The organism is Thalassobius sp. Cn5-15 (assembly GCF_022347685.1).
Lineage (GTDB): Bacteria > Pseudomonadota > Alphaproteobacteria > Rhodobacterales > Rhodobacteraceae > Thalassobius.
Genome location: NZ_JAKRGF010000001.1, coordinates 970,812 through 1,201,497 on the forward strand (window position 1 = coordinate 970,812; position 230,686 = coordinate 1,201,497).

213 protein-coding genes, 4 tRNA genes and 1 pseudogene (2 of these 218 only partly in view) are annotated in these 230,686 nt (G+C 58.6%); 120 read left to right on the forward strand and 98 right to left on the reverse strand.

Going from position 1 to position 230,686, the window contains the following annotated elements:
• The 3 genes in view from fliR to MHM86_RS04650 are tightly spaced (at most 40 nt apart) and all read left to right on the forward strand, a layout consistent with a single transcriptional unit that may run on beyond the window.
• A protein-coding gene (gene fliR / locus MHM86_RS04640; protein ID WP_239196356.1) for a flagellar biosynthetic protein FliR crosses the window boundary here: on the forward strand, positions 1 to 80 show its 3' portion. 742 nt of this gene lie to the left of the window's left edge; the window shows 80 of its 822 coding nt (coding positions 743–822); its start codon lies off the left edge, out of view; the stop codon is at positions 78 to 80.
• Positions 73 to 1,227 (forward strand): flagellar biosynthesis protein FlhB, encoded by a 1,155-nt coding sequence (gene flhB / locus MHM86_RS04645; RefSeq protein ID WP_239196358.1) that lies wholly within the window; start codon positions 73 to 75, stop codon positions 1,225 to 1,227. Before fliR ends, flhB begins: the two co-directional genes overlap by 8 nt.
• Before the next feature lie 40 nt (positions 1,228 to 1,267).
• Positions 1,268 to 1,486 carry a hypothetical protein gene (locus MHM86_RS04650; protein ID WP_239196360.1) on the forward strand — a complete coding sequence of 73 codons (219 nt, stop codon included), beginning with the start codon at positions 1,268 to 1,270 and terminating at the stop codon, positions 1,484 to 1,486.
• A gap of 155 nt (positions 1,487 to 1,641) precedes the next feature.
• Here MHM86_RS04650 and MHM86_RS04655 read toward each other — a convergent pair whose 3' ends face one another.
• Both MHM86_RS04655 and MHM86_RS04660 read right to left on the reverse strand, forming a co-directional pair.
• On the reverse strand, positions 1,642 to 1,800 hold the full coding sequence (locus tag MHM86_RS04655; RefSeq protein WP_239196362.1) for a hypothetical protein: 159 nt from the start codon (positions 1,798 to 1,800) through the stop codon (positions 1,642 to 1,644).
• Between the two features lie 267 nt (positions 1,801 to 2,067).
• Positions 2,068 to 2,766: a fumarylacetoacetate hydrolase family protein gene (locus MHM86_RS04660; RefSeq protein WP_239196364.1), complete on the reverse strand. Its 699-nt coding sequence runs from the start codon at positions 2,764 to 2,766 to the stop codon at positions 2,068 to 2,070.
• Between the two features lie 259 nt (positions 2,767 to 3,025).
• Here MHM86_RS04660 and nadA point away from each other — a divergent pair, with 259 nt between their 5' ends.
• The 14 genes from nadA (at position 3,026) to selD (ending at position 22,854) form a co-directional block, all read left to right on the forward strand.
• On the forward strand, positions 3,026 to 4,078 hold the full coding sequence (nadA, locus tag MHM86_RS04665) for a quinolinate synthase NadA (RefSeq protein WP_239196366.1): 1,053 nt from the start codon (positions 3,026 to 3,028) through the stop codon (positions 4,076 to 4,078).
• Between the two features lie 106 nt (positions 4,079 to 4,184).
• A complete protein-coding gene (locus MHM86_RS04670; RefSeq protein WP_239196368.1) occupies positions 4,185 to 5,780 on the forward strand; it encodes an L-aspartate oxidase in 1,596 nt (531 codons plus the stop codon).
• A 6-nt stretch (positions 5,781 to 5,786) separates the two neighbouring features.
• Positions 5,787 to 6,635: a carboxylating nicotinate-nucleotide diphosphorylase gene (gene nadC, locus MHM86_RS04675; protein WP_239196370.1), complete on the forward strand. Its 849-nt coding sequence runs from the start codon at positions 5,787 to 5,789 to the stop codon at positions 6,633 to 6,635.
• A gap of 143 nt (positions 6,636 to 6,778) precedes the next feature.
• Complete coding sequence (locus MHM86_RS04680) at positions 6,779 to 7,363, forward strand: ANTAR domain-containing response regulator (protein WP_239196372.1); 585 nt, start codon at positions 6,779 to 6,781, stop codon at positions 7,361 to 7,363.
• Entirely contained in the window at positions 7,360 to 8,532 is a 1,173-nt protein-coding gene (locus MHM86_RS04685) for an ABC transporter substrate-binding protein (protein WP_239196374.1), read from the forward strand. The genes MHM86_RS04680 and MHM86_RS04685 overlap by 4 nt, the downstream gene beginning before the upstream one ends.
• A 282-nt stretch (positions 8,533 to 8,814) precedes the next feature.
• Positions 8,815 to 10,194 (forward strand): CmpA/NrtA family ABC transporter substrate-binding protein, encoded by a 1,380-nt coding sequence (locus MHM86_RS04690; protein ID WP_239196376.1) that lies wholly within the window; start codon positions 8,815 to 8,817, stop codon positions 10,192 to 10,194.
• A 99-nt stretch (positions 10,195 to 10,293) separates the two neighbouring features.
• Positions 10,294 to 11,388, forward strand: a complete 1,095-nt coding sequence (locus MHM86_RS04695; RefSeq protein ID WP_239196378.1) for an ABC transporter permease — start codon at positions 10,294 to 10,296, stop codon at positions 11,386 to 11,388.
• 5 nt (positions 11,389 to 11,393) lie between these two features.
• Positions 11,394 to 13,091: an ABC transporter ATP-binding protein gene (locus tag MHM86_RS04700; RefSeq protein ID WP_239196380.1), complete on the forward strand. Its 1,698-nt coding sequence runs from the start codon at positions 11,394 to 11,396 to the stop codon at positions 13,089 to 13,091.
• Between the two features lie 88 nt (positions 13,092 to 13,179).
• Positions 13,180 to 13,605, forward strand: a complete 426-nt coding sequence (locus tag MHM86_RS04705; RefSeq protein ID WP_239196382.1) for a globin domain-containing protein — start codon at positions 13,180 to 13,182, stop codon at positions 13,603 to 13,605.
• Between the two features lie 45 nt (positions 13,606 to 13,650).
• Positions 13,651 to 16,095 carry a nitrite reductase large subunit NirB gene (nirB, locus tag MHM86_RS04710; RefSeq protein WP_239196384.1) on the forward strand — a complete coding sequence of 815 codons (2,445 nt, stop codon included), beginning with the start codon at positions 13,651 to 13,653 and terminating at the stop codon, positions 16,093 to 16,095.
• A complete protein-coding gene (locus MHM86_RS04715; RefSeq protein WP_239196386.1) occupies positions 16,092 to 16,409 on the forward strand; it encodes a nitrite reductase (NAD(P)H) small subunit in 318 nt (105 codons plus the stop codon). The genes nirB and MHM86_RS04715 overlap by 4 nt, the downstream gene beginning before the upstream one ends.
• Positions 16,410 to 16,489: 80 nt before the next feature.
• On the forward strand, positions 16,490 to 19,111 hold the full coding sequence (locus MHM86_RS04720; RefSeq protein WP_239196388.1) for a nitrate reductase: 2,622 nt from the start codon (positions 16,490 to 16,492) through the stop codon (positions 19,109 to 19,111).
• Positions 19,112 to 19,206: 95 nt separating this feature from the next.
• Positions 19,207 to 20,592 carry a siroheme synthase CysG gene (gene cysG / locus MHM86_RS04725; RefSeq protein WP_239196390.1) on the forward strand — a complete coding sequence of 462 codons (1,386 nt, stop codon included), beginning with the start codon at positions 19,207 to 19,209 and terminating at the stop codon, positions 20,590 to 20,592.
• Positions 20,593 to 20,661: 69 nt separating this feature from the next.
• Positions 20,662 to 22,854, forward strand: a complete 2,193-nt coding sequence (gene selD, locus MHM86_RS04730; RefSeq protein WP_239196392.1) for a selenide, water dikinase SelD — start codon at positions 20,662 to 20,664, stop codon at positions 22,852 to 22,854.
• 170 nt (positions 22,855 to 23,024) lie between these two features.
• On the opposite strand, the gene mnmH is transcribed toward selD, so the two are convergent.
• Positions 23,025 to 24,092 (reverse strand): tRNA 2-selenouridine(34) synthase MnmH, encoded by a 1,068-nt coding sequence (mnmH, locus tag MHM86_RS04735; RefSeq protein ID WP_239196394.1) that lies wholly within the window; start codon positions 24,090 to 24,092, stop codon positions 23,025 to 23,027.
• Positions 24,093 to 24,304: 212 nt separating this feature from the next.
• On the opposite strand from mnmH, the gene MHM86_RS04740 reads away from it, so the two are divergent.
• The 6 genes from MHM86_RS04740 (at position 24,305) to MHM86_RS04765 (ending at position 29,771) form a co-directional block, all read left to right on the forward strand.
• Complete coding sequence (locus MHM86_RS04740; RefSeq protein ID WP_239196396.1) at positions 24,305 to 24,484, forward strand: hypothetical protein; 180 nt, start codon at positions 24,305 to 24,307, stop codon at positions 24,482 to 24,484.
• A gap of 14 nt (positions 24,485 to 24,498) precedes the next feature.
• Positions 24,499 to 24,657: a hemin uptake protein HemP gene (gene hemP / locus MHM86_RS04745; RefSeq protein ID WP_239196911.1), complete on the forward strand. Its 159-nt coding sequence runs from the start codon at positions 24,499 to 24,501 to the stop codon at positions 24,655 to 24,657.
• A 69-nt stretch (positions 24,658 to 24,726) separates the two neighbouring features.
• On the forward strand, positions 24,727 to 25,992 hold the full coding sequence (locus MHM86_RS04750; RefSeq protein ID WP_239196398.1) for an imelysin family protein: 1,266 nt from the start codon (positions 24,727 to 24,729) through the stop codon (positions 25,990 to 25,992).
• 219 nt (positions 25,993 to 26,211) lie between these two features.
• On the forward strand, positions 26,212 to 27,672 hold the full coding sequence (locus tag MHM86_RS04755; protein WP_239196400.1) for a di-heme oxidoredictase family protein: 1,461 nt from the start codon (positions 26,212 to 26,214) through the stop codon (positions 27,670 to 27,672).
• Position 27,673: 1 nt separating this feature from the next.
• The gene (locus MHM86_RS04760) at positions 27,674 to 28,693 is read left to right on the forward strand and encodes an imelysin family protein (RefSeq protein ID WP_239196402.1); all 1,020 of its coding nucleotides are present in this window, start codon (positions 27,674 to 27,676) and stop codon (positions 28,691 to 28,693) included.
• A 4-nt stretch (positions 28,694 to 28,697) separates the two neighbouring features.
• Entirely contained in the window at positions 28,698 to 29,771 is a 1,074-nt protein-coding gene (locus tag MHM86_RS04765; protein WP_239196404.1) for a DUF1513 domain-containing protein, read from the forward strand.
• A 165-nt stretch (positions 29,772 to 29,936) separates the two neighbouring features.
• Here the strand turns inward: MHM86_RS04765 and MHM86_RS04770 are convergent, their stop codons facing one another.
• The 7 genes from MHM86_RS04770 to MHM86_RS04800 form a co-directional block, all read right to left on the reverse strand.
• On the reverse strand, positions 29,937 to 31,337 hold the full coding sequence (locus MHM86_RS04770) for a TRAP transporter large permease (RefSeq protein ID WP_239196406.1): 1,401 nt from the start codon (positions 31,335 to 31,337) through the stop codon (positions 29,937 to 29,939).
• The gene (locus MHM86_RS04775; protein WP_239196408.1) at positions 31,337 to 31,984 is read right to left on the reverse strand and encodes a TRAP transporter small permease subunit; all 648 of its coding nucleotides are present in this window, start codon (positions 31,982 to 31,984) and stop codon (positions 31,337 to 31,339) included. The genes MHM86_RS04770 and MHM86_RS04775 overlap by 1 nt, the downstream gene beginning before the upstream one ends.
• A gap of 92 nt (positions 31,985 to 32,076) precedes the next feature.
• Entirely contained in the window at positions 32,077 to 33,090 is a 1,014-nt protein-coding gene (locus tag MHM86_RS04780; RefSeq protein WP_239196410.1) for a C4-dicarboxylate TRAP transporter substrate-binding protein, read from the reverse strand.
• A gap of 198 nt (positions 33,091 to 33,288) precedes the next feature.
• On the reverse strand, positions 33,289 to 34,287 hold the full coding sequence (locus MHM86_RS04785) for a molybdopterin-binding protein (RefSeq protein ID WP_239196412.1): 999 nt from the start codon (positions 34,285 to 34,287) through the stop codon (positions 33,289 to 33,291).
• 3 nt (positions 34,288 to 34,290) lie between these two features.
• On the reverse strand, positions 34,291 to 35,271 hold the full coding sequence (locus tag MHM86_RS04790) for an XdhC family protein (protein ID WP_239196414.1): 981 nt from the start codon (positions 35,269 to 35,271) through the stop codon (positions 34,291 to 34,293).
• A 51-nt stretch (positions 35,272 to 35,322) separates the two neighbouring features.
• A complete protein-coding gene (locus MHM86_RS04795; protein WP_239196416.1) occupies positions 35,323 to 36,579 on the reverse strand; it encodes a VWA domain-containing protein in 1,257 nt (418 codons plus the stop codon).
• A gap of 13 nt (positions 36,580 to 36,592) precedes the next feature.
• The gene (locus MHM86_RS04800) at positions 36,593 to 37,501 is read right to left on the reverse strand and encodes a MoxR family ATPase (protein WP_239196418.1); all 909 of its coding nucleotides are present in this window, start codon (positions 37,499 to 37,501) and stop codon (positions 36,593 to 36,595) included.
• A 216-nt stretch (positions 37,502 to 37,717) separates the two neighbouring features.
• Between MHM86_RS04800 and MHM86_RS04805 the strand changes: the two genes are divergently transcribed.
• The 6 genes from MHM86_RS04805 to pyrC all read left to right on the forward strand — a co-directional run bounded on the left by MHM86_RS04805 (position 37,718) and on the right by pyrC (position 45,183).
• Positions 37,718 to 38,749: a glycosyltransferase family 2 protein gene (locus MHM86_RS04805; RefSeq protein ID WP_239196428.1), complete on the forward strand. Its 1,032-nt coding sequence runs from the start codon at positions 37,718 to 37,720 to the stop codon at positions 38,747 to 38,749.
• Positions 38,746 to 39,408 (forward strand): sulfotransferase family protein, encoded by a 663-nt coding sequence (locus MHM86_RS04810; protein ID WP_239196430.1) that lies wholly within the window; start codon positions 38,746 to 38,748, stop codon positions 39,406 to 39,408. Before MHM86_RS04805 ends, MHM86_RS04810 begins: the two co-directional genes overlap by 4 nt.
• The gene (locus MHM86_RS04815; RefSeq protein WP_239196432.1) at positions 39,408 to 41,831 is read left to right on the forward strand and encodes a glycosyltransferase family 2 protein; all 2,424 of its coding nucleotides are present in this window, start codon (positions 39,408 to 39,410) and stop codon (positions 41,829 to 41,831) included. The genes MHM86_RS04810 and MHM86_RS04815 overlap by 1 nt, the downstream gene beginning before the upstream one ends.
• Before the next feature lie 3 nt (positions 41,832 to 41,834).
• Positions 41,835 to 42,914 carry a glycosyltransferase family 2 protein gene (locus MHM86_RS04820; protein ID WP_239196434.1) on the forward strand — a complete coding sequence of 360 codons (1,080 nt, stop codon included), beginning with the start codon at positions 41,835 to 41,837 and terminating at the stop codon, positions 42,912 to 42,914.
• Positions 42,915 to 43,084: 170 nt separating this feature from the next.
• Positions 43,085 to 44,095, forward strand: a complete 1,011-nt coding sequence (locus MHM86_RS04825; protein WP_239196436.1) for a phosphoadenosine phosphosulfate reductase — start codon at positions 43,085 to 43,087, stop codon at positions 44,093 to 44,095.
• 47 nt (positions 44,096 to 44,142) lie between these two features.
• On the forward strand, positions 44,143 to 45,183 hold the full coding sequence (gene pyrC / locus MHM86_RS04830) for a dihydroorotase (RefSeq protein ID WP_239196438.1): 1,041 nt from the start codon (positions 44,143 to 44,145) through the stop codon (positions 45,181 to 45,183).
• 158 nt (positions 45,184 to 45,341) lie between these two features.
• Here the strand turns inward: pyrC and MHM86_RS04835 are convergent, their stop codons facing one another.
• The gene (locus tag MHM86_RS04835) at positions 45,342 to 46,226 is read right to left on the reverse strand and encodes a putative phage abortive infection protein (protein ID WP_239196440.1); all 885 of its coding nucleotides are present in this window, start codon (positions 46,224 to 46,226) and stop codon (positions 45,342 to 45,344) included.
• 138 nt (positions 46,227 to 46,364) lie between these two features.
• Between MHM86_RS04835 and MHM86_RS04840 the strand changes: the two genes are divergently transcribed.
• The 10 genes from MHM86_RS04840 to MHM86_RS04885 all read left to right on the forward strand — a co-directional run bounded on the left by MHM86_RS04840 (position 46,365) and on the right by MHM86_RS04885 (position 55,136).
• The gene (locus MHM86_RS04840; RefSeq protein ID WP_239196442.1) at positions 46,365 to 47,045 is read left to right on the forward strand and encodes an orotate phosphoribosyltransferase; all 681 of its coding nucleotides are present in this window, start codon (positions 46,365 to 46,367) and stop codon (positions 47,043 to 47,045) included.
• Positions 47,046 to 47,286: 241 nt separating this feature from the next.
• Positions 47,287 to 48,792, forward strand: a complete 1,506-nt coding sequence (locus tag MHM86_RS04845; protein ID WP_239196444.1) for a replicative DNA helicase — start codon at positions 47,287 to 47,289, stop codon at positions 48,790 to 48,792.
• A 150-nt stretch (positions 48,793 to 48,942) separates the two neighbouring features.
• The gene (gene alr / locus MHM86_RS04850; RefSeq protein ID WP_239196446.1) at positions 48,943 to 50,001 is read left to right on the forward strand and encodes an alanine racemase; all 1,059 of its coding nucleotides are present in this window, start codon (positions 48,943 to 48,945) and stop codon (positions 49,999 to 50,001) included.
• The gene (locus tag MHM86_RS04855; protein ID WP_239196448.1) at positions 49,998 to 50,780 is read left to right on the forward strand and encodes an ABC transporter permease; all 783 of its coding nucleotides are present in this window, start codon (positions 49,998 to 50,000) and stop codon (positions 50,778 to 50,780) included. Before alr ends, MHM86_RS04855 begins: the two co-directional genes overlap by 4 nt.
• A complete protein-coding gene (locus MHM86_RS04860) occupies positions 50,777 to 51,523 on the forward strand; it encodes an ABC transporter ATP-binding protein (protein ID WP_239196450.1) in 747 nt (248 codons plus the stop codon). The genes MHM86_RS04855 and MHM86_RS04860 overlap by 4 nt, the downstream gene beginning before the upstream one ends.
• Before the next feature lie 30 nt (positions 51,524 to 51,553).
• A complete protein-coding gene (locus MHM86_RS04865) occupies positions 51,554 to 51,940 on the forward strand; it encodes a hypothetical protein (protein WP_239196452.1) in 387 nt (128 codons plus the stop codon).
• On the forward strand, positions 51,940 to 52,386 hold the full coding sequence (locus tag MHM86_RS04870) for a paraquat-inducible protein A (RefSeq protein WP_239196454.1): 447 nt from the start codon (positions 51,940 to 51,942) through the stop codon (positions 52,384 to 52,386). The genes MHM86_RS04865 and MHM86_RS04870 overlap by 1 nt, the downstream gene beginning before the upstream one ends.
• A gap of 44 nt (positions 52,387 to 52,430) precedes the next feature.
• The gene (gene radA, locus MHM86_RS04875) at positions 52,431 to 53,798 is read left to right on the forward strand and encodes a DNA repair protein RadA (RefSeq protein ID WP_239196456.1); all 1,368 of its coding nucleotides are present in this window, start codon (positions 52,431 to 52,433) and stop codon (positions 53,796 to 53,798) included.
• Positions 53,799 to 53,830: 32 nt separating this feature from the next.
• The gene (locus MHM86_RS04880; protein ID WP_239196458.1) at positions 53,831 to 54,385 is read left to right on the forward strand and encodes a CvpA family protein; all 555 of its coding nucleotides are present in this window, start codon (positions 53,831 to 53,833) and stop codon (positions 54,383 to 54,385) included.
• A gap of 199 nt (positions 54,386 to 54,584) precedes the next feature.
• Positions 54,585 to 55,136 carry a hypothetical protein gene (locus tag MHM86_RS04885; RefSeq protein WP_239196460.1) on the forward strand — a complete coding sequence of 184 codons (552 nt, stop codon included), beginning with the start codon at positions 54,585 to 54,587 and terminating at the stop codon, positions 55,134 to 55,136.
• A 17-nt stretch (positions 55,137 to 55,153) separates the two neighbouring features.
• On the opposite strand, the gene MHM86_RS04890 is transcribed toward MHM86_RS04885, so the two are convergent.
• Positions 55,154 to 56,227, reverse strand: coding sequence for an agmatine/peptidylarginine deiminase (locus MHM86_RS04890; RefSeq protein ID WP_239196913.1), 1,074 nt, complete (start codon positions 56,225 to 56,227; stop codon positions 55,154 to 55,156).
• 174 nt (positions 56,228 to 56,401) lie between these two features.
• On the opposite strand from MHM86_RS04890, the gene purF reads away from it, so the two are divergent.
• The 7 genes from purF to MHM86_RS04925 all read left to right on the forward strand — a co-directional run bounded on the left by purF (position 56,402) and on the right by MHM86_RS04925 (position 62,746).
• Positions 56,402 to 57,886 carry an amidophosphoribosyltransferase gene (gene purF / locus MHM86_RS04895; RefSeq protein WP_239196462.1) on the forward strand — a complete coding sequence of 495 codons (1,485 nt, stop codon included), beginning with the start codon at positions 56,402 to 56,404 and terminating at the stop codon, positions 57,884 to 57,886.
• 149 nt (positions 57,887 to 58,035) lie between these two features.
• Positions 58,036 to 58,320, forward strand: a complete 285-nt coding sequence (locus tag MHM86_RS04900; protein ID WP_239196464.1) for a hypothetical protein — start codon at positions 58,036 to 58,038, stop codon at positions 58,318 to 58,320.
• 139 nt (positions 58,321 to 58,459) lie between these two features.
• Positions 58,460 to 59,035 (forward strand): DUF2199 domain-containing protein, encoded by a 576-nt coding sequence (locus tag MHM86_RS04905; RefSeq protein WP_239196465.1) that lies wholly within the window; start codon positions 58,460 to 58,462, stop codon positions 59,033 to 59,035.
• Between the two features lie 46 nt (positions 59,036 to 59,081).
• Positions 59,082 to 59,729: an SDR family oxidoreductase gene (locus MHM86_RS04910; protein WP_239196467.1), complete on the forward strand. Its 648-nt coding sequence runs from the start codon at positions 59,082 to 59,084 to the stop codon at positions 59,727 to 59,729.
• A gap of 162 nt (positions 59,730 to 59,891) precedes the next feature.
• On the forward strand, positions 59,892 to 60,683 hold the full coding sequence (gene surE, locus MHM86_RS04915) for a 5'/3'-nucleotidase SurE (protein ID WP_239196469.1): 792 nt from the start codon (positions 59,892 to 59,894) through the stop codon (positions 60,681 to 60,683).
• Entirely contained in the window at positions 60,680 to 61,336 is a 657-nt protein-coding gene (locus MHM86_RS04920; RefSeq protein WP_239196471.1) for a protein-L-isoaspartate(D-aspartate) O-methyltransferase, read from the forward strand. The genes surE and MHM86_RS04920 overlap by 4 nt, the downstream gene beginning before the upstream one ends.
• A gap of 192 nt (positions 61,337 to 61,528) precedes the next feature.
• The gene (locus tag MHM86_RS04925) at positions 61,529 to 62,746 is read left to right on the forward strand and encodes a LysM peptidoglycan-binding domain-containing protein (protein WP_239196473.1); all 1,218 of its coding nucleotides are present in this window, start codon (positions 61,529 to 61,531) and stop codon (positions 62,744 to 62,746) included.
• 339 nt (positions 62,747 to 63,085) lie between these two features.
• Here the strand turns inward: MHM86_RS04925 and MHM86_RS04930 are convergent, their stop codons facing one another.
• From MHM86_RS04930 to MHM86_RS04960, 7 genes are all read right to left on the reverse strand, one after another.
• Positions 63,086 to 64,585 (reverse strand): DEAD/DEAH box helicase, encoded by a 1,500-nt coding sequence (locus tag MHM86_RS04930; RefSeq protein ID WP_239196475.1) that lies wholly within the window; start codon positions 64,583 to 64,585, stop codon positions 63,086 to 63,088.
• 191 nt (positions 64,586 to 64,776) lie between these two features.
• A complete protein-coding gene (locus MHM86_RS04935; protein ID WP_239196477.1) occupies positions 64,777 to 65,757 on the reverse strand; it encodes a glycosyltransferase family 2 protein in 981 nt (326 codons plus the stop codon).
• A 181-nt stretch (positions 65,758 to 65,938) separates the two neighbouring features.
• Complete coding sequence (locus MHM86_RS04940; RefSeq protein WP_239196479.1) at positions 65,939 to 67,762, reverse strand: glycosyltransferase family 2 protein; 1,824 nt, start codon at positions 67,760 to 67,762, stop codon at positions 65,939 to 65,941.
• A gap of 3 nt (positions 67,763 to 67,765) precedes the next feature.
• Positions 67,766 to 68,392, reverse strand: coding sequence for a hypothetical protein (locus MHM86_RS04945; RefSeq protein WP_239196481.1), 627 nt, complete (start codon positions 68,390 to 68,392; stop codon positions 67,766 to 67,768).
• Between the two features lie 101 nt (positions 68,393 to 68,493).
• Positions 68,494 to 68,946 (reverse strand): hypothetical protein, encoded by a 453-nt coding sequence (locus MHM86_RS04950; RefSeq protein ID WP_239196521.1) that lies wholly within the window; start codon positions 68,944 to 68,946, stop codon positions 68,494 to 68,496.
• 132 nt (positions 68,947 to 69,078) lie between these two features.
• Entirely contained in the window at positions 69,079 to 70,686 is a 1,608-nt protein-coding gene (locus MHM86_RS04955) for a peptide chain release factor 3 (protein WP_239196523.1), read from the reverse strand.
• A gap of 58 nt (positions 70,687 to 70,744) precedes the next feature.
• Positions 70,745 to 71,758 (reverse strand): Hint domain-containing protein, encoded by a 1,014-nt coding sequence (locus MHM86_RS04960; RefSeq protein ID WP_239196525.1) that lies wholly within the window; start codon positions 71,756 to 71,758, stop codon positions 70,745 to 70,747.
• Between the two features lie 273 nt (positions 71,759 to 72,031).
• On the opposite strand from MHM86_RS04960, the gene MHM86_RS04965 reads away from it, so the two are divergent.
• The 3 genes from MHM86_RS04965 to MHM86_RS04975 are packed head-to-tail and all read left to right on the forward strand — an operon-like array spanning position 72,032 to position 75,188.
• Positions 72,032 to 72,811: an SDR family oxidoreductase gene (locus MHM86_RS04965; RefSeq protein WP_239196527.1), complete on the forward strand. Its 780-nt coding sequence runs from the start codon at positions 72,032 to 72,034 to the stop codon at positions 72,809 to 72,811.
• A gap of 4 nt (positions 72,812 to 72,815) precedes the next feature.
• A complete protein-coding gene (locus tag MHM86_RS04970) occupies positions 72,816 to 73,934 on the forward strand; it encodes a hypothetical protein (protein WP_239196529.1) in 1,119 nt (372 codons plus the stop codon).
• A 60-nt stretch (positions 73,935 to 73,994) separates the two neighbouring features.
• On the forward strand, positions 73,995 to 75,188 hold the full coding sequence (locus tag MHM86_RS04975; RefSeq protein WP_239196531.1) for an NAD(P)/FAD-dependent oxidoreductase: 1,194 nt from the start codon (positions 73,995 to 73,997) through the stop codon (positions 75,186 to 75,188).
• A gap of 16 nt (positions 75,189 to 75,204) precedes the next feature.
• Here the strand turns inward: MHM86_RS04975 and MHM86_RS04980 are convergent, their stop codons facing one another.
• Positions 75,205 to 75,846, reverse strand: a complete 642-nt coding sequence (locus tag MHM86_RS04980) for a hypothetical protein (protein ID WP_239196533.1) — start codon at positions 75,844 to 75,846, stop codon at positions 75,205 to 75,207.
• 391 nt (positions 75,847 to 76,237) lie between these two features.
• On the opposite strand from MHM86_RS04980, the gene MHM86_RS04985 reads away from it, so the two are divergent.
• The gene (locus MHM86_RS04985; RefSeq protein ID WP_239196535.1) at positions 76,238 to 77,434 is read left to right on the forward strand and encodes an MFS transporter; all 1,197 of its coding nucleotides are present in this window, start codon (positions 76,238 to 76,240) and stop codon (positions 77,432 to 77,434) included.
• On the opposite strand, the gene murD is transcribed toward MHM86_RS04985, so the two are convergent.
• The 14 genes from murD to MHM86_RS05055 all read right to left on the reverse strand — a co-directional run bounded on the left by murD (position 77,403) and on the right by MHM86_RS05055 (position 95,663).
• On the reverse strand, positions 77,403 to 78,803 hold the full coding sequence (murD, locus tag MHM86_RS04990; RefSeq protein ID WP_239196537.1) for a UDP-N-acetylmuramoyl-L-alanine--D-glutamate ligase: 1,401 nt from the start codon (positions 78,801 to 78,803) through the stop codon (positions 77,403 to 77,405). The genes MHM86_RS04985 and murD overlap by 32 nt on opposite strands.
• 193 nt (positions 78,804 to 78,996) lie before the next feature.
• A complete protein-coding gene (mraY, locus tag MHM86_RS04995; RefSeq protein ID WP_239196539.1) occupies positions 78,997 to 80,079 on the reverse strand; it encodes a phospho-N-acetylmuramoyl-pentapeptide-transferase in 1,083 nt (360 codons plus the stop codon).
• 2 nt (positions 80,080 to 80,081) lie between these two features.
• Positions 80,082 to 81,524: a UDP-N-acetylmuramoyl-tripeptide--D-alanyl-D-alanine ligase gene (gene murF / locus MHM86_RS05000; RefSeq protein WP_239196541.1), complete on the reverse strand. Its 1,443-nt coding sequence runs from the start codon at positions 81,522 to 81,524 to the stop codon at positions 80,082 to 80,084.
• Complete coding sequence (locus MHM86_RS05005) at positions 81,521 to 83,005, reverse strand: UDP-N-acetylmuramoyl-L-alanyl-D-glutamate--2,6-diaminopimelate ligase (RefSeq protein ID WP_239196543.1); 1,485 nt, start codon at positions 83,003 to 83,005, stop codon at positions 81,521 to 81,523. Before MHM86_RS05005 ends, murF begins: the two co-directional genes overlap by 4 nt.
• 59 nt (positions 83,006 to 83,064) lie before the next feature.
• Complete coding sequence (locus tag MHM86_RS05010; protein WP_239196545.1) at positions 83,065 to 84,849, reverse strand: penicillin-binding protein 2; 1,785 nt, start codon at positions 84,847 to 84,849, stop codon at positions 83,065 to 83,067.
• Complete coding sequence (locus tag MHM86_RS05015; RefSeq protein WP_239196547.1) at positions 84,846 to 85,193, reverse strand: cell division protein FtsL; 348 nt, start codon at positions 85,191 to 85,193, stop codon at positions 84,846 to 84,848. The genes MHM86_RS05010 and MHM86_RS05015 overlap by 4 nt, the downstream gene beginning before the upstream one ends.
• On the reverse strand, positions 85,193 to 86,185 hold the full coding sequence (rsmH, locus tag MHM86_RS05020; RefSeq protein WP_239196549.1) for a 16S rRNA (cytosine(1402)-N(4))-methyltransferase RsmH: 993 nt from the start codon (positions 86,183 to 86,185) through the stop codon (positions 85,193 to 85,195). Before rsmH ends, MHM86_RS05015 begins: the two co-directional genes overlap by 1 nt.
• A 3-nt stretch (positions 86,186 to 86,188) precedes the next feature.
• Positions 86,189 to 86,692 carry a division/cell wall cluster transcriptional repressor MraZ gene (mraZ, locus tag MHM86_RS05025; RefSeq protein ID WP_370644035.1) on the reverse strand — a complete coding sequence of 168 codons (504 nt, stop codon included), beginning with the start codon at positions 86,690 to 86,692 and terminating at the stop codon, positions 86,189 to 86,191.
• Positions 86,693 to 87,502: 810 nt separating this feature from the next.
• A complete protein-coding gene (locus MHM86_RS05030) occupies positions 87,503 to 88,666 on the reverse strand; it encodes a M20 aminoacylase family protein (RefSeq protein ID WP_239196553.1) in 1,164 nt (387 codons plus the stop codon).
• Between the two features lie 37 nt (positions 88,667 to 88,703).
• Entirely contained in the window at positions 88,704 to 89,867 is a 1,164-nt protein-coding gene (locus MHM86_RS05035; RefSeq protein ID WP_239196555.1) for a M20 aminoacylase family protein, read from the reverse strand.
• 21 nt (positions 89,868 to 89,888) lie between these two features.
• The gene (locus MHM86_RS05040) at positions 89,889 to 91,049 is read right to left on the reverse strand and encodes a M20 aminoacylase family protein (protein WP_239196557.1); all 1,161 of its coding nucleotides are present in this window, start codon (positions 91,047 to 91,049) and stop codon (positions 89,889 to 89,891) included.
• A 50-nt stretch (positions 91,050 to 91,099) separates the two neighbouring features.
• The gene (locus MHM86_RS05045) at positions 91,100 to 92,443 is read right to left on the reverse strand and encodes an FAD-binding oxidoreductase (protein WP_239196559.1); all 1,344 of its coding nucleotides are present in this window, start codon (positions 92,441 to 92,443) and stop codon (positions 91,100 to 91,102) included.
• Positions 92,440 to 93,603 (reverse strand): acetylornithine deacetylase, encoded by a 1,164-nt coding sequence (gene argE / locus MHM86_RS05050; RefSeq protein WP_239196561.1) that lies wholly within the window; start codon positions 93,601 to 93,603, stop codon positions 92,440 to 92,442. Before argE ends, MHM86_RS05045 begins: the two co-directional genes overlap by 4 nt.
• A gap of 239 nt (positions 93,604 to 93,842) precedes the next feature.
• Positions 93,843 to 95,663: an ABC transporter ATP-binding protein gene (locus MHM86_RS05055; RefSeq protein ID WP_239196563.1), complete on the reverse strand. Its 1,821-nt coding sequence runs from the start codon at positions 95,661 to 95,663 to the stop codon at positions 93,843 to 93,845.
• Positions 95,664 to 96,125: 462 nt separating this feature from the next.
• Between MHM86_RS05055 and MHM86_RS05060 the strand changes: the two genes are divergently transcribed.
• The 3 genes from MHM86_RS05060 to MHM86_RS05070 all read left to right on the forward strand — a co-directional run bounded on the left by MHM86_RS05060 (position 96,126) and on the right by MHM86_RS05070 (position 99,881).
• Entirely contained in the window at positions 96,126 to 97,826 is a 1,701-nt protein-coding gene (locus tag MHM86_RS05060; protein ID WP_239196565.1) for a peptide ABC transporter substrate-binding protein, read from the forward strand.
• A gap of 116 nt (positions 97,827 to 97,942) precedes the next feature.
• Entirely contained in the window at positions 97,943 to 98,950 is a 1,008-nt protein-coding gene (locus MHM86_RS05065) for an ABC transporter permease (RefSeq protein WP_239196567.1), read from the forward strand.
• On the forward strand, positions 98,943 to 99,881 hold the full coding sequence (locus MHM86_RS05070) for an ABC transporter permease (RefSeq protein ID WP_239196569.1): 939 nt from the start codon (positions 98,943 to 98,945) through the stop codon (positions 99,879 to 99,881). The genes MHM86_RS05065 and MHM86_RS05070 overlap by 8 nt, the downstream gene beginning before the upstream one ends.
• Before the next feature lie 58 nt (positions 99,882 to 99,939).
• Here the strand turns inward: MHM86_RS05070 and MHM86_RS05075 are convergent, their stop codons facing one another.
• The 4 genes from MHM86_RS05075 to MHM86_RS05090 form a co-directional block, all read right to left on the reverse strand.
• Positions 99,940 to 101,217, reverse strand: a complete 1,278-nt coding sequence (locus tag MHM86_RS05075) for a DUF3422 family protein (protein WP_239196571.1) — start codon at positions 101,215 to 101,217, stop codon at positions 99,940 to 99,942.
• Positions 101,218 to 101,583: 366 nt separating this feature from the next.
• Positions 101,584 to 103,017, reverse strand: a complete 1,434-nt coding sequence (locus MHM86_RS05080) for an NAD(P)(+) transhydrogenase (Re/Si-specific) subunit beta (protein WP_239196573.1) — start codon at positions 103,015 to 103,017, stop codon at positions 101,584 to 101,586.
• A 13-nt stretch (positions 103,018 to 103,030) separates the two neighbouring features.
• Positions 103,031 to 104,602: a Re/Si-specific NAD(P)(+) transhydrogenase subunit alpha gene (locus MHM86_RS05085; protein WP_239196575.1), complete on the reverse strand. Its 1,572-nt coding sequence runs from the start codon at positions 104,600 to 104,602 to the stop codon at positions 103,031 to 103,033.
• A gap of 147 nt (positions 104,603 to 104,749) precedes the next feature.
• Positions 104,750 to 105,202, reverse strand: coding sequence for an isoprenylcysteine carboxylmethyltransferase family protein (locus MHM86_RS05090; protein ID WP_239196577.1), 453 nt, complete (start codon positions 105,200 to 105,202; stop codon positions 104,750 to 104,752).
• Positions 105,203 to 105,474: 272 nt separating this feature from the next.
• Between MHM86_RS05090 and MHM86_RS05095 the strand changes: the two genes are divergently transcribed.
• From MHM86_RS05095 to kynA, 3 genes are all read left to right on the forward strand, one after another.
• Complete coding sequence (locus MHM86_RS05095; protein ID WP_239196579.1) at positions 105,475 to 106,227, forward strand: SDR family NAD(P)-dependent oxidoreductase; 753 nt, start codon at positions 105,475 to 105,477, stop codon at positions 106,225 to 106,227.
• A gap of 138 nt (positions 106,228 to 106,365) precedes the next feature.
• Positions 106,366 to 107,592, forward strand: coding sequence for a kynureninase (gene kynU / locus MHM86_RS05100; RefSeq protein ID WP_239196581.1), 1,227 nt, complete (start codon positions 106,366 to 106,368; stop codon positions 107,590 to 107,592).
• A 185-nt stretch (positions 107,593 to 107,777) separates the two neighbouring features.
• The gene (gene kynA / locus MHM86_RS05105; RefSeq protein ID WP_239196583.1) at positions 107,778 to 108,632 is read left to right on the forward strand and encodes a tryptophan 2,3-dioxygenase; all 855 of its coding nucleotides are present in this window, start codon (positions 107,778 to 107,780) and stop codon (positions 108,630 to 108,632) included.
• An 18-nt stretch (positions 108,633 to 108,650) separates the two neighbouring features.
• On the opposite strand, the gene MHM86_RS05110 is transcribed toward kynA, so the two are convergent.
• On the reverse strand, positions 108,651 to 109,535 hold the full coding sequence (locus MHM86_RS05110; protein WP_239196585.1) for a LysR family transcriptional regulator: 885 nt from the start codon (positions 109,533 to 109,535) through the stop codon (positions 108,651 to 108,653).
• A gap of 104 nt (positions 109,536 to 109,639) precedes the next feature.
• Between MHM86_RS05110 and MHM86_RS05115 the strand changes: the two genes are divergently transcribed.
• The gene (locus tag MHM86_RS05115; protein ID WP_239196587.1) at positions 109,640 to 110,251 is read left to right on the forward strand and encodes a LysE family translocator; all 612 of its coding nucleotides are present in this window, start codon (positions 109,640 to 109,642) and stop codon (positions 110,249 to 110,251) included.
• Here MHM86_RS05115 and MHM86_RS05120 read toward each other — a convergent pair whose 3' ends face one another.
• Positions 110,252 to 111,031, reverse strand: coding sequence for a gamma-glutamyl-gamma-aminobutyrate hydrolase family protein (locus MHM86_RS05120; RefSeq protein ID WP_239196589.1), 780 nt, complete (start codon positions 111,029 to 111,031; stop codon positions 110,252 to 110,254).
• Positions 111,032 to 111,260: 229 nt separating this feature from the next.
• Here MHM86_RS05120 and pepN point away from each other — a divergent pair, with 229 nt between their 5' ends.
• Positions 111,261 to 113,822 (forward strand): aminopeptidase N, encoded by a 2,562-nt coding sequence (gene pepN, locus MHM86_RS05125; protein WP_239196591.1) that lies wholly within the window; start codon positions 111,261 to 111,263, stop codon positions 113,820 to 113,822.
• A 343-nt stretch (positions 113,823 to 114,165) separates the two neighbouring features.
• A complete protein-coding gene (locus MHM86_RS05130) occupies positions 114,166 to 115,410 on the forward strand; it encodes a hypothetical protein (RefSeq protein ID WP_239196593.1) in 1,245 nt (414 codons plus the stop codon).
• A 97-nt stretch (positions 115,411 to 115,507) separates the two neighbouring features.
• Here the strand turns inward: MHM86_RS05130 and MHM86_RS05135 are convergent, their stop codons facing one another.
• Positions 115,508 to 116,017, reverse strand: a complete 510-nt coding sequence (locus MHM86_RS05135) for a hypothetical protein (protein ID WP_239196595.1) — start codon at positions 116,015 to 116,017, stop codon at positions 115,508 to 115,510.
• Between the two features lie 109 nt (positions 116,018 to 116,126).
• On the opposite strand from MHM86_RS05135, the gene gatB reads away from it, so the two are divergent.
• The 3 genes from gatB (at position 116,127) to MHM86_RS05150 (ending at position 118,553) form a co-directional block, all read left to right on the forward strand.
• Positions 116,127 to 117,638, forward strand: a complete 1,512-nt coding sequence (gene gatB / locus MHM86_RS05140; protein ID WP_239196597.1) for an Asp-tRNA(Asn)/Glu-tRNA(Gln) amidotransferase subunit GatB — start codon at positions 116,127 to 116,129, stop codon at positions 117,636 to 117,638.
• Positions 117,639 to 117,811: 173 nt separating this feature from the next.
• Positions 117,812 to 118,297 carry a thioesterase family protein gene (locus MHM86_RS05145; protein ID WP_239196599.1) on the forward strand — a complete coding sequence of 162 codons (486 nt, stop codon included), beginning with the start codon at positions 117,812 to 117,814 and terminating at the stop codon, positions 118,295 to 118,297.
• A 70-nt stretch (positions 118,298 to 118,367) separates the two neighbouring features.
• A complete protein-coding gene (locus tag MHM86_RS05150; RefSeq protein ID WP_239196601.1) occupies positions 118,368 to 118,553 on the forward strand; it encodes a DUF6324 family protein in 186 nt (61 codons plus the stop codon).
• 38 nt (positions 118,554 to 118,591) lie between these two features.
• On the opposite strand, the gene MHM86_RS05155 is transcribed toward MHM86_RS05150, so the two are convergent.
• Positions 118,592 to 119,059, reverse strand: a complete 468-nt coding sequence (locus tag MHM86_RS05155) for an MmcB family DNA repair protein (protein ID WP_239196603.1) — start codon at positions 119,057 to 119,059, stop codon at positions 118,592 to 118,594.
• A 55-nt stretch (positions 119,060 to 119,114) separates the two neighbouring features.
• Positions 119,115 to 120,311: an alanine--glyoxylate aminotransferase family protein gene (locus tag MHM86_RS05160; RefSeq protein WP_239196605.1), complete on the reverse strand. Its 1,197-nt coding sequence runs from the start codon at positions 120,309 to 120,311 to the stop codon at positions 119,115 to 119,117.
• Between the two features lie 178 nt (positions 120,312 to 120,489).
• Here MHM86_RS05160 and MHM86_RS05165 point away from each other — a divergent pair, with 178 nt between their 5' ends.
• Together MHM86_RS05165 and MHM86_RS05170 are read left to right on the forward strand one after the other, a co-directional pair.
• Entirely contained in the window at positions 120,490 to 121,176 is a 687-nt protein-coding gene (locus tag MHM86_RS05165) for a tyrosine-protein phosphatase (protein WP_239196607.1), read from the forward strand.
• Positions 121,173 to 123,140: an ABC transporter ATP-binding protein gene (locus MHM86_RS05170; RefSeq protein WP_370644036.1), complete on the forward strand. Its 1,968-nt coding sequence runs from the start codon at positions 121,173 to 121,175 to the stop codon at positions 123,138 to 123,140. Before MHM86_RS05165 ends, MHM86_RS05170 begins: the two co-directional genes overlap by 4 nt.
• Here MHM86_RS05170 and MHM86_RS05175 read toward each other — a convergent pair.
• Positions 123,076 to 123,690: pseudogene (locus tag MHM86_RS05175) on the reverse strand (TIGR04283 family arsenosugar biosynthesis glycosyltransferase); the annotation flags it as partial. The gene MHM86_RS05170 and the pseudogene MHM86_RS05175 overlap by 65 nt on opposite strands.
• A 73-nt stretch (positions 123,691 to 123,763) precedes the next feature.
• Here MHM86_RS05175 and MHM86_RS05180 point away from each other — a divergent pair.
• Positions 123,764 to 124,495 carry a folate-binding protein gene (locus tag MHM86_RS05180; RefSeq protein WP_239196609.1) on the forward strand — a complete coding sequence of 244 codons (732 nt, stop codon included), beginning with the start codon at positions 123,764 to 123,766 and terminating at the stop codon, positions 124,493 to 124,495.
• A gap of 56 nt (positions 124,496 to 124,551) precedes the next feature.
• On the opposite strand, the gene MHM86_RS05185 is transcribed toward MHM86_RS05180, so the two are convergent.
• The 3 genes from MHM86_RS05185 to efp form a co-directional block, all read right to left on the reverse strand.
• Positions 124,552 to 125,082: a YbhB/YbcL family Raf kinase inhibitor-like protein gene (locus tag MHM86_RS05185; protein ID WP_239196611.1), complete on the reverse strand. Its 531-nt coding sequence runs from the start codon at positions 125,080 to 125,082 to the stop codon at positions 124,552 to 124,554.
• A gap of 97 nt (positions 125,083 to 125,179) precedes the next feature.
• Positions 125,180 to 125,956, reverse strand: coding sequence for an AraC family transcriptional regulator (locus MHM86_RS05190; RefSeq protein WP_239196613.1), 777 nt, complete (start codon positions 125,954 to 125,956; stop codon positions 125,180 to 125,182).
• A 105-nt stretch (positions 125,957 to 126,061) separates the two neighbouring features.
• Entirely contained in the window at positions 126,062 to 126,625 is a 564-nt protein-coding gene (gene efp / locus MHM86_RS05195; RefSeq protein ID WP_239196615.1) for an elongation factor P, read from the reverse strand.
• A gap of 219 nt (positions 126,626 to 126,844) precedes the next feature.
• Here efp and MHM86_RS05200 point away from each other — a divergent pair, with 219 nt between their 5' ends.
• Positions 126,845 to 127,165, forward strand: a complete 321-nt coding sequence (locus MHM86_RS05200; RefSeq protein ID WP_239196617.1) for a DUF6280 family protein — start codon at positions 126,845 to 126,847, stop codon at positions 127,163 to 127,165.
• Between the two features lie 185 nt (positions 127,166 to 127,350).
• Positions 127,351 to 128,823: a cobyric acid synthase gene (locus MHM86_RS05205; RefSeq protein WP_239196619.1), complete on the forward strand. Its 1,473-nt coding sequence runs from the start codon at positions 127,351 to 127,353 to the stop codon at positions 128,821 to 128,823.
• Positions 128,824 to 128,884: 61 nt separating this feature from the next.
• On the opposite strand, the gene MHM86_RS05210 is transcribed toward MHM86_RS05205, so the two are convergent.
• From MHM86_RS05210 to MHM86_RS05220, 3 genes are all read right to left on the reverse strand, one after another.
• Positions 128,885 to 129,751 (reverse strand): hypothetical protein, encoded by an 867-nt coding sequence (locus tag MHM86_RS05210; RefSeq protein ID WP_239196621.1) that lies wholly within the window; start codon positions 129,749 to 129,751, stop codon positions 128,885 to 128,887.
• A 71-nt stretch (positions 129,752 to 129,822) separates the two neighbouring features.
• Positions 129,823 to 131,277: a TolC family outer membrane protein gene (locus MHM86_RS05215; RefSeq protein ID WP_239196623.1), complete on the reverse strand. Its 1,455-nt coding sequence runs from the start codon at positions 131,275 to 131,277 to the stop codon at positions 129,823 to 129,825.
• Between the two features lie 205 nt (positions 131,278 to 131,482).
• Complete coding sequence (locus tag MHM86_RS05220; protein WP_239196625.1) at positions 131,483 to 132,136, reverse strand: protein-L-isoaspartate O-methyltransferase; 654 nt, start codon at positions 132,134 to 132,136, stop codon at positions 131,483 to 131,485.
• 300 nt (positions 132,137 to 132,436) lie between these two features.
• On the opposite strand from MHM86_RS05220, the gene MHM86_RS05225 reads away from it, so the two are divergent.
• From MHM86_RS05225 to MHM86_RS05250, 6 genes are all read left to right on the forward strand, one after another.
• Positions 132,437 to 132,510, forward strand: a tRNA-Cys gene (locus tag MHM86_RS05225).
• Positions 132,511 to 132,633: 123 nt separating this feature from the next.
• Positions 132,634 to 134,331 (forward strand): DUF6538 domain-containing protein, encoded by a 1,698-nt coding sequence (locus MHM86_RS05230; protein WP_239196627.1) that lies wholly within the window; start codon positions 132,634 to 132,636, stop codon positions 134,329 to 134,331.
• 151 nt (positions 134,332 to 134,482) lie between these two features.
• Entirely contained in the window at positions 134,483 to 134,686 is a 204-nt protein-coding gene (locus MHM86_RS05235; protein WP_239196629.1) for a hypothetical protein, read from the forward strand.
• A 328-nt stretch (positions 134,687 to 135,014) separates the two neighbouring features.
• Positions 135,015 to 135,404, forward strand: a complete 390-nt coding sequence (locus tag MHM86_RS05240) for a hypothetical protein (protein WP_239196631.1) — start codon at positions 135,015 to 135,017, stop codon at positions 135,402 to 135,404.
• 17 nt (positions 135,405 to 135,421) lie between these two features.
• Positions 135,422 to 135,898 carry an ImmA/IrrE family metallo-endopeptidase gene (locus MHM86_RS05245; protein WP_370644040.1) on the forward strand — a complete coding sequence of 159 codons (477 nt, stop codon included), beginning with the start codon at positions 135,422 to 135,424 and terminating at the stop codon, positions 135,896 to 135,898.
• The gene (locus tag MHM86_RS05250) at positions 135,899 to 136,975 is read left to right on the forward strand and encodes a beta family protein (RefSeq protein ID WP_239196633.1); all 1,077 of its coding nucleotides are present in this window, start codon (positions 135,899 to 135,901) and stop codon (positions 136,973 to 136,975) included.
• 82 nt (positions 136,976 to 137,057) lie between these two features.
• On the opposite strand, the gene MHM86_RS05255 is transcribed toward MHM86_RS05250, so the two are convergent.
• Positions 137,058 to 137,615, reverse strand: coding sequence for a recombinase family protein (locus tag MHM86_RS05255; RefSeq protein ID WP_239196635.1), 558 nt, complete (start codon positions 137,613 to 137,615; stop codon positions 137,058 to 137,060).
• A 414-nt stretch (positions 137,616 to 138,029) separates the two neighbouring features.
• Here MHM86_RS05255 and MHM86_RS05260 point away from each other — a divergent pair, with 414 nt between their 5' ends.
• On the forward strand, positions 138,030 to 139,901 hold the full coding sequence (locus MHM86_RS05260; protein ID WP_239196637.1) for an HAD-IB family phosphatase: 1,872 nt from the start codon (positions 138,030 to 138,032) through the stop codon (positions 139,899 to 139,901).
• 199 nt (positions 139,902 to 140,100) lie between these two features.
• Here the strand turns inward: MHM86_RS05260 and MHM86_RS05265 are convergent, their stop codons facing one another.
• The 6 genes from MHM86_RS05265 to MHM86_RS05290 all read right to left on the reverse strand — a co-directional run bounded on the left by MHM86_RS05265 (position 140,101) and on the right by MHM86_RS05290 (position 146,600).
• A complete protein-coding gene (locus MHM86_RS05265) occupies positions 140,101 to 140,499 on the reverse strand; it encodes a hypothetical protein (RefSeq protein ID WP_239196639.1) in 399 nt (132 codons plus the stop codon).
• Between the two features lie 352 nt (positions 140,500 to 140,851).
• The gene (locus MHM86_RS05270) at positions 140,852 to 143,815 is read right to left on the reverse strand and encodes a hypothetical protein (RefSeq protein ID WP_239196641.1); all 2,964 of its coding nucleotides are present in this window, start codon (positions 143,813 to 143,815) and stop codon (positions 140,852 to 140,854) included.
• Positions 143,816 to 144,271: 456 nt separating this feature from the next.
• Positions 144,272 to 144,736 (reverse strand): hypothetical protein, encoded by a 465-nt coding sequence (locus MHM86_RS05275; RefSeq protein WP_239196643.1) that lies wholly within the window; start codon positions 144,734 to 144,736, stop codon positions 144,272 to 144,274.
• A gap of 828 nt (positions 144,737 to 145,564) precedes the next feature.
• Complete coding sequence (locus MHM86_RS05280; RefSeq protein ID WP_239196645.1) at positions 145,565 to 145,987, reverse strand: hypothetical protein; 423 nt, start codon at positions 145,985 to 145,987, stop codon at positions 145,565 to 145,567.
• Positions 145,971 to 146,279 (reverse strand): hypothetical protein, encoded by a 309-nt coding sequence (locus MHM86_RS05285; protein ID WP_239196647.1) that lies wholly within the window; start codon positions 146,277 to 146,279, stop codon positions 145,971 to 145,973. Before MHM86_RS05285 ends, MHM86_RS05280 begins: the two co-directional genes overlap by 17 nt.
• A gap of 24 nt (positions 146,280 to 146,303) precedes the next feature.
• A complete protein-coding gene (locus MHM86_RS05290; RefSeq protein WP_239196649.1) occupies positions 146,304 to 146,600 on the reverse strand; it encodes a hypothetical protein in 297 nt (98 codons plus the stop codon).
• Between the two features lie 346 nt (positions 146,601 to 146,946).
• Between MHM86_RS05290 and MHM86_RS05295 the strand changes: the two genes are divergently transcribed.
• Positions 146,947 to 147,375 (forward strand): helix-turn-helix domain-containing protein, encoded by a 429-nt coding sequence (locus MHM86_RS05295; protein ID WP_239196651.1) that lies wholly within the window; start codon positions 146,947 to 146,949, stop codon positions 147,373 to 147,375.
• Between the two features lie 630 nt (positions 147,376 to 148,005).
• Here the strand turns inward: MHM86_RS05295 and MHM86_RS05300 are convergent.
• The gene (locus MHM86_RS05300) at positions 148,006 to 148,242 is read right to left on the reverse strand and encodes a hypothetical protein (RefSeq protein WP_239196653.1); all 237 of its coding nucleotides are present in this window, start codon (positions 148,240 to 148,242) and stop codon (positions 148,006 to 148,008) included.
• Positions 148,243 to 148,354: 112 nt separating this feature from the next.
• Here MHM86_RS05300 and MHM86_RS17135 point away from each other — a divergent pair, with 112 nt between their 5' ends.
• Positions 148,355 to 148,546: a recombinase family protein gene (locus tag MHM86_RS17135; RefSeq protein WP_370644056.1), complete on the forward strand. Its 192-nt coding sequence runs from the start codon at positions 148,355 to 148,357 to the stop codon at positions 148,544 to 148,546.
• 91 nt (positions 148,547 to 148,637) lie between these two features.
• Here the strand turns inward: MHM86_RS17135 and MHM86_RS05305 are convergent, their stop codons facing one another.
• From MHM86_RS05305 to MHM86_RS05315, 3 genes are all read right to left on the reverse strand, one after another.
• Complete coding sequence (locus tag MHM86_RS05305) at positions 148,638 to 149,393, reverse strand: aspartate/glutamate racemase family protein (RefSeq protein WP_239196655.1); 756 nt, start codon at positions 149,391 to 149,393, stop codon at positions 148,638 to 148,640.
• 48 nt (positions 149,394 to 149,441) lie between these two features.
• Positions 149,442 to 150,605 (reverse strand): Xaa-Pro peptidase family protein, encoded by a 1,164-nt coding sequence (locus MHM86_RS05310; protein WP_239196657.1) that lies wholly within the window; start codon positions 150,603 to 150,605, stop codon positions 149,442 to 149,444.
• Positions 150,606 to 150,766: 161 nt separating this feature from the next.
• Positions 150,767 to 151,231, reverse strand: a complete 465-nt coding sequence (locus MHM86_RS05315; RefSeq protein ID WP_239196659.1) for an Lrp/AsnC family transcriptional regulator — start codon at positions 151,229 to 151,231, stop codon at positions 150,767 to 150,769.
• 125 nt (positions 151,232 to 151,356) lie between these two features.
• On the opposite strand from MHM86_RS05315, the gene MHM86_RS05320 reads away from it, so the two are divergent.
• Positions 151,357 to 152,406, forward strand: coding sequence for a diaminopropionate ammonia-lyase (locus MHM86_RS05320; RefSeq protein ID WP_239196661.1), 1,050 nt, complete (start codon positions 151,357 to 151,359; stop codon positions 152,404 to 152,406).
• Positions 152,407 to 152,607: 201 nt separating this feature from the next.
• A complete protein-coding gene (locus MHM86_RS05325; protein WP_239196663.1) occupies positions 152,608 to 153,582 on the forward strand; it encodes a hypothetical protein in 975 nt (324 codons plus the stop codon).
• An 88-nt stretch (positions 153,583 to 153,670) separates the two neighbouring features.
• Here MHM86_RS05325 and MHM86_RS05330 read toward each other — a convergent pair whose 3' ends face one another.
• Positions 153,671 to 155,236, reverse strand: a complete 1,566-nt coding sequence (locus MHM86_RS05330) for an ABC transporter substrate-binding protein (protein WP_239196665.1) — start codon at positions 155,234 to 155,236, stop codon at positions 153,671 to 153,673.
• A 378-nt stretch (positions 155,237 to 155,614) separates the two neighbouring features.
• Between MHM86_RS05330 and MHM86_RS05335 the strand changes: the two genes are divergently transcribed.
• From MHM86_RS05335 to MHM86_RS05355, 5 genes are all read left to right on the forward strand, one after another.
• Positions 155,615 to 156,169, forward strand: coding sequence for a DUF1178 family protein (locus MHM86_RS05335; RefSeq protein ID WP_239196667.1), 555 nt, complete (start codon positions 155,615 to 155,617; stop codon positions 156,167 to 156,169).
• A 124-nt stretch (positions 156,170 to 156,293) separates the two neighbouring features.
• Positions 156,294 to 156,938, forward strand: a complete 645-nt coding sequence (locus tag MHM86_RS05340; RefSeq protein WP_239196669.1) for an SDR family NAD(P)-dependent oxidoreductase — start codon at positions 156,294 to 156,296, stop codon at positions 156,936 to 156,938.
• 202 nt (positions 156,939 to 157,140) lie between these two features.
• The gene (locus MHM86_RS05345) at positions 157,141 to 158,379 is read left to right on the forward strand and encodes an aspartate kinase (protein WP_239196671.1); all 1,239 of its coding nucleotides are present in this window, start codon (positions 157,141 to 157,143) and stop codon (positions 158,377 to 158,379) included.
• Between the two features lie 282 nt (positions 158,380 to 158,661).
• A complete protein-coding gene (gene ptsP / locus MHM86_RS05350) occupies positions 158,662 to 160,914 on the forward strand; it encodes a phosphoenolpyruvate--protein phosphotransferase (RefSeq protein ID WP_239196673.1) in 2,253 nt (750 codons plus the stop codon).
• Positions 160,915 to 161,134: 220 nt separating this feature from the next.
• The gene (locus tag MHM86_RS05355; protein ID WP_239196675.1) at positions 161,135 to 161,566 is read left to right on the forward strand and encodes a DUF1489 family protein; all 432 of its coding nucleotides are present in this window, start codon (positions 161,135 to 161,137) and stop codon (positions 161,564 to 161,566) included.
• A gap of 68 nt (positions 161,567 to 161,634) precedes the next feature.
• On the opposite strand, the gene MHM86_RS05360 is transcribed toward MHM86_RS05355, so the two are convergent.
• Positions 161,635 to 162,510, reverse strand: coding sequence for a hypothetical protein (locus MHM86_RS05360; protein ID WP_239196677.1), 876 nt, complete (start codon positions 162,508 to 162,510; stop codon positions 161,635 to 161,637).
• Between the two features lie 482 nt (positions 162,511 to 162,992).
• On the opposite strand from MHM86_RS05360, the gene MHM86_RS05365 reads away from it, so the two are divergent.
• Positions 162,993 to 163,667: a hypothetical protein gene (locus MHM86_RS05365; RefSeq protein WP_239196679.1), complete on the forward strand. Its 675-nt coding sequence runs from the start codon at positions 162,993 to 162,995 to the stop codon at positions 163,665 to 163,667.
• Positions 163,664 to 165,022 (forward strand): porin family protein, encoded by a 1,359-nt coding sequence (locus tag MHM86_RS05370; protein ID WP_239196681.1) that lies wholly within the window; start codon positions 163,664 to 163,666, stop codon positions 165,020 to 165,022. Before MHM86_RS05365 ends, MHM86_RS05370 begins: the two co-directional genes overlap by 4 nt.
• A gap of 60 nt (positions 165,023 to 165,082) precedes the next feature.
• Here MHM86_RS05370 and hisG read toward each other — a convergent pair whose 3' ends face one another.
• The 3 genes from hisG to hisS are packed head-to-tail and all read right to left on the reverse strand — an operon-like array spanning position 165,083 to position 168,355.
• Entirely contained in the window at positions 165,083 to 165,778 is a 696-nt protein-coding gene (gene hisG / locus MHM86_RS05375) for an ATP phosphoribosyltransferase (RefSeq protein WP_239196683.1), read from the reverse strand.
• Positions 165,775 to 166,860 (reverse strand): ATP phosphoribosyltransferase regulatory subunit, encoded by a 1,086-nt coding sequence (locus tag MHM86_RS05380; RefSeq protein WP_239196685.1) that lies wholly within the window; start codon positions 166,858 to 166,860, stop codon positions 165,775 to 165,777. The genes hisG and MHM86_RS05380 overlap by 4 nt, the downstream gene beginning before the upstream one ends.
• Positions 166,853 to 168,355: a histidine--tRNA ligase gene (gene hisS, locus MHM86_RS05385; RefSeq protein ID WP_239196687.1), complete on the reverse strand. Its 1,503-nt coding sequence runs from the start codon at positions 168,353 to 168,355 to the stop codon at positions 166,853 to 166,855. The genes MHM86_RS05380 and hisS overlap by 8 nt, the downstream gene beginning before the upstream one ends.
• A gap of 218 nt (positions 168,356 to 168,573) precedes the next feature.
• Between hisS and MHM86_RS05390 the strand changes: the two genes are divergently transcribed.
• Entirely contained in the window at positions 168,574 to 168,768 is a 195-nt protein-coding gene (locus tag MHM86_RS05390; RefSeq protein ID WP_239196917.1) for a SlyX family protein, read from the forward strand.
• 49 nt (positions 168,769 to 168,817) lie between these two features.
• On the opposite strand, the gene MHM86_RS05395 is transcribed toward MHM86_RS05390, so the two are convergent.
• Positions 168,818 to 169,600: an EcsC family protein gene (locus MHM86_RS05395; protein WP_239196689.1), complete on the reverse strand. Its 783-nt coding sequence runs from the start codon at positions 169,598 to 169,600 to the stop codon at positions 168,818 to 168,820.
• Between the two features lie 140 nt (positions 169,601 to 169,740).
• A complete protein-coding gene (locus tag MHM86_RS05400; RefSeq protein ID WP_239196691.1) occupies positions 169,741 to 170,238 on the reverse strand; it encodes a GNAT family N-acetyltransferase in 498 nt (165 codons plus the stop codon).
• Between the two features lie 107 nt (positions 170,239 to 170,345).
• On the opposite strand from MHM86_RS05400, the gene MHM86_RS05405 reads away from it, so the two are divergent.
• The 4 genes from MHM86_RS05405 (at position 170,346) to MHM86_RS05420 (ending at position 173,713) form a co-directional block, all read left to right on the forward strand.
• Positions 170,346 to 170,960 (forward strand): flavin reductase family protein, encoded by a 615-nt coding sequence (locus tag MHM86_RS05405; RefSeq protein ID WP_239196693.1) that lies wholly within the window; start codon positions 170,346 to 170,348, stop codon positions 170,958 to 170,960.
• Positions 170,961 to 171,013: 53 nt separating this feature from the next.
• Positions 171,014 to 171,886, forward strand: a complete 873-nt coding sequence (locus MHM86_RS05410) for an S-methyl-5'-thioadenosine phosphorylase (protein ID WP_239196695.1) — start codon at positions 171,014 to 171,016, stop codon at positions 171,884 to 171,886.
• Between the two features lie 211 nt (positions 171,887 to 172,097).
• Entirely contained in the window at positions 172,098 to 173,099 is a 1,002-nt protein-coding gene (locus MHM86_RS05415) for a DUF418 domain-containing protein (RefSeq protein ID WP_239196697.1), read from the forward strand.
• A gap of 71 nt (positions 173,100 to 173,170) precedes the next feature.
• A complete protein-coding gene (locus tag MHM86_RS05420) occupies positions 173,171 to 173,713 on the forward strand; it encodes an adenine phosphoribosyltransferase (RefSeq protein WP_239196699.1) in 543 nt (180 codons plus the stop codon).
• 421 nt (positions 173,714 to 174,134) lie between these two features.
• On the opposite strand, the gene MHM86_RS05425 is transcribed toward MHM86_RS05420, so the two are convergent.
• From MHM86_RS05425 to MHM86_RS05445, 5 genes are all read right to left on the reverse strand, one after another.
• Positions 174,135 to 174,449, reverse strand: coding sequence for a hypothetical protein (locus MHM86_RS05425; protein WP_239196701.1), 315 nt, complete (start codon positions 174,447 to 174,449; stop codon positions 174,135 to 174,137).
• Positions 174,450 to 174,579: 130 nt separating this feature from the next.
• Entirely contained in the window at positions 174,580 to 175,074 is a 495-nt protein-coding gene (nusB, locus tag MHM86_RS05430) for a transcription antitermination factor NusB (RefSeq protein ID WP_239196703.1), read from the reverse strand.
• Between the two features lie 45 nt (positions 175,075 to 175,119).
• Entirely contained in the window at positions 175,120 to 175,650 is a 531-nt protein-coding gene (locus MHM86_RS05435) for a 6,7-dimethyl-8-ribityllumazine synthase (RefSeq protein ID WP_239196705.1), read from the reverse strand.
• 13 nt (positions 175,651 to 175,663) lie between these two features.
• Positions 175,664 to 176,797, reverse strand: coding sequence for a 3,4-dihydroxy-2-butanone-4-phosphate synthase (ribB, locus tag MHM86_RS05440; RefSeq protein ID WP_239196707.1), 1,134 nt, complete (start codon positions 176,795 to 176,797; stop codon positions 175,664 to 175,666).
• A gap of 225 nt (positions 176,798 to 177,022) precedes the next feature.
• A complete protein-coding gene (locus MHM86_RS05445; protein ID WP_239196709.1) occupies positions 177,023 to 177,610 on the reverse strand; it encodes a riboflavin synthase in 588 nt (195 codons plus the stop codon).
• A gap of 196 nt (positions 177,611 to 177,806) precedes the next feature.
• On the opposite strand from MHM86_RS05445, the gene MHM86_RS05450 reads away from it, so the two are divergent.
• From MHM86_RS05450 to MHM86_RS05460, 3 genes are all read left to right on the forward strand, one after another.
• Complete coding sequence (locus MHM86_RS05450) at positions 177,807 to 179,123, forward strand: capsule biosynthesis protein (protein ID WP_239196711.1); 1,317 nt, start codon at positions 177,807 to 177,809, stop codon at positions 179,121 to 179,123.
• Between the two features lie 94 nt (positions 179,124 to 179,217).
• Positions 179,218 to 180,351 (forward strand): polysaccharide biosynthesis/export family protein, encoded by a 1,134-nt coding sequence (locus MHM86_RS05455; RefSeq protein WP_239196713.1) that lies wholly within the window; start codon positions 179,218 to 179,220, stop codon positions 180,349 to 180,351.
• On the forward strand, positions 180,351 to 182,378 hold the full coding sequence (locus MHM86_RS05460; RefSeq protein WP_239196715.1) for a capsular polysaccharide biosynthesis protein: 2,028 nt from the start codon (positions 180,351 to 180,353) through the stop codon (positions 182,376 to 182,378). The genes MHM86_RS05455 and MHM86_RS05460 overlap by 1 nt, the downstream gene beginning before the upstream one ends.
• 248 nt (positions 182,379 to 182,626) lie before the next feature.
• Here the strand turns inward: MHM86_RS05460 and ribD are convergent, their stop codons facing one another.
• The 10 genes from ribD to MHM86_RS05510 form a co-directional block, all read right to left on the reverse strand.
• Positions 182,627 to 183,718, reverse strand: a complete 1,092-nt coding sequence (gene ribD / locus MHM86_RS05465; RefSeq protein ID WP_239196717.1) for a bifunctional diaminohydroxyphosphoribosylaminopyrimidine deaminase/5-amino-6-(5-phosphoribosylamino)uracil reductase RibD — start codon at positions 183,716 to 183,718, stop codon at positions 182,627 to 182,629.
• A 42-nt stretch (positions 183,719 to 183,760) separates the two neighbouring features.
• Positions 183,761 to 184,231 (reverse strand): transcriptional regulator NrdR, encoded by a 471-nt coding sequence (nrdR, locus tag MHM86_RS05470; protein WP_239196719.1) that lies wholly within the window; start codon positions 184,229 to 184,231, stop codon positions 183,761 to 183,763.
• 151 nt (positions 184,232 to 184,382) lie between these two features.
• The gene (locus MHM86_RS05475) at positions 184,383 to 185,603 is read right to left on the reverse strand and encodes a bifunctional alpha/beta hydrolase/OsmC family protein (protein ID WP_239196721.1); all 1,221 of its coding nucleotides are present in this window, start codon (positions 185,601 to 185,603) and stop codon (positions 184,383 to 184,385) included.
• Positions 185,604 to 185,784: 181 nt separating this feature from the next.
• Complete coding sequence (locus MHM86_RS05480) at positions 185,785 to 186,204, reverse strand: secondary thiamine-phosphate synthase enzyme YjbQ (RefSeq protein WP_239196723.1); 420 nt, start codon at positions 186,202 to 186,204, stop codon at positions 185,785 to 185,787.
• 10 nt (positions 186,205 to 186,214) lie between these two features.
• Positions 186,215 to 186,502, reverse strand: coding sequence for an HlyU family transcriptional regulator (locus MHM86_RS05485; RefSeq protein WP_239196725.1), 288 nt, complete (start codon positions 186,500 to 186,502; stop codon positions 186,215 to 186,217).
• Between the two features lie 139 nt (positions 186,503 to 186,641).
• A complete protein-coding gene (locus tag MHM86_RS05490; RefSeq protein WP_239196727.1) occupies positions 186,642 to 186,884 on the reverse strand; it encodes a hypothetical protein in 243 nt (80 codons plus the stop codon).
• 138 nt (positions 186,885 to 187,022) lie between these two features.
• Positions 187,023 to 187,520 (reverse strand): hypothetical protein, encoded by a 498-nt coding sequence (locus tag MHM86_RS05495; RefSeq protein WP_239196729.1) that lies wholly within the window; start codon positions 187,518 to 187,520, stop codon positions 187,023 to 187,025.
• Positions 187,521 to 187,652: 132 nt separating this feature from the next.
• A complete protein-coding gene (gene rpoD / locus MHM86_RS05500; RefSeq protein ID WP_239196731.1) occupies positions 187,653 to 189,644 on the reverse strand; it encodes an RNA polymerase sigma factor RpoD in 1,992 nt (663 codons plus the stop codon).
• 149 nt (positions 189,645 to 189,793) lie between these two features.
• Positions 189,794 to 191,806, reverse strand: coding sequence for a DNA primase (gene dnaG / locus MHM86_RS05505; protein ID WP_239196733.1), 2,013 nt, complete (start codon positions 191,804 to 191,806; stop codon positions 189,794 to 189,796).
• 49 nt (positions 191,807 to 191,855) lie between these two features.
• A complete protein-coding gene (locus MHM86_RS05510) occupies positions 191,856 to 192,188 on the reverse strand; it encodes a hypothetical protein (RefSeq protein WP_239196735.1) in 333 nt (110 codons plus the stop codon).
• 332 nt (positions 192,189 to 192,520) lie between these two features.
• Between MHM86_RS05510 and MHM86_RS05515 the strand changes: the two genes are divergently transcribed.
• Genes MHM86_RS05515 through MHM86_RS05525 form a run of 3 tightly spaced genes read left to right on the forward strand, consistent with a single transcriptional unit; the run spans position 192,521 to position 195,410 of the window.
• The gene (locus tag MHM86_RS05515; protein ID WP_239196737.1) at positions 192,521 to 194,206 is read left to right on the forward strand and encodes a TadE/TadG family protein; all 1,686 of its coding nucleotides are present in this window, start codon (positions 192,521 to 192,523) and stop codon (positions 194,204 to 194,206) included.
• Complete coding sequence (locus MHM86_RS05520; RefSeq protein ID WP_239196739.1) at positions 194,203 to 194,829, forward strand: TadE/TadG family type IV pilus assembly protein; 627 nt, start codon at positions 194,203 to 194,205, stop codon at positions 194,827 to 194,829. Before MHM86_RS05515 ends, MHM86_RS05520 begins: the two co-directional genes overlap by 4 nt.
• Entirely contained in the window at positions 194,829 to 195,410 is a 582-nt protein-coding gene (locus MHM86_RS05525) for a TadE/TadG family type IV pilus assembly protein (RefSeq protein ID WP_239196741.1), read from the forward strand. Before MHM86_RS05520 ends, MHM86_RS05525 begins: the two co-directional genes overlap by 1 nt.
• Before the next feature lie 27 nt (positions 195,411 to 195,437).
• On the opposite strand, the gene MHM86_RS05530 is transcribed toward MHM86_RS05525, so the two are convergent.
• Positions 195,438 to 196,130 (reverse strand): hypothetical protein, encoded by a 693-nt coding sequence (locus MHM86_RS05530; protein ID WP_239196743.1) that lies wholly within the window; start codon positions 196,128 to 196,130, stop codon positions 195,438 to 195,440.
• Positions 196,131 to 196,300: 170 nt separating this feature from the next.
• On the opposite strand from MHM86_RS05530, the gene MHM86_RS05535 reads away from it, so the two are divergent.
• Positions 196,301 to 196,585: a hypothetical protein gene (locus tag MHM86_RS05535; protein ID WP_239196745.1), complete on the forward strand. Its 285-nt coding sequence runs from the start codon at positions 196,301 to 196,303 to the stop codon at positions 196,583 to 196,585.
• A gap of 7 nt (positions 196,586 to 196,592) precedes the next feature.
• On the opposite strand, the gene MHM86_RS05540 is transcribed toward MHM86_RS05535, so the two are convergent.
• Entirely contained in the window at positions 196,593 to 197,180 is a 588-nt protein-coding gene (locus MHM86_RS05540; protein WP_239196747.1) for a TetR/AcrR family transcriptional regulator, read from the reverse strand.
• 187 nt (positions 197,181 to 197,367) lie between these two features.
• On the opposite strand from MHM86_RS05540, the gene MHM86_RS05545 reads away from it, so the two are divergent.
• From MHM86_RS05545 to MHM86_RS05570, 6 genes are all read left to right on the forward strand, one after another.
• Complete coding sequence (locus MHM86_RS05545; protein ID WP_239196749.1) at positions 197,368 to 197,619, forward strand: hypothetical protein; 252 nt, start codon at positions 197,368 to 197,370, stop codon at positions 197,617 to 197,619.
• Between the two features lie 122 nt (positions 197,620 to 197,741).
• On the forward strand, positions 197,742 to 199,028 hold the full coding sequence (locus MHM86_RS05550; protein ID WP_239196751.1) for a homoserine dehydrogenase: 1,287 nt from the start codon (positions 197,742 to 197,744) through the stop codon (positions 199,026 to 199,028).
• Positions 199,029 to 199,100: 72 nt separating this feature from the next.
• Positions 199,101 to 200,858 (forward strand): single-stranded-DNA-specific exonuclease RecJ, encoded by a 1,758-nt coding sequence (recJ, locus tag MHM86_RS05555; RefSeq protein WP_239196753.1) that lies wholly within the window; start codon positions 199,101 to 199,103, stop codon positions 200,856 to 200,858.
• 119 nt (positions 200,859 to 200,977) lie between these two features.
• A tRNA-Glu gene (locus MHM86_RS05560) sits at positions 200,978 to 201,052 on the forward strand.
• A 157-nt stretch (positions 201,053 to 201,209) separates the two neighbouring features.
• Positions 201,210 to 201,284, forward strand: a tRNA-Glu gene (locus MHM86_RS05565).
• Between the two features lie 151 nt (positions 201,285 to 201,435).
• Positions 201,436 to 201,510: transfer RNA gene (locus MHM86_RS05570), tRNA-Glu, on the forward strand.
• 128 nt (positions 201,511 to 201,638) lie between these two features.
• Here MHM86_RS05570 and MHM86_RS05575 read toward each other — a convergent pair.
• The 5 genes from MHM86_RS05575 to nthA all read right to left on the reverse strand — a co-directional run bounded on the left by MHM86_RS05575 (position 201,639) and on the right by nthA (position 205,037).
• Positions 201,639 to 201,875: a DUF2842 domain-containing protein gene (locus tag MHM86_RS05575; RefSeq protein WP_239196755.1), complete on the reverse strand. Its 237-nt coding sequence runs from the start codon at positions 201,873 to 201,875 to the stop codon at positions 201,639 to 201,641.
• Between the two features lie 9 nt (positions 201,876 to 201,884).
• Entirely contained in the window at positions 201,885 to 203,198 is a 1,314-nt protein-coding gene (locus tag MHM86_RS05580) for an adenylosuccinate synthase (RefSeq protein ID WP_239196757.1), read from the reverse strand.
• A 164-nt stretch (positions 203,199 to 203,362) separates the two neighbouring features.
• Entirely contained in the window at positions 203,363 to 203,728 is a 366-nt protein-coding gene (locus MHM86_RS05585; RefSeq protein ID WP_239196759.1) for a nitrile hydratase accessory protein, read from the reverse strand.
• The gene (gene nthB, locus MHM86_RS05590; RefSeq protein ID WP_239196761.1) at positions 203,728 to 204,414 is read right to left on the reverse strand and encodes a nitrile hydratase subunit beta; all 687 of its coding nucleotides are present in this window, start codon (positions 204,412 to 204,414) and stop codon (positions 203,728 to 203,730) included. The genes MHM86_RS05585 and nthB overlap by 1 nt, the downstream gene beginning before the upstream one ends.
• A complete protein-coding gene (nthA, locus tag MHM86_RS05595; RefSeq protein ID WP_239196763.1) occupies positions 204,411 to 205,037 on the reverse strand; it encodes a nitrile hydratase subunit alpha in 627 nt (208 codons plus the stop codon). Before nthA ends, nthB begins: the two co-directional genes overlap by 4 nt.
• 160 nt (positions 205,038 to 205,197) lie before the next feature.
• Between nthA and secG the strand changes: the two genes are divergently transcribed.
• Both secG and MHM86_RS05605 read left to right on the forward strand, forming a co-directional pair.
• On the forward strand, positions 205,198 to 205,560 hold the full coding sequence (gene secG / locus MHM86_RS05600) for a preprotein translocase subunit SecG (protein ID WP_239196765.1): 363 nt from the start codon (positions 205,198 to 205,200) through the stop codon (positions 205,558 to 205,560).
• A gap of 172 nt (positions 205,561 to 205,732) precedes the next feature.
• Entirely contained in the window at positions 205,733 to 207,376 is a 1,644-nt protein-coding gene (locus tag MHM86_RS05605) for a CTP synthase (protein ID WP_239196919.1), read from the forward strand.
• 73 nt (positions 207,377 to 207,449) lie between these two features.
• On the opposite strand, the gene MHM86_RS05610 is transcribed toward MHM86_RS05605, so the two are convergent.
• From MHM86_RS05610 to MHM86_RS05620, 3 genes are all read right to left on the reverse strand, one after another.
• The gene (locus MHM86_RS05610; RefSeq protein WP_239196767.1) at positions 207,450 to 207,809 is read right to left on the reverse strand and encodes a DUF5368 domain-containing protein; all 360 of its coding nucleotides are present in this window, start codon (positions 207,807 to 207,809) and stop codon (positions 207,450 to 207,452) included.
• 12 nt (positions 207,810 to 207,821) lie between these two features.
• On the reverse strand, positions 207,822 to 209,132 hold the full coding sequence (locus tag MHM86_RS05615) for an NAD(P)/FAD-dependent oxidoreductase (RefSeq protein WP_239196769.1): 1,311 nt from the start codon (positions 209,130 to 209,132) through the stop codon (positions 207,822 to 207,824).
• Between the two features lie 78 nt (positions 209,133 to 209,210).
• Positions 209,211 to 209,660: a hypothetical protein gene (locus MHM86_RS05620; protein WP_239196771.1), complete on the reverse strand. Its 450-nt coding sequence runs from the start codon at positions 209,658 to 209,660 to the stop codon at positions 209,211 to 209,213.
• A gap of 311 nt (positions 209,661 to 209,971) precedes the next feature.
• Here MHM86_RS05620 and MHM86_RS05625 point away from each other — a divergent pair, with 311 nt between their 5' ends.
• The 14 genes from MHM86_RS05625 to MHM86_RS05690 all read left to right on the forward strand — a co-directional run bounded on the left by MHM86_RS05625 (position 209,972) and on the right by MHM86_RS05690 (position 224,593).
• Positions 209,972 to 211,090 carry a hypothetical protein gene (locus tag MHM86_RS05625; protein ID WP_239196773.1) on the forward strand — a complete coding sequence of 373 codons (1,119 nt, stop codon included), beginning with the start codon at positions 209,972 to 209,974 and terminating at the stop codon, positions 211,088 to 211,090.
• Positions 211,091 to 211,276: 186 nt separating this feature from the next.
• Positions 211,277 to 211,912: an alginate O-acetyltransferase AlgF gene (locus tag MHM86_RS05630; protein ID WP_239196775.1), complete on the forward strand. Its 636-nt coding sequence runs from the start codon at positions 211,277 to 211,279 to the stop codon at positions 211,910 to 211,912.
• Between the two features lie 11 nt (positions 211,913 to 211,923).
• Positions 211,924 to 213,351, forward strand: coding sequence for an MBOAT family protein (locus tag MHM86_RS05635; RefSeq protein WP_239196777.1), 1,428 nt, complete (start codon positions 211,924 to 211,926; stop codon positions 213,349 to 213,351).
• A gap of 26 nt (positions 213,352 to 213,377) precedes the next feature.
• On the forward strand, positions 213,378 to 214,427 hold the full coding sequence (locus MHM86_RS05640) for a hypothetical protein (protein WP_239196779.1): 1,050 nt from the start codon (positions 213,378 to 213,380) through the stop codon (positions 214,425 to 214,427).
• Entirely contained in the window at positions 214,424 to 215,866 is a 1,443-nt protein-coding gene (locus MHM86_RS05645; RefSeq protein ID WP_239196781.1) for a hypothetical protein, read from the forward strand. Before MHM86_RS05640 ends, MHM86_RS05645 begins: the two co-directional genes overlap by 4 nt.
• A gap of 87 nt (positions 215,867 to 215,953) precedes the next feature.
• Positions 215,954 to 216,247 carry a DUF1330 domain-containing protein gene (locus tag MHM86_RS05650; RefSeq protein ID WP_239196783.1) on the forward strand — a complete coding sequence of 98 codons (294 nt, stop codon included), beginning with the start codon at positions 215,954 to 215,956 and terminating at the stop codon, positions 216,245 to 216,247.
• A gap of 74 nt (positions 216,248 to 216,321) precedes the next feature.
• Positions 216,322 to 216,762 carry a TerB family tellurite resistance protein gene (locus tag MHM86_RS05655; RefSeq protein WP_239196785.1) on the forward strand — a complete coding sequence of 147 codons (441 nt, stop codon included), beginning with the start codon at positions 216,322 to 216,324 and terminating at the stop codon, positions 216,760 to 216,762.
• A gap of 331 nt (positions 216,763 to 217,093) precedes the next feature.
• On the forward strand, positions 217,094 to 217,870 hold the full coding sequence (locus MHM86_RS05660) for an ATP-binding cassette domain-containing protein (protein ID WP_239196787.1): 777 nt from the start codon (positions 217,094 to 217,096) through the stop codon (positions 217,868 to 217,870).
• 84 nt (positions 217,871 to 217,954) lie between these two features.
• Positions 217,955 to 218,662, forward strand: a complete 708-nt coding sequence (locus MHM86_RS05665; RefSeq protein WP_239196789.1) for a transporter substrate-binding domain-containing protein — start codon at positions 217,955 to 217,957, stop codon at positions 218,660 to 218,662.
• A 104-nt stretch (positions 218,663 to 218,766) separates the two neighbouring features.
• A complete protein-coding gene (locus MHM86_RS05670) occupies positions 218,767 to 219,648 on the forward strand; it encodes an ABC transporter permease subunit (protein ID WP_239196921.1) in 882 nt (293 codons plus the stop codon).
• Positions 219,645 to 220,451 (forward strand): ABC transporter permease, encoded by an 807-nt coding sequence (locus MHM86_RS05675; protein ID WP_239196791.1) that lies wholly within the window; start codon positions 219,645 to 219,647, stop codon positions 220,449 to 220,451. Before MHM86_RS05670 ends, MHM86_RS05675 begins: the two co-directional genes overlap by 4 nt.
• Positions 220,452 to 220,571: 120 nt before the next feature.
• Positions 220,572 to 221,903 carry a glutamine synthetase family protein gene (locus MHM86_RS05680; RefSeq protein WP_239196793.1) on the forward strand — a complete coding sequence of 444 codons (1,332 nt, stop codon included), beginning with the start codon at positions 220,572 to 220,574 and terminating at the stop codon, positions 221,901 to 221,903.
• A 46-nt stretch (positions 221,904 to 221,949) separates the two neighbouring features.
• Positions 221,950 to 222,654 (forward strand): type 1 glutamine amidotransferase, encoded by a 705-nt coding sequence (locus MHM86_RS05685; protein WP_239196795.1) that lies wholly within the window; start codon positions 221,950 to 221,952, stop codon positions 222,652 to 222,654.
• Between the two features lie 187 nt (positions 222,655 to 222,841).
• Positions 222,842 to 224,593 (forward strand): alpha-amylase family glycosyl hydrolase, encoded by a 1,752-nt coding sequence (locus tag MHM86_RS05690; RefSeq protein ID WP_239196797.1) that lies wholly within the window; start codon positions 222,842 to 222,844, stop codon positions 224,591 to 224,593.
• Between the two features lie 52 nt (positions 224,594 to 224,645).
• On the opposite strand, the gene MHM86_RS05695 is transcribed toward MHM86_RS05690, so the two are convergent.
• From MHM86_RS05695 to MHM86_RS05710, 4 genes are all read right to left on the reverse strand, one after another.
• Positions 224,646 to 224,834: a hypothetical protein gene (locus MHM86_RS05695; RefSeq protein WP_239196799.1), complete on the reverse strand. Its 189-nt coding sequence runs from the start codon at positions 224,832 to 224,834 to the stop codon at positions 224,646 to 224,648.
• A 146-nt stretch (positions 224,835 to 224,980) separates the two neighbouring features.
• Positions 224,981 to 226,198 (reverse strand): glycosyl transferase, encoded by a 1,218-nt coding sequence (locus MHM86_RS05700; RefSeq protein WP_239196801.1) that lies wholly within the window; start codon positions 226,196 to 226,198, stop codon positions 224,981 to 224,983.
• A gap of 14 nt (positions 226,199 to 226,212) precedes the next feature.
• Entirely contained in the window at positions 226,213 to 226,995 is a 783-nt protein-coding gene (locus MHM86_RS05705) for a mannosyl-3-phosphoglycerate phosphatase (RefSeq protein WP_239196803.1), read from the reverse strand.
• A gap of 163 nt (positions 226,996 to 227,158) precedes the next feature.
• Positions 227,159 to 227,947, reverse strand: a complete 789-nt coding sequence (locus MHM86_RS05710) for a dimethylarginine dimethylaminohydrolase family protein (RefSeq protein WP_239196923.1) — start codon at positions 227,945 to 227,947, stop codon at positions 227,159 to 227,161.
• Between the two features lie 262 nt (positions 227,948 to 228,209).
• Here MHM86_RS05710 and MHM86_RS05715 point away from each other — a divergent pair, with 262 nt between their 5' ends.
• The gene (locus MHM86_RS05715) at positions 228,210 to 229,076 is read left to right on the forward strand and encodes a LysR family transcriptional regulator (protein ID WP_239196805.1); all 867 of its coding nucleotides are present in this window, start codon (positions 228,210 to 228,212) and stop codon (positions 229,074 to 229,076) included.
• Here MHM86_RS05715 and MHM86_RS05720 read toward each other — a convergent pair.
• Positions 229,036 to 230,686: the 3' portion of a proline/glycine betaine ABC transporter permease gene (locus tag MHM86_RS05720; RefSeq protein WP_239196807.1), read on the reverse strand. Its footprint extends 404 nt past the window's final position; only the last 1,651 of its 2,055 coding nucleotides appear in the window; the start codon falls outside the window, past its right edge; its stop codon occupies positions 229,036 to 229,038. The two genes, MHM86_RS05715 and MHM86_RS05720, sit on opposite strands and share 41 nt — an antisense overlap.

Consider the following 230,686-nt stretch of genomic DNA (forward strand, 5'->3'; position numbering starts at 1 on the left):
TGGGGCTGGCGTACAACAAACTAATCGAGGCAGCGATCAACGCGCTGACCCAGATGCTAACAGGAGCGGCAAATGGCTGAAGGTGGCGCAGGCGACAGTCAGGAAAAAACTGAGGAGCCAACCCCAAAAAAGAAAGCGGACGCTAGAAAGGAGGGCAAGACAGTCACCTCCAAAGAAATGTTCGTCTTCGCCTCTATGCTCAGCGCCATTGTGATTTTGATGGCTGGCAGCTTCGCAGGACCTATTCTGGCCCGTGATTTTGCCAGTTTTTTCCGTTTTGGCACCGCCGCAAACTATGACAGTTTAATAATAACACGCCTGCATGACTCGTTGCGCCATGTGCTGATCATCGGCATGGTTCTGGGCGTGCCGATGTTGCTTGCCACAGTGGCGATGCAGGCAGCAATGGGCGGCGGTATCCTCTTTGCCACCTCGAACCTCAAGCCCAAGTTTTCCAAGCTGAACCTGTTTAAGGGCATCAAGCGCATGGTGTCCACCAAGGCGCTGGTGGAACTGCTGAAGGCGGTGATGAAGGTCACCATGCTGAGCGCCGCCGCCGGTCTGGTGCTGTGGCAATGGCTGCCGCAACTGTCGACCACCGCGTTCATGGAGGCGGGATCGCAGTTTTCAATGCTGTCGTCTGTGTCCTATCAGGTGCTGATGGCACTGGTTCTGGCGCTGGCCATCATCGGTGCGGTAGACCTGATCTGGCAGATCCACAGCATGAATAAACAGCTGAAAATGTCGCTGCAGGAAATCAAAGATGAGAGCAAACAGACCGAAGGCTCGCCAGAGGTCAAAGGCGCGATCCGCCGCAAACAGATGGAGGCCGCACAAAGTGGTGCCGCCCGTCGCGCTGCGTTGGATGATGTAAAAGACGCCACCGCAATCATCACCAACCCCAAACACTTCTCCGTCGCGCTGCGCTATGTGCCGGGTGAGGATGACGCGCCGCGCGTTCTGGCACTGGGTGAAGGCGCGATGGCCTTCCAGATCCGTGAACTGGCAAAGGAACACGATGTGACCATCCTGCCGGTGCCGCCTCTGGCCCGCGCGCTCTACTTCACCTCGCCTTTAGGTGGCGAAATCCACCCCGGTCTTTATGCGGCTGTGGCGACCATTCTGGCCCATGTCTATCACCTGGATCAGGAGCCCGACGCCGACATGCCGGATGTCGACCTGCCCGATGACTTCCGCTTTAACGAACATGGCAAGAAAGCTGCATGATCGCAGCATCCCTTGCGCCACCTGATAGAAAGGACACCCCATGCTGAACCGCGAAAAAGGCTCTTACGGACAGATGATTTCCACGATGTGTTTCGCCGGTGTTGGCCTGTTCCTGCTGGGCGAAGCGGCAATCACCGAAGGTCAGCCGCTGAAGCTTGCCTTTATGGCCTTCTGTGCGATGCTGTCACTGGCAGGCGCGTTGAGGTTTCAGATTGCCAAACTGGCCGAAGTGTTGCCGCGTCTGTTAAACGGGCAATAGGCGTAAACAGCCCTGTGTACGTCAAACCAGATCACACACGCAAAAACGGGTGGCCGAAAGGACCACCCGTTTTCACTGGAGAGAGAAATTTGCTGCGGGGCTGGGATAGCTAGGGGACAAACCACCCCCGCAGACTTGGGTAAGGTGTATCCGTGTCAGATGACAGTTTTGGTCAACACGGGAATGAACCACAGCCAGAACATAGTGCCGCTCAGCAAAAAGGGCGCCATCCACCAACCCGAAGGCATCTGCGAAACATCCCCACCACGGGGTTCGGAGTGATCCAGAGAAGAGGTTTTAAACAGTCTCAACATTTGAACAGTCCTTTCGTTTCGCGGGTCGTTTCCATGGGCGCTGATCCCATGACCACCTTGGCCACATCAGCAAAAACGCCACAACAAGTTCCGTCTTGTTACAAACATCTTGCCGCACACCGCAGGCCCCGCGCCAGATCACATAGGACGGTGCCGGGTGAGAATAGGTTTGGGTCTACCTGCGAAAGTATGGGGGGTATTCGTTAAATCGGCGTAAATCAGAAAAGTTTTAGCAAAAATCGTGTCAGGGCTGCTTGCGCGCGCGGATTAGACTGCAGCGCCAAGGGTCAGGCGCACAGGTTCCAATCCGTCAATCTGCCCCACCAGTTGATCCCCTGCCTTAACGGCACCAACGCCGGCAGGCGTGCCGGTCAGGATCACATCCCCCGCCCGCAGGTGATAATATTGCGACAGATCCGATATGATGGCGGCCACATTATGGATCATCTGATCCAGCGTCGCGTCCTGACGCATCTCGCCGTTGACCTTCAGCCGGATCGCCTGCGACACGACAGGGTCCCACTCACCTGCCCGCGTCAGCGGGGCAAGCACCACCGCGCCCTCAAAATCTTTGCCCAGATCCCACGGGCGGCGCTTCTCCTTCGCCTTGGCCTGCAGATCGCGCCGCGTCATGTCCAGCGCACAACCATAACCGAAAACTGCCTGCACAGATTGTACCCTATTGGCACGAAACACTGTTTCACCAAGCGCAACGGCCAGCTCCATCTCGTGATGCAGATCGGCGGTGCCGGGAGGATAGGACAATGTCGCACCGCCAGGCAGGGCTGCATGGGCTGATTTGGTGAAATAGAACGGTGCTTCGCGGTCCACCTCGGTCCCCATTTCGCGCGCGTGCGCCTCATAATTGCGGCCAACGCAGAAAATCCTGTGGATGGGATAAAGGGCCTCTGTCCCCTGCACCTCGATCGTGGGCTGTGGCGCGGGATCGAAAAGATACTCAGACATGGAAGGACACCTCATGCGGGCTATAATCACTGTGAAACCCATGCTGACGCCCCCGCTCACAACATGCAAGCGATCCGCGCAGACATCCCGCCCCAAACAGACCCAATGGTCCCCTTTCGGAAACTCCGTCCCGTCAAATCTTCACAAAAATATGACAACTCAGGACATATATGGCGAAATTCACTGGCGAGGGCCGTGTTTTCCACATATACCCCGCCCCCAAGCCATCCGGCCAGGCACCTTCAAGGAGGACAGTTGCTTGCTCGATCTCAGCGATCTGCGTGTTGAACTTGGCGCGCATTACGACCTTAGCCCTGATCAGAAACTCGCCGACAGTATGGCAGATATCTACGCGCGTATGGACCGCGTGGTGTCGCCCCCCGATTGGGTGGTCTATGCGCCTTATGTCAAGGCCATCAACGACCTGAAAAAAGAGCGCAACGCTGCTATTCTGGCCCACAACTACATGACGCCAGACATTTACCACGGCATCTCCGATGTAGTGGGCGACAGCCTGCAGCTGGCGATCGAGGCCACCAAGGTGGAGGCGGACGTCATCGTTCAGGCGGGCGTGCACTTCATGGCGGAAACCTCGAAAATCCTGAACCCGTCAAAGACCGTGCTGATGCCGGATATGGAAGCAGGCTGTTCCCTCGCCTCCTCCATCACTGCTGAAGGTATCGCAGAAATGCGCGCCAAATACCCCGGTGCGCCGGTGGTCACCTATGTGAACACCACCGCCGAGGTGAAGGCAGCGTCTGACATCTGCTGCACCTCGTCGAATGCCGCCCAGATCGTCGCGGCGATGGACAGTGACACGGTGATCATGACACCGGACCAGTATCTGGCCCAGAACGTCGCCAAACAGGTGCCGCAGAAAAACGTCGTCTGGTGGGAAGGGTCGTGCATCGTGCATGAACGCTACACCGCGCAGGACCTGCGCGAGTTCCGCGAATGGAACCCCGGTACCCGTATCATCGCTCATCCCGAATGCCCTCCTGATGTGGTGAATGAGGCTGACTTCTCCGGCTCGACCTCCGGCATCATCTCTTATGTTGAAACAGAGCGCCCCAAAAAGGCGATGCTGGTGACAGAATGTTCGATGGCCTCCAACATTTCGGACGCGCTGCCGGATGTGGATTTCGTCGGCCCCTGCAACATGTGCCCCTTCATGAAGAAGATCACGCTGGAAAAGGTCCTCTATAGCCTGCACACCATGTCCACCCCTGTTGAGGTGGACCCAGAGGTCGCCGAGGGCGCGCGTCTGGCGGTGCAGCGCATGATCGACGTCAGCCGCAAGATGGGCCTCTAAGGCCCGCCTTCCCCGCCCCACACCAGTTTGCCAGCCTTTGGTGCCAGCATCCTTTGGCCAGAGTCGTACCGCCTGACGATCCGGCTCGTGTCTATGGAGAGAGAGCTTGCCTCAAACACCGCAACAGATCGAAACCACGCCCATCACCACAGATCGCATCGTGATCGTCGGCGCCGGGCTGGCAGCACTTTATGCAGCGCTGCATTTGGCACCGCGTCCTGTTTTGATGATCTCGCCCGATCCCTTGGGCGAAGGTGCATCATCCGCTTGGGCGCAGGGCGGCGTCGCCGCAGCCATGCGCGACCCCGACAGTCCTGACAGCCATTCCAGCGACACACTGGCCGCAGGTGCTGGCACCGTAGACGCAGCGGTGGCTGCGCGTGTGACGCGCGAGGCGCGAGATCACATTCTAGACCTCACCCGCCTTGGCACGCCATTTGATCGGGACAAAAACGGCGGCTACGTGTTGTCGCGTGAAGCCGCGCACAGCTACGCCCGTGTGGTCAGGGTCAAAGGGGATCAGGCCGGGGCCGAGATCATGCGCGCCCTGATCGCAGAGGTGGCGGCAACCCCATCCGTACAGGTGCTGGAGGGCGTTCTGGCCTCCGGTCTGGAAACGACTGGCAGCAGCGTCAGTGGGAAAACTGTAACTGGCGTCTGGGTCGAGCCTGCGGCAGGCGGCAAGGCGCCTGTGCTGATCAACGCCCCAGCTGTATTGCTGGCAGGTGGTGGATCAGGCGGTCTTTACAAACTCACCACCAACCCGCCGCGTATTCGTGGGCAGGTGATCGGCATGGCAGCACGCGCAGGGGCGATGATTGCCGATGCCGAATTTGTACAGTTCCACCCCACCGCCATCGACATGGGCGAAGATCCGGCGCCACTGGCCACCGAGGCGCTGCGCGGTGAAGGCGCGGTTTTGGTCAACGCAGACGGTCATCGGTTCATGACCGACGTACATCCAGATGCCGAACTGGCCCCCCGCGATGTGGTCGCCCGCGCGATCTACGCCGAAACCCAAGCGGGCCGCAAACCCGCGCTCGACACTCGCCAAGCCATCGGTGCGGCAATCAAGACGCAGTTTCTGGCCGTGGCCGAGGCCTGCGCGCGCGCTGGTCTGGACCCAGAGGTACACACCATCCCCGTCGCCGCCGCCGCGCATTATCACATGGGTGGCATCGCGGTGAATGCAGAAGGCCGTGCATCCCTGCAAAACCTCTGGGTTTGTGGCGAAGCCTCCTCGACCGGTCTGCATGGTGCAAACCGTCTGGCGTCCAACGGATTGCTGGAGGCGCTGGTCTATGGCCGCATTTGCGCCCGTGACATAGCCAACGCCGTGCCAGATGCGATGGGTTCCGCCCGTGTTGAACTGACTTTCACTGGCACCGGAACATATCCTGATCCACAGGCCGTTGAGGCCCTGCGTGCGTGCATGACTCAGAACGTCGGCGTCTTGCGTGACGCCACAGGTCTCGAAAAGGCGCTGCACCAGATCGCATCCCTTGAGGCCACCCACGCCCCCTGCCCAAGTTTTACCAACATGACCGCCACCGCAACGCTGATCACCGCCGCCGCCCTGATGCGGCAAGAAAGTCGTGGCGCCCACTGCCGGCTTGATTTTCCCGAGACCAAAGGCGACACCGGACAGCGTAGCCGCCTGACCCTGACAGAGGCGCTAAAGCTGCGCCAAAGATACGAGTGATCCATCATGACCTATGCCACCCTGCCTGACCTGATCCTGGAACCGCTGGTAAAATCCGCCTTGATGGAGGATTTGGGCACCTATGGTGACATCACCACCCGCGCGGTCATCCCCGCCGATGTGCGCTACACTGCACGGCTGAACGCCCGCGCGGATGGCGTTGTGTCGGGCATGCAGGTGGCGGCAATTGCCTTTCGTCTTGTCGATCCCACGCTGGACATTCGCATGTTGAAACAGGATGGCGAGGCGATCGCGAAGGGCGACACCCTGATGGAGATCGAAGGCCCCGCCACCTCGATCCTGTCGGGCGAACGTGTAGCGCTGAACTTTGCCGGCCGCCTGACGGGGATTGCTACCCTGACCGCCAGCTTCGTGGCCGAGACCGCAGGCACCAACGCCCGCATCACCTGTACCCGCAAAACCACCCCGGGTCTACGCATCGTAGAAAAACAGGCCGTGCTGCATGGCGGTGGTTTCAACCACCGTTTCAGCCTGTCCGACGCGATCCTGATCAAGGACAACCACATCGCCGCCGCCGGTGGTGTGCGCGCTGTGTTGGAGGCCACCAAAGCCCACGCCAGCCATATGGTCCGGGTGGAGATTGAGGTGGACACGCTGACCCAGCTGGATGAGGTCCTGAGCATTGGGGGTGCAGACGTCGTGCTGCTGGACAATATGGACACCCCCACCCTGCGCGAGGCTGTGACGATGAACGCAGGCCGCATGGTGCTGGAAGCCTCCGGCAACATGAAACGGGAACGGATTGCCGAAGTGTCGGCAACGGGTGTCGACTATATATCCTCCGGTGCGCTGACCCATTCTGCGCAGACGCTGGATTTAGGGTTGGATTTCTGATTCAGAAATCTGCCCAAGCCTATAGCTGTCGCTTAAAAATGCGGCGCGGGACGCCGTAGACCAACAGCAACCCAGCGTTAAGTTTGCACAAAAATGCTGCAATGCGGAAAATCCGGGCGCAATAGCCACGGAAGCGCGCCGCCATGCCCAAGAACCTCTCTATCATTATCGTCGAAAAGGACCGCGACCGCGCGGACCAGATCGTCGAGGGGCTCACCGCCTCCGGCGCTCACGACATCACCGTTATACCGGACGAAAGTGGGCTGGCGCGGCGCATTGCGGCACTGGATCCCGATATTGTGCTGATCGACATGGCCAACCCGTCTCGCGATGCGCTGGAAGAACTGGCGCTCGCCTCTGGCCCAATGGAACGTCCCGTTGCGATGTTTGTCGATCAATCCGATGGTGCGCTAACCAAGGCGGCGATTGAGGCGGGCGTCTCTGCCTATGTGGTCAATGGCCTGCAACAGGAACGATTGATTCCCATTCTGGATGCCGCCATCACCCGTTTCCATATGGTCAGCCGCATGCGCACTGAGCTGGAGGCGACACGCCGCGCGCTGGAGGAACGCAAATCCATCGACCGCGCCAAAGGCATTCTCATGAAAGCCCGCGGCATCAGCGAAGATGAGGCCTATGCGCTGTTGCGCCGGGCGGCGATGGATCAGGGCCGCAAACTGCCCGAAGTAGCAGAGGCATTGGTCAGCACAGCGGGGCTCCTGTCATGACGATGCGCGTGCCTGTTGGTTATATCCCCCTTGTCGATGCGGCACCGCTGATCATTGCCCGCGAACTGGGCTTTGATGAGGAAGAAGGCCTGCAACTGGACCTGTATCGCGCGCCCAGCTGGTCGGCGCTGCGTGATTATCTGGCACTGGGACATGTGGAGGCCGCACATCTTCTGGCGCCGCTGCCGATTGCCACCGCCCTTGGACTGGGCGGATCGGCGCAGCCCTTGGAGGTGCTGTCGGTCCTGTCACTCAATGGTAATGTTATAGGCCTCAGCCCCGCTGTGGCGGGTCAACTGCGCCGCAGCGGGCATCGGTTCGGCTTTGACGATGCGACCGCCGCCGGTCAGGCCCTATTGGGCCTCGACCAGCCCCTGCGCGTTGGCATTCCCTTCCCGTTTTCCATGCACGCGGAGCTGTTGTTTTACTGGCTGGATGCCATCGGCCTGCCACAAGATCGCCGCCCCAGCATTCATACCGTCCCCCCGCCCCTGATGGCCGAAGCGATGGCCAAGGGCGAAATCGATGCCTTTTGCGTGGGCGAGCCGTGGGGCACCATGTCCGTTGAAAATGGCGTTGGGGAGCTGCTGTTGCCAGGTCAGGCGATCTGGCAAAGCGCACCAGAGAAGGTGCTGGCCACCCGCCATGGCTGGGCGGATCGCCATCCCGATATCGCTGGTCGCCTGATCCGCAGCCTGTGGCGCGCCGGTCGCTGGCTGGGTCAGGCGCAAAACATGACCACCTGCGCAGAAATCCTGTCACGCCCCGAACATCTGGGCGTGTCGCCCGACCTGATCGACCGAGCGCTCTCAGGGCGTCTGGTCATTTCCGCACGCGGCGAGGAACGGCAGGTGCCGCGCTTTGTCGACTTCTTCGAAGGGGCGGCGACCTTCCCGTGGCAATCGCAAGCCGCGTGGATCGGCGTGCAACTGGCGCGGCGCCATGGCGGCGATCCGGTGAAGGCCGCAGAACGCGCCAAAAGTGTTTTCCGCAGTGATCTGCATCGCCAGTATCTGGCGCACGTGACCCGTGGGTTGCCCGGTGCATCGTCCAAATTAGAAGGTGCGCTGAGCCATCCCAGCGCCTTGGGGTCAGAAAACGGGCGCCTGATCCTACCGCCTGATTCCTTCTTTGATGGCCGGATTTTTGATCTTGAGCAAATTGCCTGATCAAAAATTGTGCACAACCCCACGTCAAATGCGGCAGCGCAGCAAAATCGTTTCAATTTTATTGCTGCACCGCCGTAATCGTCGCAGGATCATAAACAACCGGAACAACGGCGTTCCGATACTTAACACGGCCCTCCTCCTCCCTTTCTGGGTCGCGTTACACTGGAGCAAAGCCGCTCGACCTGTCTGACCACCTCCCGTGTCAGACCTGTCGGGCGGCTTTTTCCGTTACAAAACAGGGAATTGGGACGCCCGCAAAAGGACTGCAACAGAGGACTTGATATGAAACGCCTTACTTTGAAAACTGCTTCACTGCTTGCTGCCAGCACCCTCCTGACCTCGCCTGCGATGGCGGAACTGCTGGATGTAGAAAAGGATGAGTTGAAATTCGGCTTCATCAAACTGACAGACATGGCACCGCTCGCCGTGGCCTATGAAAAGGGCTATTTCGAGGATGAGGGCCTGTTTGTGACGCTCGAAGCACAGGCCAACTGGAAGGTGCTGCTGGACGGCGTGATCTCTGGCACGTTGGACGGTGCACATATGCTGGCCGGTCAGCCGCTGGCCGCCACCATCGGGTATGGCACCGAGGCGCATATCATCACCCCTTTCTCGATGGATCTGAATGGCAACGGTATCACCGTATCCAATGAAATCTGGGACGAGATGAAACAGCACATCCCCCATGATGACGCGGGCAAACCGATCCACCCGATTTCCGCCTCCGCGCTGAAACCGGTGGTCGATGCCTACGCCGACGAGGGCAAGCCGTTCAACATGGGCATGGTGTTCCCCGTATCCACCCACAACTACGAACTGCGCTACTGGCTGGCCGCTGGCGGACTGGAGCCGGGCTTTTATTCGCCAGAGGACGTGAGCGGTCAGATCGGCGCCGATGTTCTGCTGTCTGTAACCCCGCCGCCGCAGATGCCCGCCACGATGGAGGCAGGCACCATCTATGGCTACTGCGTGGGGGAACCGTGGAACCAGCAGGCCGTGTTCAAAGGCATCGGTGTGCCGGTGATCACCGACTATGAACTGTGGAAAAACAACCCTGAAAAGGTCTTTGGCCTGTCGGCGGAGTTCCAACAAGAAAACCCCCAGACCACACTGGCCATCACCAAAGCGCTGATCCGTGCCGCCATGTGGCTGGATGAAAACGACAACGCCAACCGCCCAGAAGCGGTGGAGATCCTCAGCCGTTCCGAATACGTGGGCGCGGATTATGACGTCATCGCCAACTCGATGACCGGCACCTTTGAATATGAAAAGGGTGACAAGCGCGACGTGCCCGATTTCAACGTGTTCTTCCGCTACAACGCCACCTACCCCTACTATTCAGATGCGATCTGGTATCTGACCCAGATGCGCCGTTGGGGACAGATCGCCGACGCAAAGCCCGACAGCTGGTATGACGAAATCGCCAAGTCGGTCTACAAGCCGGAAATCTATCTTGAAGCAGCCAAAATGCTGGTCGAAGAAGGTCTGGCGGATGAAGCAGACTTCCCCTGGGACAGCGACGGCTACAAGGCCGCAACCCCGGCTGCCGATATCATTGATGGCATCCCTTACGACGGTCGCACTCCCAACGCCTATCTGGACAGCCTGCCGATCGGCCTGAAAGGCGAACAGAAGGTCGTGGGCAGCGACATTCAGGGCTAACCACCTCTTCCCCGAGTGGCCCTACACACTGGGGGCGGCGCGGTGCAGCCCGCCCCCGTCTTTTCCCTTCACTGATCGCTCCAGCCAGGACACCTCGCCATGACTGCCATCGACCCACAGACACTTGCCGACGCGGAGAAAGACGCCGCGAAAGAAGCCCGACAGGCCCGCATTTTCACCCGCATCAACCGCATGGACGGCTGGTTTCAAGTGCTGGGTCTGGCGTGGCTGACCCCGATCCTGAAAGCCGCCGCCGGTGATAACCCGCGTGCCCAGATGAAAGAGGTCTGGCAACTGCTGGGCGTGCCGCTGATCGCCATCGCCGCCTTCCTCATCGCGTGGGGCACGCTGGCGCCCAAAGTGCAGACCTCGCTGGGCGCAATCCCCGGTCCAGTGCAAGTATGGGAGCAGGTGGGCAACCTTCACGCCGACCATATACGCGAAAAAGACAAGGCAGCCGCATTTTATGAACGCCAGGATGCCCGTAATGCCAAGCTGATCGAGGCGGGCAAAGCCGATAAGGTCAAGCAACGCAGCTACACCGGCAAGCCCACCTATTACCAGCAAATCTGGACGTCGATCACCACGGTCTTCTTCGGCTTCCTGATTGCCACAGCCATCGCTGTGCCAGTCGGCATCGCCGCTGGCCTCAGTAAAACCGCAAACGCTGCGGTGAACCCGCTGGTGCAGATATTCAAACCGGTGTCGCCGCTGGCTTGGCTGCCGATTGTCACGATGATTGTGTCCGCCGTCTACACCACCAATGACGGCATGTTCTCCAAGTCTTTCCTGATCTCGGCGATCACGGTGACGCTCTGTTCGCTGTGGCCCACCCTGATCAACACTGCCCTGGGTGTGTCCAGCATCGACAAAGACCTCGTCTCTGTTTCCAAGGTGCTGAAAATGAACACATGGACCAAGATCACCAAACTGGTCCTGCCCTCGGCTCTGCCGCTGATCTTTACCGGTCTGCGCCTCAGCCTGGGTGTAGGTTGGATGGTACTGATCGCCGCCGAAATGCTGGCGCAGAACCCCGGTCTGGGCAAGTTCGTCTGGGATGAGTTTCAAAACGGTTCCAGCCAGTCGCTGGCCAAGATCATGGTCGCGGTCTTCACCATCGGCATCATCGGCTTCCTTCTGGATCGTGTGATGTATGCCCTACAGTCCCTGTTCACCTTCACGAACAACCGGTGATCGACATGTCTATGATTTCTTTCAAAAACCTCAGCAAATCCTATGGCGAGGGCCAACATCGCCATGACGTTCTGAAAAACATCAATCTCGATGTGAAGGAGGGGGAGTTTCTGGTCCTCCTCGGCTTCTCCGGCTCTGGCAAAACCACCCTGGTGAACATGATGGCGGGTCTGGACACCCCCACCAGCGGTGAGATCACGTTCAAGGGCAAGCCGATTGACGGCCCCGGCCCAGAACGCGGTATTATCTTTCAAAGCTACTCCCTGATGCCGTGGCTGACCGTTGCGGGCAATGTGGGGCTGGCGGTGGACACCATCTTCCCTAATCTCAACAAGTCCGAGCGCGCTGAAAAGGTCGCACATTACGTGAAAATGGTGGGCCTCAGCCACGCCATGACCCGCCGCCCGGCGGAACTATCTGGCGGCATGCGTCAACGGGTGAACGTGGCGCGGGCGCTGGCGATGAACCCTGAGGTTCTGCTGCTGGATGAACCGCTGTCTGCACTGGATGCACTAACCCGCGCCAATCTGGCGGATGAGATCCTAGAGATCTGGGATGCGGACAAGAAGACCTGCGTACTAATCACCAATGACGTGGATGAGGCGGTTATCATGGCCGATCGCATCATCCCGCTGAATCCAGACGGCACATTGGGTGAGGCGTTCACCGTGGATATCCCCCGCCCCCGCGACCGGATGGAGATGAACCACCACGACGGTTTCAAGAAGCTGCGCGGCGAGATCACCAAATACCTGATGGATGTGGGCATCGAGGCCAAATCAGAGGCCACCCGCACCCTGCCCAATGTGGAACCGATCCACGGTGTGCCCGCGGCGGTGGCGGAGGCGCAGAAGGGGTTGATCGACAACAACTTCCTCGACTTTTCCCAGCTGCATAAAATCTACCCCACCCCCAAGGGTCCGCTGACCGTGGTGGAGGACTTTAACCTGAAACTGAACCGGGGCGAATTTATCTCTCTCATCGGGCATTCGGGGTGTGGCAAATCCACCGTACTGACCATGGCGGCGGGTCTGAATTCAATCAGTAAAGGCGGTATCCGTCTGGACGGTCGCCATGTTGAGGGTGCAGATCCCGAACGCGCGGTGGTGTTCCAATCGCCGAATCTGTTCCCCTGGCTGACAGCCCGCGAAAACTGCGCCATTGGCGTGGATAAGGTCTATCCCAAGGCGTCGCAGGCCGAACGTCAGGACGTGGTGGAATACTATCTGGAACGTGTGGGGCTGGCCGATGCGATGGACCGCCCTGCCAGTTCGATGTCAAACGGCATGCAGCAACGTGTAGGCATCGCCCGCGCCTTTGCCCTGTCGCCGAAACTGCTCCTCTTGGATGAACCCTTCGGCATGCTCGACAGCCTGACGCGCTGGGAGTTGCAGGAGGTGCTGATGGAGGTCTGGGACCGCACCAAGGTGACCGCGATCTGTGTGACCCATGATGTGGATGAGGCGATCCTCTTGGCGGATCGCGTGGTGATGATGACCAACGGACCGCAAGCTACAGTAGGTAAAATTGTCGACGTTGATCTGCCACGTCCGCGCACCCGCAAGGCGCTTCTGGATCACCCGGACTACTACACTTTCCGACAAGAGGTTCTTGATTTCCTTGAGGAATACGAACACGGCGCCAAACCGAAAGCACCGAAATCGCCCGCGTCCCCGACGGGCAAAAAATCCATTGCGGCGTGATCTGACATGACCCGTTTCGCGCCCCATACCTTCACTTTTTGGCAAGCATTCACTGCCATCCTCCCCGCGTTCAACGTGGGAGAAGATGATGAACTTGCTCGAAAAGCACGAGGTGGAACTGATCCAGAACGCCTATCAAACACTTGGCCCCAGCAAGGGGTTTCTGACCAGCGTGTTCTACCGACGGCTCTTTGCCATCGCGCCACAGGCACGACCGCTGTTTCCGCAGGACATGGACGAACAGCTGACCAAGCTGGAAAAGATGCTGGATATGTTGGTCGACAACCTGCATCAGCCAATGTTCTTCATGGGCAAGCTGAAACGGCTGGCGCGACGGCATGTGGGCTACGGTGCACAGCCGGAACACTACGCATTGGTGGGCGAAGCGCTGATCTTCGCCATCGACGAAATTACCCCGGGCGGCCTGCCCGAGGTGGAACGCGGCCTTTGGGTCGAAATCTACACAGCAATATCCAACACGATGATCGACGCCGCCTATTCCAAGGCGTCCTGACAGGGGCGCTCCGCGCCCGGATCATCGGGCAAGGAGGCAGCCACTATGTCTAAAAAACTCGTTGTGATCGGGGCCGGTATGGCCTCGGGGCGGATGCTGGAACACCTGTTTGACGCAGATCCAGCCGCCTATGACGTCACCCTGTTCAACGCAGAACCGCGCGGCAACTACAACCGACTGATGCTATCGCCAGTACTGTCGGGCGAAAAAACCTATGCCGAAATTGTCACCCATGATGACGATTGGTACGCGCAAAACGACGTCACCTGCCGCTTCGGCGAACGGGTGGTGCATATCGACCGCGACCGTAAGGTGGTGGTTGGGGAGCATGGTGAGCTCCCTTATGACAAGCTGGTGCTTGGCATGGGTTCCACCCCTTTCATGATCCCGCTGCCCGGCCATGACCTGGACGGCGTTATCCCCTACCGCGATCTGGAAGACACCGAACGGATGATGGGCCTGGGCGCGAAAGCAGGATCCAAGGCCGTGGTCATCGGCGGTGGCCTTTTGGGTCTGGAAGCGGCCGCTGGTATGGCGGCGCAGGGCGTGGACGTCACTGTGGTGCATATCATGGGCCACCTGATGGAACGTCAGCTGGATCCGGCAGCGGGTTATCTGCTGCGCAAGGCGCTGGTGGATAAGGGTATCACCGTAATGTGCAATGCCAACTCCAAGGAAATCCTTGGGGAGGATGGCAAGGTGCGCGCGCTGCTCTTGGACGACGGGACCGAACTGCCCTGCGATCTGTTGGTCATGGCCGTTGGCATCCGTCCAGCAACCGCGTTGGGCGAGGCCGCTGGCCTGGCCACGGGTCGTGGCATCCATGTGGACGATCAGATGATCACCTCGGACGCGGATATTCTGGCGCTGGGGGAATGTGTGGAACACAAAGGCGAGGTCTTCGGCCTTGTCGCGCCGCTTTATGATCAGGCAAAGGTTCTGGCGCAAACCCTGCTGGACCAAGAGGCCACCTTTGTAAACAAAGAGGTATCGACCAAGTTGAAGGTGACCGGCTGTGACCTGTTCAGCGCCGGTGATTTCGCCGAAGGCGACGACCGCGAAGACATCGTGTTCCGTGATCCAGCCCGCGGTGTCTACAAACGCCTGATCCTCAAAGAAAACCGCATCATCGGTGCGGTGATGTATGGCGACACAGCCGATGGCGCGTGGTTCTACGGCATGATCAAAGACGGCACCGATGTGTCCGACATGCGCGACACGCTGATCTTTGGGCCAGCCTACCAGGGGGGGACCGCGCTGGACCCTATGGCGGCCGTTGCAGCCTTGCCGGATGATGCAGAAATCTGCGGCTGCAACGGCGTATCCAAAGGTGACATTGTGGCGGCGATCCACGCTGGCGCCACCTCTCTTGCCGAAATCAAAGCAACCACCAAAGCCTCTGCCTCCTGCGGCAGTTGCGCAGGGCTGGTGGAACAGGTTCTGGGCGTCACCATGGGGGATGAGTTTGTCATCCCGCAGGACGAAAGCATTTGCGGCTGCTGTGACCTCAGCCACGAAGACGTGCGGCGTCTGATCAAATCACAAGAGCTGAAAAGCCAGGAAGCGGTCTGGCAGGAACTGGGCTGGAAAACACGCAACGGCTGCGCCACTTGCCGTCCGGCGATCAACTATTATCTGCTGGCCGATTGGCCGGTTGAATATCAAGATGACCCGCAGTCACGTTTTGTGAACGAACGCAAGCACGCAAACATTCAGAAAGACGGCACATTCTCTGTGGTGCCCCGCATGTGGGGCGGCATCACCACCCCGGATGAACTGCGCGCCATCGCCGATGCGGCGGACAAATACAATGTGCCTACGGTGAAAGTAACCGGCGGTCAGCGCATAGACCTCTTGGGCGTCAAGGGGGAGGATCTGCCAGCAATCTGGTATGACCTCAATCAGGCGGGCATGGTGTCGGGGCACGCCTATTCCAAGGGGCTGCGCACGGTGAAAACCTGTGTCGGCTCTGACCACTGCCGCTTTGGCACGCAGGATTCGACAGGCCTTGGCATCAAGCTGGAAAAACTTCTCTGGGGGTCGTGGACACCGCACAAGCTGAAGCTGGGCGTGTCCGGCTGCCCGCGCAACTGCGCCGAAGCAACCTGCAAGGACATCGGCGTGATCTGCATCGACTCGGGCTATGAAATCCACGTCGCCGGCGCTGCAGGAATGGAGATCAAGGGAACCGAGGTTCTGTGCCGTGTCACCACCGAGGAAGAGGCGATTGAGATCATCACCGCCATGTCCCAGATCTATCGTGAAAACGCCAAATATCTGGACCGGATTTTCAAGTGGGTGGACAAGGTTGGCCTTGACTGGGTCAAGGAACAGGTGGTCGAAAATCTGGACGAACGCCGTGCCTTGGTGGAACGGTTTAACCTGTCGCAATCCATCTACCGCAAAGATCCATGGGCCGAACACGCCAAACCCGAAAAGGCCGAGACGTATCGTCCGCTGGCCGATCTGACATTGGAGGCTGCAGAATGAGCTGGATTGATATTGGCGCAATTGACCGCATCCCTGATCGTGGCGCCCGCGTGGTGCGCACCCCGCGCGGAGACATCGCGGTGTTTCGCACCGGCACGGCAGAGGTTTTTGCCACCGACGACAGGCTGGGCGACAGCTATGGCCCACTGTCGGATGGCATCGTCTCGGATCGGTCAGTGAATTGCCCGATCACCAATGTGATCTTTGATCTGGAAACCGGACAGTCGAGTGAAGGCAGCCTGCAAACCCACGGCTGCCGGATCGAAAACGGGCGCGTCCTGCTGGACGACAGCAAACTGACCGCCGCCGCCTGAAACGCAACAGGGGCTGCGCATATACTCCGTGGCCTCCCCTTTATCCGCTTCCCCAGCACGCCGAAACAGGACCGCCAGATATGAGCAAAACGATCAAGACCACCTGCCCCTACTGCGGCGTCGGCTGCGGTGTTCTGGCCACCTTGAAAAACGGTCAGGTCAGTGTTCAGGGCGATCCTGATCACCCTGCCAACAAAGGCCGCCTGTGTTCCAAAGGATCAGCGCTGGCAGAAACGCTGTCACTGGACGGCCGGCTGTTGAAACCCGTGGCACATGGCGCAGAAACCACATGGGACAGCGCGCTGGATGAGGTGGCGGCGCGGTTCAAACAGACGATTGCCGATCACGGGCCGGACTCGGTCGCGCTCTATGTATCGGGCCAGTTGCTGACAGAGGATTACTATGTCGCCAACAAGCTGATGAAAGGCTTCATGGGCACCGCCAACATCGACACCAATTCGCGGCTGTGCATGGCATCATCCGTTGCAGGGCACAAACGGGCCTTTGGCGCCGATACCGTGCCGGGCAATTACGAAGATCTGGAACAGGCGGATCTGTTGGTGCTTGTGGGATCAAACCTCGCATGGTGCCACCCTGTCCTGTATCAGCGGGTTGCAGCGGCCAAGAAAGCCCGCCCGAACATGCGGATCATCAACATCGACCCGCGCCGCACCGCAACCTCTGATCTGGCTGATCTGCATCTGGCCGTAACGCCCGGCAGCGATGTGGCGTTGTTCAACCATCTCCTCTGCTCCATCCACGAACAAGGTGCTGTGGACAGCGCCTATGTCGCGGCCCATGTCAACGGATTTGATGCAGCGCTTGAGGCCGCCAGTTCCGGCGATGTATCCGTCACTGGCCTGTCCCGCGCCGACATCGACGCCTTCACCCGTGCATGGGTTGGCACCGAAAAGGTCGTCACCATCTATTCGCAGGGGGTGAACCAGTCCACCGCCGGTGCTGATAAGGTAAACGCGATCCTCAATTGCCATCTCGCCACAGGCCGCATCGGCCGCGCAGGCATGGGGCCGTTTTCCGTCACCGGCCAGCCCAACGCCATGGGCGGACGCGAAGTTGGCGGGCTGGCCAACATGCTGGCCTGCCACATGGACCTGGAAAACGCAGGCCACCGCGCCACCGTGCGCGATTTTTGGCAGTCCCCACATATGCCGGAGGCGGCAGGGCTGAAGGCGGTGGATATGTTCCACGCCGTGGGGGATGGCCAGATCAAGGCACTTTGGGTGATGTGCACCAACCCCGTTGTGTCCCTGCCAGAGGCAGATCGGGTGAAAGACGCGATTGAAGGCTGCGATTTCGTTGTGGTGTCGGACATGTACGGCGACACAGATACGGCAAAACTGGCCGACGTGCTGCTGCCCGCCACAGGCTGGGGCGAAAAAACCGGCACGGTCACCAATTCCGAACGTTGCATTTCGCGGCAACGCTCCTTCCTACCCGCGCCGGGTGAGGCGCGCCATGACTGGGACGTTCTGGCGGACGTGGGCCGGCGTATGGGCTGGCAAGCGGCCTTTGACTATGAAACGCCTGCTGAGGTGCTGCGGGAATATGCGGCGTTGTCGGGTCTGGCAGCAGGTCATGGGCGGGATTTCGATATCTCTGCCCTCAGCGATCTGTCCAATGAAGGATATGACGATTTCACCCCGCAACTTTGGCCGATCAGCGCCGCGCGAAATGGCGGACGCTTCTTTGCCGATGGGCAATTTTACACCCCCACAGGCAAGGCCAATATGCTGCCCCTGCACCACCGCGCGCCCGCAAATGCACCCACGGCGGAGCATCCCTTTGTGTTGAACACCGGCCGCATTCGCGACCAATGGCACACGATGAGCCGCTCGGGGCTTGCCCCGCGCCTCAGCCAGCATATGGGCGAACCTTATGTGGAAATTCACCCCCGTGACGCCGAAGGGCTAGGCCTGAAACCTGCCGATCTGGCAGAGGTCACATCGCCTCATGGTCGCGCCGTTCTGCGGGTGCTGATCAGCGATAAAATGCGCCGTGGGGAGGTGTTTGCCCCGATGCACTGGACCGGCACCCATGCCTCTGACGGGCGTATCGATGCACTGGTCGCGGCAGAGGTAGATCCGGTGTCCGGCCAACCCGAAAGCAAGGCAAGCCCGGTGAAAATCACCAAGTTACAAGCGGCATGGTACGGGTATGCCGTGACCTCTGAAAAGCCGACAGTCGGCACGGATTACTGGGCCATCGCCCGCGTCGGCAACGGCTGGCAGGCGGAACTGGCGGGCATGACAGAGCCCGAGGAGTGGGAGACAGAGGCGCGCAGGCTCTTTGACCTCACCGATGCAAATGTGCAGGTGGTACAGGATCCCGCGCGCGGTCTGTTCCGTCTGGCCGCACACCGCAATGGGCAGTTGATCGCCGCGCTGTTTATTGCGCCCGCCCCCGTTGCTCTGGCCCGCAGTCACCTGATCGGGCAGCTGGGCGGCGATGATTCGGCCGCCCTTGCGGGTCGTGCAGGGGCCAATCAGCCCGATCCGGGGGCGACGATCTGCGCTTGTTTCAACGTGGGCGTCAATACGATCATTGAGGCGATTAATCTGCAAAACCTGATCAGCGTGGAACAAATCGGTGCCGCGTTGAACGCTGGCACGAACTGCGGTTCTTGCAGGCCGGAACTTGCGGCAATTCTGGCCTCCACCCAACACCGCGAGGCCGCCGAATGAGGGCACCCGCCCCTTTAAAACATGTAGCTAGAACGCTATTTTAGCACCAGCCCGCTGTCGACCATGCAGCAAGCAACAAGATCAAAGGCGACCCGATGAAATTCTTCCCGATGTTTCTGAAAATGGCCGGTCGCCGTGTGGTGATCGCCGGTGGCGGCGAACAGGCCGCGCAAAAGGCCCGTCTGGTGCTAAAGACAGAGGCCGCGCTGACCCTTCTGGCGCCAGCGCTAGAGGATGAGCTGCAGGCGCTGGTCGATGAAGGCCGCGCCAGCCATCACGCGGGCCCCATCACCGCCACAGAATTTGCCGACACCGCGCTGGTGTTCATCGCCACCGGCTGCCCCGGCCTTGACGCGTCGCTGCACGCCATTGCCAAGGATGCGGGCGCGGTTGTGAATGTTGTCGACCAACCTGATCTGTGTGACGCGACAACGCCGTCTATCGTGGACCGTGACCCTGTCGTGGTGGCCATCGGCACCGAAGGCACTGCGCCTGTTCTGGCGCGCCGTCTGAAAACCGATCTGGAAACCATGCTGGATCCGCGCCTTGGCAGCTTTGCGGCGCTGGCGGGCCGGTTGCGTGATGCGGTGGCCCGTCGGGTGCCGCAGAACAAGCGCCGCGATTTTTGGCGCTGGACCTTCAAGGATGCCCCATGGGAAGCGCACAAGCGAGGATCGGAACGTCAGGCGGCAGATCTGCTGAAACAGGCAATCGCCAATGGCGGTGCCCCCAGTGCATCTGATCTAGGCCAGATCTCACTGGTGGGCGCTGGACCCGGTGCGCGCGATCTGCTGACCCTGCGCGCGGTAGAGCGCCTACAAGAAGCGGACATCATTTTCTACGACCGTCTGGTTGATCCTGATGTGCTGGAACTGGCGCGTCGTGATGCTGAACGGGTCTATGTGGGCAAGGTGCTGGGCACCACACAATGGCCGCAGGACCGCATCAACGATGTGGTGATGCGCGCCGCCCAGCAGGGCCAGCGCGTGGTGCGGCTGAAATCCGGCGACCCGTCGATCTTTGGCCGCGCAGTGGAAGAGTTGGAGACCGCTCGCCTCGCCGGTGTGCCGGTTGAAATTGTGCCGGGTGTCACCGCTGCCTCTGCCGCGGCGGCCGCATTGGCGCGCCCGCTGACCGAACGCGGCGAAACCGACCGCGTGACGCTGACAACCGGCACCCTGCGCCCCGGTGATGGCGCGCCAGACTGGGCCCAGATGGCGCTGCCGGGATCGCTGCTGGTTCTTTACATGGCGGTGCATAAGGCCTTTGAAGTTCAGGAAAACCTCTTGGCTGGCGGCCTCCCCCCCCATACGGAGGTGTCTGTTGTGGCCTCCGCCAGTCATGCACACGAACAGATCCTTGAATGCAGTCTTGATGAGATGGCAGAAGCGATCGAGGCCAAGAGTATTGGCAATCCTGCGGTCCTGATGATCCGCTGCCCAAAGGACGCGCAAGAATATCGCCAAAGCGTGACCAGCTGAGACAGGCTGTCGCCTAGATTTGCGGCCCCTGCTAGGTTAGCACTTGCGCAAGCAAACTGAGGCCGCGCCATGCAAACGTCGATGCAAACAGACATTCCCCTGACCCGTGATCTGGTCTTGATCGGCGGCGGTCATACCCACGCGCTGGTGCTGCGGAGGATGGGCGTGCGCCCGCTGCCCGGCCTGCGCATCACGGTAATCAACCCCGGCCCGACGGCCCCCTACACCGGCATGTTACCGGGCCACATCGCTGGGCACTACACGCAGGACGAATTGGAAATTGACCTGATCCAACTGGCCCGTTTCGCCGGTGCCCGCGTGATCCTTGGTGCGGCGGATCACATTGATCCGATCGCCAAAACCGTACACGTCGCAGGCCATGGCGTGATTGCCTATGACGTGGCTTCGGTCGATGTTGGCATCACCTCGGATCTACCACAACTGCCGGGATTTGCCGACCATGCGGTACCCGCAAAACCACTGGCACGATACGCCGCCGTATGGCGCGACTATCTAGCGACAGCGCAGGAGACTGGCACAGCTGGTCCCGTCGCCGTCATTGGCGGCGGCGTTGCAGGCGTGGAACTGGCGCTGACCATGGCGCATGGTTTGCGCCAAGCAACCGGTCAGGCAAATGTCACCGTGCTGGAGGCGCAGGACCATCTGACCGGCACCAGTGAGGCGACCCGCGCAGCACTCAGCACCAAACTGGCACAGGCCGGCGTCAAGGTCTGGAGCGGCGCCAAGATCGCCGAGATTACCCCCGAAGGCCCCCGCATAAGCACAGGTGAGGTGGTGCCCGCCAGCCTAACCATCGGCGCCGCCGGTGCCACACCGCATCCGTGGCTGGCTAAGACGTCATTGCCCTTGCAAGACGGCTTTATCAAAATCGGCGCGACCCTTCAGGTGGAGGGGCAAGAGGACCTCTTTGCCACTGGTGACTGCGCGCACCTGATGCACGCACCGCGCCCCAAGGCAGGTGTCTTTGCCGTCCGCGCAGCCCCGGTGCTGCGCGACAATCTGGAGGCACGTTTGATCGGCGCCGCCCTACGCAGGTTCGCGCCGCAGAAAAACTACCTGAAACTGATCGCATTGGGCGGAAAATCAGCCCTCGCTGAACGCTGGGGGCGGCCCATCAGCGGCCCACTGTTGTGGCGGTGGAAGGATCGGATTGACCGGACCTTCATGGCGCAGTTCAAGGATTTGCCCGTAATGGAACCGGCCACACCTCCCAAAGCCGCCGCTCTCGGTGTGGCGGAGGAGCTGTCAGGTGGCCGCCCAATTTGCGCGGGTTGCGGTTCAAAAATCGGGCCTGGAACGCTCAGCGCGGCACTGCAATCGCTACCCCGTCAGGCGCACAAGGATGTGGTGCAGGGTGCGGGCGATGATGCGGCAGTGCTGCGGATGGGAGATATAACACAGGTTATCTCCACCGATCATCTGCGCGCATTCAGCCAGGATCCGGCGCTGATGGCGCGGATCGCGGCGGTGCATGCGCTCGGCGACATCTGGTCAATGGGGGCGCGGCCCCAATCTGCGCTGGCGCAGATCATCCTGCCGCGCATGTCGCCTGCCCTGCAGGAACGGACATTGGCAGAGGTGATGGCCCACGCCGGCGCCATCTTTGCCGATGCGGGCGCCGAAGTGGTTGGCGGCCACACCACGCAAGGCGCGGAAATGACCATCGGGTTCACCGTCACCGGCACCTTGGCCAAGGGACGGCAACCGATCACGCTGGCGGGTGCCCGCGCAGGGGACGCGCTGATCCTGACACGCCCGATTGGCAGCGGCACACTTCTGGCCGCCGAAATGCAGGGGCGCGCCAATGGCCGTCACGTCGCCGCGATGCTTCGCCAGATGGCGGAACCGCAGATTGTCGCCGCCACGCTGTTGGCAGAGGCCCACGCCATGACCGATGTGACCGGCTTTGGTCTGGCAGGTCATTTGAAAGAGATGTGCGACGCCTCTGGCACCGGCGCGGAACTATGGATGAAGGCGCTGCCGCTTTATGATGGCGCTGAGGAGTTGGCGGCAACTGGCATCACCTCCACACTGCATGAAGCAAACCTGACATACGCCCCCGTACAGAACGCCACCGGCCCGCGTGGCATGCTGCTGCATGATCCGCAGACCGCAGGCGGGATGCTGGCAGCCGTGGCGGTGGAGCAGGTCGACGACATACTGCTCCGTATGGCAGAGGCAGGCGTGCCCGCCCGCCAGATCGGCACCATTGTGCCGGGAGATCAGATCAGCTGCCGGTGACATCGGCAGTTTCGATAGGTTCGCGCCCGATCCCTAGGGCGGCCATCCAAAAGCGCACCCCATCGCTTCTCCTCAAACCTCACAACAGAGTTAAACGGCAGAAAATCGAGCCCGCCCTTGGGGGCGGGGTCGGGCGTTAACCGGACCGCTGCGCGATCCGGTAAGAATATTTAACCTTCCACAAGCTTACTAAACTCGGTCGCCAACACCTGCTGCGCCGCCGCTGATAGGTCTGCCTGATCTATACCCGCCAGTTCAATAACCGCCAGTGGGTCACGCGCCCGCCGCGTGGCGCGCGCATAACTGGGATCATAGTGTTGCGCGACCAGTTCAGCCGCCAGTGCCTGATAATCGCCAGTCTGCGCCATTGCCTGCCAACGCGCCACCAGATCGTGGCCGTGAAAGGGCACCAGATGCGACAGCCGCGCCTGCAACTCGTCCATATCGGCAACAACATCACCGTAGCTATCCGCCAGATATTGCGCGCGCGCCATAAGCGGCGCCTCTAGCCGGATGTGATCAGCACGTTGCATCGCCTGCCACAGGCTGGGCGGCAGGCGCAGTCGACCGATCTTGGCACTCTCTGCCTCGACAAAAATCGGTCGGGCCAGATCCATATCTGCCAATTCCATAGCCAGACGGCTCTCAAACGTCTTTTGACTCGGCTGCCCGCCCGACTGCCCGCCAAGGAGCGAACCGCGATGTTGCGCCAACGCCTCAAGATCCAACACCTGAGCGCCCATGCGCCGCAGTTCAGCCAGCAACGCAGTCTTGCCCGTGCCAGTGCCGCCGTCAATCAGCACCATATGATCTGGCAAAGGCACGTCATAAAGCATCTGCACCACCAGACGACGGTAGGATTTATAGCCACCCTCAATCAGGCTGACCCGCCAGCCGATCTGATGCAGGATGGACGCGAACGAGCCTGAACGCTGCCCACCGCGCCAGCAATAGACCAACGGCCGCCAGCCACCAGCGCGATCGGCCAGCGCGGTTTCCAGATGCCTTGCCGCGTTTTTAGCGACCAGCGCAGCGCCCACTTTGCGTGCCTTGAACGGGTCCTCTTGCACGTAAATGGTCCCCACTTCTGCCCGTTCTGCATCACTGAAAACCGGCAGTGACATCGCCCCCGGCAGATGATCATCGGCAAACTCAGCCGGCGCGCGAACGTCGATGACATCGTCAAACCCCGCCGCCTTGATATCCGCCAGGCAAGAGAATGAGACACGATCCACCATAGGGCACCCTTTCGCAGAAATATGTGAATTCATCCTATTTCTAAAGAGTTGCGGCCTATTTCTCCAGCTTCTTGAGCTGTCAATGGCAAAAACTTCAAACCTGATTGAAAAAGTCAACTTGACTATTCCAACTAATTTAGTCAGAAAAGCCGCAGTCTAGCCATCCGCCCTGCGGTAGCCCGAATCCATTGAAACCCTTGGGATTGATTGACATGCGACAGATCGCTTCCGCGCTGGCTGGCCGAACCGCTCATCACAGCTCCGACCGCCGGACGGACCGTCCGCTCCTGCTGTCGATCCTTTCCGAAACTGGCATTTTCGATACTGGCCTGTCCGACAGCTATTCGCTGGAACGGATGATTGACCGGCTCGACCAACGGGAGACCCTGTGATGACCACCATGCAAATGAACCAAACTGGCTCCACCTCAATTGAGCTGCCCACCCTGCCCACGCACCGCGCCGAAGAGCTGACCCAAGGCGGCAATCAGGCGCTGATCGTGCTGAACGATCAGGTCTACAGCCTGCGCATCACCCGCGCCGGCAAATTGATCCTAACCAAATAACCCCGGCGCGGCCCAGAACGGCCGCGTCCTTCATTGTACCAACTGACATACCAACTGAGGACAGTCGACATGAAAACCACCTTCCTGAGCACCTCTGTGCTGGCACTGACGCTGGGCACTAGCGCCCTTGCAGAGGCCCCGAGTGCCAAAGCGGTTCTGGAAAACTACGCCAACATCGCAGAGGCAAAATATCAGGACAGCCTGATCACCGCCAAAGCGCTGCAGGCCGCAGTTGACGCGCTGATCGCTTCGCCTTCGGACGAAACCCTGAAAGCAGCGAAAGACGCCTGGCTGGTGTCGCGTAACCCCTACCAGCAGACCGAGGTTTACCGTTTCGGTAACGCCATCGTTGATGACTGGGAAGGCAAGGTAAACGCATGGCCGCTGGACGAAGGTCTGATCGACTATGTTGACGCCTCCTACGGTCTGTCCGAAGAAAACGAATACGCCGCGCTGAACGTTGTTGCGACCCCCGTTTTCAAACTGTCCGGCACTGATGTGGACGCCACCAACATCACCCCTGAGTTGCTGGAAGCGACCCTGCACGAAGCAGATGGTGTTGAGGCAAACGTGGCCACCGGCTACCACGCCATCGAATTTCTGCTGTGGGGTCAGGACCTGAACGGTCATGGCGCTGGCGCTGGCAACCGTCCGGCAACCGATTTCGCCAAAGGTGACGATTGCACCGGCGGTCACTGCGACCGTCGTGCGGCCTACCTGAAGGCAGCGACCGATCTGCTGGTGTCCGATCTGGAATTCATGGCAGGCGCATGGGCTGAAGGTGGCGAAGGCCGCGCAACTGTGCTGGCAGACGAAGATGCAGGTCTGGTTGCGATGCTGACGGGCATGGGCTCGCTGTCTTACGGTGAACAGGCAGGTGAGCGTATGCGCCTTGGCCTGATGCTGAACGATCCCGAAGAAGAGCACGATTGCTTCTCCGACAACACCCACAACAGCCACTACTACGACGGCAAAGGCATCCAGAACGTCTATCTGGGCAGCTACACCCGCGTTGACGGCACCGTTGTTTCCGGCGCGTCGCTGTCAGATCTGGTGAAGGCCAAAGACGCTGCACTGGACGCGGAAATGACCGGCAAGCTGGACGTGACCATGGCCGCACTGGGCAAAATGAAGGACGCAGCCGACAACGGTTTCGCCTATGACCAGATGCTGGAACGCGGCAACGCCGAAGGCGAAGCGCTGATCATGGGTGGTGTGAACGGTCTGGTCGATCAGACCAAATCGATCGAGCGTGTCGTTGCTGCACTGGGCCTGAACCAGCTGGAGTTTGAAGGCTCCGACAGCCTCGACAACCCCAAGGCCGTGTTTGAATAAACACTGCTCAACAGACCGGCTGTGGATCTCCGCGGCCGGTCTTTTGCCGCTTTGACAACCTCCCCTTGTCCAAGGCGGCGCCTCCCCCTTACCCAGCCAACCGCGCCACATCCACATTGATCACGCGCACCGCTACGGTTTTAGAACATGCTCAAGCGTCCCGCGCCCCTTATCCCCCTATATGCCCTGTTACTGACGACAACGATTGTGAATCCCGCGATGGCATTGGACCTATCGCAGGATCTGCATCTGTCGCCACTGCCCCGCACGGATGCCGAGACCGCCCGCATCACCGCCGTGCGCCAAGCGCCCAGCGATTTTTCTGCTCCTCACAGATTTGAAGCCCTGAGCGCCGGCAAGGCCACAGTGCCTGCCAGCGACGACGAACGCGTTCTCTCCCATCCCGCCGCCAGCCTGACCGAAACGCTGGATTTTGAACTGGGTCGGTCACTGTTTGAAAAGCTATGGGTTGCGGCCCCCTCCTCCACCCGCGCGTCAGACGGCTTGGGCCCGATCTATAACGCGCGCGCCTGCTCGGGATGCCACATCAACGATGGTCGCGGCCACGCGCCTGCTGGACCGTCGGAAGATGCCAAAAGTTTTGCGCTGAAACTGTCAATTCCCGCCCCGCAGGACGACCGTATGGAGGAGATTGAGGGCTGGATCGCCACCCAGCCCGAACCGAACTACGGCAGCCAGATACAGGATTTCGCCACCGCCACCGTAGGCGCTGAGGCGCAAATTTCTGTCACCTATACGCCGTATCCGGTGACGTTGGACGATCGCACAGTCATCACCCTGCGCCGCCCCGACGTGACCCTGACCCAAATGGCGCATGGACCTTTGCATAGTCAGGCAATGCTCAGCCCGCGCATCGCACCGCCGCTGAGCGGGCTGGGCTTGATCGAGGCGATCCCCGCCGCTGATATTCTGGCGCTTGCCGACCCAGAGGACGCAGATGGCAATGGCATTTCAGGCCGCGCCGCTGTGGCGTGGTCGGTGGCGCATGACACGTGGATGCTGGGCCGGTTTGGCCACAAGGCCACGCAGCCCACCGTGCGGCAACAGGTGGCTGGCGCACTCAGCACCGACCTGGGGATTTCATCACCGCTGTTTCCCGCACCCTGGGGTGACTGCACAGAGGCACAGACTGAATGCCGCGCCGCGCCGCATGGTGACAATGACGTGCGGGTCAATGAGGTGGATGATATCGGTCTGGATCTGATGACGCTTTACACCGCAAACCTCGGCGTGCCGGAACGACGCAATGTCGCTGCGCCTGAGGTGCTGCGTGGCAAAGAGATTTTCCACACTGCGGGCTGCGCCGACTGCCATACACCCAGCTTTGTCACCCACCGTTTGGCCGATCAGGCAGAACGCTCTTTCCAACTGATCTGGCCCTATTCCGATTTCCTGTTGCATGACATGGGCGATGGCCTTAGGGACAGCCGCCCTGAGGGTGTGGCAACAGATCGGGAATGGCGTACCCCGCCGCTTTGGGGTATTGGTCTGGCACACAGGGCTTCGGCTGAGGCGGGCTTCCTCCATGATGGGCGGGCGCGTACCCTCTTGGAGGCGGTGCTGTGGCATGGCGGCGAAGCAGCTGCTGCGCAGGCCCATGTGCGCCAATTGAACGAAACCGACCGGGCGGCCTTGATCGCCTTTCTGGAAAGCCTTTGAGATGTTGAAACCCTTTGCCACCGCTCTTGCCCTGTTGCTGCCGGGGGCGTCTCTCGCTCAGCCAGTGCCGGAACGGGTGGGATTGGTCGAACGGGTTCTGGATCAGCATGTCCTACCGAATTTCGCCGATCTGGCAGAGGCAACCAGTCAGTTGGCGATGATTGCCGCTCAGGATTGCACTCCGGATAGCGAGGATCTGCGCACCGCATACGCCCGCGCCTTTGACGCCTGGGTACGGGTCAGTCATCTGCGCTTTGGCCCGACAGAGGTGCAAAACCGCGCCTTTGCGTTGGCCTTCTGGCCTGATCCGCGCAGCAAAACCCCAAAGGCACTGGCACAACTGCTGGCCGATCAGGATGTCGCACTTCTGGCGCCGGAGGAATATACCGAGTTGAGCATCGCCGCACGTGGGTTCTACGCGCTGGAATACCTGCTTTATGAGCCGCAGTTGCAACAGCCCGCAGCCTATGCCTGCGCATTGGTGCAGGCGGGCAGTGCAGATATTGCGCGGCTGTCTGCAGCGATCAATACTGATTGGGCATCCTATGCAGACCAAATGCGCAGGCCCCATGCCGATGGCCCCTACAAAACCAATGCCGAGGCCACGCAGGAGTTGTTCAAGGCACTGCTGACAGGCCTGCAGTTCACCACCGACATGCGCCTTGGCCGTCCGCTGGGAACATTTGAACGTCCGCGCCCCAAACGGGCCGAGGCACGCCGGTCACAGCGCAGCCAGCGCCATATCGCGCTGGCGGTGGGGGAGCTGGAAGAGCTGGCGGCTCTCTTATCGCGCGACGGCTCTGGGCTGCAGGCGGAGCTGATGGCCGCGTTTGAGGATACGCATCAAGCGATTGATGTCATCGACAGCCCCGATCTGTCCTCGGTCGCCACGCCCTTTGGCTGGTTGCAGGCCGACATCGTGCGCCTGAACCTTTACAGCCGCATTACCGAAGAATTGATGCCCCCCTTGGGTGAAGAACTGGGCGTGCCCGCTGGGTTCAACGCGCTGGACGGGGATTAACACTATGCTGACAGGATCGCGGCGGGGATTTCTGGCAGGCCTCTTGGCCAGCAGCATGACACCGGCGATCAGCTGGGCCAACGTCGGTGCCCCACAGTATCTGTCAGCGGCGAAGACACCTGATGGGGCCTTTCGTATCTACGGCTTGGACGGCGCAGGCCGGATCCTTTTTGATCATCCGCTGCCCGGGCGCGGCCACGCCGCCTGCGCCCATCCAACACGGGCCGAAGCGGTGGCCTTTGCCCGTCGCCCCGGCACATTCGCCCATGTGATCAACTGCCAAAATGGCGAGGTTCTGGCAGAGTTGCACAGCCCTGAGGGCCGCCATTTCATGGGGCATGGCGTCTTTGATCTGGCTGGTGATCTACTGCTAACCCCTGAGAATGACTATGAGGCTGGTGAAGGCCGCATCGCCATCTGGGACCGCCGACTGGGCTATCGCCGTGTGGGCGATCTGCCCTCGGGCGGGGTTGGGCCACATGACATGCAGCGCCTGCCCGGTCAGGACCGCTTTGTCATCGCCAATGGCGGTATCGACACCCACCCAGAAAGCGGTCGCAGCCCGTTGAACCTGCCGACCATGCGGGCCAATCTGGCACTGATGGAGCTGGATGGCGGGCTAGAGGTGACGGAACTGGACCTTGACCTGCGCCTGAACTCCATCCGCCATCTGACTGTGCGCGCCGACGGGCTGATCGGTTTCGCGATGCAGTGGCAGGGCAAGGATGGACAGCACCCGCCGTTGCTGGGAATGATGCGTGCGGGTGAGGCGCCGCGCCTATTCAGCGCGCCCGAAGCACTGCATCAGGGGATGAAGAACTACGCGGGTTCTATCGCGTTCAGCGGCAACGGACGGCTGGTCGCCATCACCTCACCGCGTGGAAATGCGGTGCAGCTGTTTAATGCCGCAACGGGTGCGTTCGTGCGGCAAGTGGATGAGGTGGATGTGTGCGGACTGTCGGCATCCGGTGACGGGTTTATCGCAACCTCTGGCACTGGAATGATCCGCTCTATCGGGGCTGAGGGAGAGCCTGCTCAGCACGAACTGGCGTTTGACAACCACTTGATCGCGGTTTGAAGGCCGAAACAGAGGTTCGTGCCCGACCCGAGGGCGGGATTTACAAGTGCGCCGACCTTTTAGCAAACCGGCGCACTGCACACTTGGCACTTGTTGGAAATTCGCGCCCGCTCTGGGGGCGGGTCGGGCACGAACCGGCTCACTTTGTGATCCGGAAGAACGGCATCACGCCAAACTGGGCAGCCACAGCACAATCGCAGGAAATGCCACCAGTAGCGCGATGGTCAGCGCATCAGCGATGAAAAATGGTGTCACGCCTTTGAACACATCCTGCACAGAAATGTCGTCACGCACCCCCGCAACCACAAAACAGTTGAGGCCAATCGGCGGGGTGATCAAACAGAACTCGGCCATTTTGACAACCAGAATGCCGAACCAGATCGCACACATCGGCCCCGACATACCAAAGGCACTGTCTGCGGCTGAGACAAACTCGCCCCCATTCAGCGCCATCACAGCCGGATAAACCACCGGCAACGTCAGCAACAGCATCCCGATTGCATCCATAAACATCCCCAACACCGCATAGGCCAGCAGAATCAGGATCAGCGTCAGCATCGGGCTTTGCTCCAGCCCCGTGATCCAATCGGAAAAGGCACCGGGCAGGTCCGCAAAGCCGAGGAAACGCACATAGATCAGCACGCCCCAGATGATGGTGAAAATCATTGCCGACAGCTTCGCGGTTTCCAACAGCGCGTCCTTCAGCTGCGCCCAGCCCATGCCGCGCAGCACCGCCATCACAAAGACCACAAAGGCCCCCAGCGCCCCGCCTTCGGTCGGGGTGCCCCAAGCGTCCCCTCCAAAGGGGTTGTAGATAAAGAAGATGATGATGAAGACCACAAAGAAGATCGGAAAGGCTGGCGGGATCGCGGCAAAACGCTGCTTCCACGTATAGCCGCGCACCGGCGGGCCAAACTTGGGCAAGACCAGCGCCAGTGTCACGATCAACCCGCCATAGATCAGCGCAGAGAACGCACCGGGGATGAAGCCCGCCAGCAGCAGCTTGCCCACATCCTGCTCCACAATGATCGCGTAGATCACCAAAATGGCCGAGGGCGGGATCAGTGACGCCAAGGTGCCACCCGCCGCCACAACCCCCGCGGCGAAGCGTTTGTCATAACCCACTTTCAGCATTTCAGGGATGGCAATGCGGGCGAAGACGGCCGATGTGGCCACCGATGCACCGGACACGGCGGCGAAGCCTGCGGTGGCAAACACGGTGGACACCGCCAGACCGCCCGGCAACCAGCCGACCCAGCGTTTGGCAGCCTCAAACAGCGCCTTGGTTAATCCTGCGTAATAGGCCAGATAGCCGATCAGAATAAAGGTCGGGATCAGCGACAGCGCCTGACTGGACACTTTGGAATGAGGCACCTGCCCCGCGGTTTTCACAGCCACGGTCAGCGCCCAGCCGAAGTCTTCGGGGTCATAGCCCTTCTTGGCCCAGAAAATCCAGATGAGGCCCACCATGCCTGCGATACCCGCGGCAAAGGCCACGCGCATGCCCAGAACCACCATCAACAGCATAAAGCCCGACACCCAAAGACCAATTTCAATCGGTTCCATCAGCCTGTGCCCCCGTCACTGCCCAAATCCTCGACATGTGCCGCCTCTTCTGCCGCCTGCGCTGCGGCCGATTGCACCAGCGGCACCGCCACTGGCTCTACCAATCCCAGCACAAAGGCGCGGCCATACCCCCAAAGCTGCAGCGCCATACGCGCGCTGAGCACCGCAAAGGCAATCGGCGCCAAAAGCTTGGCCGGCCAGATCGGGATACCAATGTCGATAGAGCTGTCGCGCGACCACAAAGGCGCGTTGAAATCAAAGCTGCGGTCAAAATGCGACCACGTTCCCCAGACCAGCAGAACCATAAGGCCAAAGGCCGCCAATGTTGTCAGAAACTCCGCCGCCCAAAGGGCACGGCCGCTCAGACGGCCCACCAGAATGTCCATGCGGATATGGCCGCCATCACGTTGGGTGTAGGAAATCGCCAGAAAGGCAATCAGCGCCATCGCCTGTTCGATCCAGTCCACATAGCCAGGCAAAGGCGCGTTAAACAGGTTGCGTCCCGAAACCGAAATCACCGCCAGAAACATCAGTGAAAACACTGCCAGCCCGCACAAGAGCGCCAGCAGCCGTTCCAGCCGCAACAGCCCCCGATCCAGCTGGCTGAGGCGCGAACCATCCTCCAGCACCGCAGCAGATCCTGCCATCCCATTCCCCGTTTCTGCCCTTAGGGCATGTTATCTGGTATAAAAAAGCCGCGCCGGTTTGGCCCAGCGCGGCTTGGTCTTGTGTGATTGGATCACTCGGCCCGTTTGGCTTCGAGCGTGGAGATCACCAGATCATACAGCTCCTGCGCGGGCAGACCCTGTGCGGTCATGTCAGCGATCCACTTGTCACGGATCGGGCCTGCGGCCACTTCGCGGAACTTGGCAATCTCCCCCTCTGCCAGTTCAACCTTCTGAACACCTTTTTCGGCCAGAACGCTGTCCCATTTGTTCAGCAACTCGCCATAATTGGCCAGATAATGCGCGATGGCTTCATCCACGGAACTGTCCAACGCTTCGCGGTGGGCATCCGACAGGCCTTCATAGGCGTCGGTGTTCACAACGATCGGGCAGTTCACGGTGCCGGGGTTCAGGTTTGCGGTCCACCAGGTCGCCTGATCAATGGTACGGAAGGCAAAATGCGCGTGCTGAGCAAAAGCGACGGTGTCGACAACACCGCTTTCCATCGCGTTATACGCCTCGGTCGCAGTCACCGATGTGGGCACGGCCCCCACGGCGGAAAACGCCTGACCGATGCCGCCGGTGGCGCGCACACGCATGCCGTCAAATTCTGCCAGTTCATCGCGCGCCTCGCCGGTGCCAACGATGTTGTACTGTGGCATGGGCGAGGTCATCAGCAGTTTCGCGTTCCAGCGGCCCAGATCAGCCTGCACAGCAGGGTGCGCGTAGACCGCATGGCTGATCGCAACTTCTTCTTCCAGCGTGTTCACACCAAGGAACGGCAATTCCAGCACGGTGATCGAGGGGTTTTTATCACGGTGATAGCCCGCACAGAACTGCGCCATTTCAAACGCCCCGATGGAGATTCCATCAAGGTTTTCGCGGTTCTTCGACAAACCACCGTAAGAAATGTTCAACGTGAACTCACCACCAGTTTTTTCAGACACCAGTTCGGCCAGTTTTTCAACATGTTCGGTGAAGGCGCGGCGCTTGCCCCAGAGGGATACATTCCATTCCTCTGCCATAGTCTCAGTGGCAAAACCCACCGCCAGCGCAGCAATCGCTGCCTGTGCCAGATATTTCTTCATGATTTCCTCCCATTGTGGCCTTATCGGCCCATCTGTGAAAAGGCTAACGCACCCAATCGCGCAAGCCAAGAGCATGTCTCCTCTGAACGCCAGATCTAGTAACTCTACGGTAAGGCGTAAGTATATACAGCTTGCGATGATTACTGCGCCGTTGCAACAACCTTGGGCGGTGCAAGTCCCTTGGTGCGGTTGCGGCGGTTAACGCCGCTTTGACTGACGCGGCATAGGACGGGTTGGAATTTCCTTTAGCAACCCGCCAACACCCATCGCGGCTATGTCTCTGCCGTTGACGTCCACCCCACACGCCACCCGCGACAATACCCAATCCGCGCCGTTCAATGCGGGTGAGCGGGCGCATCCGGGCAGACCGATCACCGGCGTGCCGCTGAGGCCGCCCAGAAACAACAAATTGCCCGGATCCACCGGCATTCCGAACCGTGTCACTTGCCCCCCCGCCTGGCGTAACGCCTGCGGCGCCACATCATGAGGATCAGACGTGGCAGAGGCGGTGAGGATCAGCGCCATATCCGCCGTAACCGCGGCCAATGCCTCCGCCAGTGCGCCCTGCTCATGTGGCACCACAATGGTGTCCACCAGTGCCATGCCCAGCGCCGTCACGCGGTCGGCAATTGCCGCCTGCCCTTTAAGGCCCGCGCCACCCGCAATATCGGTCACGATCAATGCAGCAGTTTGATAGACTGGTGGATGCAGCTGCATCGCGTCCCGCCCCACGTCGCAGGCACGGTCTACGTCTGCAGCCGCGACACCGTAAGAGATGATCTTGATCGTCGCGACCATCCCGCCCGCCGTCATCTGTTGCAAAGGCGGCACCGTGGCGACGGTGATCATCGGGTCAATCGCATTGAGCCGTTCCAGCGCGGCCACATCCATCTCCACAACACCCGGCCCTGCGGCCAGCACATTGACCCGTCCGGTGAACGCGGTGCTAAGGGTCAGGCCGACCGCCGCAGGATCGGGCACCAATGCGGCGGCAATGCGGGTGGCGGCGGTGTCCTCGTCCAGATCATCTGCGGCCAACCGCGCAACAGTCACCTCTGCCACGCCCGCAGTTGCCAACGCCGCGATGTGCGTGGCATCCAGCACCAGCCCCTTGCGCAGCCGTTGACCTCCAACCTGCAGGGAATGCGCCAAAATAGCGCCCTCTGCGTTATGGATGGGAACGGGTCCAAACTGCATTACCTAGGCCTCTAGGATACGGCCCTGCCGCAACACGGCGGTGCATTCCGCCATGATCGACAGCGCGATCTCCGCCGGAGAGGCCGCACCGATGTCTAGGCCGACGGGACCGTGGATCTGCGCAATCTCTGCCGCGGAAAACCCCTTCGCCTCAAATCGTTCCACCCGTTTTGCATGGGTGCGGGTGGAGCCCAGCGCGCCAATATAAAACACATCAGACCTCAGCGCCTGTTCCAGCGCCGGATCGTCCAGTTTTGGGTCATGGGTCAGCAGCACCAGTGCGGTGCGGGCATCAAGGCCAAAGGCGCTGACACCTTCATCGGGCCAGTCATGCCGAATAGTTTCACCGGGGAAGCGTGTCTGTGACCCGAAGCTGTCGCGCGGATCAATCAATGTAGGGTCATAGCCTGCCAGCCGCGCCATCGGCACCAGCGCCTGTGCGATATGGACCGCCCCAACGATCAGCATGCGCAAGGGAGGGGTGTGAATAGCCACAAAGGTCTGTCCATCCGCCTCAAAGCCAGACCGATCCATACGGAACCGTTCGGAATGTCCCTGATCGGTCAGCGTGCGCGTGCCGGTTTCCACATCGACCACATAGGCCACAGCCCGACGCGCGGCGCGGGCGGCGACCAGATCGGCCAGCATCTGCTCGGACAACACGGTGCCAATCGGTTCCACAAACACGCGGATCGTACCACCGCAGGCCAGACCCACCGCAAAGGCATCGCCATCGGTGATGCCATATTCCAGCATCCGCGCTTTGCCAACTTCGAGTGCCTCTAGCGCCTCAACCACCACCGCGCCTTCGACACAGCCGCCGGAGACGGAACCTTCGATCTCACCCTCAGACGAGATCGCCAACTGGCTGCCCACCCGACGCGGCGCGCTGCCCCATGTTTCCACCACCGTGGCCAGCACAGCGCCCTTGCCCGCGCGATGCCAGGCCAGTGCGATTTCGGGAATGTTGTCAAAGCGGTCCATGTGAAACCTCGTTATTCAGCACCTATAAGATGACGGCAGGGCGATCCGACTTCAAGGCGCCATCATCTGCATCAACCGCGCCTTCTCCCCGTGGTCGCGCGCATCTGTGATGACCTCTGCCAATGCCTCTAGCGAGGCGATAGAATGGCCCGCGCGGAAGGCATCCACATGAGGCAACATGGCACGGATACCTTGGGCGCGCGGCGCAAACCCCTCCCAGCGCAGCAAGGGGTTGATCCAGATGAGCCGGCGCGAAGACAGCTGCAACCGCTCCATCTCACGGCTCAGCGCAGCGGGGTCGCCGCGATCAAGGCCGTCGGTGATCAACAACACCACCGCCCCCTGCCCCAGCACACGACGCGACCAATCCTGATTGAACCGATGTAAGCAGTCCCCAATGCGCGTTCCGCCCTCCCAATCCTGCGCCTCTGCCCCTGCAAGGGCCAGCGCCTGATCCACATCGCGGGTGCCCAAATGGCGGGTGATATTGGTCAGCCGCGTGCCAAAGGTGAACCCTTGAACCCGCGCCCAGCCAGCCCCCTTTTCATTCGCAACCGCATGGAGAAAATGCAAAACCATCCGACTGTATTGCGACATGGATCCCGAAATATCGCAAAGCACCACCAGATTGGGCCAACGCGTGCGGTGCTGTTTCAACATCAGTTGCTGCACCTCACCCCCCAATCTAAGCGATTGCCGCATACTGCGACGCCAGTCGATCGCATGACCGCGCAAGGCCGGTTTCACCCGACGTGACCGTATGGGTTGCACCGGCAGCTTCAGACGGGCGATCATCCGTTTGGCCGCGGCGATCTCTTCTGTACTCATCTGTTCGAAATCGAGGCTGCGCAGTTTTTCCTCGGCCGAGGCGGTGTGGCTGGCGTCCACCTTGATCTTGACCTCATCCGCCTCAGGCACCTCTGGCACTGTTTCGGGGTATTGCCCTTCCAGCAGCGCCTCAGCCGCGCGTTTTTCGGCGGCGCGGGCTTTGCGCTCCTCTTGCACACCGCGCACTGACGGCAGAAGCATTGCCATCATATGTTCCAGATAACGCGGATCGCGCCAGTAGAGGCGAAACACCTGCGAAAACACCGCACGCTGTTCGGGACGGCTGACGAAACAGGCGTGCAAGGTCCAATAGAAATCCTCTTTGCGGCTAAACCCCGCCGCTTCCACCGCGCGGATCGCGTCCATCACCCGCCCCGGCCCAATCGCCAACCCCGCCTTGCGCAGGGCGCGGGCGAAATAGATGATGTTGTGGCTGAGTTTGGGAACGTCCGGCAGATCCAGATCCGGCAGGCTTGTCATAACACGACGTCCATCAGACCGGTTCCAGCGTAGCACGCGCCTCTTCTAGAATCCGCCCAGCTTCTGATCCTTGCAGGCGCTGGATGTCATCCTGATATTTCAGCACCGCGCCCAAGGTATCCGCAATCACCTCTGGCGAAAGGGTCAGAACATCCAGCGCCAGCAGGCATTTGGCCCAATCAATGGTTTCCGCCACGCCGGGCTTTTTGAACAGGTCCTCAGTGCGCAGACGCTGGACAAAGGCCACCACCTCACGGCTGAGGTTTTCAGCCGCTTCCGGCGCGCGCGCCTGAAGGATATCCAATTCGCGCTGAAAATCAGGATAATCGACCCAGTGATAAAGGCAGCGCCGTTTCAAGGCATCATGCACCTCGCGCGTGCGGTTGGAGGTGAGGATCACGATGGGCGGCTCCTGCGCCTGCACGGTGCCCAATTCGGGGATCGTCACCTGATAATCGCCGAGCGCCTCTAGGAGGAACGCCTCAAACGGCTCATCGGTGCGGTCAATTTCGTCAATGAGCAGCACCGGCGCACCGCCCTGTTGCGGACGCATCGCCTGCAGCAACGGACGTTCGATCAGATAATCCTCAGAAAACAGTTCCGCCTTCAGCGCAGCGCGATCTGCACCACCTGTGGCCTCTGCCGTGCGGATGGCAATCATCTGTTCGGCAAAATTCCATTCATAGACAGCTGATGCCGCATCCAGCCCCTCGTAACACTGCAAACGGATCAACCGCCGCCCTAGTGCAGCGGCAATCGCCTTGGCGATCTCTGTCTTGCCCGTGCCAGCTTCGCCTTCCAGAAACAGCGGGCGTCCCAGCCGCAGTGATAAAAACCCCACAGTGGCCAGTGCGCGGCCACAAACGTATCCCTGCCCTGCCAGTTGGTTTTGCAAATCCTCAATCGACGTCACATTGGTCATGGCCGTCCTCCCTCCCCCAAAGAGATGCGGGTTCACCCCCTCAGGTCAAGAGCAAGGCGTATTGCAGAACACACGGCACACCTGTCGGACAATTGACGCAAGCGTTAGCGAATTGTACACATTGAGGAAACAAGCGGCTAAAGCACAAATAAAATCAGCCGTTTCGAGAGCAGAGAGTTTCCCAGTGAGCCGTCTACAGGTCAGAGAGGCAGGCAGATGCGAGTAACAGCCGTCACCTGCGTTAAAAACGAAGGTCCATTTCTGTTAGAATGGATTGCCTTCAACCGATTGATCGGGGTGACCGATCATCTGTTTTATTCAAACGATTGCAGCGACGGCACCGATGAGATGCTGAATGCACTGGCTGCGCGTGGCATTGTGCAACACCTGCCCAACCCCGCTGAAGGGCGCAATTACCAGATGGAGGCACTGAAGCACGCCGCCAAACAGGACATTGTGACCAACGCCGATTGGGTCTGGATCGCGGACGTGGATGAATTTTTGAACATCCATGTGGGCAATCACACCATCCCCGCCTTGATCGAGGCGTGCGACAATCCTCAGGCGATTTCGCTGAACTTTCAGTTCTTTGCCAGCGACGGGGTGGAGGTGTTTGAAGATCGTCCAGTGATCAGCCAGTTCAGCCGGTCTCACAACCCTGACCTGTGGTGTGGCGATACAGCAATTGAGGTCAAATCGCTGGTAAGGCACGATTTTCCGCTGCAGTATTTCGGCGCGCACCGCCCATTTTTCCGCGAAAAACTGCCACCGAAGAAACGTCCCACATGGACCGATGGGTCGGGTCGCCCGGTGCAGCACAAGTTTCTGGTCGCCGCCAACCCGCGTCGTATCCGCAAGTTTCCCGCCCACGGTGCGCGCGCGCATGCGACGCTCAACCATTATGCGCTGCGATCGCTCGACAGCTATCTGGTGAAAAACGACCGCGGAGATGTGAACCGAGAAAATCGCGCCTTTGACGACACCTACTGGCGCGAGCGCAATGATCCCGCATGGGAAGACACCAGCATCCAGCGATATCTACCTGATCTAGAGGCTGCACTGCAGGATCTGAAGTCAGATCCTGAGATCCGCGCGCTTCACGACAAGGCCTGTGATCTGCACCGCGCCAAACGCGATGAATTGCTGACGCAGCCTGCCTATCAGGCGATGCGCGATCAGCTGCGCGCAGCCTCAACCCTGCCGCCACAGGAAGAAGAGCTGATCAAGCGGCTGGATCTGCCGGTATGACCAGGCTGCGCGTAGTCAATCTGGGCCTGCCCAAATCCGGCACCACCACTGTCGCCCGCGCCCTGCGCCGCGCCAGCCTGCACACCGCCGATTTTCGCATCCGCACAAAGCAAAGCAAGGACGATCACCTGATTGGTGAATATGTCGCCTCGCTCATCTATGAAGGATATTATCGCACCGGCGACCCATTGGCCTATCTGGATGAATTTGATGCCTTCAGCGAAATCAGCATGCTGCGCGCCGGGCATTCGATGTGGCCGCAAATGGATTTCGGCGTGATAGAAGCGATCCGCACCTTGCACCCGGGGGTGAAGTTCTTTGCCAGCTGGCGGCCTGCGGCGGACATCTCTGCCTCTATGGCACGGTGGTCGAACATGACCACAGAACGCCTGCCCGTCCATGATCAACCCGGCCTGCCTGCGGGGTATGGCGGCGCAGATCATCAGCGCCAACGCTGGATTGACGCGCATTACGCCCATCTGGACCGACTCTTTGCCGGTAGCAACGCCTACCTGCGCCTTGATATCCGCGCAGACAACGCCCGCGATCAACTGGCCACCCATCTGGATCGCGCGGTGCCATGGTGGGGCCATCTGAACAAAAATTCCGGCGGCGCAACCGCGGCGGGCGATGACACAACTAAGACGGAGGCCGTCTGATGCAGATTTACCTGCACATCGGTATGGAACAGGTGGGCGCCGCCCGCATTCAGGACGTTCTGGCACAGAAGCGCGAGCAGCTTGAAGGCAAGGGCATCCTGTTCCCGCGCGGTCCCGGCGGCAAAAATCATACGCGTCTCTACATGGCCGCAACCGACCCCGATCACGTGGACACCCTGCGTTACAATCGTGGCTTTATTGATCCCAGCAAGCAGCGCGAGTTGTTTCTGGAAGTGCAGCGCACCATTGTGCGCGATGTGGCGGCGGTGCGGCCCGAAAAACTGATCCTGTCGGCCAGCCAACTGGGCGCCTCACTGGCGCGGCGATCTGAGCTGGAGCGGTTGAAGTCCCTGCTGGCGCCGCTGGAGGCAGAGGTCATCGTTGTGGCCCACATTGACGAACAGGCCCGCCTGTTGACCCGCCGCTACGCCGCGCAGGTGATGGAGGGGCGCGCCACCTCGCTAACGCGCGAAATGGATATGGCAGGCAGCGCTGACTGGTGGGACGACGCCCTGCTGGACGGCCATAAAATTGCGCCGGAACAGGGCGAATTTCTGGAAATTCAGCATCCCGCCTTCTGGCTGGATTACGCACGTTTGCAATCCGAATGGGAAGCCGTCTTTGGCGAGGGCTGCATGCGGTTGCGCCCCTACGATGAGGCACTGATTTATTCCGAAGACGTGACAGATGAAATCCGCGCGATGTTTGACATCGAACAATCCATTGGCCGCGCCAATGCTGCCGACATTCCGGCGGAACCCTCTGCTGCGTGGATTACGCGCGGGCGACTGATGAACGAACAGTTCCTGCATCTGTTGAAACACTCGAACAAGCTGATCAATCGCCAAATGTGGCGCAAATTCATGGCAGAGATTGAAGTAGACGGTGCCCCGCTGAGCGCAGGCAGCCTCTCGTCGATCTCTGAAGGTTTTGCTGCTGCGAACAAGGCATTGCTGAAAGCGCACCCTGCCCTGACCAAGGCGTGCCTGACCCCCGACAGCGTTGAGCCGGACTGGGAAGAGGCGGATCCGACCAAAGGCTTCCGTGCGACACAATACCTGTTGTCCTTCCTGCACAGGATCAACAAATTCACCCGCGAAGAGCGCGACGCCAAACAGGCAGAGCTGGAAAAGTTACGCGCCGCCACACCGATGGCGACAGAGGCAACGCCCGCGCCTACAAAAACCGCCCCCGCAAAGCCCAAGCAGCCAGCCGAGAAACCAAAGCCCAAGGATGGGCTGTCAGACGCCGCCCGTGCGATCATGCCACCGTTGGCCGTGCAGAATTTCGAAAAACTACAAACCTCATCCTTCAAACCGCACAATGACATCGGCACTGTTGAGGAAACGCAAAAAGGGCGCGCCTACCGCACGGTGAAGCCGCGGAAATTGCCGAAAGGATCCACCGGAAACGTCATCGTCGGCTGCATGAAGAATGAAGCGCCCTATATCGTCGAATGGGTCGCTTACCACCGCGCCATCGGGGTCGATAACTTCCTCATTTATACGAACGATTGTTCTGACGGCACCAGCGAGATTCTGGACCGCCTGCAAGAAATGGGCATCCTTCAGCATCGCAACAATGATAAATGGAAAGGCAATTCGCCCCAGCAATATGCCCTCAATCAGGCGCAGAAGGAACCAGTACTGCAAAACGCCGAGTGGATTGCACATATTGATGTGGACGAATTTATCAACGTGCGCTGCGGCAATGGCACGCTTCAGGCCTTCTTCAAGGAGGTGCCGGATGCCACCAATGTCGCGATGACATGGCGGCTGTTCGGCCACAACAATGTGCAGAAACTGGACGACAGTTTTGTCATCGGCCAATTCGACAAGGCTGCGCCCAAATTCTGTCCGAAACCCCACACCGTCTGGGGTTTCAAAACGATGTTCAAGAACATCGGCGCCTATGAAAAGATCTCTTGTCACCGCCCCAACAAACTGGGCGAAGATTTCAAGACAAAGGTGAAATGGGTCAACGGGTCGGGCAAGGATATGACCCGGGAAGCGTCGGAAAAAGGCTGGCGTAGTTCAAAGAAATCCATTGGTTATGATCTGATCCAGCTGAACCATTACGCCCTGCGCAGTGCCGAAAGCTATCTAGTCAAACGTCAGCGTGGTCGGGCGCTGCATGTGGATCGCTCTATCGGCTTGAACTACTGGATCCGCATGGACTGGTCCGATTTCACCGATCTGACCATCCAGCGCAACCTGCCGCGACTGCAGGCGGAATACGACCGCTTGATGCAGGACGACACGCTGCGAGAGTGGCATGACAAAGGCTATGCGTGGCATCAGGCCAAAGCGGCAGAGCTGCATGACATGGATGAGTTCGAAGACCTTTACCAGCAGGCGATCAAGCTGAAACTCTCTGAGATAGAACGTGTCGCCTATGCACTGGCACTGGATATGGAGAGCTAAGCGATGCGGGCGCTGGCGGTTCTGACGGTACGCAATGAGGGTGCCTTCTTGCTGGAATGGCTGGCGCATCACCGTGCAGTCGGGTTTACTGATTTTCTGGTGTTCTCCAACGATTGTCAGGACGGCACTGATCTGATTCTGGACAGGTTGCAGGACATGGGGCAGCTAACCCATGTGCGCAATGATGGCCCCTATGGCAAAGGCGGCATTCAGTTCACTGCCTATAAGCTGGCCGAAAAACACCCCCTGATGCAGACGGCTGATTGGGTGATGACGCTGGACATTGATGAGTTTGTGAACATCCATGTGGGCGATCACACCCTGTCGGCGCTGTTTTCTGCCTTGCCCGATGCCACCGCGATCCCGCTGACCTGGCGATTGTTCGGCAACGCGGGTCAGGCGCGGTTTGTCGACGCGCCAGTCACGCAGACGTTTTTCCGCGCGGCCCCTGTGGTGATGTATTGGCCCTGGCGCGCAGCAATGTTCAAAACGCTTTACCGCAATGATGGCTCTTACGCCAAATTGGGCGTGCATCGCCCCCGTCAACCCGATCCCGCGCGGCTGAAAAACCAACGCTGGTTTGACGGTGAGGGGCGCGAATTGCCCGAGAAATTCGCCCGCAGCCAGATCTTTTCGCCCTACGGGCGCTCCAACTACGCGCTGGCTCAGCTCAATCACTATCCCTTGGGCGCGATGGAAAGCTATGTGCTGAAATCCGACCGTGGCCGCGCGGTCCATGAGGGAGATCGTCTGGGCATGGACTATTGGGTGGAGCGGAACTTTAACACCGATGAAGACCGCAGTGTCACCGCGCTGGCGCCGCAGATGCAGGCGGGGCTGAGCGCGCTGCAATCAGATCGCGATCTTGCTGCCCTGCATACACGTGCTGTCGCATGGCGCCATGAACGTTTTGCCGCCTTGATGCTGGAGGAACCTTATCGCGCACTGTTTGCACGTCTGATCATGACCCCGCCCAGTCAGCCGGTCAGCCGACAGGCCGCACATTTCCTGATCCAGCACGCCAACAAGGCCCGCAAAGCGCAGCAGGAAGCCAACAAAACAGGTCGCATCAAGGACGACTAAGCCGCCACATTACTGCCCTATTCAGGGGCAAAAGCCCCGTGAAACCCGCCATTTTTCCGCAATTTTGCCGCATACTGAGGGCAATCTCACCTCAACACCCAAAGCCCGACCTGTGCAGCGGATGCATCTGACAGGTCAAAAAAGGGCCCGGTTTTTTGAGGAATTGAGTAATGTTGGACGCCCCGAACCCGCTGGACACCCCGCTGAATGGTTTGAAAAAGGCCGAATGGCTGCAGCGCTACAGCGAAGTCACCGCTGAAACCGGTTTCTTTCAGCCGCTGGGCAACCGCCATGTGGCCGGGTTTGTCGATGAAAAGCCGATCCTGCTGGTCACCTTTGAGACGCTGGCAGGTATCCAATCCCTGTCTGAAGAGGCGCAGCCGATGGGCTGGGATTTTGCACGCGCGCTTGGCTGGTCACATCTGTCGGTGGTCAGCGATGGCGACACGTGGTTCCGCGCGCCCGAGATTTACGGCTTTTTCGATCGACTGATTGACGACGGCTTCTTTGAAGAATTTGATCGGGTTATCTTCTACGGTGCAGGTCCCTGTGGCTACGCCGCTGCTGCTTATTCCGTTGCCGCCCCCGGCGCACAGGTGGTAGCCGTGCAACCGCAGGCCACATTGGATCCGCGGGTAACCGAATGGGATCCGCGTTTCACCGAAATGCGCCGCACCTCCTTCACTGATCGCTTTGGCTATGCACCGGATATGATGGACGCGGCCCAACAGGGTTATATCATCTATGATCCTTATGAAGAGTACGATGCCATGCATGCCGCCCTCTTCACGCGGCGCAACGTGACCAAGCTGCGCATGCCCAATATGGGCAGCGTGCTGCAATCTGATCTGATGTCGATGGAAATCCTGTTCCCGATCATCGAAGCCATCGGCGAAGGCCGGTTTAACGAACAGGTCTTCGCCAGCCTGTTGCGTGCACGTCGCGACTATCCACGTTATCTGCGCGGCCTGATTGCTCGCATGGACACCGCCGAACGTCCGTGGCTGGCAGCAATGATCTGCCAAAACGTCATCGGGCGCATGAAGGCACCGCGCATCCAGCGTCGTCTTGATGCGCTGAAAGTCGCCGCCCGCGAAGGCAAGATCCGCATTCCCGGCGTCACCGCTGATCCGGCAGCCGTCGCTGCCGCCAGCCAAGAGCCTGCAAAAGACGGCGAATAAAGCCAAGACCCTAGCATAGCTTCCCATCATTGTGTAATCGCGGGGGCATGAGCACCTCCATCACCATTCCCCGCCCCGATGACTGGCACCTGCATCTGCGCGATGGCGCGATGCTGGCGGCCGTCCTGCCCGAAACCGCCCGCGATTTTGGCCGTGCGATCATCATGCCCAATCTGGTTCCGCCCGTCGTGACCGGTGCGCAGGCTGGCGCCTACCGCGACCGCATTCTGGCCGCCCTGCCCGAGGGCATGGCGTTTGAACCCTTGATGACCCTCTACCTGACCGAGGATACAGATCCCACAGACGTCGCCGCCGCCCATGCCAGCGGTCTGGTCAAAGCGGTGAAGCTGTATCCCGCAGGCGCCACCACCAACTCTGCCTCCGGTGTGACCAACTTCGACAAAGTCCGCCCCGTGCTGGAGACGATGGCCGAAATTGGCCTGCCCCTTTGCACCCATGGCGAGGTGACGGACAATCACATCGACATCTTTGATCGTGAGGCCGTGTTTATCGACCGCGTGCTGGATCCGATCCGCCGCAGCACTCCGGGCCTGCGGGTGGTGATGGAACATATCACCACCGCCAATGCGGCCGATTATGTGCGCAGTCAGGACAGTGATCTGGGCGCTACAATCACCACGCACCACCTGATCATCAACCGCAACCACATTCTGGCCGGTGGCATCAAGCCGCACTACTACTGCCTGCCCGTCGCCAAACGCGAAGAGCACCGTCTGGCCCTGCGCGCCGCCGCCACCTCTGGCGATGCGCGTTTCTTCCTCGGCACCGACTCCGCGCCGCACACGGATGAGAACAAGCTGCAAGCCTGCGGCTGCGCCGGCTGTTTCACCGCGACGAACACCATGCCGCTTCTGGCACATGTATTTGAAGAAGAGGGTAAACTGGACAACCTTGCCAAATTCGCCAGCGAAAACGGCCCCAACTTCTACCGCCTACCGGTGAACGCAGGGTCGCTGACACTGGTAAAGAACGAGGCCGCAACCGCGTTCCCCAGCCATATCACCAGCGAAGACGGCCCCGTCACCGTGTTCGACCCCGGTTTTCCGGTGCACTGGAAAGTGGCGTAAGCCGTCATTTGAACGAAAGGGCTGTGCCTGCCTGGGTAGGTGCTGCCAACACGACTTCATAGCAAGATCACGACCTAGCGCCGAACCGAGGGGTGGTGCGAACGCGCCGCCCCGTGGGGTCGGTTCGGCGCGGCCCAACAGTGCCTGTTGGGCGGGGTCTATTCGGTAGTTTTTTCTTCAATTTCTTGCCGGCGAAGTTCTTCGCAGACTGCTTGAATATCAAAGCCGTTCAGCTTAGGCGGCAAGTGTTTGAGGATGTCATAGCGATCGACAAAGACCTGTAGTTTGGCCGCCTCAGCACGAGCACAATTCAGCGCGATAAGCTGCAACTCACTATCCGAAAGCTGGGCGCGTAAGATGTTGGTATAGGTCTTTTTCTGCTCAACACCAGAATGATCGACAAGTTTCAGGATATTGTAGAGAAGTCGGAAGTAGCTGTTGAGGTCATTAGAATATCTCAGCATGCCAGAAGAAACCCTGCTCGTTAGCGACACGAACTTTTCTTCTGTTGTCGCTTCTCTCCAAACAGGAACTCGACCACCGAGGACATTCGGCTGCGTCTTTCCCGTTTCAACACTAGAAGCGAAAAGCGTGATATTATGCAAGAGCCGCTCTAATTCATCCCGCCCTCGCTGAGGTTCACTGCCCTCACCTGGATGCTTTTCCACCAAATCCGCAATGTAATGATTGAAAACATTCAACAGATTAAAAAACGTCTGCTCAAACATCTGTTGCTTCAAACTTTGGTTTTGCAGTTCCATCTGCTCTTTCTGCCCTGACAATTCCGCCCGCGCTGCTTTCATTTCCCCGCGTTGCAGTTTTAGGTCTTCCCGCTGCATGGCAATCTGCGCTTTCTGCTGCCGTAGGGTGATGATCAACCCGACGAAGGCCAGTCCAGTAAACAGTGACGTCAGCGCACCAAAGGAGTCGCCAAACGTGCCGACCTCTCCGTCAACCCCAACACTCCACTGCACCAACCAAGACGACGCCAGCCACGCCGCAACAACCAACCCGACCCAAATGAACGGCCAAACTCTCTGCATCCCAATCCCTCAAACACAACCTTAAGCTATCCGCGTCACCCTACCCCGCCGCCCATTCACCGCAACCCTCTCGACATCGCTGCACTAGATCGGCTATCAGCCCCCAAGCTGCTGATCGCATCAAAAAGGTTCTGCCCAATGATCCCCACCGCCTACCCGTCGAAAGAAGAAATCGCCCGCCTCTCTGCCCGTATGCTGCTGGAGATCGGCGCGGTGAACTTCAACGCGCGTGAGCCCTATACGCTGGCCTCTGGCCTGCCCTCGCCCAGCTATGTGGATTGCCGCAAGCTGATCTCTTTCCCGCGTATCCGCACCACGCTGATGGACTTCCTCACCGTGACCGTTATGCGCAATGCAGGGTTTGAGGCGTTTGACAACGTCGCAGGTGGTGAAACCGCTGGTATTCCGTTTGGCGCGCTGGTTGCTGAACGTATGGCACTGCCGATGACCTATGTACGCAAAAAGCCCAAAGGCTACGGCCGCAACGCCCGTATCGAAGGTGTGATGACCGAAGGCCAACGCGTTCTGCTGGTCGAAGATATGACCACCGACGGCGGCTCAAAACTGTCCTTCGTCGATGCGATCCGCGACACAGGGGCGGACTGTGGCCACACCGCAGTGATCTTCTACTACGACATCTTCCCAGAAACCACGAAACGCCTGGGCGATCACGGCGTGGAACTGCACTATCTGTGCACATGGTGGGATGTTCTGGCCGAAGCCAAAGCGCAGCAGGCCTTTGATGAGGAGACCTTGACCGAGGTTGAAGCCTTCCTCAACGATCCCCGCGCCTGGCAGGAAGCGAACAAGAAAGACTAACCTCTTTCGCCATTTAAATGAGCAAAGGCACGCAGATCCGAACAGGATCATAAGGCGTGCCTTTGTCACCTCTGGGCACCGCCCAGACCCAGATATTGACAGATACAACGGACACGCGACAAAATACGGTATAAATTCGGGTTATCCCCAGTAAATTCACAGGCTGGCCCACAGAAATATACAATTTGCCGCCCCTTGGTCCCATAGCGTAGAACCTCGCTCTAGCGGGGGACATCATTCCATGAACGAAATCGCACCGATCAACCAAACTGCACCGGCTGAGATGCAGCCAGAGGCAAGTGATGCCAGCGATCCTATGCCGCATTCCATCGAGGCTGAGCAGCAGCTTCTGGGCGCGGTGCTGACCAACAACGACGTCTACGACAAGATCGCGTCGATCATCACCGCGCATCATTTCTACGAACCCGTGCACCAGCGCATCTATGAGGTCGCCGCCGCACGTATCGCCAAGAACCAGCTGGCCACGCCGGTGACACTGAAGGCGTTTCTGGAGGAGGATGAGGGGCTGAAGGCCCTCGGCGGCCCCGCCTATCTGGTGCGTCTGGCTGGCGCGTCGATCTCGGCCTTTGCGGTGCGTGATTATGCACAGATGATCTATGATCTGGCGATCCGACGTGAATTGATCCGTTTGGGCGGTGACATATCGGAAAAGGCGCGCCGTGTGGATGTGGCGTCTGAACCAAAAGAACAGATCGTTGAGGCAGAGCAGAAGCTGTATCAGCTGTCTGAACAGGGCCAGACGGAATCCGGTTTCAAATCCTTTCTGAAGGCTGTGACCGAGGCGGTGAATGTCACAAACGAAGCCTACCAGCGCGGTGGCGGCATGGCCGGTATCTCCACTGGGCTCATGGACCTCGATAAACAGCTAGGTGGCTTGCACCCGTCGGACCTGCTGATCCTTGCCGGTCGTCCGTCGATGGGGAAAACTTCGCTTGCCACCAACATCGCGTTCAACGTGGCCAAGGCCTATAAACGAGGCCTGAAACAGGACGGCACCGAAGGCGCGATTGAGGGCGGGGTTGTCGGCTTCTTCTCACTGGAGATGAGCGCCGAGCAGCTTGCCGGCCGTGTTCTGGCTGAGGCCTCGGAAATCTCGTCGCACAAAATTCGTCAAGGCGACATGACGGAGGAAGAGTTCCGCCGTTTTGTGCAGGCCGCAAAAGAGCTTGAGGCCTGCCCGCTGTTCATCGACGACACACCCGCGATCCCGATCAGCCAGTTGGCCGCCCGGGCGCGTCGTCTGAAACGGACACATGGGCTCGACCTCCTCGTGATCGACTATCTGCAACTTTGCCGTGGTATGTCCGACAACCGTGTGAACGAAATCGCCGAAATTTCCATGGGCATGAAAGCGATCGCCAAAGAGCTGAACATTCCAGTGATCGCGCTCTCGCAGCTGTCGCGGAACGTGGAAAGCCGCGACGATAAACGCCCGCAGCTGTCAGACCTGCGTGAATCCGGGTCGATCGAACAGGATGCGGATGTTGTGATGTTCGTGTTCCGTGAGGAATACTACAAGGAACGGGAAAAACCCGGCGAGGAAGAGCTGGAGAAAATGCAGGAATGGCGCGACGCCATGGAGCGCCTGCACGCCAAGGCCGAGGTCATCGTCGGCAAACAGCGTCATGGTCCCATCGGCACCGTTGAGCTGTCGTTTGAGGCGCAGTTCACCCGCTTTGGCAACCTCGTCAAAAAATGGCAACAGGACGATCAGGGCTATCATTAATCCCACGATCCTGCGGGGGGGGGCGCCAACGCCCCCTTTCAATGACCTCCAAATACTCAAAGCGTACAGCCACGCCACAACGCGCAGCGTTTTGATCTCTGCGATGCGCTTTCATCTTGACCCGCAACAAGGGGCAGGCAAAACAGGCACATGACTGTTTCGACCCTCACCATCGACTTTGACGCGCTAATCGCCAACTGGCAGGCGCTTGATGCAAAATCCGCCGCCTCCGTGGAAACCACTGCGGTGATCAAGGCTGATGGCTACGGCCTCGGTTCTGGCGCCGTGGCCAAGGCCCTGTGTCAGGCAGGTGTGCGCCGGTTTTTTGTCGCCGCCGCCGAGGAGGCCGTGCCAATTCGTGACGCGATCTGTGACGGGGCCGAAATCTGTGTCTTCTCCGGCCATGGCGCGGGGGATACGGACCTGATCCGCGATCTGGATCTGATCCCGATGCTGAACTCCACCGCGCAACTGGATCGTCACCTCACCGCCCTGCCCCACCGTGGCTATGGCGTGCAGCTGGACAGCGGCATGAACCGTCTGGGCATGGAACCTGCGGAATGGGCCGAAACCCGCAAGCGTGCCGAGGGCGGCGATCTGCGGCTGGTGATGTCGCATCTGGCCTGCGCGGATGAGCCGGATCATCCGATGAATGCCCGACAGCTCGCCTGCTTCAAAGAGATGACTGCAGGGGTCACCGTGCCCCGTGCCCTGTCAGCCACCGGCGGGATCCTTCTGGGGTCTGACTACCACTTTGACCTCGTGCGGCCGGGCATTGGTCTTTACGGCGGCTTGCCGTTTGCAGAAGCCCAGCCCGTCGTCACCGTATCCCTGCCAGTGATCCAGGTGCGCGACGTGTCCGTGGGCGAAAGCGTTGGCTATGGCAACAACTGGGTGGCGGGCCGCCCCAGCCGTATCGCCACTGTAGCGGCAGGCTATGCGGATGGCCTACACCGTGTGATCGGCAACGGGCTAAATGGCGCATCACTCAACGTTTACGCGGATGGCGTGGCCTGTCCGGTGGTGGGCCGTGTGTCGATGGACCTGATCACAGTGGACATCACGGATCTGGCCCAAGAGCCCGAAGCGTTGCAGATCCTCAACGCGCAGCAAACGGTGGATGATCTGGCGGATATCGCTGGCACCATCGGTTATGAAATTCTTACCTCTCTGGGACGGCGCTACCAGCGCCGCTATGTCGGCGGATGATTGTGATACGTGGTTTGGCGGTCCTTGGGGCGCAGGTTATGTCGATGTTGGCGGTTGTGGGCCGGCTAACACTTTTTGCGCTGGAAACGGTGACGCATCTGGTGCGCCCACCGTTTTACACACGCGAGTTTCTGCACGCCTTGGTGCAAATCGGCTGGTTGAGTCTGCCAGTCGTCGGCATGACCACCCTCTTTACCGGCGGCGCACTGGCCCTGCAAATCTACGCAGGCAGCGCCCGATTTTCGGCAGAGGCAGTGGTGCCTTCCATTGTTGCCATCGGCATGGTCCGTGAACTCGGCCCCGTTCTGGGGGGCCTGATGGTGGCGGCGCGCGTTGCCAGTTCTATCGCGGCCGAGATTGCCACGATGAAAGTGACCGAACAGATTGATGCGCTGGTCACCCTGTCGACCAATCCGATGAAATACCTGACCCTGCCCCGCGTTCTGGCAGCCACACTTGCAGTGCCCTGTCTGGTGGGCGTCGGTGATGTGATCGGCATCATGGGCGGCTATCTGGTGGGGGTGACCCGCCTTGATTTCAACGCTGCGACGTATCTAAAAGTGACGTACGACTTCCTCGAGTTCGGCGATGTGATGTCCGGCCTCGTCAAAGGTGCGGTGTTTGGCTTCATCGTGGCCACTGTTGGCTGTTTTTACGGCATGAACTCTGGCCGCGGAGCGCAAGGCGTTGGCGCAGCGACCAAATCCGCGGTTGTTGCGGCCTCGGTCCTGATCTTTGCTGCGAACTACATTCTGACGGAGCTGTTTTTCACATCATGATCGAGCTACGCGACGTTCACAAATCCTTTGGCTCCAAGCAGGTTCTGCGCGGTGCCAACCTCATGATCCCCAAAGGCACCTCAATGGTGATTATCGGCGGGTCGGGCACCGGTAAGTCGGTGTTGTTGAAGTCCGTACTGGGGCTTATCACGCCGGACAGCGGGCAGATCACGCTGGATGGTCAGGACGTTGGCACCGGCGACCGCGACGCCTTCCTTGCGCGCTTTGGCATGTTGTTTCAGGGTGCCGCCCTCTTTGACAGCCTCAGCGTATGGCAAAACGTGGCCTTCCGTCTGTTGCGCGGCAGACTGAAACGCCCCAAGGCCGAGGCCCGCGAAATCGCGATTGAGAAACTGCGCCGTGTCGGCCTGAAACCAGATGTGGCGGATCAATACCCGTCCGAGCTGTCCGGCGGCATGCAGAAACGTGTGGGACTGGCCCGCGCCATCGCCGCAGAGCCAGAGATCATCTTTTTCGACGAACCAACCACCGGCCTTGACCCGATCATGTCCGGCGTCATCAACGATCTGATCCGCGAAATTGTCGTCGAAATGGGCGCCACAGCGATGACCATCACCCACGATATGACCTCGGTGCGGGCAATTGCGGATAACGTTGCAATGCTGCATGACGGCGTAATCAAATGGACCGGTCCGGTGGCAGAAATGGATGCCTCTGGCGATCCCTATCTGGATCAGTTCATCCACGGTCGCGCCGAAGGTCCAATTGAAGCGGTACGATAACCGACAATAATCAGTGCAAAGGGGGCAGAGATGGAAAAGACACCGCTGATTACAAATCTGGCGCCTGATATCTCGCCTATGCTGTTGTCGGTGATCACCATGCTGGTGATGGTGCTGCCGATCTTTGTTGCCCTGTCAGCGCTGCTGCGCCTTCGTGAATCGACCCCGCCCCGCGCCTCTTGGTCCTGTCTGGTGGCGGCAGTTTTACTGTTCCTGTCGTGGCTGATGCCGCCGGTATGGGTCAGTGACCCGGTGCTGCGCGCCTTCCGCGATTTTGCTGCGCTGGTGTTTTATGGCTGGATGCTGCTGGACTGGTTCCGCACTGGCCGTGATCACGGATGGAGTGTTGTGGACCTTCTGGTCATGGCCTTGATTGTCGCGATGATTGCCCTGACCGGTTGGGCCGTTCTGATCTGATGCTGCGCACGCTAAACCTTTGTTTGCTGGTCCTGTTCCCGGTCGCATGGTTTGCCCCTTTGTTGCGCGCGGGTCTGTTGCCACTCTTTGGCCTCAGTGAAATCAGCGTCATCTCTGGTCTGCAAAGCCTTTGGGACAGCGATGTTTTCCTCGCCCTTCTTGTCACCTTCTTTGCGCTGTTTGCGCCCTATGTGAAAACGCTGGGGCTGACATTGGTGCAGTTTGGTCTGCTGGACCGTCGCAGCCTGCCCGCACTCGCCGTATTGGGCAAACTGGCGATGGCCGATATCTTCCTCATCGCGCTCTATGTGGTGGTGGTGAAAGGCGTCGGACTGGCCACGGTAGAGGTGGCTTGGGGTCTCTACCTCTTTGCTGGCTGCATCCTCCTGTCTCTCGTCCTGTCGCTCACTGAAAGCTGGCAGTCGCGCTGTCGCAAGCAGCGCTGAAATCCTCATTTGACCCCCGTCGCCCGCTGTTGCATCAAGGCGCTATGGCCAAGCAAAGCAAAACCTTCAGCTGCACCGCCTGTGGCAGCACTTTCACCAAATGGTCCGGTCGTTGTGACGGCTGCGGCGAATGGAACTCTATTGTCGAGGACACGCCTCTATCGGCCGGTCCCGCATCCAAATCACTGGGCGGCAAGCGCGGATCCGCACTTGAGCTGACCGATCTGTCAACTGAAGAAGCCCCGCCGCCCCGCACGCAAAGCGGGCTGGAGGAGCTGGACCGCGTCCTTGGCGGCGGGCTGGTCCCTGCCAGCGCCATTCTGGTGGGCGGCGATCCTGGTATTGGTAAATCAACGCTTCTGTTGCAGGCCGCCGCACGGTTTGCCCAAGCGGGCCTGAAAACCATCTATGTCAGCGGCGAAGAGGCATCAGCACAGGTGCGCATGCGCGCCCAACGCCTTGATCTGTCGGATGCCCCGGTGAAGCTGGCGGCAGAAACAAACCTGCGCAACATCCTCACCACGCTAGAGGCAGAGATGCCGCAGCTGGCCATTATCGATTCAATCCAGACCATGTGGGCTGATAATGTCGACAGTGCACCCGGCTCCGTCTCTCAGGTGCGGGCGGCGGCGCATGAGCTGACCAACTTTGCCAAACGTAAAGGCATTTCCATTATCATGGTCGGGCACGTCACCAAAGAAGGCCAGATCGCCGGCCCCCGCGTGGTGGAGCATATGGTCGACACGGTGCTTTATTTTGAAGGCGAACGCGGCCATCAGTTCCGCATCCTGCGCGCGGTGAAAAACCGCTTTGGCCCCGCCGATGAAATCGGTGTGTTTGAAATGACCGGCGGCGGGCTGTCAGAGGTCATCAACCCATCTGCCCTGTTCCTGTCTGAACGGGGCGAGCCGTCGCCCGGATCGGTCGTCTTTTCCGGCATCGAAGGTACGCGACCTGTATTGGTCGAATTTCAGGCCCTCATCGCCCCCTCCCCCCACGCACAGGCGCGGCGATCCGTTGTGGGCTGGGATGCCTCACGTCTGGCGATGATCCTTGCGGTACTAGAGGCGCGCTGCGGGATTCCCTTTGCGGGCCTCGATGTTTACCTCAACGTCGCTGGCGGCCTGAAAGTGCGCGAACCCGCCGCCGATCTGGCGGTCGCAGCAGCGCTGCTCTCCGCACGCGAAGACGCGGCCTTGCCTGCAGATACCGTGGTTTTCGGTGAAATCTCGCTGTCTGGCGCCCTACGTCCCGTCGGTCAGGGCGAAAACAGGTTGAAAGAAGCGCAAAAACTTGGTTTCACCTCAGCCATCGTGCCTTCGGGGGGGAAAGTCACCGGAGGCGATGGTCTGAGTCTGCGATCTTACGCAGATCTGACCGCTTTTGTAGGTGATATTTTCGGCGCAGGTTGAGCGCACAAAGGAACAGGGATCGGGAACGCACAATGGACGGCTTTACCATCATCGACGGCGTTGTGGCGCTGGTCATCATTCTGTCGGCTCTTCTGGCCTATTCACGCGGCGTGGTGCGCGAAGGTCTGGCAATTGCTGGCTGGATCCTCGCCGCTGTACTGGCCTTCATGTTTGCGCCTACCGTGCAGCCGTTGGTGAAAGAGATCCCCGTCCTGGGTGAGTTCATCGCCGACAGTTGCGAATTGTCCATGCTGGGCGCGGCTTTTGTCGTAGCTGCGCTGGTTTTGGTGCTGGCCTCTGTTTTCTCGCCGCTGTTTTCGTCGATGATCCAGAAATCTGTCCTCGGCGGGTTGGATCAGGGCCTTGGCTTCCTCTTCGGAGTGGTGCGCGGTGTGCTGCTGGTGGCGATCACCTTCTTTGTTTATGAAACAATCGCTGTGGGCCAAGAGGTCGCGATGGTGGACAACAGCCGTTCGGCCAAGGTCTTCTCCTCGATGACCGGCAAGATCGAAGAGCGTGATCCCTCGGCCTCGCTGGGCTGGATCACCTCGAAATACGAGGATCTGGTTAGCAGCTGCGAACTGTAAGATCACCGGCAATAGAATTCAAAAGCGGCGTCCTACGGGGCGCCGTTTTTGGTTAAATCGACTTCATTTCACTGCGCTGCAGCCATAGTGGCCCACACCATTGGGTTGATACAGCGCATAGATATGCTATCGAACCATCCTCACTGTTCCGCAGCTCGCTTTTGCCCGCCATGAGAAACCCACACTCAAGGTGTTTATAATGACGATTAAAAGCCGACTGCTCACCACGATAAAAACCGCCGTTGTCGCAGGGTCGATCTGTAGTTGCGCAAACATGGCCGCATCACAAGAAACACTGCAGAATGGGCCATTGCGCGCCGCGCTATTAGCGCAAACCCAAAAGTATCTGAAGCTTAGGCAGAACGCATTGTATGATTTGGCTTGGGCAATGATGCGGGACCAGACGCGCGCAAAACTACCACTGCCAGAATACATCAAACTCCAGCAATCAATGAAGGCACGTATGGGTGGATTGGATGAATTCCAGGTCCTACGCACGATCAAATATGATGGGGGTATGTATGCCATTGACTACGCCGCCAGCTATGACAAAGGCGTCTATGAATGTGGCTACTTCATTTGGCGCGGCACGGCGCAAGATCTGAAACTAGGCCGCAGCCAACGCGAGCAGGCAAAATACGCCTACCTTGCAACGGATAAAGGCGCTGAGCTGCTCCGCACGCTTCGTTGCAAGGTGCATTCTCGAAAAATGCTCAGCCCCGCATACCGCGCAAGATACGCCTCTGAGTAAGTTAGCCCAAGTGTAAGTCACCCCACCGGCACCTCATGGGTGGCGCAGTGGATCCCGCCACCCAGCAGCCCCAGCGTATCCACGTTCAGCGTCACCACCTCGCGCCCCGGATAATGACGTTGCAGGGCGGCGACCGCCCCGGCGTCTGTCTCTCTATCCCCAAACTCTGCCGCGATCACCGCGCCGTTGCAGACATAGTAGTTGGCGTAAGAGGCCACAAACTCCACATCACGAACCCGTCGCTGCACAGGTTCGGCAATCACCTCCATCTCTACCCCAGCGGCCAGTAGAATATCGTAGGTCTCCAACGCCGCAGTGTAGAAGGCCCCATAGGGCGCAGGATCCGCAGGTAGATTGATCAGCCCACGATTCGGCCCCGTGAACCGCATCAGGCTGTCGATATGATAATCGGTAATGTCCCGCCCCTTAAGCCCCGGCGCCCAGATCATCCGATCCGCGCCATAGGCGGTGAGCAGCCGTTCCTCCACCTCCGCACGCGACAAACCGGGGTTGCGATTGTCGATCACCCAAGAGCTTTCATGCGCGACCAGAAGGCCATGCCCGTCCTGTTCCACGCCCCCCGCTTCGCCCACCAGACCGCTGGACATCAGCGGCAAGCCTAACCGTTCAGCAACACGCGCCGCCACCTGAGCGTCACGGCGATGCACTTGCTTGCCGCCCCAACCGTTGAACTGAATATGGCTGATCGCCCGCGCGCCAGTTCCATCCAGCGCGACAATCGGCCCGCTGTCACGGCACCACAGATCCTCCGTCGGAATATCCCAAAGCGTGACCTTATCCGACAAAAGGGCACGCGCCCGCGTATGATCTTCCTTTGCGGCCAGCATCACCACGGGTTCAAATTCGGCAATCGTATTCGCGATATCTGCAATGGTGCGCTGGGTGTCTTGCAGAAACACGCGATCGCCGTAAACAGAAAGGGCCACAGGAAATTGCATCAGCGTCATCTCATGCGGCTGCTCTTCGGACGGCACATACCAACGACGTGCAGCCGCCACCTGCCCTGTGAACCCACCCGCCATTATCGCCGCCATGCCACCCATGCCTGCCAAAAGCTGCCGCCGTTCCATCATCCCGTAAAACTCCTGTCGTTAATCGCATCCCCTTACCGTCCTGCAAAAGAGACGACGGGTCACAGCGATCATTTGTGATCCTTTCATGACACAAGCATAATGACACAGAGGCCCACAATGCCTATACGGAGGCGTAACGCCAGCAAACGGATTCGGAGCCTAACCTTGTCCATGCCTCAAAGCCCCGCCCAGCCCTCTCACCAGGATTATTTCGATCGTCAGGATGATGACGACAAACTGAAGGAGGAGTGCGGGATCTTCGGCGCCATCGGCGTAAAAGACGCCGCCAACTTCGTCGCCCTTGGCCTGCATGCGCTGCAGCACCGCGGTCAGGAAGCCGGTGGCATCGTCTCTCACGATGCTGAAGAAGGCTTCAATAGCGCCCGCCGTTTCGGATATGTGCGCGACAACTTCACCAGTCAGTCGCTGATGAAAACCCTACCCGGATCACTATCCATTGGTCACGTGCGCTATTCCACCGCTGGCAAGAAAGGCGCAGTAATCCGCGACGTTCAGCCGTTCTTTGGTGAATTTTCCATGGGCGGTGCAGCCGTTGCCCATAACGGCAACCTCACAAACGCCGAACATCTGCGAAAAGAGTTGATCGAGCGCGGTGCGATCTTCCAGTCCTCCAGCGACAGTGAATGCATTATCCACCTGATGGCCCGCTCTATGGGCCGTTCGATCCCCGACCGGATGAAAGAAGCCCTGCGTCAGGTCGAAGGCGCCTTTTCCATTGTCGCCATGACCCGCTCGAAACTGATCGGTGTCCGCGACGCGTTGGGCATCCGCCCACTGGTCATGGGCAAACTGGGCGAAGGCACGGTCCTGGCCTCGGAAACCTGTGCGCTAGACATCATCGGTGCCGAATTCATCCGCGAAATTGAACCGGGCGAAATGGTGGTCATCACCGAAGACGGCATCGAAAGCTACCGTCCGTTTGAACCGACCACCCCGCGCCCCTGTATCTTTGAATACGTCTACTTCTCGCGTCCTGACAGCATCATAGGCGGTAAATCCGTCTATGAAGTGCGGCGCGAAATCGGCCGTCAACTGGCGCTGGAAAACCCAATTGAGGCGGACATGGTCTGCCCTGTGCCCGACAGCGGCACGCCTGCGGCCATTGGCTACAGCCAAGAAAGCGGCATCCCTTTTGAAATGGGCATCGTGCGCAACCAGTATGTCGGCCGAACCTTCATCGAGCCGACCGAGCAGATCCGCAACATGGGAGTGCGTCTGAAGCTGAACGTCAACAAATCCCTGATGAAGGGCAAGCGCGTCATCCTGATCGACGACAGCATCGTGCGTGGCACCACCAGCCGCAAGATCAAGGATATGGTGCTGGAAGCAGGCGCCAAAGAGGTGCACTTCCGCGTCGCCTCACCGCCGACCATCTGGCCGGATTTCTATGGCGTCGATATGCCCACGCAGGAAGAGCTGCTGGCCGCCAAAATGACCGAAGAAGAAATGCGCGATTACCTCGGCGTTGCCTCGCTGAAGTTTGTGTCGATCGACGGCCTTTATCGCGCCGTGGGCGAGGAAATGGGTCGCAATCCCGCCGCGCCTGCCTATCACGATGCTGTCTTTACCGGCGACTACCCCATCGCGCCCAAGGACATGATGGCCAAAGGCTTCAAAATGAAAGCTGCCGAATAAGGTACGCTACAATTTGCATAAAAACGGGGGCAGTTTTCTGTCCCCGTTTTTTGTTCTGCTTATCTCTTCCTAAGTAATTTAGCGCAACCTCCACCCACGCGGCACGCATCTTGCGGGTCGTGTCGAAGTTATGTGTGGAGCGTTGTGAAATGTCTTGGTCCGGCCAATCCCGTTCACCGAAGCAACGGCCTGTCACTGCCGCGGCGGCGACTGCGACGCAGGCAGATGCGATGCCGTTGACGCACACCGCCTTGGTCGGTACAGTTCTGACGCCCACGGGACCACGCGCCTATGTGCATTTGGGACAGGGCCGCATACGCCGTGTGAAAACAGGCGACATTCTGGACGGCGCAAGGATCAGCGCCATTGAAAACGGCGCCTTGATCCTGAAACGCGCCAGCGACACCCGCCGCCTGATACTCCCGCCAAGCTGATGGCGCCAAGCTGATGGCGCAAAGGGGCTGCAGGACACGCGCCACCATCCCCACAGGTTCTGCGCCTGCCTCTTGCCGATCCCCGCCCCACATCCTACCCTGCGTGACAACTGATCCAAGACCGGAGCGCCCATATCAGATGGCCCTGCTAGACCTTGACGCGCGTTGGCGCCGTTTCAATGACCCGACCCGTCCCTGCCCACTGTGGGATGGCCATTTCTCCGGCATCTTCGACATCGGCTTTGAACACCCCAGCGCCTGGCCCCATGCCCCGCGCGGGGAGGAACCTTTTGCCAAAGTGGGCGACGATCAGCTGACCGCAGATCTGTGCCGTGTCGGCGATCAGCGGTTTATCCGCGCGGTGATCTCTTTGGCCGTGCAGGGAGCGGAGGATGAGCATCTGCATATCTCCCCTTGGGTAGAGGTCGCGCCGGAGGTGTTTTATGCTTACCTCGACAGTTTTGATGGCTCCGCCGACACCCCGCCTGAAGACTGTGAGGCCGTGCTGACCAACCAACTGCCGGGGTTTGAGGCCGAAACAGAGGCACCTTTGCCTGTCGTCCTACACTTCCCCAGCCCTGACGCACGCCCTGTGGCCATCGCCGAGGCAGGTAATCTGGCCGATGCGCAAGAGAACGGGATCAGCTTTGACCGGCTCTTGGATATCTATGCCGCCTTTGGGCAGGACATCCGGCCGCATCTGGTACATGACTGACGGCTTCACCCTTGACCTTGCCCCTAATTGATCGCACATCACCGTTATGACACAGAAAATCGCACTTATCACCGGCGCGTCCCGCGGCCTTGGCGCAGGTCTGGCAGAGGCTTTGGCGCAGACCCACCACATTGTTGCCGTGGCCCGCACCACAGGCGCGCTGGAAGAGCTGGATGACCGCATCCAGGCCGCAGGTGGTCAGGCGACACTGGCCCCGATGGACATCACCAACCCCGATGCGATGGCGCAGCTGTGCCGGTCGATCTATGATCGTTGGGGCAGTATCGATCTGTGGGCGCACACCGCGATCCATGCCGCCCCGCTGGCGCCAGCGCAGTTTATTGATGCCAAGGATTGGGACAAATCCGTCAATATCAACGTCACCGCCACCGGTCGTCTGATCACCTATGTCGCGCCCTTGCTGGGTGAAGCAGGCACAGCCCTGTTCTTTGAAGATCAACGCGGCGGGCAGAAATTCTTTGGCGCCTATGGCGCGACCAAATCAGCGCAGATGGATCTGGTCCGTTCCTGGGCCGCAGAAACCGCATCGACCGGGCCCAAGGTGCATATGCTGGCGCCCAAGCCACTGGCGACCGCAAACCGCGCCCGTTTCTTCCCCGGTGAGCCACGCGATGGGCTGGCAGCCCCCGCCGAAGAGGCCAAGCGCCTCTTGGCGACTCTGGACCTCGGTTAGGGCCCAAAAACCACATGACAATCGTCGCCGCGCTACAACAGCGCGGCGTCTTTGTTTTTGGCGCTTGGCGCGATGCTTGCCCCAGTGCGGCGGCTCGCCTAGTAAAGGCGGGACTGAGACCGCGCGCCACAGCGTAGCAATAAAGGCAAAGGGGCTGGACCATTGCGCATTCTGGTAACAAATGATGATGGCATCAACGCACCGGGCCTGACCGTGCTGGAGGCAATCGCCACTGAACTGGCTGGCCCCGCGGGTGAGGTTTGGACTGTTGCCCCCGCCTTTGAACAATCGGGGGTTGGGCATTGCATCAGCTATACCCACCCAATGATGATCGCACAGCTGGGCGAACGCCGCTTTGCCGCAGAGGGCAGCCCCGCGGACTGTGTGCTGGCTGGCCTGCACCATGTGATGAAGGACGCGCGTCCTGATCTGATCCTGTCCGGCGTCAACCGTGGCAACAACTCGGCTGAGAATGCCCTTTATTCCGGCACGCTGGGTGGCGCGATGGAGGGTGCGCTGCAAGGCCTGCCCGCGATTGCGCTGAGCCAGTATCTGGGTCCGAAAAACTACACCTCAGAAAACCCCTTCGACGCCGCAGCCGTGCACGCGGTGCCGTTGCTGCGTCAGCTGCTGGACCAGATGCCAGAGGGCGAAGACGACTATCGCCTGTTCTTTAACGTGAACTTCCCTCCCTGCCCTGCAGCGGATGTGAAGGGCGTGCGCGTGGTACCGCAAGGGTATCGCCGTGGTCCGGGTTTTGTGGTGGAACCGCAAACATCCCCAACAGGGCGACAGTATCTGTGGGTACGCGGCGGCGATCAACGCCGTCCAGTGGCACCGGATACGGATGCAGCGGTGAACTTGGACGAATACATTTCAGTCACGCCGATGCGTGCGGACCTCACCGCTCATGACGCGTTAGCCGACTTCAAGGCACTGGAACAAGGCGCATGATCGACAGCGCAGACGATCTTGCCACCCGCAAAATGCAGTTCCTCTTTGCCCTGCGATCCAAAGGGGTGACAGACCAGCGGGTGCTGGGGGCAATGGAAAAGGTCGATCGCGGTCTGTTCATCACCGGTCTGTTTTCAGGTCGCGCCTATGAGGATATGCCGTTGCCAATCGCCTGTGGGCAGACGATCAGCCAACCCTCGGTCGTGGGGCTCATGACGCAAGCACTGCAGGTGTCTGCGCGCGACAAGGTGTTGGAGGTTGGTACAGGGTCAGGCTATCAGGCGGCGATCCTCAGCCATCTGGCACGCCGCATCTATACCGTGGATCGCCACCGCCGTCTGGTCGGTGAGGCACGGGATCGCTTTGAAACGCTGGATCTGGCCAACGTGACTTCCATCCTTGGCGATGGCAGCTTTGGCCTGCCGGATCAGGCGCCATTTGACCGTATCCTATTGACAGCAGCCGCCGAAGATCCACCGCCGCCCCTCTTGGCGCAGCTGAAGGTCGGCGGTATCATGGTGCTGCCTGTCGGACAATCGGATCATGTGCAAAGCCTGATCCGTGTGACACGCCTTGAAACAGGATTTGATTACGAAGAATTGTTACCGGTGCGCTTCGTTCCACTGGTTGAAGGTCTGGGCCGAGAGGCCTAAATAAGCAAAAATACGCGCACCATGGTGACGACATTGGCGAAGCAGCACGTATTTCGTGCAATATTGTCGCAGATGCGGCAAAGACACGCCCATATCGCACCGCGCTACAGGATATTTGGCACACTCCCGGTAAACAGGGAAAGCCTGAGGCAGAGCCGACACCGGCAAGGACATCGAGCAGAGGAAATCGAGATGACCAAGGTTCAATCATGGTCCCGCACATACGTTTTTGCACTTGGCAGCCTGGCGCTGCTGGGAGCCTGTTCGCAGCCGCTGGATTTCGACCTCCGTGGCAACTTCAATCAAGCGTTCAACACAGCCGAGGCGGCACAAAATGTAACCGCTGACCGCCCCCGCCCGGATGAGCGCGGGATTATCTCTTATCCCAACTATCAGGTGGCCGTGTCGCAGCGCGGTGACACCGTGGCAGATGTGGCCCGCCGCATCGGTCTGAACGCAGATGAACTGGCCCGCTATAACGGGTTGCAAACTGGCTCCCAACTGCGCCCGAATGAGGTGCTGGCCCTGCCCCGTCGCGTGTCGGAATCCGAAGGCGGCCCGATCCAACCGCCCGGCAGTGGCAATGCCGCAGGCGTGGACATCGCCGCCCTCGCGGGCAGTGCCATTGACAATGCTGCCCCACAGACAGTCGCCACCAGCACGCTGGACCCAGTGGCGCCCGCCGACAACAAAGACGCCGCAGCAGTGGTGCAGACCGGTCTGGAACCGCTGCGCCACAAAGTGGTACGCGGCGAAACAGTCTACACCATTTCCCGCCTTTACGGCATCAGCGTGAAGTCGCTGGCAGAATGGAACGGCCTCGGCTCCGACTTCGCCATCCGTGAAGGCCAGCAACTTCTGGTGCCCGCCGCCACACCGACCGAAATCGCGCCCCTGACCGCCAACAGCGCCCCCGGTCAGGGCACGGCAACGCCCACGCCCCCCTCTGCCTCAACTCCGCTGCCAAAAGAGCAACCGGTGACAGCCGCGCAAGTGCAAAAAGCACAGGCACAGGCCAAAACCCGCGCGCCAGATCTGGGCAAAACTCAATCCCAATCTGCATCCCGCATGGGGTTTCCGGTGAACGGGTCGATCATCCGTGAATTTTCCAAAGGCAAGAACGAAGGCATCGACATCTCTGCCGCCTCTGGCACACCAATCAAGGCAGCGGCCGACGGCACCGTTGCCGCCATCACCGCCAGCGCCGACAAAGTCCCGATCATCGTGGTCAAACACCCCGACAACCTGCTGAGCGTTTATGCCAATGTCGCCGACATTACGGTCAGCAAAGGCGATAGCGTGAAGCGCGGCCAAAGCATCGCCAAGATCCGGTCGGGCGATTCCAACTACGTTCATTTCGAGGTTCGCAAGGGCTTCAACAGCGTCGACCCGATGCCGTATCTGAACTGAGCTGTTTCTCAAAATATGCGGGATTTGACGCCAAATTCCGCCCCTCAGGGGGAGGTCTGGACACTCTCTGCTCTGCGCTAGCAATCGCCGCTACATGAGACAGCGTCGCCAGATCCCGTGACGGCTGCGCACCGCTGAAGTGCCATGACCACCGGCTCTCCAAGGTAAGGATAGGGGTTGATCCGCGGATTAATTTGGGGCCATCCTAGCGCTAAAATATCTTAGCTGACAACGGATTAGCCCCAGTAGCGCGTCGACAAAGCGACTGTGCTCCAAAAGCGAGACAAGAAAAAGCCCCCGAGGATCGGAGGCTTTTTATCGTTTCAATCGCTATAAGACTTAACCTGCGCGGCGTTCGTCAAAGCTGAGCGCAATGAAGCTGGGCAAATGATCGCCCATGCCGACAACTGTATTGCGGCCACCTTTGTGATGCTGTTTGCCACCACGGCTGCCACGGTCGTTTCGGCCTTCACCACGGCCTTCATTACGATTTTCGTGGCGGTTTTCGGTGCGCACCTCAGAACGTTCTTCGCGGCGTTTATCGTCGCGGCGGTCCTCGTTGCGACGGCGGCCACGGCCCTTGGGCTTGTCCCCCGCTGCATCCACGGGCGCGTCAACAGTGGTTTCAGTCTGCGCCTCAGGCGCGCTCTCTTCGACCTTGTCCTTGCGGCGGCGGGTCGGCTTCACATCCTTGATCGGGTTGTCCAGACGCGGGATTTCCTGTTTCACCAACGCCTCAACATCGGCAAGGTTTTTCTCATCACGCGGCACACACAGGGTGATCGCGGTGCCTTCACGACCTGCACGACCGGTACGACCAATGCGATGCACATAGTCCTCTGCATGGCCCGGCACGTCGAAGTTGAACACGTGGCTTACACTGGGAATATCCAGACCACGGGCAGCCACGTCGGACGCGACAAGGAACTTCAGCTTGCCATCCCGATAAGACTCCAGCGTTTTCATCCGCTGGCTTTGATCCAGATCGCCGTGAATAGCCGCAGCATCTAGTCCATATTTGCGCATCGACTTTGCGGTGATGTCCACGTCCGTCTTACGGTTACAGAAGATGATCGCGTTGGTCAGCTTCTCGCCCTCAGCGTCGATCAGCGCGCGCAGCAAGCGACGTTTTTCGCTGCCTTCACGGTCTTTACGGCTGGCTTTGAACATCACCACGTTCTGGGTGATGGTTTCCGAGGTCGTGGCCTGACGGGCAATCTCGATCCGCTCGGGCGCCGATAGGAACGTGTTGGTGATCCGTTCAATTTCGGGCGCCATAGTGGCAGAGAAAAACAGCGTCTGGCGGGTGAACGGCGTCAGCGAGAAAATGCGTTCAATATCGGGGATGAAGCCCATGTCGAGCATCCGGTCCGCCTCATCCACAACCATGATCTGGACACCAGTCAGCAGCAGTTTGCCGCGTTCGAAATGGTCCAGCAAACGGCCCGGGGTGGCGATCAGCACGTCAACGCCACGGTCGATCAGTGCTTCTTGTTCCTTGAACGACACGCCACCGATCAACAGCGCTTTGGTCAGTTTCAGGTGTTTGGTGTAGGTGTCGAAGTTTTCGGCAACCTGTGCGGCCAGTTCACGCGTCGGGCACAGCACCAGCGAGCGCGGCATCCGTGCACGGGCACGGCCACGTGCCAGAAGTGAGATCATCGGCAGGGTGAAGCTAGCGGTTTTACCTGTACCGGTCTGGGCAATACCCAAAACATCGCGCCCTTCAAGCGCCGGGGGAATCGCCCCAGCCTGAATCGGCGTCGGGCTTTCATAGCCGGCCTCTTCGACCGCCTTCAAAACCTTCGGGGCAAGCTTCAGATCACTAAATTTTGTCATACGTATCCGTTTTTTACGGACACATCGGGCCCGCAACAGCGTCGATGGAGTAACCCCTGTGGCCCTCCTTGATGGGGCGGGGTTTAGCGCAAAGCCCGCCTTGGGTCAATGAAAGCCCGATTTTACTTGTGGTTATAGCCATTCGTCACGTCTGGGCGTGTCACATGCGCCGCAATCTGGTGGCTGGTGATTCAGAAATCAGGAAAATGGCGCTGACGTTTGGCATCCAGATCAAGGTTGGCTGTCATATGCAGCCCCTTTTCACCCAACCGCGCAATCAGGCCCGAATCTGCGGCGCAGACCGTATCGTAAAACCGCCGCAGCGCCGCCTCCCCGCCCTCAGCGTATAGACCCGACAGCAGATCGTGCAGGCTGATGCCACCCTCCTCCGCCGGTTTATTTGGACGCAGTTCGCTACGGTAACTTCCTTTGTCGAGACGAAAGTGAAAGGCCGCGTAGAAGTGATCCCAGCTGCCCGCATGGCAATGCAGCAGCCTGAGGTCCGTCAACTCCTGCTGGCGCGGGTTCATCTCTTCGCCGACCCAGACATTGTGTATCTGCACTTTCAGTGCCTCTACGCCGGTGCGATAAAACATCTTGCCAGCCACATGGCTGAGGAACCCGCCGTTCAGATGCATGCCATACTCAGGGTAAATCGCCTCTGTCTCCGCGCGACGCTGCGCGGCGGCGATCGACAAACCTTTGAAATCGCGCTGGGGGTAGCCGTCACTGGGCGCCAAGGCTTCCCACGGGCGCATGCGGGCACAAAGACAATCATCGGGCAACGCGGCCAGAACATTCGCCACCGTATGTTTATCCTGTGCCGCCATAGGCCAGAGGAATTCATCTACATCAATATGGGTCAGCCAATCCACCTGACCCGTGGCGCGGCGGTAGGCATGTTTCGCGTTTTCAAACTGACGCGACTGGTGTTTTTCCCGCCGTTTGAAACCGCGTTTTTCCCAATAGGCCGCATCCGTAATCAACGGGCGCACTTTGGGATGCGCAGAAAGGAACTCAAAGGCAGCCCGATGCCCCTCGCTGTCATCATCAAGATAGATGAACAGCCGATGCGCCCCAAGGTCGAGGTGATGGGCGCAGAAATTCAGCACCTCTTCAACCGGCGCCTTGATAGTGGAAACAAGGCCCCATTTGCTTGGCTTGGTGTTCATTGAACTATCCCCCACCGGAGCGCGCAGCGGTCCGGTTCGCGCCCGACACCGCCCCCAAGGGCGGGCGCGATTGTCAACCGACGGCATAACAATGCCGTTGTGCCAGCGGCCAAGGCACCGTTCGCCTTACCCCGCCCTCGGGCTCGGGCGCGACCCTCACGTTGTGCAAGGCGCACCGCGCTCACAAAAACACCTTCGCCTCATTGCCAAAGACACGGATCATCCGTGCCTCCAGATGCAGGGGCTGGTCGATCAGCATGTTGTGACGCGCCAGTGCCGCGCGCAATTCAGGACCGCCGCCGTTCACCTCTTCGTAGAAAGCGCGCAGGGCGTCTTCACCGCCCTCCTCCAGCACCAGATCGATGACGTCGCCCAATTGCAGGCGGTCATTGTCCTCGGCCCGTTGGTAGGATCCACGGGTCAGGCGAAACTCCAGCATTTTGCGGAACTGCGACCAACTGGCGGCGTGGGCATGCCCGATATAGCTGCCGGTCATATTGGTGATGTTTTCCACCTGTGCAGCCTGCCAGTGACAGGCGTGAATGCCGAAGCGCAGGCCGTCAAGTCCTGTGCGCAGAATCAGCTTGCCAGAGATATGACCGATAAAACCACCGGGCAAATGACTGCCAAAACTGGTATAGATCTGCCCCAATACCGCGCGTTTGTGACCAGCGGCCAGATGGGTCAGCTTGAACGCCTCACCGCCCTCGGGACCGGGCGCAGCCAGCTGGTCAGCCGATTGCAGCATCAGGCCAAGATGATCATCGGGCACCTCCGCCAACAGTTGGTCCACCGATTTGCCCGCCTCTGGCAGGATAAATTCGTCTACATCCACATGGGCCAGCCAGTCACATTCGGTGACGTTATAGGCCTGCGTCGCGACCCAGACCTGCCGCATGCGGTGGGTTTTCATCCGTGGTTTCTTCTGCGCGTTCCAATAGGTGCCATCGCAGATGGTGACGGTGATTTTCGGATGGGCGCGCAGGAGTACTTCGGCCGTTTCATCAGGTTCATCCAGATAGATGTGCAGGTGATGCGCCCCAAGGTCGAGGTGATAGGCGGCAAAGGCAAGGATGTCGCGCGTCGGCGCTTTGATCAGCGAAACGGTGCCCCAGCGACAGGGGCTGGACTGACTGGATTGCCGATGTGGAACAGGGGCGATGATCTTGCGTTTGTCTGCGGGCACCGCACGTTGCGGCTTGACCTCTTTGCCTGCCTCTTGCCGCTGTTTGGCCTTGCGGGCGCGCATGATATGCAGGCGACGGAAGACGGTTTTGTCGTCATCGACCAAGAGCGTCAGCAACCGCTGCACCAAGGGCGCGATCACCTCATCCTGACTGCCCTGCTGCCACAGGCGACCCAGCATATTCACGTCCAGACCACCTGCCCCGCCAACGGCAAAGGCGTCCATCTCCATTGCCAAGGTTGGGCTGGACCGTTTGCGCCACGGGTGCGGCTGATCGGGTGTGACAGCGGCATAGAGCCGTTCGGTCTCATAAAGCTTCATCATCCCGAACAGCACCGACAGCGCATGCCCCACAGAGCGCTGCAGCTCATTCGCGCCGTGATCCCCAAAGGTCGTCGCGGCCGACACCAGCCAGCGCGCATCCAGATGATCCATCAGATACGTTGCTTCCTCCGCCCACAGCCGTTGAAACAGGGCTGCCGTATGAGCAGGCTGGCTGCGGCGGCGCAGGTGGGCGATCAACACCCCGTGCAGATGCAACAACGCAGAGCGACCTGCAAATTCTTCTGCCAAGGCGCGGTATTTACGGGCATATCCGCTGCGGCTGTCGCCCAGTTCAGGCGCCTCCGCCAGCATGTATTGCTGTTTCAATGCGGCAAAATCTGTGTCGAGCGGCGCCAGCGCCTCGCCCTCATGATAGCTAAAGGGATCACGCCGCCCCTCCATCTGTGCCAAAATGGCCGGAAAGCCGCCGGGATAAGTTGTTTTACGCTGCTCGCTCATGTCGCGCAGAATGCCGTGAGCACGACGATAGGGCAAGCGTCATTGCTGCACTGACGCATGCAACTGTGGCAGATAACCCGCTGATAGCACGGGCAGGATCGGCTCTGGCGTCAGGACCGTCACAGTGCCTGTGGGGCGCACGATGGGCGGGCCGTACCCGCTGGGGGTATAGGGATGAGCCGCATCGCCAAAGATCAGGGCGGGGTGACCGCCTGCCAGCAGTACAAACGCCCCATCCGGCAACGCCTGCGCTTTGGCCTGATGACGGATCTGCTGACGGGTGCGCGTCACACGGGCGGCATGCAGGCATTTATCGACCTCGGGCGTCAACACGCTGCCAAGTGCGCGTCCGTGCCCCTTATGCCACGCCGCCATAAATCGCGCCGCATCCGCGCGACGACAGTAGTGGCAGGGACGATGACCTGCGGCCAACCCCACCGCCTCATCAAGGAAGAACAGCGGCACCCACCCACGTTTAGGCTGCGGGCTTTGGTATTTGCCGCGCGGGTGCTCTAGCGTGCAGATGATCCAATGCGGGTGGGTCCAGCGTGATGCGGTGAGTCGATCACCGTCAAACCGCAGAATACCGCGATTGCCAGTGAGCATGCCCCGCGCGGTATCCCGGACAATCTCCCCCGTAGGCAAAACCCTGTTCTGTAGTGGCATCCCATCCCCCCTCGATGAAGGTAGGCTGACAAATCTCATCCCACAAAACAAGAACGCCGAGGCAGGGCCCCGGCGCTTTCATCAAGTATCGCCGCAGTGGCTTAGTCGAAAGCGACAGCTTTCGCGCCCGTCATCACCGCCGCCTGCCATGTTTCGGGATCACGTACCGCCTGCACATCCCCACGCAGTGTGATCTTTCGGCTGGCATCAAAACCGGGGATCGGATCGGCCAGTGTCACCTGCAAGGTTGCGCCATGATCGCCGCTGCCACACAGCGGGCACAGCCCCATGTCCGAAACCAAGAGCAGTTCCTGCACCATCTCACCGGGGATCATCGGCACCGCGTAACCTGTGATCTGCACGTCGTTCAGACCCTTGTCAATTTCGGCCGGCAGGGACTTCTTCACCTCATAGGTGGTTTCAGTGATCACCTCCTCGATCTCAATCTGATCGAGCAGTTGCCAAACATCCACCTGCGCCAGCGCTTGCGGCGCGGTGAAGATCGTGGTGCTGGCGCCAAGCGCGCTCATCATCGCGACGGAACTGGTTTTCATGATGGCCCCCTATGCCCTCAGCGTTCTGCTGCGGACTTTAGCCACAGCGCAAGCCATTCGCCAAGGGGTTTATCGCAAAAGAGAAAGGTCAGGCGATTTCCCGCCCGACCTCAGGATTATTGAGAGGATGGCTTACACCATCATCTCTTTCGTCGCCGACAGGGTGACATCGGGACAATCCCGTTCCACCCGATCAATGTCCCATTGCAGGCGGGTCAGATAAACAACATCGCCGTCATGGTCATGCGCGATATGCTGCTTGTTGGCATTGGCAAACTTTTCCACCGCATCCTTGTCCCCGTGCACCCAGCGGGCCGAAGTAAACTGCGACTGGTCAAAGCGGACCGGCAGGCCGTATTCCAATTCGATCCGGCTGGCCAGAACCTCGAACTGCAGCGCGCCCACGACGCCCACAACAAAGCCAGAGCCGAAGCTGGGCTTAAACACCTTGGCAGCCCCCTCTTCGGCAAACTGCATCAGCGCCTTTTCAAGGTGTTTTGCCTTCATCGGGTCACCTGCGCGTACACCCTGCAACAATTCCGGCGCAAAGGACGGAATGCCCGTGACGCGCAGCGCCTCGCCTTCGGTTAGGGTGTCCCCAATGCGCAACTGGCCGTGGTTGGGGATACCGATGATGTCGCCAGCCCAGGCCTCCTCTGCCAACTCGCGGTCAGAGGCAAGGAACAACACAGGGTTGGAGATCGCCATCGGTTTTTTGGTGCGCACATGGGTCAGTTTCATGCCACGTTTGAAATGGCCCGAGGCCATACGCACGAAAGCCACACGGTCACGGTGTTTCGGGTCCATGTTGGCCTGAACCTTGAACACAAAACCTGCGACCTTCTTTTCCTCCGGCATCATTTCCCGCGGCTGCGCACTTTGTGGCTGTGGCTCTGGCCCATATTGGCCAATGCCATTCATCAGTTCCTGCACCCCGAAAGAGTTAATCGCAGAGCCGAACCAGATCGGGGTCATGTGCCCCTCCAGCACCGCTTGTGGGTCAAGAGCGGGCAGCAGTTCGCGCGCCATCTCCACCTCTTCGCGCAGCTGATCGACCAATTCGGCCGGCACATGCTGTTCAATCGCCGGATCATCCAGGCCGTTGATGGAAATCGACTCTGCCACTTTGTTCCGGTCCGCACGGTCCATCAATTCCAGACGGTCGTTCAGCAGATCGTAACAGCCGACAAAATCACGCCCAACCCCGATAGGCCAAGAGGCCGGGGTCACATCAATGGCCAGGTTTTCCTGAATCTCATCAATGATCTCGAACGTGTCGCGGCTTTCTCGGTCCATCTTGTTACAAAACGTCAGGATCGGCAGGTCACGCAGGCGGCAGACCTCAAACAGCTTCTGCGTCTGACTTTCCACGCCCTTCGCACCGTCAATCACCATCACCGCCGCATCCACAGCGGTCAGCGTGCGATAGGTATCCTCGGAAAAGTCCGAGTGGCCGGGGGTATCCACAAGGTTGAAGCGGAACTGGCCGAAATCAAACGACATGGCGGAGGCGCTGACAGAAATGCCGCGATCCTTTTCCATCTGCATGAAGTCAGACCGAGTACGCCGCGCCTCGCCCTTGGCGCGCACCTGCCCCGCCATCTGGATCGCACCGCCATACAGCAGGAACTTCTCCGTCAGGGTGGTTTTACCGGCATCCGGGTGCGAGATGATCGCAAAGGTGCGACGACGCGCAATCTCGGGCGGCAGTTCGGGGCGGTTTGTAGCGGTATCCAACATGAGCCGCGATATAGCGGGGCGTGGGCGCTGTGGCAATAAGGCTTAGGCCTTGTGGGGCTTAGCCCGTCGACGCCCGACGCAGCAGTTGGGTGACGTCGCCTTCGGCCAATTCAAAGGTCGAGAGGGAGAAGTCCAGATAGCTGCGATCTGAATGGCGCAGGGCGCCGGTTTCAAGGCGTTTGGCCAGTTCATCGGGCAAAGCCGGTGATGTGCGCATATCGGCCAGCAGGGTTTCAGCGGCGATGCCTTCGGCATAGATGATCTGATGATCATCAAACAGCAGTTGGTAGTATTCCACAAACCCGCCGTCCAGTTGCACCACAGTGCGACCGTTGACCAGATCGCGGGCTTTGATCAGCACCTCTGCGCGGCCAGCGCCCAGTTCATCGGTGCGTTGATAAACAAACAAACGATGTTCGGGGCTGACGATCAGATCATCGGCGTTGTGCATGGTCCCTGCCTTGATCAGCACCGGCGCGAATTCGCCCAGCGCCCGCACGGTAGATTGCCCTACCCAGCGCAGCACCTGCGGGCCATCATCGCGGGTCAGAACGCGGTCACCCACACGCAGATCTTCCACTCGGCGCTGTTCGCCTGTGGCCATGGTGATCCGGGTGCCCGAGGTGAAGCTGACGCAGGCAATCTCTGCCAGTTTGGTATGGGCGCTCTCTTTGTCGATGCCAACAAGTGTCAGATCGGTTTTGGCCATCAAAGGCGACAGTGGCAGTGCGTAGACCTCCGCCACATCTCCGGCCTCATCCACCTCTACAAGCACCAACATTTCGGTGGTGCGGCCATCGGGTGACATAAAGGTCAGGCAACTGTCCAGATGCAGCGCGGCCCCGGCACAGCCCACATCACTGCGCTGCGCAATTGTAAAGGCGCCCGTGCGCCCGGGCACAACAGACAGACGCGCCTTAAGAGCGTTTGATTTCAGGAAATAGGTGTCATCCAGTACCAATTCATCAGCAAAAGAAAGCGCGTCACCAAGGTTGGCCCCATGGCTGACCTGCAGCGCACCGGAACGGTAGGCCGACAGATTAAACGTGGAATACGGGGCGAAATCATTCATGATCGTCAACTTCTTTACCTTCACTCGCCGCTCTCAACGGCTTGCTTGCGCAGATGCGCTGATACTCTCACACGCCACTCAATCACCGCTCTGGCGACACACCCCAGAAGTGACCAATTCAGGCACCTTTAGGGGTATTTACAAAATGCGGCACAAATCGTCCAATCACGAGGCCTTTTGCTGGCGATTTGCAGGCGATTTGCTGCCGGTATCGTCACATAAGGTTAACGGACAAACGGGGCGCCATTTTATCGGCGGCAGGGAGAAGAATCTATGGATCTGGGAATTTCTGGTAAACGCGCACTGGTCTGCGCGTCTTCCAAAGGATTGGGGCGCGGCTGCGCGGAAGCACTGGCAGAGGCAGGCGTAGACCTGGTGATGAATGCGCGCGGGCGCGCCGCACTGGAAGAAAGCGCTGCCGAGATACGCGCCAAATACGGTGTGCAAGTCACAACTGTTGCCGCCGATGTAACAACGCCGGACGGGCAGGCGCAGGTTCTGGAGGCCGCAGGACAGGTCGATATTCTGGTGACCAACGCAGGCGGCCCGCCTCCGGGGATGTGGACCGACTGGAATCGCGATGATTTCATCAACGCGCTGGATGCCAACATGCTGGCCCCGATTACGCTGATCAAGGCGTTGGTACCGGGCATGATGGACCGTGGTTGGGGCCGCGTGGTCAACATCACCTCAGTCTCGGTCAAAGCACCAATTCCGGTGCTGGGCCTGTCCAACGCAGCACGCGCAGGCCTGACCGGCTATGTCGCTGGCACCGCCCGCCAGGTGGCCGGCAAAGGCGTGACAATCAACAACCTCCTGCCCGGCATCCACGCCACCGATCGCGCCGTGGCGCTGGACACCGGCGTCAGTCAACAGCAAGGTATCAGCATGCAAGAGGCCTACGCCCAGCGCACAGCGACGATCCCTGCGGCCCGCTACGGCACCGCGCTGGAATTTGGTCAGACCTGCGCCTTCATGTGTTCGCAGCACGCGGGCTTCATGGTGGGGCAGAACGTACTGCTGGACGGCGGTGCCTCCAATCAGGTGATGTAAACCGATGGCAGAGGGGTTCTCTCTGAAAGATCAGTTATTCAACGCAGAGAAGGTCGCCTATCTGGGCGGCCTTTTCGCCACTGCGTGGGGCGGGTTCGACCCAGCACGATTTCAGGCCGATGTAATGGCTGAGCTGCCCGCGCTGGAACTGAAACAACGCCAGCAGCTGATCGGGCGTGTCCTCGGTGATCATTTGCCTGACGATTTGCAGCACTGTTTCGATATTGTGCAAACGGCCCTGCCCGCCCCCTGTGATCCAGACCTGTCCGATGATGATTTTGGCGATTTCATCTTTGCCAGCTTAGGCGATCTGATCGTCACCCGCGGGATTGACGCCCCTGCCATCTCTCTACCGCTGGTGGCTGAGGTGACAACGCGTTTTTCGATGGAGTTTGCCCTGCGCCCCTTCCTCAACCGCTGGCCGCAAGAGGTGTTTACCGCCCTCAACACTTGGGTCACTGCCGATCACTACCATCTGCGCCGACTGGTCAGCGAAGGCACCCGACCCCGCCTGCCGTGGGGCGAAAAGGTGCGCATCAATCCGCTGCGCCCCCTGCCCCTGCTGGACCAACTTCACAAAGACCCAACGCGATTTGTCACGCGATCTGTCGCCAATCACCTGAACGATCTGTCACGCCTGCAGCCTCAGGCGATGATGGAAAGGCTAGAGATGTGGCAAACGCATGCTGTTCAGCAAGAAAAAGAGCTGTCATGGCTCACCAAACACGCCCTGCGCTCATTGGTGAAGGAGGGTGACGCGCAGGCGCTGGCCCACCTTGGCTATCGTCAAAATGTACCGATTGCGGCCTCACTTTCCGTCAGCCCCGATCCCGTACGTATCGGCGATGCGCTGACGCTGGACATCTCTCTCACCGCAGACAGTCCGCTGCCCGTGCTGGTCGACTACGTGCTGCATTTCCACCGCCCAAACGGCAAGACGGGGCGCAAGGTGCATAAGCTGAAACAAACCCAGATCCGCGCGGGCACGCCACTGCAGCTGAAAAAAACACACAAGCTGAAAGGCAACGCCAGCACCTTCACCCTGCACGCGGGCCCACATCGGGTAGAGTTACAGGTGAACGGCCGTATTCTGGCAGAGGCCATGTTTGATCTGATCGACTGAGGATCTTGTCAGTAGTGCGCCCTCTTGCATTTCACGCCACACTCAGGCAGGCCGCACCCTATGCAGAAAACCACCCACTATAAGACCATCATCCTTGGCGCCGGCGCAGCTGGCATGATGTGCGCGATCCACGCAGGCGAGGATGTGCTGGTGCTGGACCACGCCAAAGCGGCGGGCGAGAAAATCCGCATTTCCGGCGGTGGACGCTGCAATTTCACCAATATGTATGCAGGCCCCGAAAACTATCTGGGTGGAAATCCGCATTTCCATAAATCCGCCTTGGCGCGCTACACCCAATGGGATTTCATCGACATGGTGGCACGTCACGGGATCGCATACCATGAGAAAACACTGGGCCAGTTGTTCTGCGACGACAGTGCCAAACAGATCATCGCCATGCTGCTGGATGAAATGACCCGCGCAGGCGCAACGCTGTGGCTGCAAACCTCAATTGTCGAGGTGGCGAAGACCGACAGCGGCTACCGTCTGGTCGTCGAAGGTGGCGGCAAACGCAAACAGCTGACATGTGATGCGCTGGTGCTGGCCACAGGTGGCAAGTCGATCCCAAAGATGGGTGCAACAGGGCTTGCCTACGATATCGCGCGGCAGTTCGGGCTTGCTGTCACCGAGACCCGCGCTGGCCTCGTGCCGCTGACATTCAGCGACAAGCGGTTCGCGCCCATTTCCGGCGTCGCCCTGCCCTCTATTGCGACAGCGGGCGGCAAAAGCTTTGAGGAGGCAGTGCTGTTCACCCACCGCGGCCTGTCTGGTCCCGCAATCCTGCAAGCGTCTTCCTATTGGCAGGAAGGAGAGGAGATCACTCTGAACCTCTTCCCCTCCTCAGACCCTTTCGTCCTTTTGCGGGCCGAACGGCAGAAGGCAGGGCGCAAACAGATCAGCAGTGCGCTGGCCACCCTGCTGCCCGCCCGTCTGGTTGATCATCTGAGTGAGGAGTTAGGCCTCAAGTCCCGCCTTGCTGATCAATCCGACGCGGCGCTGAGCACGCTTTGTGAACACCTTACCCACTGGCGCCTGCGCCCCTCCGGGTCTGAGGGTTACCGCACCGCCGAGGTGACACTGGGCGGCATTGACACTGACGGGCTGTCTTCCAAAACGATGGAGACCAAAACTGTCCCCGGCCTCTACGTCATTGGCGAAGCCGCAGACGTCACCGGTTGGTTGGGCGGGTTCAATTTCCAATGGGCCTGGTCATCGGGATTTGCGGCAGGTATGGCGATCAGGGCACGAGAGTAACCCCCGTGCCGCGTGGTCAATTATCAAACCTTTTCAACAGTTCCGTCGCCAGCTTTGGACCCTGATCCGGTGTCATCAACGGCTGAAAATATGCAGCGGATTGTCGAAGGCATTGATCACAGATCCCGCTATTACGTAGCCCTGTTGACGGCGCGCAGCGGATCATCGAACAAATCTGCGGTATCTGTGTCCCAACCTGAGCAGGCACATTCTGCCAATCGCCCGGTAGAATAACATCCTCTGTTACCGAGATGAAATCTTCACCCTCTGCCAGTCGGGCCAGAACCGATGAATCAAAACCGGACTGCACCATGAAACGAAAAGCCATATTCTGATCCCCGCGCCCCGCGGCGATATCTGCCAGCCCGATCGTTGGCGCTACCGAATGCCCCTTCTGATCGAAGTTGAAAACCTGTGTTTCAAGAAATCGCCGTCCATAGCAGGGTACAAATTCAATACCCTCCGTCGGACGAACCTCGGGGTTGTTCCCAAGCTTTACCAATTCGATGCAAATTTTGATCGTCTGCTCCTGGTGCGTGTTCAAATCTGCGATCAATTGTTCTACACGCGCGGGCGCAGTATTCGCCTCCGTCGGACGATACATAATCTGCGCAGCATTCTCGGTAGCGCGCTCTGAGAAAAGGTCAAAGCTGGCCATTGGCGGCGGATCGCATGCAGGGTTCATCTCACACCACGTCAGCGGTGCGGTAACCCCAATATTTGCGGTATCAACAGTTACAAACCCCATCTCGGCCGAGGTCGCTGTTGCGCCAAGGACAAGGGCGCCAATCTAGGAAAAGTACTTCTTAAACATCACTTCCTCCAATCAGTAGAATAATAGCTATAATTCGTTAAATAATGGTCACAGCCTTGCAGCAAAGGCAGTTTCTGTCAAATCGCGACGGACAAGACCGTCGGGCAAGATCAAGGCAAGACTTTCCGTCGTATGCCAATCAACTCAGCAGCCGACACCCCGCTTAGACGTCGCTAGGCTTTTACAATCCCTGCCTAAATTACAGGATTGAAACACATTCCCGGAACCTCCGCAAATGTCCCGCTCTCCCGCTACTGCGCGTCTGTCTTTCCTCATGTTGCTGTTCACCGGCACCTTGTGCAGCTCTATGATCGTGCCTTTCATCGGCTTCTTTCTGGTCGAAGGGTTGGGGCAGGCACCGTGGATGATCAGCCTGTATTCCCTTGGCGCGGTGGCGATCACATTGTTCACCAACCAACAGTTTGCCAGACAGATTGATCGCGGCGCGCCTGCGTTCCGGCTGATCGCCCTTGCCGCCTGCGCCTATATCTGCGCCAGCGCATCCCTCTTGGCGATACCCTCCGTCTGGGTCGTGCTGAGCGCCGGTGTACTGGGGTTTGGGCTTAGCGCCAGCGCGATCTCCACCATGTTCAGCCTGGGTGGGGCGCTGGCAGAGAAACAGACCATCGACCGCCCTCGTTTCAACGCCCACATGCGTGCGACCACATCCACCGCATGGATGCTTGGGCCTGCGGCCACCTATCTGATCGCCGATGCAGTGGCGCTGCGTGCGGTGTTTGCCATGGCGCTGACAGGCGGTGTTTTATGGATCACACTGTTGCAGATCGCCCTGCCCCGTAACATTGCCGCGCCTGCCCCTGCCAAAGCGCGGACAGGCACATCGGACAACACGGCACCGATCAAAGCACCGCTCTATCTGGCGGCTGGGTTTATCTTCTGCCTGTCGCTGGCGCATTCGATGACTTTCTCAGCCCTACCGCTGTTTTATGTGCAAGAGGTCGGTCTGCCCGGCTACGCGCCCGGTATGGCCTTCAGCATCAAAACCTTTGTAGAGGTCTGGGCCATTTTCGGCACGCCTATGTTGATTGCACGGGTCGGTCTGTACCGCGCCCTCCTCGGCACCGCAGTTCTGGCGGTGACCGCGATTTTCATCCTGTCCACAATCACCAGCCTATCGCAGATGCTGGCAGGCGCCGCGCTAGAGGGGCTGTATTACGGCCTCTACGCCTCATTGGGGATCAGCTATATCCAGTCCTTCGCCACAGACCGCCCCGCACAGGCGACTGCCCTTTACTGGAACACTCTGATGGTCACAGGCCTATTGGCTGGCCCTGTAGTCGGCGCGGTTGCAAGCGCCTATGATTTCAAGAGCGTTGTGCAGTTGGCCGCCCTCGTGGCAGTGGCGGCTGTCGGCGTTTTGCTGATAGGACGCAAAGGCCCTAACCCAGCACCTGCTGAACCTCTGCGATGAAATCGTCACCGCGTTTTTCAAAGCTGTCGTATTGATCGAAACTCGCCGCTGCGGGGGCCAAGAGGACAGTATCGCCTGCCTCTGCCTCCGCACTTGCGCGCGCGACGGCCTCAGCCATCGTTGTGCAGACCTCAACCGCACAACCGCCCAACTGCAGGGCAAATTGCGCCGCCTCACGGCCGATGACATAGGCCTTGGCCACGCGGTCCAGCGCAGGGTGCAGAGCGTCCAGACCGCCCTCCTTCTCGAGCCCACCACAGATCCAACGGATATTGTCGAAGGCCATCAAAGCCTTCAAAGCCGCATCCACATTGGTGGCTTTGGAATCGTTCACAAAAAACACACCATCTTTTTCCCCAACCCGCTGACTGCGATGCGGCAGTCCGGCGAAGGTGTGGAACGCATCCTCAATCATCCGCGGCGCCAGCCCCAGAGCGCGACAGGCGGCATAGGCGGCGCAGGCGTTCTGGTGGTTGTGTGCCCCCGGCAACCCGGAGATTTGGCGCAAGTCGATCGACCCCGCTTGCCGCCCCTTGCGGTATTCGCTGAGGAAGCCCTTGCGCGCGAACACATTCCATCCGGGCCCCGACAGCTTGCCAGCGGCAGAAATACGGATCACCCGATCATCTGCCGCACCATGGGTCAGTTGGTTGACCATATAACGCCCCTCATCCTCATCCACGCCGATGATGGCGCGATCCGGCCCGCCCTCGGCAAATAGGCGACGCTTGGCGGCGAAATAGCCGCCCATGCCTGCGTGGCGGTCCAGATGGTCGGGGCTAAGGTTGGTGAAAACGGCGATATCCGGCGTCAGCGCACGGGCCAGATCGGTCTGATAACTAGACAGTTCCAACACCACCACACCGCCATCTTCGGGCGGATCAATGTCCAAGACACCGCGCCCGATGTTACCGGCCAGTTGCACAGATTTCCCTGCCTCGCACAGCACATGATGTATCAGCGCAGAGGTGGTCGACTTGCCGTTCGATCCTGTCACCGCCACCACGCGCGGCGGCTGGTCAAACATGTCCCATTCGCCCGACCCGAAAGAGCGGAAGAATAAGCCGATATCGTTGTCGACCGGCACCCCTGCCTCCCACGCAGCAGCGATGACTTTATTGGGGGACGGATAAAGGTGCGGAATGCCGGGGCTCACCACCAGCCACGCGATACCATCAAAAGCGCCAGCGCGGGCAAGGTCACGCACCTCAAACCCTTCTGCTTCTGCGCGTTCACGCGCGCTCGCATTGTCATCCCAACAGACCGGCGTGGCCCCGCCAGCCTCCAGCGCCCGCGCGGCTGACAGGCCCGAACGGCCAAGTCCCAGAATGGCTACGGATTGTCCTTCGAACCCTGAAACTGGAATCATTGTGGCGCCCTCTTTGATCTTTGCCCGCACTATGCGGCGCGATTTGATCAAAGACCAGACCCTGCACCGCGCCCTTCTTTCAATGATCAAAAAATACTCAACCTGCGGGAGCCGCCCACACGTGCCTCCACCAAAGAAAAAGGCGCGCCCATGACCGGGCGCGCCTTTCCTAAACTCTGACTTCCAAACCGCCTTAGCGGATCTTCAGCGTCGCCAGACCGATCATGGCGAGGATCAGCGCGATGATCCAGAACCGGATCACGATCTGCGGCTCGGCCCAGCCTTTCTTCTCATAATGGTGGTGGATCGGCGCCATGAGGAAGACGCGCTTGCCAGTCCGCTTGAAGTAGAGCACCTGAATGATCACGCTCAGCGCCTCAACCACGAACAACCCGCCGATCACGGCCCAGACAATCTCGTGCTTGGTGGCCACCGCGATGGCGCCCAGTGCGCCACCCAGTGCCAGCGAGCCGGTGTCCCCCATGAACACAGCTGCGGGCGGAGCGTTATACCACAGGAAGCCAAGGCCGCCGCCGATCAGGCCGGCAACGAAGATCAGGATTTCACCAGTGCCGGGCACGTAGTGCACATCAAGGTAAGTGGTGAAGTCAACACGTCCCACCGCATAGGCGATCACACCCAGCGTTGCCGCGGCAATCATCACCGGCATAATCGCCAACCCGTCCAGACCATCGGTCAGGTTCACCGCATTGGCGGACCCGACAATGACGATCATCGCAAAGGGAATGAAGAAGTAACCCAGATAGACCAACGTGTCCTTAAACACTGGCAGCGCCAGCTGGTTTTGCAACATCTCAGGATGATAGCAAGTGGCCCAGAATCCCGCGATGCCTGAAATCAGAAACCCCAGCAGCAACCGCACCTTACCCGGCACACCTGCGGTGTTTTGTTTGGACACTTTGGCGTAATCGTCGGCAAATCCAATGGCGGCAAAGCTCATAGTGACAAACAACACCAGCCAAACAAACGCGTTATCCAGCCGCGCCCAGAGGAAGGTCGAGGTCAGCAAAGCCCCGACAATCAGCAGCCCCCCCATCGTGGGCGTGCCCGCTTTGACGAAATGGCCCTCGGGCCCGTCATCCCGGATCGGCTGCCCCTTGCCCTGCTTGCGCCGCAGCACGTTGATCAACGGCTTGCCAAAAAGGAAACCGAACAGCAGCGCGGTCATAAACGCCCCACCCGCGCGGAAAGTGATGTAGCGAAACAGGTTAAAAAAATCGCCGCCGTCTGACAGTTCGGTCAACCAAAATAGCATTCTCAGGCCCTTTGTTCGGAATGGGAGGCGGCATGACCCAGTTTTCGGATGGCGTCAACAACCTTAGATACTTTTGACCCCTTGGAACCTTTGATCAGCACAACATCGCCTGCATCGATCACACGGTGGGCGTTTTCAGCCATGGCTCCCGCGTCTTCGACCCAGTCACCACGCAATCCCTCTGGCAAAATAGCCCAGAGGCGTTTCATTCGTGGACCGACACAGTGGATCAGATCCAGCTGTTCCAGAAACGGCAGATCGGCGATAGCGGCGTGCAGCGTCATTTCATCAGGACCCAGTTCCAGCATATCCCCCAGAACCGCAATCCGCCGTCCTTTCTTGAGACGCCCCAAGCCGTCGGTCGGTTTCGCAGCGGCCAGCACCTCGAGTGCCGCCACCATCGACGTTGGATTGGCGTTAAAGGCGTCATCAATCAGCTCAACCACCTGTTCCCTCATCACCGGATCCAGAAGCACCTGTTCGCGTGCACCCCGTCCCGCAGGCGGCAACCAGCGGGCCAGATCGCTCGCAGCCAGCGCCACATCCAGACCCAGCGCATCAACCACAGCCAGAACGCCCATGCCGTTGACGGCGAAGTGGCGGCCTGCAGCCATCACCTTGTAGAGCACCGGCAGATCACCCGCCTGCCCTTCGGCCACGGTGACGGTATCAATCAGCTTCAGATCATTTATGCGGTAACTATTGCGCGCGTCCTCCCCAAACAACAGGGTTTGCACCGCCTTTTCAGACGCCTTTGCCTCCAGGATCACAGCAGTGTCCAGATCACCGTTGGTGACCGCCACGCCGCCCGGTTCCAGCCCGTCGAAGATCGCGGCCTTTTCATGCGCGATACCGTCGATGTTTTCAAACGCTTCCAGATGGGCGGCGGCGACGGTGGTGATCATCGCCACATGCGGCCGTGCCATCTGTGCCAGTGGGGCGATCTCACCGGGGTGGTTCATACCAATTTCGATCACTGCAAAATCGCAGCCCGCAGGCATCCGCGCCAGCGTCAGCGGCACGCCCCAGTGGTTGTTATAGCTGGCCTCTGCCACATGCGTGTTGCCCTGCGCAGACAACACATCGCGCAGCATTTCCTTGGTGGAGGTTTTGCCAACTGATCCGGTCACGGCTACCACCTTCGCATCCGTGCGTGCACGGGCGGCGCGGCCCAGATCCTCTAGCGCGGGCAACACGTCCGCCACTATGAGCAGCGGCGCATCCTCTGCCACGCCTTCGGGACGATGGGTGACCAATGCAGCGCCAGCGCCCTTGGCCAAGGCCTGCGCCACGAAATCATGACCATCGCGGGCAGCCTTCAGCGCCACGAACAAATCACCGGGCTGAATGCTGCGGGTGTCAATCGACACGCCGTTTACCGACCAGTCGCCGACCGCCTGCCCGCCCGTTGCGACGGCGGCCTCCTGCGCTGTCCAAAGGGTCATGTCACACCTCCATCCAGTGCCGCTACCGCCAAGCTGGCCTGTTCAACATCATCAAAGGGATAGATCACATCCCCAACGGTCTGACCGCTCTCATGCCCTTTACCCGCAACCAATAGCGCGTCACCAGCCCCCAGTGCATCAACGCCGCGCAGGATCGCCTCGGCGCGGTCGCCAACCTCCATCGCGCCGGGGCAGCCCAGCAGAACCTCTTGACGGATCACGGCCGGATCCTCGCTGCGCGGGTTGTCATCACTGACAATGACCAGATCGGCGTTCTCAAGCGCCGCCTGCCCCATCAGCGGACGTTTGGTGCGGTCACGATCCCCGCCGGCACCGACAATGACCACCAAACGCCCCATCACATGCGGACGCAGGGCCTTCAGCGCGGTTTCCACCGCATCAGGTGTGTGCGCGTAATCGACAAAGACCGCCGCGCCATTCTGACGGGTTGCAGCCAACTGCATACGGCCCCGTACGGTGCCAAGGTGTGGCAGCGTGTCAAAGACCGCCTGCGGATCGGCACCACAGGCAATCACCAAGCCCGCCGCCAGCAGAACGTTTTCCGCCTGAAACCCGCCGATCAGCGGCAGGCGGCAATGCTGGACCTTTCCACGATAGGCAAAGCGCAGTTCTTGCGCCGTGGCGTCAAAGCGTTGGCCCTGCAGTTGCAGATCCGCATCCGGCGTGCGGCCCACGCTGATGACCTTCTGACCACGTTCCTCGGCCAATGCCACCACATCCTGCCCGCGTGGATCGTCGATGTTCACCACCACCGTGCCCTCATCGGGCAACACGCGGGTAAAGAGACCCGCCTTGGCGTTGAAATATTCCTCAAAGGTTTCGTGGTAATCGAGGTGATCCTGCGTGAAGTTGGTGAACCCCGCCGCCTTCAGATGCACACCATCCAGACGGCGCTGCGCCAAACCGTGGCTTGACGCCTCCATCGCGGCATGGGTGATGCCTTCGGCTGCGGCAGCGGCCAAAGTGCGGTGCAGGGTGATCGGTTCTGGCGTTGTGTGGTGCAGCGACGCTGTCCATGCGCCCTCGACCCCTGTGGTGCCGAGGTTGACCGCAGCCTCCCCCAGTTCCATCCATATCTGACGTGCGAAGGTCGAGACCGAGGTTTTGCCGTTGGTGCCGGTGACCGCGATCATGTTGCGCGGCTGGGCGCCAAACCACAGCGCAGAGGTGTAAGACAACGTCTGGCGCGGGTCTTCTGCCACCACCACCGCCACATCGGCGGTTTCCAGCGCATCGCGGGCCAATGCCGCGCCAGTCGCGTCGGTCAGCACCGCTGCCGCGCCCTGTTCCAGCGCCATCGGGATAAACTGTGCACCATGCACCTGCGTGCCGGGCAATGCCGCAAACAGCGCCCCCGTTGCAACCGCGCGACTGTCGACGCAAATATCTGAAATGACAGGATTACGCCCGCCGATAGCGGTCAATCCCAAATCACCAAGGGTTTTGCCCTGCTCTGCCATGTTTTGCCCTTTGTGGCTATGTGGCCCACAGAAAGGGCCATACCGGGCACTGGCCCAGCTTAGTTTGATGTCAGGGTTATACCAGCCGTCTGCGCGGGTTCAATCGTAGGCCGCATTCCCAGCATCGGCGCGACGCGACGGATCATTTCTGCCGCCACCGGAACAGCAGTCCAGCCTGCCGTGCGGCGCGGTTCCTCACCTGAGGTTTCAACCGGCTCATCCAGCGTCACCACCAGCACATAGCGCGGATCATGAGCGGGAAACATCGATGCAAAGGTGGCAATCACCTTGTCATCATAATAGCCGCCCCCCCGTTCCTTGGGTTTATCCGCCGTGCCGGTTTTACCGCCGACGGCATATCCCTTCACCTCACCAAAGGACGCGGTGCCTTCAGTAACCACTTTGCGCAGCATTTCACGGCTGGCAGCGGCGACTTCGGTCGACATAACACGTTCGCCGTTCTGCGGCCCCTTCTGTTTCAGCAAGGTCGGCTGCACAACCGTGCCGCCATTCGCGATCGCGGCATAGGCCGCAGCCAGATGCATCGGCGTCGCAGAAATGCCGTGGCCGTAGGAAATCGTCATGGTCGAAAGCTCCGACCAGTTCTTTGGCAACAAGGGTTTACCACCCGAAGCCTCTGTCAACTCGACCGGCGTTGCCTCAAGCAGACCAAGACGGCGCAGGAAATCCTGTTGGCGTTCAATCCCGATCTGCTGCGCCACCCGCGCGGTGCCGATGTTGGAGGATTTGACGATGATCTTGGTCAGCGTCATCTCATTGCCGTAATTGCGGAAATCACGGATCTTGTGCTTGCCCCAGCGCAGCGGGCCGCGCGTATCATAAAGCGTGGTCGGATTGGCCAAACCAAGTTCCATCGCCTGTGCGGCGGCGAAAATTTTGTAGGTCGAGCCGAGCTCATACACCCCCTGCACCACGCGGTTGAACAACGGGCTGTCGCTGGCGTCGCCTTCGGTCAATACCGTGGGGCGGGTGTTCGGATCAAAATCAGGTAGCGACACCATCGAGATAATCTCGCCCGTGTGCACGTCCAATAGCACCGAAGCTGCGCCTTTGGCATTCATCAGCTTCATGCCGCCGTAAAGCACCTGTTCCGCTGCAGCCTGCACCGACAGATCCACAGACAACTGCAGCGGACGACCCTGATTGGCGGGATCACGCAGCGCATTGTCAAAAAGGCTTTCGACACCGGCAACACCCACCACCTCAGCCGCATGCACACCTTCGCGACCGAAACTGGCCCCCCCCATGATATGCGCGGCCAGACGACCGTTCGGGTAAAGGCGCATTTCGCGCGGACCAAACAGCAGGCCGGGTTCGCCAATGTCATGCACCGCCTGCTTCTGCTCAGGACTCAACTTCTTGCGAATCCAAAGGAACTTACGCTTCCCGGTGAAGCTTTTCAGCAAGTCAGCGCGCTTCAACTCTGGAAAGATCCGCGCCAGTTCGGTTGCGGCGTGTTCCGGTTCGATCATCTGCGGCGGCACCGCGTAGAGCGAGAATGTTTCAAGGTTGGTCGCCAGAATGCGCCCCTCACGGTCCACAATATCGGCCCGCTGCGCCACAATAGAGGCACCGGCGGCATTGGCGCGCGGCTCTGTCGGGTCGGTGGCGGCCAGCGTCGCCATGCGCCCCCCCACAGCGACAAAAGCAACAGCAAAAAACAGCCCCAGTACGATCAGCCGCCCCTCGGCACGGCTACGGGCCTTGTCACGCATATCTTCATGACGCAGACGAATGTTTTCGCGCTCAATCGCGTCGGGGTTTTCCCCCAGACGGCGGGCCTCAAGGATCTGAGCCAGCGGACGTAGCGGGGTGCGGATCATCTGAGCGCCTCCATGTTGGAAACCTCGATCGTATCCGACAGGTTGAGCGGCGCATTTTCTTCTGGGTAGCTGACCTGATCGGCATTGCCGAACTGTTCCGGCGCCAGTGGCAACAGACCCAGTTTGTCAAAGTTGATGTCAGCCAGATCGCGCAGCCGGTCAGGACGGTTCAGATAGGCCCATTCGGCGCGCAAAACCATCAGCCGCGACCGCGCCTGCCCGATAGAGCGCTGCAAATCTTCATTGTGATCCAGCGCCGTCTGCGTGCGGTAATTTTCACGGTAGCCCCAAAAGGCCGTGCCAATCACAGCCAGCGCCGTCAGCAGGAAGAAAAATGAACGCATCAGCGATCCCCTTTCAACATTGGCATGCCCAGACCTTTGCGGTCACAGGGTCCTGCCGGCGCATCGGTGCGGATCCCCACCCGCAGCTTCGCAGAGCGCGAGCGCGGGTTTTCCGCCAACTCCTGATCGTCAGGACCAATGGCTTTCTTGGATTTCAACGTGAACTGCGCTGGAGCCGCCTGTGTCATCGGCGCGTAGCGGTTCGTCGTTTTCGCCCCGCCGGAGCGTTGCTGGAAGAACCGCTTGACCATCCGATCCTCGACCGAGTGGAAGGTCACAACCGCCAACTGACCGCCAGGTTTCAGCGCGCGTTCAGCGGCCTCAAGGCCCTTGATCAATTCGCCATACTCATCATTCACCGCAATCCGTAGCGCCTGAAAAGAGCGCGTGGCCGGATGGCTCTGCCCTGGCTTCTTGCGCGGCAGGCAGCTCTCGATGATCTCTGCCAGTTTCAGCGTCGTGGTGATCGGCGCGATCGCACGTTCACGCAAAATCGCCTTGGCAATGCGGCGGCTAGCCCGCTCTTCCCCGTAAAGGAAAAGGATATCGGCCAGCTCGACCTCAGTTGCCTCGTTCACAATGTCCGCAGCCGAACGACCCGATTGCGACATACGCATATCCAACGGGCCGTCCTTCATGAAAGAAAAGCCTCGTTCGGCCAGATCCAGCTGCATCGAACTGACACCCAGATCCAAAACCACACCGTCCAGTGCGCAGGCGTATTCATCAAGACGCGAAAACACGCCCTGAACCAGTTCAATCCGATCACCGTATGCGCCAACCCAAGGCGCAGCCAGTTCAAACGCCAGCGGGTCACGGTCAACGGCGTAAACCTTATCCGCCCCAGCCAGCAGCAATTCGCGCGTATAACCGCCCGCCCCAAAGGTGCCGTCCAGCCAACGGCCAAAGACGGGCGATACCGCCGCGATCAGCGGGCGGATCAGTACCGGGATATGTGGTGCATCATCAGAGGGGTGGACCGCATCGGTCATAGATTATTCCCCTCCAGTATCATCCAACAGGGACATGGGATCGAAATCATCCGGCATTTCGTCAAGGAAGGCCTCGATTTCGGCATTTTCAAGTTCGTCGTATGTGGCCGCGTTCCAGATCTCAAAGTGATCGCCCATTGCGACCATCACCGCTTCACCGTCCAGTTCAATCTGGGCGCGGCGCTCTTTGGGCAGAACAATACGGCCATCGCGGTCAATTTCGGTTTCCCAGGATTTACCAAGGATCATCCGGCTGGCCATCTGACGGCTTTTGGACCCGCGCGGCATCGCTTTGATGTCTGCCTCGATCTCGGCCATGGCTTCGATCGTGTAGGCCTGAAGCTTGTTCTTCAGGTGCGGACCATAAAGGACCACCATACGCGGATTGGGGTTTTCAGGATGGTTCGGATCACCGGATTCGAGCACACGGCGAAAATCAGCAGGGATCGACATCCGACCCTTACCGTCAACCTTTTGGTTGAACTCGCCTCTGAAACTCAGACCCACTGTTCTAGCCCGTCCTCATTACTGTGACCGCACGGCTCGATGCCGCTTGGCGTTGTGCTACCACCCTCCCCTAGGATGAAAGCGAAACGGCGAATTGAGCTGCTGCCACTGCCCAATTCGCCGCTCTCGTCCCGCTTTGCGGGTTTGTCCAGCTGCGCGCGCCACCTGGGGGGATGTCTGCTCGCCCGCGCGCCGGATCTCTTATCTCGATGAAAGCGGGTGCCTGTATGAAACCTGACTCGGATCTTTTTATTTAAGCGGGGTCTGTCGCCCCTGATCCCGTTCTCATCGTGTGAAACATGGATCGCATGGGAATTGATGGGGCGCAATAGTTTTTTTCATCCAGAACAGTGGGCTATTGACTCTTATTAAGAATCATCTCACCGGAAAGTGAGCACCTCGTTACCACTGATATGGCCTTTAAGGGTGATATAACACCACATATAGGTCTTTAACGCCGAATCTGAGCTGCCCAAAATTTTTCCCATTTTGACCCAAATTTTTCCATGCACCATCGGGGACAACAGCCACTCCGGCTTAAATTCACCCATAAACCTATCAATAAAGTGATTCGTTTGATGGGTTCATAGGTAATTCCCATAAGTTCCCAAGCTAGAAACCCAGAAGGTTCCAGACATTCCCAGCTTTCCCAGAACGCATCGCGGCAAACGCGTTAAACCAACCGATTTGAACCGCTGGCATCAGCGGCGACATACCTGCATCAACTGTTGAGAAGGACCTGAACAACGAAAAACCGGGCAAGGTCTCCCCTGCCCGGCTGTCTCTAACTGTGGCGTATGCCGCGCCGCTTTAGGCGGTGGGCATGCGCTGCTCGACGATCTCGGCCCACCAGCTGCAGCCGGCGGGGATCGCTTCGTCATCGAAGTTGTATTCAGGGTGGTGCACTGCAGCGGTGTCGCCGTTGCCGACCAGAATATAGGCACCCGGGCGTTCCTCTAGCATATAGGCGAAGTCTTCGCCGCCCATAACCAACGGGGCGTCATCACACTGGCCAGTGATCGAACGGGCCACGTCTGCGGCAAACGCCGTCTGCTCTTCATGGTTCACCATCACCGGATAGCCGCGCATGTAGTTCACATCTGCACTGCCGCCAAAGGTGGCCGCAACGCCGGTGCAGATCTCATTGATCCGCTTTTCCGCCAGATCGCGCATCTCCTTGGACATGGTGCGCACGGTGCCACGAATGGTGACGCGCTGCGGGATCACGTTGAACGCTTTGGACGAGCTTTCCATCGCCGTGACAGAGACAACGACTTGATCCACCGGATCTGCATTGCGCGAGGCGATGGATTGCAACGTGGTCACTGCCGTTGCGGTCATCACGTTGGTATCAATGGTTTCATGCGGCTTCGCTGCGTGACCGCCTTTACCTTCGAACACCACCTCATAGGTATCGGTAGCCGCAAAGAAGGCACCCGGGCGGATCGCAAAACTGCCCAGCGCGTGGCCCGGCCAATTGTGCATGCCGTAGACCTCTTGGATATTCCAGCGGTCCATCATGCCGTCTTCGCACATCTCACGACCGCCGCCGCCGCCCTCTTCGGCAGGCTGGAAGATCACCACAACGGTGCCATCGAAATTACGGGTTTCGGCCAGATATTTCGCCGCGCCCAAGAGCATCGCAGTGTGACCATCGTGACCACAAGCGTGCATCGCGCCATCGGTTTTCGACGCATAGTCCAGCCCTGTTTGTTCGTGGATCGGCAGGGCGTCCATGTCAGCGCGCAGGCCAATCACCTTGCCGGAGGATGTCTTGTTTCCCTTAATCACGCCCACAACGCCGGTGCGGCCGATACCGGTGACAATCTCATCGCAGCCAAACTCTTTCAGCTTGTCCGCAACGATGGCAGCGGTGCGGTGGGTTTCAAACAGCAGTTCGGGGTTTTCATGCAGATCGCGGCGCCACGCGGTGATTTCGGGCAGCAGTTCGGCAAAACGGTTCTTCGTCGGCATAACGGATCCTTTTGGGTTCTTTTGGTTTTGGCCACGCTCAGCTGCGCGACAGACGTTGTTCAACCAACTCAGCAAAGAAGCTACACCCGTTCGGGATCGCCTCATCGTTGAAGTCGTATTCGGGATGATGCAGCGGGGCACTGTCGCCATTGCCAACCATGACAAAGGCACCGGGGCGTACCGCTAACATATAGGAAAAATCTTCGCCACCTAGTGACAGCGACGCCTCGACACAGCCGCCAGCAACAGCGGTCGCCACATCAACGGCAAATCCCGCCTCTGCGTCCGAATTGATGGTGGCGGGGGTGATACGATCATAGCTTAGCGTAATCTGTCCGCCATGTGTTGCCGCCACGGCCTCACACATCGCCTGCATGCGCTGTTCCAGCATGTCGCGGGTAGCCGGGTTAAAACTGCGCACAGTCCCCTTCAGCGTCGCGGTGTGGGGGATCACATTATATACATCCGATCCCGTATGGAACGCAGTAACAGACACCACCGCGCGGTCCACCGGATCAATGGTGCGACTGACCAGCGTTTGCAAAGACTGGTGCAGTTGCGATCCCATCAAGGTGGGGTCGATGGTGTTTTGCGGCTCGGCCGCATGGCCGCCCTTGCCCTCAATCTCGATGGTGAAGAAATCGACGGCCGCCAGCATCGGCCCCTTGCGGGTGGCGAAATATCCGGTTGGCAGGCTGGGGGCATTGTGCAGCGCGTAAACCTCATCAATACCCCAACGGTCCATCATGCCATCCTCAACCATCGCAAGGGCGCCATTGCCGCCCTCCTCTGCTGGCTGAAAAATCAGCGCGACCTGACCGTCAAAATTCCGCGTCTCTGCCAGATATTGCGCCGCCCCCAAGAGCATTGCGGTGTGGCCGTCGTGACCACAGGCGTGCATCGCGTTCGGAACCTCGGATGCATACTCCAGGCCAGTCTGTTCCTGCATCGGCAACGCGTCCATATCGGCGCGCAGACCGATGACACGGCCCTTGGTATCACATGTGCCCTTGATGATGCCGACAACCCCGGTCTGGCCAATGCCCTCCACCACCTCATCGCAGCCAAAGGCGCGCAGTTTTTCAGCGGCCAGCGCGGCAGTGCGGTGGGTGGCATACATCACCTCTGGATGGGTGTGGATGTCACGGCGCCATGCGGTAATTTCGGGCAGCAATTCGGCAAATCGGTTTTTAGCGGGCATCAGGTATCATCAAGGTTTAGGTTATCGGCGCGGCAGACGCTGTTCGATCAACTCGGCAAAGAAGCTGGTGCCATAAGGCGCCGCATCATCGGCGAAGTCATAGGCGGGATGGTGACAAGCGGCGCTGTCGCCATTGCCAAGGAAGATATAGGCGCCCGGCCGTGCCTCCAGCATATAGGAAAAATCTTCGGCGGGCATAATCGGGTTTGCGTTCGCTTCAACCTTTGTGCCCACAGCCTCTGCTGCCTTCACCGCATGGGCAGTCTCAAGGTCGCTGTTCACCGTGGGCGGGTAGCCGCGGACATATTCAATATGCGCGGTGGCGCCATAAGCCGCTGCGGTGGCTGTGGCGACGGCCCGGACCCGCTCCTCCATCAGATCGCGCACCTCGGGTTCAAAACACCGCACAGTGCCCCGCAGCTTGGCGGTCTGCGGGATGACGTTCTGAGTGTCGCTTTCGGTGATAAAGGTCGCGACCGTCAGCACCGCCTGCTTAACCGGATCCACATTGCGCGCCACGATAGAGTTCAGCGCCACAACCACATGGGCGGCAGCCAGCGTTGTGTCCACAGCCTGATGCGGTTCAGCCGCGTGTCCGCCCTTGCCCTCAATCACAATTTCCATCTCATCGGCTGAGGCCATGAGGGGACCTGAGCGGATCGCAAATTCGCCCACCGGCAGACCGGGCGCATTGTGGAGGCCATAGACTTCATCCACATTCCAGCGATCCATACAGCCGTCCTCGACCATCTTCAGACCACCTGCGCCGCCCTCTTCGGCGGGCTGAAACAGCAGCACAACGGTGCCATCGAAGTTGCGGGTTTCACACAGATATTGCGCTGCCCCCAACAACATAGCCGTGTGACCATCATGGCCACAGGCATGCATTGCACCGGGTATTTTAGATGCATAGTCGAGACCGGTTATTTCCTCCATCGGTAGCGCATCCATATCTGCACGCAGAGCAATCACTCGATCTGATGTGCCTGCTTTGATGGTGCCGACTACACCGGTGATGCCGATGCCTTCGACCACTTCATCGCAGCCAAATGCGTGCAGCTTCTCCGCCACCACACTGGCGGTGCGGTGAACGTCAAACATCACCTCAGGATGTTGGTGAAAATCACGGCGCCATGCGGTGATGTCACCATGCAGTTCAGCAATACGGTTCTTGATCGGCATTGTTTATTCCCCTCGCACAATACGGTGGCGTGTGGTCTGCGCCCGAACACTCACAGCCCCGGCCCCATGTCCATTTTCGACCCATCGCTGAACCGCGATAACCGGAAGCGTGTCAGGTCATGCCCCACATCCCCTCCCGTGATCAGATCCGCCATGATCCGGCCAAAGGCAGGCCCGATGCCGAAACCATGACCGCACATACCGGTGCAGATGCTCAGGCCCTCTATCGGGGCATGATCGACCACCGGAACGATATCCGGCATCGCATCAATCATGCCAGCCCATGACGCCTTGATCCGCGGCGCACCCAGCGCAGGAAACAGCTGGGCAAATTCGGCCAGCGTGCGGCGCTGACGCGCCTCCACCGGTTTTGGATCCAGCACACGCATGCGTTCAAACGGCGTTTCTTCCTCTGGCGACCAGCTGCGCTTGGTGCCCCATGCGTCTGGGAACCCCTTAGGCGCTGCCGGGTGATAGGAGGCGCCGAAAGGATGCGCTTTGATCTGTTCGCGGTAAGGCCACAGATGGCGGAAGGCGTCCGGCCCGATAAACAGCCGGTGCCAGCCACCTTCTGCCAGCGTAAACCCGCCATCGGTGCGTCGACGGAAGGCCAGCCGATCATTGCCCGCCGCTGGCATATCCAGCGCTGGCAGCGCCTCGGTCGCCAGTACCTGTGCCAGAATGGACAACTGCGGGATATTGATTCCATATTGGCGCAGGAACAGCGACGACCATGCGCCCCCTGCGACCAGCACCTGATCAGCGCGGATGCGCCCCCGTTCGGTTACAGCACCGCCGATGCGCCCTGCGGTCAGATCCAGCGCCCGCACTGCGCAGTTTTCGCGGATCACCACACCCGCAGCCGCAGCAGCACGCGCCAAGGCAGGCACAGCGACCCACGGTTCCGCCTTCATATCCGAAGGTGTATGCAGCGCGCCGTGATAGCGTCGCGTCGCACCGGGCAACAGCGCCTTGGTCTCGGCAGATGTCAGGATACGGCTGTCCATCCCATGCGGTTTGGCGAGGTTCAGCCACGTCTCATATCGTTCAATCGATTGCGGCTTTTCCGCCAGATAGGCCACACCCAGACGCGCCAGCCCCAGATCCTCGCCCAGTTCGGCCTGCAATTGCGGCCAGAGGCGGTTTGCCTCCATCGCGATGGGCAGTTCGTCAATGTCGCGACCAGTCTGACGGATCCAGCCCCAATTGCGCGAGGATTGTTCGCCCGCAATCCGGCCCTTTTCCAAGAGCACAACCTTCTGCCCCTTACGGGCCAGAAACAGCGCACTCATCACCCCGATAACACCGCCACCGATGATCAACACATCCGCCGCATCCGGCAGTTGCCCGTCATGTTCGACAGGTTTGTGCAATCCGATGGGGAAGCCTGTCACGACAGCACCTCATCAATCAGCTTGCGCATAAACGCCTGCCCTGCCGTCAGTTGCGCGACGGACAGGAACTCATCCGGCTGATGGGCCTGAGCGATGTCGCCAGGGCCGCAGACGACGGTAGAGTAGCTGGCATTCTGGAAATGCCCTGCCTCTGTCCCGTAGCTGACGACGTTTTCTGAATTGTCGCCGGTCAGGCGGCGCACCAGTGCCTCGGCCGCGCCGTTTTCTTCTGGGGCCAGACCGTTCAAATCGAAGGTCTGCGTAAGTTCGATGGAGGTTTCAGGCACAATCGACTGCATCTCTGCCTCAACCTCGGCAACCTTGGCACGCAGGCGTGCCTCCCACTCATCATTGCTTTCATCCGGTACGTTGCGGAAATCCAACTCGAACACGCAATCCTTGGCGGTGATATTGCCCGCCGTACCACCTTTGATCACACCGACATGGGTAGACGTCCACGGCGGCACAAAAAGCGCCGCGGTATCTGAGGGTGTCGCGGCTGCAGCAGTGGCGTTGTTCTGGTTCGCCCATTCAATCAGCTTGGCACCGAACATGATCGCATTCACGCCAGTGTGGATGAGGGAGGAATGCACCTCAAATCCCTTCACGTGCACCCTGAAGGCACGCCCGCCTTTGTGTGCGGTCACGGTTTTCATCATCGAGGGCTCCCCGACAATTACCACCGAGGCCTTGGGCAAATGCTGCGTCATTTGCTCAATCAGCGGCACCACCTCTTCGCAGCCCACTTCCTCGTCATAGGACAAGGCAATTTGCAGCGGACGGCTGACACCCAGGCGCTGCGCCTCAACCAGCGCCCAGATCGCCAGCGCATCAAAGCCCTTCATGTCACAGGTACCGCGCCCGTAAAGCTTGCCGTCCTTTTCCACCACAGTGAAAGGATCACTGGTCCACGGCTGGCCATCGACAGGCACCACATCGGTGTGACCGGACAGGACGACGCCGCCGGTAACATCCGGCCCGACATGAGCATAAAGCCCGGCCTTGGTGCCATCGGCGCTATACTGACGCCCACAGCTGATGCCGTGACTGGTCAGATACCCCTCCACCCAGTCGATGAGGGGGAGGTTGGTGTCACGGCTGACAGTAGGAAAGGAGACCAGCTGGTCCAGAATATCGCGCGGGCTTAACAGGGCAGTCATGGGCGGCCTTTGTTCTAAAGCGTGTCGGAACTGATGCCTGACCAGAGCCGGAAAGTGATGCAAAAGCAATCTGTTGAGGCGCGATAGGGCATATTACGCCCCCGTCGGATCAAACAGACAGATAAGGTCACCATATGCAGAACGAAAGGTCAATCAAGTGAATCTACGGGCGCAGACCACCTGCACGCTGACATCGCCAGCATATGAAAATGGCGACCCGAGGGCCGCCAAATCAGGGATCAATACCCGCTCTCAGAGGTGAGGACGAAGTGGCCGGGGCTCACTTCATCATAGACTGACGGACCCGGCTCGTGCCCCACAGGGTGGATCGGCGACGGGATCGGTTTGAAGTTCAACTCGCGCTCTGACTTGCGCTTGTGTGGGTCGGCGATGGGAACTGCCTTCATCAAAGCCTGCGTGTAGGCGTGCTGAGGGTTTTCAAAGACCGCCTGACGCGGACCCAGTTCGACGATGCGACCCAGATACATCACGCCAACGTCGTGGCTGACCCGTTCCACCACCGCCATATCGTGGCTGATAAACAGGAAGGACAGGCCCAGTTCCGCCTGAAGTTCCATCATCAGGTTCAGCACCTGCGCCTGCACCGACACGTCCAGCGCCGATACCGCCTCATCCGCGATGATCAGTTTCGGGTTCAGCGCCAGTGCGCGGGCAATTGCAACACGCTGACGCTGGCCACCCGACAGTTCGTGCGGGAAGCGGCGCAAGAAACTTCGTGGCAGCTCGACCCGATCAAACAGCATTTCGACCCGCGCCTGCATCTCTGCGCGCGAATGGGTGCCGTAGTTCCGCATCGGTTCCGCCACCTGATCGCCCAGCATCATCTGCGGGTTGAGCGAGGCAAAAGGATCCTGAAAGATCATCTGCATATCCAGACGCGCAGCGCGCAGATCCCCTTGATCCAGCGCCATAATATCTGTGCCATCCAGATTGATCCGCCCCGACTGCGGCTCCACCAGACGCAGGATCGACCGGCCCGCCGTGGATTTACCACAGCCCGATTCCCCCACCAGCGACAGGGTGCGCCCCTTGTTCAGGGTGAAGCTCACATCCTCTACCGCGTGAACATTCGCTACCGTACGGCGGAAAAAACCGCCCTTCACCGGGAAGCGCGTGATCAGGTTTTTGACCTCTAGCAGGGGCTCATCGGTGCCCTTGATCGGACCAAGGTTCTGATCCTCGCGGCCCAACAGCTTCATCGGTTCAGGCAGCGGTTTGCCGGTCATCTCACCCAATTTAGGCACAGCGGCCAGCAGCGCCTTGGTGTACTCGTGCTGCGGGTTTTCAAAAATCTCTTGAACCGTGCCCTCTTCGACCTTGTTGCCCCGGAACATCACCACAACGCGGTCTGCCATCTGTGCCACAACCGCCATGTCGTGGGTGATGAACATCACCGCTGTGCCGGTTTCGCGTTTCAGGCGGTCCATCAGCGCCAGAATTTCCGCCTGAATGGTCACATCAAGCGCGGTGGTCGGCTCATCCGCGATCAACAGGCGCGGTTCGCAGGCCAGCGCCATCGCGATCACCACCCGCTGGCGCATACCGCCAGACAGCTCATGCGGATACTGTTTCAGACGGCGCCCCGGTTCAGGGATGCGCACCTGTTTCAGCAGATCCAACGCGCGCGCTTCTGCTTCATCCTTCGACAGGCCTTTGTGCAGGCGCAGACCTTCGGTCAGCTGGCGCCCCACGGTAAATACGGGATTCAGCGCAGTCATCGGCTCCTGAAAGATCATTCCAATCTCGTTGCCGCGAATCGTACGCATCAGTTCCTGTTCGGTGTTTGCCAGGTCAACTTCGCCGCCATCTTTACGATCAAACAGCAATTTGCCGTCGGCAATTTCGCCGCCACCAAATTCCACCAGACGCATCAGCGACAGGCTGGACACAGATTTGCCAGAGCCGGATTCACCAACAATACAAACGGTTTCGCCGGGGTTTACGTCGAAAGAAACATCTTCCACGCCAACCACAGGGCCGTCTTTGGTTTGAAATTCAACCCGCAGGTTTTCGATCTTTGCAATCGGTTGATCCAGCATTCCCCTGATCCATTTTTGGTATCACTTATTGGCGCCGACGCTATAGACGTCGCCAAGCCAGTGTCAAATCCGCATACTCAAGCGCGACACGACGTCATGACATTCCACCAAAGCGAGATCGACACCGCCTTCAGGTCAGCACCTCTGCCGCAACATAAAGCAGGGATTTTAAACGATCTAACGTCACTACTGGCATTTTACCGTATATATACTGCGGTATGTGCCTCAGGGCACCGGTACTATCTCTTGCTTTTTGCAAATAATAGGTTTGTGATGCCATCAGCCGCGAGGCATTCGGGGACAGTTACCAACGAAAAATAGCCGGAATCGAACGATCAGGTTGCGCTCGCGGAGAGAATCATGGCCCGGCGAAGGGTCTGGAATCCCCCCGTATGGGGAGTCTGTGACAACCGAGATGAGGTGTCTGACACCATTGTCGAAGTGTCCAACATGGAGTGAAAAATGAAAATCAAAACTCTTATGCTAGGGGCCGTTGCGGCGACCACCCTGGCGCCAGCAGCGATCGCAGAACGCGGCGCGGACGGCCACGTGAATGTCATCTATTGGCAAGCTCCCTCGATCCTGAACCCGTATCTGTCGAGCGGCACCAAAGAGATTGAAGCGGCTTCGCTGGTCATTGAGCCTCTGGGCCGTTACGATCCGACCGGCGCGCTGATCCCCTATCTGGCCGAAGAGATTCCGACGTTGGAAAATGGTGGCGTGTCTGAGGACCTGAAAACCATCACATGGAAGCTGAAATCAGGCCTGAAATGGTCGGACGGTTCCGCAGTAACCGCCGAAGACGTGAAATTCACCGCGGAATATTGCATGCACCCCGAAGGTGGCTGCGCCCAGCTGGCGAAGTTTGAAGGCGTTGAAAGCGTTGATGTCATGGACGAACTGACCGTCAAAGTGACCTTCAACGAAGCCAAGCCCAACCCCTACGGCCCCTTCATGGGCGGCCAATCTCCGATCCTGCAAAAAGCGCAATTCGCTGACTGTCTGGGTGCCAAGGCGCCTGAGTGCACCGATGCCAACTTTGCTCCGATCGGCACTGGCCCGTTTGCTGTGACCGAGTTCAAGCCGAACGACGTGATCTCAATGGAAGCAAACTCCATGTACCGCGACGCATCGAAACCGGCGTTTGCGACCCTGACCTTCAAAGGTGGCGGCGACGCAACTGCGGCTGGCCGTGCGGTTCTGGAAACCGGCGAATTTGACTACGCCTGGAACCTGCAGCTGGCACCCGAAGTGATCGCAAACATGGAAAAAGGCGGCAAGGGTAAAACCGTTGCAGCTTTCGGCTCACTGGTTGAGCGGATTGAAATGAACATGACCAACCCGTCGTCCGATCTGGCCGAAGGTGAGCGTTCGACCGCAGCACATCCGCACCCCTTCCTGTCTGACATCAACGTGCGCAAAGCGCTGTCGATGGCGATCGACCGTGAACTGCTGGTGGAAATTGGCTACGGCAAAGCAGGTCGTGCGACCTGTAACCTGGTGCCGGCACCGGCAATCTACGCCTCCGACAACACCGATTGTCTGGTTCAGGACATCGCTGGCGCCAACGCGCTGCTGGACGAAGCAGGCTGGGTCAAAGGTGCCGACGGCATCCGCGCCAAGGACGGCGTGAAACTGTCGATCCTTTACCAGACCTCGACCAACGCTGTGCGTCAGGACTTCCAAGCGCTGATCAAACAGTGGTGGAGCGAGATCGGTGTTGAAACCGAACTGCGCAACATTTCTGCATCTGTCTTCTTCGGTGGGGATCCGGGGTCGCCTGACACCTTCCAGAAGTTCTACGCTGACGTTGAAATGTACGCCAACAACTTCGACGGCACCGACCCAGAAGCCTATCTGGCTCAGTACACCTGTGACAAAGCGCCGAAACCTTCGTCCCAGTGGCAGGGTGAGAACATCAACCGTTTCTGTGACCCCGCCTACGACGAACTGGTCGCAGAACTGGGCCGCACCGGTTCGCTGGAAAAACGCGGCGAACTGGCGCGCAAGATGAACGAGATGCTGACCAAAGACAGCTACACTGTTGTTCCGCTGGTGGACCGTGGTCGTGTATCGGCCCACGCCAACACACTGGGTGGCGTTGTGCTGAACACTTGGGACTCCGAGCTGTGGAACGCAGCTGACTGGCACCGCATCAAATAAGTGATGCCCCATCTGCCCCGGCCTTTTCTGGCCGGGGCTTTTCATGGTCGCGCCCGGATATGTTTTCGGTATATGAGCGCACTTGAAACAAGAATAGCCGCAAAAGGCCTCCGTATATGCTGACTTTTACTGTTCGACGATTGGTGTTGGCTGTGCCAACCCTGTTGTTCATCAGCCTGGTCATCTTCCTGTTGCTCGAGCTAGCGCCGGGCGATCCGATGGCACAGGTCCCGCTCACCGTACCCCCAGAGGTAAAAGAAAAAATGCGCGAAGCGCTTGGCCTTGGCCAACCGATGCACGTGCGTTTCCTCAAATGGCTGGTGCAATTCTTCTGGGTTGAACCGCAGGTGCTGTTCGACCACCTCTTTGGCACCGGTTTTGCCGAAGGCAAACTGCGCGTGCTTAGCTGGCAGACCCGTTCGCCGGTCATGGATATCGTGGTGCAGCGCATTCCGCAGACACTGTGGGTGGTCGGCCTATCCTATGTGGTCGGCGTGCTGATCGCGTTGCCGATCGGAATCTATTCCGCCTACCGCCAGTATTCGATCTTTGACCAGATCGGGACGTTCGTGTCGATGATCGGCTTTTCGGTGCCGACGTTCTTTACCGGCGTGTTGCTGATTGTGATCTTCTCAGTAAACCTTGGCTGGTTCCCCTCGATCTATGACACCACCCACAAGGTGACGGATTGGGACAGCTTCGTTTTCCAGATGCGACAGCTGGCGATGCCGGTGTTTGTTCTGGCGCTGTTCAACGCGGCACAAATCAGCCGATTCATGCGGGCGTCGATGCTGGACAACCTGAACCAGGACTATGTGCGCACCGCACGGGCCAAGGGTCTGGGCGAACGCGCCGTGGTGATGGTGCATGTGCTGCGCAATTCGATGATCCCTGTTGTGACCGTAATCGCCCTTGGTGCGCCGCAGGTGTTTGCCGGTGCGATCATCACCGAACAGGTGTTCAAGGTGAACGGTCTGGGCCATATGCTGATCGGCGCGATCGAGGCAAATGACCTGCCCACTGTGCAGACGCTTACCTTTATCTTTGCGCTGCTGATCGTTCTGTTCAACATCATCGCCGATGTCCTCTACGGCATCCTGGACCCGAGGATTCGCTATGACTGATGACACAAACGTAAACCCCATCGGCGCGCTGAGCGACCCGATGCCATCGGCCCCGCCGCGCAGCCAATGGGTTGCGGTCTGGCAGCAGTTCAAGACCCACAAGGGTGCCCTTCTGGGCGGGATCATCTTTGTGATCATCCTCTTGGCGGTTACCATCGGCCCGTGGATCTGGCCCTATGATCCGACCTACATCGACATCCGTGCCCGCAATCAGGGCCCAACCTTTGCGCATCCCTTGGGCACTGACCAACTGGGGCGTGATACGCTGGCACGGATGATGGCCGGTGGTCAGGTATCGGTTGCCGTTGGCATCACCGCGATGCTGCTGGCGTTGGTACTGGGATCGTTCATCGGCGTGCTCGCCGGTTTCTTCAGACGCCTCGACGGGCCTCTGATGCGTCTGACTGATCTGTTTCTGGCGCTGCCGCTGCTGCCACTGCTGCTGGTCATGGTGCTGTTGTTCCGCGACCCGCTGAACGCTGCCTTCGGACCGGAAACTGGGATCTTCATCCTGATTGTCTGCGCCATTGGCGTGACCAGCTGGATGCCCACGGCACGGATCGTGCGTGGCGATGTTCTGGCACTGAAAGAGCGGGAGTTTGTTCTGGCCGCCCGTTCCATCGGCACCAAGAACGCACAGATGATCATCCGCCACATCCTGCCCAACGTGTTGTCACCTATCATGGTCTCGGCCACGCTGGGAATCGCCAATGCGATCATCACGGAATCGGCGCTGTCCTTCCTTGGCCTTGGCTTCCCGCCGGACTTCCCCACTTGGGGCCGTCTTCTGTTTGATGCCACCGACTACCTGCAGCAATACCCCGAACGGGTGTTCTGGCCCGGTCTGGCGATTTCGCTGACAGTGCTGAGTGTGAACTACCTCGGCGATGGTCTGCGCGACGCATTGGATCCGCGGATCCGCGGCCGCTAAAGGCACTACAAAAACAAACGGCCCGTTGCAGATGCAGCGGGCCGTTTTTGTTTGTGGCTTAGTGCAGCTTCGACTGGATCCGCCTGAGCGACCACCAGACCAGCGCCACCACCGGCAGGGTCAACGCTGCGGTCAGTCCTGCCTTGCTCAACCCCAGCCATTTCGCCAACGGATAGCCCGCATAAGACGCCAGCGAAACGGCATAATAGCTGATCGCCACCACAGACAGGCCTTCGACAGTTTTCTGCAGTTTCAACTGCATATCAGCGCGCTGGTTCATGCTGGACAGCAGCGACTGGTTCTGGGCAGAGCGTTCCACATCCACCCGCGTTCGCAGCAGCTCCCCTGCCCTGCGCGCGCGATCTGACAATGCGGCCAGCCGTGCTTCGGTCGCTTTCACCGTGCGCATTGCGGGATCATAGCGGCGCATCATAAATTCCGCGAAGGTCTGACGCCCCTGAAACCGTTCCTCACGCAGAACCTTGATGCGCTGGTTAACCAGCGCCTCATAGGCCCCCGTTGCACCAAAGCGGAAGCTGTTCCGCGCCATCTGCTGTTCCAGCGCGGCAGAGGTGGTCAGCAGCTGCGTCAGGGTCTGTTCCGCATCCAGCCCCGTGTCCCCCATGTGATCCACCAGATGCGCCAGCGTCTGCTCCAACTGCCCCAGATCGGCACCGATCTGCTTCACCCGAGCAAAGCCCAGCATCGACATGCTTTTGTACGTCTCCACCTCGCACAGACGCTGCACGATGCGCCCCACCCGTCGCGCTCCGGTTTCATCGTTCACAAAAACCGCAAAGCGCGTGTGTCCTGCCGGATCAACGCGGAAATCGCCCGCCAAAATTGCACCGTCGTCCAGAACCCGACTGACGGCAAGGCTTTCAGGCACAAACCAGTCCGCCAACAGCCCCCGCACGCTCGCATCATCAGGACGTGGCTGCACACGGATATGGGCCGATGCGACGCGCACCCCCGGCGCTTGCTCCAGCCAGTCGGCTGGAAACACCTCAAAATCCGTGGGGTCAAAGGCGCGGGCAGACAGTGTCGACGTAAAGGCGGTATAAGTCACAAATTCGGTATGGCTTTCCCATTTCAGCTCATGCCGCCCGATGCGGGCAGAATAATGCGTGGCCCCCGGTTGCGGGTGCGGCGCGCCGTGACGGTCGAGGAGCGCGATCAAATGATCACGATCCGCCTGCCGGTCCCGCCCCACCGCACGGTCAGGATGTTTGATCGCCAGATAGGTCGCGGTACTGGGGACCTCCAACGACGGGAAAGGCCGCGCGTGCAGTTCATTCGCCAATTCATAGCGCAAGGGGTGATCGGTGATGGTCATTTCGGGGCCTCACGGGATTGATTCCGAGAGTGATGGCATAAGATGGATAAGAAAATCAAAGCATTTTCAATAGGTTAACGGAATGCCGTGGTATACAGAGAAGGGTAGAGCATGAACCAATGCAAAATTCTCAAAGCGAACAACGTCTTGGCACGAGGTAACGGGCGCGCCCGATCCCGAGGGCGGCCCACCGCAAACGCAACGTAGGTGAGACAAACCAGCGACGCCAAACGCGGCACCGTCAGACAATCGCGCCCGCCTTTGGCGGCGGGGTCGGGCGCGATCCGATGCTGCGCACCGGAGGGTCCACATAAAACAGCCCCGCCGGATCGGCGGGGCTTCTTATGTTTCAGTCGTCTGACCCGATCAGCTGATGCGGGTCAGCAGGTCATCCAGCGACTTCTTCGCGTCACCGTAGAACATGCGGGTGTTCTCTTTGAAGAACAGCGGGTTCTCGATGCCCGAATACCCGGTCCCCTGACCACGCTTGGAGACGAAGACCTGCTTAGATTTCCAGCATTCCAGAACCGGCATGCCGGCGATGGGGCTGTTGGGGTCTTCTTGTGCGGCGGGGTTAACGATGTCATTCGAACCGATCACGATGGACACATCGGTTTCGGGGAAGTCGTCGTTGATCTCGTCCATTTCCAGCACGATGTCGTAGGGCACTTTTGCCTCAGCCAACAGAACGTTCATGTGACCCGGCAAACGACCGGCAACGGGGTGGATCGCGAAACGCACGGTTTTGCCTTTGGCGCGCAGGCGACGGGTCAGTTCCGCCACGTTCTGCTGTGCCTGTGCAACCGCCATACCGTAGCCCGGGATGATCACGATGCTGTCTGCCTCTTCCAGTGCGGTGGCCACACCGTCGGCGTCAATGGCGATCTGTTCGCCTTCCACTTCCATCGCCGGACCCGCTGCACCACCGAAGCCGCCCAGAATAACCGAGATGAACGAACGGTTCATGGCCTTACACATGATGTAGGACAGGATCGCACCCGAGGAACCAACCAGCGCCCCCACAACAATCAACAGATCGTTGCCAAGAGAGAAACCGATCGCCGCAGCCGCCCAGCCAGAATAGCTGTTCAGCATCGACACAACCACCGGCATGTCGGCGCCGCCGATGCCCATGATCAGGTGATAGCCGATGAACAGTGCTGCGATGGTCATGATCGCCAGCGGCAGGAAACCACCGGTGTTGCAGTACCAGATCAGGGTGATCAGCGAGAGGATTGCCGCACCAGCGTTCAGCGCGTGGCCGCCCGGCAGTTTGGTCGCCGCAGACGTCAGCTTGCCCGCCAGTTTACCATAGGCAACAACCGAACCGGTGAAGGTCACGGCACCAATGAAGATGCCCAGGAACAGCTCAACCCGCAGGATGCCGATTTCTACGCCGTCCTTTTTGGCCAGCAGTTTTGCGAACCCCTCCAGCGCTTTCTTTTCCTCAGCGCCCATGGCCAGAACACGGCCCAGTTCAATGTGCGCGATGAAGCCCACAAACACAGCCGCCAGACCAACGAGCGAGTGCATCGCAGCCACCAGTTCCGGCATCTGGGTCATCTGCACGCGGTTGGCCAGTTGATAGCCGATGATACCACCTGCAGGGATCAGCAGGATCGACAGCCACCACAGACCAGCACCGGGGCCGATCAGGGTTGCGAAAACCGCCAGACCCATGCCGACGATACCATACCAAACGGCCCGTTTGGCGCTTTCCTGACCGGACAGACCGCCCAGCGACAGGATGAAGAGAACAGCCGCAACAACGTAAGCGGCAGTCGTGAAACCAAAGTCCATAAGTCCTTACTCCTTAGGATTTCTGGAACATGGCGAGCATGCGCCGTGTCACGAGGAAGCCACCGAAGATGTTGATACCGGTCATAAAGACCGACAGGGCGGCAAGGAGGATCACCAGGAACGAGCCAGAGCCGATTTGCATCAGCGCGCCCAGAATGATGATCGAGGAGATCGCGTTGGTCACAGCCATCAGCGGGGTGTGCAGCGAGTGGGCCACGTTCCAGATCACCTGGAACCCCACGAACACCGACAGAACAAACACAATGAAGTGCTGCATAAAGCTGGCCGGGGCCACAAGACCAACACCCAAGAGCAGAACCGCACCTACAGTCAGCAGGGTGACCTGATTTTTGGTCTGCTGTTTGAAAGCGGCAACTTCCTGTGCCCGGATCTCTTCGGGCGTCAGTTCTTTGACCTCTTTCTTGGGCTGTGCGGCAATCGCCTGCACTTTCGGCGGCGGCGGCGGGAAGGTGATTTCACCTTCGAACGTCACGGTTGCGCCACGGATCACATCATCTTCCATGTCGTGGTTGATCTGACCGTCTTTTTCGGGTGTCAGGTCAGCCATCATGTGGCGGATGTTGGTCGCATAAAGCGACGAGGACTGAGCCGCCATGCGCGACGGGAAGTCGGTGTAGCCAACGATGGTCACGCCATTGTCGGTCACGATCTTTTCGTCCGCGACGGTCAGCTTACAGTTGCCGCCCTTTTCCGCTGCGAGGTCAACGATCACCGAACCCGGTTTCATCGCCTCAACCATGTCCTTGGTCCACAGTTCCGGCGCTTCGCGGTTCGGAATCAGCGCGGTGGTGATTACGATGTCCACTTCGGGGGCCAGTTCACGGAACTTCGCCAGCTGCGCTTCGCGGAATTCATCCGACTGTACCGGCGCATAACCGCCGGTCGCGGCGCCGTCGCCGCCTTCTTCTTCGAAGTCCAGATAGACGAATTCAGCGCCCATGGATTCGACCTGTTCGGCCACTTCGGGGCGAACATCGAACGCCAGAGTGATCGCGCCCAGCGAGGTCGAGGTGCCGATTGCGGCCAGACCTGCTACACCGGCGCCCACAACCAGCACTTTGGCTGGCGGCACTTTACCCGCGGCGGTCACCTGTCCGGTGAAGAAACGGCCGAAGTTGTTGCCCGCTTCGATCACGGCACGGTAACCGGCAATATTGGCCATAGACGACAGGGCGTCCATTTTCTGCGCGCGCGAAATACGCGGCACCATTTCCATGGCGATCACGTTGGCGCCTTTGGCTTTGGCCAGCGCCATGCCTTCTTCGTTCCCACCGGGGTTAAAGAAGGAGATCAGCGTCTTCTCTTTGTTCAGGCGCTTCAGCTCGGTCGCGTTGGGCTGACGCACTTTGGCGATGATGTCGGCCTCTTTCCACAGCGCAGCTGCGGTTTTGACCACCTCAACACCGGCCTCCTCGTATGCCGCATCCGAAAAACCGGCAGCCAAACCGGCCCCGGACTCGACGGCACATTCATACCCGAGCTTTTGCAATTGACGCGCCGAGTCCGGCGTCATCGCGACACGGTTCTCGCCGTCAAAGACTTCCTTTGGCGTTCCGATTTTCAACTTTCACGTCCCCCTTCAGAACTGTGGTCGTTGCTTCGTTTTGCACGAAACTGTGACTTTTACTGGCCGCGCAACTTTATTGCGCAAAACGGCCTTCTCATTGATACGTATTTCACCCGCATGTCAAATGTGACGTTGTGCCCAAACTTAGACCCAACGCCGCGTTTTTTCGCAGTAACGGGCAAAGTCCATACGGAATTTGCGGCGCAATGCGTTCTCTTCCGGGATCACAAACCGTCTCTCGAGGAGCCAAAGAAATATAGGCACCAAAGGCAAGGACAAAATTGCATCAAAACGCAAAATACATCCTGCCAGTAGCATCACATAACTCAAATAGATCGGGTTGCGACTACGTTTGAAGATCCCACTGGTGACAAGGCGGTCTGCCTCGCGATGTGGGGTTAAGGTGGTGTTCTGACGCCGCATCTCTGACACCGCCAGCGCCAGCAAAATCACACCGCCACCGATAAAGACAGCTGTGATGAAATCGGTCAGTGCACTGTCCAGACTCAACCCCAGCGGAAAGAGCTGTGGCACAAGCCACGACAGCCCCAGCGCCAGCAAAAGCCAGACGGGTGGCAGATCCAGAGATTTGAACATTGGTTTTTCCTTCTGCACGTGTCCGATAATCATCGGGGCCCTTTGCCGAAACGGGTCGAAACGGCGGCCCCCTCTCTTCTTTCGGGGGCAGCGCAACCATGCACTTTGCAAACGCAGAAAAAAAGGGGGCGCAGGTCAATAAATCGTGTCGCAATGCAGCATTAGCGACGTGCTGCCTTGCCCCTTGGTTGATTGACCCTGCGGAAACGCGCGTCTTCCTTGCGCCAGCACCTCCCGTCGCTATCGTAACGATCTCTAAGGGAGGAGAAGTCATGCATTTAAAAGGCAAACACGCGCTGGTCACCGGCGGCGGCACCGGCATCGGTCTGGGCATCGCACAGGCGCTGGCCACAGCCGGCGCAGAGGTGACAATCACCGGTCGCCGGCTAGAGGTTCTGGAGGAACAGGCCGGCAACGGGCTGCACGCGCTGCAGATGGACGTCGCCGATGAGGCCAGCGTGGTCGATGGCGTCGCGAGCGCCATCGCCGCCCGTGGTCCGGTCCAGATCTGCGTGCCCAACGCAGGCGTCGCCGAGGGACGGGCGCTGCACAAAACTGACATGAGCTTCTGGCGGCACATGATGGGCATCAACGTCGACGGCGCGTTCCTGACCATCCGCGAATGCCTGAAGTCCATGCACACAACAGACTGGGGCCGGGTGATCGCCATCAGCTCTATCGCGGGCCTGCGCGGCCTGCCGGGGGCCGCCTGTTACAGCGCCAGCAAACATGCGATGATCGGCATCATCAAATCGCTTGCTGCCGATCACGCGGCGAAACCCTACACCTTCAACGCCCTCTGCCCCGCCTATGTGGAGACAGAGATCATCACCCGCAACGTCGAAAGCATCAAACAACGCACCGGCCTTGACGAGGTAAAGGCGCGTGAACTGATGGTGGGGGCTAACCCTCATGGCCGTCTGGTCACCGTGGCCGAGGTGGTGGAAGCTGCGATGTTTCTGTGCGGCGAAAACTCCGGCTCAATGAACGGTCAGGCCATTCAGGTCTCCGGCGGAGAGATGTAAGCCCCAACGCCAAGAGGGGCGGGCCGCCTGCCCCTTTTCAATCACAAAATGTGATGCCAAATCGCACAAAAATTGCTGGTGCATCGTAAAATCCCATCCGCTACCACAGTCGCGACCACAGACGTAGCGGAGGGCAGCATGACCGATTTCAACGCCACCAAAGAGATGTTCCATCTACCGGAGGGAATGATTTACCTCGACGGGAACTCCCTTGGTCCGCTGCCGAAAGCTGCACCTGCCAAAATGGCAGAGGTGATGGAACAGGAATGGGGCGAATACCTGATCACCGGCTGGAACAAGGCCGGCTGGATGGCGCGCCCGACTGCGATCGGCAACCGCATTGCCCGTCTGATTGGCGCAGAGGAAAACCACGTGATGGTTGGCGACACCCTGTCGATCAAGGTCTATCAGGCCGTTGCCGCCGCTATGTCGCTGCAACACGCAAAAGGCGGAGCAGCTGCCGCCCGCAAAGTGATCCTCAGTGACAGCGGTAACTTCCCCTCGGACCTCTACATGGCCGAGGGTCTGATCAAGACGCTAGACCGCGATGGCACCTTGGGGCTGGAGCTGCGCGTTGTCGCGCCCGAGGAGGTCGCCGATAACCTGACCGAGGAGGTCGCCGTGATGATGATCACCGAGGTAGATTATCGCACGGGACGCAAACACGATATGGCAGCGCTGACGGCCAAGGCCCATGCAAATGGCATCATTTCAGTCTGGGATCTGGCGCATTCCGCCGGTGCGGTGCCGGTCGATCTAATGGGCTGTCAGGCCGATTTTGCGGTGGGCTGCACCTATAAGTATCTGAACGGCGGCCCCGGTGCACCTGCGTTCATCTACGTAAACCCCGCGCACGCCGATGGTGCGGAACCTGCGCTGTCGGGTTGGCTGGGCCATGACGCGCCCTTTGCCTTTGAACGCAGCTACCGCGCGGGCCCCGGTGTGGAGCGTATGCGCGTTGGCACGCCGCCGGTCCTGGCCAACGCCGCACTGACCGCCGCGCTGGATGTCTGGGACATGACCGACATGCAGGCCGTGCGCGCCCGCTCGATTGAACTGTGCGATCTGTTCATCAAAGAGGTCGAGGCCCGCTGCCCGATGTTGGAACTTGCCTCGCCCCGTGATGCCGAACGGCGCGGCAGTCAGGTGTCCTTCCGCTTCCATGAAGGCTACGCCGCGATGCAAGCGGTGATTGCCCGCGGCGTGATCGGCGATTTCCGCGCCCCTGACATCATGCGCTTTGGCTTCACACCGCTCTACGTCACACCCGACGATGTGGTAAAAGCGGCGGAAATCATCGAAGATGTGATGGTGAACGCCCTTTGGGACACGCCGGAATACAAGGTGCGCAACCGCGTCACCTGATCCGATGCACGCCCCTACCCGACATATCCCCCTGTGCCGCCCCTGTTTCTGGGCGGCCTACTGGCGGGCCAAGGCCCGTCTGAGCTGCGTCACGCCCTGAGGCGGGTCTTCCGCTATACCTTAGACCAGACCATATGACGCCGTAGGGACCAGCCTGCGTGCATTGCTTTTTCAGGTGACGTACCATGACCAACGAACCCCAGAACCAAAACACCCCTTTTGATCCTGCCAAAGATGGCGCGCAGATGCAGTTTGATGGCCGGATGTCCTATGGCGACTATCTGGGCCTTGATGCGATCCTTGGCGCGCAGGCCCCGAAATCCAGCGCCCATGATGAACTGCTGTTCATCATCCAGCACCAGACGTCAGAACTGTGGATGAAACTGGCCGTGCATGAACTGCAGGCCGCCCGCACCCTACTGATCGACGGACACTACCGCCCCGCCTTCAAGATGCTGGCCCGTGTCAGCCGCATCTTTGAACAGCTGAATTCCGCATGGGACGTACTGCGCACCATGACGCCGTCGGATTACACCCGTTTCCGTGAGGATCTGGGGCAAAGCTCGGGTTTCCAAAGCTACCAAAACCGGCAAATCGAATACATGCTGGGCAATCGCAATCTTGCCATGCTACGCCCCCATGCACACCGTGACGACCTGACCAAACTGCTGGCGAATGAGCTGGCACAGCCGTCACTTTATGATGTGGCGCTAATGGCGCTGGATCGCGCAGTGGGGCTGCCGCCTGAGGCACTGCGCCAGACATATGACGCGCCCTATCAGAAAAGCGATGCCGTGATGGCCGCGTGGCTCAAGATCTACCAAGATCCCGAAGCCCACTGGGAGCTTTATGAACTGGCAGAGAAACTGGTGGATCTAGAGGATTACTTCCGCCGCTGGCGGTTCAACCACGTCACCACGGTCGAGCGCGTCATCGGGTTCAAACGCGGCACCGGCGGCACCGGCGGGGTCAGCTACTTGCGCCGGATGCTGGAGGTGGAACTGTTCCCAGAACTTTGGCACATGCGCACGGACCTCTGATCCGCTGCACGCAGGACGTCAGCTCAACTGCGTGACCAGCGCCTGCAATAGCCGCTGGGTGAGCGGGTTTTCGACAGCCCCACCGGGCCAGACGGCAAAGACAGGGATCGGCGCAACACGCCAATCCGCCAAGACCTCCACCAAGCGCCCCGCCGCCAGATCATGCGCCACAACGTGTGTAGGTGGCGAGGCCAGCGCAATACCTGCACGGGCGAAATCGACCATCGCCTCTATATTATTCACCGTGATGTTGCCGGCCTGCGGAATATGCACCTCACCGCCGTCAGGACCGATCAGCACACGATGGCCCACCATCTTAGCAAAACGGATCCACGGGATCGCGGCCAGATCTTCTGGAGCCTTCAGAGGTGAATGATCCGCCAACAGCGCAGGGCTGGCCACCAGAACGCGCGGCATCTCCCACAGTTTGCGGCATTTGAGGTTTGAATCTTCCATTCCCCCAGACCGCAGAGCCAGATCATAACGCCCGCCGATCAGGTCCTCCCACGTATCCGAATAGTGCAGATCCAACGCCACCTGCGGATGGTCACGGTGAAACTGCGCGATACCTGCCGCCAAAGGCGACTGCGCCATGGCCGAGGTCAGGGTAATCCGTAACCGCCCCTGCAACGCCGCATCCGGATCCGCCGCCAACCGCAATCCGGTTTCAGCCAGTCCCAGCATCGCCTCCGCACTCGCGAACAGGCGTTCACCCGCATCCGTCAGTCCCAGCTTGCGGGTGGAGCGGTAAAACAGCGGCTGACCCAGTTCCGCCTCTAGCTGTTTGATGTGATAGCCAACGGCGGATGGCGTCATATCCAGCGCACGTGCGGCACCACGGAAGGCGCCCTGTCGCACGCATTCCACAAAAATAGCCAGCGATTTCAATCGATCGATCAGCATTGAAGCGATTTTTTGCACAATGAATACAATTACGCCAGCCTTTTGCGCCAATCGCGCGGGCGATACTTCTGATGGGTAGCCACGTCCCAAAGGATCCCCCTGACATGCCCTTCCTATCTATGGTGCTCTTTGCCGCCGCGTTATCGCTGGCTCCGGGGCCTGTGAACCTGATCATCCTGTCCACCGGCGTCAGCCACGGGGCGCGCGCGGCGCTGCGGTTTGTGATCGGTGCCACTGTCGGGTTTACCGCGCTCTTGGTTCTGACCGGTTTGGGCCTCAGCGCGACGCGGGCCTTCCCAGAATGGGTCGTTGATGTGATCAGCTGCCTTGGCGCACTGGTGATCTGTTATTTCGGCATCCAACTGGTCCGCGCGCGGGGCGATTTTGCGACCCAAGAGGTGCCGATCCCCAGCTTTTGGCAAGGTGCCGCACTGCAATGGCTAAACCCCAAGGCGTGGGTTGCCAGCCTCAGCGGTGTGGCGATGTTCGGATTGCAGGGCGACACATGGGGGCTGCTGCAGTTTTCTGCCCTTTATTTCGCGGTGTGTTTTATCGGCATTGGCCTTTGGGCACCGTTGGGGGAGTTGCTGTCAAAGGGGCTAAACACGCCCCTGCGCCAGCGTGTGTTCACCACCACGCTAGGCCTGTGCCTGATCATACTTGCACTCAGCCTCAGCACGCCTGCGGTGGTGCGCCTATTGAACGGTGTGTCCTGATCAGGCGCTTTGGCGCAGCAACTGCCCACGTCGCGCGGCAGCAAAGGCACGGGTCGCGTCACCAAACGCCTCAAACAACGGGCGCGAGACAGGATCATTGGCGCTGTCCCATTCAGGATGCCATTGCACAGAATAGGTAAAACCCGGCGCGTCCTTTACATAAATCGCCTCAGGCGTGCCGTCTGGCGCGTAGCCGTCAATCACAATCCGCGCACCAGCCGCCTTGATCCCCTGCCCGTGCAGCGTGTTGGTCATCACCTCTTGTGCGCCCATCATCTGATGGAAGGGACCAGCTGCGGAGAATTTCACTATATGGCGCAGGGCAAACTTCTCCTCCAGCGTGCCGTCAGGGGGCATACGGTGGTTCATCCGTCCGGGTAAATCGCGGATTTCCGGGTAGAGGGTGCCCCCCATCGCAACGTTCACCTCCTGAAAACCACGGCAGATGCCAAGGAAGGGCTGACCGCGCTCCACACAGGCGCGCACCAAAGGCAGGGTAATAGCATCGCGGCAGCGGTCAAAGGCACCATGCGCCTCTGTCGCGGCCTCGCCATATTCCTCGGGGTGGACATTGGGGCGGCCACCGGTCAACACGAAACCATCGCAGGCCTCCAGCAATTCCTCCACCGTGACCAGACGCGGATCGGGGGCGATCAACATCGGCAGACAGCCCGCCACCGTCGCCACCGCCTCAGAGTTCATGTGGCCAACAGCATGCACGGCATAGCTGTCGTCGATGAGGTGGGGGTTGCCGATAATGCCAACAACGGGACGTGTCATAGGAAGCCTGTCAATTCGAATACAATACCTGTGTCATCATAATGTTAACAGGCCGCGACAGAAAGGAATTTACTGCGCACCAGCGCGCAACTCCCTGTGCAACAAGACAGTTGGTGCATTTTTCGGCAGGCGCCGACAGACCAACCCAGCACAAGAGATCCCCATTGCAGCCCCTGCCCTTCCCCCCTACCTTCAGCTCAAACGACATGCGCAACCTCGGAGAAGGTCAATGAAAGACGCAACACCCTCTGCCCCGCAGAAAATCTATCTCAGCGACTATCAGGTTCCCAATTACCTCATTGATGAGGTTCACCTGACCTTCCAACTGGCACCAGAGGCAACGCGCGTCCGCTCGCGCATCGCGTTCCGCCCAAACCCGGATGCGGCCAGCTCCGATTTTTTTCTGCATGGCGAGCAGCTCACCCTGATCAGCGCCCAGATCGACGGCGCACCTGTGACGCCCACACATGTAGACGGTGGTCTGACCTGCGACGTGCCCAGCGCGCCGTTTGTGTGGGAAGCTGAGGTAGAGATTAACCCCGCCGCCAACACCGCACTGGAGGGTCTTTATATGTCAAACGGCATGTATTGCACCCAGTGCGAGGCGGAGGGATTTCGCAAGATCACCTATTACCCCGACCGCCCTGACGTGATGGCCGTCTTTACCGTGCGTATCGAAAGCGACCTGCCGGTCTTGTTGTCGAACGGCAACCCTGTCACCTCCGGCGATGGCGTTGCAGAATGGCATGACCCGTGGCCCAAACCCGCGTACCTCTTTGCATTGGTCGGCGGCGAACTGATTGCGCATCCTGATCGTTTCACCACCAAATCCGGCAAGGATGTGGAACTGAACATCTACGTGCGCCCGGGCGATGAGGACAAATGCGCCTTCGGTATGGAGGCGCTGAAAAAGTCGATGACATGGGATGAAGAGATCTACGGGCGTGAATATGACCTCGACATCTTCAATATTGTGGCGGTGGATGATTTCAACATGGGCGCGATGGAGAACAAAGGGCTGAACATCTTCAACTCTTCCTGCGTTCTGGCATCGCCTGAAACCTCGACCGATATGAACTTTGAACGGATCGAGGCGATCATCGCCCATGAATACTTTCACAACTGGACCGGCAACCGCATCACCTGCCGCGATTGGTTTCAATTGTGCCTGAAAGAAGGGCTGACCGTCTACCGTGACGCCCAATTCACCGCCGATATGCGATCCGAACCGGTGAAACGGATCGAGGATGTGATCGCCCTGCGCGCCCGTCAGTTCCGCGAAGACAACGGCCCGCTGGCGCATCCGGTGCGCCCCGACAGCTTTGTTGAGATCAACAATTTCTACACCGCCACCGTTTATGAAAAGGGGGCAGAGCTGATCGGCATGCTGAAAACGCTTGTGGGCGACAGCGACTACTATAAAGCGCTAGACCTCTACTTTGACCGACATGATGGCGATGCAGCCACCATTGAGGACTGGTTGCAGGTGTTTGAGGATGTGACAGGCCGCGACCTTTCGCAGTTCAAACGGTGGTACGAACAGGCTGGCACCCCGCGCCTGTCGGTGGAAGAGGCATATAAGGAAGGCACCTACACGCTGACCTTCACCCAATCGACGCCCGCCACCCCCGGTCAGGACCAGAAAGACCCGCGGGTGATCCCAATCGCCGTTGGCCTCTTGGGCGCAAACGGCGATGAGGTGGTGCCGACCACGGTACTGGAGATGACCGAGGCGACACAAAGCTTCACCTTTGAAGGTCTATCCGCCAAACCCGTCCCGTCAATCCTGCGCGGCTTCTCCGCCCCGGTGATCCTTGAACGCGCTAGCGACAACGCAGAACGCGCCTTCCTCTTGGCCCATGACACCGATCCCTTCAACAAGTGGGAGGCAGGCCGCGCCCTTGCGCGTGCCGGTCTGGTGGACATGGTGCTGAACAACGCGGCACCGGATGGGGACTATCTGAACGCAGTATTACAGGTGCTGCGCAATGATGATCTGGATCCTGCCTTCCGCGCGCTGACACTGGCACTGCCCAGTCAGGACGATCTGGCGCAAGCGCTGGTGGATCTGGGCCATACGCCCGACCCAAGCGCGATCTATCAGGCGCTGGAAACGCTGAAGATGGCGATGGCCACCCACATGCAGGACGTGCTGCCGCGCATCTATGCGCAGTATCAGGTCACGGGTGCCTATCAGCCGGACGCGGACCAATCCGGCGCACGGTCTCTGGCGAACGCGGCACTGGCGCTGATTTCACGCACGGATGGCGGTGCCGCGGCGCAGGCGCAATATGACAGTGCTGATAATATGACCCAGCAGTTGGCAGCACTTGGCTGCCTGATCATGGCAGGCAAGGGCGACGCGGCAACAGTGGCGTTTTATGATCAGTGGCAAAAGGACCGTCTGGTCATCGACAAATGGTTCGCTCTGCAAATCAGTCACGCCGCACCAGATCGCGCGGTAGAGATTGCAGCGGGCCTGACCCAGCATCCAGATTTCACCATGAAGAACCCTAACCGCTTCCGCGCCACGCTGGGCGCGCTGGCGATGTCGCCCGCAGGCTTCCACCGTGCTGACGGGGCTGGCTACACGTTGCTGACGGATTGGCTGATCCAGCTGGACCCGCTGAACCCGCAAACCACGGCGCGGATGTGCTCGGCGTTTGAAACATGGAAACGCTATGACAGCGACCGTCAGGCGCTGATCGCCGCGCAGCTTGATCGCATTCTGGGGACCGAGGGGCTCAGCCGCGACACCACAGAAATGGTCAGCCGCATCCGCGCCAGCTGAAGATCTGGCACACTTCGAACAACACGCGCGCCCCCATCCGATGATGATGGGGCGCGTGACCACTGCCCGCGCTCGCTGCGATTCTGGCTCAGGCCCGGCGGACAGCACAGATCGCCACCAAAACCGTCAAAATACCGACAGTTAGGTGCGGTTTCCCCGGCAATCCACCACCAATCCGACAGCTGTTTCCGCATCTGCGCCAATTACGCCAGCCGTACCCCAACCGCACCCTAGTTTCTGCCCGAAACCACCTTGGCACTGCCTTCTTTCCGCCTCAAACCGACGACAGATTTAGGTCCAAGACGTAACGTGGTTGCCCCTGTGAACGGTGAAGAAGACCCCAATGATTAAAGCCAAGCTTGCCCCTGCGCGTGTGCTGCAGACACTTTCCGCCCTGCGCCTGCCCCGTCAGACGATGGGCCGCTCCGCCAAATCCAGCCCTTCCCCTTGTAAAACACCTTGTAAAAATACCCCTCTTGCGAACCGCGCGCTCCTGACCCTGCCAGAACATCCGACCAGCGCAGAGGACAGCCTGCGCCAAGAGATTGAGGCACGCGGTCAGTTTCTGGCCCGTCAGGATCGCTGGGATGAACTGGGCGAAGAAATCCGCACGGCTGACCATCAGCGCGACCATACCCCCGGCGGCATGGCAGTGGCCGACCTCTTGGCCCGTGGCGCGCGCCTTGATGTGGTGCAGCCTATCGAAAAGATCCTTGGCGATCCGGGCCTCTTGCCGCAACACGCACCGCGCGATGGTATTACGGCGATCGAAGACGTGCTGGAGGATTACGCCAACGACTTTGGCGTCGCACTGGTGGTGATCGGCGCGCATATCGACATCGCCTGGGCCTGGCGCGGCGAGGGGTGGGAAGCCACCCTGCCCCAGATCCGGCAACAGACATTCCAGCGCCATATGGCGCGCGCGGCCGCGCTTCTCGATCGTTTCAGCCCCTTTGAACATGACAGCCCCTCGCTGGCCGCCTGTCGCTGCGCCCTGCTCGCCGCAGCCGATACGCCGACCAGCCGCATGGCGGATGACTATGAAGACCTGATTGATCTGGATCCGGCCAACCCGCGCCATATGCGGGCCTTCGGCAACCACCTGCTGCCACGGTGGTTCGGCTCTTATCAGATGCTAGAGGTCGAGGCGCGCCGTGTCGCGATGATGACCGAGGATCTGTGGGGCACCGGCGGCTACGCCTGGGTCTATCTGGACGCCCTGTCCGTGGATCCGCAGGCGCTGGAGCTTCTTGATGGCGATATGTTCCTTGAGGGCATGCGCGATATTCTGGACCGCGCAACCGATCAGCATGTGGTCAACACCTGGGCCGCGTTCTGCGCGGTGACGCTGCCGTCGCTACCCACCGCGCAACGCAGCAGCCGCGATGTGCTGCGCCGCATCCGCACAGCACTGGATTGGATCCTGCGCGACCACTTGCAGGAACTGCACCCGCTGATCTGGGGACAGGCGAAACTGGGCCTTGGCGCCTATGCCCAACTGCCCACTATCGAGGAGCTGACCGAATTGGGCCGCACCGCCGCTGCAAACGCCCTCGGCTCCGGTGGCCTGCAAACCCAACCAGCGTGAGTCCTCCCAAGTTTAGTTTTGTAACGAGTGTCCAACTGCCTGACTGCGCCCCCATTTTGGGGGCGTTTTTTTCTTACTCGCCAGCGCCTTGACCCACTTACGATCTGGGGAGCCCAATTCTGAAATACCGACCTTTCCCATCTGGCGAAGCATTTGAGGTCACATCAAGAGTACGTGGAATTTGCACATTCCAGTTGGCGGCGTTTTTTGTCACTCCTTTGGCAAGCTCAGCGATCGTATTGTCCACGTCAGCCTCAGACTTGAACACAAGAGAACACCCATAATCGCTGACCTTTACCGACAGGTCCGCAAATTTATGGAAATAAGTGCCCGTTTCCTGATGCTGGACAAACGGTTCACCTGAAATCGCTTGTGGCACGCCGGTAAAATTGGGCGCTGTCCTCAGACAAACCTCAGTGAAAAAGTTCCCTGCATAACTTGGCGGGATCAAATCCTCGCCAGGTTGAGCATTCGGGCTAAGCGAAACACCCACGCCCTTCATACAGGCAGAAACGAGCAAGATAGACACGATAGCGGTGATTTTGATGCAAGCATAATTCATCGTATTGGTTGAATCATATATATCAATTCCACCAAATTCACTCACAATATATCCTCTTACTGCCAAAGCGCCACAGCCCACTCACCAAACCCCCTTGCCCCTCAACCGCCCCTGTCCTAGAAGGCAGACTAACCATTTCCAAGGACATGAGACCATGCTGGACCTGACCTATGAGACCCCGAAACCCAAGGTGATTGCCGGGGCCAAACATGACTGGGAACTTGTGATCGGCATGGAGGTCCATGCGCAGGTCAGCTCGAACGCGAAACTGTTTTCCGGTGCTTCGACCAAATTCGGTGCGGAGCCGAACTCGAACGTGGCCTTCGTCGACGCAGCCATGCCCGGCATGCTGCCCGTGATCAACGAATACTGCGTTGAACAGGCGGTGCGTACCGGTCTGGGTCTGAAGGCAGAGATCAACCTGTTCTCGGCCTTTGACCGCAAGAACTACTTCTACCCCGACTTGCCGCAGGGCTATCAGATTTCGCAGCTTTACCACCCCATCGTGGGCGAAGGTGAGGTGCTGGTGGAACTGGGCAACGGTCTGGCGCGCAACGTACGGGTGGAACGCATCCACATGGAACAGGACGCGGGCAAATCGATCCACGACATGGATCCCAACATGTCCTTCGTTGACCTGAACCGGACCGGCGTTTGCCTGATGGAAATCGTGTCGCGCCCCGACATCCGCAGCCCCGAAGAGGCCGCCGCCTATATCGCCAAGCTGCGCCAGATCATGCAGTATCTGGGCACCTGTGATGGCAACATGCAAAACGGCAACCTGCGTGCAGACGTGAACGTGTCGATCTGCCGTCCCGGCCAGTACGAGAAGTATCAGGAAACCCAGGACTTCTCGCACCTCGGCACCCGCTGCGAGATCAAGAACATGAACTCCATGCGCTTCATTCAGCAAGCGATCGAGGTCGAGGCACGCCGCCAGATCGCCATCGTCGAAGCCGGTGGTGAAGTGGAACAGGAAACTCGCCTGTACGATCCGGACAAGGGCGAAACCCGCTCCATGCGCTCGAAGGAAGAGGCGCATGATTACCGCTACTTCCCCGATCCCGACCTCTTGCCGCTGGAAATTGAACAGGCATGGGTGGACGACATCGCCGCCAAGCTGCCTGAGTTGCCCGACGACAAGAAATCGCGCTTCATGGGTGATTTCGGCCTGACGGATTATGACGCCTCGGTTCTGACTGCCGAAGTGGAATCCGCCACCTATTTCGAAGAGGTCGCCAAAGGTCGCGACGGCAAACTGGCTGCGAACTGGGTGATCAACGAATTGTTCGGCCGCCTGAAGAAAGAAGATCACGACATCACCGACAGCCCCGTTTCACCGGCGCAGCTGGGTGGGATCATTGATCTGATCACCTCGGATGCAATTTCGGGCAAGATCGCCAAGGATCTGTTTGAAATTGTCTACACCGAAGGCGGTGACCCGGCGCAGATCGTCGAGGAGCGCGGCATGAAGCAGGTGACCGACACCGGCGCCATTGAGGCTGCACTGGACGAAATCATCGCCGCCAACCCCGCACAGGTGGAAAAGGCCAAGGTGAACCCGAAACTGGCAGGCTGGTTCGTTGGTCAGGTGATGAAAGCCACTGGCGGCAAAGCCAACCCCAAAGCGGTGAACCAACTGGTGGCCCAGAAGCTGGGCGAATAAGTCCACTTTATCCAACATCTCAAAACGCGCCTCAGGGCGCGTTTTTTGTTGCGCGCCCCATACCCGTCGCCCCTTTCAAGAATTCCTAAATTCTCCCGCCGGAGGCATCCCGCCCTTTCCTTTCGCGCGAGACCTTGGCACCCTGCACGCAAACCCAACAAAAAGGCCGCACCATGCACGAACAGATCCCGTTCCTCTCTTCTGAAATGACCGTTTTGCCGGAATGGATCGACTATAACGGCCATCTGAACATGGCCTATTACAACGTGCTGTTTGACCGTGGTGCCGATGAGGTCTTTGCCGAAATGGGTTTTGGGCCTGATTATGCGGCCACCTGTAAAATGACGACCTACACCGCCGACTTCCGCCTGCGTTACCTGCGCGAAGTACACGAGGGCGACAAGGTACGCGTCGGTTTCCAACTGCTAGACACAAGCGACAAGAGCTTTCACTTCTGCCAGTGGCTGATCCACGCGGATGGCTGGTTGTCGGCAACCGGTGAAGGCGTTGGCCTGCATGTCGACATGTCAGGCCCCCGCGTTGCTCCCTTCCCCGAGGATGTCACCACCAAGGTCACAACCATGCTGGAGGCACACAAAGCCTTCCCAACGCCCGATTTTGTCGGCCTGCCGATGGGCATTCGCCGCGCCACGTCCTGACAGCGGGTAGCAATCTTGCCAAAGGCGTCACAAACCGCTAGCTGAGAGCGCAGTCAAAGGAGAGCAGACAATGGGTATCAACACCGAACGCGATATCGAAGCAAACCTGCAAATCGGCCCCACCGATCACGGTATGGTACGGCTGTTTATCGACGCGGGTGATTTGGAAATTCCAATGGATTTCTCCCCCGAAGAGGCAGAAGAAATCGCCGAAGAAATCCGTGCTGCTGCACAGGCTGCACGCGCAGTCAAATAAGCGGCTCGTCTCCCCCTGATTGCGCCCTTATCCGACGGTCAAGGGCGCGGATCACGCAAAGACAGCAAACGACGCGCGGCATCACTGGCGAATTTATGCGTCAGCCTCTTGCGCCGCGCCGCCGCCAGCTTGGCCTCTGGGCCCATACGAATGATCTCTCCGCCATAGGCGTCTGCGATCATCAGACCAGTTTCATCCGGCAATAGCTCGGTCGGGAAATCCGCGTCTACGGCCCAGAAATACCGATCGCAAAACTCCAGATAGCCCTGCCATTTACTATCGGACTGAAAATCGGCGCGGCTGGATTTGCATTCGATAATCCAGATCTCGCCTTTCGGACCCAATCCCATCACATCCACCCGCAGACCGCGTGACGGCACAAACTCCTCTATCGAGGCAAAGCCATAGCCGCGCAGCGCCCGCGCGACACCACGGGCCAGCAACTGGCCCGGTTGCATCTGTTGCAGGGGTATTAGATCGTCAATGGGCAGGTCATCACTGGGCATGAGACAATCATGAACATTTCATGAACATTTGCAAGACATCCCATTGTACGCGCATCTAGCCTGCTGCAATCACCGTGCTGGCCGCCTCCAACGCGCCGGTGCCGTGAGGGATATCTTCGGCCTTAAAGGCCATGTCGATGGCGCTGAGCGCGCCCATAACCATCTGCGGATTGACGTGGCCCATGTGCCCGATGCGGAAGAAGCCCTGGCCCTTGGGATCATCCTTTTCAAACATGCCCAGACCAATGCCCAGCGTTACGCCCGCATTTTGTTCCGTCCAACTGCGCAGTTGCGCCCCGTAAGGCAGCCCGATGCGCAGCGCAGTCACCGCGCGCGAACGATGTGCCGGATCCGCAACGTTCAAGGTCAATGGTCCATCCTGCCCCCAGACATCACAAGCCCGCCAAATCGCACGCGCCAGCAGATCATGACGCGCCCAGACGTTTTCCATCCCCTCCGCCATCAGCATATCCACTGCCGCACGCAGACCATAAAGATGATGCGTCGGCGCCGTGCCGGTGAAATATTCATAAAGGTATTCTGGTGCCGCCCGTTTGGTCCAATCCCAATAGGCTGACACCCGCGCCATCTGCTGGCGCGCCGCTGCCGCCTTTTCGTTGAAGAACACAAAGGCCACGCCCGGCGGCGTCATCAAACCCTTCTGACTGGCGGCGACCATCACGTCGACGCCCCATGCGTCCATTTCAAACCGATCACAGCCAAGCGATGCGATGCAATCAGCCATCAACAAGGCTGGGTGCCCCGCCGCATCCAGCGCCGATCGCAGCGCCGCCATGTCGTTCAAAACACCGCTGGAGGTGTCCACATGTGTGGCCAGCACAGCCTTGATTTTATGATCTTTATCCTCGCGTAGAACCTGCTCCAGCTGGGCCGCGTCAAAGGGCGCGTTGCGACCGAAATCAACAATCTGCGTCTTGATCCCCAGCGTGCGGGCAATCTCGGCCCAGCCGTGGCCGAAACGTCCCGTGGCAGGCACCAGAACGGTATCACCTTCGGCCAGTACATTGGCCAGTGCCGCCTCCCAGACACCGTGGCCATTGGCGATATAGATCGCCACGTGATGTTCCGTCCGCGCGACGCGGCGCAGATCGGGGATCAGGCTTTCGGTGACATCTACCAATTCGCCCTCATAGATATTGGGCGCCGAGCGGTGCATCGCACGCAGCACTGCCTCAGGCATGACCGAGGGTCCGGGAATCGCGAGGTAGTGTAGTCCGTTGCGCAGGCTCATAGGTGTCTCCTTTGGTCGTCTGGCAGACCCTAGCGGAGGAAAATGCCGCGTCAATATCGTGGGAAACACATATGAGGATGTGGCTTAACTACAGCGGTGATATGCTGCTTTCTGCGCCTTTGCTTGCCAGCGCGAAACCAGACCACTAAGAGTCCGCGGGACACGAAGGACGGATCCAATGGGTATCATCAAGAAATTCAACGATTATGAACGCGGCAGAAATCTGCCCGCCCCGCTGGACCTCAGCAATCCAGAGCATCGCGCACTGGCCGAACAGCACTTTCGCTGGGCGGACCATGGTGTACTGCGCAAGTACTGGACCAACTTCGCCGAAATTGCGCCGGGGGTTTATCGGTCCAACCACCCCGACCACCAGCGCTGGCAGCGCTATGCGGACCTTGGCATCACGTCGGTGATCAACCTGCGTGGTGCAGCCCCCGACAAACCGCATTTCCTGCTGGAAGAGGAAAGCACGCGCGTTCTGGGCATGACCCGCTATGACCTGTCGTTTGGCGCACGTTCGACCCCCAAAGTGCCCGCAGTGCTGGAACTGCTGGAGATTTTCCGCAAGATCGACAAACCCTTTGTGATGCACTGTAAATCCGGTGCCGACCGCGCCGGACTGGCCAGCGCCATTTATCTGCACGTGATGGAAGGCAAATCCATCGCTGAAGCGCGCAAGATGCTGTCGTTCCGCTTCCTCCATATCAAATGGACCAAGACCGGCATCCTGGACATGTTTCTGGACGTCTATGAGGCACGCCACAAGGAAACCGGTATCGGGTTCGAGGATTGGGTGCGCAATGAATATGACCACGACGCGCTGCGTGCGGGGTTTGAAAAGCGCCGGATCCTGCCGCTATGACCAACGCGCCCGCAACAGAGCAAGCAGAGACCGTTGAAAAAACCGTCAAACCGATTGAGACGACGCCAGTGGCCGAGCAATCGGGCGAACAGGATGCCAGCAGCCGTGTGCTGATGGCATGGCTGTGGCGGGGCTATCTGAAGCAATATATCGGCTGGCTGTTGCTGGCGATCGCCTTGATGGCAGTCGAAGGCGGCATGCTGGGCGCGATGAGTTGGATGATGCAGCCGATGTTCGATCAGGTCTTTGTTTCGGGCACCCCCGGTGCGATCTGGTGGGTGGGTGCGGCCTTCCTTGGGATTTTCACCCTGCGCGGGGTATCGTCTATCGGGCAGAAGGCGCTGCTCGCCTATATCTCGCAAAGTTCGGCGGCCAAGCTGCGCACCGATATGCTGGCGCACTTAATGCGTCAGGATGGAGGGTTTCATCAATCACACCCGCCGGGTTTTTTGATCCAACGTGTTCAGGGCGATGTTGAGGCAATCAACCGCGTCTGGGGCGTGGTGATTACCGGCGCAGGCCGTGATCTCATGGCGCTGTTTATCCTGTTCGGCGTGGCACTGGCCACCGATTGGCAATGGACGTTGGTGGCCTGCATCGGCATCCCGCTCTTGGTACTGCCCAGCCAGCTTGTACAAGGTTTTGTCCGTCGTCGTTCACGTCAGGCACGTGATCTGTCGGCCAAGCTGTCGACCCGTCTGGATGAGGTGTTTCACGGCATGGTCCCGGTAAAGCTCAATCGTCTAGAAGGCTATCAATCCGACCGCTACGGCGCTCTGACTGACGATCTGGTCACCGCACAGGTCCGTGCCCGTGTGGGCGAGGCAGCCATTCCCGGCCTGATCGACGTGATGGCGGGTATCGGTTTCCTCGGCGTGCTGGTTTTCGGCGGCGCCGAGATTGCGTCGGGCGAGAAAACTGTCGGTCAGTTCATGACCTTCTTCACTGCCATCGGCTTCGCCTTTGAACCACTGCGCCGTCTGGGCGGTATCAGCGCCACCTGGCAATCCGCCGCCGCCGCGCTTGAGCGTATCAAAGAGCTGTTGGACACGGAGCCACGTCTGACCTCGCCCGCCAATCCCGTTGCAGCCCCCAAGGGCATGCCCAAGGTGGTGCTGGAAAATGTGCACCTGTCCTACGGCGACACAGAGGTTCTGCGCGGCGCCACGCTGACCGCGCCTGCAGGCAAAACCACAGCCCTTGTCGGCGCGTCCGGCGCAGGGAAATCCACCATCTTCAACCTATTGACCCGCCTGGTTGATCCAAATGTCGGTGACGTAAAGGTCGGCGATATAAGAACGCAGGATATGGACCTTTCAGACTTGCGCGGGTTGTTCAGCGTGGTGACACAGGACGCTGCCCTGTTTGACGAAACCCTGCGCGAAAACATCCTGCTGGGCCGCACGGATGTGCCTGAGGATGATCTGAAACGTGCGCTGGATGCGGCGCATGTCAGTGACTTTCTGCCCAAACTACCGCACGGCCTCGACACGCCGGTGGGTCCGCGCGGATCCGCCCTGTCCGGCGGCCAGCGTCAGCGCGTCGCCATTGCGCGGGCGCTGCTGCGCAACAACCCTGTGCTGCTGCTGGATGAGGCAACCAGCGCGCTGGATGCGCAATCGGAGAAAGTCGTTCAGGACGCGCTAGACCGGCTGGCCAGTGACCGCACCACGCTGGTCATCGCCCACCGCCTATCCACCGTGCGCAACGCAGACAAGATCGTGGTGATGGACAAGGGGCAGGTCGTGGACGAAGGCACCCACGACGAATTGCTGGCCCGCGGCGGCATCTATGCCGACCTGCACCAGCTGCAGTTCAAGACCGACGGGCCGACCGCCGATAAGATTGCGCAAGAGCGTGCGGGTCGGCGCCGCAAAAATAGCGCAGCAAAATCCAGAGGTTCCGACGCCCACGGCGAAACCACCCTTCTGTCACGTATTTCGCGCCGCTTGTTCGGACACTGACCGAAAGGGCGCGAAGGCGCCCTTTCAGCGCACGCGCTATCTCCACATCCTCCATCAACGGCTGATCGGGAAAACCACCCACCTGATCGTAAAGCACGCGTGAGATCAACAGCCCCTGATCGCCATAGGGCAACCCGATTATGCGCGACCGTAGGTTGGCCCAAGCTGCAACCCATCTGGCACGCAGGCCTGTTTCAGAAAATGACAAATGAAAATAGGCCGCGCACTCCGACGCTTCCTCTATGTGCGTCAGCACATGATCGGACCACCCGGCGGGAAGTTCGGTATCCGCGTGCAGAAACAACAGCCATTCCCCATCCGCCACCTCCGCCCCGCGCCGCATCTGACCGCCGCGTGATGGCGCGCCGCTGATCAGCTTGGCCCCCACCTCTTCGGCAATCTGAACAGTGTCATCCGTTGATCCCGCGTCAGAGACGACCAGTTCGCGGATCACACCGGCCTGCAAACCCTCCATCAAAGGGGGCAGGCTAACCGCCAGACCGGTCGCCGCATTCCACGTCGGGATCACCACAGAAACCGCTGCCCGCATCTTTTCGCCCTACCCCTATTGTCCTTGCCTTCTATCGCTATATTACAAGGGAACGCGCAACGGGAGCCAAGACGTGACAGACCGCAAAATTTTCCGCCTTTCCGGTGAGGACAGCCACAGCTTTCTGCAAGGACTGGTGACCAACAATGTCGACAACGTCAAAGACGGGCTGGTCTATGCCGCGCTGCTGACCCCGCAGGGCAAATATATGGCGGATTTCTTTATCGCAGCCGACGGGGACGACCTGCTGATTGATGTGACCGCCGATCTGGCACCGATGCTGTTTCAGCGCCTCAACATGTATAAACTGCGCGCCAAGGCGACGCTGGAGGAAACCGACCTAAAGGTGAAACGCGGCACAGCCGATGCGCCCGCAGGTGCGCTGACTGATCCGCGTCACGCAGCGCTTGGCTGGCGGCTTTATGGCGCAGAGGGCGGCGATGACGGCACCGACTGGACCGCGCTGCGCGTCGCCCATTGCATCCCCGAAACTGGGGTGGAGCTGACCGCAGATACCTTCATCCTTGAGGCAGGGTTTGAGGCGCTGAATGGTGTCGATTTCCGCAAAGGCTGCTACGTGGGCCAAGAAGTGACCGCGCGGATGAAACACAAGACCGAGCTGCGCAAAGGTCTGGCGCGGGTATCTGTGATCGGCGCGGCCGGAACGGGTGACAAGATCCTGAGCGGTGAGAAAGAGGCAGGCACGCTTCTCAGCCGTGCGGGGGATGAGGCCATCGCCTACCTCCGCTTTGACCGTGCGGGCGGTGAGATGCAAGCTGGTGATGCCGTGGTGCGCCTAGTTTGATAACAGCGCAAAGGGGCAGGATGACCCTGCCCCTTCTGTGTTCTTAACGATGCCGCTTAGCGCGCATAAACTGCGGTGATCGTATCCGACGCCAGCGAGTTCGCCCGCACCATAAAGCCCGCCAGCGCATTGCTGACACTACCGTCCAGATCCAGCTGCGTGCCCAAGGCATGTACCGTGAACTGATAGCGATGCACCTCACCCGCGGGCGGGCAGGCACCGCCGAACCCTTCGGCGCCATAGTCGTTGCGCAGCGCCACGGCGCCGGCGGGCAGCGCCTCACCTGCGCTCAGCGAGGTGACATCTGCAGGAATGTTGAAGGCAAACCAGTGCCACCAACCCGAACCAGTCGGCGCGTCGGGATCGTAGGCGGTGATGGCGTAGCTTTCGGTACCCTCAGGCGCGCCTGACCAAGCCAGATCAGGGGCGATATTGCCGCCCTCACAGCCGAAACCTTGGAAAACCTGCGTCACGTTCAGGGTCTGGCCCTCAGCGATTGTTTTGCTGGTCAGGTGAAACCCCTCGGCCATCACGGGCGCGGTGGTGGTCAGCGCGATCAACGCGGCGCTCAAAATCTTGGGGAACATATTGGTATCCTTTGTCATCATATTCTTGATGACACCTATCTAGACCGCCGCGCCGCCGCCCGCTTCCGCAGGACGCGCAAGTTTTATCGGCAAACGATCAAATATCCTGAAAACGGATCTCTTTTGGCCGGATACCGAAGCGTTTGCGAAATGCGTCCGAGAAATGAGAGGGGGTTTTAAACCCGCAGTCCAACGCAACCTCTGCAATCGGCATCGTTGTTGTCTGCAACAGGGTCAGCCCCCGTTCCAGCCGCGTATGCAGCAGCACACGGGAAAAACCCTGCCCCATCTGGGCCAGATGGCGGCGCATCGTGGCCTCACTCATCGCAAGCTGCGCGGCCACCTCTGGTGAACGCCAGTCATGGGTCAGGTCGGCCTCAATCACCTGACGGACACGACTAAGAACAGTTTCGCGATCCGGCAGCTGTATCTGCACCCCGTGATGGCGCAGCCAGATCAGCGGCTCCAGTAAACGGTGGCGCCGGATCGCGTCCGGCAATGTCTGATCCTGCACCGTCTGACGCAGGGAGGACAAAAGCTGCATCGGTTCTACCGCACCCGCGCGCAGCACCTGCACCGCGCTGTGATCCGCGCCCACCGGTTTGGCGGCAAAGACATCCCGCACGAAATCATCTTCAAACGACACCCCAACCGCGCGATAATGGCGATCCAACACGCCACGGTTTTCCATCGTCACCATAGAACCGGCAGGAAAGATCAGCAGGTCCCCCTCCTGCCCCACCAGATCCTGCTGGGCGTTCACCACACGTTTCGACCCACTTTCGATGAAAAACAGGAAGGTCAGCCGCAGGTAGAGATCACTAAAGGTCGCCGTCGTCGCCTGCGTGATCGGATAAATCGCCACCGGATCCATTTGCTTCACCTTCCCAACATCTCTTAGCGCGCAGCTCACCCCAGATCCGCGCAAAAGAAAAGCCGCCCCCGAAGGGACGGCCATATCACTGAACACAGCCGAAGATCAGGCGCGTTCGGAATATTCCATGGTTTCGGTGTTGACCACGATCATCTCATCCTGTGCCACAAACGGTGGGACCATGACGCGCACGCCGTTGTCCAGAACCGCAGGCTTGAACGAGTTGGCGGCGGTCTGACCTTTGACGACCGGCTCCGTCTCGACGATCTGGCAGGTCACTTTCTGCGGCAGGGTCACGTTCAGCGCCTCAACGTCGTAATATTCGATCACAACAGTCATGCCGTCCTGCAGGAACGGACGACGCTCGCCCAGCAGATCGGCGGGCAGTTCGATCTGTTCAAACGTTTCGGTGTCCATGAACACCAGCATGCCGTCACTCTCATAGAGGAACTGCTGATCTTTCTGTTCCAGACGCACGCGTTCGACCTTGTCGGCGGAACGGAAACGTTCGTTCAGCTTCGAGCCGTTGCGCAGGTTCTTCATCTCAACCTGAGCAAAAGCGCCGCCTTTACCGGGCTTTACGTGTTCCAGTTTTACGGCAACCCACAGGCCGCCCTCATGCTCCAGCACGTTGCCGGGGCGAATTTCATTTCCGTTGATCTTAGGCATGTAACAAAACCATGGCGAAAGGTTGAAGGGATTTTGCCAGCACCTATATCTTGCGTAGCGCCCCAAGGCAAGGAGACGGATTTTGGGGCAAGCATTCGCAAGCCATGCAATATACGCATGGAAGCCATGCAATAGAAGCCTATCCGAATCAAACGCAATCGGTCATAAGGCCCCTCACGCCAGAAACACAAGACCAATAATATAACAAGGACGATCCCAATGCAGGATTTCGTTGACGGCTCCGCCTTTAACAATGAGCAAGGCAACCGAGCCCGTAAACTGTTTGCAGCCGTTGTGTTGGCTGCGCTGGACGATGCCATTTCTGATGACAAGAAATATGGCAACGGTCCCGAACAAATCGCCCGCTGGGCACGCTCGCGCGATGGTCGCGAAGTGCTGTCCTGTGCCGGTATTGACCCCAACGAACGCGTTGTTCAGGGGCTGATGGAATTTGTTGGCAAAGGCATTCGTACCTCTGTTGCGCTGTCGCGCGAAGAGAGCGAGCGTCGCAGCGCCGCACAACAGGCCGAAGCCGCCTGATCCAACTGCTGCCGCAGCGCGTGTCACACGCAAAGAAAAAACCTGCCTTCCTGGGGGAAGGCAGGTTTTTCTTTTGCCGACACGCCTAGCGCCTCTCTGGTTCTAAATGCCGACTGAGGCGGCGCATTTTCCCTCCCATGCCCGCGCGCCGCTTGCTATAGCGAAGGAAAGGCAGGAGGCAAAGCATGGCACAGACCAAACCCCGCGCAATCATGATCCAAGGCGCCGGATCCAACGTGGGAAAATCCATGGTGGTCGCGGGCATTACCCGTGCGCTGGTGAACCGTGGCCTGACTGTGCGACCGTTCAAACCACAGAACATGTCCAACAACGCCGCCGTCACCATTGATGGCGGGGAGATTGGCCGCGCACAGGCATTGCAAGCACTGGCAGCCAAGGTGCCAGCCCACACCGATATGAACCCGATCCTGCTGAAGCCCGAAACCGATACCGGCGCGCAGGTCATCGTGCAGGGCAAACGCTACGCCACCCTGCGCGCGCGGGACTATGCCAAGGCGAAACCTGATCTGTTGAAGCCTGCGCTGGAAAGTTTTCATCGGTTGTGTGATCAGGCCGACGTGATTGTGATCGAGGGCGCGGGCAGCCCTGCCGAGGTGAACCTGCGCAAAGGTGACATCGCCAACATGGGCTTTGCCGAAGCGGCGGGCGTACCGGTGGTCCTGCTCGGCGACATCGACCGTGGCGGCGTCATTGCCCAGCTGGTAGGAACGCAGGTGATCCTGCCGGAGGCGGATGCCGACCGGATCAAAGCCTTCGCCGTGAACAAGTTCCGTGGGGATGTCAGCCTGTTTGCAGAGGGGGAACAGGCGATCGTGGACCAAACCGGCTGGACCAACCTAGGCACCCTGCCATGGTTTGCCGACGCGTGGCGCCTGCCGGCGGAGGATGTGATGGATATCGCATCAAAAAAGGGCGGCAAGGTGAAAATCGCGGTGCCACGCCTGAACCGGATTGCCAACTTCGACGATCTTGACCCGTTGTCGGCTGAACCTGATGTCAGCGTCGAGATCATCGAGGCAGGCCGCCCGCTGCCCGGTGATGCGGATCTGGTGCTGATCCCCGGATCAAAATCCACCATCGCCGATCTCGCCCATTTCCGCGCCCAAGGGTGGGACATTGACCTAAAGGCGCATGTGCGCCGTGGCGGCCGTGTATTGGGCATCTGCGGCGGCTATCAGATGCTAGGGAGTGAGATTGCGGACCCTGACGGCATCGAAGGCGCCCCCTGCACTGTTGCAGGGCTTGGCCTATTGGATGTGCAAACAGTGATGGAACCGCACAAACGTCTTGCCCTCAGCAATGCGACCTACCGCGCCACTGGCGATGCAGTGACGGGGTATGAAATACACCTTGGCGTCACGCAAGGGGCCGATTGTGCCAACGCATGGCTGGATCTGGATGGCCGCGCCGAAGGTGCTGCAACAGCGGATGGTTTGATCAAGGGCTGCTATATGCACGGGCTTTTCAGCGCTGACAGTTTCCGTGCCAGCTATCTGGCCGATCTGGGCGCCGCAACGCAGATCACCTATGACGCGGATCTGGAACAGGTGCTGGACGCTTTGGCTCAACACATCGAGGACCACATGGATGTAGATGCCCTGCTTGGCATCGCCGCAACACCAACGGCGAAAGCATAAAAGAAAAAGGCCAGCGCGACGATGGTCGCACTGGCCCTTCCCTATTCTGCAAGCCCGCGTTTCAGCTCATATCGCGACTGGTCAAGGCGCGCTGGATCTCGCGGCGCACCAGTTTGCGCACGTTACGCGTGATCCGCTCCCCCAATGAACCCTGCAATTCCTGGCGAACAATCTCTGTCACCAGATCGCGCAGCATTTCTTCGTCCAGCAGGTTTTCCGCCACACCCAGACCGGCCATATCCTCTACCGCGTCAGCAGCAGTGTCATCCTGTTCAGGCGCCTCATAATCCAGCGGTTCTGGTTCAGCCAGCTCCGCTTCGACAGTCACGTCCGCAACAAACTCCAACTCATCCTCGTCCCACGCCTCTACGCTTTCCGTCGCGGGCACCTCAGCAGCGGGGTCCTCAATAGGCTCACCTGCCTCAGCGGCGGGATGCAGTTGGGCAATCTCTGCCACATATTCTTCGCTGTCGTCGCTGTCGTCTTCGGCCCAGAACGGCGCTTCGATATCACCGAAAGCATCTTCTTCGCTGCCTTCCGGCTCCCAGTCCTCATCGGTTTGGGCAACCTGAGCTTCAAGATCTGCAATCCGTTCCTCCAGCGGCACGTCATCCAGCGCAGCCGCCGGCTCGGCAGCCTCGTCCGGCATCGCGACAGGACTGTCAAGGCGCATCACGAAAGGTTCCGCCACCGCATCCGAAACGGGCTCCTGTGGCTGCTCTTGCGGCGTAGCATCCTCGACCATCTCAGCAGGTTTTTCCGCAGAGGCCGTATCCATAACGCGCAAAGAGGGGGTGAGCACCAGCTTGTCCGCCTTTGACGCAGCTGGTCCGTCGGCCGCATGCGCAACCGCCGATTCATCTGAAACGAGTCGCCGGATTGAGGCCAAAACGTCCTCAATTTCTACGTTGGTAACTGGGTCTGACATTTAAATTCCCACTCTTGCCTCAGGCCAAGTCTAGCCAAAGGCAGAGATTCTCACAACCGACGGGTAAATTTTTACTCTTTCCCGAGGCGCCGCAGCATTTTGTCCAACTGACGGCCCTGCGCACTGATCGAGGCAGGCGCCTTATTAACCTGCTGATAATATGCTTCGGGATCATAGCGCGGCACGTTCAGTCGCAGGGTATCAGCGGTCAGCAGGCCCATATTGGCCAGCAGCGCATAGGACGCCAGATATTCATTGGCAACTGCGTTGATCAGGTTGGCCTTGGCATTCAGCAATTCCTGTTCCGCATTCAGTACGTTCAGCGTCGTGCGCGCCCCCAGCGACGCCTCTTCGCGTACACCATCGAAAGCGATCTGAGCGAAACGCACCTGGCGCTGACCCGCCTCACGCGCGGCACGCGCCACCTGCAGGTTGGCATACGCCGTGCCCGCATTCTGCGAGACGGCCAATGTTGCCAAATGCAGCTGCGCCCGTGCCGAGTCCCGCTGCTGCGAGGCCTGACGCACAACCGAGGCGATGCGCCCACCGGCATAGATTGGACCCGACGCTTCCAGCGTGACAGAACCGCCACGGTTGAAGTTATCCGAGTCACGGGTCTGGGTACTGCCATAGCGGCCGGTCAGTGACACCGTCGGTTTGGTGGCAGCACGCGCAATCTCTACCCCCAGATCTGCCGCAGCAACGCGCAACTGGCTGGCCAGAACGTCGGGATGGTTGCGTTGCGCAACAGCTTTCGCCTCTGCCGGGGTTTTGGCCGAAACCGGCGCCTGCGTCGGCGTCGCCAGCCGACCGGGTTTCCGGCCTACTGCAGCAATAAAGAACTCCTCAGCGCTGGCCAGATCGCCTTGCGCCTGCGCCAGTGCGGCGCGGGCCTGTGCCAGACGGGCTTCGGCCTGTGCGACATCGGTGCGGGTCACCTCCCCCACCTCGAAACGGTCCTTGGCGGCCCGCAGCTCTTCGGTGATGACGCGCACGTTGTTGCGACGCAGCGCCAGTGTCTCATTAGAGGTGCGCACCTGCGTGTAGGCATCCACCGCCTGCAGCAGGACGTTCTGTTCCACTGACACCAGCGCCTGACGGGTGGCCAGAACGGTCTGCTTGGCAACTTCAATCTGTTTCCTGCTGGATCCGCCATCCCAAAGCAGTTGCGTGACAGACAGACCAATGGTCGCGGTTTCATTAACAAAGCCAGCGCTGTTGCCCAACGTCTGGCTGGACCGTGTGGTTCCAAACTGGCGGGTCACATCCGCCGCCCAGCCCAATACCGGGCGCAGCGCACTCACCGCCTGTGCCACATCCTCATCCGCCGCACGCAGAACGGCGCGGTTCTGATCCAGCAGACCAGAATTCTTGTAAGCATCCGCCAGCGCATCGGCCAGCGTTTCTGCATTGGCAGCGGGTGAAGCGGCCAGAACCACCGCAGCAGCCGCACCGCTGAGAGCCGCCTTAACGGATACCGCCCGCAGCCCGGACGCCAATTTCGAAGTAAACCACGCGCGTTTCATGTCTCTGCTCCTTGGCCACCCCTAAAAGGTGACCTTGCTCAACGGCCTTTGCGACCTGTTCTGCCCAGAACCCTCGCACTAAATGTGCTGTTCAGACCGGTTATTCAGTATTGAGGGAGCCTCTGCAGGCACCCATTTTAGGTCTGGCACCCCGAAGGATCGAGGCCGCCCAGTTTACTTTTCAAGCATACATTTTCAGTACACCTTACAGTGTAAAGGCACGATGACGTTCAAACCCGGGCAGCACAGGCGCACCGGCATTGAACGCAAAACGCCACGACATAACGCCATCGATTTTATAGCCAATCTTAACGATACCCAAGGCCCCTTCGGCGATCAGCGCGGCGATACGCCCGCCCTCTTTCAGTTGGTCCAGAATCGCGTCAGGTACAAACTCGGCTGCGCCCTGCAGAATAATAACGTCATAAGGACCGTACTCCGCAGCGCCCGCAGCCAGTGCGCCGCCCTGCAGCGCCACGTTGTCCGCGCCGACACGGGTCAGCACAGTCTGCGCATCATCAAGCCAATCCTCATTCTCCTCAACCGCAACGACCGCTTCGGCGATGCGTGCGATTACAGCCGACGAATAGCCCAGACCGCAGCCCAGATCCAACACCAAATCATCTGCCTGAATATCCAACGCATCCAGCATCTTAGCCAATGTGCGAGGCTCCAACACCACACGACCGCCACCAAGGTCAAGATTGCCATCCACATAGGCGGCCTGCGCCTTGTCGGCGGGCACGAAATCCTCGCGCGGGATGGCCAACATGGCGTCGATAATCGGGAACTTGGTCACATCCGAAGGGCGGATCTGCGTGTCGACCATCATGGTGCGTCGGGTGGCAAAGTCTGTCATTTACTAAACTCTTTTGTTCAGATTGCGAAATATAGTGTCGCACATCCCCTTTCAAGCAGCAACGCGTAAGCGGCGTCAAAACCGCGCATCCGCCGCGAAATTCACCTATTTGAAGGTCGCTCCATCGCGGCTGACATCAAATCCAGTGTGATCCGCCAGCCCTGCACTGACAATTCTACGGTGATCACAGTTAGCGAAGCGTAAAAAGAATACAGAAATTCCTCTGGACACTGCGGCCCGAAACCTCTAATCCACCGCCACAGCCCGCGCAGCACACTGCGTACCGGCTACACCACGGATGGCGAGTTGGCGGAGTGGTGACGCAGCGGATTGCAAATCCGTGTACACCGGTTCGATTCCGGTACTCGCCTCCAATAAAACTTCTTGACCAAAATTCCCCAATGAATTCAATTAACACCATGTTTTACAGGGTGTTATGATTCAGCATGTGCGAAACCGTGTGCGAAGTTGTGTGCGAAAACGGTCAGGACTAGGGCATGAAGTATCTCAAACCACGAGGCGATTGGTACCACTTTGAACGAGTGGTTCCTCCTGATGTGCGACATCTTATTCCCCCAAAAGAATGGCGGCATACCCTCGACACTGACAGCAGGGTTGAAGCTGAGGCCCGCTGTAGACGCAGAACAGTTGAAACAGACGAGCAGTTAAAGCAGGCCAGAAACGGCACTTACCGTCGCCTTAGCCAAATAGAGATCGAAAACCTTGCCGCCCAATGGGGCATCTACTTTCAACTGATCAATCGTGAGAACATTGCGCGTGAAGCCTTCCCAGATGTATGGGGTGAACTGGATGCCATCGGAGATGAGGCACCGCGCCCTATCATTCGCAAGAAATCCGATCTGGCACAGTATGTGGCGGACTGGTTAGAGAAAACCGATACCAATAGCATATCAACTGACACACCTGACTTCGAGGCGCTGCTCGATGCCTGTCTGGACGAGTATCTTGTATCCAACCCTGAAATTTCAAATGGTTGGAAAGAAGTCCTAACTGAGTTGAACGCATTGCCTGAAGGCCCTGCCCCATCAACCTTCGGGACACTAAAAAGAACAAAGAAAATTGATCCGAAGCGTAGGCTCTCTGTCGCCTTCAACAAGTATTTGCAGGGAAACCCAGACATCAGCGGCAGCGCGGTTTCAGACTTTGGCACTGGCGTCCGCCGCTTCATTGAGTTTTGCGGCGATCTTGATGTTGAAGAAATAGACCGAACACACGCTGAAAAATTTCGAGATGGTCTGCTACGTTTCCCATCTCGACCACCCAATAAAATCCGCGCTCTGACAATGCAAAAACAACTCGATTGGGCCGATACGAACGAGACAACTACCCTCCAACGAGGGGCGGTTAACAAAAATATTCAGGGCGTAAAGCTGGCTTTGGACTACGCATATAGCGACACCGCACTCATCAAAGACCGCAGTTGGCGTAACCCGTTCGAAGGCTTTATCAAAAAGGTGAAGCAGTCAAAGACTGATCGCAAGAAAGGGTTCACAGACGAACAAGTCAAGATCGTGTTTTCACGAGAGGTTTTTCGCCCAAAAACCGCAGAGCGGTTCTGGATACCGGTTGTGTTATTCTACACAGGAGCGCGACTGGATGAAATTTCCCAACTCCATGTGTCTGATGTCAAATACTCACCTGTCCCACATCTGCTTTGCGAAAATCTGGAAGATGAAGACCCCGCACTTGCAAAACTTCTCAAGAACGAGACCTCACATCGAACGATCCCAATACCTGACGAACTGCTGAACTTAGGCTTCTTGGATTACACTGAAGCGGTCAAAGCAAGCGGACACGTTCACTTATTTCCCCATCTACCCCACAAAAGCGGGAAAAAACGTGCTGGGTACGTATCTAGGACGTTCATGGAAGCCTTCCGTGAACATGGCGAACGACATCCTGAGACCCAACTAAACACGCTGAAATTGAGAACGCACAGTTTACGTCATACATATCGGCGCGCTGCCTTTAATGTACCAGATCAAGACTTCGTAAAGATCGTGATGGGGCACTATGTCGATGGCGAGTCAATTCAAACCTACGGCTGGGAAATCTACAACCTACCAGATATTTTGAAAGTACAAGCAACTCAACACGTCAAACTACCCTCTATAGACACTGGCTACCTAAACGCATTAGCGGACCAATTCTTGAAAGACCTGGCTCAGGCGTAAGCCGCCCTTCGACTAAAGCTATTTGCCCGCTCTGGAGTAATGCGGACGGCCACCTGCGGCATAGCATCAACGCCTCTAATTTCGCGGATAGCTTGAAGGTCTACTGGCTCTGGCCACACACAGCCTCAGGCATTCATTCAGGACGCGCGCGTTGTTTCTGCCCGACCAATTCCTCGTAATGATCGTGATGGGGCACTACGTGGCCGGAGAGTCCATCCAGACCTACGGAAGAGAAGCTTACCTGATGCCAGACTTATTGCATGAAAAGGTTGTGCGAGACATTCATGTTCCAGAAATCGATCTGGGCTACTTTCGTGATGAGGCCGACCGTTATCTGGAAGGTCTCAACTTATGATTTATCGTAGGCACAATAGGTTGCCCGGTCAGCCGTCAACCTGCTTTGCTGCCACAACGGCTTCATCCAGCTTTGAGCATTTGATTGCCTTGAAGTCCTCCGCTTCTTCAAAGTGCGTGGGACCAACTCAGTGAGGGAGGTTCAAGAACGCTGCGACCTAACCCACCTCATTGGGCTAGTATGCTTCAGCCAACGCGCGCGATATAGTTCATCTTCGGTTTCAATGCACAATCAATGGGTGAGTTCTGCCCCCCCCTCACACACTCCGATCATGGACCTTAAGGAAAAAGTCGTGTACCAGCCGAAGGAACCTTTTTAGAGACGTATAATGTATTTGACCATTAAGATAGCTGTTGGTGTTGCGCTGGGAATTGCAATCTGCGCACTCATTTGGATGTACTCCCCGGTCCAAGTAACAAGGAATAGCCCCGCTTCGATTAGCATCTCATATGTGGATGTTGTGTCGATCATGCTCACTGCCGTCTCTGTGATCTTAGGCGCTTTGGGCTTCGTGGTAGCGATCCTTGCATTCATCGGCTGGAACTCAATCGGTGACAAAGTCACGACCGCTTCAAGAGAATTTCTCCGAGAGTCCGTAAAAGAAGGTGGCGATCTGCACGCACTCGTGAAAAAGGAAGCAAAGTCTATTATCTATAGGGGGATCGAACCCGTAGATACAGAGTTTGAAGAAGAAGCTGACGACGGAGAAAAAGTGTGAGCCGAGAGTGGGAGCGGGTGCAAGCCGAACATAAGGCGGTCATTTTACCGTTTTTGAGTGCTGTGCCTGTCAAGATCGCAACTATGGCTCGTGCACTCGATATAGAAGTAAAGAGCGCGACCCTGCGCCCACGGATTTCAGGTCAGATTCAACGCTCAGAAAGCAGTGGGTCGGGTTACCGCATTAGAGTAAATCGGCACGAAGCCTCTACCCGGCAACGCTTCACGATTGCGCATGAAATTGCCCACTTCCTTTTGCACAGGGAATTTATTGGTGATGGAATCGAAGACTCAATTTTGTACCGTTCAACGCTCTCTGATGCACGTGAGGCTGAAGCCAACCGCCTTGGTGCTCAACTGTTGATGCCGGAGCAGAGTGTTGTTCGTGCCTTGAGAGATTATGGCGGCAGGGCTACACCTGAAATTGCGCGGGCATTGGCTGAGAGATTTGAAGTTTCTGAAGCTGCAATGAGTATTAGACTGGGATTAGGGTAATTGTCCGTAAATATTAGAAACACTGCATACATACCGACTATTTTTCTTAGAGGTTCAGAACTCCAAGCGGTAGCTGAACTTCCAGACTCATCCAAAGATATTTTAACCCCAGTATTTTGTCTTAAACCGTGGAAAACCGCCAAGTTGCTTAGTCGCTCCATGGAGCAGATTGAAAAAGCTTATGGTGATCGTCCATACTTTCTGGACATAGACCCCTTCGATCCCGTGAAGGAGGTCAAGCGCCAATCTCAAGAAGAGTTTCTTGAGCTTGTTGACGACACAGACAAGCATCAAAGTTGGGTTGAGTTTTTTGATGACTACCCAAACGCTTTTCCCTGCCTACAGGTAAAACATGGAAATCTGACATCCATACAAAATCAGATCACTGAATTTACAAAGCGTGAAAAAGTGTTCTTGGTACGTATAGAAAGAGAAAATGGAACTAATTTCTCTTCCGTGATTGAAGCCGTTTGCAACACGGAACACTCCAACTTCGGTTTTGTAGTCGATGTTGGTTGGTCAACAGACCTCTTAAGCTTGGTTTCATGGGCTGATGGAATCGTGAAACAAATTGTAGACCAGCGTGGTGACGATATTCCGGTTGTCGTAACCGGAAGCAGCTTCCCAAACAATTTCGTAAAGATGGAATTAGGCCAAGAGGTCCCCTTGCAGGAGCGCGCTCTATTTTCACAACTGCAAGGTAACAACAACCGAGCGCGGTTAATCTATGGTGATTGGGGGAGCAGCCGCTGCCCTACAGAAGGAGGCGGAGGTGGAAACCCTATTCCCCCTCGCATTGACCTACCAACGGGTAGGACGTGGGAAATATACCGATGCAAGGAGGAAGATGGAGGCTTCAAAGAAGCTGCGGAGAATGCGCGGGCGAGTAAAAACTACCCTTCCGACCTGCACATCTGGGCCACCTACATGATTGATGCGACTGAGCTTGGTGATCCCAATGGCATCAAGTCGCTACAAAAAGCGACTGCGGTCCGGATCAACATGCACTTATATCGGCAACTTCACTTTGCGAACTTTGATCCTGCACCCGATACAGACGACGACTTTATTGAATAGGTTTCTTATCGTTGGTAAGGGCTGTTACCGCGCTCAATGCGGTCAGCAAGGAATGCAGCTTGAGGAGAGGTTGATCGACCAACTACTGTGAAGATGTCTTGAATATCCGGTACACAGAGGCGCGACCTATTCCCATTTGTTTGGCTATCGCAGTTGCGCCCATTCCTTGTTCCTTCAAAGTCATGATTTTTTCAGCATCTATGCTGACTGGTCGCCCCCGGTACTTCTCAGGATTATTAACCTTCGCCCGTGCTATACCCTCAGCCTGCCTGCGTTTGGAAATGTTGCGTTCCCATTGTGCGAACGCAGCCAGCATATGAAGTTGTAACCGCGCCAGTGGATCGTCATCATCCTTTGAGAACCTTAGCCGTTCTGACACGAACTCCACTGTGACGCCTTTGTCGTTGAGTTCCTCTACGATGTTCAGCAAGTCGCGGATATCACGGCCCAGCCTATCAAGTGAATGAACGACCACACAATCGCCCTCACGACAAAAGGCCATCATGTCGTTCAGCCCCGGACGCGCGCGTGATGCTCCGGTCAGCATATCTTCGAACACCTTTTCAATGTCAGGCTGATCTATAAGTTGACGATCCAAATTCTGGTCAGTGGTGCTGACCCTACGATATGCAACGCGCATCCATTCTCCCGTGTCTCACTTAGGTCTAGATCATTACAGGGATTCGTCTCATAAATCAAATTAGGCCCTAATAAGACGCCCCCAGCCTATCATGACTGCCTCACATCACTGTCTCGTATTGGTTTACCCAGTTGAAACAAGTGATCTGCAGCACACTAAACTGATGTTCAGCGGTAACCTCAACGTGTGACGTAATGCGCATAAGCCGTCGTTGTTCCAGTGTACACCGCAGACTTCATAGAGCCCAGAACGCTGATACTTCAGAAATCATCAAAGCCAAAACATGTATCAAGCAAATCTTAAACGACCCATTTCCGGTCTTCAGTCCAGTTAACACGAATGAAAGTATTGCGCGAACTTCAGCATCATCTAGGGTTGCATCTGCATTTTGTTTAACAAAAAGAGTTTGATCGCATGTTGCTCTCTGACGAACTTTCGGAAAAAACCGCCAAGCTCTTGGTCGATGGCAAAGCAATTCTGTTTGCCGGTGCCGGACTATCGCTGCAGGCACGTTCTCCCAGCGATGCATCTGCTCGATTGCCGCTTTGGGGTGACCTGAGCCAACTTATCGCGCGTGCGTTCAATGAAGATTTGGCTGCATACGGCAATAATCTCTTTGACTTATTCGATTCAATTGCGCGTAAGAATGGAAGAGCAGCATTGGAGGATGAAGTAAGGAAGGCTATTCCAGAAAGAGACTTTGAGCCCGGCGAACTGCATGGTTTACTTACGTCACTTCCTTGGGCCCGAATTTACACAACAAACTACGACAATTTGCTAGCGCGAAGCCTTGGCGAGCATCACCCTATTTCTGATGAAGAAGATTTTGAGTACCTTGGAAGGCCTCTGAAAGATCAGCCCAAACTCATTCACCTTCACGGAACACTGCGAAACATTCATACCCTGACAGGTGAAGATTACAATCAATGGGCCGAAAGACACCGTAGAGCAAGCCTGAAAGTTACAGTCGATGGATTGGAACACTGCTTCTTGTTTATGGGATATTCTAACTCAGATCCTCACTTCCGACACGGATTAATACCGCTCATTAACGATTTGAAGGGCAGAAGAGGGCATCCTAACTTTTCGTGGATGTGGAAACCTTCACAAGATCAGATGAAACTTCTTGCAGAACGTGATGGTGTTAGTGTTCACCCAATTGAGCAAGATGACGAGTGGGTTGGCAGTGTGAAAAAGTTGGTAGACGCCTATTCTGAAGTTAAATCTCGTTCAAAAAAAGAACGCAGGGCAATATCGATAGAGAATAGAGATGTTTTTGCACAAGCGGGAGGTGGAAAAGCTCGCATTAACGGATATAAACTTTTTTACTATCGAGATCATGCGAGCATATCACGATCAAAACTAGCCAAAATGAGTAACCTTGGGGTCCGCAAGCTTGAAACACTTGAGACAGTTAATCGCCAAGTTGTGTTAGGCCCAGATTGTTTCAAAGAGTGCTCAATTGTAGATATTTGGAAGCTTGAGAAAGCACTCGGGATTGAGACCTCTTTAGAGTACGGAAAGTCGGACGATTTCCTCGCGTATTACATAGAATACTACAAGAACAACTGGAAGAAACGCCGGAAAAAGAGTGTAACACAGCAAAGAGGGATTTTTACCGGAACTACCGCTGCTGTTGTATTTGATTTTGGTGGAACGCTAACGAAACCAAAGTTCTTAGAAAGTACCTGGGAGCGCATCTGGGGGACCGTTGGCTATTCGTTGAAAGAGGCAAACGAACTCCATCACCTCTTCTCGGCGGGGAAAATTTCTCATAAGAAGTGGTGTGATCTAACTTGTCAAAAACTAAGGCAGCGAAATTTCAGCGAAAGTCACTTTAAATCGGTATATGAAGACATCCAACCAAACGAAGGATTGAATGAGACTTTTGAGGCCCTTTACGCAAAAGGAATCAGGATTTCAATTGTGTCTGGGTCTTTGCGCTCAATAATTCAGCATGTTCTGGGTGATTCAGCAAAGTATGTAGATGACATCCAAAGTAATCGTTTTTTGTTTGATCGTGATGGGCTACTAAAAGAGATACGTGGTCACAATTATGATTTTATTGGAAAATCCCATTTCATCACTAAACTATCGAAGGAACTTGGATGTCATCCAATAGACATTCTGTTTGTTGGAAACTCACTAAATGATGAGCAAGCCGCGCTTTCTGGAGCGCGCACGCTTTGCGTAAACCCTAAGCACACTCACTATCATGTGCCGTCAATGTGGAATGACTCTATTCGTGAGATGTCTGACCTAAGAGAAATTCTTGATTACGTTTAAATGTGAACTCTGATTGTTTTCAAAGTTCTTGCGCATGATCTGCGCTTTCTGAACACACAATATTCTCTGCACCTGCGCCCTGTTCAGTTATATAATGCTTTGAGCACACAATTAGAGGGTTTTCGAGAAGCCATCTAGTGTGGCAGTTTTGTCCGCACTGCGTTCACTGCAAAGTGTACCGCAGAACGTTAGCTTGACCTCACCACACCCTATCTGGTGAGTTCTCCATACCCATCAGCACTTGTCCATCTCCGATGATCATTTCCGCGCGCGTTGCCATTAGGTCGATAAGGCCCTTGTTACGCCAGTCACCAAAGGCACGGGATATTGCCAGTTCCAATGTGTTGTTGGTTACCTTGAACACAGTGGATGCCACCCAGTCTTCGCCGTCTTGATCTGACCAGATATCAATCAGCAGATTTCCGTGTGGTACACCAGAAAGATAACCGGGAACATCTGGGTCTGCATTCAGGACGAAATCATAGTCTTCAGCGACTGTGTGGAAACGGACCGTGATGAATAGATCATGATAACCATCATCAAGAATAGGTTTGAAGATATCTGGAGCGGGGTAATCACGGGGTGCGTATATTTGCATTGGGACCTCATTTGTTTGTTCGAGGTATTTAGTGATTTTGCATACACGGCGAACAAGTTAGCCCTGTGATCCAGATAAATGTGGTGAAGCTGATCGGATCTCAAACCTGCGCCGCCGGATGACGGAGAAAGGAGGGGGGGTAAAAAGTCGGATGCTAATAAGATATCTATTAGGTCACGACTTATTTTCCCCAAGGGGTGCCTAAGGCTGTACACGGGATGTTCTGACGGGGCGCAGCCCCGTCTGTATGTCTCATTCTTTCTATATGAATTGAACCTCGTGGCCGTTAGGCCACGATCAGGCACCTGCCGTCAGGTTCGCCTGCGAACCTGATCTGCGGGTGGCGGCAAACTTAAGGAACAAGATAGGCTGGATAACGACCTGACGCAAAGAAGTCTGATCCACCAAGACAACGGTACAGTGTAGGGGATACAATGATTTCATGGTCATACGGCGTCTCAGGATGTTTTCTAAGGCCACGGTTGCGACCAACTGCTTGATTCAGCCTATCCCGATAAAAGTCACCGTAGACATCCTTGATGCCGAACTTCTGAGCAATGACATTGAGTCTGCAATATTCGTCCTTTGCAAGGAAGGTCAGGACTGTGCTGATATTGACCTGTTTCAGGTCGTTACGACCACGGGCGCTGATATGGCTGCTGACACTTCCGTTAAGATCATTCGCCATATCGGTGATGACGAAGTCCATACCATCACCCAAACGATCCTGCACCAGTCTGTCAATTTTATCTTTAGAAGCCCTCTTATCCCGTCGCAGTCGAATGCTGTCTGAGGATGTAAACTCTTCCCTGTCCAGCCTGTGCACCCTGATAGCCGCCCGGGTAGGATTGTTAGGATTCTTGATGGACCGGGCGATCTGAGCAACCAATGCTTCTGTGGTGGTGATCAGTAATCTGGCACGTTGCTGGAACCACCAATTGCGCACTTTGAGATAGAAGGATGTACCATGTGAACTGAGATACATCGCATCTTCAGTGTTATTGATCCCGAACGGATGTTGATGAAAATCCACAGAGATCAAATCCTGACTGTCAAACCCAATGTCGATAATCTGGTTCAGATCATGAAACCCAAGCGTCTTCATCTTATCCGAACCATGATCAGAAAAAATCTGATAACGCTGGGACTGGTTGACCTTTGACCAATCTTGCCCAGTTAGTTTCTTCACCAGTTTACGGAATTTCTTGGCGGTTTTTACATCGCGCGCAGGCTTAATATGCACCAGATCATCAAGAGATGCTTCGTCATGAATGACACGATAAAGCCTGAACTGAAGGGCTAATTCCGACCAGACCTTTGGATCATTAAGGGCAGTATCGTCGAAGGAAGGATGTAACCAAGCTTTGGATACGGATGGCTGATTGAAGTTCTGCGCCATGTCATGACTGGTGAATAGGATGACGCTGGTTGAATGCTGGAACCCATTGAAAGTGGTACCACCAACGCCGGGAACCACCCAGCTTTCGTTTTTCTCTGTAGTGAGGTCTTTGAAGATGGCTGGCTGTTTGGTCGCCACAGCCTCCACCAATGAGTTGAAACCCATTCTTAATGCGTCTGCATAGGTGATGTGGCTGATATCGTTCCTTGCACAATATTGCCCATAGAGTTCAGAGAATGAGGTCAGCAACACCGGCGCAGGTAGGTCTATGGATGCATGATCGGTCTGCTGAAGCCACCATGTATGGTAGGCGTCATAGTGCTCTTTTGCTTGTTTATATGATGATGCTGCTACGACTTGAAACCCATTGTCAGGCGCAACCAGTTTGTCACCGGAGAAGAAATTTGTCAGCATATCGTCCAACCGGAACCGGCCAGCATCACGAATAGCCGCAGTTGTCTTCCCTCCACCCTCGGCGCTGACGATCATATTGCGCGCAAATCTCTGCGATACATCCCACGCCAAGATCGACATGGCCGACCGAATGTGTTGAGGGGCTGTGGTTAGGAGATGTTTTGAGAAGAGGCGCAGTGATGATCCATAGCGTTTTGTCGTTGGTTGGTGGTTTTCTGCTCTTAGATGGCCGTTTCGTGCATCAATTTCTGTCTGTAGCTCAACCAGAAGTTCACCCAACGTAAAGGATGTGTCCGGAAGCAGTTTATAAGTTTCACCGTCAGGCACGCCGCGACCACGCCAAAGCATAGATCGATAGTCCTCAGCGATGAATGAGCTTGGGTTCTGATCGGCAGGGCTATTGTGAAACCAGACCGTTAACCCATTCACTTCTTCAGTGATGGCTGCAGGCTTTGGATAATCTGTACCCCAACCCGTACGCAAATAGTCTGTCAGCGCCGGGAGGAGATCATCTGCACATAGATCAAAAGTGCGTCGATCTGAGGATGATTTTGCAACCTGAGTTGGTGGCATAGAGTTGGCGTCACTGGCACTTAGGAAGTAACCTTTCGCACGTTTGGCAGATGTTTTCCGCAGTCCTTCTTCAAGAACAATTTGGGGAATGAGATCGCCTGCTCTGAAGCCATGGGCATTGTCAGCCTGTGCAACTCGAAGCCCCCACGGCAGGCGTCTTTTCTGATGGAGGTAACGCAGATTGTGGTCGAACTTGGTCTCGATACCTGTGACTTTGGGGATGATATCATCCAAAGTGTCCCAGCACGCTGAGTAATAATCCCAGATCATACCTTGATCGATATCACCTTGCCAGTGGTCACGCAGTTGCGCTTCTGGATTCTTACCATTCAGTCGTGCATGAACTTCTGTCGCGCGTCGGTCCAGGTGGATGCTGGAAAACAGCAAATGAATGTGAAGTGACTTATTGCCGGACCAAACAACCGTGTACCCACGGTAATCCCTATAGTGCTGAGCGAGGTATTGATCCAATTGGTCTACTAATGTCTTTCCACTAGGGGATTTCAACCAAATCCAGTCACACTGCGTCTGAAGGTCCGTTTGGTCAGCTTCGAACGTGAACACCCAGAACGGGGCCACCGCGCATCTTTCTTTTGGGCGTTGCCAAGTTCCATCATCGTATTGAAATGCTGGTTCTAGCATTGGGTTGCTGAACAAAGAGAAGGCAACCTGTGCCGCTTCATCCTTGTTAAGAAGATCAACTGCGCGTGCACTGCCATGATGAGAAAAGCTGGATGCTTTGTCTTCATGCATTGGTACATGTAGATTAAGGTCTTGGATGACCAATGATGGTGCGATCCAATGGTCCCAGAGATCATTGCGCTTTTGTGGTGTTGCGCATCGGCGGATAAACCTTTGATGGTACGCAGGCTCAATGCCTAGATCGACACCCGGCTCTCTCAGGTGCTCAGCAAAATCAATTTCGCGCATTCTTCACCCCTCAGAAGCTGTGATCAGATCGGGTAACAGCGCCACCAGATACGCCATGTGACCGAAGTTCGACCTGTCACGGCTATTTAGTGTGACGCCGGATGTTACGTGTCTACCTTGTGAAACTGCGGCTGCAAATCAGCCTTGGCCCCTAAATACGAGAGAGCGCACAAAGGAGGAAATTAGATGTCCAGCACCCGCCATACATTTCGGAACATTCCAGATGAACTAATCCTAGAGGCGAAGATTCACGCTTTGCAGACAGGTCGCACACTCAGCCAATTAGTTCAGGACGCACTTGAGTATTTGATGTCTGAAGAAGCTGAGAACCCAGACTAAGGTTCCCATCTGTTCTTTGGTAACAAGCCGCTGACCCACGCCGTGGCAAAGTCCTATATATCATACACCAGCGCATTGAGCATCTGCGCGAAGTTGGCCTCACTTCGCGCTAGACGGTCAGTTTACAGTTGCCTCACTGGCTTTCAGGTCTTTCACAAATGTTAACAGTCGTCGCTCCAGATCATAGGCAGCGGCCATCATGGCCAGACCTGCTACGCCGGGAAATCGATCCATTTCAGTTTCTAAGTACTCTCTTGCCAGAGCCTCCTGCTCGGGTGAAAGGTCTGTCTCTGTTTCATCAAGATTCTTGAGAGCTTGGCTAACAACGTGATCATCGAAACTGTCCTTGACGACACCATAATCAACATATTCGTCAAATGCTGCTCGCCATGCCCAATAAATATGGGCCCCAAACTCTACATCCCACTGAACCTCATGCTCCATGTAGTAGTTGTAGAGATATCGGCAGACTGGTGACGTGCCCGGTTCATTACACTCTGAAGTGGCCTCCGGCGCAGTGTTCAACTCAACCGGACCATCTTTCGGCATCGGTTGAGTTTCTGACGGGATAGTGTTTTCCATGTGGTTTTCCTTTTTACATGGGTTAGGACAAAAGTGTCCGGCCATTGGCCCGAATTAAAACCGGGCCAACGCTGTTTGTGTTCACATGAGATTTGAGCGCACGAAATGCGCACCAAGAGATGCACCTACGATGGGATGCAGTTCACAGTTCTGGTCGCCGGGTTAGGGCTGCCAGTTGCGAAAATCTCTTCATTGAATGGGACAGGTTTCCTGACTGTTTCCAAAACCCGGATGGGGCGTGGCTGACGTAGCCATGAAACGGCCAAGAGACCAAAGATCACATGTTCATGGTGGGGGTACTCCCCCGAAGTTCTTATTCATCATCTTATATCCTCGTCTGATGATACCTGGGAGTTGGACCCAGCGGGTGGCACGCATGTTCTTTCTGCGCTCACTATCAAAGGTAGGAGCGAGCAAGCAGTCCGACAAGGGGCAATTTGAGTCCGTGATCAACCTTCAATAGATTGATTTAAAATGGTTTTTTCTTGATGAATGAAACTGAAAAAACGCCGTTTCATTCGTCAAGAACGGTTTTGTTTCACCCCAGATTTAAGTAAAAACAACAACTTAGAAAAGTTCTCCAAAATTTCCTTAAGACAGCAATATTGACCCATCTAACGCTACTGAAGATGATCGCAAAATATTTCACTTTGAAACATCCCAAGATTCACAGTTGCAACTGATAAATTTTTAAAAATCAGACTGAACTTTCTGTGGGGGTTTTTGATTCGAAATATCGTAAGACCTTAGAGATGCAAAAAGAACAATAGTCACTAAAATAGGCAATGCTGAAATGAGCAATCAGTGGATGGCTCTCTCTTGAAACCACTATGATAGGGTGGTGGTATGCCGCCCTTTATATTCAGCCATGCAGATCACTTTTCCCGGGGCTAGTCCGCACAACATATGCTCAAAGTCAGGTGGCTTGGATCGTGGATCATGTAAACCATAGCTTTGTTTGAGGCGCACTGCAGCTTGATCATGGAGTTGTTTGACGAGGAAAAGCCGTGCACCCCGTTCATCCGGCCATTCGATGGTTTCAAGAGCGTCCTGCAACAAAGGTGCAAGTAGTCGTTCAAATTCCTGCACCTCCATCCTTTGGACCCGTTTCCAATATGAGAACTGGATGTCCAGAGGTCGCATCCCCATCTGACGCCGGATATGCGCGCGCTCGAACAGGCGTTCAAGGATGGCTTGGCGCGAGGATGATGGCACCAACGACAGACGGACTGGGTTATCGGTCGATGTCATTCATTGCCTCTTGTAACTTTAATCCCGGCTCCTGAAAGCCAAGCTTCCCACCTCTTGCCCAGATGATCAAAAGGGCAGCTTGTCTTCTACGGACCCACAGAATTTTTTCTGCATGGGTCATGGAAACCCAGCGATGGGAAAACAAACTGCTCTGCTGACACCGGCGTGATTGTAGGGCCAGTTCGATCTGTTCAATCCATTGTTCGTTCGTGAATCTGGGCAATAGATCGGATTGAAACAGGCGATCCCAAATCCATTGGTGCCATTTTTTCACCCGCACTGTATCAGTCATCCCTGAGATGCATGATGAACTTGGTCAACCGTCCGCTTGCAGCAGTCTTTGACGGGCCTCTGCTTCCATCTGTGATACCAAATCAGGGTTGGCTGCACGCCAAGCTACATAAGCGGCGTAACCGCGTCGGTTTACATCTGCACGTTCTTCTGGGGTCATCGATTGGTAGGCTTGCATATCGACGTTTGGCACAAACCCGACTTTGATCTCCATATAAGCAGCGGCACATGCTTCTGCCTCAGTACGTTCCAGAACGCGCAGTTCAGCAGCTTCTGAGCAGGTGAAATATGCGGCAATCAATGCAATGGCTTCTGGTGTCATAGGTTCTCCTTCTTCCTGATAGGCTGTTGCTGGCTCAGAAGTAGGTCATTCACGGTCACCGCACCTTCAGTCGCTGCGATAATCGCGCGAATAGTTTTTTGATGTGGAAACACACGGCCCGTCCGTATCCGATACACCGTTGCAGCATTTACGCCGATGCGGTCCGCAAAGTCCGCTCCGGAAATACCATTAGCGTTAAGGTAATCGTCCAACTTCATGTATCATGCAATATGCGCATAATGCATGATTCGCAATTGAGGAATAGCAGTTTTGGACACCTTTCAACTTCCCGGTTCATGCATTTTGTGCATTATGGGTCGCAACACTAGAGACCTGAGGCCGCACAATGCTGCACGAAACACTCAAAGAAGCGCGGCTGAACGCAAAGTTAACGGTCACAGAAACAGCAAAGCGGCTGGGGATGTCTCAAAGTACACTCAGTCGCATAGAGGCCGGAGATACGGGTGTGTCATCTCAACGCCTTGTCGATCTGGCTGCCACCTACGGAGTTTCACCCAGCGCGCTGTTAGATGGTTCGGTGGTGCGCAGCATGTCTGAGAATGATCTTGAGCGTATGGGGCTGGTTATAGAGTTCGTTGAAGAAAGCCTAGCAGGCACAACACCGAGACCAACACCCGGTGAAGTGCGGGATACTGTGATCACTATATTCAAGCAGGAAACTGCCTTGTCATGGGATACAGGCGCAGCATTCGATCCCAGCCGTTACAAGGACATCGTAAGCTTGAAGCTCAGAAGGCAGAATGGCAGCGACTAGGTACCAGCCCACCCAAGCTGCCCCAAGAAGCCAATATCAACCTTATTTATAGCCTCATATCGTTTCTCAAGGCTATGAGCTTCACCGTAGTCACCAGCTACATCACCAGAACCATGTCCGGTAAAGAAATCGCTCAGTTCCTTTGTGACTCCGGCGTTCCGAAGCATGTCCTTGAGAGTACCACGGAATGAGTGAAGTGCTTTCCCGTCATCACTGCCAAAAGCAGCGCGAATGAACGGCATCATCGCGCGATGCGTCGATTGCACTTTGAATCATCTTTGTGATCCTCTGAACCTTGGTAACGGCCTACCCTACCCCTTTCATGGTTCGATACAGAACACCAACACACCATCTGTTCGGTGAACCACTAAAGAAACACATCTTCTAGTTCACATAAGTTGTCTCTGGGGAAAAATTACATAAGTCTTGTACACATTCAGCAATTCATCACGGTGATCGATTGTGCGATTTCCTGTGCGATATTACACAAGAGGAAACTGCATAAGTATTTGATAAATATTATTTTTACTGACACCCAAGCATAATCCGGTACTCGCCTCCAATAAAATCAATGACTTGCGTCATTAACCTTCTCCTTCACTGCCGTTTTTGAAACAACCGTTGAAACTTTCACGTTTCGGTCCCGTCTTGTTCTTTTGAATTGCGAGCGCTCTGTGCACGCCTTGCCAGCTCTCGCTGGCGAACTTGACCACCATACTTTTTTAGCATTTCCACACCAGAATGGCCTGTAACTGCTTTAACCATCTCGTCGTCACAACCAGCTAGATAGAGCTCGATGGTTGCATTTTTCCGAAGACCGTGTGTCACATATTCTTGCGCTCGGTCAAATTCCAACCCAGCTTTCACGTCCCTCATTTCTCCAGCTTACCAAAAATTGTATCGTTAACTCATAAATCAATCCAAAGTTGAAAAGTTATTCGAAGATAAGCTGACCGGCCCATGAAGTGCGCGTCTAGGACTGAACGACATGATGGCATTTTGCCGTGAGGGCGAGCGTGTGGTCGCTCATTCACTTGATAGGCTAGGTCGTGATATCCGCGACTTGCTGAACATCGTAGAGGAACTCAACGACAAAGGCGCCACAGTGGCGCTACGACAGAGACGAAGGATAATGATCCAAAACAGCTATCTCTATTCCAAGAAGAGGTAGACATATCTATCACGACTGTAGGAAAGGCGAATTTTAAACACTGGTTGCGTATTTCATAGGGTATTTGGGGCATTTTAGCCGCCCCGCGGATCTAAACCGACGGATCAACCCGCAGCAGCGCACCGAACGCATCGCTCGTCTCCTCAATGCCCGCCAGTCTCAGCATGTGCCATGCTAGCGCCTGATTGCTGGAAAGGACCGGCACACCAATGCGCGCCTCGGCCTTTGCAATCACATCCAAACACCGCAGATTCGTGCAGGATACGACAACCGCATCACAGGGTGCCTGTGCAGCGACATTCTCAATCGCTTGCAAGATTGACGCCTCGGTGATGCGGGCGACAACGCGGTCGTTTCCCTCCTCAAAAGAGCCGAAACCTGTTATCTCGAAACCCGCCTCTTCGAGCCTGCCGCGCATGCCTGCGGACACCGAGGCAATATAGGGCGTCACAAACCCCAGCTTGCGGGCGCCGAGCGATCGCCCCGCCGCGATAAGCGCGGCAAGGGGGTCCGTGATCTTGGCAGTTGGGCAAACGGTTTGGATCGCCTTTGCGACATTATCCGATCCGATCACCGTCGAAGCGGAGGTGCAACCAAACCCGATGACATTAAAGCTGAGCGCGGGTGGTAACAGTTTCGCCGAGGCAGGAAGATCGCGTTCCATCCGGGCCAATGTGTCAGGACGGATGTCAGGCACCATCGGAATGCGGCTGTGATACAGCGCGACGCCTGCATGGTTCAGCAGGCGAGCGAATTCATGCTCCAGCGTTTCATCGGTTTCCAGCACGATCACCCCGAGGTTCGCGCGGGTGCCGATGCCGTCATCGGTTTGAAAATCCAGTTTCACTTCTCACAGTACCCCATTCATGGCAGATCACGGCCTCAGATCACAGCCTCAGATCACAGGCAGCTCTGGCGCCGCTCGTTGGGTCAAGAGGACCGCACCGTTTTCGCGGACAACGATGTTTTCCTCATGCACCATGATCCGCCCCGCGCCATAGCTCAGCGAAGGTTCTAGTGTCAGAACCATATTTTCCACAATTTCTGTTTCGTCCCAGTTGCAATGGGACGGCCATTCGGTCAACTGCATCCCCAGCCCATGCCCCAACCGCCCGACATCACCCCCCTGATCGTCTAGCTCGGCGATGACGCGGTGCATCGCGTTGAACAGATCACGGCAGGTTGCGCCGGGGTGCGCGGCAGCGATCCCGGCCTCTGTTGCGCGCCACAAAACGTCATAGGCCCGGCGGGAAGCATCATCGCCATGCCCGATGGCCCAATTACGATCAAAGTCGCAATAATACCCGTCCCAAACCGCGCCAGTGTCCATCATCAGAACATCGCCACATGCCAATGGGCGCGACGTTGGCGGAGAAATGACATCATGATAGCCTCCCGCATCTGCCCCGCCGACCAGGTACGGCACATCATCTGCACCCTGCGCCAAAGCTGCGCGGCGAAACGCCCGGAACACCTCTTCCAACGGCTGACCTTCCTGCGCGAATTGCGACACCTGTGCAAATGTCCGCGATCCGATGGCGCAGATATGCGAGAGCTTTTCAATCTCTGCCGCGGATTTCACCATCCGTAGACTGCGGATGATCTCCGTTGCATCGGCGACGTGCATCCCGTCGAGCTCCGCCAAGAGCCGTTCATACTCCCCAAGCGGCATCCGCAGCTGGGTTTCGTGCCCTTTCATCACCCCTATAGTGTCACCCCGCGCAGCGTATCCATGCAATAGATCAACCAGCAGGCTGATGCCGTCATCCGCAGGCGCAGGCGCGCCCCAGGTTCGGATATCGTCGATCCAGGTCCGGCGCATCAGATCAGCGCCGATGTCGGGGATAATCGCAATCGGCTTGCCCTCAACCGGCACAAACAGGAACCATGGCCGTGTTGGGCTTTGCCAGAACAGCGTGTGGAAGCCGCTGAAATAGCGCACCTCTGCCTCTGTGCTCAGCAGTATCCCAACCATGCCAGCCGCCGCCATTCTGGCCTGTGCCAAAGCGGTGCGTGTGGCAAATTCTTCGTCGCGGAAGCCGCGTGCAGGGATCGTCATATCTGTACCGCCGGGTGGTGCCTTGTTGGGATAGGGCTATTGATACAAGGCGATGATGCACAGGATGCATCATTTTTCGCCGGATCCGACAGTATTTTTCTCATCCAGACCGCTGTGAGAGATCCCTTTGCATAACTCCGACGCAGTGGCCGCCCAGTCGCTCAGATCGGCAGAGCCAGTCCGACCTTGGTGCGATCCATCACCACCGATGTGCGGAACCGGCGCACATTGGAATTCTCAAAAAACAAACGGTGGGTCAACGCTTCGAAATCCGACATATCCTGCGCTGCGCAGATGAGGACAAAGTCCGTCTCGCCAGTGACATAATAGCACTGCTGTACCTGCGGTTCGGCGCGCGCCCGTTTGCGGAAGAGGTCAAGTTGGTGCAGTGACTCGCGGTCCAATTCGACCGATACGATAAATGTCATCTTATACTCGAACTGCGCAGGATCCAGCAGCGCCACTTCCTTCTGGATCAGGCCAGAGTTGCGCAACCGCTTCAGCCGCCGTTGCACCGAAGGGACAGACAGATGACACAGATGCGCCAGATGCTCCAACCCGACTCGACAATCGTCTTGCAGCGTCCTCAGGATTGTCAGATCCGCATCATCAAGTTCCACAGCCATGCAAAAAACCCCGCAACTCAAGCCTTCAAGCGATTTATTATTTCGCAATTAAGGAAGATAATGCAAAAAATGTACAGTCAAAGTGACAGAAACTATGCTGCACCATTGCAGAGGATAGGCCTGAGATGACTGACAGTGATGACCTGCGTTTCGCACCGGATGTTGCCCGCGCCGTTGCGTTTTTTCGGTCGCAAGAGGCCTACGCGGTCTCCGCCTTGCGGGATATTACCGGTCCGCAGGGGGTGACGGTTTGGGCCAAGGACGAAACACAGCGCATGGGCCTTGGCGCTTTCAAGGCGCTGGGGGCGCCCTACGCGATCGCACGACTGATTGATCAGGCCTGGCAGCACAATACCGGCGAGGCACTGAGCTCCGCCCGCCTGACGGACAGCGACGTCCGCGACTTTGCCGCGTCCTTCACCTTTGTCTGTGCCAGCGCAGGCAATCACGGCATGGGCGTCGCGGTGGGCGCGCAGGCGGTCGGGGCGCGTGCGCGCATCCATCTTGCCCGCACTGTGCCAGAGGCATTCGCCCAGCGCCTGACAGCGCTTGGTGCGGAGGTGGTGCGCTCCGGCGATGTCTATGACGAAAGCGTCGCCGCCGCGATTGCCGACACAGAGGCAAGCGGGGCCACATTGCTGGCCGACGGCACATGGCCTGGCTACACAGAGATCCCGAAGTGGGTAATGGAAGGCTACTGCGTCATTGCCGAAGAGTTGCGCGAGGTTTTTGAAACCTCTGGCTGCTGGCCGACCCATGTATACCTGCAGGCAGGCGTTGGCGGACTGGCAGCCGCGATGGCCCATATGATCCGGCTGAACTGGGCAGAACAGCCTGAATTGATCGTCGTCGAACCCACCGCTGCAGCCTGCCTGCAGGCCAGCCACAAGGCCGGCAAACCCTCGCGGGGAGAGGGGCCGGATTCTGCCATGGGCCGTCTTGACTGCAAGGAACCGTCGATCGTCGCCTGGGATGTGCTGGAACGCTGCGATGTATCCTATCTGAGCCTGTCAGAGGAGGAAGGCCAATCCGCCGCCAATGAACTGAGCGCCTTGGGCCTTGCAACTACACCGTCAGGCGCGGCGGGCTATGCGGGCCTGATGCAGCAGATCTCGCGGGACAGCGCCGCACGACAGATGCGCCCGCTGGTCATCGTTTCCGAAGGCCCTGCGTGACGGCACGCATAGCGCACGTCGCAAACCCAAAGCAAGGTTGCAGCGCGAAGTGCGCAGCGCCGTGCGGTCACTCAAACAGAAACGCCGCCTTTGGATACTCGGCTCTCAGACGGCGCCTGTCTAAATAACTCTGTCTTCTGTCGCATATAGCCTGTTATCGTTTCCACTAAAATTATTCCGCTACTCTTAAGGGAGAAGACTTTGTTCCAGAAACGTGCATTATTTCCCGCCGTTATTATCCTGTTCACCACCGCCTGCACCGAAGACCCCGTACCGGTCGCAGCGGCCTCTCTCAGCCCACCACAAAAGAGCGTCACGACACAAGGCGGCGCGGTCATTGTGGATGTCGAACCGGGCGTTGATCTGCCACAGGAACAGGCCGCCTTCCGCCGCGGCGTTGGCACCTATTTCAAAGAATATCTACCCAGCTGGTCATCCGAAGCACCGGGATCCGACGCCACCCTTGCGTTGATCTGCGATGCAGATGTGCGTGGCATCACCAATTGTGATGATGTCGCGTATGACTGCGTGCTGAAACACGGCCCCAAAACCGTTGACCGGTTCGAGCGGGTTTTGAAAAGCCAGTCCTGCGGTCGCCCAACGATGGCGGCGCGAGAAGTGCAATCCTTCAATCACGCGCAGGAACTTGGCAACTCGGTCGTGGATGCTCTGGCTGGTTATGACGGGCTCGAGGGCGCAGTCGCCGAACAGGAACTGGCACAGGCGCGCAAATCACCTGAAAACAACGCATTACAGGCGCTGATCAAGCGCTATCCTGACACCTCCGCCGCTGAACAGGCGGCCGCAATCATTGCAGCCCGCAATGCCCCACCAGCAACACCGGCGCCGTCAACCCGCACCGCTGCCGCGGCGCAATCAACGCCAAAACCGCGTCCCGCCGCCCAGAACAGCAGCACCGGCGCCAGCCTCAGCTGTTATGACGCCCGCAATGCGCTCTGCGGTGATTATACCTTCCCCACCGTGGCCGAACGCGACAAGTTTGCCCGCCAATGCCGCAGTCTGGGATCCCGTGTTCTGCCCGGCAAATGCGACACCAACGGCGCCTTCGGTTGTGCCTTCAGCGCCCCGAACGGCAACCGCACGGTCACTTGGGTGTTCAACTTGGGTCGCGCACAGGTGCAGGCCTCTTGCCCGACGCCAGTCATCAAAGGGTAAGTCAGCAACACATCCGCTATTCGACAAAACAAAACGCGCGCCCTGAAACAGGGCGCGCGTTTGATTTTCCGGCGTCATCAGCGCGGGGTCAGTTCACCGTCACCCACCGCAGGATGAAGAAGTTGTCGGGACGCTGAGTCAGGTCGATGTTGCCCTGCGTGCCCCAGACCAGCGGCTGCACGTAGAGCGGTACATAGGCGTGCTGATCCTGATAGATCGACACGGTTTCATCAATCATCGCCTGACGCTTGGTGTCGTCAATCTCTGATTGGATCATCGGCAGCAGCTCATCCACACGATCGTCCGAGAAGCCGCCGAAATTCCAAGAGCCCAGCTTCTTCTCAGAGTTCGGGGTGGTGACGAGGAAACGCACCGGGTGTTCGTGATCAAAGGTGCCCGGGCTCCAGCCCAGCATGTACATATCGAAGTTATCAGCGCGCAGTTCCGGCCAGTAGTTCTGTACCGGCATGGCATCCAGTTCCGCAGTGATGCCAACCTGCGCCAGCATACCGGTCACCGCCTGACAGACCGCTTCGTCGTTCAGATAGCGGTTGTTGGGGCATTTCAGACCGAAGGAAAAACCGTCGGCATAACCTGCCTCTGCCAGCAGTGCCTTGGCGCCTTCGGGATCATAGGCGGGGCGGTCCACATTGGCGCTGGAATAGCCGCGCATGGCGGGGCTGACCAGCTGACTTGCCGCCTCTGCCGACCCACGCATGATGGTCTGGCGGATGGCATCAACGTTGATCGATTTGGCCACTGCCTCGCGCACGCGCACATCTTGGAAGGGGTTCTTCTCGCCCGCCATCGCGCCATATTTCAGCTGATCCGCCTCATGACCGAAACCCAGCATGATCACCCGCGCCTCGATCCCGCGGATAACCTTCAGACCGTCGCGCTGATCGACACGGGCCGCATCCTGAATCGGCACGGGGTTGATCATATCCACATCACCAGACAAGAGCGCCGCAACAGCGGTCGCGGGGTTGTCGATGGGGGTAAAGGTGGCAGATGTGATATTATGCTCCACCTCATCCCACCAACCGCTGAATGGTACCAGCGTGGTGGTCAGGCCGGGCTGGCGCTCGCTGACCATGAAGGCACCGGTGCCGTTGGCATTCAGCGTGGCGAAGTTGCCGTTTTCCTTGTCGGGCAGGCCAGCGCTGTTTGCCTCGGCCCAGCCTTTATCCATGATCATCCAGTTGGCGATGCTATCAGGGAAGATCGGGTTCGGGGCCTTGGTCAACACGTCAACAGTGTAGGTATCCACCATTTTGACGTCTGATACCGGCGCAAACCAGCTGCGGGTGTCGGCCCCTTCTGAGGATGCGCGCTGATAGCTGAACACCACATCTTCGGCATCAAAGGTGGCCCCGTCGTGGAAGGTCACACCTTCGCGCAGGGTGAACCGCCAGCCTTCACCGTCGCCAATCGGCTCCCAGCTGGTGGCCAGCGCAGGTTCGATTGCCATGTCCTTACCGCGACGTACCAGACCTTCATAGACGTTGTTGAGGAACCCCAGCACAGGGGCTGAGTTTACGGCATGCGGATCCATTGTCTGCGGATCGGTTTTACCGGCCCAGCGGAACGTCTCCGCCGAAGCCGCACTGGCAGCGATAAGGGCCAGCGCAGAGACTGTCAGAAATTTCATCATACTCTCCCCGAGTTCGATTGATAGCGATTCAACCACCTTAAAAAGTATAAGCGGCACGTCCCACGCCCCGCAGCACCCCAAAGCTACAGCCCCCAAGGTGGCAAACAAGCGTTTAAGAACAAAAACTTGGCAATTAAGGTAATAAACATCTTAATGTGCATTCATAATAATATCAGATCTATTCAATAAAGTAGATCCGTTGCAATTTTACGCAAACAATAGGCACGCGGAAGGACGGGTCGCCCGGCGGGCCGATCGCTTGGCTGCGGCATTTATCGCTGCCGCGCGATTTGATTGCGGACCCTGCTCAAATATATATTCTGCGCACGGCGTTTCTGATACCTATCTTCACCACCACCGCCACCGGAAAGACCCAAGATGATCCAATACACCCTGAAATGCAGCAATGGTCACAGGTTCGACAGCTGGTTTCAATCCGCCGCTGCCTTCGACACGTTGCAGGCACGTGGGCTGATCACCTGCACCAGCTGCAGCAGCACAGAGGTGGAAAAGGCAATCATGGCACCACGCGTGCAGTCAGGGCGTCAGTCAGAGGCTACCAAGCGCGAAGCAGCCGTGCGCGAAGCCACCGAAAGCGCGGCAGAACCCTCTGCCAACACCTCTGCCAACACCTCGGCGAACACCCCCACCTCGTCCACGACAGATGCCCCCCAAGCACTCTCCTTAAGCGCGCCGCGCTCTGAACAGGAACAGGCGCTGGAACGCAAACTGGCCGAGATCAAACGTCAAGTTGAAGAAAACTCAGAATATGTCGGTGACACCTTTGCCCAAGAGGCCCGCGCCATGCACGTCGGCGATGCGCCCGAACGCGCCATCCACGGCGAGGCGAACCTGAAAGAAGCCAAAGAGTTGATCGAGGATGGGGTGCCCGTGGTCCCCCTGCCCTTCAGCCCGAAACGCAAAACGAACTGAGCACACATCGTGCATACATTGCGCAGGGTATCGGCACCGTTTATTGGCACAAGCCTTGCGCTTTACCGCGTTGTCCTATCCTATCCTGCTATCGCTAACGTGCATCCAGAGTAAGGACAGCCCCATGCAGATCGTGATCACCGGCGCAAACCGTGGCATCGGCCACACCCTATACACCCGCTACCTTGCCGCGGGCGATCAGGTGCTTGGCACCGCCCGCAACGCCGAAGGTTTCCTGCCCCTTGATGTCAGCAAGCCCGAGGATTTTCCGCGTCTGGCACAACAGCTCGACTGTCAACCGGTAGACCTGCTGGTCTGTAACGCGGGTGTTTACCTCGACAAGCATCAATCGCTGGCCTCTGGCTATGAGGCGGCGATGTGGGCAGAAAGTTTTGCGGTGAATGTCACCGGCGTTTTCCAAACCGTGCAAACACTGCTGCCGAACCTGCAACTGGCGCAGAATGCCAAAATCGCCATTATCTCGTCTCAGATGGCATCCCACACACGCGCGCCCGGTGGGTCCTATATCTACCGTGCCTCAAAAGCGGCAGCGCTCAATCTGGGCCGCAATCTGGCCACCGATCTAAAAGGTCTGGGCATTGCGGTGGGCATATACCATCCCGGCTGGGTACAATCCGATATGGGCGGCACAGAGGCAGAGATCACCGTGGAGGAAAGTGCAATAGGCCTTCAGGCACGTTTCGCTGCGCTGGACCTGACCACCACCGGCTGCTTTCAGACGTGGGACGGGCGTGACCACGCTTACTAGGTCCGCGCACCCGCGCCCCTTTCACCCGCGCCCCTTTCACCGGCGTCCCTTTCAATAGTCCCCCAGTCCTGCGACAAACAGGCCCGGCCATATGCCCTGCCGCTGGCAGAGTACAAGCGTAGCGTGCAAAACCGCATTCTCCCTTGCGCGACAGCCCCCCTTTCACTAAACCCGCGTCGATCAAAGACGTTTAGGACAGACCATGCCCGTTCTCGTGATGAAATTCGGCGGCACTTCCGTCGCCACGCTCGACCGGATCAAACGCGCCGCCAAACGTGTGGGGCTGGAGGTTGCCAAAGGCTATGACGTAATCGTCATCGTTTCTGCAATGTCCGGCAAGACCAACGAATTGGTGGGCTGGGTCAATGAGACCTCGCCGCTGTATGACGCGCGTGAATATGACGCCGTTGTCTCCTCCGGTGAAAATGTAACCGCCGGCCTGATGGCGCTGACCTTGCAGGAAATGGGCGTTCCGGCGCGCAGCTGGCAGGGCTGGCAGGTGCCAGTGAAAACCACCGACGCCCATTCTTCGGCACGGATCGAAGAGATCCCGCCGGAAAACATCTCGGCCAAATTCGCTGAAGGTATGAAGGTCGCCGTTGTGGCCGGTTTCCAAGGTGTCAGCCCTGAGGGTCGCATCACCACGCTGGGCCGTGGTGGGTCTGATACCACTGCCGTCGCCTTCGCCGCTGCCTTTGGTGCAGAACGCTGCGACATCTACACGGATGTTGACGGTGTCTACACCACTGACCCCCGCATCAGCCCCAAGGCGCGCAAACTTGACAAGATCTCTTTTGAAGAGATGCTGGAACTGGCCTCGCTCGGCGCCAAGGTCCTGCAAACCCGCTCTGTAGAACTGGCGATGCGCTATAAAGTGAAACTACGCGTTCTCAGCTCTTTCGAAGAACCGTCTGATGAAGCAGGCACTCTGGTCTGCGACGAGGAAGAAACCATGGAAAACCGTCCCGTATCCGGCATCGCCTATTCCCGTGATGAGGCGAAGATGACCCTGATCTCCGTCGCCGACCGCCCCGGCATCGCAGCCGCCATCTTTGGCCCGCTGTCCGATGCTGGTGTGAATGTCGACATGATCATCCAGAACATCGCCGACGAAGGCCGCACCGACATGACCTTCTCTTGCCCCACGGATCAGGTGATGCGTGCCGAGAAAGCCCTGCAAGAAGCCAAAGACAGCGGTGAGATTAATTATAGCGAGCTGGTTGCCGACACCGAGGTTTGCAAAATCTCTGCCGTAGGCATCGGTATGCGGTCGCAATCGGGCGTGGCGTCGACCATGTTCAAAACGCTGTCGGATGAAGGCATCAACATCAAGGTGATCGCCACCTCGGAAATCAAGATCTCGGTCCTGATTGACCGCAAATATCTGGAACTGGCCGTGCAGTCGCTGCACGATGTCTTTGAACTGGATAAAGACGAATAATCAGCCGCTTATCACTGAACGACAAGAGCCCGCGCAATTTGCGCGGGCTTTTTATATGCACCAGATGTGCGCGACTGCCATCACGGCTCAGGCGCTGCCAATTCTTGATTTGGTATGAGACACCCCCAGCGCCCCACGCATATCTTGCCCAATTCCCCATCACTGCCCCCCTTATCCAGTCCAAAAACTGTCGCGATCTGATGCCCCCGACGCGATATCCGTTTTGTTCCTGTCAAACTTGTGTTCTAAAGTTCCAGCGAAGATCGAGGAGGACCGCCGCGGATGGTTCAAGCGACGGAAACAAAAGAGACAGAGAGCCGCAAACTGCTGCAACGGCTGCGTGACGCAATGGCCGAGGACAGCGCTGGTCAGGCGCGGCTGGATAAGATCACCCATCTGATTGCCGATTCTACCGGCTCTGAGGTGTGTTCGATCTATCTGTTCCGCGATACGGAAACGCTGGAGCTGTGTGCCACCGAAGGTCTGAACGCCGAAGCGGTGCACCAGACCCGCATGAAGCTGGGCGAAGGTCTGGTAGGGCGTGTCGCACGCTTTGGCCGCGTGGTGAATACCACCGACGCGCCTTCGGCTAAGGGGTTTCGCTATATGCCCGAAACGGGCGAAGAGATTTACTCCTCTTTCCTTGGGGTACCAGTACAGCGTCTGGGCGAAAAGCTGGGCGTGCTGGTCGTGCAGTCGAAAGAAGCCCGCGCCTATTCCGCCGATGAGGTCTACGCGCTGGAAGTGGTGGCTATGGTTTTGGCCGAAATGGCCGAACTCGGCGCCTTTGTCGGTGAGGGCGCCGCGCTGGCCGCGCCGCACCAGAACCCCAGCCTGCTGCGTGGCACCACCGGGCAGGAAGGCGCCGCAGAAGGCCACGTCTGGCTGCATGAACCCCGCGTTGTGGTCACCAACCCCATCGCCGAAGATCCCCACGCCGAACTGGTCCGCCTGCGCGAAGCGGTGGATGAGCTGCGCGTCAGCGTCGATCAGATGCTGGATGGGGCCGTGGGTGGCGACAGCGAACAGATGCAGGTGCTAGAGGCCTACCGGATGTTTGCCAATTCCAAAGGCTGGATGCGCCGGATGGAAGAGGACATCAGCCGTGGCCTGTCCGCCGAGGCCGCGGTGGAGAAGGAGCAATCACAGGCGCGGGCGCGCATGAATATGGCCAATGACGCCTATCTGCGCGAACGCCTGCATGATCTGGATGACCTGTCCAATCGCCTGCTGCGCATCCTGACCGGTCAGGGCCAGAACACCGGCGCGGAAATGCCTGCCGATCCAATCCTGATTGCCCGCAACATCGGTCCGGCGGAACTGCTGGATTATGGCAGGTCGCTTAAGGGCATTGTGCTGGAAGAAGGCTCCGTCGGATCGCACGCCGCGATTGTGGCACGGGCACTGGCGATCCCACTGGTGGTCCATGCCAGCCGTATCACCACAGATGCGCTCAATGGCAACCACATCATGGTCGACGGCGACCAAGGCATCGTGCACCTGCGCCCCGATGATACTGTGGTCACCGCCTTCCGCGATAAAATCGCGATGCAGGCCAAGGCACAGGAACGCTATGCCTCGATCCGCGACAAGACAGCGACCACCAAATGCGGCAAGACCATTGCCATGCATATGAACGCCGGCCTAATGGCCGATCTGCCGTCACTGGACAGTTCCGGCGCCGAAGGCGTGGGACTGTTCCGTACCGAATTGCAGTTTCTGGTTCGCAACCAAATGCCAAAACGTTCGGAACTGTCGGCGCTTTACAACCGCGTTCTGGATGCTGCCAGCGGCAAACGCGTGGTGTTTCGCACCCTCGACATCGGGTCAGACAAGGTTCTGCCCTATATGAAACCGAACGACGAACCGAACCCCGCCCTCGGCTGGCGCGCGATCCGCGTTGGCCTGGACCGGCGCGGTGTAATGCGGATGCAGCTGCAGGCATTGATCCGCGCTGCGGCGGGACGGCCTTTGTCGATCATGTTCCCCTTTGTCGCCCAATATGAGGAATACAGTCAGGCCCGCGCTGAAATGGACAAGGTTCTGGCCCGTGAAGCAAAACTGGGCCACACCCTGCCAGAGGTGATCGAGGTCGGCGCAATGCTGGAAACGCCATCACTCGCCTTTGCACCGGACAAATTTTATGAAGAGGTCGACTTCCTCTCCATCGGCGGCAACGACCTGAAGCAGTTCTTCTTTGCTGCGGATCGCGAAAACGAACGGGTGCGTAAACGCTATGACACGCTGAACGTCAGCTTCCTGACCTTCCTCGAAGGGATCGTGAAACGGTGTGAGGCCTCAAACACCTCACTGTCATTTTGTGGCGAGGACGCCGGTCGCCCGATAGAGGCGATCTGTCTGGCCGCGATGGGCCTGCGATCCTTGTCCATGCGCCCTGCCTCCATTGGGCCAGTGAAAAACATCCTGCGTTCGGTCGATTTGGATGGCGTGCGCCGCATCATCGAAGAGGCCCGCCTGCGCGGCGACCAATCTGTACGCCCTGCGGTCATGACCTACCTGCAAAGCCAGCACTGAACCGAGGCGGGGGCGCATAATCAGCGCCCCTTTCAATGATCCGCAAATGTCAATCGCGTCCCGTAACCCGAGCGCCCCCTTGATCACAAGCGCCCCCAACGGTCCACATTAACACTTTCTTAACCCACGGCCCTAGCCAGCCGCGGCCAAAGCGCCATATAAACCCTCATCCCCCGATGCGGTAAATCCCAGCCGCAGCAAGACCAGCAAGGATGGTTTGATGGCCAAATACACCAACCTCATCAAATTGAGCGTCGGCACCGAAAGTGTTGAAACACTGGCCACCTGGCAACAGATCCCGCAGGTGCAGACCGCAGATGGCCTGCCTCAGCACATCACCCGCATGTGGCCCAAGCGCGAGGCAGAAATCCTCAACGGTGGCTCTATCTACTGGGTGATCAAAGGTGTGATTCAGGCCCGCCAGCGCATCCTGCGTCTGGATGAGGTCACAGGCAGCGACGGCATCCGTCGCTGTGCCATCGTGCTGGATCGCGACATCTATCGCACCGCGCCTGCTCAACGTCGTCCGTTTCAGGGCTGGCGCTACCTGAAACCCGAAGACAGCCCGCCAGATATGACAGAGGCACGCCAGAACGACGATGCGCTGCCCGCCGACCTGTCTGCTGCACTGGCGGATATCGGCGTTCTTTGAACCGCAGATCCAGCGCATGAAAAAGCCGCCCCTCGCAGGGCGGCTTGCTCTTTCAATAGCCTTAACTCTTAGAACAGGCCGATGTTGCTACTCAGCAGGCCAGCGGTCACACCGCGCGGACCGCTGGCAACATTCGAGGCACCGGAGTTAAGCGGCACGCCAGCCTTGCCCGAACCGCCGAACGGCAGGGACACGCCGAAACGCACAATATCCAGATCCACGTCATTACCGCCGCTATCAAGGTTGGTACGGGCCAGTTCCAGCGACAGAGCGCCGTAGAGACCGGTCAGAGGTGCCAGGTCATAGCTAACCCCCACACCAACTTCGCTGGCGCCTGTGTCTGTATCGGCGAAATTGGTGTAGCGAATGTTCCCAAATAACGCGAAACTATCGGACAGGCCATGTTGCGCAGCAAGGGCGTAGGTATAGATGCCATCCCCATCGTTCTGCGCAGTGGCAAACTCAGCCGCCAAACGGGTGCTATTCGTCGCGTCGAATTGGCTCCACAGGCTGAATTCAGTGATGTTATCTCCGTCCGTCTCAGCCTGACCCAGGCTCGCTTCGAAGCTTGTGGTGCCCAGATCGTAGCCCCAGATCAAACCGTAGGAATCCAGATCGACATTACCGATCGACACACGGCCCACATAGGCACCAAGACGGGAGATTTCGTTCAGACGGTAGAACGCTTCGAGGTCGACGTTCCACAGCGCGTCATCAGATACGGAATCGTCAAAGCTGGTGCGGCCAGCCTCGATGCCGAAACCGATGGGACCAGCGTCATAGTAATCCAGCGCGAAGTCAAAGGTGGTCGTGTCCAGTTCGCCGGAAAAATCAGGCGAGGACAGTTGCGAAAAACCAATGGTGCTGCCACCCGAAATCTCTGCGGAGGCAAAAGTTGGGGCGGCAACAACAGCGGTCGCAGCCAGGAGGAGTGCATAGTTCATATGGTTGGATCTTCTCATTATAACTTTGCGTGTAATGTCACGCAAAGACCCTCGGATGACGCTTGCCTTACTGTAGCGCCCCCGATAATTGGGGTCCCACAGGGATCCGGCGCCGGTTTCACCGCAAATAAATTTCGGTGAGACCCACCTACACATTTCCACCCATGATAGCAAGTAAATTTACACACTCGCCTGTGCCAAACCTAACGTCTTTCGCTGCGCCTTGATCACCGCGTGGGCAGGAACGATGCGCCTAACAGGCGGCAGCGACAGCCGCGCCCAGATCATTCGGGTCCTTCGGAACAACGCACCCGTCGCCGCAATTCTGCCCGCTGCAATGCCTCAATATCGTGCGACTGCGATCACACCCAATGACTGAGTGCTCATATCGCAACACTACCACAGAATGCGCATACAAAAGGCATATCCGCCTTTTTCTCCCCCCCATCATAGGCTTAGACCGAGGGACAAAGGGGATCACGATGACCAAGACGTTACACGCAACTTCATCAAGAAGCGCCCGCTTGGGCACTTCAATAGCACTGGTGGCACTTCTGGCGGCCTGTAGTGGTGGTGGCTCTGGCGGAGGCGTCAGCCCGACATCCACCGATTTCACAGCACTGACTGGTGTGATCGCAGTTGGGCCGCCACTGCTGACTAACACCCGAAGAGGGCTGGTCACTGACGGCAACGTGGGAACCGCCGCTTTTGTCATGGGGGTCGATACCAATGTTGGTCAGATCGTCGCTCAAAGCGCCTATCGTGCCGACAATATCGGTGCCCCCCGCAGCAGCGGGACTGGTCGATACTCCACCAACTACCGTTTCGGTATTGTCGATCAAATCGTTCGCACTGACACCAGGATCGGCGGCCGGTCCGGTATCCGCAGCGGGACTGTTGAAGTCAGCGCAGATTTCGACGCCGGACGCGTGCAGGCTGTTGACCAGCAGCTGAATCTCGACGTCCGGATCAGCGGCGACGCACTCAGCGGGACTGTAGATGTTGCCTTTGTTCCTGCCTCCGGCGGCACCGCAACGGAAACGCTGGAAACTCAATTGGAAGGCCGCATTGGCAGCAACGGGCTGGTCGGTGCTTTCCACGGTCGGGACGGCAATACCACGATTGCTGGCGGCTTTGTGGGAACCGCAATTCCGTGACCACTGCCCAAAGGAACGCGCATGCACCGCGCCGCCGTTCCGGTTGGCGGGCGGCGTATGCTGCAGTGCTGTGCGCGCTATTGTCCGCGCCCGCGCTGAGTGCCCCGCAAACTCAGCCGCCGACCACCCCGCTGAGTGCCGCTGCGCTAGAGGCGGAGAGCACCGCGCTCATAAACGCCGGTAATTTCGCCGCCGCGCAAACTTTGATCGCGGCAGCAAGCCCGCCAGAGCATGTTCAATTGCTGTTTCGTGCACGGCTGGCAAAGGTACAGGGCGATCACGCCCGCGCCCTTCCCCTGTTGCAGCAGGCCTGGCACTTCGCCCCCACAGATCTACCAGTTCAGCGTGAACTGGCGCACAGCCTCTTTGTCACCGGCCAACATCAACAAGCCGCCCGTCATCTGCGCCAGCTGTTGCAGCGTGACCGCAATGCCACCCTGCGCGCCAGCTATCGCGCAATGCTGCAGCAGATCAGCGCTGCAGACCCTCTCAGCTTTGCACTGCGCTTCAGCGCGCGTCCTTCGACCAACATCAACAATGGCACCTCCGCCGGTCAGTTTGAAACAGTCTTGGGCGATTTCGTTGTTGGTGAGGAAAGCCGCAAAACCTCTGGCACTGGCTATAGCGTTGCGGGGCAGATGCGCTGGCAAACACCCCTGTCTGCTTGGCGGGGTCTCCGCTTGAGCGCGGTTGTCGTCCGCACCCGCTATCCCAGCTATCAACAGCTGGACAAAACCGATCTGGACCTCTCCTTTGGACTGCGTCAACTGTTGTCGCAGCGCAGCTGGGTCGAACCGCGTCTAATCCTGCGCGGGGTTAACGCCCGCGATAGGTCAGATTACACCGCCCGGGGCTTGGGGATCGGCCTGCAACACGCACTGGCTCACGGCGGCCATCTGTCTTGGGACATCGCCGCCGAACAACGCCATTATGATCATCAGACCTACCGCAACGGTCCCGCCTATCAAATGCGCATCGGCTGGCAGCGGCAGATCAACGCGCTGTTGACACTAACCCTAACGGTGCGCGGCAATCACATCGGCCATCGCGCCGATCATCTTGCCCATCGGGATTTGACACTCGGCGCAGAACTGCGCCGCCAGATCAGCCCGGCCCTGCGTGGCAGCCTGACACTGAACCATGGCATCAGGCGTTATCGGGACATCGCCCCCCTCAGCCATAAGCGGCGGCGCGAACGCTATACAGCCCTCTCTGCAGCGGTTCAGTTTGATCACCTCACTGTGCGTTTCGGCACGCCGGAAGTGCGCTGTACGATCAGTCAAACCGATTCAAACATCACGTTATACAGCTACAACAGTCAGAGCTGCGGCCTGTCACTAACGACTGAATTCTAAAAGAAAAACCCCGCTGCGAATTTCGCAACGGGGGCTATGAAAACGGGTATTCGCACCGGATCAGAGGAGTTTCAGCGTCTTGCGCAGTTCCTTGATCACCGCGCGCTCCTGATCATTGGCCGCCGCGATGCGCGAACGGAACAGGGTTGCCTGCGATTTGAGGATCGTCGCATCCCCAAGGATCTTCAGGTGATTGGCGCGCAATGTGTCACCGGTGGTGGTAATGTCTGCCACGGCTTCTGCCGTTTCATTCTTCACCGTGCCCTCTGTGGCACCCTGACTGTCGACCAGTTGATAATCCGCCACCCCCTGATCGCGCAGGAAGTCACGCACCAGACGGTGGTATTTCGTGGCGATGCGCAGACGGAAGCGATGCGTCTGGCGGAAGGCTGCAGCGGCGGCATCCAGATCGTCCAGACTGTTCACATCAACCCAGGCATTCGGCACCGCCAGGATTAGATCCGCATGACCAAAGCCCAACTCTGCCAGCGGCTCTACCTGCTGTTCCCACTGGCCCAGTTTTTCGCGCACCAGATCAGTGCCGGTAACGCCCAGATGGATACGGCCAGCGGCCAGTTCCCGGGGAATTTCACCAGCAGACAGTAGCACCAGTTCGACACCTTCGATGCCCTCAACCTTGCCCGCATATTCGCGGTCAGATCCGGTGCGTGACAGCGCGATGCCGCGTTTGCCGAACCAGTCAAAGGTCTTTTCCATCAACCGCCCTTTGGAGGGTACGCCCAGTTTCACACTCATTGGCCCGCCTCCAACTGGATCAGCAGATCAGGGCGGATCACGCCACCCACTGCGGGGATGTCACGCCCCTGCCCCAACACCCTGCACAATGCGTCATAGCGCCCACCGGTGGCCACAGGCGGCAAATCAGGGCGGCTGGCGGCATGGAAGCCGAAGACAAAGCCATCGTAATATTCCATCGAGGTCCGTCCATAGCTGGCCTCAAAATCAAGCGCGTCAACATCAATGCCACGTTTCGACAGCGCCTTCATCCGGCGCGCCAGACGTTCGACGCTGGCGCTGATCGCAGGCATGTCCACCGCAATATCGAGCAGCTGCTCCAAGGCGTTGGGCAGGTTTTCCCGCACACCCAGGATGGCATCAATCAACGCCACCTCATTTTCAGACAGCGGATCGATTGCTGCCTCTTCGCGCAGGGCCGCAATCCGCGCTTCTACCTCACGCCGCGAGCGCAGGCCGATGTCAGGCCCTGCAGCGGCAAAAGGATCCTCTGCCGTCAACAGCGCCGCACGGGCCGCAGGCACAGGCGTGCGACCTGCATAGCGGTCCAGAAGCGCACGGAACCGACGCGGGCGCCAGATGTGGCGGCGCAACGCATCCTTGCGGCGTTCCGATGTCTGCAAGCCTGCGACCGCAGCCAGCAACAGCCCGATATCGCCACAGGCCGCGCGCAGGGGCTGATCACCCAGCGCGTCGCAGATGATAGCAAACACTTCGGCGTCGGCCTCAACCGGGTTTTCGCGGTCAAACACCTCGTATCCGACCTGCGTATACTCATTGGGGCGGCTTGCGTCGTCTTCCTGACGGCGGAATACCTGGCCGGCGTAGGTATAACGCGCTGGCTCTGCCCCATGCGCCATATGCATCTGCACCACCGGCACGGTAAAATCAGGCCGCAGCATCTGTTCACCACGCAACGCGTCAGAGGTCACATAAGCACGGCCACGGATATCTTCGCCATAAAGGTCCAACAGGACCTCCGCCGGTTGCAGCACATCCGTTTCCACCAGCTGCGCGCCCGCTGCCTCGAACGCGGCACGCAAAGCGGCTGCGCGGGCGCGAATGTCGATCCGATCAGGCATCATTCTGGTCCTGTTGGCTGGCCAAAATCTCACGCACCTTGGCAATCATCTCGGCGCGCGGCACCTCAAACTGGCTGGGTCGTTCTTTCCATTCCTCCAGCGTGGCACTTTCGGCGATTTTGGCGCCAAGGATCAGGTCCTTGATCTGCACTACGCCCTTCTCCTTCTCATCGCCACCTTCGATGATCGCGATAGGAGAGTTGCGCTTGTCCGCGTATTTCAGCTGGTTGCCGAAATTTTTCGGGTTGCCCAGATAGACCTCTGCGCGGATGCCCGCGTGGCGCAGTTCGGACACCATCGCCTGATAGTCGGCCATGCGGGCCTTATCCATCACCGTCACCACAACCGGACCCGTTGGGGCACCACCCATACGGCCCTTTTCACGCAGGGCAGCCAGCAGACGGTCGACACCTATGGAAACACCCACAGCAGGCACTTCCTGACCGGTGAAACGTTTGACCAAACCGTCATAGCGCCCCCCACCAGCAACTGATCCGAATTGACGCTTACGCCCCTTTTCATCCAGAATTTCAAAGGTCAGTTCAGCCTCAAACACCGGGCCGGTGTAATAGCCCAGACCGCGCACGATAGAGGGGTCAATCAACACCTGATCGTCACCGTAGCCTGCAGCGGTCAGCAGGGCACCGATCTGTTCCAGCTCAGCAATGCCGTCTTGGCCCACTTTGCTGTCACCAACGGCAGCCCGCAGATTTTCCATAGTGCCGGCCACATCATCAGCACGCGAGGTAAGGAAGGCGATCACAGGTTCGGCCTGTGCATCCTCTAGCCCCACACCATCAATATAGGCCCCAGAGGCATCAAGCCGCCCCTTGCCCAACAGCTGGCGCACGCCCTCTTCACCGACCTTGTCGAACTTGTCGATGGTGCGCAGCACGTCGTCGCGTTTGGGATCATCCTCGGCCAGACCCATGGCCTCGAGTACGCCATTCAGAACCTTGCGGTTGTTCACCCGCACAAGATAGTCGCCACGGGGAATGCCCACGGTTTCCAGCGTGTCGGACAGCATCATGCAAATCTCGGCATCCGCAGCCATGCTGGAAGTACCAACTGTATCCGCATCACACTGATAAAACTGGCGATAACGACCCGGTCCTGGCTTCTCATTGCGCCAGACAGGACCCATCGCATAGCGGCGATAGGGGTTCGGCAGGTCATTGCGGTGCTGCGCATAAACACGGGCCAGAGGGGCGGTCAGATCATAACGCAGGGCCATCCAATCGCCCTTGTCGCCTTCGTCGGCCTCTTGCCATGCAAAAACACCTTCGTTCGGACGATCCACATCTGGCAGGAACTTGCCCAGCGCCTCTACGGTTTCCACCGCAGCAGATTCCAGCGCGTCAAAGCCGTAATGGTGATAGACCCCGGCGATTTTCTGCAGCATGTCGCTGCGTTCGGTCACTTCAGTGCCGAAATAGTCGCGGAACCCCTTGGGCGTGACGGCCTTGGGGCGGGGGGCTTTCTTCTGCTTGGCCATTGGCTTTGTCCTTGCGGGTAATGTCGCGCCCGCATCTACCGGATGCGGCGCTTAGGGGCAAGCATTGCAAGGGGAAAGAGGCATATAACCTTGCAGGCGCGACCATCCTGCAAGACCGCGTGCATGACCGCCCCTGTTTCCCATCCATTGCCCCTGCCGCACAGGACGTGCTATGGCCGCGTCAGAAATCAAAGGGCCGCGTTATGCAAGACACCAAGATGCAAGATCTGGAGGAACAGCTGGCACACCTGACCCGTACGGTCGAGGACCTGTCAGACGTGGTCACCAGCCAAGCGGGCGAGATTGATATGCTGACCCGCCGCGTCGCCCTGCTGATGCAGCGCGAAGCAGAGCGTGAGGCCGATGGTGGCAGCCATATCTACGGCGGCCCGGAAAAACCGCCGCACTACTGACGCCTCCGCCCCCACTTTCAGCCTTCTAAAAATGCGCAAAGATCGCAGTCTAACCCGCCACCACGGGGCCTTTGACACGACGTTTCAACGCCGCAACCAACTCCTCAGGCCGCGCATCTGCCTCGATCGTCAACCGGCGCAGGCGGAAATGCACATGGGCCATATCGCGGTAATAGCTGGCATAGGCATAGTTCGTCGCCGCCCCCGCGACGGCCCCCAACAATGGCACGCTCTGCGCTGCCAGTTTTTGCCCTAAAACATGCGCCAGACGCGGCGCAACCTTGGCAATCAGCGCCTGCATCGACGCGCCGCGCAGCGCCATGCGGGTGGCCAGAAACGCCATATCTGCCCCGTCATCATGGGCCAGGGGCCCCGCAGAGGCAAAGACCTGCACACAATCAAATTGTACACTTTCCGCACTGGGGTCAAAACCATTGCTGACCGCCACCCCCTGAATGTCACGCAGCAGAACCGTTGTGGTCAACGGCAACTCTGCCAGTGCGGTGGGCAAACCGCCCATACCACCTGCGGCCCCCATAACCGTGGTCAACGCACCGTGAAACCACCCCGGCTGATCGCTGACAACATCACGGGATTTATCCGCCGCCCGCATCGCTGCGAACAGTGCTGCCTCTGTCGCGCTGTCTAGCTGTCCGCGGACCTTCTGCGGCAACCGGTCCAGCAGGTTTTCCGCAGACCCGCCCAAAAGGTTCAGCAGCTCAATCACCGGCCCGCTGGCACCGCGATAGCGACGGGCCAATTGATCCAGTTCTGCCTCCAAATCCAGTGCAGAAGGATCAACCAGCTCTGCCAAGGCTTTTTCTGTCAGCATGTGCAATCCCCTGTCTCAGGCCTGTCTCAGGCCTGTCTCAGGCCTGTCTCAGGCCTGTCTCAGGCCCGCGCCGTTTTGCGGGCTTTACCAACAGGTGGCTATGATAGGGTAAAATTCAAGACAAAGTGCGTTGTCGGGCGTCACGTTTGCCCCTGATGAAACCGCGTTACATCGCCCGCAACACCGTCCCAGACGCCATCCGCGACGCCATGCCCCAGCACGCGATCAGGGTTTGTCGGCGGAGGCATAACCACGCCGCTCAAGCGCTGAAATCCAAAGCGGCTGTAGTAGGGTTCGTCCCCCACCAGCATCACCCGATGCCAGCCAAGGCGCGTCGCGCGGTCCATACTGTCGTGGATCAGCGCACCGCCCAAACCTTCGCCCTGATGGGTCGGGTGCACAGCCACAGGTCCCAAGAGCAGCGCCACATCTTCACCGATACAGACCGGCCAATAGCGGATCGCCCCCGCCACAATCCCCAAATCATCACGCGCCACGATAGACAGATCCGGCACCGGCGCCACATCTTCGCGCAGGCGATAAGACGAAAGCGCAGTACGCCCCGGTGCAAAACACAGGTCATAGAGGGCTTCCACTTCCCACCAGTCGTTTTTGCTTTCTACCTCAAAGCGGAACATAAATTGCGCTAAGCCTCTAGGAAATCAGCCGAAGATCTGGAAATGGGCGTAACATGCCCTTAGGTCTGATACAAACGCGAAACCAGCCACCAGATAAAGGGCGCACAGTGTTCTACAAACCCGCAGACGGCCACGACCTGCCGCACAATCCGTTTAATGCCATTGTGACACCGCGACCAATCGGCTGGATCTCTACCCGCTCCTCGAATGGTGTAGACAATCTGGCGCCCTATTCATTTTTCAACGCCGTTGCCTATGAGCCGCCGCAAGTGATGTTTGCATCAACCAGTGCTAAACCCGATCAGGACAATACCAAGGACACCGTGGCCAACATCCGCGACAGCGGTGTGTTTGCCTGCAACGTGGTGTCCTATGCGCTGCGCGATGCAATGAACGCCAGCTCTGCCGCCTTGCCTGCAGGCGCGGATGAGTTTGCCCACGCCGGTCTGGTAAAAGCTGAATGTGACACCATTCCCTGCTCCTACGTCGCCGCCGCCCCTGCGGTGCTGGAATGCACCCTCATCCAGATCGTGAAGTTGCCGGGCATGTCCAATGTGGCCGTGTTTGGCGAGGTCACAGGCGTGCGCATTCAGGATCAGTACCTTGTCGATGGTCACTTTGACGTCAGCCTGTTCCAGCCGCTGTCGCGTCTTGGTTATCGCGACTATGCTACAGTGCGCGAGCTATTCTCGCTCACCCGACCGGATGATAACAACACATAAGAATTCGCGCCACGCTTGAGATACGGCGCACCACAGGACAGAGAGGCACAGAAATGGACACATATATTGGCGTGATCGGCGGATCGGGCATTTATGAAATTGACGGGTTGGAAAACGCGGAATGGGTCACGGTCGACACCCCTTGGGGGGCACCGTCGGATCAGATCCTGACAGGTGTCTATGAGGGCGTAAAAATGGCCTTTCTGCCGCGTCATGGCCGTGGCCATGTGCATTCGCCCACCACCGTGCCCTACCGCGCCAATATTGATGCACTGAAACGTCTGGGCGTCACGGATGTGATTTCCGTCTCTGCCTGCGGGTCGTTCCGCGAGGAAATGGCGCCGGGCGATTTTGTTGTCGTGGATCAGTTCATTGACCGGACCTTCGCAAGAGAAAAATCCTTCTTTGGCACCGGCTGTGTCGCGCATGTCAGCGTCGCCCACCCCACCTGCCCGCGCCTGTCAGACGCCTGTTTCACCGCCGCCACCGACGCCGGCATCAAGGTGCACAAGGGCGGCACCTATCTGGCGATGGAGGGGCCACAGTTTTCCACGCTGGCAGAATCCAAAATGTACCGCGAAAGCTGGGGCGCGGATGTGATCGGCATGACAAACATGCCAGAAGCGAAATTGGCCCGCGAGGCCGAGCTGTGCTATGCCTCGGTGGCGATGATAACCGATTATGACAGCTGGCATCCCGACCATGGCGAGGTCGATGTGACCGAGATCATCAAAACCCTCATCGGCAATGCCGACAAAGGCCGCGCACTGGTCAAACGCCTGCCCGCCCTGCTGGGTGCCGAACGTGACGATTGTCCCCACGGCTGTGACAAAGCACTGGAGTTTGCAATCCTCACAGCGCCGGAAAAACGCGATCCTGAACTGGTGGCGAAACTGGATGCCGTGGCAGGTCGTGTGTTGGGTTGAGGCTTCTGACCAATAATTAACGGAGGCGGGCCATAGGTCCGCCTTTGGGTCCGCCTCTTTTGCCGCGTTGGGCCACTTTTGATAAAAAATCAAGATTTGCCTAAAACCGCGCCGCACGCGGCGGGCGCAGCGCAAAACACCCCCGAAAGCGTATGGATTTAACGCAGGAAATCTCCTTAACTAGCGCCATTGCAAACCCAAAGGATTTCCCATGCGCCTCGACGGCCTCGACATTGCCCGTTTTCTTGCGTTTGTTGGCATGGTCCTCGTCAATTTCCGCATCGCGGCAGAGGTGACGAGCGCAGGCGACGTCTCTTCTACGATCATCGACCTGTTAGAGGGCCGCGCCGCCGCGCTGTTTGTGGTGCTGGCGGGCATCGGGCTTGGCCTGTCCCGGGCGGGGGCGACGCTGGTCAGTCGACGGGCGCTATTCCTGATCATCCTCGGCATGATCAATGTCACGATTTTCGACGCAGATATCCTGCACTATTACGGCACCTATTTCCTCTGCGTGCTGCCGCTGCTGGCTGCCCCTGCCCGCACACTCTGGGCCGCAGCCGTTATCGTCACGCTTATTGCCTATGGCGGGTTAATCTTTGGACATTATGATGCGGGCTGGGACTGGGCGACGCTCGTTTACGCGGATTTCTGGACCGCCAAAGGCTATTTGCGCCACACCTTCTACAACGGGTGGCATCCAGTGCTGCCATGGGTGAGTTTTCTGTTGATCGGCATGGCGCTGTCGCGACTAGATCTGGCCAGCCCCGCCGTACGCCTGCGTATGGCGCTCTACGGCACCCTTGCCTGCACCCTCGGCCTGATCCCCGCCATGCTGACCACGGATCCCACATTGATCGAACTTCTCAGAACCGCGCCGATCCCGCCAACACCGTTCTACATCCTCTCCGCCACCGGCAGCGCCTGCATGGCAATCGCCGCCTGCCTGTGGGCTGGACCTGCACTGATGCGCAACCCCGTCACCCAAACACTTTCACTGGCCGGACGACAAAGCCTGACACTGTACCTTGCCCATATCCTCATTGGCATGGGCACGATGGAGGCATGCGGCCTGTTGAACGGCAGCCTCTCAAACAGTGCAGTCTTGCTCATCAGCCTCTCTTTCTGCACCGCTTGCCTGATCTATGCCAACCTCTGGCAGCATGTGGCAAAACGCGGACCGCTTGAGGCACTGATGCGCAAAATCGCCGGGTAAGAAAGCCCTTGAAACACGGGCGCGGCCTTGCCAAACACCACCAGCACTCAGCTACAGAAAGGCGCAGCCCGATGGCACCGCAGCAGAAATCCGTCAAAGACTACATCCGCACCATCGTCGACTTCCCACACGAAGGCATCATGTTTCGCGATGTGACCACGCTGTTTGCCGACCCGCGCGGCTTTCGCATGGCGGTGGACCAGATGCTGCACCCCTACGCCGGTCAGCGCATTGATAAGGTTGTAGGGCTGGAAGCGCGCGGTTTCATCCTTGGCGGCGCTATCGCGCACCAGCTGGGCACCGGGTTTGTGCCAGTCCGCAAAAAGGGCAAGTTGCCGGGTAAAACCATTTCCGAGGCCTATACGCTGGAATATGGTGATGCGATTGTAGAACTGCATGACGACGCAATTGAGCCTGGTGAAACCATCTTGTTGGTGGATGACCTCCTCGCGACCGGCGGCACCGCCGAAGCAGGGATCAAACTGATCGAGCGTTTGGGTGGCAAGATCCTCAGCTGTGCCTTTGTCATCGACCTGCCTGAGCTGGGTGGCCGCCAGAAGCTGGAAGCGATGGGAATGGACGTCACTGTTCTATGCGAATTCGAGGGTCTTTGAACACGCCCCCTCCCCTTATCGTGAAAACACCCCCTTGTCGGCCCCGCCATGAGTGCCTATCTAGGTCCTCGGCGGGTGCTGCTCTTCACGAGACACGGTTGCATTCCGGTGGCCTTAAGCAATTCCGAGGGAGCTGGCTCTGTCTGGATCCTGGTCTAGTTATCTGGCGCCCACCTGTACATACAGGTCCTCGGGAATGAGATAACCGAACGGTCGCTGCGGGCCCGCCACTTAGCCCTCTTCATTTTTGCATCACACCAAGGACTGCGCCCTACCTTGTGTGGGCACTTATCCGCTGTTGGGTCCCAAATATCCGTGAAACACACGTAACGCTTTTATAGTGAACCATTGCAGAAAATACGCCCCCCCGTCGGGAGGGGCCGGCGCAGCACGGGGTTTCCGCCTGCGCAATGACATCACATCAGCGCTGACGCTTTACCGCCGTTTCCTGCATAACGCGCACAGGCTTGGTCAGATCGACCCGCACCGCACGGCCACCGCCGCTTTTGGGCTCATCCTCTTTCAGCTTCATCACCGCGATGCCGAACTGCACACCGGCGAAAATGATGCCGTTAGAGAACCACAAAAGGAATACCGCCAACAGCCCTACATCAGAGTTCGCCACCAGCGACCCAAGATTGCCAAGGTTGAACCACAACAGCATCGCCACAAAGGCCGCCGCGATGGCAAAGCCGATCAGAACGTTGGTGATGTAAAGACGGATGAGCTTTGGCATGACAGCGCCTCCTGTAAGAGCTGCCTAAGATCGTATGCCAATATCTGAAGGTTTCAAGCCCAATATGAAAAACGCGACACATCTTGACGATATGCCGCGGTTCCTTGCGCAAATATCAGCGAAATCTTGTTCAGAACGCTTCTGGCTTGGCCTCACGGGCCATGTGGTCCAGTACAGCGTTCACGAACTTCGGCTCTTTGCCTTCAGGGAAGAAAGCGCGCGCCACGTCCACATATTCAGTGATCACCACCTTCGGCGGGGTGTCGGATTGGGTCAGCTCGGCACCTGCCGCACGGAACAGGGCCCGTAGGGTGGAATCGATACGACCCAATGGCCACTTCGCCACCAGTGCGCGGTCAGTCATCTGGTCGACCTTCGCCTGCCAGTTCACCGCTTCTTTCACCAGTTGTTGGAACAGTTTGGCGTCGCCTTCCAGCCACTCCACCTCATCGACAACGGCGCCGAACCGGTGATCCAGAAACTCCAGAATGACCTGATCAAGGATCTGCTCCCCGACCTCCAACTGGTAGAGCGCCTGCACAGCATAAAGCCGCGAGGCAGATTTCATCTTACGCTTCTGGTTGTTCGAAAGCGGCTTGCGCTGTTCTTCTTCGCCGGTGCTCATGCGATCTGGTGCCTTGTAGGATGGCGTGGCTAGGTCACTGCGGAATTATGCCTTACCTGCCAGCTGGATTTCATCGGCGGGAACGAATCCCACGCCTTTGCGCTGATCGCCCCATTTACGGGCCAATGCAATCAGGTGCAAGGCCGCAGCCGCCGCGCCGCCACCTTTGTTCTGATCCTCAGGATCAGCGCGCACCTCGGCCTGACGGCGGTTTTCTACGGTCAGGATGCCGTTGCCGATGCACAGCCCCTGCAGGCCCAGCATCTGGATGGCACGACTGCTGTCATTGCAGACGGTTTCATAATGGGTGGTTTCACCACGGATCACGCAGCCCAATGCGACATAGCCGTCAAAGTTGCTCATCCGCTCAGTGATGCCGATGGCGGTAGGAATTTCCAGTGCGCCGGGCACTTCGACAACCTCATAGGTGCCGCCCACAGCCTCAATCTCGGCCGCGGCGCCTTTCAGCATGTTATCAGCAATGTCTTTGTAATAGGGCGACATCACAATCGCCAGCTTTACCGGTTTGGCAAATTCGGCACGCGGCATAATGTAGTGCTGTTCATGTCCAGCCATGTCTCAAACTCCTTCAGGCAGCGCCGTTGATCGGGCGGGTGCCAACGATCTCGATGTCATAGGCGTCAAGGCCCACGTATTTGGTGCGCGGGCTGTCGGTCAGCAAAACCAGCTGCGATAGACCGATTTTAGAGAGCATCTGCGCGCCGGCGCCGACCTGTTTGATGGTTTTCACCCCCTCCTCGTCCTGTGCAAACAGCGCATGGCGCGGCTCGCGGAACAAGCAGACCACGCCACGGCCTTCTTCGGCGATGATCTTCATTGCGCGCTGCAACTCATCGGCGGGTTTCGGGCCCAGACCTAAGATATCGGTCGCCTCATGCAGCGCATGGGTGCGGGTCAGAACAGGTTCGTCGGTGCTGATGTCGCCCTTGATCATCATCACATGCTCAACCCCGTGGATCTGATCCGTGAAGATACGCAGATCCCATTCGCCACCAAATTCCGAGGTGACGGTTTCGCGGCTGGTTTCCACCACGAGGTTGTCGTTCTTGGAGCGGTATTTGATCAGGTCACTGATGGTGCCGATCTTCATGTCGTGCTCTTTGGCGAACTCCACCAGATCAGGCAGGCGCGCCATGGTGCCGTCTTCTTTCATGATCTCGCAGATCACCGCCGACGGGTGGCAACCGGCAAGCCGCGAGATATCAACGGACGCCTCCGTATGGCCGGCACGGACCAGAACGCCACCACGTTTGGCGCGCAGCGGGAAGACGTGACCGGGGGTGGCAATGGCCGCCATGGTGTTCTGTTCGTTGATCGCGGTGGCGATGGTCAGCGCGCGGTCAGCAGCGGAAATGCCGGTAGAAACGCCTTCGCGGGCCTCAATCGACACGGTGAAGGCGGTTTCGTGACGGGAAGAGTTATTGACCGCCATCATCGGCAAGCCAAGGAAATCCACCCGCTCTGCCGTCATCGGCAGACAGATCAGACCACGCCCATGGGTCGCCATGAAATTGATCGCAGCGGCGTCGGCAAATTCCGCAGGGATGATCAGGTCACCCTCGTTTTCGCGGTCTTCATGATCGACGAGGATATACATCTGGCCCTGACGGGCGGCGTCGATGATCTCTTCAATCGGGCTGATGGCATCACGCAGTTGGGCCTCTACGGGACCGGGCGTTTCAAAGGCGGCGCTTTCAGGCATGTGAGTTCCCCTGATCAATGTTCCCCTGCCAGATACCCTAGCCCCGCACTAAATGCCAGTGCAGACGCGACGCCACCACAACAGATTCCGCCAGAGAGCGCAGCGCCTTACGCTGCCCATTCACTGTTCCAGAAGGATCCAAGGGTAAATGTGGACATATTGCATGTCAAAAGAGGGGCGCCGCCCCTCCCCCACTCCGCTTATCAAGCGAAGTCTATTAGATTATCAGGCGAAATCTTTCAGGCGCGCCACATAACGGGCCAGCGTATCAATCTCCAGATTGATGCGATCGCCCACTTTGGCTTGCCCCCAGATCGTCACCTCTTTGGTGTGGGGAATGACGTTGATACCAAAACGGCAGCCGTCCACCTCATTCACCGTCAGCGAGGTGCCGTTGAGCGTGACGGATCCTTTGGGCGCGATAAACTTGGCCAACTCTTCCGGTACCTCAAACACCATGCGGGTACTGTCGCCTTCATCCACCATCTCAACAAGATCGGCGACGCCATCAACGTGACCGCTGACAATGTGACCACCCAATTCGTCGCCCACTTTCAGCGCACGTTCCAGATTGACACGACGACCGACCTCCCAGGTTCCCAGGTTGGTTTTCGATACCGTTTCGGCAGAGATTTCGACGTCATACCAATCATCGCCCTTAGCAATGACTGTCAGGCAGACGCCATCGCTGGCGATAGAGGCCCCCATGTCAACGGTGGTCAGATCATACTGCGTCTGGATCCGGGCACGCAGATCGCCGCGCTTTTCCAGTTCCAGAATAGTGCCGAGGTCGGTGACAATACCGGTGAACATGTTGCGCTCCTTCTAAACGTTTCGAAGATCTAGCCGTTGATAGTCAGAAGGACAAGTCTCAGCCGGGCAACAGCTGCGGTGCTGCGACACCAGCGTGCCTTAATTTTGCCTAAACCTCATTTTATAAAAAATGGGGCCGATGTACATGGGCCGAATTCTCGAGTGGTTGCGCGTATCAAGAGGGGCAAGCGTCACAATGTTGCACGATGGGCTGCATACAGGACTGCACAGCAAACAGGACAATCGGGTCTTCCTGTGCCTGCAGGGGCCGCATGGACCATTTTTTCACCAATTGGCAAAGATGCTGCGCCGTGCGGGCGCAACCGTGTGGCGTGTCGGCTTCAACGCTGGTGACCGCGCTTTCTGGTTCGATGCCAAAAGCTACATCCCCTATCGCGGCACAGTTGAAGAATGGCCCGAAACTCTCGACGCGCTGATTGCCGAAAAAGGGGTGACCGATCTGGTGCTTTATGGCGACACCCGCGCCATCCACGCCGATGCAGTGAAACGCGCCAAGGCGGCCGGCCTGACAGTTCACGTTTTTGAAGAAGGCTACCTGCGCCCCTTCTGGGTCACCTATGAACGCGGAGGCGCTAACGGCCATTCACGCCTGATGGATCTGACTGTTGCGGATATGCGCACGGCATTGGCCCAGAGCGATATGGACAGCCACTTGCCCCCCGCGCGCTGGGGCGACATGCGCCAGCATGTGTTTTACGGTGCGCTGTATCATTGGTTTGTGATGTTCCGAAATGGCGACTATCGCAACTTCCGTCGCCACCGCGAATTGCCGGTATCGCGCGAGTTTTACCTCTATCTCAACCGTTTGCTGATGACGCCTTGGCAGATGCTGGAACGCAACATCGCCACCTTTCGCATCCGCAACGGCGGATTTCCCTACCACGTCGCGCTGTTGCAGCTGGAACATGACAGCTCGTTTCAGGAACACTCTCCTTTCAGCCGCATGACCGAGTTTTTGCAGGTCACAATTGACGGCTTTGCAAAGGGTGCACCGGGCCACCACCATCTGGTGATCAAGGCGCATCCTCTGGAAAACGGCCGCGTGCCGCTAAAACGGGAAATTCAGCGCATCGCCCGTGAAGCCGGCGTTGAAGATCGCATTCATTTCGTGCGCGGTGGCAAACTGGCCCGCCTGCTGAATGAGGCGCGCAGTGCCGTCACCGTCAATTCCACCGCAGGCCAGCAGGTACTGTGGCGCGGCATCCCGCTGAAGGTCTTTGGTGCCGCCGTGTATAACAAACCCGAATTTGTTTCTGACCAGCCGGTGGCCGAATTTTTCGCCGCTGCCAAACGCCCGGACCTGCCCGCGTATCGCGACTATCGCCGGTTCCTGTTGGAAACCAGCCAGCTGCCGGGCGGATTTTATTCTGCTGGCGGCCGCCGCCAGTTGATGCGCCATGTGGTCGATATGATGTTGTCGCGCGAAGATCCCTACGAGGCGCTGGCCAGTGGCACCGCGGCCCCGAGGCAACAGTTGCGTATAGTGAACTGACAACCACAAAGTCTAGCTCTGGATTTTTATCTCCGATTCCGATACTTTGGACAAAAGACTTGAGGCAGATAATACAGGTCGAGGAGACCGAGCAGTGAAAATCTTTAGCACCCGTCGGGCGAAGTCTGTCGCCCTTTTGGCTGCTGTGGCGCTGATTGCGTCCTGTGGCCTGCCGCGCGTCGGCCCCAACAAAAAAGAGATCTTCGAAGGCTCCGTTCTTCGTGGAGGTGACGCCTATGTGGTTAACGTAAATGATCGCGTGACCCGCGCAACCGCTGTGACACCGGCGCTTGGTTTCCCTGATAAATTCGTGAAAGCGGGGCGGCTGGGCTCCGACATCGTGCGCCCCGGCGACACGTTGAGCCTGACGATCTGGGAAAACGTCGATGTGGGCCTGTTCACCCGCACCGGTGCCAACTCCACGCTGGCAGAAATTCAGGTGGATGGCGCAGGCTTCATCTTTGTTCCTTACGCCGGTCGCATCCGCGCCGCAGGCAATACACCGGAACAGATTCGTAATATCATCACCCGCAAGATCGAAGATCAGACGCCAGAACCTCAGATCGAGGTACGTCGCGTGGCCGGTGACGGCTCAACCGTGTCGCTGGTGGGCGCGGTCAGCGGTCAGGGTGTCTACCCGATTGAGCGCCCCACCCGCACCCTGTCGTCCATGCTGGCGCGCGCAGGTGGCGTAACCATCGATCCCGAAATCGCTCAGGTCACCGTGATCCGCAACGGCGAACGGGGTCACGTTTGGTTCCAGGACCTCTATCAGAACCCAGAGCTGGACATCGCCCTGCGTGGCGGCGACCGTATCCTGATTGAGGGGGATACACGTTCTTTCACCGCGCTGGGCGCCACCGGCACCCAGTCGCGCGTCGGGTTTGAAAGCCAGACCGTGTCGGCGATTGAAGCGATTGCACAGGTCGGCGGCCTGATCCCAACCGCGGCGGATCCCACCGGCGTGTTCATCCTGCGCAATGAACCGGCCGCAGTGGCCAACAGTGTTCTGGGCCGCGACGATCTGGAAGGCGCCCAGCGCATGGTTTACGTGCTGGACCTGACCCAACCGAACGGGTTGTTCATGGCCCGCGACTTTGCCGTGCGCGACGAAGATACACTCTACGTCACAGAAGCCCCCTTCACCCAATGGGATCGCACCATCGCGGCGCTCACCGGTTCGCTGACCACAGTGACCGCATTGTCATCGCTGGCTGGCGGCAGCTAATGGCGCCATCCGATTGGATTGGTTTTCAACCCGCCGGGGCAACCCCCCGGCGGGTTGCTTATTTCAACGCAGGCTTTCTGCGCCAAAAACGCCTACGTCGCATTCTGGAACTGGCAGGCTACGACCTACGCCTGACCCGCCCCGATCAAGCCGAAACAGTCGCTGTGTGGGGGCATTCGCCCTATGCTAAACGGGGCGAGGCCGTGGCGGTCAAAACCGGCGCGGATCTGATTAGGGTAGAAGACGCCTTCCTGCGCTCCCTCCACCCTGGTCGAGCAGGAGAGCCGCCGCTGGGGCTGGTCGTTTGTAAACAGGCGATGCACTTTGACATCACCCAGCCAAACGATCTGGAACACATACTGAACACAGAACCGCTGGATGATGCGGGGCTGCTGACCCGTGCCCGTGACTGCATTGTGCGGATCAATGAAGCACGGTTGAGCAAATACGCCGCCTTTGATCCTGACGCGCCGTTGCCGGAGGCAGGCTATGTGCTGCTGGTCGATCAAACGCGCGGCGATGCGGCGATCAAACTGGGCCGTGCCAACCAACACAGCTTTGCCGAAATGCTTATACAGGCGCGTGAAGATCACCCCGCCGCCCGCATCGTCATCAAGACCCACCCCGAAACCCGCGCTGGCCATCGCAGCGGTCACTTCAGTGACACGGACCTGCCCGAAAACGTCACGCTTTATGACGGTGCCGCCAGCCCGCACGCACTGCTGGAAGGCGCAGTGGCGGTCTACACCGTCACCTCCGGTCTGGGGTTTGAGGCGATCATGGCCGGTCACCGGCCCAAGGTCTTTGGCCAGCCGTTTTATGCAGGCTGGGGGCTGACCGACGACATATCTCCCCTCCCTCGCCGCAGCCGTAAGCTGACCCGCGCGCAGCTCTTTGCAGGTGCGATGATGCTCTACCCTATCTGGTATGATCCCTACCGCGACCGGCTGTGTCAGCTGGAGGATGTGATCGACGCGCTCGAGGCACAGTCGCGTGCTTATGCCGCGGATGTGCATGGCTGGCAGGCCAGCGGCATGCGGCTGTGGAAACGCAAGCCGCTGAACGGTTTTTTCGGCCATGTGACGCCAATGCAGTTCACCAAAACACCGCAGGCCACGACGCGCAAACAGATGATCTGGGCGCGTGAGGCCGAACACCTGCAAACACCGCCCGAAGATCTGGTGCGGGTGGAGGATGGGTTTTTGCGCTCACGTGGCCTTGGCGCTGCGCTGGTGCCACCCTTGTCATTGGTGACAGACCACAAAGGCATCTACTACGATCCCTCAGGCCCCAGCGATCTGGAGGATCTGATCAGATCCCGCGCAAACTTGCGCGAGGACCAACGTGCCCGCGCCGACCGCCTACGCCGCGCGCTGATCAAAGCAGGGCTCAGCAAATACAACCTTGGCGCTGCGGCACCTGATCTGCCCTCAGGTCACCGTATTCTGGTCCCGGGACAAGTGGAAGACGACGCCTCTATTCGCCTTGGCACGGATCGGGTGCAGACCAATCTGACCCTACTGGCCGCCGCGCGCCAGGCCAACCCGGAGGCCACCCTCCTCTATAAACCGCATCCTGATGTGGAGGCAGGCCTGCGCCCCGGTGCGCTGTCACAGGACGAAATCTCGCGCTATGCCGATGCGATCATTGAAGGCGGCGATCCCGCAGCCCTGCTGTCTGAGGTACAAGAGGTTTGGACCATGACCTCTCTCCTCGGCTTTGAAGCATTGTTGCGCGGGGTCAAAGTCACCTGCCTCGGCACCCCGTTTTACGCAGGCTGGGGTCTGACAGTGGATCGCGGCGCTCCAGCGGAACGACGCGGTATCCTTGTGCCCCTAGAAGGGTTGATACACGCCACGCTGATTGATTACCCGCGCTACCGCGACCCAGTGACCGGCCTGGCCTGTCCGGCAGAGGTGGTGGTAGACCGCCTTGGCGCTGGTATCAGCCCGGCACCGCCAAGCCTGCGAATGGTGGCAAAACTACAGGGTCTGTTCAGTTCCTATGCACATCTGTGGCGGCGCTAAACCCGCCCCGCGCAGCATACACCAGACGACCCAGGCAGGCTGTCCCCCGTCGGGCAGTCCAAAATAACCAGCACCAGCATCAGCTCCAATTCTCGATGAATTCGGCTGCAGATGCGCCAGCCAGCGAACCTTCACACCGGATCACTGCGTCATCGGATAGTTTGCCGCCCCAGATGTGGGAACACGCGGCATCAAGGCGACCAATTGACCGTCGTTTATACGCTATACGTCAGACAGTAGAGCGTCGATCAGCGACGGTGCCAGTGGTGCACCACGTCTTTTCCAACCTGACGCGTAGACATCAGGTCATAGCGCGGCGCGGCGCCCAGACGCTCCAGCCCCATCGCACCGATACCCGGCAGCCCCTCGGCGCCGATAGCCAATCCAGCGGTGTAACCAACCAGATCATCCACCAGATCCCGCGTCAGAAGCGAAGCGGCCAGCGCCCCGCCGCCTTCGCAGAACACCCGCGTCAGCCCCCGTTCGCCAAGCGCCTGAAGGGCGGCCTGCGTGTCGATCTGGCCACGCGACAACGGGCAGCGGATCAGCTCCGCCCCCAGATCGCGCCAACTGCGTTCCAACACCGGTTCCAGATCGGGCCCGTGGCAAATCCACACCGGCACATCGCAGGCAGTCATTGCCAGCTTGCCCGTTAGTGGCAGGTCCAAACGACGAGACAACACCACACGCACCGGCTGACGGCTTATGCCCATATCCCGTACGGTCAGACTGGGATCATCAGTGCGCGCCGTGCCGCCCCCAACCATGACCGCGTCATGACTGGCGCGCATCGCGTGCACATGGCGACGTGCCTCTGGTCCGGTGATCCACTGGCTTTCGCCCGTCGCCGTGGCAATGCGCCCATCAAAGGAGTTTGCCAGCTTCAGCGTCAGCGCTGGACGCCCCTTCTCGACGCGGGCAAAGAACCCCGCCAAATCGCGTGCGGCTTCATCCGCCAGAACGCCCGTGGTGACCTCAATCCCCGCCGCGCGCAGCATGGCAAAGCCCTGACCGGACACGCGCGGGTCGCTGTCGGTGATCGCAGCAACCACACGAGCGACGCCCGCGCCTATCAGCGCCTCGGCACAGGGGGGCGTTTTGCCGTAATGGGCACAGGGTTCTAGTGTGACATAAGCGGTGGCACCGCGCGCCGCGGCACCCGCCTGCGCCAGTGCCACAACTTCAGCATGCGGACGGCCTGTCGGTTGGGTCCAGCCACGTCCCACAATGCGACCCGCGTTCACAATCACACAGCCTACCGCAGGATTGGGCCAAGTATTGCCCTGCCCCCGCCGCCCCAGCGACAGGGCCAGCGCCATATAGCGATGATCCATAGTCATGATCCACCTGATCGCACAGGCCGCACAAAGGCTGGCGCGCGCTTACTCTTCTTCGGGTGAGGTGTCCGGGCGCAGTTCGGACACAAACTTGTCAAAGTCATCTGCCGCCTGGAAATTCTTGTAAACACTGGCAAAGCGCACGTAGGCCACAGTGTCGATCCGCGCCAAGGCCTCCATTACGATCTCACCAATGGTCTGCGAGGGGATATCTGTATCGCCCATGCTTTCCAACCGGCGCACGATCCCAGAGATCATCTGATCAATACGATCGGGCTCAACTGGGCGTTTCTGCATCGAAATACGGATGGAGCGTTCCAGTTTCGGGCGGTCGAAATCTTCGCGGCGCCCATTGGATTTAATCACCACCAGATCGCGCAACTGGACGCGTTCATATGTGGTAAAACGCCCGCCACAGGCAGGACAGAACCGGCGCCGACGGATCGCAACGTGATCCTCCGCCGGACGTGAATCTTTCACCTGAGTGTCGATATTCCCGCAAAACGGACAACGCATGAAAGGCCCCTCTTTCGTCACACCGCCAAGTCTGGGGATAAGTTCCCCAGTTATCCACAGGCACTATAGGGCCGCCGCTAGGATTTGGGTAGGGGGTAATTGGACCCCCTACCTATTGTTGCGTCTTTCTGGTTGCTCTGGGACCACCAGATCAATCAAGAAGGTTCGTTTCCACCACGGCTGTGCCGTGCAGGGTTTTGTGCACCGGACATTTGTCAGCAATCTTCAGGATATCAGCACGCTGCTGCTCTGTCAGATCACCAGTCACATGAATATCGCGTCGGAACACATCCTCTTTGGCCGCTTTAGCGCCGTCACCTTCCATCGCCTCGATATGGCGTTTGTCATGGTAGACATCGACCGCCACGTGATCCAGCGGATACCCCTTATGGCGGGCGTACATCCGGATCGTCATCGTCGTGCAGGCACCGAGACCTGCAGACAGATACTGATAGGGCGTCGGCCCCAGATCAGCGCCGCCAACCGCGCGTGGTTCATCTGCCAGATAGGCATGGCGGCCGGCAATGTTGACGTCCTGAAGGAAACCTTTGGCGTCCGCTTCTGACACATGCACTGCGCCATCAGGCGCTGCTTTGGTTACCGGTTCTGCCGCCAGATCCACGTAACGTGCAACCCATGCCAAAATGGTATCGGCGGCATATTCCGCATCGGCCTGACGCGTCACAAGGTGGTCGGCATCATCCAGCGTGACGAAGCTTTTGGGGTGTTTTGCAGCTGTAAAAATATCACCCGCGTTTTCGATCCCCACCACGTCATCCAGCGGCGCGTGCAACACCAGAAGCGCTTTGTTAAGATCTGCAATCGCTGGCTTCATCTCTTGCGCCGCGATATCGTCGAGGAAATGTTTACAAATGGTAAAGGGACGACCGGCCAGATCAACCTGTGCGCCACCCGCTTCCTCGATCTCTTTCACCTTGGCACCGAAATTATGAGCCACATGTGCCGGATCAAAAGGCGCACCGATGGTCGCGACCGCGCGGGCCGACGGGATCTTGCCCGCCGCCTTCAACACCGCAGCACCGCCTAGCGAATGGCCAACCAACAACTGCGGCGCGGCGAACCGCTCCTCCAGCGCCTGTGCAGCCAGAATCAGATCGGCCACGTTGGTGGTGAAGTTGGTGTTGGCAAATTCACCCTCGGAATGCCCCAGACCGGTGAAGTCAAAGCGCAGCACGGCCATGCCACGCTGCGCCAGACGCTGGGCAATGCGGCGGGCGGCGGGGATGTCTTTGGAACAGGTGAAGCAATGGGCAAACAACGCGGTTGCGGTGATCTCTCCCTCAGGCAGGTCAAGACGCGCGGCCAATTGGCTGCCGTCGTGGCCGGTGAATGTGATCGCTTGGGTTTTCATGGACTGTCCTCCTGAGCCCGGGCAGCGTCTGCGCTGACCCCGGTGTGTCTTGTCCCCATCATGAAAGCGTTTCAGACGCGCAAACAACCGCGCTCACAGAAACGTAATCAATCAGCGTGATTGCGTGATGAAGGTTACAGAAGGCATGCAAGTCCGATGCCGCCAATCACAGGGGGGCAGATCAGCCGCCAAGATGCGCCAACACGCAGCGTTGATGCGGCGCGTTGCGATGTTCAAACAGGTAAATCCCCTGCCACGTCCCCAGACCCGGCGCGCCATCAACAACCGGAATAGACAGGCTGACCGGCATCATCGCCGCCTTAATATGCGCAGGCATGTCATCGGGCCCCTCATAGGTGTGGGTCAGATAGGACATGTTGGGATCCGTGGTCGGCGGCACCAGACGCGCAAAGAAGTTGCGCAGATCCACCTGCACCTCTGGATCCGCATTTTCCTGAATGAGCAACGAACAGGAGGTGTGGCGCACAAACAGCGTCAGCAGCCCACGAGCCACACCCTGCCCTGTCACCCAAACCTGCACATCATGTGTAAATTCATATAGGCCCTGCCCGCGGGTCGAGAGGTGAAATTCTGTCTGCATTCCCGTCCCTTTAACGAAAAATGCCATCGCCCATCTGATCGATGAACTGCTTGGCCTTGTGCAGCGTGACCTCTTCGGCCTCTTCCAGCGATGCGATAGTATCGGCGCGGATCATCTGGTGGGTTTTCGCCTCGCCCTCGATGTCCTTGGCGATTGTGGCCGCAACACGGTAGCCGCCGCTGTCCTTCATTGGGGCAACCGTGATCTGAAAACCCTTGTGCTCATGCACATTCGCCTGAGGTTTGGCGCCTGCACTGTCGCCGGATACGCCACCGAAGAGTTTTGACCAGAATGACATAATGAGCCCCTTTACTGCTTTCCCGCACTCTGCGCGCGGGCGCGGTCAGGTGCAAGCACCATGGCACGAAAAAACGGGGTCAGCACCCTGACCCCGTCTCCAATGTATAAGCGATCCCGAATTGGATCGTGGAATGATCTTACTTCACCAGACATATCGCGTAGGTCGACACCGAATTGGCCGGTGCAGAATTTTGACCCTCCACATCCGGCAAGAGGCACACCGCCCCATGCTGCGGTGTCACTGCAACCGCTGCTGCGACAGGCTGCGACAAAGCCAGCTCTGCGATCGGCAAATCCGTCACCTGATCCCAGGCCGGTTCACCACCGTGATACGCAAAAGCAGCTGTCGGAAGAAGCATTAACAAGACGAGCACACGCATGGCCCACCTCCTTTCATACCTGCCTATTTAAGTAACAATAAGATGACGGAAACCCCTCCGCGCGAGGTTGTGAAAACTGGTCGCGTTTTCGTGAGTCGAACGCGGCGTCTCAGGTGTGACGAACTGGGGGCAACCCGATCACTCAGACCAGGTTTGCGTTTCCAGCGAATAGACCTGACCTGCCGCCTCCTTCGCCTCGTAAAGCGATAGCGGATAGCCTGAGGTGGTGACGTGCCCAAGATCGCAGTGCAGTTCTGCAAGCACATTATCGCCTTGTTCCACGACAACGCCGCCGCTCATCTGTGCCTCGCCTTCGGCCATTCTGTCGAAACCGTAAGACACATGATAAGATGTTGCGCCGTTGGTGAAGGTGAAATCCTCCCAGATATAGCGTCCAATACCTGGCCAAGGCGTCATTTCGACATCTGCCACAGGGCGCGCCAGATGCAAATCGGGCAATTGCCCTGTCGCGCCAAAGGCATAAGTCGCGTGATCGCCGAGGAGGCAGGTTTGCAGATATTTCGTGCCATCTTGCAATGGGCAAGAAACCAGAGGTGTTGCGCCATCGGGACAGGCGTATGCGGGGATGGCGAGGGTGGCGCAGAGGAAAGCTGTGGGTTTAACAAATTTGCACATTCACGAAATCGCATTCCAAAAATAAGTTATTTATCTAGCGCCGTTCCGAGGGGGCACAAATTCAAACGACAAGTGCAGCATGATCTGCAGCATCTAACAAAAACGCCCCCAAAATCGGGGGCGTCTTTTAAATCACTGATCCAAGAAACTGCGCAGTTTGCGCGAACGGCTGGGGTGCTTCAGCTTGCGCAGCGCTTTCGCCTCGATCTGACGGATCCGTTCACGGGTCACGCTGAACTGCTGGCCCACTTCTTCCAGCGTATGATCGGTGTTCATACCGATGCCGAAACGCATCCGCAGCACACGTTCCTCACGCGGGGTAAGCGATGCCAGAACGCGGGTGGTGGTTTCCTTCAGGTTTTCCTGAATGGCGCTATCAAGCGGCAGCACGGCGTTCTTGTCTTCGATGAAATCGCCCAGCTGGCTGTCTTCTTCGTCACCAATCGGGGTTTCCAGCGAAATCGGTTCCTTGGCGATCTTCATCACCTTGCGAACCTTCTCAAGCGGCATCTGCAGCTTTTCTGCCAGTTCTTCCGGCGTCGGTTCGCGACCGATTTCGTGCAGCATCTGGCGACCGGTTCGCACCAGTTTGTTGATCGTTTCGATCATGTGAACCGGAATACGGATGGTCCGCGCCTGATCCGCGATAGACCGCGTGATCGCCTGACGGATCCACCATGTTGCGTAGGTCGAAAATTTGTACCCACGGCGGTATTCAAACTTGTCCACCGCCTTCATCAGGCCGATGTTGCCTTCCTGAATAAGGTCAAGGAACTGCAGACCACGGTTGGTGTATTTCTTGGCGATCGAGATCACGAGGCGCAGGTTTGCCTCGACCATCTCTTTCTTTGCCTGACGGGCTTCTTTCTCACCCTTTTGAACCTGTGCGACAATGCGGCGGAATTCAGGGATGTCCAGACCCACGTATTGACCGACCTGCGCCATGTCGTTGCGCAGACCTTCGACCTTGTCGGTGGAGCGTTCGATGAACGCCTGCCAGCCACGGCCCGGTTTTTCCGCCATGCGGTCCAGCCAAGTGGGGTCCAGTTCAGCGCCACGGTAGGCCTCGATGAATTCACGACGGTTGATGCGGGCTTGGTCAGCCAGTTTCACCATCGAGCTGTCGATCGACATGATCCGACGGTTGATGCCGTAAAGCTGGTCGATCAACGCCTCGATCCGGTTGTTGTGCAGGTGCAGGCCGTTCACCAGCTCCACAATCTCAGACCGCAATTTCTGATAACGCGCTTCATCTTCTTCAGAGAAGGAGCCATCTTCGTTCAGCGTGGCCGAGATACGGGCGTCCTGCATTTCCGATAGGATTTCAAAATCTTCGGCGATGTTGTTGAGGGTGTCGAGCACGCGCTGTTTCAGCGCCGCCTCCATCGCGGCCAGCGACATGTTGGCCTGTTCGTCCTCATCATCATCGTCGTCATCGTTGCGGATCGGGTTACCGTCCGCATCGTATTCCTGCTTTTCCTCTTTCTGCGCTGGCTGGGCAGCTGGGGCAGCGGTCACATTGGCAGGGCTGACCTCTTCATCTTCGTCGTCGTCCATCTGGTTGCCGAAAGTGGTCTCCAGATCGATAACGTCACGCAGCAGAATGTCTTCGGACAGAAGTTCGTCGCGCCAGATGGTGATCGCCTGGAAGGTCAGCGGGCTTTCGCACAGGCCGAGGATCATCGTGTTGCGGCCGGCCTCAATCCGTTTCGCAATCGCGATCTCGCCCTCACGGCTGAGCAGCTCAACCGACCCCATTTCGCGCAGATACATGCGCACAGGGTCGTCAGTACGATCCAGTTTTTCCGAGGTGCCAGCGGCCAGGGCCACCTCACCCTTGTTGGACGACACATCAACCACGGCGGTGGTTTTCTGCTCTTCGTCTTCGGCCTCTTCATCCTCAATGATGTTGATGCCCATTTCCGAAAGCATCGACATCACATCTTCGATCTGTTCCGAGGACACCTGATCCGGCGGCAGCACCTGGTTGAGCTGGTCATACGTGATGTAGCCGCGCTCGCGCGCCTCAGCGATCATACGTTTGACCGCGGTCTGGCTCATATCAAGAGAGACCTCCGCGTCCTGATCGTCGGGCTTACGGTCTTCGGTGTCTTTGGCAGCCATAAAACTCTCCTAGAGGCGGACGGGTCCGGATTGGGTCGAGGTCAGCGATTCGCTTAACTCGAATCAATAACGTGATTCCCAGATTCGGAAAGACGTTTACCCGCTTTTCTTTCGGTTTTCTTCACCAAATCGCTGCGAATCAGTCTGGGTCAGCGTCTGGTGAAATTGATGTTGTTCAGAATCGCATCAAACGCATCGCGCTCTTCGCGGTTGATTCGGGCACCGTTTTCACCAACGTCATAGTGCGCACGATCTTCTTGTTCGCTGCGCAATGCGCGGTTGCGGGTCTCGGTCGCTTGATGCAGGCGATGTGTCAGCGCCTCATCCTCTGAGGTGGGCAGGTCTTCCTCTGCTTCGCTAATTTCAGCGTCCAGCCCACGTGTGGCCTGCAACTTGGCCAGTTCTTCAGACACCGACATGCGCACTGTATCCAAATCTCCGGCGCGGCGCACGGCGGGTGCAATGGCCACATGGGGCAGCGCGAACAGGCTTTCAAGGGCATAGGGGCCCAGCGCCTCAAAAATACGCCCCTCGACGTCGAGCAACTCACCACGGTCAGTGCAATCCAATAGGATGTTGCGAATGTCGCTGCGGTCGCGGTCATGGCACTGCATGCGATCAATCTGGCTGTCAAATTCCGGCAACAGCTGTGGTGTGCGGATCAAGGCGGCCAATATGACCGCTTCGCGCAGGTGGTTATCCGCCCCCTCCCCCGCAGACACCAGCATCGACGATTTGGTGCTGGCCAGCGGTGTGGGGGCAAAGCCACCCTTGCGCCAACCGCCTTTAAAACCCCCACCACGTTGGAAATCACGTTGGAAGCCGCGCTGCGGGGCCTCGTTAAAACCACGCCCGCCCTGCTGTTCACTGCGGCGGGAAAACCCAAACAGATCGCCGCGCAGATCTTTGATCGCCAGTCCGTAATGTTCCCGGATCGACGGGTCACGGATCAGCTTGATCTTTTCACGCAGGGATTTGTCCAGAGCAGCCTTGCGTTCGGGGCTGTCAAAAACCTTTCCTTCGGTTTCGCGCTGCCACAGCAGATCCACCATCGGGATCGCGTTATCCAGCAGCTCTTGCAGCTTCTCCGGCCCTTCCTGACGGATCAGATCATCGGGATCCTTGCCTTCGGGCATCAAAGCAAAACGCAGGGACTTCCCAGCCTCCAACAAGGGCAGCGCCAGATCAATCACCCGCATCGCCGCGCGCAGACCAGCAGTATCGCCATCCAGCGCAATGATCGGCTCCGGCGCAATCCGCCACAAGAGTTGCAGCTGGTTTTCGGTGATCGCCGTGCCCAGCGGCGCGACAGAGGCACCAAACCCCGCCTCTGCCAGCGCGATCACATCCATATAGCCTTCGGCCACAATCAGCGGCTGCCCCTTACCCGCCGCCTCTCGCGCGGGGCCGTGGTTGTAAAGATTGCGGCCCTTATCAAACAGCGCTGTTTCCGAACTGTTGAGGTATTTGGCGTTGTCGTTGGGATCCATCGCACGACCGCCAAACGCAATGCAGCGCCCGCGGGGATCGCGGATCGGAAACATGATCCGGTTGCGGAAGGCATCATAGGGCTTGCCGCCTTTGTTAGACGGTTTCGCCAGTCCCGCACCAATGATCAGCTCTTCCTCAACCCCTTTGCCGCGCAGATGATCCCATAGGTTTTGCCACCCCTCCGGGGCAAAGCCGATTTCAAAACGCGCCTGCGTTTCCCCCATCAACCCACGACGCTGCAAATAGGCGCGCGCATCCGCTGCCACCCCCCGGCTGAGTTGCAGGCGGAAAAACTGCACCGCCATGTCCATGACATCAGACAGCTGGTTGCGCTTGTCGGCCTTCTTCTGCGCCTGCGGATCGCGCTGGGGCATCGGCATTCCGGCCTCACGGGCCAGAATTTCCACCGCCTCCATAAATTCCACATTCTCGGTTTCGCGGATGAAAGTGATAGCGTCCCCTTTGGCGTGGCAGCCAAAGCAGTAGTAGTACCCCTTGCGATCATCCACGTGGAACGAGGCCGATTTTTCCTGATGGAACGGGCATGGTGCCCACATGTCACCCTTGCCCTGATTAGATTTGCGCTGGTCCCATATGACCTTGCGCCCCACCACCTGAGAGATGGAGGTGCGGTTGCGCAATTCGTCAAGGAAACCGGGGGGCAGACTCATGAAGGGGACTATAGCGGGTTGCGGAGGTCAGGCAAAGGCGCAGACGTCTTTACCCCTCATACTGGTTACAGGCGGTGGCAAAGGTTGCGCTGACCTCCGGGCCCAGCTGCGCCTCTGGCAGGGTGTAAACCCAGTTCACCAAGAGATCGACATGCTGTTCATAGGGGCTATCTTTGATCTCATCTGACCGACGCACCAGCTTATCCGCGCGTTTCTGCGACCGGCTGTCCAGCCGATGCTGCACCGCTTTTTCCACAATCGCCGACTGCGCAGTACAACGCGCCTCACGTTCCTCGGCGGTTTCTGCCTGCACCAGCGAGGCCGCCAGCAGGCAGGCGGTCACAGTGGCGGTACGGACGACGGGTTTGAAAATACGCAGCATGATAGCCCCCTATCCGGTTATAGGTTCCGGCATTAAGATCCCCCCGTTTTGCCAGCCTCAATGCCCCCATGCAAGCCACTGCGGCATAAGGATGGTCAAAATCATCATAGGTCTATATCAAAGAGCAGCTGCACGCCCATCAGTGCCATTTCACCCCCGTGCCAACCGCGTCAGACCCCAGCAATTCCTTGCGGGTGCCTTTTTTCCGCCCTGTTTGACCTCGATACATACGTAAGAATGCCCCCTTAACCAATAATTGCGCCTAAGACGCCCGGCTGCGTCGGCGTTTAGGGATGTGAGGGACTCGGCGTTGAAACACAGAGGTTGAGAAGATGAAGCGTACACATAGACTGCATATGCCGCGCCAGATGGCGCAGGGCTGCGCCAAAGCCGCGCGCCGTCTTGATCACTTCGGTCGGGACGAAAGCGGCGCTGTACTTCTGTTTGCCATGTTCATGCTGACCTGCATGCTGATGATCGGCGGGGTCGGTATTGACCTGATGCGGTTTGAACGAGACCGGATGTCGCTGCAGAACACGCTGGACAGCGCGGTTCTGGCCGCCGCTGATCTGGACCAGACCCAACCCGCCCGTCAGGTGGTAGAGGATTACTTCCAGAAAGCTGGCGTTGGCGCCTCGCTCACCAGCGTGAACGTGGATGAAGGCATCGGCTTCCGCTCCGTATCGGTGACGGCAGAATCCAAGATCAACACCCATTTCATGAAACTGTTCAACATCAAGACACTGACCGCGCCGGCGACCGGCAAAGCGGAAGAGCGGATTGATGGTATCGAGATTTCGCTGGTGTTGGATGTCTCCGGCTCGATGAACTCCAACTCACGTCTGAAACGTCTGCGCCCTGCCGCGCGCTCCTTTGTGGATACGGTTCTCGAATCTGCTCAGGAAGGCAACATCTACGTTTCTATCGTGCCTTACGCGACGCAGGTGGCGGTGGGCAAAAACCTGCTGGATCAATACACTGTCAGCGACGAACATGAGTATTCCCACTGCGTGAACTTTGCCAGCGCGGATTTCAACCGCACATCGATTTCCCCCAACACCGAACTGGACCGGACAGCGCATTTTGATCCGTGGTATCACCGCGAATTGAACGAGGACTCAGAAAGTGACTTCCACCGGGTTTGCGCAACCGGCAACAACCTGCAGGTCCTGCCATTTTCCAACAACCGCACCACGTTGCACAACTACATCAACAAGCTGACCGCACGCGGCAACACCTCGATTGATCTGGGCATGAAATGGGGCGCCGCACTGGTGGATCCTTCGACGCAGCCGGTGCTGACTGGTCTGATCGACGATGGTCACGCCCCGAACGCATTCCGCGGTCGCCCGCATGAATTCAACAACAGCAGCACGCTGAAAGTGGTGGTGCTGATGACCGATGGGCGCAACACCAACCAGTATTACCTGAATGACTCGGTAAAATCTGGTGCCAGCGGTGTGTGGTACAACGCCGAAGCCAAGGTTTATTCGGTCTACAACGGCTTTTACAACAACCGCCATAACTACTACTGGCCTGACAGCGGCAAATATACCGATCATCCCTATGGCAACGGCACATATGAAGAATGCCGCTGGGAGTGGACGCGCAACCGATGGGGGAACTGGTATCAGGTGCAACGCTGCGAGAACGTAGATGAACCTGGAACCGCGGTGAACCTGACCTACCCCGAACTATGGAACCGTGCCTCGCTGACCTGGAACCGTGACGAAAACTACGGCTTTGATCAGAACCGTCAGTGGAAATACTACAACAGCATCCGCCACTACCACGGCGCCAACACCAAGGACGCCCGCACCAATGCGATCTGCACCGCCGCCAAAAACAACGGCATTGTGATCTTCACCGTCGGCTTTGAGGCGCCCGATCGTGGTCAGAACGTGCTGCGCAAATGCGCCAGCTCTGACGGGCACCACTTCGATGTGGATGGTCTGGCGATTGATGACGCCTTTGAATCCATCGCCGCGTCGATCCGTAAACTGAGGCTGGTACAATGAGTGGTCTGTTTTCCAAATCCAAGCGGACGCAGCCGCGCTGCCCAATGCCAGCCACATCCTTTGGCCATCGTCTGCGCCAAAAAATCGGCCAGCGGGTCAACCAGAAACTGGGCCATACTTTCAGCAAGGAAGAAGACGGCAGTGCCGCATTGGAATTTGCCGTCGTCGCCCCCCTGTTGATGCTGATCCTGTTTTCAACCTTTGAACTGGGCTTGCTGACAGTGCGTGAAACCCTGCTGGAACGGGCGCTTGATCTGACGGTGCGCGACATCCGCCTGGGCACTGGCACCGCACCGCAGCATGATGAGCTGAAAGCCCGCATCTGCGACCGCGCCTATCTGCTGCACGACTGCAGCAGCAACCTGCGGATTGAGATGATCCAGCTGGATCCGCGCAACTGGACCGACCCGCGCGCCGATGCCGATTGCACCGATCGCAGCCGTGACGTGGAGCCGGTGCGTGCCTTTGTGCATGGTCGTGAAAACGAAATGATGCTTGTGCGTGTCTGCGTCAAGGTAGAGCCCCTCTTCCCGACCAGTGGCCTGGGTGAGGCGCTGCACAAGGATGGCGCTGGGGATTATTCGCTGATCGCCCGATCCGCCTTCGTACAGGAGCCGCGCTAATGTTGAACGCTGTGACTTACCTGCCCAAACGTGCCGCTTCGGCAACCCGTCGGTTCGCCACCCGCTTTGTCAAGGATGGCAGTGGCTCCGTCGCGGTCGAGGCCGTGCTGATCCTGCCCTTCCTGCTGTGGACCTTTCTGGCGACCTACGTCTACTTCGACGCCTTCCGCCAAAGCTCGGTCAACCTGCGGGCCGCTTATACTATCGGTGACATGCTCAGCCGGGAAACTGCGGCGGTGAATGACACCTATGTCTCTTCGATGCAGAACCTGTTCGAATTTCTTTCGAAACGCAACTCGGACCCTGCGGTGCGTATTTCGGTGGCCATGTGGGACGAAGAGGACAGCCGCTATAAACTGGACTGGTCCGAGGCCCGCGGTGGTCGCGCGCCCCTCAACGAGGACGGCGTCAACGCCATGCGCACCCGCCTGCCCGACCTGCCGGACAACGAACGGGTGATCCTTGTGGAAACATGGAGCACGTATAAACCGCTGTTCAACGTCGGCCTCAGCGAGGATGATCTTTACAACATGGTCTTCACCAGCCCGCGTTTTGCACCGCAACTGGTGTTCCAGAACTGATCTTCCCGTCAGTCAAGCGAAACGATATCAGGCGCTGCGCTCTGCGATGAGCGCCTGAATCAATTCTGCCATGATCTTGGTCTGATTGCCCGGCGTCACACCGCCAACGCCAACCCGCGCGCCCAAACGCCACCATAGACCTGGCCGCCAGCTGCGCGGCAGCTGAGCCCCGTCCAGCAGCGCCAGGTCCAGACGCAAGAGAAAACCGTTTGACGGTTTGAACGCAAAGGCGCCGCGATCTACCGACTTGATCGCCTGAACCGGCGCAATCAGCGTGCCGTCACCGTCGCGCAGCCCGCTACGGGTCAGCGCAATGTGGGATCCGGTGCTGGCGTACATTTTCGCCGACAGCGCCAGCGACAATGCGCCAAGTGACACCACAAAGACCTGCAACAGGATCTGCGCCGGTGGCGCGGTAAAGCCGAAGATCACCAGCAACATCCCAAGAACCGCCAGCATCCCCAGTGCCAGCCAGCGCCGCGAAGCTGAAACAGTAACCATGGCCAGAACCTCTTCGCCCGCAGGTCCGCCCTGCGGCGTAGTTTGCACCTGTTCTGGCTCTGGGCTGTGATCTGTCGGCTGCATATTGCGCTCCTCATCAATGCTTAGGCGCTCATAGCCTGCGCAGAGGCGCAATTCCAGCCTTATCCCCAGCACCGCTATTTCCTGGCACAGCTTTGCCACGCCAGAGATGGCATAACTCTGATGCAAAAATTTCATGGCCCAATACCGTACAGCCCCACGACCTGCGCCGATACTCTGAGCATCGTCCCTTTCTACAGGCCCTGTGAGCCGCCTGACCACGCACCTGAGGCAAAGTCGTAGAATTGACGCTTGCCACAGGTGCACGCCGCCCCTAGCATGGCACAAACCACTGATATAGCGAATAAATGTCAGGATGGGGCACACCAGAGCAAGAGGCGGACCGCCGCCGTATGCTGGCCGAGGAAACAGCAGCAATGCTGGACGGCGCCGCAGGCAATACACATTCACACCACCGGTTCAAAAACCCCGGCAGTTTCCTTGCGGGCTCAATGGCCGCAAGGCGCGATGTACACAGCGGCAAGACCCGTGCCGAGGCCGCGATCGAATGGTCAGTGCGCCTGCTGGGCGCTGCGATTTTCATCGGTTTGTTCTATCTGGTCACAGACAGCGTGGACCTGATCCCTTGGTAAGCCGTCTTCAAACACAGACCGATTTGCGCACCATATCCCAATAGAGAACCTCAACCTCATCGCCAGATAGACGCCCGCTTGGGCGATACCATGTGGTCACACCGGTCAGCATCGCAATCACCGCCATAGTGGTGATGCGAATATCACTGGCCGCAAACAGCCCCGCATGAACGCCTTCGCGCAGGATCTCTTCCAGCTCTGCCTCATAGCGGCGGCGCAACTCTTCGATGGCGGCAAAATTGGCCTCTGTCAAGTTGCGCAGCTCCATATAGGCGATAAACACTTCATCGGGACGGTTGAGGTGATAGCGGATGTGAAAACGGGCGAAATCCTCCAGTCGCGTCAATGGATCGCCCCCCTTCGCGCGGCCCTGCCGCTGCTCTAGCAGGTGTTCCATATGGCTGCGCATCAGATCAAACAGCAACGTCTGCTTGTCCGGCGTGTAGTTATAAAGCGCACCGGCCTGCACCCCCACCTCGCGCGCGATCTGTCGCATAGAAACGGCCGCAAAGCCATGTTGCGCAAACAGCCGCAACGCCGCGCCAAGGACGCGGGGGCCAGTGATATCGGAATGGGATCCAGCGGTTCTTGCCATACCTGCCACGCTATCTGAACAGATGTTCATATCCTAGAAGAAATGGCACTGAGGCGCCAATCGCCGCTCCATAGCACAGACACCCCCATTGCCAACCCTCTTGACCGCTACTATTGCCGAACCTCTTGCCAAGCAGCCACGCCACGGGCCATACGAGGGCGTCTGTTATTGATCGGATCCTGTTCTTATGCGCCGCGCCACACCTCTGTACTGTCTGAGCCTCTTCGTCATCGTGACGGCCTGCGCGCCCGCTGGCATCCCGGATCAGGCTGTTCCCGCGGCCCAAAACGCGCCCTATCCCGAACTGGTGCCACTGGAAACCGTACTGGCAGGCCAGGCCACAGCCGACCTCAGCACCGAAACCAGCGATAAACTGCGCGCCCGTGCCGCCGCCCTACGCGCCCGCGCCGCGCGGCTGCGTGCCCAAAACGGCGGCTGAGGGCACCCTACAGCCGTCCTTCCCCCCGCATCGCAGGCCCCGCACTGCAATTGCCGCGTTGCACAGGGGCGCAAAGCCCGATACATCGCCAAGGGAATGATATGTCAGTTCAGGAGGGCCAGATGAGCCAACCCTTGCGCCTTGGTATTGCAGGGCTCGGCACCGTGGGTGTCGGCGTTGTGAAAATTGTCCGTCAACAGGCTGCCCTACTGACTATGCGCACTGGGCGTGAGGTGGTGATCACCGCCGTATCCGCCCGTTCACGCGACAAGGATCGCGGCATCAATCTGAACAACTACGCATGGGAAGACGACGCTGTGGCGCTCGCCACCCGTGACGATGTGGATGTCTACGTCGAACTCATGGGGGGCGAAGAAGGTCCCGCCAAGGATTCGATCGAAGCCGCGCTGAAAGCAGGCAAAGATGTGGTCACCGCCAACAAGGCCCTACTGGCCCACCACGGGCAGGCGCTGGCCGAACTGGCCGAAGCCTCTGGCGCAGTGATACGCTATGAGGCAGCCGTCGCTGGCGGCATTCCAATCATCAAGTCGCTGACCGAAGGTCTGGCCGCCAATGAAATCACCCGTGTGATGGGAGTCATGAACGGCACCTGCAACTACATCCTGACCCGCATGGAAGCCACAGGTCAGGGCTACAACGCACTGTTCGCCGAAGCGGATGAACTGGGCTATCTTGAGGCGGACCCAAACCTTGATGTGGGCGGCATTGATGCCGGTCACAAACTGGCAATCCTGTCCTCGCTGGCCTTTGGCACGCAGATGGATTTCGAAGGCGTTGAACTGGAAGGCATCCAGCGCATCAGCCTCGAAGATATCCGTCAGGCCGCCGACATGGGCTACCGCATCAAACTCTTGGGCGTGGCGCAGATGACAGGCCGCGGTCTGGAACAACGCATGTCGCCCTGTCTCGTGCCCGCGCAAAGCCCACTGGGCCAGCTGGAAGGTGGCACCAACATGGTGGTCGTCGAAGGCTCCGACGTGGGTCAGGTCGTCCTGCGCGGCGCCGGTGCGGGCGAAGGCCCAACCGCAAGTGCCGTGATGGGCGACGTCTGCGACATCGCGCGCGGCTACCGCTATCCGGTGTTCGGCCAGACCGCCGACACACTGAAAAAGGCGCCCCGCGCCCAATCCGCCCTGCCCGCCCCCTACTACCTGCGTCTGTCGCTGAAGGACAAACCGGGCGCACTGGCCAAAGTGGCCGCTGTGCTGGGTGAGGCAGGTGTGTCCATCGACCGGATGCGCCAATATGGCCACAAGGACAACAGCGCGCCGGTGCTGATGGTGACGCACAAAACCACCCGCGCCGATCTGGACACCGCACTAGCGGGCATCGAAAAAACCGATGTAGTGACCGAAGCACCGGTTGCCTTGCGCATCGAAACTGTCTGATCTTACGCTCTGCGGCGCGTGTTATAATGGGCGCCGCAGTTTAAGTATTTTGGGAACATTGAAAGGCCGCTGGTGAGCACCTCCTCCTCCCGTGCATTTTTGGACGTAGACGCATCGCTCAACGGGCGACGCTGGGTTGGTCCGGGCATCGAGGTCGAGCGTCAGGCCGAGTTTATGCGCCAGCAAACCGGCCTGCCGATGGCCGTCTGTCAGACACTGGCGCGCCGTGGTGTGCCTCCACATGAGGCGCAGGGTTTTCTAGAGCCCCAACTGCGCGACCTGCTGCCCGACCCGCACAAGCTGAAGGATATGGAAGCCGCCGCCGCGCGTTTTCTTCTGGCAGTGAAACAACGCCAACGCATTGCGATCTTTGCCGATTATGATGTGGACGGTGGCACCTCTGCGGCGCTTTTGATTGACTGGCTGCGTCAGATGGGACGTCAGGCGACGCTCTATGTGCCCGACCGGATTGATGAGGGCTACGGCCCGAATGAGGCGGCGATGGCCGCGCTGGCCGCGGACCACGACCTGATCGTCTGCGTCGACTGTGGCACGTTGAGCCATGAGCCGATTGCAGCCGCCATCGGCGCGGATGTTGTTGTGCTGGACCACCACCTTGGCGGTGAAACCCTGCCGGACGCGGTGGCGGTGGTGAACCCCAACCGACAGGATGAGGATGGCGCGCTGGCGCATCTGTGCGCCGCAGGCGTTGTCTTTCTGATGTTGGTGGAGGCAAACCGCCAAATGCGGGCTGAAGGCGCCAAAGGGCCCGACCTGATGGCCATGCTGGATCTGGTGGCACTGGGAACCGTGGCAGATGTGGCACCACTGATCGGGGTAAACCGGGCACTGGTGCGCCAAGGGCTGAAGGTGATGGCCCGCCGCGCCCGCCCTGGCCTTGTCGCCCTGTCTGACGTCAGCCGGATGGAACAGGCCCCCAATTCCTACGCGCTCGGCTTTATGTTGGGTCCCCGCGTCAACGCTGGGGGCCGCATTGGCAAGGCCGACCTTGGGGCACGGCTGCTCTCCACCGACAACGTGGCAGAGGCCCGCGCCATGGCTGAACGGCTGGACGAGCTGAACACAGAACGACGCGACATCGAAAACGCCGTCCGCGCCGCTGCCCTTGAACAGGCAGAGGAACGCGGACTGGAGCATCCGTTGGTCTGGGCCGCAGGCGAAGGCTGGCACCCCGGCGTGGTCGGCATCGTCGCCAGCCGCCTGAAAGAGGCCACCAACCGCCCCGCCATCGTCATCGGTTTTGACGGCGATATCGGCAAAGGATCAGGGCGTTCAATCAGCGGCGTCGACCTTGGCGCATCGATCCAGAAACTGGCCGCTGAGGGTCTGTTGATCAAAGGGGGCGGGCACAAGATGGCCGCAGGCCTGACCGTGGCGCGCGACAAGCTGGACGCCGCGATGGAACGTCTGTCGGACCTGCTGGCCAAACAGGGCGCGGGCGACGCCGGCCCTGCGGACCTGAAACTGGATGGAGTTCTGATGCCCGGCGCGGCCAGCATCGAGCTGATTGAACAAATTGAAAAGGCAGGGCCTTTCGGCGCCTCCGCCGCTGCGCCGCGCTTTGTATTTCCTGATGTGGAAATCCGCTTTGCCAAACGCGTGGGCGAAAGCCATCTGAAAATCAACTTCACCGATGGCATGGGCCCGCGCATCGATGCGATCTGTTTTGGCGCCTTTGACACGCCTCTGGGCGAACGCCTGATGAACCACGGCGGCGCGCGCTTCCACCTTGCTGGCCGGCTAGAAATCAACAGCTGGGGCGGACGTCAACAAGTACAGCTGCGCCTTGAAGATGCCGCGCCAGCATAAGGCGGATCAGGGGCCAAAATACCCGCGCCTGATGCGGTGAAAAAAATCGTCACCAAGATGTCATTTTCCACTTGCGCGCCCTGCCTGCTTTGCCTAAAAGCCACCTCACCAAACGGCTTGTCCCGTTCGTCTATCGGTTAGGACGCCAGGTTTTCAACCTGGAAAGAGGGGTTCGATTCCCCTACGGGATGCCATTTTGGATCGAAAAGTCGCCCCTCGCGGGCGACTTTTTCGCATTCTGGGACATGGGGTCTGCGCCGCATATCGCCTCAGAAAAAAGTGTGAAACCCCGACGTTTTCCGCTTGCGCGCCCCGTCCCCTTTGCCTAAAAGCCACTTCACCAAACGGCTTGTCCCGTTCGTCTATCGGTTAGGACGCCAGGTTTTCAACCTGGAAAGAGGGGTTCGATTCCCCTACGGGATGCCATTTCTCCACGGCATATTCTGACAAGAAAACCGGGCACGTAAATGCTCCTGTTTCGTCCTTGCGCTTGCCAAAATACTTACAAAAATCACCGCAGATTTTCCACTTGCGCAGGGCGGCCACTTTGCCTAAAAGCCACCTCACCAAACGGTCTGTCCCGTTCGTCTATCGGTTAGGACGCCAGGTTTTCAACCTGGAAAGAGGGGTTCGATTCCCCTACGGGATGCCATTTCTCCACGGCATTGAAATTTAACAGCTCGGCATTTTCGCCGCGCAATCTCTTGTATCTATGCCCACCCCCAAGCATGAAAAAACCGGACCCAAAGGCCCGGTTTCCAGTCTTTTTTCAGGGACTTATCAGCGCTGCTGATCATCCTCAGGCGCGTCAGGGTCGCCTTGCCCCACGCCCAAGAACACCTTTTTCAACGGAATAGCCCATAGCACGCCAAGACCGACATAAACCGCCAGTTCCACCAGAATCGATGGGCGATCCAAGAGATTCAGAATGGTGATCGCCGCTACGATATAAAGCGGCAGACCAACCAGCAGGATCAGGACAGACAGTCGGCGACGGGCTTTGTAGCTCAGGGCCATTTACGCACCTCAATCGGCAAAGGGATCAGTGACGAGGATAGTGTCCTCACGCTCGGGAGAGGTGGAAAGTAGCGCGACGGGGCAGTCGATCAACTCTTCCACGCGCTTCACATATTTAATCGCGTTGGCAGGCAGATCGTTCCAGCTGCGCGCGCCTTCGGTCGATTCCGACCAGCCAGGCATTTCCTCATATATCGGCTTGCACCGCGCTTGCTGATCCGCTGCGGTGGGCAGGTAATCCAGACGGGAACCGTCCAGATCGTAGCCCACGCAAATCTTCAGCGTTTCAAAACCGTCCAACACGTCCAGTTTGGTCAGGCAGATGCCCTTGATACCGCTGGTGGCGCAGGTTTGGCGCACCAGTGCTGCATCAAACCAGCCACAACGGCGCTGACGACCGGTGGTGGTGCCAAACTCATGACCACGGGTGCCCAGACGGTCACCATCCGCATCCGGCGTGCCATCTGCGTTCAGCAGCTCGGTCGGGAACGGACCCTCACCCACACGGGTGGTGTAGGCCTTGACGATGCCCAGAACGTAATCGATCGAACCCGGGCCGATGCCGACACCGGTCGCCGCCTGACCTGCAATCACATTCGACGAGGTCACGAAGGGATAGGTGCCGAAGTCGATATCCAGAAGGGCACCTTGCGCGCCTTCGAACAAGATCCGCTTGCCGGCTTTGCGCTTTTCGCTCAGCACTTTCCACACAGGCGCGGCGTAGGGTAGAATCTGTACCGCGATTTCTTTCAGCTTGGCGATCAGCGCGTCACGGTCGATGGGTTCAACGCCCAGACCTTTGCGCAGCGGATCGTGGTGCTGCAGAGCGCGGTCAACACGCGCCTCCAATGTCGCCTCATCGGCCAGATCGGCAACGCGGATCGCACGGCGCCCAACCTTGTCCTCATAGGCCGGACCGATGCCACGCCCGGTGGTGCCGATCTTGGTGCCCTTAGACGCAGCTTCTTCACGGGCGCGGTCCAGCTCACCGTGAAACGGCATGATCAGCGGGGTGTTTTCCGCAATCATCAGGGTTTCAGGGCTGATCTCAACACCCTGTTCGCGCACAGTGGCGATTTCATTCACCAGGTGCCATGGGTCCAGCACCACGCCATTGCCGATGACCGACAGCTTGCCGCCGCGCACAACGCCCGAAGGCAGCGCATGCAGTTTGTAAACCTTGCCATCAATGACCAGCGTGTGGCCTGCGTTGTGGCCGCCCTGAAAACGGGCGATGACGTCGGCACGTTCCGACAGCCAATCCACGATCTTGCCTTTCCCCTCATCGCCCCACTGGGCGCCGACGACGACGACATTTGCCATTGCTGGTCCTCTTTCGATGTTTGGATCGGGCCTGACTTTCTGTCAAACCCGCGCCCGTATATCGACAGGTGCGCCCTGAGGGAACCAATTTTTCGCCGCAAGCGCACAATTGACGCAAGAGATACTGCACGGTCCACCATCGGATGCGCCACTGCGAGGGCTGATCACTCGCCTCTGCGGCTGGCTTTGAGGGCAACTGGCGCCCCATGTGGGGTGGTCAAATACGCGGTCTCCCACGCTGCGCGGGCATCTTCTACCTGCGCCGCACTGGCCATGCCCGCATCCTGCAAAAGCGCCTCAAGCGTTGCGAGCCATGCGTTAAAATAATCCTCCCCACCATTCAAACTGCGTTCCGCCCCATACTGGCGCAAAACAGTTGAAAAACGGTGAACCCATTCGGCCCACGTGAATTGCCCTGCCTCATTGAGATGCACAGTCAATGCAAAAACCTGCGCATGCCAGGGCTCGCGAAACGCGGGTTCCTCCAGCCCCGTGGCGGCAGTGAAATCGGGCAGGCTGGGACAATCCATCACCGATCCTCCAACGACAGGTAGCTTTCCCACAGATCCAACACCACCTCATCGCGCGGATGTTCGGTCTGCGCCCACAACTCTGATGCGGCAAAGCGCACCGCATAAAGCGGCTCTGGCGCCTCCCCCAAATCATGCGCAGCACTGTCTGGCAGGACATGCCTGCCATGCAGCCGCTCGATCACCCCGACCGCACCGGTTGCGTAAGCTGGCAGGCGCGTGTGGCCGCCAGCCACCATCGCATTGCCGCCGGGGTGACGCGTGCGCACCTTTTGCCCCATTTGAAACAACGGCGCGGGACCGCCAGCACGATCTGCGGGACCGCCTGAGGCCAGCACACCCTGCACCTGAGCCGCGCTTAGGCGCCGATCCGCCAAAGGATGAACCGCGCACGCGCCGCCATCGCCCGCCAAATCATCAAGCGTCAACACATCCTTTTCCACCAGCAGATCCGTAAGGGCGGAAATCCATTTTTCATAGTAAGAGAACCGCGCGTAATCCTTGGGCGACAGGCGTTCACGGGCATGGCGCGAGGTGTCGATGTTCCATTGGCCTAGACTGCCGCAGGCCAGTGTGACCGCCAACGCACGTGCATGCCAATCAGCAGCGAAGACCGGTGCACCCTCTGCGTCCGGCACCACCGGACCATCGCCGAAACGGCCCCCCATGTCATGCACGCGGCTCATGTCGCAGCCCCCTTAGGTACATGCGCCAAACCAGTGCCAATCATACTGTCGCGGGTCACGAGGGCTGCCAGCGCATCCTCGTCCATGCCTTCGGTGCCCTCGGGGCGCATTGGCAACACCAGATAACGCACCTCTGCCGTACTGTCCCAGACGCGTACCGCAGTGCTATCCGGCAGGGTCATGCCAAATTCCGCCAGCACCTTGCGCGGTTCGCGCACCGCACGGGCACGGTAAGCATCGGATTTATACCAGCCCGGCGGGATGCCAAGAAGCGGCCACGGATAGCAACTGCACAGCGTGCAGACGACCATGTTGTGACGATCAGGCGTATTTTCCACCACGACCATATGTTCGCCCTGACGCCCATAAAAACCGAGGTCACGCACGACACTGGTCGCGTCCTGCATCAAAGCAGCCCGAAACCCATCGTCCAGCCACGCCTTCGCCACCACACGGGCACCATTCTGCGGGCCTATTTTGTTTTGATAGGTGTCAATAATCTCCTCTAACGCGGCGGGATCAATCAGGCCTTTATCGCGCAGAATCGTTTCCAACGCCTTAACGCGGAGCGCGGGTTCGGGGGGCAACAGGGCGTGCGGGTGGTCAGAGTGATCATGAGGCATAAAGCGATGCTGACGCAGGCGCGCCCGCTCTGTCCACCATTTATTAAGCATTTCATGCCACAGTTGCCGTCAGATTTACGTGATAGCCTGCCCCTTCGGGGTTGCGTGGGGCAGCCGAAAACTTTAAGGAACCGCATCGAACAAATCCGAAGGCTGCCTCATGGAAAACGTCGTTCTCATCATCCACCTCCTCCTTGCACTGGCGCTGATCGGCGTTGTGTTGCTGCAACGGTCAGAGGGCGGTGGTCTTGGCATGGGTAGCGGCGGCGGGGGTGCAGCCACCGGTCGCGCAGCTGCAACCGCTCTGGGTAAGGTGACCTGGATCCTGGCAATCGGCTTTATCATCACCTCGATCACGCTGACCATCATTGCCGCGGACAAATCGGCTGGCAGCTCGGTTCTGGATCGTATTGGCGGCGGCTCTGCTCCCGCAACCGAAGATGCACCGGCACTGCCCGCAGGCAGCGACCTGTTGCCGCCTTCGGCTGGTGACAACGCGCCGCTGGTACCGCGCGCGGACTAAAACCACATCTGATCTTAGGCAAAAGACCGCAACAGCATCTTGCGGTCTTCTTGCGTATTATTCGCGAATCTAGTAAGGCTCGAGTCCCGTGATGCTACGGTTTTACGTAACCGTATGGGCTTGGGTTTTGGCCTGCGATTGGGCCGGACAGACTGCACGGGAGTTGCCGAAAATGGCGCGTTTCATCTTTATTACAGGCGGCGTGGTTTCGTCGCTGGGCAAGGGTTTGGCTTCAGCAGCGCTGGGATCGTTGCTGCAGGCGCGCGGCTATTCGGTCCGCCTGCGCAAGCTGGATCCCTATCTGAACGTCGATCCCGGCACCATGAGCCCGTTTGAACATGGCGAGGTCTTCATCACCGACGACGGCGCGGAAACCGATCTGGATCTTGGTCACTACGAACGCTTCACCGGCGTGCCCGCACGCATGACCGACTCGGTCAGTTCTGGACGCATCTATTCCAATGTGCTGGAACGCGAACGTCGTGGTGACTATCTGGGCAAAACCATTCAGGTTGTTCCCCATGTGACCAACGAAATCAAAGACTTCATCTCCATCGGTGAGGATGAAGTGGATTTCATGCTGTGCGAAATCGGCGGCACCGTCGGCGACATCGAAGGCCTGCCCTTTTTTGAAGCGATCCGTCAGTTCAGCCACGACAAACCGCGCGGACAATGCATTTTCATGCACCTCACCTTGCTGCCTTACTTGGCAGCCTCGGGTGAACTGAAGACCAAGCCGACCCAACACAGCGTGAAAGAACTGCAATCCATCGGCATCGCGCCCGACATTCTGGTTTGCCGTTCCGAACAGCAAATTCCTGAAAAAGAGCGTGAGAAGATCGCGCTGTTCTGCAACGTGCGCAAAGAGGCGGTTGTGGCCGCCTATGACCTGAAATCAATCTATGAAGCGCCGCTGGCCTACCACCGCGAAGGTCTGGATCAGGCCGTTCTGGATGCCTTTGGCATCGCGCCGGCACCGCGCCCTGACCTCAGCAAATGGGATGATGTGGCAGACCGCATCTACAACGCGGACGGCGAGGTGAACATCGCCATCGTCGGCAAATACACCCAGCTGGAAGATGCCTATAAATCGGTGAAAGAGGCCCTGACACACGGCGGCATGGCCAACAAGGTCAAGGTCAACGTGAAATGGGTCGACTCCGAGGTGTTCGACAACGAAGACGCCGCCCCCTATCTGGAAGGTTTCGACGCCATTCTGGTGCCCGGCGGCTTTGGCGAGCGTGGCACTGAGGGCAAGATCAAAGCAGCACAGTTCGCCCGTGAGCGTAAAGTCCCTTACCTTGGGATCTGTCTGGGCATGCAGATGGCCGTGATCGAGGCCGCGCGTAACGCCGCCGGCCTGACCACCGCGGGGTCTGAGGAATTTGACCACGAAGCAGGTGAAAAACGTTTTGAACCGGTGGTTTACCACCTGAAAGAATGGGTTCAGGGCAACGCCACCGTGCGCCGCAAGGAAACCGACGACAAGGGCGGCACCATGCGTCTGGGCGCCTATAACGCGACGCTGGCCGCAGGATCGAAGGTCGCGCAGGTCTACGGCAGCACCGCGATTGAGGAACGCCACCGTCACCGCTACGAAGTCGACACCAAATACCGCGAAAAGCTGGAGGCCTGCGGCCTGCAATTCTCCGGCATGTCGCCAGATGGTCGCCTGCCCGAGATTGTGGAATGGAAAGATCACCCGTGGTTCATCGGCGTGCAGTTCCACCCGGAATTGAAGTCGAAACCCTTTGATCCACATCCCTTGTTCAAAGATTTCGTCCGCGCCGCGGTCGAGGTATCGCGTCTGGTCTAAGGATCACATAACAAAATAAATAAAGGCGCCCCATTAAGGGCGCCTTTTTCATGTTCGGGACCTTTCGTATGCCCTACTCGGATGTTTTGCTTGGCGGCTGCATCAGGGACTGCGCAGTGTACACCAAGACCGCTGCGCCAATTGCGCCAGCCAGCGCGATGGCCAGCAGGATAATGACATCCAGCGGCCCGCCCAGACTGGCAAGGCTGGAATTGGTCATCGACATCACAAACCATACAGCCACCACCGCACCAACGGGCATAGACAGCTGTGCATAAAGAAACTTGCGCCAGCTGACATGGCGATCACGGATCAACACGACAACATAGGCCAGTGTCACCAATGCGGCAGCTGCCACCATGGCCCAGAAGAGCGCAGTGCCAAAGATTTCCTCAAACACGGCAATCAGGGTGGTTAGGGTCAGGTCTTTCATATCACGTCCTCCTCAGGCGTCGCCGCGCAACATCGCGTTATAGGTGGCCTTCAGCGCCACCTCTTTCATCAACCAGCTGATCCACAGCTCTTCCAGCGGGGCGATCACGCCAGGGAAGGAGGGGACAAGGTTGTTGTTGTAATCAAACTCGACCAGCATGGCGCGGCCTACGCGGGTGATCATCGGGCAGGAAGTGTAGCCATTGTAGATTTCGGTTGGATCGCGCCCTTCGATGGCGGCGATCAGACCGTCCTCCACCACCGGCACCTGCCATTTGACCGAAGCGGCGGTCTTGCCCTTTGGCACGCCTGCCACATCGCCCAATGCCCAGATCGTGTCATAACGCAGGTGCTGCAGCGTACCTTTGTCACATTCGACCCAGCCCTGATCAGTCCATTTGTCCGCCCACGACAGGCCGGATTGACGGATGACATCCGGTGCGCGTTGCGGCGGGATGACGTGGATGTAGTCATAGTCCATCTCCACCGTGCTGCCGTCAGCATCCGTCATGTAGGCCCGTTTCGCCCCTGCCTCAATTGCGGTCAGGGTGTGCTTCATATGGGTGTTGATGCCACGGTCGCCAAACAGCATCCGCACTTTTTCAGCCACAATTGGCACGCCAAACAGGCTGCCCTGCGGCGCGGCATAATGCAGCTCTGCCTTACCGCGATTGCCATTGGTGCGGGTGATATCCTCAATCAGGAAGGTGTGTTTCAGCGGCGCACCGGCGCATTTCATTTCCGTCGCCGGGCGGGTGAACAGGCCAACGCCGCCTTCTTCGGTGAATTTGGAGGCCGCTTTCCACGTGGCGGCGGCGTATTGCGGGCCAGCATAGAGCGCGCCGATGCCGTTTTCGCCGACCATATCCAAAGAGAACCCGTCGATTGCATCGTGATCCAGAACCAGCCCAGGCGCAACGACAAGGAAGTCATAGCCCACCTTTTGGCCGCCACTGGTGGCCACAACCTGTGCCTCAGGATCAATGGCGGCGGCGGCCTCAGAAATCAGGGTCGTGCCCTTGGGCAGCCAATCGGTGGTCTTGGACACCACATAATCCGCCGGTTTCAGCCCTGCCGCGACCAGTGACAGCCCCGGTTGGTACAGGTGGTCCACACGCGGGTCGATCAGGGTGATCGTGGCACCATCAAGGCGGCGCGCCAGCCGGTTGGCCAGTGCGGTGCCGCCTGCCCCTGCGCCGATGATCACGATGCGGGCCTTTGTGCTGATGGTCTTCGCCTGTGCCGGAGAGTGTGCAGCCGCCGCCAGTGCCGCGCCCCCAGCCGCAAGCGAGAGGATTTGACGTCTGTTCAGATGTGCCGTCATAGATGTACACCTTTGTATGCAATTGAGTAGATTAAGAAAAAACCTGCGCCAAAGCATGCGGCGCAGGTTCTGAGAAGGTCAGTAGCTGGCAACACGCGCATGAGGGGCGACCATTGCCGCGGCCATTGCTGGCGGTTTGGCGACGGTGACGCCGTCCATCAGCACCTCTGCACCCGCGCCTTTGGCGGGCAGGTAAAGCGCGCAGACCTCCACCTTGGCGCCGGGCATTGCCACCAGTTTTCCCAGCAGCATCTGCGGGCTGATGGCCATCGGTGGCTGCGGCGCGGTGGCGCTTTCAGGGGCGTCTTTCAGCGCGATGTCACCGGCAGGCCCACACAACAGCACATGCGGGGCCACCCCCTTTTGCGCCGCTTGCGTCGCAAGCACCATGGCCATCAACTGTGTCTGCGGCTCCGGCGCGGTCAGGATCGTGACCAGCGTTTCCGGTGCCTCTTCAGCCGCAATCGGGGCGGCCAGCGGCAATGTCATGGCAAGGGCAGCAACTGCCGCCAGCAATGGTTTTTTCATTCTTTCAATCCTTTTGGGTCATCGGCTGAATGGTGCCAAAATGGGGTCTTTGGGGGAGGAATTCAGGCGGTTTTCCTCGGCAGGCGCCATACGGCCTCACATATATCACATTCAATATATATTATTTGATCTAAGTCAAAAACCAGAATCTAAGACTCAGTTTTAGTGTTGCCCCCTTACCCGCTTGCGCCGTCCGCTCACCTTCCGCGCAGGACGTGCACCGAAAGGCGCAGATCCTATCCGATCGCGCTCGCCTCACGGGGGGTGGCGTAACCTAGGCTCATCCTATCTTTGATTAAGGAGTGACCGTCATGGTACGTTTTCCCCCCGCATTCACCGCCGCGCATATTTTTACCGCCCCCCCATCGGGTGCTGACGTCCGTGGTTGGGCTATGGCCCTGTGTGTGATGGCTGCGATATCGTTACCTCAGGCCAGCGCGGCCGCAGATCTGACAGAGAAACAACGTTTCGCAGCGGCAATGACGCTGCACGCGACAGATCCGCAACAATCCATCACGGCACTAAAGACACTGTCGCAGGAAGGCTATGCACGGGCCTCTGATCGGCTGGGATACTTCAGTTTAAAGGGTCTGGGCGTTGCGCAGGATACCGAGGCCGCGATCACCTACTACAAGCAGGCCATTGCGAATGGCCGTGATGCGTCGCTGATGTCACTGGGCAAGGTCTATATGAGTGACGGTCAGTACCGGCAGGCCCTTGATACGCTGACGCAGGCAAGCGAAGCGGGCCACCTCAAGGCTGACGCCGTTTTAGCCTGGGCCCATGCCACTGGCCGGTTAGGCCCGCTATCGCTGCAGGCGACAGGGTTTGACCGTCTGGTTGGGCTATCAGGCACCGGCCTGCGCGAGGCAGAGATGTATCTGCTGGACGCCGCCGTACGGCTGCACCGCCGGCCTGCCAATCTAAATCAGGTGCTGGGCGCCCTACACAGTCGCCATGCGGCAGGTGATACCAAAGCAGCCGAAGCGCTCTTGCGCTACTACCGCGCCCAGCGCCATCCGCGTGGCACACTGAAAATGCGACAGACGTTGCTGCGCACGGAGGGTCTGCGCGACAAGATACGGGTGGAGGAAGGCCTGTATCTGGCCCGTGACGCAAACCCCGCAAGGTTCTGGTTGCTGTCAGAGGATCTGGTGGCAAGCGCACCTGCGGATGTCTACGCCCGCGCCCTGTCTGTCACCGCCCGGATCAACAAAAACGCCTATGTGCGCATCCTGCAGGATGAGTTACGCCAACTGGGCTATCCAGTTGGTCGCGCCAGCCCCTATATGAACGCGCCATTGATCCGCGCGGTAAACCGCTTTTGCCGGGACAGCGGCGTGGCGGCGGCCTGCACCGCTGGTCCACTGAAATCTGCGACGATCAAAGCTGTCGCCGCAGAACTGGCCACGCGGCGCGGCGTCAGCTGAACCACTCAACCCAAGTCCCGACCTAACAACCGCCCGCGCCGCAATGCGCGGGCGGTTTTCTGTGCATAGGCGACAGCGCGAAGGATGCGCCGCCTATACCTTTGCTCACGCCCCTATCCGCCAGCGCGCGCCGTCCGTCAGCCGGGTCGCGCTATCCAAAGTGCAGACGCACAGAGGAGCGATTTTATGACCCGATTTTCAGCACGTCCCATAGTGGCCCTGATCCCCATGCTCACGCTCTCAGGCGCCGCTCTGGCCACAGATGCCGCCCTATATGAAGCGCCCGCACCCGCAGATGCGGTCTTTGTGCGCCTGCTGGCAGAATACGATGGCCCTGCGGATCGCGCGCCGGTGGGGGGTGCGCAGATGGATCTGGCAGATATGCCGCACGACACCTATTTGGCGATCAGCGCCGCCGATCTGCCCGAACCACACAATGACATCGAAGCGGGTCGCTATTACAGCCTGACCTCCAGCCCGTCCGCCCCTCGCCTGATCAGGGAACCGGCCCGTGAAACAGCCGCCAAGGTACATCTGATCCTGCTCAACACTGGTCCCGCACCGGTGCGCCTGATCCTGCCCGGCGCCGGAACCGAGGTGATCGCCCCCCTGCCCGCAGGAAGCGCGGCCAGCCGTGCGGTCAATCCGGTACGCGCCACGGTGGCAGTCGAACGTGTCAGCGATGGGCAGATCCTTGGCCGTTTTGATCTGACGCTGACACGGGGGCAGAACCTGACCTTTGTGGTGGAGGATGATAGCGCACGCCTTTTGGAAAACCGCTTCGGTCCCGTGGTGCGCGATGTCGCTAAACGGCTGAAATAAGGGGGCGCGATATGGTCTTTTCCACACCGATTTTCCTTTTTGGATTTATGCCACTGTTTCTGGTGGCTTATTACCTGACACCACCGCGTCACCGGACCAAGACATTGCTGATCGCCAGCTGCCTGTTTTATGGCTGGTGGAAACTAGGGTATCTGGCGCTGGTGCTGGGGATTGCCTCGCTCAGCTATCTGGCGGGCGCCTTGGCGCTGCGGGCCACAACCGAACAAGGCCGCCTCTGGGCGGTGCGGTTCGGGGTGGTGACAAATATCGCGATCCTCGGCTGGTTCAAATACGCGTGGTTCATTGCCGGATCCTACACGGACGCGTTGACGCGATTGGGGGTTGAGGCTGGCGGCGGGATCAGCCTGCCAGAAATCGTGCTGCCCATCGGGCTGTCCTTTCTGGTGTTTCAGTCTATCAGCTACATTCTGGATGTCGCCCGTGGTGATGCGCCGCCCGCGCGAAGACTGGTGGATTTTCTGGCCTTTTCCACGCTTTACCCGCAGCTGATCGCTGGTCCTATTCTACGCTACAAGGATCTGGCGCATCAGTTTGAACACCGCAGCCACACAATGGCGAAGTTCACCCAAGGTGTGCGCCGTTTCATCACGGGTCTGGCGATGAAGATCCTGATTGCCGACAGCGTTGCGCCGCTAACCGATCGGCTGTTCGCCCTGCCCGCACCCAGCGCGACAGAGGCCTGGCTGGCGGCCAGTGCCTATGCGGTACAGCTGTTTTTTGACTTTGCCGGATACTCAGCGATGGCGATTGGTCTGGGGCTGATGCTGGGGTTCCGCTTCATGGAAAACTTCAACAGCCCCTATGTCAGCCGGTCTGTGACCGAATTCTGGCGCCGTTGGCATATCAGCCTGTCCACGTGGCTGCGCGATTATCTCTATGTGCCGCTGGGTGGCAACCGCGCGGGATCTGTGCGCACCTATCGCAACCTCTTGCTGACGATGGTGCTGGGCGGGCTGTGGCACGGGGCCAACTGGACCTTCATTCTGTGGGGGATCTGGCATGGTGGGCTGATGGCGATTGAACGTGCATTTGGCGCGAAGGGGCGCGATACCGTATGGCCCCGCCTGATCGCCTGGCCGCTGACCCTGGTGTTTGTGCTGATCGGCTGGGTGATGTTTCGCGCGGAAAGCATCGCGCAGGGCTTTGCGATCTATGGTGGCATGATCGGCCAGAACGGCTGGACGATAAGCGCCGAAGTCGCATTGATGACCCGCCCTACAGAGGTGATCTGCCTGATCCTAGGCGCGGTATTATCTGTGCATCCGATGTGGTGGCCTGCCCTGCGCAGCCTTCTGCCTGCCGCCACACCCCCCACCCACTCTGGACTGGCGGGCCTGCGCGCCCTCACCCTCTTTGCCCTCTGCGCGGTGATTATTCAGGCGCGTGGTGAGGCGCCCTTTCTCTACTTCCAATTCTAAACCCAACCGCGGAAAGGACCACCTTGATGCAGACATTTCCCACATCCCTACCGCACCACCGCTTCGCTGCAGCGTTTCTGGCACTGACCCTTGTGCCCGGTGTCTGGACCCTGTCACACACGCCCGTCGCCGACCTGACACGTCCCAGTGCCGCTCTGCTGTCAGGGTCGGCGCAACGCGGATATGAGCAGCGGTTCGAGCAGACCTTCCCGCTGCGTGATCTGGCCCGCCACAGCTGGACCGCCTTCAAAATCGCCGCATTGCGGGAGGTCAGCGAGGGCGCAGTACTGGGTCTGAACGACACGCTCTTCACCACAGAAGAGCTGGCAGCGCCCGCGCCGCACCCTGATTTCGTCACATATCTGGCAATGACAAAGGACAAGTTGAGCGACCACGGCATCACCCTGTTCCCGGTCATCGTGCCGGACAAGGCCCGGATGATGGCGACGGAACTGGGCCGTGCACGATCATCGCAGTATCAGGCGCGATATGACCTGCTACTGGATCAGATCGCCAGCGCCGGACTGCAAAGCATTGACCTGCGCCCTGCGCTGTCCGTGTCAAACAGCTATATGCGCACTGACACGCATTGGTCGCCCGAAGGTGCCGCCGCTGCGGCCAGTGCAATTGCGACGAAAATCGCCGATCTGATCCCTGACCACACCACCTTTCGCACCAGCCGGACCGGCACACAGACGTTTCGCGGCGATCTGATCGCTTTCGCAGATGCCGGGCCGTGGCAGGCGCGGGTCGGCCCCGCCGCAGAACAGATCACCACCTACCAGACCGAAGCCGTTGCGCCCCAAACACTTGGCCTGTTTGACGCCGCACCGCCCCCGGTTGCCCTGGTCGGGACCAGTTTTTCCGAACGAGCGGATTTCCACTTCCTCGGGTTTCTGAAAACCAAACTACGCGCGGATGTGCTATCATATGCGCAGGCAGGACGCGGGCCGTTCACACCGATGGAGCAGTTTCTGGCGCAGCTCACAGGCGCCAGTACCGCAGATGAGACACCTCACATAGTCATTTGGGAAATCCCAGAACGCTACATTCAAAGCTGGAGTGATAAGCCATGATCCATTTTATGCCCCTTCCCCGCATCGCGCCCCTGCCCACCACGATCAAGACCATCTGTGCCGCTCCCGCTTTGGCCGCGTTACTGTGCATGACACCGGCCACTGCTGCGCCGTTGTGCGATGCCTTCACATCGGCCGATCAGATGCCACATAAGTACCGCAAACTGGCACCCGTTCTGTCGGGAAGTCCGACGGATTGGATCATAACGGCCGATCAGATGAAAACGAACTACACGCCAGACAGCGAGGCACAGGCGCTCTTGGCCCGGATCGTCGCCGCCTTTCGCGCTCAAGGCACTGAACTGGCCATCCTGATGCCGCCACCGCGCCCGCTGGTGGCAGGGCAGTCACAGCTAGAGGCGCTGTCCGGCGGCCCCGTCCAATATGACACGCAAGCCGTCAGTGCCGAGTTTCACCAGATGGTGGCTGAACTGCGCGCGGCAGGGGCATTGGCGCCTGACCTGCTGAACGTCGCCACGCAAGATGACGCTTTGCGCGATGCCTATTATTACCGCCATGATACCCACTGGACCCCGGTTGGGGCTGCACAAAGTGCTGTGGCCCTTGCCGAAGAGGTGGTTGCCAAGGCCACCGCGCCAGACCCTCAGCCGTCTAGCGCCACACCGCATGAGGGCTGGCAGGCAGCGGATCTGTCGGCCTTTGCAGGCCGCGATGTCCGCCGCCCTGCGCCCACATCCACGGACAGTTTTGTCGAGAAGGGATCGCTGGCGAAGATGACGAAAAACGTTTGCGCCAAACCTATCGCTCCTGTGGAAATGCCGATCCCCGCGTTTGAGCCAGACAACGATGACGACACCCTTGGCCTGCTGGCGGACACCTCGGATCGACCGCAAATCCTGCTGGCGGGATCCAGCTTCAGCAACCGGTACAAGAAAGACGCCTACCGCGTGGCCCACGCCATCTCCGCCGCGCTGGGGGCGGATGTGACCAATCATTCGGTCTCGGGCGGGGGGGCAATTGGCGCGATTGAGGGTGTGGTGAACGCAGGCTTGCTTGATGCCCCCGGTGCCTATGATCTGGTGGTCTGGGAACTGCCCTACACCGAAGGCGTCACCTCGATCAGCACGCTACGCCAGCTGTTGGGCGCACTAGAATTGCGACGCGCGCCCCAGCCTATTGCCGTCGCTGAGATGGAGGCAGACGGCAAGACCAAGCTGCCTCTGTCAGATATAAGCCCAAGCCTGCTGACCGTACGTGCGCCGGAGGCGAAATTACAGCGCATCAAGGTGGATCTGCGCTTTGCGGATGGGACCAAAACCACCCTCAGCCTCGCCCGTCGCGCGGCGGTCCCTGCATCATTGCGATCGCCCCTGTGGACCCTTTCGCTGGCAGGGCTGGACGGACGCGGCCTGAAAACCGCAACGCTGCGCTATGACGGCAGCAAGCTTGGCACGGGCGCGGTGGTCAACCTGTTCTAGACCGCTTGCCACAACCAATCACCGCTTGACCTCTGCGCCCGCGGCCCACACCCTGCGGCGCAGAGGACCAAGTGAAAGGCAATAGCGATGACCAAAGCGTACTGGGTGGCCCATGTGGATGTAAACGACCCTGAAGCCTATGAAAAATACCGCGCCGCCAATGCCGCAGCTTTTGCGAAATACGGCGCCAAGTTCCTTGTCCGAGGTGGCGCGCAGGAACAACTGGAGGGCGCAAGTCGTGCGCGCACTGTGGTGTTGGAGTTCAAGGACTACGCCACCGCCAAGGCCTGTTACCAATCGCCGGAATATCAGGCCGCAAAGGCACTGCGCGACCCGGTATCGAGCGGTGATCTGGTCATTGTCGAAGGATATGGCGACTAAAGCGCCTGCCATCATCCCACCCCAACACAGGTTCTTTATTGGCAGCGCGCTGCTGCTATGACTATATCATCCCCATGTTTGCAGATTTCCTGAAGCGGCTGACACAGCCCGCCCCCGCCCCCCTATCTGACTTTGACGCCCGCCTTGCGCTGGCTGCCCTTCTGGTGCGGGTGGCCCGGTCGGACAATGAATATGCCCCGGCAGAGATCGCCCGCATTGATCGTATCCTTGCGGCGCGCTTTGCCCTTGATGCTGCTGCAGCCGCCGCCCTGCGCGGTGAGGCCGAGGTGCTGGAGGCAGAAGCCCCCGATACCGTGCGCTTCACCCGTGCGATCAAGGACGCGGTACCCTATGAGAAACGGCTGGGTGTGGTCGAGGCGCTCTGGTCCGTGGTTCTGGCCGATGGCAGTCGCGATCAACACGAGGATGCGCTGTTGCGGGTGGTGGCGAACCTTTTGGGAATCAATGACCGCGACAGCGCGCTTGCGCGGCAACGGGCCAGTCAGAACAGCTGAGGCCTGCCCCACCCAACCCCAATGCCCTAGGACGCACCCAATTGTGCCCGCCGCCGGACTTGCAGATATGTCGGCGGCATACACGGCAATTCAGACACATCTCTCGTCAAAAAGCCGAAGCTTTCGGGCATTGTGACGATGCTGCAGTGCTCTGCCTAATGCTGCAACTGCAAAGTAGTAAGGGATATTGCCTTTTCCCTGACAGTTTGCGACTGAACGTCTGTCAGATTGTCCGATTCCATGATCAAAGCGACGTTTTGCACGTTGCGCTGGTTCAGAATATGGTCCCTAGTGTCTGACGAAATCGGGGATAAAATTGTCAGGGGCGTCCGTGTCCGAACTGGATCCAGTTATTGAAATTCGTGGTCTGCACAAGGCCTATGGCGACCTTGAGGTGATCAAGGGCGTTGATATCACTGCGCGTCGTGGCGACGTGGTGTCACTGATCGGCTCTTCAGGGTCGGGCAAGTCGACCATCCTGCGCTGCGCCAACCTGCTGGAAGATAGCCAGCAGGGCGACATCCTGTTCAAAGGCGAACCGGTGGTCTGGAAAGGCGATCAGCGCCACCGTCAGCCGGGCGATGCCAAACAGGTGCTGCGCATTCGCACCAACCTGTCGATGGTATTCCAGCAGTTTAACCTGTGGGCCCATATGACCATCCTGCAAAACGTGATGGAGGCGCCGGTCACAGTGCTGGGCCGCGACAAGGCAGAGGTGGAAAAATCCGCCCGCCGCTATCTGGAACAGGTTGGCATCGGCGACAAATGCGATGTCTATCCCGCCCAGCTGTCCGGTGGCCAGCAGCAGCGTGCCGCGATTGCCCGCGCCCTGTGCATGGAGCCTGAGGCGCTGCTCTTTGATGAACCGACCTCCGCGCTTGATCCCGAGTTGGAGCAAGAGGTGATCAAGGTCATCAAGGATCTGGCCGCCGAAGGTCGGACCATGCTGATCGTGACGCACGACATGAAAATGGCGTCTGATATCTCCAGCCACGTGGTGTTCCTGCATCAGGGTCTGATCGAGGAACAGGGCACACCGGATGAGGTGTTCGGTGCGCCAAAAAGTGAGCGTCTGAAACAGTTTCTGTCGGCCACTGTTCACGCCTGACGTGCGTGATGTGGCGGGCTGAAGAGCACCAAGAAGTTCAACACAACCAGGACTAAAACCTGTAACCCAAGGGGAGTAACCTAAATGAAAAATCTGATCCTGAGCACCGCTGCACTGGCGCTGACCGCTGGTATCGCATCTGCTGACGTTGTGCGTCTGGGCACCGAGGGCGCCTACCCTCCGTACAACTTCCTGAACGACGCCGGTGAAGTGGACGGTTTCGAGCGTGAGCTGGGCGATGAGCTGTGCAAACGCGCCGAACTGAAATGCGAGTGGGTGACCAACGACTGGGATTCGATCATTCCCAACCTGACCTCGGGCAACTACGACGCCATCATCGCTGGCATGTCGATCACCGAAGAGCGCGCCGAAGTTGTTGACTTCACCCAAGGCTACACCCAGCCCTCGCCGTCGGCCTATGCTGCGGTTGCCGAAGGTGTTGACGTAAACGCTGCCGTTGTTTCGGCGCAGTCCTCCACCATTCAGGCGGCGCACGTTGCCAGCACCGGTGCTACCCTGGTGGAATTCCCCACCCCCGATGAAACTGTTGCTGCGGTGAAATCCGGCGAAGTGGACGCGGTTCTGTCGGACAAAGACTACCTGAACCCGATCGTTGCCGAAGGCGGCCTGGTGTTCCTGGGTGACGTCTATCTGGGCGGCGGCATCGGCATGGCATTCCGCCAGTCCGACGACGACCTGCGCGGCAAGTTCGACGCAGCTATCGCAACGATGAAAGCAGACGGTTCGCTGAACGCACTGCTGGCCAAATGGGAAATCGAAGGCCAGTTCTAAGCTTTCGCTCCCACGATATTGAGGGCGGGGGCAGATGCCCCCCGCCCTTTCCCTTTTCCACAGATCGCGCCCTGCCCGATCTGCGCCAGTGAAAGAGGCCCACCATTTTTTCCTATTGCGCTGATCCTGCCACGCTGGAAGGTCTCCAGTGGTTGAGCTGCTACCTGACCACAGGCAAGCACCTGAGCTTTTATGCGTCCTTCGGGACGGTTCTGTTGCTGCTGGCTGTCACTGCCCCGGTGTCGCTGGGCTTTGGCTTTGCCGGTGCGATGGCCGCACGGGCGCGCCTGACGCCGCTGAGCTGGCTAGGCAAAGGCTATATCGCCATTGTGCGCGGCGTGCCCGACATTGCCTTTTTCCTGTTTTTTGTCATCGCTCTGGATCAGGGCATTGAATATCTGCTGCATCAGGTGCGCTGCCCGGATTGGACCGACCCCATCCGCCAAGGCGCTGACTTTGTCATCTGCGACGGCGCCAAGATGCCGCTCAACTCCTCCCCGCAGTGGATCCATGAGGTGTATGGCTTCAGCCTTGCGGTGCTGACCTTTTCCATCGTGTTCGGCGCCTTTGCTGGAAACGTGTTGCAGGGCGCGATGAATTCCGTGCCGCGCGGTCAGATCGAAACGGCAGAGGCCTACGGCATGACCCATCGCCAAGCGTTCTGGCGCGTGTTGGTGCCACAGATGTGGATTTACGCGCTGCCGGGCCTGTCGAATCTGTGGATGGTGCTGATCAAGGCGACCCCGCTATTGTTCCTCTTGGGTGTCGAAGACATCGTTTATTGGGCGCGCGAACTGGGCGCCAGCAAACAGGCGCGGTTCACCGACTACCCGCATGGGGATTGGCGGATGTGGTACTTCCTCGCGCTTCTGGTCTTCTACCTTGCCTTTACCCGCGTGTCCGAGGTTGTTCTGGACCGCCTCACCCTGAAACTGTCCCACGGTCAGGCCACCGTCGGCGGCGAAGCGCAAAGGAAAGCGGCATGAGCTGTTGGCAAACCCTGCAAGACTACGCATTCCGCTCGCTCGGCTATGGTGAACGCCTGCTGCCGCGCGGCGAGTATACGCTGTGCGATCAGTTTGTGCTGATCGGGTCCGGCATGATCTGGAACATCTATTTCGGCACACTGGCGGTGCTGACAGGGTTCCTGTTCGCCAACCTGCTGGCGGTGGGCAAACTGTCAAAAAACCCGCTGGCACGCAAACCGGCGGAGTGGTTCATCTTCCTCTTCCGTGGCTCGCCGCTGTTTATCCAGTTCTTCTTCGCCTACTTCCTGTTCCTCAACCTGAAAAGCGTGTCCCCGATCTTTGACCCGCTGTCGGCGGCATGGCTGGGCGCGCTGATTGTGCTGTTCCTCAACACCTCTGCCTATTCGGCAGAGATTTTCCACGGCGCCCTCTTGTCGATCCCGCGCGGGGATATGGAGGCAGCGGATGCCTACGGGTTTTCCGGTTGGAACAAGTTTCGCAAAATCACCTGGCCCACAATGCTGCGTCTGGCATGGCCTGCCTACACGAATGAAGCGATCTTTCTCTTCCACGCCACAACGCTGGTCTATTTTTCGGGCTTCCCCGCGTGGCGGCAACAGGGTGATGCGCTCTATTATGCACGCTATTTCGCAGATAAAACCTTCAACCCGTTTATCCCCTACCCCATTCTGGCGTTCTACTTCATCCTGCTGACGCTGGCGATTGTGGGGATTTTCGGGGCGGTAAACCGCTACCTGAACCGCCACCTGCCGCAAAACACCAAGCGTAAAATTCGCTTGCGTCCAAATCTGATCCGATAGTATCAAATATTTGATCAAATTATTGCACTGCCCTTCGGGGCGGTGCAACATGATCAGGAATTTGAGACCTCGGGCCCTGCTCGCGCAGCAGGAACCGCCCTAGCGAAGCGATGGTGACAGATGAAAGACTGGCTCTCCTCCAACCCCGATGTACGCTCTGTCCGGCTGGCGGCGGCTGACCTCAATGGCGTGCCGCGTGGCAAACGCATTCCATCGCAATTTGCCGGCAAACTTGCCGAAGGTACGGCGCGGTTCCCCTATTCGGTGCTGAACCTCGACATCTGGGGCGGTGATATCGAAAACAGCCCGTTGGTATTTGAAAGTGGCGATCAGGACGGGTTCCTGCACATGACCGATCGCGGCCCACTGCCAATGCCGTGGCTGGACAATCCGGCCGCGCTAGTACCGGTGTGGATGGTGCATGAGGACGGCACGCCCTACGATGGTGACCCGCGTCATGCGCTGCAGCGTGTGCTGGACCGTTACACCGCCCGCGGCCTGTCCCCCGTCGCTGCGGTAGAACTGGAGTTTTTCCTTGTCGATGACAGTGGCGAAGGGCTGGAAATGCCCGCCCTGCCCACCACTGGCAAGAAACGCGCCCGCCCGGACATCCTGTCGCTGGCCACGCTGGATGCCTTTGACGGGTTCTTCAGCGATCTTTATGCGGCCTGCGATGCAATGGGCATTCCTGCCGACGCTGCGATTTCCGAGGCCGCAAAAGGGCAATTTGAGATCAACCTGATGCACGGCGATGCGATGAAGGCCGCCGATGACGCATGGCTGTTCAAGATGCTGGTCAAAGGGCTGGCGCGCAAACATGGCTGCGCCGCCACGTTTATGACGAAGCCTTATGCGGATGAAGCAGGCACCGGCCTGCACACCCATTTCTCCGTCCTTGATCAGGACGGCAACAACGTCTTTGACGATGGCAGCGATACCGGCAGCGATACCCTGCGCCACGCGATTGCGGGCTGTATGGCAGCGATGCGCGACAGCACGCTGGTTTTTGCCCCACATGCGGCCAGCTATGACAGGATGGTGCCCGGCGCACATGCACCCACCTCGATCTGTTGGGCCCATGAAAACAGAACAGCTGCTATCCGCGTCCCCTCCGGTCCGCCACAGGCACGGCGCATTGAACACCGCGTTGCAGGTGGTGATGTGAACCCCTATCTGATGCTGGCCGCCATCCTTGGCGCTGCACTGAACGGGATTGAAGACGGCGTAGAGCCGCCCGCGCCGATCACCGGCAACTCCTACGATCAGGAGCTGCCGCAAATCATCACCGACTGGGCCGAAGCCATCGATACCTTTGAAACCAGCGCAGAGGTCGCCCGCCTATTCCCGACCGAATTGATCCGAAACATGGTGCTCACCAAACGTCAGGAACTCCGCGAGATCGCCAATATGGACGCTGCTGAGCGGCTAGAAACCTATCTAGAATCGGTCTAACCCACCGCGCCCCCTAAAGACCCCAAAGACGAAGAGACGACACACTATGAAAATCGGCATCCTGCAAACCGGCCACATGCCGGATGAGATGAAAGACGATCTGGGCAGCTACGCCGGCATGTTCGCCACCCTTCTGGAGGGCAACGGCTTTGACTATGTGGATTACTTCGTCGTTGATGGCGTCTTCCCTGCCTCTGTGGATGAGGCAGACGGCTGGCTGATCACCGGTTCCAAACATGGGGTGTATGAAGATCATGACTGGATCGCGCCGCTGGAACAGCTGATCCGCGACATCCGTGCTTCGGGCAAACCGCTGATCGGGGTGTGTTTCGGCCACCAGATCATCGCGCAGGCCCTTGGCGGTCATGTAGAGAAGTTCAAAGGCGGTTGGTCCGCGGGTCCCGTCACCTATCAGGTGAACGGCGAGGATATGGTGCTGAACGCATGGCATCAGGATCAGGTTCTGACCCCACCCGAGGGCGCGGAGGTCTACGCCAGCACCGATTTCTGCGCCAACGCAGGCATGGTGATTGATGGTCAGATCCTGACGATCCAGCCCCATCCCGAATTTACGAAATTCTTCATCGAAGGCCTGATCCGCCACCGCGCGCCGGGTGTCCTGCCGCCGCAAATGATCGCGGATGTGGGCGCCGTGATCGACACCCCGCTGGACGATCAGGCTTTTGGTCAGATGATGGCCGATTTCTTCAACAAGCGCGCGGCTGAGGCAGTCATCTCCACAAAGGTTTGAGGCAGGCAGGGGCGTTGCCGCCCGTCATCAAACGGGCGGCAACGCCCCTGCCCCCGCGCTTCCCTCATTGCTGGGTGATTAATTTTTAGGCGCGGCTTTCGCTGCGCCTTGACGTCTGCGCCTCTGCCCTCCCCGTATCACGCGATCCCGCCTTGTCGCGTCCAACAATTGCCGTCACCCTTGCGGCATGACTGCTGCATTACCCAATACGCTCGACGCCAGACTGATCGCCCTTATAGATCAGATCTATCCTGACCTTGACGCCCAAGCGCTGAAAGACCAGATCCTCACCGCCTTCTGGCCCGAGGCGGAGGCACAGCCGCGCAAACGCGCCCGCCGACCGGGCAACAATCAGTGGAGCGAGCGAGACGCGCTGATCATCACCTACGGCAACTCCATTCAGGACAGCGTCCACAAACCGCTGGATCTACTACATGATTTCCTGCTGCGCCGACTAAAAGGCGTGGTAAACAGCGTGCATATCCTGCCGTTTTTCCCGTTTACCTCAGACGATGGGTTCGCCGTCACCGATTTCTACGCGGTGAACGCGCAGTTGGGCGACTGGCCCGATATCAACCGCATCGCCAGTGATTTCCAACTGATGTCGGATCTCGTGCTGAACCACGTGTCCAGCCAGGGCACATGGTTTAACGCATATCTGCAGGCGCAACCGCCCTACAACCGCTTCTTCTTTGAGGCATCACCCGACGATGATCTGGACGCGGTGGTCCGCCCACGCACCACGCCCCTGCTGCAAGAGGTAGAGACATCAAGCGGCCCGCGTCACGTCTGGTGCACCTTCAGCCATGATCAAATTGATCTGGATTTCCGTAACCCCGAGGTCCTGCTGGAATTCCTGCGCATCATCCGACTGCATGTGGACAACGGTGTGCGGATCATCCGACTGGATGCGGTGGCCTTCCTGTGGAAGGAGGTCGGCACGCCGTCGATCCATATGCAGCAAACCCATGCGGTGGTGAAACTGATGCGATTGCTGTGCGATTTCGCCTCAGAGAAGATCATTTTGCTGACAGAAACCAACGTCCCCAAGGCCGAGAACATGAGCTATTTCGGCGATCGGGATGAGGCGCATATGATCTACAACTTCCCTCTGCCGCCCCTGATCCTGCATGCAATGCAGTCAGGGTCCGCGGAACGGCTGCGCAAATGGCAAAGCGGCATGCCACCCGCGCCGATGGGCTGCGCCTATCTGAACTTCACCGCCAGCCACGATGGCATCGGCATGCGCCCCGTTGAAGGCATCCTGCCACATGAAGAACAGGCCAAGATGATCGACGCCGTGCGCCATGTAGGCGGTCTGGTGTCCATGCGCGCCCTGCCCGGCGGCGGCGAAGCCCCCTATGAGATCAACACTACGTTTTACGAAGCCACGCGCCGGACGTTTGACGGTGAGGATGAGCATCATTTTGACCGCTTCCTCTGTTCCCAAACAATTCCGATGTCGCTGGAAGGGATACCGGCGTTTTACATCCACTCACTGCTGGCCACGCCCAATGATCTGGCCAGCGTCGAGAGGCGTGGCATGAACCGTGCGATCAACCGGCACAATTGGCACTACCCCGATCTGAACGCCTATCTGGACGATCCCACATCAGTGCACGCACGCGTGCTCGCGGCACTGTCGGATCGGTTGCGCGTCCGTAACACCCAGCCTGCGTTCCACCCCAACGCCACGCAGTTCACCCTGCCGCTGGATGATCAGGTCTTTGGCGTGTGGCGACAAAGCCTTGATCGCCATCAGTCGATCTTTGCCCTGCACAACGTCAGCCCAGAAACGGTGGAAACCCCGCATCTGTCGATGAATCTGATTGAGGATGAGGTGTGGATCGACCTGCTCAGCGGCGAGCCGGTGGATATGGCAAAGGACGCACTAACGCTGGCGCCCTATCAGTGCCGCTGGATCACCAACCGTGCCTAGAGAGGACGAGCCCCCCCGATCCCACCAGTAACGGGCATAGGCCGGGGTGTCCTTAGATTGACTGCGTTTCTTGCGGCGCGTCAGCCGCTTCTTGGGCGCGCTTGCGCTCCAAAGCTTCGGCCTTTTCTTTCTTGTCCTGATCATGGTGCCATTTGATGGCGTAGTACATCCCGATGCCAAGCACGATGATTTTAAACGGAAAAAACACCAAGGGGAAGAAGTTGACCCAACTGATTTCCATCACATAACCCACACTATTGTTCGCTGTTGCGCAGGCTGTCATCGCTATCGAGTTCTTTCATCTGTTAACAGTCGCCACATTGACGCAGGGACGTCAGGATGCGCAGGTTGCCATCACACACCCTCAAACCAGACCCTAAACAAACGCTAGTATTCGGCCTCGTCCGCTTGTGCCGCAGCGGTCAGATCGGTCAGGAAACTGCTGTCCGCCGCATGCACGCGGTTCCATGTGGTGATGAAGGGGGTTTCATAGGGATTTTCCAGAAACACCTGCCCCGCGCGCATGATGTTTTCGGCAAAAAGCTCAATCGCTTGTTCCTCTTTGTGGCGGTCCAACTCCAACCCGTTGAGGCGCGCATCGTTGTAATAGGCCTCCAAAAGGTCCAACGCGCTGCGGTAATAGGTGGCTTTCAGCGTGCGGAAGACATTGGCGGTAAACACCGTGCCATCGGCGGCCAGCTTACGGAAAATCGCTTTGCAGATATCGGTGGACATCCGGTTGAGGCCAGTTGCCGCTTCTTCCGGCGACAGATCCTGATGTTTGTGATCATACGCGTCCGAAATATCGACCTGACACACCGCTTTGGGTGCCAGATTGCGCCAGGCTTCGGACAACACGCCAATCTCCAACCCCCAGTCTGACGGGATGCGCAGATCCGGCAGGATCGCCGTACGCATGGCAAATTCACCGGACAGCGGATAGCGGAAACTGCGCAGGTAATCGATGTAGTCACGGTCCCCAATCACCCGCTTCAATGCAATCAGCAGGGGGCTGACCAACAGCCGCGTCACGCGGCCATTCAAACCGCCCCCACCGATGCGCGGGTAATACCCCTTGGCCACCTGATAGGGGAAGGTCGGGTTCACCACCGGATAAACCAGCCGCGCCAACAGTTCCTTGTCATAGGTGAGGATGTCACAATCGTGGATCGCCATCACCGAACTGTCTGCACATCCCAGAAGGTACCCCATTGAGGACCAGACGTTTTTGCCCTTGCCTTTCTCCACCGGCGCCAACCCCAACGCATTCAGACGCGCGCCCAGTTCCAGCATGCGCGGGCTGTCATTCCAAATCACAATGTGGTTCTGATTAAGCCCTTGAAAAAACGCCTTTGCCTTGCGGAACTGAGCCTCATCCGCCGCATCCAGACCCACGATGATCCTGTGCAGGTATTTCACCTGCGACAGCTCTTTCAGGATGTTGGGCATAGCCTCGCCCTCCAACTCGGAATAGAGGCAGGGCAGGATGAGGGAGATTTTGCGCGTGTCGGCGAAGGTGCACAGTTCGCGCTCCAACTCTTCAAGCGATCGGGTCCGCAGATTGTGCAGCGTTGCGATGTTCCCGTTTTGGTGAAAGTCGGCCATGTGTCTTACGGTCCTTAGTCGTTCAATTGTTTCATCAAAGACAGGACGGCGGCGTTCCAGCCCTTTGGCCCTGCCTCTTTGGTGCGAATGATCTTGCCCGCGTCCTCCCCCTGCAATACGGGCAATGGGGCGCTGTGTGGATTGATGACCACCACGCCGATGTCAGCGGTTTCCAGCATCTTGATGTCATTTGGCGCATCCCCCAGCGCGATGGTGTGGCGGGGACGATAATGCTGCGTCAGTTCGGTCACACGGTCGGCCTTGTTGCCACCGAACGACAGCGTGACAAAGCGCCCACCACGCTGGGCCGTGATCTCTTTGGCAGCGAGGTGGTTCATGAACTGGTCCAGTTCCTGCGCCCCCCCGCTCCACGTACCGGGTTCAGAAAAGGCGCGCATTTTGGCCAGCACGGCGGCGTCCTGCGACAGGCCCGTGATCGCAGCAACCCCCGTAGCGTCCAGATCACCAAAGCCGGTAAAGAGCGCACGTAAGGACGCAGGCATACCGGCCAAGACAGCGCGCAGGGCGTCGTATTGTTGCGTTTTGAGGGTCGTGGTAACGCCCGCAGGCAGAAGCCCTGCCCCGTTTTCGACAATCGCCGGCCAATCCTGAAACCCGATCTTCTCGCGCAGCGGCGCAATCTCAGCCGCGGTCTTGCTGCTGGCCAAAACCACCCCGGCACCATCGGCTTTCAACGCCTCCAGCGCGTCGCACGCAGCTGTCCACTGATAGGTCTGATGATCCAGCAAAGTGCCATCAAGGTCGGAAAAAATCAGCAGTCTGGGGCAGTCGGTCATAGAAAAATGCTATGAATTGCGGCAACTGCAGACAAGTTTCTGCAGCACAAAAGCCGAATAAGACGGCAAACTACTGCTGTGCGCCCGATATTTGTGCAATCACACCAGCGCTGCCGCACCGGATCCACGCGGACCCGGAGCAGCGTGTTTCCCAGTCAGGCGCTTAGGCTTTGTTGAAGCGCAAGGACAAACAGGACATGCCGCCGTCCAGTTTGGCACATTCAGAGTTGTTGACCTCCACCACCTTATAGCCGTTCTCGTGCAGCATCGACACAGTGCGCGGAAAGCCTGCGGGGCACAGGACCGTGTCGTTGAAACGGATGGTGTTCGCGGCGGCCTCTTCGCCTTCGGCCACATGCAGCACGCGGTAGCCCTCAAAACAGCCCGATTCCGCCAAACGTTTTGTGGACAGAATGGTGTCCGCATCCAGAAGCGAGCAGTCGGTTTTGAAATGCAGCACGCCGGGCGGGGTGAACACCTCACGAACGCTATGGCCCCAATCGGCCACAATCTCTGTCAGTTCAGCCACACCGGCGGCATCGGTACGATCGGACCGGCCGACCAAAATCTCGCGATCCGTCACCAGAATATCGCCGCCCTCTATATGGCCCTTGGTGATCTGGCGCACGTCGCTGAAACACTCACGGAGTGTTGCCTCCATCTCTGCGACTTCGCCCAGACGGCTGGCAGCACCGGGGCGCATCAGCACCGCACCTTTGGGCAGGCACAATGCCGTGTCCTCAACAAAGACCGCATCGGGAAAGGCATCCGCACCGGAGAGTTCGATCACCTCCGCCCCTGTCGCCTTCAGCGTAGCGACATAATGGGCGTGATCGCGCAGCATCTGATCCAGATCAGGGGTGCCGATATCCTCGGCCCGAAGGCCGTCGACAATACTGGCGGTCGGGCGACGGGTGATCGCGTGGGTGAACTCAAAAGTCGGGTTTCTCATTGCGGGAAATTCCATATAGGTCGTCATTCATGCCCGCGAGGGGTCCCGCCAGCGGCACGAGAGTAAGGGGGCAAATCCCACATTTCTAGCCCGTAGAAACCCAGAGATGGGCAGTTCCATGAAAAAGCGAAACCAAGCCACAACTCTCTGAAAAAAAGCCATTCTTCGCACTCTCTACCACGATGTCATGCCTGCAAATGGTTGCAATTAATCAGATTTAGTGACCAGATAAGATGAAGAAATCAAATCTGCAGGCACACTCATGAACGTCACTTTTGCCCAAACCTTCCTAGAGGTCGTCAAGGTCGGAAACCTCAACCGCGCCTCCGCGCGACTGAACGTGACGGAATCGACCGTAACCACCCGCATCAACGCGTTGGAAAACCTGTTGGGACAAAAACTACTGATCCGCAGCCGCAGCGGGGCAGAGTTGACCTCCGCCGGTTTCAAGTTTCTGCGCTACGCGGAAATCATGTCGCAGGCTTGGGGGCAGGCACGACAGGAATTGTCTTTGAGTAAGGAATTCAAGAGCGTCTGCAATGTCGGTTGCCACTTCGATCTATGGGAGGGGTCCGGCCGGATCTGGGCGGACCGGCTGCGCGAAAACCATCCCGACGTGGCGCTGTCCTTCTGGGCAGGGGACGTGGAGGATATCGAGCGGTGGCTGTCCTCTGGCCTTGTTGATGTGGCGTTGATGTTTGATGCGGCAGTATCAGGCGGATGGCATGTGGAACGCCTGTTTGATGACCGTTTGATTCAGGTCGCGACAGAGCCGCGCAGTTTTGTCGAGTGGGACCCGGGCTACATCTACGTCGATCTAGGGGCCGAATTTCGCCGTCTGCATGCAGAGGCGTTTTCAGTCGCGCGCACGCCATTGATCACCATCAGTTCCAGCAGCTGGGCAATTGACTATCTGCTGAAATGGGGCGGCTCTGGCTATATGCCCGCGCGGATGGTGCAGGAGCATCTGGCGGAAGAGCGGTTGTTTCAGGTTGAGGGCAGCCCGGAATTCACCCGCACCGCCTATCTGGTGTCACGCCCTGATGTGGGCGAGGACTGGCCGTGGTTCCGGTCCTCGATCACCGATCTCAAGTCGATGCTGTCCCCTGCTGACCCGCCAGTGCGCTGACAAAGGTACGATCGACGCAGATCGCAATCGCTGCAATGGCACAGCCTGCCATGATGCCCAGACCCGCGTCCGCTTTGCCAAGGGCCACATAGACCTCCTGCCCCAATCCGCGCGACCCCACAAGGGCCGCGACCGCCAGCATGGCCAGCGCATACATGATCGCCTGATTGATCCCCAGCATGATCTGGCGCTGCGCGGTGGGCAGCTTCACCAGAAACAGCAGTTGCAGCGGGGTGCAGCCAGTGCTGATGCCTGCCTCAATCATCTCGGACGGGACATCGCGCAGTCCACGTTCGGTGTAGCGGATCATCGGTGCGATGGCGTAGGAAATGATCGCCAGAAAGGCGCTGAAATCACCCACCTGAAAGAACATCACCACAGGGATCAGCAACACAAATGGGGGGATCGTCTGCAGCAAGTCCAGCACTGGCCGGATCAGCGCAGAGATGACGCCAAACTGCGCCGCCAATACGCCGATGCCGCCGCCCACGATGATGCAGAACACAATTGCCGACAGGCAGATATAGACCGAAAACATCGCTGGCGCCCAAAGCCCCGACAGCACGATCATTCCCAGCGTGCCCAGCCAAAGCCCGGCAATGCGCCAGCCGCCAGCCCAGAACCCGATGGCCGCTGCAATGGCGATCATTGCAGGCCACGGCAGGCCAGTGGTGCCAGTGAACAGGAAAATCCCAATCAGTACCACGACGACGCCGCCCATGACGCTGCGCCGCCAAGCCAGCGCTACCGCGATGAGCGCAAGCAGCCCCCAGTAGACAGCCTGCAACGCAGGCGTAAAGGCAATGCCCCAAGTGTAGGGCGAGATGGCCTTTTCCAACCCGATACGCACTGGCAGAAGGAAGTAATAAATCGCGCCGTTCTTCAGCCCATCAGTGAAACCGCCAATCGCAATGCTCAGGTCAGCCACGAAGGTATTAATCTGCCCAGCAGGATCAAAGCGCACCCCCTCAGCCGCAGCCAGACCTGTCAGACTCAGTCCCCAGATCACCGCCATCAGCGCCCCTGTCACCAGCGTGTAGCGGCCAAGAGGTGTGGCGGGTGCCGTGTGACTGCGCGCCTGCAGGGCAAATCCGCGCGTCACCCGATCCAATAGGATCGCAATCAACGTGATGATCACGCCTGCCATCAGACTTTCGCCAAACTGGGCGCGGCGCATGGTGCGCAACACTTCCCAACCGATATCCTCAAACCCGCCGATAATGGCGGCAAAGACCACCATACTCAGCACCGCCATAATGGTCTGGTTCAGCCCCACAAGGAGCTGCGGCAGCGCTGTAGGCACCTCCACCAGCCAAAACCGTTTTGTAGGCGAACAGCCCGTCATTGCTGCAACCTCATGCAGGTCAGCAGGCACCAGATCCAATCCCAGTTTGGTATTTCGCGCCATCGGCGGGATCGCGTAGATCGCGCTGGCAATCAACCCCACCACGGGGCCAAAACCAAAGAGCACGATCAGCGGCACCAGATAAGCAAAGGCAGGTGCCGTCTGCATGAAATCCAGCGTTGGTGTCAGCACAGAAGACAGGCGGCGGCTCTTGTTCATCACAACCCCCATCACAAGCCCTGCCAGCACCGACAGCGGAAAGGCA

Coding starts and splice junctions, on each gene's coding strand:
- flhB (WP_239196358.1), top strand. CDS start 73: ATGGCTGAAGGTGGCGCAGGCGACAGTCAGGAAAAAACTGAGGAGCCA.
- MHM86_RS04650 (WP_239196360.1), top strand. CDS start 1,268: ATGCTGAACCGCGAAAAAGGCTCTTACGGACAGATGATTTCCACGATG.
- MHM86_RS04655 (WP_239196362.1), bottom strand. CDS start 1,800: ATGTTGAGACTGTTTAAAACCTCTTCTCTGGATCACTCCGAACCCCGT.
- MHM86_RS04660 (WP_239196364.1), bottom strand. CDS start 2,766: ATGTCTGAGTATCTTTTCGATCCCGCGCCACAGCCCACGATCGAGGTG.
- nadC (WP_239196370.1), top strand. CDS start 5,787: ATGACCTATGCCACCCTGCCTGACCTGATCCTGGAACCGCTGGTAAAA.
- MHM86_RS04680 (WP_239196372.1), top strand. CDS start 6,779: ATGCCCAAGAACCTCTCTATCATTATCGTCGAAAAGGACCGCGACCGC.
- MHM86_RS04685 (WP_239196374.1), top strand. CDS start 7,360: ATGACGATGCGCGTGCCTGTTGGTTATATCCCCCTTGTCGATGCGGCA.
- MHM86_RS04690 (WP_239196376.1), top strand. CDS start 8,815: ATGAAACGCCTTACTTTGAAAACTGCTTCACTGCTTGCTGCCAGCACC.
- MHM86_RS04695 (WP_239196378.1), top strand. CDS start 10,294: ATGACTGCCATCGACCCACAGACACTTGCCGACGCGGAGAAAGACGCC.
- MHM86_RS04700 (WP_239196380.1), top strand. CDS start 11,394: ATGTCTATGATTTCTTTCAAAAACCTCAGCAAATCCTATGGCGAGGGC.
- MHM86_RS04705 (WP_239196382.1), top strand. CDS start 13,180: ATGAACTTGCTCGAAAAGCACGAGGTGGAACTGATCCAGAACGCCTAT.
- nirB (WP_239196384.1), top strand. CDS start 13,651: ATGTCTAAAAAACTCGTTGTGATCGGGGCCGGTATGGCCTCGGGGCGG.
- MHM86_RS04715 (WP_239196386.1), top strand. CDS start 16,092: ATGAGCTGGATTGATATTGGCGCAATTGACCGCATCCCTGATCGTGGC.
- MHM86_RS04720 (WP_239196388.1), top strand. CDS start 16,490: ATGAGCAAAACGATCAAGACCACCTGCCCCTACTGCGGCGTCGGCTGC.
- cysG (WP_239196390.1), top strand. CDS start 19,207: ATGAAATTCTTCCCGATGTTTCTGAAAATGGCCGGTCGCCGTGTGGTG.
- selD (WP_239196392.1), top strand. CDS start 20,662: ATGCAAACGTCGATGCAAACAGACATTCCCCTGACCCGTGATCTGGTC.
- mnmH (WP_239196394.1), bottom strand. CDS start 24,092: ATGGTGGATCGTGTCTCATTCTCTTGCCTGGCGGATATCAAGGCGGCG.
- MHM86_RS04740 (WP_239196396.1), top strand. CDS start 24,305: ATGCGACAGATCGCTTCCGCGCTGGCTGGCCGAACCGCTCATCACAGC.
- hemP (WP_239196911.1), top strand. CDS start 24,499: ATGAACCAAACTGGCTCCACCTCAATTGAGCTGCCCACCCTGCCCACG.
- MHM86_RS04750 (WP_239196398.1), top strand. CDS start 24,727: ATGAAAACCACCTTCCTGAGCACCTCTGTGCTGGCACTGACGCTGGGC.
- MHM86_RS04755 (WP_239196400.1), top strand. CDS start 26,212: ATGGCATTGGACCTATCGCAGGATCTGCATCTGTCGCCACTGCCCCGC.
- MHM86_RS04760 (WP_239196402.1), top strand. CDS start 27,674: ATGTTGAAACCCTTTGCCACCGCTCTTGCCCTGTTGCTGCCGGGGGCG.
- MHM86_RS04765 (WP_239196404.1), top strand. CDS start 28,698: ATGCTGACAGGATCGCGGCGGGGATTTCTGGCAGGCCTCTTGGCCAGC.
- MHM86_RS04770 (WP_239196406.1), bottom strand. CDS start 31,337: ATGGAACCGATTGAAATTGGTCTTTGGGTGTCGGGCTTTATGCTGTTG.
- MHM86_RS04775 (WP_239196408.1), bottom strand. CDS start 31,984: ATGGCAGGATCTGCTGCGGTGCTGGAGGATGGTTCGCGCCTCAGCCAG.
- MHM86_RS04780 (WP_239196410.1), bottom strand. CDS start 33,090: ATGAAGAAATATCTGGCACAGGCAGCGATTGCTGCGCTGGCGGTGGGT.
- MHM86_RS04785 (WP_239196412.1), bottom strand. CDS start 34,287: ATGCAGTTTGGACCCGTTCCCATCCATAACGCAGAGGGCGCTATTTTG.
- MHM86_RS04790 (WP_239196414.1), bottom strand. CDS start 35,271: ATGGACCGCTTTGACAACATTCCCGAAATCGCACTGGCCTGGCATCGC.
- MHM86_RS04795 (WP_239196416.1), bottom strand. CDS start 36,579: ATGACAAGCCTGCCGGATCTGGATCTGCCGGACGTTCCCAAACTCAGC.
- MHM86_RS04800 (WP_239196418.1), bottom strand. CDS start 37,501: ATGACCAATGTGACGTCGATTGAGGATTTGCAAAACCAACTGGCAGGG.
- MHM86_RS04805 (WP_239196428.1), top strand. CDS start 37,718: ATGCGAGTAACAGCCGTCACCTGCGTTAAAAACGAAGGTCCATTTCTG.
- MHM86_RS04810 (WP_239196430.1), top strand. CDS start 38,746: ATGACCAGGCTGCGCGTAGTCAATCTGGGCCTGCCCAAATCCGGCACC.
- MHM86_RS04815 (WP_239196432.1), top strand. CDS start 39,408: ATGCAGATTTACCTGCACATCGGTATGGAACAGGTGGGCGCCGCCCGC.
- MHM86_RS04820 (WP_239196434.1), top strand. CDS start 41,835: ATGCGGGCGCTGGCGGTTCTGACGGTACGCAATGAGGGTGCCTTCTTG.
- MHM86_RS04825 (WP_239196436.1), top strand. CDS start 43,085: ATGTTGGACGCCCCGAACCCGCTGGACACCCCGCTGAATGGTTTGAAA.
- pyrC (WP_239196438.1), top strand. CDS start 44,143: ATGAGCACCTCCATCACCATTCCCCGCCCCGATGACTGGCACCTGCAT.
- MHM86_RS04835 (WP_239196440.1), bottom strand. CDS start 46,226: ATGCAGAGAGTTTGGCCGTTCATTTGGGTCGGGTTGGTTGTTGCGGCG.
- MHM86_RS04840 (WP_239196442.1), top strand. CDS start 46,365: ATGATCCCCACCGCCTACCCGTCGAAAGAAGAAATCGCCCGCCTCTCT.
- MHM86_RS04845 (WP_239196444.1), top strand. CDS start 47,287: ATGAACGAAATCGCACCGATCAACCAAACTGCACCGGCTGAGATGCAG.
- alr (WP_239196446.1), top strand. CDS start 48,943: ATGACTGTTTCGACCCTCACCATCGACTTTGACGCGCTAATCGCCAAC.
- MHM86_RS04855 (WP_239196448.1), top strand. CDS start 49,998: ATGATTGTGATACGTGGTTTGGCGGTCCTTGGGGCGCAGGTTATGTCG.
- MHM86_RS04860 (WP_239196450.1), top strand. CDS start 50,777: ATGATCGAGCTACGCGACGTTCACAAATCCTTTGGCTCCAAGCAGGTT.
- MHM86_RS04865 (WP_239196452.1), top strand. CDS start 51,554: ATGGAAAAGACACCGCTGATTACAAATCTGGCGCCTGATATCTCGCCT.
- MHM86_RS04870 (WP_239196454.1), top strand. CDS start 51,940: ATGCTGCGCACGCTAAACCTTTGTTTGCTGGTCCTGTTCCCGGTCGCA.
- radA (WP_239196456.1), top strand. CDS start 52,431: ATGGCCAAGCAAAGCAAAACCTTCAGCTGCACCGCCTGTGGCAGCACT.
- MHM86_RS04880 (WP_239196458.1), top strand. CDS start 53,831: ATGGACGGCTTTACCATCATCGACGGCGTTGTGGCGCTGGTCATCATT.
- MHM86_RS04885 (WP_239196460.1), top strand. CDS start 54,585: ATGACGATTAAAAGCCGACTGCTCACCACGATAAAAACCGCCGTTGTC.
- MHM86_RS04890 (WP_239196913.1), bottom strand. CDS start 56,227: ATGGAACGGCGGCAGCTTTTGGCAGGCATGGGTGGCATGGCGGCGATA.
- purF (WP_239196462.1), top strand. CDS start 56,402: ATGCCTCAAAGCCCCGCCCAGCCCTCTCACCAGGATTATTTCGATCGT.
- MHM86_RS04900 (WP_239196464.1), top strand. CDS start 58,036: ATGTCTTGGTCCGGCCAATCCCGTTCACCGAAGCAACGGCCTGTCACT.
- MHM86_RS04905 (WP_239196465.1), top strand. CDS start 58,460: ATGGCCCTGCTAGACCTTGACGCGCGTTGGCGCCGTTTCAATGACCCG.
- MHM86_RS04910 (WP_239196467.1), top strand. CDS start 59,082: ATGACACAGAAAATCGCACTTATCACCGGCGCGTCCCGCGGCCTTGGC.
- MHM86_RS04920 (WP_239196471.1), top strand. CDS start 60,680: ATGATCGACAGCGCAGACGATCTTGCCACCCGCAAAATGCAGTTCCTC.
- MHM86_RS04925 (WP_239196473.1), top strand. CDS start 61,529: ATGACCAAGGTTCAATCATGGTCCCGCACATACGTTTTTGCACTTGGC.
- MHM86_RS04930 (WP_239196475.1), bottom strand. CDS start 64,585: ATGACAAAATTTAGTGATCTGAAGCTTGCCCCGAAGGTTTTGAAGGCG.
- MHM86_RS04935 (WP_239196477.1), bottom strand. CDS start 65,757: ATGAACACCAAGCCAAGCAAATGGGGCCTTGTTTCCACTATCAAGGCG.
- MHM86_RS04945 (WP_239196481.1), bottom strand. CDS start 68,392: ATGCCACTACAGAACAGGGTTTTGCCTACGGGGGAGATTGTCCGGGAT.
- MHM86_RS04950 (WP_239196521.1), bottom strand. CDS start 68,946: ATGAAAACCAGTTCCGTCGCGATGATGAGCGCGCTTGGCGCCAGCACC.
- MHM86_RS04955 (WP_239196523.1), bottom strand. CDS start 70,686: ATGTTGGATACCGCTACAAACCGCCCCGAACTGCCGCCCGAGATTGCG.
- MHM86_RS04960 (WP_239196525.1), bottom strand. CDS start 71,758: ATGAATGATTTCGCCCCGTATTCCACGTTTAATCTGTCGGCCTACCGT.
- MHM86_RS04965 (WP_239196527.1), top strand. CDS start 72,032: ATGGATCTGGGAATTTCTGGTAAACGCGCACTGGTCTGCGCGTCTTCC.
- MHM86_RS04970 (WP_239196529.1), top strand. CDS start 72,816: ATGGCAGAGGGGTTCTCTCTGAAAGATCAGTTATTCAACGCAGAGAAG.
- MHM86_RS04975 (WP_239196531.1), top strand. CDS start 73,995: ATGCAGAAAACCACCCACTATAAGACCATCATCCTTGGCGCCGGCGCA.
- MHM86_RS04980 (WP_239196533.1), bottom strand. CDS start 75,846: ATGGCCAGCTTTGACCTTTTCTCAGAGCGCGCTACCGAGAATGCTGCG.
- MHM86_RS04985 (WP_239196535.1), top strand. CDS start 76,238: ATGTCCCGCTCTCCCGCTACTGCGCGTCTGTCTTTCCTCATGTTGCTG.
- murD (WP_239196537.1), bottom strand. CDS start 78,803: ATGATTCCAGTTTCAGGGTTCGAAGGACAATCCGTAGCCATTCTGGGA.
- mraY (WP_239196539.1), bottom strand. CDS start 80,079: ATGCTATTTTGGTTGACCGAACTGTCAGACGGCGGCGATTTTTTTAAC.
- murF (WP_239196541.1), bottom strand. CDS start 81,524: ATGACCCTTTGGACAGCGCAGGAGGCCGCCGTCGCAACGGGCGGGCAG.
- MHM86_RS05005 (WP_239196543.1), bottom strand. CDS start 83,005: ATGGCAGAGCAGGGCAAAACCCTTGGTGATTTGGGATTGACCGCTATC.
- MHM86_RS05010 (WP_239196545.1), bottom strand. CDS start 84,849: ATGATCCGCACCCCGCTACGTCCGCTGGCTCAGATCCTTGAGGCCCGC.
- MHM86_RS05015 (WP_239196547.1), bottom strand. CDS start 85,193: ATGCGTTCATTTTTCTTCCTGCTGACGGCGCTGGCTGTGATTGGCACG.
- rsmH (WP_239196549.1), bottom strand. CDS start 86,185: ATGACCGATGCGGTCCACCCCTCTGATGATGCACCACATATCCCGGTA.
- MHM86_RS05030 (WP_239196553.1), bottom strand. CDS start 88,666: ATGCCGACGAAGAACCGTTTTGCCGAACTGCTGCCCGAAATCACCGCG.
- MHM86_RS05035 (WP_239196555.1), bottom strand. CDS start 89,867: ATGCCCGCTAAAAACCGATTTGCCGAATTGCTGCCCGAAATTACCGCA.
- MHM86_RS05040 (WP_239196557.1), bottom strand. CDS start 91,049: ATGCCGATCAAGAACCGTATTGCTGAACTGCATGGTGACATCACCGCA.
- argE (WP_239196561.1), bottom strand. CDS start 93,603: ATGACTGCCCTGTTAAGCCCGCGCGATATTCTGGACCAGCTGGTCTCC.
- MHM86_RS05055 (WP_239196563.1), bottom strand. CDS start 95,663: ATGCTGGATCAACCGATTGCAAAGATCGAAAACCTGCGGGTTGAATTT.
- MHM86_RS05060 (WP_239196565.1), top strand. CDS start 96,126: ATGAAAATCAAAACTCTTATGCTAGGGGCCGTTGCGGCGACCACCCTG.
- MHM86_RS05065 (WP_239196567.1), top strand. CDS start 97,943: ATGCTGACTTTTACTGTTCGACGATTGGTGTTGGCTGTGCCAACCCTG.
- MHM86_RS05070 (WP_239196569.1), top strand. CDS start 98,943: ATGACTGATGACACAAACGTAAACCCCATCGGCGCGCTGAGCGACCCG.
- MHM86_RS05075 (WP_239196571.1), bottom strand. CDS start 101,217: ATGACCATCACCGATCACCCCTTGCGCTATGAATTGGCGAATGAACTG.
- MHM86_RS05080 (WP_239196573.1), bottom strand. CDS start 103,017: ATGGACTTTGGTTTCACGACTGCCGCTTACGTTGTTGCGGCTGTTCTC.
- MHM86_RS05090 (WP_239196577.1), bottom strand. CDS start 105,202: ATGTTCAAATCTCTGGATCTGCCACCCGTCTGGCTTTTGCTGGCGCTG.
- MHM86_RS05095 (WP_239196579.1), top strand. CDS start 105,475: ATGCATTTAAAAGGCAAACACGCGCTGGTCACCGGCGGCGGCACCGGC.
- kynU (WP_239196581.1), top strand. CDS start 106,366: ATGACCGATTTCAACGCCACCAAAGAGATGTTCCATCTACCGGAGGGA.
- kynA (WP_239196583.1), top strand. CDS start 107,778: ATGACCAACGAACCCCAGAACCAAAACACCCCTTTTGATCCTGCCAAA.
- MHM86_RS05110 (WP_239196585.1), bottom strand. CDS start 109,535: ATGCTGATCGATCGATTGAAATCGCTGGCTATTTTTGTGGAATGCGTG.
- MHM86_RS05115 (WP_239196587.1), top strand. CDS start 109,640: ATGCCCTTCCTATCTATGGTGCTCTTTGCCGCCGCGTTATCGCTGGCT.
- MHM86_RS05120 (WP_239196589.1), bottom strand. CDS start 111,031: ATGACACGTCCCGTTGTTGGCATTATCGGCAACCCCCACCTCATCGAC.
- pepN (WP_239196591.1), top strand. CDS start 111,261: ATGAAAGACGCAACACCCTCTGCCCCGCAGAAAATCTATCTCAGCGAC.
- MHM86_RS05130 (WP_239196593.1), top strand. CDS start 114,166: ATGATTAAAGCCAAGCTTGCCCCTGCGCGTGTGCTGCAGACACTTTCC.
- gatB (WP_239196597.1), top strand. CDS start 116,127: ATGCTGGACCTGACCTATGAGACCCCGAAACCCAAGGTGATTGCCGGG.
- MHM86_RS05145 (WP_239196599.1), top strand. CDS start 117,812: ATGCACGAACAGATCCCGTTCCTCTCTTCTGAAATGACCGTTTTGCCG.
- MHM86_RS05150 (WP_239196601.1), top strand. CDS start 118,368: ATGGGTATCAACACCGAACGCGATATCGAAGCAAACCTGCAAATCGGC.
- MHM86_RS05155 (WP_239196603.1), bottom strand. CDS start 119,059: ATGCCCAGTGATGACCTGCCCATTGACGATCTAATACCCCTGCAACAG.
- MHM86_RS05160 (WP_239196605.1), bottom strand. CDS start 120,311: ATGAGCCTGCGCAACGGACTACACTACCTCGCGATTCCCGGACCCTCG.
- MHM86_RS05165 (WP_239196607.1), top strand. CDS start 120,490: ATGGGTATCATCAAGAAATTCAACGATTATGAACGCGGCAGAAATCTG.
- MHM86_RS05170 (WP_370644036.1), top strand. CDS start 121,173: ATGACCAACGCGCCCGCAACAGAGCAAGCAGAGACCGTTGAAAAAACC.
- MHM86_RS05185 (WP_239196611.1), bottom strand. CDS start 125,082: ATGTTCCCCAAGATTTTGAGCGCCGCGTTGATCGCGCTGACCACCACC.
- MHM86_RS05190 (WP_239196613.1), bottom strand. CDS start 125,956: ATGGATCCGGTGGCGATTTATCCGATCACGCAGGCGACGACGGCGACC.
- efp (WP_239196615.1), bottom strand. CDS start 126,625: ATGCCTAAGATCAACGGAAATGAAATTCGCCCCGGCAACGTGCTGGAG.
- MHM86_RS05200 (WP_239196617.1), top strand. CDS start 126,845: ATGCAGGATTTCGTTGACGGCTCCGCCTTTAACAATGAGCAAGGCAAC.
- MHM86_RS05205 (WP_239196619.1), top strand. CDS start 127,351: ATGGCACAGACCAAACCCCGCGCAATCATGATCCAAGGCGCCGGATCC.
- MHM86_RS05210 (WP_239196621.1), bottom strand. CDS start 129,751: ATGTCAGACCCAGTTACCAACGTAGAAATTGAGGACGTTTTGGCCTCA.
- MHM86_RS05215 (WP_239196623.1), bottom strand. CDS start 131,277: ATGAAACGCGCGTGGTTTACTTCGAAATTGGCGTCCGGGCTGCGGGCG.
- MHM86_RS05220 (WP_239196625.1), bottom strand. CDS start 132,136: ATGACAGACTTTGCCACCCGACGCACCATGATGGTCGACACGCAGATC.
- MHM86_RS05230 (WP_239196627.1), top strand. CDS start 132,634: ATGAAGTATCTCAAACCACGAGGCGATTGGTACCACTTTGAACGAGTG.
- MHM86_RS05240 (WP_239196631.1), top strand. CDS start 135,015: ATGTATTTGACCATTAAGATAGCTGTTGGTGTTGCGCTGGGAATTGCA.
- MHM86_RS05255 (WP_239196635.1), bottom strand. CDS start 137,615: ATGCGCGTTGCATATCGTAGGGTCAGCACCACTGACCAGAATTTGGAT.
- MHM86_RS05260 (WP_239196637.1), top strand. CDS start 138,030: ATGTTGCTCTCTGACGAACTTTCGGAAAAAACCGCCAAGCTCTTGGTC.
- MHM86_RS05265 (WP_239196639.1), bottom strand. CDS start 140,499: ATGCAAATATACGCACCCCGTGATTACCCCGCTCCAGATATCTTCAAA.
- MHM86_RS05270 (WP_239196641.1), bottom strand. CDS start 143,815: ATGCGCGAAATTGATTTTGCTGAGCACCTGAGAGAGCCGGGTGTCGAT.
- MHM86_RS05275 (WP_239196643.1), bottom strand. CDS start 144,736: ATGGAAAACACTATCCCGTCAGAAACTCAACCGATGCCGAAAGATGGT.
- MHM86_RS05280 (WP_239196645.1), bottom strand. CDS start 145,987: ATGACATCGACCGATAACCCAGTCCGTCTGTCGTTGGTGCCATCATCC.
- MHM86_RS05285 (WP_239196647.1), bottom strand. CDS start 146,279: ATGACTGATACAGTGCGGGTGAAAAAATGGCACCAATGGATTTGGGAT.
- MHM86_RS05290 (WP_239196649.1), bottom strand. CDS start 146,600: ATGACACCAGAAGCCATTGCATTGATTGCCGCATATTTCACCTGCTCA.
- MHM86_RS05295 (WP_239196651.1), top strand. CDS start 146,947: ATGCTGCACGAAACACTCAAAGAAGCGCGGCTGAACGCAAAGTTAACG.
- MHM86_RS05310 (WP_239196657.1), bottom strand. CDS start 150,605: ATGACGATCCCTGCACGCGGCTTCCGCGACGAAGAATTTGCCACACGC.
- MHM86_RS05315 (WP_239196659.1), bottom strand. CDS start 151,231: ATGGCTGTGGAACTTGATGATGCGGATCTGACAATCCTGAGGACGCTG.
- MHM86_RS05320 (WP_239196661.1), top strand. CDS start 151,357: ATGACTGACAGTGATGACCTGCGTTTCGCACCGGATGTTGCCCGCGCC.
- MHM86_RS05330 (WP_239196665.1), bottom strand. CDS start 155,236: ATGATGAAATTTCTGACAGTCTCTGCGCTGGCCCTTATCGCTGCCAGT.
- MHM86_RS05335 (WP_239196667.1), top strand. CDS start 155,615: ATGATCCAATACACCCTGAAATGCAGCAATGGTCACAGGTTCGACAGC.
- MHM86_RS05340 (WP_239196669.1), top strand. CDS start 156,294: ATGCAGATCGTGATCACCGGCGCAAACCGTGGCATCGGCCACACCCTA.
- MHM86_RS05345 (WP_239196671.1), top strand. CDS start 157,141: ATGCCCGTTCTCGTGATGAAATTCGGCGGCACTTCCGTCGCCACGCTC.
- ptsP (WP_239196673.1), top strand. CDS start 158,662: ATGGTTCAAGCGACGGAAACAAAAGAGACAGAGAGCCGCAAACTGCTG.
- MHM86_RS05355 (WP_239196675.1), top strand. CDS start 161,135: ATGGCCAAATACACCAACCTCATCAAATTGAGCGTCGGCACCGAAAGT.
- MHM86_RS05360 (WP_239196677.1), bottom strand. CDS start 162,510: ATGAACTATGCACTCCTCCTGGCTGCGACCGCTGTTGTTGCCGCCCCA.
- MHM86_RS05365 (WP_239196679.1), top strand. CDS start 162,993: ATGACCAAGACGTTACACGCAACTTCATCAAGAAGCGCCCGCTTGGGC.
- hisG (WP_239196683.1), bottom strand. CDS start 165,778: ATGAGTGTGAAACTGGGCGTACCCTCCAAAGGGCGGTTGATGGAAAAG.
- MHM86_RS05380 (WP_239196685.1), bottom strand. CDS start 166,860: ATGCCTGATCGGATCGACATTCGCGCCCGCGCAGCCGCTTTGCGTGCC.
- hisS (WP_239196687.1), bottom strand. CDS start 168,355: ATGGCCAAGCAGAAGAAAGCCCCCCGCCCCAAGGCCGTCACGCCCAAG.
- MHM86_RS05390 (WP_239196917.1), top strand. CDS start 168,574: ATGCAAGATCTGGAGGAACAGCTGGCACACCTGACCCGTACGGTCGAG.
- MHM86_RS05395 (WP_239196689.1), bottom strand. CDS start 169,600: ATGCTGACAGAAAAAGCCTTGGCAGAGCTGGTTGATCCTTCTGCACTG.
- MHM86_RS05400 (WP_239196691.1), bottom strand. CDS start 170,238: ATGTTCCGCTTTGAGGTAGAAAGCAAAAACGACTGGTGGGAAGTGGAA.
- MHM86_RS05410 (WP_239196695.1), top strand. CDS start 171,014: ATGGACACATATATTGGCGTGATCGGCGGATCGGGCATTTATGAAATT.
- MHM86_RS05415 (WP_239196697.1), top strand. CDS start 172,098: ATGCGCCTCGACGGCCTCGACATTGCCCGTTTTCTTGCGTTTGTTGGC.
- MHM86_RS05420 (WP_239196699.1), top strand. CDS start 173,171: ATGGCACCGCAGCAGAAATCCGTCAAAGACTACATCCGCACCATCGTC.
- MHM86_RS05425 (WP_239196701.1), bottom strand. CDS start 174,449: ATGCCAAAGCTCATCCGTCTTTACATCACCAACGTTCTGATCGGCTTT.
- nusB (WP_239196703.1), bottom strand. CDS start 175,074: ATGAGCACCGGCGAAGAAGAACAGCGCAAGCCGCTTTCGAACAACCAG.
- MHM86_RS05435 (WP_239196705.1), bottom strand. CDS start 175,650: ATGGCTGGACATGAACAGCACTACATTATGCCGCGTGCCGAATTTGCC.
- ribB (WP_239196707.1), bottom strand. CDS start 176,797: ATGCCTGAAAGCGCCGCCTTTGAAACGCCCGGTCCCGTAGAGGCCCAA.
- MHM86_RS05445 (WP_239196709.1), bottom strand. CDS start 177,610: ATGTTCACCGGTATTGTCACCGACCTCGGCACTATTCTGGAACTGGAA.
- MHM86_RS05450 (WP_239196711.1), top strand. CDS start 177,807: ATGTTGCACGATGGGCTGCATACAGGACTGCACAGCAAACAGGACAAT.
- MHM86_RS05460 (WP_239196715.1), top strand. CDS start 180,351: ATGGCGCCATCCGATTGGATTGGTTTTCAACCCGCCGGGGCAACCCCC.
- ribD (WP_239196717.1), bottom strand. CDS start 183,718: ATGACTATGGATCATCGCTATATGGCGCTGGCCCTGTCGCTGGGGCGG.
- nrdR (WP_239196719.1), bottom strand. CDS start 184,231: ATGCGTTGTCCGTTTTGCGGGAATATCGACACTCAGGTGAAAGATTCA.
- MHM86_RS05475 (WP_239196721.1), bottom strand. CDS start 185,603: ATGAAAACCCAAGCGATCACATTCACCGGCCACGACGGCAGCCAATTG.
- MHM86_RS05480 (WP_239196723.1), bottom strand. CDS start 186,204: ATGCAGACAGAATTTCACCTCTCGACCCGCGGGCAGGGCCTATATGAA.
- MHM86_RS05485 (WP_239196725.1), bottom strand. CDS start 186,502: ATGTCATTCTGGTCAAAACTCTTCGGTGGCGTATCCGGCGACAGTGCA.
- MHM86_RS05490 (WP_239196727.1), bottom strand. CDS start 186,884: ATGCGTGTGCTCGTCTTGTTAATGCTTCTTCCGACAGCTGCTTTTGCG.
- MHM86_RS05495 (WP_239196729.1), bottom strand. CDS start 187,520: ATGTGCAAATTTGTTAAACCCACAGCTTTCCTCTGCGCCACCCTCGCC.
- rpoD (WP_239196731.1), bottom strand. CDS start 189,644: ATGGCTGCCAAAGACACCGAAGACCGTAAGCCCGACGATCAGGACGCG.
- dnaG (WP_239196733.1), bottom strand. CDS start 191,806: ATGAGTCTGCCCCCCGGTTTCCTTGACGAATTGCGCAACCGCACCTCC.
- MHM86_RS05510 (WP_239196735.1), bottom strand. CDS start 192,188: ATGCTGCGTATTTTCAAACCCGTCGTCCGTACCGCCACTGTGACCGCC.
- MHM86_RS05515 (WP_239196737.1), top strand. CDS start 192,521: ATGAAGCGTACACATAGACTGCATATGCCGCGCCAGATGGCGCAGGGC.
- MHM86_RS05520 (WP_239196739.1), top strand. CDS start 194,203: ATGAGTGGTCTGTTTTCCAAATCCAAGCGGACGCAGCCGCGCTGCCCA.
- MHM86_RS05525 (WP_239196741.1), top strand. CDS start 194,829: ATGTTGAACGCTGTGACTTACCTGCCCAAACGTGCCGCTTCGGCAACC.
- MHM86_RS05530 (WP_239196743.1), bottom strand. CDS start 196,130: ATGAAATTTTTGCATCAGAGTTATGCCATCTCTGGCGTGGCAAAGCTG.
- MHM86_RS05535 (WP_239196745.1), top strand. CDS start 196,301: ATGTCAGGATGGGGCACACCAGAGCAAGAGGCGGACCGCCGCCGTATG.
- MHM86_RS05540 (WP_239196747.1), bottom strand. CDS start 197,180: ATGGCAAGAACCGCTGGATCCCATTCCGATATCACTGGCCCCCGCGTC.
- MHM86_RS05545 (WP_239196749.1), top strand. CDS start 197,368: ATGCGCCGCGCCACACCTCTGTACTGTCTGAGCCTCTTCGTCATCGTG.
- MHM86_RS05550 (WP_239196751.1), top strand. CDS start 197,742: ATGAGCCAACCCTTGCGCCTTGGTATTGCAGGGCTCGGCACCGTGGGT.
- MHM86_RS05575 (WP_239196755.1), bottom strand. CDS start 201,875: ATGGCCCTGAGCTACAAAGCCCGTCGCCGACTGTCTGTCCTGATCCTG.
- MHM86_RS05580 (WP_239196757.1), bottom strand. CDS start 203,198: ATGGCAAATGTCGTCGTCGTCGGCGCCCAGTGGGGCGATGAGGGGAAA.
- MHM86_RS05585 (WP_239196759.1), bottom strand. CDS start 203,728: ATGGATTGTCCCAGCCTGCCCGATTTCACTGCCGCCACGGGGCTGGAG.
- nthB (WP_239196761.1), bottom strand. CDS start 204,414: ATGAGCCGCGTGCATGACATGGGGGGCCGTTTCGGCGATGGTCCGGTG.
- nthA (WP_239196763.1), bottom strand. CDS start 205,037: ATGCCTCATGATCACTCTGACCACCCGCACGCCCTGTTGCCCCCCGAA.
- secG (WP_239196765.1), top strand. CDS start 205,198: ATGGAAAACGTCGTTCTCATCATCCACCTCCTCCTTGCACTGGCGCTG.
- MHM86_RS05605 (WP_239196919.1), top strand. CDS start 205,733: ATGGCGCGTTTCATCTTTATTACAGGCGGCGTGGTTTCGTCGCTGGGC.
- MHM86_RS05610 (WP_239196767.1), bottom strand. CDS start 207,809: ATGAAAGACCTGACCCTAACCACCCTGATTGCCGTGTTTGAGGAAATC.
- MHM86_RS05615 (WP_239196769.1), bottom strand. CDS start 209,132: ATGACGGCACATCTGAACAGACGTCAAATCCTCTCGCTTGCGGCTGGG.
- MHM86_RS05620 (WP_239196771.1), bottom strand. CDS start 209,660: ATGAAAAAACCATTGCTGGCGGCAGTTGCTGCCCTTGCCATGACATTG.
- MHM86_RS05625 (WP_239196773.1), top strand. CDS start 209,972: ATGGTACGTTTTCCCCCCGCATTCACCGCCGCGCATATTTTTACCGCC.
- MHM86_RS05630 (WP_239196775.1), top strand. CDS start 211,277: ATGACCCGATTTTCAGCACGTCCCATAGTGGCCCTGATCCCCATGCTC.
- MHM86_RS05635 (WP_239196777.1), top strand. CDS start 211,924: ATGGTCTTTTCCACACCGATTTTCCTTTTTGGATTTATGCCACTGTTT.
- MHM86_RS05640 (WP_239196779.1), top strand. CDS start 213,378: ATGCAGACATTTCCCACATCCCTACCGCACCACCGCTTCGCTGCAGCG.
- MHM86_RS05645 (WP_239196781.1), top strand. CDS start 214,424: ATGATCCATTTTATGCCCCTTCCCCGCATCGCGCCCCTGCCCACCACG.
- MHM86_RS05650 (WP_239196783.1), top strand. CDS start 215,954: ATGACCAAAGCGTACTGGGTGGCCCATGTGGATGTAAACGACCCTGAA.
- MHM86_RS05655 (WP_239196785.1), top strand. CDS start 216,322: ATGTTTGCAGATTTCCTGAAGCGGCTGACACAGCCCGCCCCCGCCCCC.
- MHM86_RS05665 (WP_239196789.1), top strand. CDS start 217,955: ATGAAAAATCTGATCCTGAGCACCGCTGCACTGGCGCTGACCGCTGGT.
- MHM86_RS05675 (WP_239196791.1), top strand. CDS start 219,645: ATGAGCTGTTGGCAAACCCTGCAAGACTACGCATTCCGCTCGCTCGGC.
- MHM86_RS05680 (WP_239196793.1), top strand. CDS start 220,572: ATGAAAGACTGGCTCTCCTCCAACCCCGATGTACGCTCTGTCCGGCTG.
- MHM86_RS05685 (WP_239196795.1), top strand. CDS start 221,950: ATGAAAATCGGCATCCTGCAAACCGGCCACATGCCGGATGAGATGAAA.
- MHM86_RS05690 (WP_239196797.1), top strand. CDS start 222,842: ATGACTGCTGCATTACCCAATACGCTCGACGCCAGACTGATCGCCCTT.
- MHM86_RS05695 (WP_239196799.1), bottom strand. CDS start 224,834: ATGGAAATCAGTTGGGTCAACTTCTTCCCCTTGGTGTTTTTTCCGTTT.
- MHM86_RS05700 (WP_239196801.1), bottom strand. CDS start 226,198: ATGGCCGACTTTCACCAAAACGGGAACATCGCAACGCTGCACAATCTG.
- MHM86_RS05705 (WP_239196803.1), bottom strand. CDS start 226,995: ATGACCGACTGCCCCAGACTGCTGATTTTTTCCGACCTTGATGGCACT.
- MHM86_RS05710 (WP_239196923.1), bottom strand. CDS start 227,947: ATGAGAAACCCGACTTTTGAGTTCACCCACGCGATCACCCGTCGCCCG.
- MHM86_RS05715 (WP_239196805.1), top strand. CDS start 228,210: ATGAACGTCACTTTTGCCCAAACCTTCCTAGAGGTCGTCAAGGTCGGA.